The organism is Flavobacterium hydrocarbonoxydans, assembly GCF_009789235.1.
GTDB lineage: Bacteria > Bacteroidota > Bacteroidia > Flavobacteriales > Flavobacteriaceae > Flavobacterium > Flavobacterium hydrocarbonoxydans.
This window is the reverse complement of record NZ_WSTB01000007.1, coordinates 57,672-288,357: the sequence shown is the minus strand read 5'-3', so window position 1 is coordinate 288,357 and position 230,686 is coordinate 57,672. Positions and strand designations below refer to the sequence as shown.

176 protein-coding genes and 1 tRNA gene (1 of these 177 running past the window's edge) are annotated in these 230,686 nt (G+C 35.3%); 99 read left to right on the top strand and 78 right to left on the bottom strand.

Annotated features, from left to right (window positions below):
- Positions 1 to 378 precede the first annotated feature (378 nt).
- On the top strand, positions 379 to 1,107 hold the full coding sequence (locus GON26_RS14335) for a DUF4197 domain-containing protein (protein ID WP_160375469.1): 729 nt from the start codon (positions 379 to 381) through the stop codon (positions 1,105 to 1,107).
- Positions 1,108 to 1,229: 122 nt separating this feature from the next.
- Positions 1,230 to 2,084, top strand: coding sequence for a formyltetrahydrofolate deformylase (gene purU, locus GON26_RS14330; RefSeq protein ID WP_160375468.1), 855 nt, complete (start codon positions 1,230 to 1,232; stop codon positions 2,082 to 2,084).
- Positions 2,085 to 2,394: 310 nt separating this feature from the next.
- Here purU and katG read toward each other — a convergent pair whose 3' ends face one another.
- The 4 genes from katG to GON26_RS14310 form a co-directional block, all read right to left on the bottom strand.
- Entirely contained in the window at positions 2,395 to 4,587 is a 2,193-nt protein-coding gene (katG, locus tag GON26_RS14325; RefSeq protein ID WP_160375467.1) for a catalase/peroxidase HPI, read from the bottom strand.
- 436 nt (positions 4,588 to 5,023) lie between these two features.
- On the bottom strand, positions 5,024 to 5,824 hold the full coding sequence (locus GON26_RS14320) for an ABC transporter substrate-binding protein (protein WP_160375466.1): 801 nt from the start codon (positions 5,822 to 5,824) through the stop codon (positions 5,024 to 5,026).
- A gap of 145 nt (positions 5,825 to 5,969) precedes the next feature.
- A complete protein-coding gene (gene pyrF, locus GON26_RS14315) occupies positions 5,970 to 6,785 on the bottom strand; it encodes an orotidine-5'-phosphate decarboxylase (protein ID WP_160375465.1) in 816 nt (271 codons plus the stop codon).
- Positions 6,786 to 6,900: 115 nt separating this feature from the next.
- Complete coding sequence (locus tag GON26_RS14310) at positions 6,901 to 9,084, bottom strand: DUF5723 family protein (protein ID WP_160375464.1); 2,184 nt, start codon at positions 9,082 to 9,084, stop codon at positions 6,901 to 6,903.
- Between the two features lie 225 nt (positions 9,085 to 9,309).
- Between GON26_RS14310 and GON26_RS14305 the strand changes: the two genes are divergently transcribed.
- From GON26_RS14305 to GON26_RS14255, 11 genes are all read left to right on the top strand, one after another.
- Positions 9,310 to 9,783, top strand: coding sequence for a Dps family protein (locus GON26_RS14305; protein WP_160375463.1), 474 nt, complete (start codon positions 9,310 to 9,312; stop codon positions 9,781 to 9,783).
- Between the two features lie 107 nt (positions 9,784 to 9,890).
- Entirely contained in the window at positions 9,891 to 10,076 is a 186-nt protein-coding gene (locus GON26_RS14300) for a CsbD family protein (protein WP_160375462.1), read from the top strand.
- Positions 10,077 to 10,218: 142 nt separating this feature from the next.
- The gene (locus GON26_RS14295; protein WP_160375461.1) at positions 10,219 to 10,770 is read left to right on the top strand and encodes a helix-turn-helix domain-containing protein; all 552 of its coding nucleotides are present in this window, start codon (positions 10,219 to 10,221) and stop codon (positions 10,768 to 10,770) included.
- A 21-nt stretch (positions 10,771 to 10,791) separates the two neighbouring features.
- Positions 10,792 to 11,238: a response regulator gene (locus tag GON26_RS14290; protein ID WP_160375460.1), complete on the top strand. Its 447-nt coding sequence runs from the start codon at positions 10,792 to 10,794 to the stop codon at positions 11,236 to 11,238.
- 13 nt (positions 11,239 to 11,251) lie between these two features.
- Positions 11,252 to 13,036, top strand: a complete 1,785-nt coding sequence (locus GON26_RS14285) for a CHASE3 domain-containing protein (RefSeq protein WP_160375459.1) — start codon at positions 11,252 to 11,254, stop codon at positions 13,034 to 13,036.
- A gap of 133 nt (positions 13,037 to 13,169) precedes the next feature.
- Entirely contained in the window at positions 13,170 to 13,736 is a 567-nt protein-coding gene (locus GON26_RS14280; RefSeq protein WP_160375458.1) for a DUF4142 domain-containing protein, read from the top strand.
- 40 nt (positions 13,737 to 13,776) lie between these two features.
- Positions 13,777 to 14,394, top strand: coding sequence for a porin family protein (locus GON26_RS14275; RefSeq protein ID WP_202110877.1), 618 nt, complete (start codon positions 13,777 to 13,779; stop codon positions 14,392 to 14,394).
- A gap of 40 nt (positions 14,395 to 14,434) precedes the next feature.
- Complete coding sequence (locus GON26_RS14270; RefSeq protein ID WP_160375457.1) at positions 14,435 to 14,587, top strand: lmo0937 family membrane protein; 153 nt, start codon at positions 14,435 to 14,437, stop codon at positions 14,585 to 14,587.
- Positions 14,588 to 14,631: 44 nt separating this feature from the next.
- On the top strand, positions 14,632 to 14,928 hold the full coding sequence (locus GON26_RS14265; RefSeq protein ID WP_160375456.1) for a YtxH domain-containing protein: 297 nt from the start codon (positions 14,632 to 14,634) through the stop codon (positions 14,926 to 14,928).
- A gap of 34 nt (positions 14,929 to 14,962) precedes the next feature.
- Positions 14,963 to 15,331: a hypothetical protein gene (locus tag GON26_RS14260; protein WP_160375455.1), complete on the top strand. Its 369-nt coding sequence runs from the start codon at positions 14,963 to 14,965 to the stop codon at positions 15,329 to 15,331.
- A gap of 24 nt (positions 15,332 to 15,355) precedes the next feature.
- A complete protein-coding gene (locus GON26_RS14255) occupies positions 15,356 to 15,709 on the top strand; it encodes a hypothetical protein (RefSeq protein WP_160375454.1) in 354 nt (117 codons plus the stop codon).
- Between the two features lie 340 nt (positions 15,710 to 16,049).
- On the opposite strand, the gene prfA is transcribed toward GON26_RS14255, so the two are convergent.
- Positions 16,050 to 17,126, bottom strand: a complete 1,077-nt coding sequence (gene prfA / locus GON26_RS14250) for a peptide chain release factor 1 (protein WP_160375453.1) — start codon at positions 17,124 to 17,126, stop codon at positions 16,050 to 16,052.
- Positions 17,127 to 17,627: 501 nt separating this feature from the next.
- Here prfA and GON26_RS14245 point away from each other — a divergent pair.
- The 7 genes from GON26_RS14245 to GON26_RS14215 all read left to right on the top strand — a co-directional run bounded on the left by GON26_RS14245 (position 17,628) and on the right by GON26_RS14215 (position 22,958).
- Positions 17,628 to 18,050 (top strand): hypothetical protein, encoded by a 423-nt coding sequence (locus GON26_RS14245; RefSeq protein WP_160375452.1) that lies wholly within the window; start codon positions 17,628 to 17,630, stop codon positions 18,048 to 18,050.
- A complete protein-coding gene (locus GON26_RS14240) occupies positions 18,047 to 19,276 on the top strand; it encodes a hypothetical protein (protein ID WP_160375451.1) in 1,230 nt (409 codons plus the stop codon). The genes GON26_RS14245 and GON26_RS14240 overlap by 4 nt, the downstream gene beginning before the upstream one ends.
- A 68-nt stretch (positions 19,277 to 19,344) precedes the next feature.
- Positions 19,345 to 19,608, top strand: coding sequence for a hypothetical protein (locus tag GON26_RS14235; protein WP_160375450.1), 264 nt, complete (start codon positions 19,345 to 19,347; stop codon positions 19,606 to 19,608).
- Entirely contained in the window at positions 19,608 to 19,925 is a 318-nt protein-coding gene (locus GON26_RS14230; protein WP_160375449.1) for a hypothetical protein, read from the top strand. Before GON26_RS14235 ends, GON26_RS14230 begins: the two co-directional genes overlap by 1 nt.
- Before the next feature lie 631 nt (positions 19,926 to 20,556).
- The gene (locus GON26_RS14225) at positions 20,557 to 21,264 is read left to right on the top strand and encodes a hypothetical protein (protein WP_160375448.1); all 708 of its coding nucleotides are present in this window, start codon (positions 20,557 to 20,559) and stop codon (positions 21,262 to 21,264) included.
- A 444-nt stretch (positions 21,265 to 21,708) separates the two neighbouring features.
- The gene (locus GON26_RS21885; RefSeq protein ID WP_394350403.1) at positions 21,709 to 21,927 is read left to right on the top strand and encodes a hypothetical protein; all 219 of its coding nucleotides are present in this window, start codon (positions 21,709 to 21,711) and stop codon (positions 21,925 to 21,927) included.
- A gap of 668 nt (positions 21,928 to 22,595) precedes the next feature.
- Entirely contained in the window at positions 22,596 to 22,958 is a 363-nt protein-coding gene (locus GON26_RS14215) for a PKD domain-containing protein (protein ID WP_160375446.1), read from the top strand.
- Between the two features lie 843 nt (positions 22,959 to 23,801).
- On the opposite strand, the gene GON26_RS14210 is transcribed toward GON26_RS14215, so the two are convergent.
- Positions 23,802 to 25,421 carry a L,D-transpeptidase family protein gene (locus GON26_RS14210; RefSeq protein ID WP_160375445.1) on the bottom strand — a complete coding sequence of 540 codons (1,620 nt, stop codon included), beginning with the start codon at positions 25,419 to 25,421 and terminating at the stop codon, positions 23,802 to 23,804.
- A gap of 318 nt (positions 25,422 to 25,739) precedes the next feature.
- Between GON26_RS14210 and GON26_RS14205 the strand changes: the two genes are divergently transcribed.
- Entirely contained in the window at positions 25,740 to 29,180 is a 3,441-nt protein-coding gene (locus tag GON26_RS14205) for a methylmalonyl-CoA mutase family protein (protein ID WP_160375444.1), read from the top strand.
- Between the two features lie 85 nt (positions 29,181 to 29,265).
- Here GON26_RS14205 and GON26_RS14200 read toward each other — a convergent pair whose 3' ends face one another.
- The 3 genes from GON26_RS14200 to GON26_RS14190 form a co-directional block, all read right to left on the bottom strand.
- Positions 29,266 to 29,652, bottom strand: a complete 387-nt coding sequence (locus GON26_RS14200; protein WP_160375443.1) for a secretion protein — start codon at positions 29,650 to 29,652, stop codon at positions 29,266 to 29,268.
- Between the two features lie 1,340 nt (positions 29,653 to 30,992).
- Positions 30,993 to 31,406, bottom strand: a complete 414-nt coding sequence (locus tag GON26_RS14195) for a T9SS type A sorting domain-containing protein (RefSeq protein WP_160375442.1) — start codon at positions 31,404 to 31,406, stop codon at positions 30,993 to 30,995.
- Between the two features lie 379 nt (positions 31,407 to 31,785).
- Positions 31,786 to 32,193, bottom strand: a complete 408-nt coding sequence (locus GON26_RS14190) for a secretion protein (RefSeq protein ID WP_160375441.1) — start codon at positions 32,191 to 32,193, stop codon at positions 31,786 to 31,788.
- A 187-nt stretch (positions 32,194 to 32,380) separates the two neighbouring features.
- On the opposite strand from GON26_RS14190, the gene GON26_RS14185 reads away from it, so the two are divergent.
- From GON26_RS14185 to GON26_RS14175, 3 genes are all read left to right on the top strand, one after another.
- A complete protein-coding gene (locus GON26_RS14185) occupies positions 32,381 to 33,253 on the top strand; it encodes an AraC family transcriptional regulator (RefSeq protein WP_160375440.1) in 873 nt (290 codons plus the stop codon).
- 140 nt (positions 33,254 to 33,393) lie between these two features.
- The gene (locus GON26_RS14180; RefSeq protein ID WP_160375439.1) at positions 33,394 to 34,260 is read left to right on the top strand and encodes an alpha/beta hydrolase; all 867 of its coding nucleotides are present in this window, start codon (positions 33,394 to 33,396) and stop codon (positions 34,258 to 34,260) included.
- An 88-nt stretch (positions 34,261 to 34,348) separates the two neighbouring features.
- A complete protein-coding gene (locus GON26_RS14175; protein ID WP_160375438.1) occupies positions 34,349 to 34,870 on the top strand; it encodes a hypothetical protein in 522 nt (173 codons plus the stop codon).
- Positions 34,871 to 34,944: 74 nt separating this feature from the next.
- On the opposite strand, the gene GON26_RS14170 is transcribed toward GON26_RS14175, so the two are convergent.
- Both GON26_RS14170 and GON26_RS14165 read right to left on the bottom strand, forming a co-directional pair.
- The gene (locus tag GON26_RS14170; protein WP_160375437.1) at positions 34,945 to 35,916 is read right to left on the bottom strand and encodes a TerC family protein; all 972 of its coding nucleotides are present in this window, start codon (positions 35,914 to 35,916) and stop codon (positions 34,945 to 34,947) included.
- A gap of 394 nt (positions 35,917 to 36,310) precedes the next feature.
- Positions 36,311 to 37,327, bottom strand: a complete 1,017-nt coding sequence (locus tag GON26_RS14165; protein WP_160375436.1) for a glutamine synthetase beta-grasp domain-containing protein — start codon at positions 37,325 to 37,327, stop codon at positions 36,311 to 36,313.
- A gap of 427 nt (positions 37,328 to 37,754) precedes the next feature.
- Between GON26_RS14165 and GON26_RS14160 the strand changes: the two genes are divergently transcribed.
- From GON26_RS14160 to GON26_RS14145, 4 genes are all read left to right on the top strand, one after another.
- Positions 37,755 to 39,944: a glutamine synthetase III family protein gene (locus tag GON26_RS14160; protein ID WP_160375435.1), complete on the top strand. Its 2,190-nt coding sequence runs from the start codon at positions 37,755 to 37,757 to the stop codon at positions 39,942 to 39,944.
- A 301-nt stretch (positions 39,945 to 40,245) separates the two neighbouring features.
- On the top strand, positions 40,246 to 41,424 hold the full coding sequence (locus tag GON26_RS14155; RefSeq protein ID WP_160375434.1) for an AIR synthase related protein: 1,179 nt from the start codon (positions 40,246 to 40,248) through the stop codon (positions 41,422 to 41,424).
- 95 nt (positions 41,425 to 41,519) lie between these two features.
- A complete protein-coding gene (locus tag GON26_RS14150) occupies positions 41,520 to 41,876 on the top strand; it encodes a hypothetical protein (RefSeq protein WP_160375433.1) in 357 nt (118 codons plus the stop codon).
- A gap of 233 nt (positions 41,877 to 42,109) precedes the next feature.
- On the top strand, positions 42,110 to 42,706 hold the full coding sequence (locus GON26_RS14145) for a GNAT family N-acetyltransferase (protein WP_160375432.1): 597 nt from the start codon (positions 42,110 to 42,112) through the stop codon (positions 42,704 to 42,706).
- 74 nt (positions 42,707 to 42,780) lie between these two features.
- Here the strand turns inward: GON26_RS14145 and GON26_RS14140 are convergent, their stop codons facing one another.
- Positions 42,781 to 43,404, bottom strand: coding sequence for a M949_RS01915 family surface polysaccharide biosynthesis protein (locus GON26_RS14140; RefSeq protein ID WP_160375431.1), 624 nt, complete (start codon positions 43,402 to 43,404; stop codon positions 42,781 to 42,783).
- A gap of 159 nt (positions 43,405 to 43,563) precedes the next feature.
- On the opposite strand from GON26_RS14140, the gene GON26_RS14135 reads away from it, so the two are divergent.
- The 4 genes from GON26_RS14135 (at position 43,564) to GON26_RS14120 (ending at position 47,927) form a co-directional block, all read left to right on the top strand.
- Positions 43,564 to 45,918: a GH92 family glycosyl hydrolase gene (locus GON26_RS14135; protein WP_160375430.1), complete on the top strand. Its 2,355-nt coding sequence runs from the start codon at positions 43,564 to 43,566 to the stop codon at positions 45,916 to 45,918.
- A gap of 86 nt (positions 45,919 to 46,004) precedes the next feature.
- Entirely contained in the window at positions 46,005 to 46,355 is a 351-nt protein-coding gene (locus tag GON26_RS14130) for a hypothetical protein (protein ID WP_160375429.1), read from the top strand.
- Between the two features lie 143 nt (positions 46,356 to 46,498).
- Complete coding sequence (locus tag GON26_RS14125) at positions 46,499 to 47,185, top strand: hypothetical protein (RefSeq protein ID WP_160375428.1); 687 nt, start codon at positions 46,499 to 46,501, stop codon at positions 47,183 to 47,185.
- Between the two features lie 298 nt (positions 47,186 to 47,483).
- Complete coding sequence (locus tag GON26_RS14120; RefSeq protein WP_160375427.1) at positions 47,484 to 47,927, top strand: hypothetical protein; 444 nt, start codon at positions 47,484 to 47,486, stop codon at positions 47,925 to 47,927.
- A 67-nt stretch (positions 47,928 to 47,994) separates the two neighbouring features.
- Here GON26_RS14120 and GON26_RS14115 read toward each other — a convergent pair whose 3' ends face one another.
- Positions 47,995 to 48,444: a LexA family protein gene (locus GON26_RS14115; protein WP_160375426.1), complete on the bottom strand. Its 450-nt coding sequence runs from the start codon at positions 48,442 to 48,444 to the stop codon at positions 47,995 to 47,997.
- A 174-nt stretch (positions 48,445 to 48,618) separates the two neighbouring features.
- Here GON26_RS14115 and GON26_RS14110 point away from each other — a divergent pair, with 174 nt between their 5' ends.
- A complete protein-coding gene (locus tag GON26_RS14110) occupies positions 48,619 to 49,833 on the top strand; it encodes a polysaccharide deacetylase family protein (RefSeq protein ID WP_160375425.1) in 1,215 nt (404 codons plus the stop codon).
- A gap of 202 nt (positions 49,834 to 50,035) precedes the next feature.
- Here GON26_RS14110 and tnpA read toward each other — a convergent pair whose 3' ends face one another.
- From tnpA to GON26_RS14085, 5 genes are all read right to left on the bottom strand, one after another.
- Positions 50,036 to 50,476, bottom strand: a complete 441-nt coding sequence (gene tnpA / locus GON26_RS14105) for an IS200/IS605 family transposase (protein WP_160375424.1) — start codon at positions 50,474 to 50,476, stop codon at positions 50,036 to 50,038.
- Positions 50,477 to 50,825: 349 nt separating this feature from the next.
- Positions 50,826 to 54,362: an ABC transporter permease/M1 family aminopeptidase gene (locus tag GON26_RS14100; RefSeq protein WP_160375423.1), complete on the bottom strand. Its 3,537-nt coding sequence runs from the start codon at positions 54,360 to 54,362 to the stop codon at positions 50,826 to 50,828.
- Between the two features lie 4 nt (positions 54,363 to 54,366).
- Positions 54,367 to 55,251, bottom strand: coding sequence for an ABC transporter ATP-binding protein (locus GON26_RS14095; protein ID WP_160375422.1), 885 nt, complete (start codon positions 55,249 to 55,251; stop codon positions 54,367 to 54,369).
- A 111-nt stretch (positions 55,252 to 55,362) separates the two neighbouring features.
- Positions 55,363 to 55,569, bottom strand: coding sequence for a helix-turn-helix domain-containing protein (locus GON26_RS14090; protein ID WP_160375421.1), 207 nt, complete (start codon positions 55,567 to 55,569; stop codon positions 55,363 to 55,365).
- Positions 55,570 to 55,571: 2 nt separating this feature from the next.
- Positions 55,572 to 56,087: a DUF2975 domain-containing protein gene (locus GON26_RS14085; RefSeq protein WP_160375420.1), complete on the bottom strand. Its 516-nt coding sequence runs from the start codon at positions 56,085 to 56,087 to the stop codon at positions 55,572 to 55,574.
- 184 nt (positions 56,088 to 56,271) lie between these two features.
- On the opposite strand from GON26_RS14085, the gene GON26_RS14080 reads away from it, so the two are divergent.
- A complete protein-coding gene (locus tag GON26_RS14080) occupies positions 56,272 to 57,276 on the top strand; it encodes an LLM class flavin-dependent oxidoreductase (protein WP_160375419.1) in 1,005 nt (334 codons plus the stop codon).
- A 527-nt stretch (positions 57,277 to 57,803) separates the two neighbouring features.
- Here GON26_RS14080 and GON26_RS14075 read toward each other — a convergent pair.
- The gene (locus GON26_RS14075; protein WP_160375418.1) at positions 57,804 to 58,832 is read right to left on the bottom strand and encodes a proline iminopeptidase-family hydrolase; all 1,029 of its coding nucleotides are present in this window, start codon (positions 58,830 to 58,832) and stop codon (positions 57,804 to 57,806) included.
- 451 nt (positions 58,833 to 59,283) lie between these two features.
- Here GON26_RS14075 and GON26_RS14070 point away from each other — a divergent pair, with 451 nt between their 5' ends.
- From GON26_RS14070 to GON26_RS14030, 9 genes are all read left to right on the top strand, one after another.
- Positions 59,284 to 60,222 (top strand): ROK family protein, encoded by a 939-nt coding sequence (locus GON26_RS14070; RefSeq protein ID WP_160375417.1) that lies wholly within the window; start codon positions 59,284 to 59,286, stop codon positions 60,220 to 60,222.
- A gap of 581 nt (positions 60,223 to 60,803) precedes the next feature.
- Complete coding sequence (locus tag GON26_RS14065) at positions 60,804 to 63,908, top strand: SusC/RagA family TonB-linked outer membrane protein (RefSeq protein ID WP_160375416.1); 3,105 nt, start codon at positions 60,804 to 60,806, stop codon at positions 63,906 to 63,908.
- Positions 63,909 to 63,919: 11 nt separating this feature from the next.
- Positions 63,920 to 65,545, top strand: a complete 1,626-nt coding sequence (locus GON26_RS14060; protein ID WP_160375415.1) for a RagB/SusD family nutrient uptake outer membrane protein — start codon at positions 63,920 to 63,922, stop codon at positions 65,543 to 65,545.
- Between the two features lie 25 nt (positions 65,546 to 65,570).
- Positions 65,571 to 66,692 carry a SusE domain-containing protein gene (locus GON26_RS14055; RefSeq protein ID WP_160375414.1) on the top strand — a complete coding sequence of 374 codons (1,122 nt, stop codon included), beginning with the start codon at positions 65,571 to 65,573 and terminating at the stop codon, positions 66,690 to 66,692.
- 61 nt (positions 66,693 to 66,753) lie between these two features.
- On the top strand, positions 66,754 to 67,935 hold the full coding sequence (locus GON26_RS14050; RefSeq protein ID WP_160375413.1) for a glycoside hydrolase family 76 protein: 1,182 nt from the start codon (positions 66,754 to 66,756) through the stop codon (positions 67,933 to 67,935).
- 169 nt (positions 67,936 to 68,104) lie between these two features.
- Positions 68,105 to 69,913, top strand: a complete 1,809-nt coding sequence (locus GON26_RS14045; RefSeq protein WP_160375412.1) for a glycoside hydrolase family 2 protein — start codon at positions 68,105 to 68,107, stop codon at positions 69,911 to 69,913.
- Between the two features lie 94 nt (positions 69,914 to 70,007).
- Positions 70,008 to 71,438: a glycoside hydrolase family 125 protein gene (locus GON26_RS14040; protein ID WP_160375411.1), complete on the top strand. Its 1,431-nt coding sequence runs from the start codon at positions 70,008 to 70,010 to the stop codon at positions 71,436 to 71,438.
- A gap of 30 nt (positions 71,439 to 71,468) precedes the next feature.
- Positions 71,469 to 73,649 (top strand): GH92 family glycosyl hydrolase, encoded by a 2,181-nt coding sequence (locus GON26_RS14035; protein WP_160375410.1) that lies wholly within the window; start codon positions 71,469 to 71,471, stop codon positions 73,647 to 73,649.
- Positions 73,650 to 73,728: 79 nt separating this feature from the next.
- Positions 73,729 to 75,687: a glycoside hydrolase family 97 protein gene (locus tag GON26_RS14030; protein ID WP_160375409.1), complete on the top strand. Its 1,959-nt coding sequence runs from the start codon at positions 73,729 to 73,731 to the stop codon at positions 75,685 to 75,687.
- An 81-nt stretch (positions 75,688 to 75,768) separates the two neighbouring features.
- Here GON26_RS14030 and GON26_RS14025 read toward each other — a convergent pair whose 3' ends face one another.
- Both GON26_RS14025 and GON26_RS14020 read right to left on the bottom strand, forming a co-directional pair.
- Positions 75,769 to 76,152: a hypothetical protein gene (locus GON26_RS14025; protein WP_160375408.1), complete on the bottom strand. Its 384-nt coding sequence runs from the start codon at positions 76,150 to 76,152 to the stop codon at positions 75,769 to 75,771.
- Positions 76,153 to 76,162: 10 nt separating this feature from the next.
- Positions 76,163 to 76,414 carry a hypothetical protein gene (locus GON26_RS14020; RefSeq protein WP_160375407.1) on the bottom strand — a complete coding sequence of 84 codons (252 nt, stop codon included), beginning with the start codon at positions 76,412 to 76,414 and terminating at the stop codon, positions 76,163 to 76,165.
- 155 nt (positions 76,415 to 76,569) lie between these two features.
- Here GON26_RS14020 and GON26_RS14015 point away from each other — a divergent pair, with 155 nt between their 5' ends.
- The 8 genes from GON26_RS14015 (at position 76,570) to GON26_RS13980 (ending at position 91,208) form a co-directional block, all read left to right on the top strand.
- Complete coding sequence (locus GON26_RS14015; protein ID WP_160375406.1) at positions 76,570 to 79,308, top strand: substrate-binding domain-containing protein; 2,739 nt, start codon at positions 76,570 to 76,572, stop codon at positions 79,306 to 79,308.
- Positions 79,309 to 79,538: 230 nt separating this feature from the next.
- Positions 79,539 to 80,897 carry a sugar porter family MFS transporter gene (locus GON26_RS14010; RefSeq protein ID WP_160375405.1) on the top strand — a complete coding sequence of 453 codons (1,359 nt, stop codon included), beginning with the start codon at positions 79,539 to 79,541 and terminating at the stop codon, positions 80,895 to 80,897.
- Entirely contained in the window at positions 80,860 to 82,461 is a 1,602-nt protein-coding gene (locus GON26_RS14005; protein ID WP_160375404.1) for a glycoside hydrolase family 32 protein, read from the top strand. The genes GON26_RS14010 and GON26_RS14005 overlap by 38 nt, the downstream gene beginning before the upstream one ends.
- Before the next feature lie 17 nt (positions 82,462 to 82,478).
- Entirely contained in the window at positions 82,479 to 85,583 is a 3,105-nt protein-coding gene (locus GON26_RS14000) for a SusC/RagA family TonB-linked outer membrane protein (RefSeq protein WP_160375403.1), read from the top strand.
- Positions 85,584 to 85,601: 18 nt separating this feature from the next.
- A complete protein-coding gene (locus tag GON26_RS13995; protein ID WP_160375402.1) occupies positions 85,602 to 87,293 on the top strand; it encodes a RagB/SusD family nutrient uptake outer membrane protein in 1,692 nt (563 codons plus the stop codon).
- Positions 87,294 to 87,345: 52 nt separating this feature from the next.
- Entirely contained in the window at positions 87,346 to 88,710 is a 1,365-nt protein-coding gene (locus GON26_RS13990) for a DUF4960 domain-containing protein (protein WP_160375401.1), read from the top strand.
- 19 nt (positions 88,711 to 88,729) lie between these two features.
- Positions 88,730 to 90,286 (top strand): glycoside hydrolase family 32 protein, encoded by a 1,557-nt coding sequence (locus GON26_RS13985; protein ID WP_160375400.1) that lies wholly within the window; start codon positions 88,730 to 88,732, stop codon positions 90,284 to 90,286.
- A gap of 22 nt (positions 90,287 to 90,308) precedes the next feature.
- Positions 90,309 to 91,208, top strand: a complete 900-nt coding sequence (locus tag GON26_RS13980) for a carbohydrate kinase family protein (protein WP_160375399.1) — start codon at positions 90,309 to 90,311, stop codon at positions 91,206 to 91,208.
- 154 nt (positions 91,209 to 91,362) lie between these two features.
- Here the strand turns inward: GON26_RS13980 and GON26_RS13975 are convergent, their stop codons facing one another.
- Entirely contained in the window at positions 91,363 to 92,112 is a 750-nt protein-coding gene (locus GON26_RS13975) for a DeoR/GlpR family DNA-binding transcription regulator (protein WP_160375398.1), read from the bottom strand.
- A gap of 221 nt (positions 92,113 to 92,333) precedes the next feature.
- Between GON26_RS13975 and GON26_RS13970 the strand changes: the two genes are divergently transcribed.
- The 12 genes from GON26_RS13970 to GON26_RS13915 all read left to right on the top strand — a co-directional run bounded on the left by GON26_RS13970 (position 92,334) and on the right by GON26_RS13915 (position 107,929).
- Positions 92,334 to 95,399 (top strand): SusC/RagA family TonB-linked outer membrane protein, encoded by a 3,066-nt coding sequence (locus GON26_RS13970; protein WP_160375397.1) that lies wholly within the window; start codon positions 92,334 to 92,336, stop codon positions 95,397 to 95,399.
- A 17-nt stretch (positions 95,400 to 95,416) separates the two neighbouring features.
- Positions 95,417 to 96,694: a RagB/SusD family nutrient uptake outer membrane protein gene (locus tag GON26_RS13965; RefSeq protein WP_160375396.1), complete on the top strand. Its 1,278-nt coding sequence runs from the start codon at positions 95,417 to 95,419 to the stop codon at positions 96,692 to 96,694.
- Between the two features lie 67 nt (positions 96,695 to 96,761).
- Complete coding sequence (gene murQ, locus GON26_RS13960) at positions 96,762 to 97,580, top strand: N-acetylmuramic acid 6-phosphate etherase (protein ID WP_160375395.1); 819 nt, start codon at positions 96,762 to 96,764, stop codon at positions 97,578 to 97,580.
- Between the two features lie 27 nt (positions 97,581 to 97,607).
- Positions 97,608 to 99,113, top strand: coding sequence for a sodium:solute symporter (locus tag GON26_RS13955; RefSeq protein ID WP_160375394.1), 1,506 nt, complete (start codon positions 97,608 to 97,610; stop codon positions 99,111 to 99,113).
- Positions 99,114 to 99,191: 78 nt separating this feature from the next.
- Positions 99,192 to 100,400, top strand: coding sequence for an anhydro-N-acetylmuramic acid kinase (locus GON26_RS13950; RefSeq protein ID WP_160375393.1), 1,209 nt, complete (start codon positions 99,192 to 99,194; stop codon positions 100,398 to 100,400).
- A 36-nt stretch (positions 100,401 to 100,436) separates the two neighbouring features.
- Positions 100,437 to 101,705: an acyltransferase family protein gene (locus GON26_RS13945; protein ID WP_160375392.1), complete on the top strand. Its 1,269-nt coding sequence runs from the start codon at positions 100,437 to 100,439 to the stop codon at positions 101,703 to 101,705.
- 95 nt (positions 101,706 to 101,800) lie between these two features.
- A complete protein-coding gene (locus tag GON26_RS13940; protein ID WP_160375391.1) occupies positions 101,801 to 103,372 on the top strand; it encodes a glycoside hydrolase family 10 protein in 1,572 nt (523 codons plus the stop codon).
- Positions 103,359 to 104,900 carry an MFS transporter gene (locus tag GON26_RS13935; RefSeq protein ID WP_160375390.1) on the top strand — a complete coding sequence of 514 codons (1,542 nt, stop codon included), beginning with the start codon at positions 103,359 to 103,361 and terminating at the stop codon, positions 104,898 to 104,900. Before GON26_RS13940 ends, GON26_RS13935 begins: the two co-directional genes overlap by 14 nt.
- Positions 104,901 to 104,921: 21 nt before the next feature.
- Positions 104,922 to 105,263, top strand: coding sequence for a hypothetical protein (locus GON26_RS13930; RefSeq protein ID WP_160375389.1), 342 nt, complete (start codon positions 104,922 to 104,924; stop codon positions 105,261 to 105,263).
- A gap of 5 nt (positions 105,264 to 105,268) precedes the next feature.
- Positions 105,269 to 105,820: a zinc ribbon domain-containing protein gene (locus GON26_RS13925; RefSeq protein WP_160375388.1), complete on the top strand. Its 552-nt coding sequence runs from the start codon at positions 105,269 to 105,271 to the stop codon at positions 105,818 to 105,820.
- A gap of 43 nt (positions 105,821 to 105,863) precedes the next feature.
- The gene (locus tag GON26_RS13920) at positions 105,864 to 106,316 is read left to right on the top strand and encodes a GNAT family N-acetyltransferase (RefSeq protein ID WP_160375387.1); all 453 of its coding nucleotides are present in this window, start codon (positions 105,864 to 105,866) and stop codon (positions 106,314 to 106,316) included.
- Positions 106,316 to 107,929 carry a glycoside hydrolase family 3 protein gene (locus tag GON26_RS13915; RefSeq protein ID WP_160375386.1) on the top strand — a complete coding sequence of 538 codons (1,614 nt, stop codon included), beginning with the start codon at positions 106,316 to 106,318 and terminating at the stop codon, positions 107,927 to 107,929. Before GON26_RS13920 ends, GON26_RS13915 begins: the two co-directional genes overlap by 1 nt.
- 89 nt (positions 107,930 to 108,018) lie before the next feature.
- Here the strand turns inward: GON26_RS13915 and GON26_RS13910 are convergent, their stop codons facing one another.
- Together GON26_RS13910 and GON26_RS13905 are read right to left on the bottom strand one after the other, a co-directional pair.
- Positions 108,019 to 108,510 (bottom strand): acyl-CoA thioesterase, encoded by a 492-nt coding sequence (locus tag GON26_RS13910; protein ID WP_160375385.1) that lies wholly within the window; start codon positions 108,508 to 108,510, stop codon positions 108,019 to 108,021.
- Positions 108,511 to 108,563: 53 nt separating this feature from the next.
- A complete protein-coding gene (locus tag GON26_RS13905) occupies positions 108,564 to 109,145 on the bottom strand; it encodes a TetR/AcrR family transcriptional regulator (protein ID WP_160375384.1) in 582 nt (193 codons plus the stop codon).
- Positions 109,146 to 109,453: 308 nt separating this feature from the next.
- Here GON26_RS13905 and GON26_RS13900 point away from each other — a divergent pair, with 308 nt between their 5' ends.
- The 16 genes from GON26_RS13900 to GON26_RS13825 all read left to right on the top strand — a co-directional run bounded on the left by GON26_RS13900 (position 109,454) and on the right by GON26_RS13825 (position 133,145).
- Positions 109,454 to 110,092, top strand: coding sequence for a peroxiredoxin (locus GON26_RS13900; RefSeq protein ID WP_160375383.1), 639 nt, complete (start codon positions 109,454 to 109,456; stop codon positions 110,090 to 110,092).
- A gap of 247 nt (positions 110,093 to 110,339) precedes the next feature.
- Positions 110,340 to 110,648 (top strand): thioredoxin family protein, encoded by a 309-nt coding sequence (locus GON26_RS13895; RefSeq protein WP_160375382.1) that lies wholly within the window; start codon positions 110,340 to 110,342, stop codon positions 110,646 to 110,648.
- Positions 110,649 to 110,650: 2 nt separating this feature from the next.
- Entirely contained in the window at positions 110,651 to 110,908 is a 258-nt protein-coding gene (locus GON26_RS13890; RefSeq protein WP_160375381.1) for a DUF6952 family protein, read from the top strand.
- A 778-nt stretch (positions 110,909 to 111,686) separates the two neighbouring features.
- Positions 111,687 to 112,184, top strand: a complete 498-nt coding sequence (gene tpx, locus GON26_RS13885) for a thiol peroxidase (protein ID WP_160375380.1) — start codon at positions 111,687 to 111,689, stop codon at positions 112,182 to 112,184.
- Between the two features lie 8 nt (positions 112,185 to 112,192).
- Entirely contained in the window at positions 112,193 to 112,567 is a 375-nt protein-coding gene (locus GON26_RS13880) for a diacylglycerol kinase family protein (protein WP_160375379.1), read from the top strand.
- Between the two features lie 18 nt (positions 112,568 to 112,585).
- Complete coding sequence (locus GON26_RS13875; protein ID WP_160375378.1) at positions 112,586 to 115,039, top strand: FtsK/SpoIIIE family DNA translocase; 2,454 nt, start codon at positions 112,586 to 112,588, stop codon at positions 115,037 to 115,039.
- A 7-nt stretch (positions 115,040 to 115,046) separates the two neighbouring features.
- Complete coding sequence (locus tag GON26_RS13870; protein WP_160375377.1) at positions 115,047 to 115,739, top strand: LolA family protein; 693 nt, start codon at positions 115,047 to 115,049, stop codon at positions 115,737 to 115,739.
- An 8-nt stretch (positions 115,740 to 115,747) separates the two neighbouring features.
- Positions 115,748 to 117,205, top strand: a complete 1,458-nt coding sequence (locus GON26_RS13865) for an LptF/LptG family permease (RefSeq protein WP_160375376.1) — start codon at positions 115,748 to 115,750, stop codon at positions 117,203 to 117,205.
- A 2-nt stretch (positions 117,206 to 117,207) separates the two neighbouring features.
- Positions 117,208 to 118,341, top strand: a complete 1,134-nt coding sequence (gene ribB / locus GON26_RS13860; RefSeq protein WP_160375375.1) for a 3,4-dihydroxy-2-butanone-4-phosphate synthase — start codon at positions 117,208 to 117,210, stop codon at positions 118,339 to 118,341.
- Between the two features lie 2 nt (positions 118,342 to 118,343).
- On the top strand, positions 118,344 to 118,733 hold the full coding sequence (locus GON26_RS13855; protein WP_160375374.1) for an acyl-CoA thioesterase: 390 nt from the start codon (positions 118,344 to 118,346) through the stop codon (positions 118,731 to 118,733).
- Between the two features lie 160 nt (positions 118,734 to 118,893).
- A tRNA-Ser gene (locus GON26_RS13850) sits at positions 118,894 to 118,978 on the top strand.
- A 264-nt stretch (positions 118,979 to 119,242) separates the two neighbouring features.
- On the top strand, positions 119,243 to 119,944 hold the full coding sequence (locus GON26_RS13845) for an outer membrane beta-barrel protein (protein ID WP_160375373.1): 702 nt from the start codon (positions 119,243 to 119,245) through the stop codon (positions 119,942 to 119,944).
- A 14-nt stretch (positions 119,945 to 119,958) separates the two neighbouring features.
- Positions 119,959 to 120,690 carry an outer membrane beta-barrel protein gene (locus GON26_RS13840; protein WP_160375372.1) on the top strand — a complete coding sequence of 244 codons (732 nt, stop codon included), beginning with the start codon at positions 119,959 to 119,961 and terminating at the stop codon, positions 120,688 to 120,690.
- A gap of 32 nt (positions 120,691 to 120,722) precedes the next feature.
- On the top strand, positions 120,723 to 122,687 hold the full coding sequence (locus tag GON26_RS13835; RefSeq protein WP_160375371.1) for a T9SS type A sorting domain-containing protein: 1,965 nt from the start codon (positions 120,723 to 120,725) through the stop codon (positions 122,685 to 122,687).
- A 42-nt stretch (positions 122,688 to 122,729) separates the two neighbouring features.
- Positions 122,730 to 132,563, top strand: coding sequence for a SpvB/TcaC N-terminal domain-containing protein (locus GON26_RS13830; protein ID WP_160375370.1), 9,834 nt, complete (start codon positions 122,730 to 122,732; stop codon positions 132,561 to 132,563).
- Positions 132,564 to 132,566: 3 nt separating this feature from the next.
- On the top strand, positions 132,567 to 133,145 hold the full coding sequence (locus tag GON26_RS13825; RefSeq protein WP_160375369.1) for a hypothetical protein: 579 nt from the start codon (positions 132,567 to 132,569) through the stop codon (positions 133,143 to 133,145).
- Positions 133,146 to 133,475: 330 nt separating this feature from the next.
- Here the strand turns inward: GON26_RS13825 and GON26_RS13820 are convergent, their stop codons facing one another.
- From GON26_RS13820 to GON26_RS13805, 4 genes are all read right to left on the bottom strand, one after another.
- Positions 133,476 to 136,475, bottom strand: coding sequence for a glycoside hydrolase family 3 N-terminal domain-containing protein (locus tag GON26_RS13820; protein ID WP_160375368.1), 3,000 nt, complete (start codon positions 136,473 to 136,475; stop codon positions 133,476 to 133,478).
- 285 nt (positions 136,476 to 136,760) lie between these two features.
- Positions 136,761 to 137,954 (bottom strand): exo-beta-N-acetylmuramidase NamZ family protein, encoded by a 1,194-nt coding sequence (locus GON26_RS13815; RefSeq protein ID WP_160375367.1) that lies wholly within the window; start codon positions 137,952 to 137,954, stop codon positions 136,761 to 136,763.
- 242 nt (positions 137,955 to 138,196) lie between these two features.
- Entirely contained in the window at positions 138,197 to 139,936 is a 1,740-nt protein-coding gene (locus GON26_RS13810) for a RagB/SusD family nutrient uptake outer membrane protein (RefSeq protein WP_160375366.1), read from the bottom strand.
- A gap of 32 nt (positions 139,937 to 139,968) precedes the next feature.
- Positions 139,969 to 143,229, bottom strand: a complete 3,261-nt coding sequence (locus GON26_RS13805; RefSeq protein WP_160375365.1) for a SusC/RagA family TonB-linked outer membrane protein — start codon at positions 143,227 to 143,229, stop codon at positions 139,969 to 139,971.
- A 287-nt stretch (positions 143,230 to 143,516) separates the two neighbouring features.
- On the opposite strand from GON26_RS13805, the gene nagB reads away from it, so the two are divergent.
- Positions 143,517 to 145,433 carry a glucosamine-6-phosphate deaminase gene (nagB, locus tag GON26_RS13800; protein ID WP_160375364.1) on the top strand — a complete coding sequence of 639 codons (1,917 nt, stop codon included), beginning with the start codon at positions 143,517 to 143,519 and terminating at the stop codon, positions 145,431 to 145,433.
- A 316-nt stretch (positions 145,434 to 145,749) separates the two neighbouring features.
- On the top strand, positions 145,750 to 148,656 hold the full coding sequence (locus tag GON26_RS13795; RefSeq protein WP_160375363.1) for an FAD-binding and (Fe-S)-binding domain-containing protein: 2,907 nt from the start codon (positions 145,750 to 145,752) through the stop codon (positions 148,654 to 148,656).
- A gap of 327 nt (positions 148,657 to 148,983) precedes the next feature.
- Here the strand turns inward: GON26_RS13795 and pgl are convergent, their stop codons facing one another.
- The 4 genes from pgl to GON26_RS13775 form a co-directional block, all read right to left on the bottom strand.
- Positions 148,984 to 149,703, bottom strand: a complete 720-nt coding sequence (pgl, locus tag GON26_RS13790) for a 6-phosphogluconolactonase (RefSeq protein WP_160375362.1) — start codon at positions 149,701 to 149,703, stop codon at positions 148,984 to 148,986.
- Positions 149,704 to 150,032: 329 nt separating this feature from the next.
- Entirely contained in the window at positions 150,033 to 151,544 is a 1,512-nt protein-coding gene (zwf, locus tag GON26_RS13785) for a glucose-6-phosphate dehydrogenase (RefSeq protein WP_160375361.1), read from the bottom strand.
- Positions 151,545 to 151,582: 38 nt separating this feature from the next.
- Positions 151,583 to 152,989, bottom strand: a complete 1,407-nt coding sequence (gene gndA / locus GON26_RS13780; protein ID WP_160375360.1) for an NADP-dependent phosphogluconate dehydrogenase — start codon at positions 152,987 to 152,989, stop codon at positions 151,583 to 151,585.
- Positions 152,990 to 153,419: 430 nt separating this feature from the next.
- Positions 153,420 to 154,577: a Gfo/Idh/MocA family protein gene (locus GON26_RS13775; protein WP_160375359.1), complete on the bottom strand. Its 1,158-nt coding sequence runs from the start codon at positions 154,575 to 154,577 to the stop codon at positions 153,420 to 153,422.
- Between the two features lie 324 nt (positions 154,578 to 154,901).
- On the opposite strand from GON26_RS13775, the gene GON26_RS13770 reads away from it, so the two are divergent.
- A complete protein-coding gene (locus tag GON26_RS13770; RefSeq protein WP_160375358.1) occupies positions 154,902 to 156,836 on the top strand; it encodes an amino acid permease in 1,935 nt (644 codons plus the stop codon).
- Positions 156,837 to 157,244: 408 nt separating this feature from the next.
- On the opposite strand, the gene GON26_RS13765 is transcribed toward GON26_RS13770, so the two are convergent.
- A complete protein-coding gene (locus GON26_RS13765) occupies positions 157,245 to 158,447 on the bottom strand; it encodes an aminotransferase class I/II-fold pyridoxal phosphate-dependent enzyme (protein WP_160375357.1) in 1,203 nt (400 codons plus the stop codon).
- Positions 158,448 to 158,797: 350 nt separating this feature from the next.
- Here GON26_RS13765 and GON26_RS13760 point away from each other — a divergent pair, with 350 nt between their 5' ends.
- The 5 genes from GON26_RS13760 to GON26_RS13740 all read left to right on the top strand — a co-directional run bounded on the left by GON26_RS13760 (position 158,798) and on the right by GON26_RS13740 (position 162,364).
- Positions 158,798 to 159,256: an Lrp/AsnC family transcriptional regulator gene (locus GON26_RS13760; RefSeq protein ID WP_160375356.1), complete on the top strand. Its 459-nt coding sequence runs from the start codon at positions 158,798 to 158,800 to the stop codon at positions 159,254 to 159,256.
- Positions 159,257 to 159,489: 233 nt separating this feature from the next.
- Positions 159,490 to 159,735 (top strand): hypothetical protein, encoded by a 246-nt coding sequence (locus GON26_RS13755; RefSeq protein WP_160375355.1) that lies wholly within the window; start codon positions 159,490 to 159,492, stop codon positions 159,733 to 159,735.
- The gene (locus GON26_RS13750) at positions 159,725 to 160,015 is read left to right on the top strand and encodes a type II toxin-antitoxin system RelE/ParE family toxin (RefSeq protein WP_160375354.1); all 291 of its coding nucleotides are present in this window, start codon (positions 159,725 to 159,727) and stop codon (positions 160,013 to 160,015) included. The genes GON26_RS13755 and GON26_RS13750 overlap by 11 nt, the downstream gene beginning before the upstream one ends.
- Positions 160,016 to 160,268: 253 nt before the next feature.
- Entirely contained in the window at positions 160,269 to 161,672 is a 1,404-nt protein-coding gene (gene lpdA, locus GON26_RS13745; RefSeq protein WP_160375353.1) for a dihydrolipoyl dehydrogenase, read from the top strand.
- Positions 161,673 to 161,821: 149 nt separating this feature from the next.
- Positions 161,822 to 162,364 (top strand): lipocalin family protein, encoded by a 543-nt coding sequence (locus tag GON26_RS13740; RefSeq protein WP_160375352.1) that lies wholly within the window; start codon positions 161,822 to 161,824, stop codon positions 162,362 to 162,364.
- A gap of 85 nt (positions 162,365 to 162,449) precedes the next feature.
- On the opposite strand, the gene GON26_RS13735 is transcribed toward GON26_RS13740, so the two are convergent.
- Positions 162,450 to 162,827 (bottom strand): DoxX family membrane protein, encoded by a 378-nt coding sequence (locus GON26_RS13735; RefSeq protein WP_160375351.1) that lies wholly within the window; start codon positions 162,825 to 162,827, stop codon positions 162,450 to 162,452.
- A gap of 204 nt (positions 162,828 to 163,031) precedes the next feature.
- Complete coding sequence (locus GON26_RS13730; RefSeq protein WP_160375350.1) at positions 163,032 to 163,928, bottom strand: DUF4349 domain-containing protein; 897 nt, start codon at positions 163,926 to 163,928, stop codon at positions 163,032 to 163,034.
- Between the two features lie 218 nt (positions 163,929 to 164,146).
- Between GON26_RS13730 and GON26_RS13725 the strand changes: the two genes are divergently transcribed.
- From GON26_RS13725 to GON26_RS13715, 3 genes are all read left to right on the top strand, one after another.
- Positions 164,147 to 165,433, top strand: a complete 1,287-nt coding sequence (locus GON26_RS13725) for an anthranilate synthase component I family protein (RefSeq protein ID WP_160375349.1) — start codon at positions 164,147 to 164,149, stop codon at positions 165,431 to 165,433.
- 308 nt (positions 165,434 to 165,741) lie between these two features.
- Positions 165,742 to 167,052 carry a tRNA lysidine(34) synthetase TilS gene (gene tilS / locus GON26_RS13720; protein WP_160375348.1) on the top strand — a complete coding sequence of 437 codons (1,311 nt, stop codon included), beginning with the start codon at positions 165,742 to 165,744 and terminating at the stop codon, positions 167,050 to 167,052.
- Positions 167,052 to 169,133 (top strand): protein-disulfide reductase DsbD family protein, encoded by a 2,082-nt coding sequence (locus GON26_RS13715; protein WP_160375347.1) that lies wholly within the window; start codon positions 167,052 to 167,054, stop codon positions 169,131 to 169,133. The genes tilS and GON26_RS13715 overlap by 1 nt, the downstream gene beginning before the upstream one ends.
- 387 nt (positions 169,134 to 169,520) lie before the next feature.
- Here GON26_RS13715 and GON26_RS13710 read toward each other — a convergent pair whose 3' ends face one another.
- Entirely contained in the window at positions 169,521 to 170,846 is a 1,326-nt protein-coding gene (locus GON26_RS13710; RefSeq protein ID WP_160375346.1) for an ammonium transporter, read from the bottom strand.
- Positions 170,847 to 171,168: 322 nt separating this feature from the next.
- Between GON26_RS13710 and GON26_RS13705 the strand changes: the two genes are divergently transcribed.
- On the top strand, positions 171,169 to 172,137 hold the full coding sequence (locus tag GON26_RS13705; RefSeq protein ID WP_160375345.1) for a Gfo/Idh/MocA family protein: 969 nt from the start codon (positions 171,169 to 171,171) through the stop codon (positions 172,135 to 172,137).
- A gap of 82 nt (positions 172,138 to 172,219) precedes the next feature.
- A complete protein-coding gene (locus GON26_RS13700) occupies positions 172,220 to 173,755 on the top strand; it encodes a YifB family Mg chelatase-like AAA ATPase (RefSeq protein ID WP_160375344.1) in 1,536 nt (511 codons plus the stop codon).
- Between the two features lie 341 nt (positions 173,756 to 174,096).
- On the opposite strand, the gene GON26_RS13695 is transcribed toward GON26_RS13700, so the two are convergent.
- The 15 genes from GON26_RS13695 to gltB form a co-directional block, all read right to left on the bottom strand.
- Positions 174,097 to 174,303, bottom strand: coding sequence for a helix-turn-helix domain-containing protein (locus GON26_RS13695; RefSeq protein WP_160375343.1), 207 nt, complete (start codon positions 174,301 to 174,303; stop codon positions 174,097 to 174,099).
- A 3-nt stretch (positions 174,304 to 174,306) separates the two neighbouring features.
- A complete protein-coding gene (locus GON26_RS13690) occupies positions 174,307 to 174,861 on the bottom strand; it encodes a DUF2975 domain-containing protein (RefSeq protein ID WP_160375342.1) in 555 nt (184 codons plus the stop codon).
- Between the two features lie 153 nt (positions 174,862 to 175,014).
- The gene (locus GON26_RS13685) at positions 175,015 to 175,464 is read right to left on the bottom strand and encodes a hypothetical protein (RefSeq protein ID WP_160375341.1); all 450 of its coding nucleotides are present in this window, start codon (positions 175,462 to 175,464) and stop codon (positions 175,015 to 175,017) included.
- Between the two features lie 28 nt (positions 175,465 to 175,492).
- Positions 175,493 to 176,680, bottom strand: coding sequence for a hypothetical protein (locus tag GON26_RS13680; protein ID WP_160375340.1), 1,188 nt, complete (start codon positions 176,678 to 176,680; stop codon positions 175,493 to 175,495).
- Positions 176,681 to 176,931: 251 nt separating this feature from the next.
- Complete coding sequence (locus tag GON26_RS13675; protein WP_160375339.1) at positions 176,932 to 178,095, bottom strand: DUF1624 domain-containing protein; 1,164 nt, start codon at positions 178,093 to 178,095, stop codon at positions 176,932 to 176,934.
- 66 nt (positions 178,096 to 178,161) lie between these two features.
- Positions 178,162 to 178,578: a VOC family protein gene (locus GON26_RS13670; protein WP_160375338.1), complete on the bottom strand. Its 417-nt coding sequence runs from the start codon at positions 178,576 to 178,578 to the stop codon at positions 178,162 to 178,164.
- Between the two features lie 180 nt (positions 178,579 to 178,758).
- Positions 178,759 to 179,442 (bottom strand): GNAT family N-acetyltransferase, encoded by a 684-nt coding sequence (locus tag GON26_RS13665; RefSeq protein WP_160375337.1) that lies wholly within the window; start codon positions 179,440 to 179,442, stop codon positions 178,759 to 178,761.
- Positions 179,443 to 179,711: 269 nt separating this feature from the next.
- Complete coding sequence (locus GON26_RS13660) at positions 179,712 to 180,419, bottom strand: DUF2071 domain-containing protein (RefSeq protein WP_160375336.1); 708 nt, start codon at positions 180,417 to 180,419, stop codon at positions 179,712 to 179,714.
- A gap of 171 nt (positions 180,420 to 180,590) precedes the next feature.
- Positions 180,591 to 180,947, bottom strand: a complete 357-nt coding sequence (locus tag GON26_RS13655) for an MmcQ/YjbR family DNA-binding protein (RefSeq protein WP_160375335.1) — start codon at positions 180,945 to 180,947, stop codon at positions 180,591 to 180,593.
- 15 nt (positions 180,948 to 180,962) lie between these two features.
- Positions 180,963 to 181,307, bottom strand: coding sequence for a nuclear transport factor 2 family protein (locus GON26_RS13650; protein WP_160375334.1), 345 nt, complete (start codon positions 181,305 to 181,307; stop codon positions 180,963 to 180,965).
- A 181-nt stretch (positions 181,308 to 181,488) separates the two neighbouring features.
- The gene (locus GON26_RS13645; RefSeq protein ID WP_160375333.1) at positions 181,489 to 182,124 is read right to left on the bottom strand and encodes a hypothetical protein; all 636 of its coding nucleotides are present in this window, start codon (positions 182,122 to 182,124) and stop codon (positions 181,489 to 181,491) included.
- A gap of 366 nt (positions 182,125 to 182,490) precedes the next feature.
- Positions 182,491 to 182,691: a hypothetical protein gene (locus GON26_RS13640; RefSeq protein ID WP_160375332.1), complete on the bottom strand. Its 201-nt coding sequence runs from the start codon at positions 182,689 to 182,691 to the stop codon at positions 182,491 to 182,493.
- A 591-nt stretch (positions 182,692 to 183,282) separates the two neighbouring features.
- A complete protein-coding gene (gene lysA, locus GON26_RS13635; protein ID WP_160375331.1) occupies positions 183,283 to 184,506 on the bottom strand; it encodes a diaminopimelate decarboxylase in 1,224 nt (407 codons plus the stop codon).
- A gap of 374 nt (positions 184,507 to 184,880) precedes the next feature.
- Positions 184,881 to 186,335: a glutamate synthase subunit beta gene (locus GON26_RS13630; protein ID WP_160375330.1), complete on the bottom strand. Its 1,455-nt coding sequence runs from the start codon at positions 186,333 to 186,335 to the stop codon at positions 184,881 to 184,883.
- Between the two features lie 103 nt (positions 186,336 to 186,438).
- Complete coding sequence (gene gltB / locus GON26_RS13625; RefSeq protein WP_160375329.1) at positions 186,439 to 190,956, bottom strand: glutamate synthase large subunit; 4,518 nt, start codon at positions 190,954 to 190,956, stop codon at positions 186,439 to 186,441.
- Positions 190,957 to 191,372: 416 nt separating this feature from the next.
- Between gltB and sucC the strand changes: the two genes are divergently transcribed.
- Entirely contained in the window at positions 191,373 to 192,566 is a 1,194-nt protein-coding gene (sucC, locus tag GON26_RS13620; RefSeq protein ID WP_160375328.1) for an ADP-forming succinate--CoA ligase subunit beta, read from the top strand.
- Between the two features lie 180 nt (positions 192,567 to 192,746).
- Here sucC and GON26_RS13615 read toward each other — a convergent pair whose 3' ends face one another.
- A complete protein-coding gene (locus GON26_RS13615) occupies positions 192,747 to 193,211 on the bottom strand; it encodes a DUF1456 family protein (protein ID WP_160375327.1) in 465 nt (154 codons plus the stop codon).
- A gap of 299 nt (positions 193,212 to 193,510) precedes the next feature.
- On the opposite strand from GON26_RS13615, the gene GON26_RS13610 reads away from it, so the two are divergent.
- Positions 193,511 to 196,696, top strand: a complete 3,186-nt coding sequence (locus GON26_RS13610; protein WP_160375326.1) for a SusC/RagA family TonB-linked outer membrane protein — start codon at positions 193,511 to 193,513, stop codon at positions 196,694 to 196,696.
- A gap of 9 nt (positions 196,697 to 196,705) precedes the next feature.
- Positions 196,706 to 198,157, top strand: coding sequence for a SusD/RagB family nutrient-binding outer membrane lipoprotein (locus tag GON26_RS13605; RefSeq protein WP_160375325.1), 1,452 nt, complete (start codon positions 196,706 to 196,708; stop codon positions 198,155 to 198,157).
- Positions 198,158 to 198,823: 666 nt separating this feature from the next.
- On the opposite strand, the gene GON26_RS13600 is transcribed toward GON26_RS13605, so the two are convergent.
- The 5 genes from GON26_RS13600 to GON26_RS13580 all read right to left on the bottom strand — a co-directional run bounded on the left by GON26_RS13600 (position 198,824) and on the right by GON26_RS13580 (position 204,190).
- Positions 198,824 to 199,846, bottom strand: coding sequence for an aminotransferase class I/II-fold pyridoxal phosphate-dependent enzyme (locus GON26_RS13600; protein ID WP_160375324.1), 1,023 nt, complete (start codon positions 199,844 to 199,846; stop codon positions 198,824 to 198,826).
- Between the two features lie 5 nt (positions 199,847 to 199,851).
- Entirely contained in the window at positions 199,852 to 200,862 is a 1,011-nt protein-coding gene (locus tag GON26_RS13595) for a dipeptide epimerase (RefSeq protein WP_160375323.1), read from the bottom strand.
- Positions 200,863 to 200,897: 35 nt separating this feature from the next.
- Complete coding sequence (locus GON26_RS13590; protein ID WP_160375322.1) at positions 200,898 to 201,716, bottom strand: alpha/beta hydrolase; 819 nt, start codon at positions 201,714 to 201,716, stop codon at positions 200,898 to 200,900.
- A 174-nt stretch (positions 201,717 to 201,890) separates the two neighbouring features.
- Positions 201,891 to 202,400 carry a hypothetical protein gene (locus GON26_RS13585; RefSeq protein WP_160375321.1) on the bottom strand — a complete coding sequence of 170 codons (510 nt, stop codon included), beginning with the start codon at positions 202,398 to 202,400 and terminating at the stop codon, positions 201,891 to 201,893.
- A 17-nt stretch (positions 202,401 to 202,417) separates the two neighbouring features.
- Positions 202,418 to 204,190 (bottom strand): DUF4347 domain-containing protein, encoded by a 1,773-nt coding sequence (locus GON26_RS13580; protein WP_160375320.1) that lies wholly within the window; start codon positions 204,188 to 204,190, stop codon positions 202,418 to 202,420.
- Positions 204,191 to 204,554: 364 nt separating this feature from the next.
- On the opposite strand from GON26_RS13580, the gene GON26_RS13575 reads away from it, so the two are divergent.
- Positions 204,555 to 204,956, top strand: a complete 402-nt coding sequence (locus tag GON26_RS13575; protein WP_160375319.1) for an excinuclease ABC subunit B — start codon at positions 204,555 to 204,557, stop codon at positions 204,954 to 204,956.
- Between the two features lie 2 nt (positions 204,957 to 204,958).
- On the opposite strand, the gene GON26_RS13570 is transcribed toward GON26_RS13575, so the two are convergent.
- Together GON26_RS13570 and uvrB are read right to left on the bottom strand one after the other, a co-directional pair.
- A complete protein-coding gene (locus GON26_RS13570; protein WP_160375318.1) occupies positions 204,959 to 206,185 on the bottom strand; it encodes a hypothetical protein in 1,227 nt (408 codons plus the stop codon).
- Between the two features lie 300 nt (positions 206,186 to 206,485).
- Positions 206,486 to 208,477 carry an excinuclease ABC subunit UvrB gene (uvrB, locus tag GON26_RS13565; RefSeq protein ID WP_160375317.1) on the bottom strand — a complete coding sequence of 664 codons (1,992 nt, stop codon included), beginning with the start codon at positions 208,475 to 208,477 and terminating at the stop codon, positions 206,486 to 206,488.
- A 276-nt stretch (positions 208,478 to 208,753) separates the two neighbouring features.
- Here uvrB and GON26_RS13560 point away from each other — a divergent pair, with 276 nt between their 5' ends.
- Both GON26_RS13560 and GON26_RS13555 read left to right on the top strand, forming a co-directional pair.
- Positions 208,754 to 209,356, top strand: a complete 603-nt coding sequence (locus tag GON26_RS13560) for a hypothetical protein (protein ID WP_160375316.1) — start codon at positions 208,754 to 208,756, stop codon at positions 209,354 to 209,356.
- Between the two features lie 323 nt (positions 209,357 to 209,679).
- Positions 209,680 to 210,435 (top strand): hypothetical protein, encoded by a 756-nt coding sequence (locus tag GON26_RS13555; RefSeq protein WP_160375315.1) that lies wholly within the window; start codon positions 209,680 to 209,682, stop codon positions 210,433 to 210,435.
- Positions 210,436 to 210,578: 143 nt separating this feature from the next.
- Here the strand turns inward: GON26_RS13555 and GON26_RS13550 are convergent, their stop codons facing one another.
- Positions 210,579 to 210,983 carry a DoxX family protein gene (locus tag GON26_RS13550; protein ID WP_160375314.1) on the bottom strand — a complete coding sequence of 135 codons (405 nt, stop codon included), beginning with the start codon at positions 210,981 to 210,983 and terminating at the stop codon, positions 210,579 to 210,581.
- A gap of 112 nt (positions 210,984 to 211,095) precedes the next feature.
- Here GON26_RS13550 and GON26_RS13545 point away from each other — a divergent pair, with 112 nt between their 5' ends.
- Complete coding sequence (locus tag GON26_RS13545) at positions 211,096 to 211,434, top strand: winged helix-turn-helix transcriptional regulator (protein WP_160375313.1); 339 nt, start codon at positions 211,096 to 211,098, stop codon at positions 211,432 to 211,434.
- 646 nt (positions 211,435 to 212,080) lie between these two features.
- On the opposite strand, the gene GON26_RS13540 is transcribed toward GON26_RS13545, so the two are convergent.
- The 18 genes from GON26_RS13540 to GON26_RS13455 form a co-directional block, all read right to left on the bottom strand.
- On the bottom strand, positions 212,081 to 212,341 hold the full coding sequence (locus GON26_RS13540) for a hypothetical protein (RefSeq protein WP_160375312.1): 261 nt from the start codon (positions 212,339 to 212,341) through the stop codon (positions 212,081 to 212,083).
- A gap of 77 nt (positions 212,342 to 212,418) precedes the next feature.
- Entirely contained in the window at positions 212,419 to 215,541 is a 3,123-nt protein-coding gene (locus tag GON26_RS13535) for a TonB-dependent receptor (protein ID WP_160375311.1), read from the bottom strand.
- Positions 215,542 to 215,937: 396 nt separating this feature from the next.
- On the bottom strand, positions 215,938 to 216,876 hold the full coding sequence (locus GON26_RS13530; RefSeq protein ID WP_160375310.1) for an alpha/beta fold hydrolase: 939 nt from the start codon (positions 216,874 to 216,876) through the stop codon (positions 215,938 to 215,940).
- A gap of 109 nt (positions 216,877 to 216,985) precedes the next feature.
- Positions 216,986 to 217,216, bottom strand: a complete 231-nt coding sequence (locus tag GON26_RS13525; protein ID WP_160375309.1) for a uroporphyrinogen decarboxylase — start codon at positions 217,214 to 217,216, stop codon at positions 216,986 to 216,988.
- A gap of 79 nt (positions 217,217 to 217,295) precedes the next feature.
- Positions 217,296 to 218,240, bottom strand: a complete 945-nt coding sequence (rlmF, locus tag GON26_RS13520) for a 23S rRNA (adenine(1618)-N(6))-methyltransferase RlmF (RefSeq protein WP_160375308.1) — start codon at positions 218,238 to 218,240, stop codon at positions 217,296 to 217,298.
- Between the two features lie 271 nt (positions 218,241 to 218,511).
- Entirely contained in the window at positions 218,512 to 219,174 is a 663-nt protein-coding gene (locus GON26_RS13515) for a thiamine diphosphokinase (protein ID WP_160375307.1), read from the bottom strand.
- A gap of 178 nt (positions 219,175 to 219,352) precedes the next feature.
- The gene (locus GON26_RS13510; RefSeq protein ID WP_160375306.1) at positions 219,353 to 219,796 is read right to left on the bottom strand and encodes a DinB family protein; all 444 of its coding nucleotides are present in this window, start codon (positions 219,794 to 219,796) and stop codon (positions 219,353 to 219,355) included.
- Positions 219,797 to 219,801: 5 nt separating this feature from the next.
- Positions 219,802 to 220,284: a GyrI-like domain-containing protein gene (locus tag GON26_RS13505; RefSeq protein WP_160375305.1), complete on the bottom strand. Its 483-nt coding sequence runs from the start codon at positions 220,282 to 220,284 to the stop codon at positions 219,802 to 219,804.
- 12 nt (positions 220,285 to 220,296) lie between these two features.
- Positions 220,297 to 221,118, bottom strand: a complete 822-nt coding sequence (locus GON26_RS13500; protein ID WP_160375304.1) for a DUF4249 domain-containing protein — start codon at positions 221,116 to 221,118, stop codon at positions 220,297 to 220,299.
- Between the two features lie 36 nt (positions 221,119 to 221,154).
- Positions 221,155 to 223,554: a TonB-dependent receptor gene (locus GON26_RS13495; protein ID WP_160375303.1), complete on the bottom strand. Its 2,400-nt coding sequence runs from the start codon at positions 223,552 to 223,554 to the stop codon at positions 221,155 to 221,157.
- Positions 223,555 to 223,695: 141 nt separating this feature from the next.
- Complete coding sequence (locus GON26_RS13490) at positions 223,696 to 224,964, bottom strand: MFS transporter (RefSeq protein WP_160375302.1); 1,269 nt, start codon at positions 224,962 to 224,964, stop codon at positions 223,696 to 223,698.
- 7 nt (positions 224,965 to 224,971) lie between these two features.
- Positions 224,972 to 225,196: a hypothetical protein gene (locus tag GON26_RS13485; RefSeq protein ID WP_160375301.1), complete on the bottom strand. Its 225-nt coding sequence runs from the start codon at positions 225,194 to 225,196 to the stop codon at positions 224,972 to 224,974.
- Positions 225,197 to 225,208: 12 nt separating this feature from the next.
- Positions 225,209 to 225,799 (bottom strand): TetR/AcrR family transcriptional regulator, encoded by a 591-nt coding sequence (locus tag GON26_RS13480; RefSeq protein ID WP_160375300.1) that lies wholly within the window; start codon positions 225,797 to 225,799, stop codon positions 225,209 to 225,211.
- A gap of 314 nt (positions 225,800 to 226,113) precedes the next feature.
- Positions 226,114 to 227,010: a helix-turn-helix domain-containing protein gene (locus tag GON26_RS13475; RefSeq protein ID WP_160375299.1), complete on the bottom strand. Its 897-nt coding sequence runs from the start codon at positions 227,008 to 227,010 to the stop codon at positions 226,114 to 226,116.
- A gap of 16 nt (positions 227,011 to 227,026) precedes the next feature.
- Positions 227,027 to 228,040, bottom strand: coding sequence for an aldo/keto reductase (locus tag GON26_RS13470; RefSeq protein WP_160375298.1), 1,014 nt, complete (start codon positions 228,038 to 228,040; stop codon positions 227,027 to 227,029).
- Between the two features lie 103 nt (positions 228,041 to 228,143).
- Complete coding sequence (locus GON26_RS13465; RefSeq protein ID WP_160375297.1) at positions 228,144 to 229,058, bottom strand: helix-turn-helix domain-containing protein; 915 nt, start codon at positions 229,056 to 229,058, stop codon at positions 228,144 to 228,146.
- A 12-nt stretch (positions 229,059 to 229,070) separates the two neighbouring features.
- Positions 229,071 to 229,970: an NmrA family NAD(P)-binding protein gene (locus GON26_RS13460; protein ID WP_160375296.1), complete on the bottom strand. Its 900-nt coding sequence runs from the start codon at positions 229,968 to 229,970 to the stop codon at positions 229,071 to 229,073.
- Positions 229,971 to 230,167: 197 nt separating this feature from the next.
- Positions 230,168 to 230,686, bottom strand: the end of a protein-coding gene (locus tag GON26_RS13455; protein WP_160375295.1) for an NADP-dependent isocitrate dehydrogenase. Its footprint extends 1,704 nt past the window's final position; only the last 519 of its 2,223 coding nucleotides appear in the window; its start codon lies beyond the right edge, outside the window; the stop codon is at positions 230,168 to 230,170.

The following is a 230,686-nucleotide window of genomic DNA, read 5'->3' as shown; positions in this document are numbered from 1 at the left end:
AAAATCAAAAAAGAAACTAGTTTCTTCACACATAGTCCCGATAACTATCGGGATGTTTTAATGCAAGTGAAACGCCTTTTATGAGTTCAATAAGCTATGTTTCTATGTGTTAAAAATTATTTCACCCAACGTGTTCTTTCAATTGTTTTTTATCTGTGTAGTCTTATGAAAATAAAACCTTCTGACCTAGCCCTGATAGAAGCGGCATCTCCCGATTTAGAAAAACAAGGCTTTTTTGCCGTAGTTTTTGTTAATCGGGAATATAGCGGATAGCAGGACAAGTGTTAATTATGAAACAAAATGTTACTGCTCCTGAAAGAAAATAATAGTTTGTTTTTGGATTTAGTAGTATTTTTGGATTTCATAAACCCCAAAACAATGAAATCTATTTTAGTTTTTGTGTTGGCCCTGTCGCTGACCTCTTGTGCACAAGTGCAACAAACCTTGAATCAATTGCCGCAAATCTCTTCGCAAATTCCCGGAATGGGCGGAATTGGTGGTGTTGATATTGCCGGCGGATTAAAAGAAGCCCTGAATAAAGGGATTACGGAACAAGTGAGTAAATTAACGGCTGTAGATGGCTTTTACAAAAATGAAGCAGTTAAAATTCTGCTTCCTGATGAATTGAAAAAAGTAGATGCGACTTTACGAAAAGTAGGATTGGCATCACTGGCCGATGAAGGAATTAAGGTATTGAATCGTGCAGCAGAAGATGCTGTAAAAGAGGCAACTCCGATTTTTGTTTCGGCGGTAAAAAATATGTCGTTTACCGATGCGAAAAACATTTTATTAGGCAATGACAGCGCAGCTACGAGTTATTTGCAAAACAGCACTACAACAGCTTTGTACGGAAAATTTAATCCGGTAATAAAAAGTTCGTTTGCAAAAGTGGGAGCTGATGAAGTCTGGACCAAAATTATTACCAAATACAATACGATTCCGCTTGTAAAAAAAGTAAATCCAGATTTGACTGATTATACCACTAACCAGGCTCTAGCAGGCGTTTTTAAAATGATTGCTGTGGAAGAAAAAGAAATCAGAAACGATATTAGTGCGAGAACAACGCCTTTATTGAAAAGCGTTTTTGCCATGCAGGACGGAAAATAATTTTTATCCGGAGGTTCAAAGAGGCATAGCTGCAAAGATTCAAAGATTTACAAAATACGATGAACTTTGCACAAATCTTTTTGAACTTTCGGTTGACTAACCAAAAAACGATAAACCAAAAAATGCAAAAAATTACCATCCTGATTCACTGCAAAGACCAAAAAGGAATTATTGCGGCAGTGACCACTTTTATTGCTAAAGTAGAAGGAAATATTACCTACATTGACCAGCATGTGGATGTAGAGCAAAATATATTTTTTATGCGACTGGAATGTGAATTAACCAATCACCACATTACTATTGAAGGCTTAAAAGAAGATTTTGACCAAACGATTGCCACGGATTTTAATATGTCGTGGGAATTGTATAATCAGGAGCAAAAACCTAAAATGGCTCTTTTTGTATCTAAATATGATCATTGTCTTTTTGATATTTTAGGGCGTTACAGTGCCGGAGAATTAAATGTCGAAATTCCGGTTATCATAAGCAATCATAATGATTTGCGATCGATTGCAGAGCGATTTGATATTCCGTTTCATTTTGTTCCTTTTACAAAAGACAACAAAGAGGAAGGGGAAGCAAAACAAATTGAATTGCTAAAGAGATTTCAGATTAATTTTATTGTTTTGGCGCGTTATATGCAAATTATTACGCCCAATCTTATTTCGCTATACGAAAACAAGATTATCAATATTCACCATTCGTTTTTGCCTGCATTTCCGGGAGCAAAACCGTATCATTCGGCTTTTAAACGAGGGGTAAAAATTATTGGAGCGACGAGTCATTACGTAACCGAAGAATTAGACGAAGGGCCTATTATCGAGCAGGATATAGCGAGAGTTTCGCATATTCACTCTGTTGATGATTTTATTATGAAAGGCCGCGACTTAGAAAGAATTGTTCTCGCAAGAGCCATAAAACTGCATGCCGAACGTAAGACGATGGTGTATAGTAATAAGACTGTGGTATTTTCTTGATTTTTTAGGTTGTTTTTTTAACCGCAATCCCGATAGCTATCGGGACGCAAAGGTTATTTTACTTTGTGGTTTGTTGGTTTTCTAAAAAAGTTCGCAAAAGGAGCTATCTTAATTTTTGAGGAATTTTAACTTATAATTTTATAGACAAAGAACATTCGCAATTTTGTCATTCCGTAGGAATCTCAAACTTTGTTTCGAATGAATACTTTACAAAATAAACAAACCCAACAGGTTTTTAAAACCTGTTGGGTTTACTATTTAAAATCCAAAAGTAAAACTTAGGAACTTAGAGACTTAGTACCTCAGAAGCTTATTTAACTAAATCAAATCTATCCAGATTCATTACTTTAGTCCAAATAGCAGCAAAATCTTTTACGAATCTTTCTTTGGCATCACTAAAAGCGTACACCTCGGCTATGGCACGAAGTTCTGAGTTAGAACCAAAAATAAGATCGGCACGGGTGGCAGTCCATTTTAACTCCCCAGTTGTTCTGCTGCGGCCTTCAAATGTTTCACCAGTTTCGTCTGTTGCTTTCCAGGCAGTTCCTAAATCTAATAAATTAGTAAAAAAGTCATTGCTTAGCGTTTCAGCATTTGCAGATAAAACACCGTGTTTAGAGCCATCATAATTGGTATTTAAAACTCTCAAACCACCTAATAAAACAGTCATTTCTGGTGCGCTCAACGTTAATAATTGAGCTTTGTCAATCAATAATTCTTCGGTAATTCCGGTACTTTTTGCATTTTTATAATTTCTAAAACCATCTGCCATTGGTTCTAATGCAGCAAACGAATCAACATCGGTTTGTTCTAAAGTGGCGTCGCCTCTTCCTGGTGAAAAAGGAACTTTTACATCAAAACCGGCATTAGCCGCTGCTTTTTCGATAGCGACTGAACCACCTAAAACAATTAAATCAGCAATAGAAACTTGTTTTCCGGAACTTACAAATTCGTTTTGAATTTTTTCTAAAGTTGCCAAAACGTTTTTTAACTGCGTTGGATTGTTCACTTCCCAATTGATTTGTGGCTCAAAGCGAATACGGGCTCCATTAGCACCTCCTCTTTTATCAGAACCACGGAAAGTAGAAGCTGAAGCCCAGGCAGTAGCTACTAATTGTGAAACAGATAATCCGCTTGAAAGTATTTTTTCTTTTAAAATCTCAATATCGCTGTGCGTCAATTCATATTTTGCAGCCGGAATCGGGTCTTGCCAAATCAATACTTCAGTAGGTACTTCCGGTCCTAAATAACGAGAAATAGGTCCCATGTCTCTATGCGTTAATTTGTACCATGCTCTAGCAAATGAATCGGCAAATTTGTCGAAATTCTGAAAATAATCTCTGGAAATTGGCTCATAAACAGGGTCTAATTTCAAGGCCATATCTGCGGTTGTCATCATTGGAGCATGACGTTTGTTAGGATCGTGAGCATCTTCAACTGTGGTTGCAGCGCTCTCATCTGTTGGTGTCCATTGATGTGCTCCGGCTGGACTTTTGGTCAATTTCCAGTCATATTTGAATAAGGTTTCAAAATAGCCATTGTCCCAAGTTGTTGGGTTGGGTTTCCAGGCTCCTTCAATTCCGCTCGTAATAGCGTCTCCGCCTACACCGGAACCGTGTGTGCTTTTCCAGCCCATACCCATTTGCTCAATACTTCCTCCTTCAGGATCTGCGCCTACAAGGGAAGCATCACCCGCTCCGTGCGCTTTACCAAATGTATGTCCTCCGGCAACTAATGCCACTGTTTCTTCATCATTCATTGCCATGCGGGCAAACGTTTCACGGATATCACGACCTGAACCTATTGGATCCGGGTTACCATTAGGCCCTTCAGGATTTACATAAATCAATCCCATTTGTACTGCTGCCAACGGGTTATCCAGCTCACGATCGCCTTTGTAGCGGGTGTCTCCCAACCAGGTCGTTTCGTTCCCCCAGTTTACATCCAGTTCTGGTTCCCAAACATCTTCTCGTCCTCCGGCGAATCCAAAAGTTTTAAGCCCCATTGATTCTAATGCACAGTTACCTGCCAAAATCATCAAATCGGCCCAGGAGATTTTATTACCATATTTTTGTTTGATAGGCCAAAGTAAAAAACGGGCTTTATCTAAATTACCATTATCTGGCCAGCTATTTAAAGGCGCAAAACGCTGATTTCCTGAACTGGCACCACCACGACCGTCAGAAATACGATAGGTTCCGGCACTATGCCAGGCCATACGGATAAATAATGGTCCATAATGACCGTAATCTGCAGGCCACCAATCTTGAGAATTTGTCATTAAATCAAAAATGTCTTTTTTGACTTCTTTTAAATCTAAAGTTTTAAACGCTGCTGCGTAATTAAAACCTTTTTCCATAGGATCTGATAAAGTAGAATGCTGACGCAATATGCTTAAATCTAAACGATTTGGCCACCAGTCTTTATTTGATGTTCCCGCAGTTTTTGTAGGTTTCATTTGTCCGTTATGGTAAGGACATTTACTTTCGTTTGAATCACTCATTTCTCTTAATTTTTTTGTGTATTATTATTGGTTTTATCGGTAAATCGTAATTTTATATTAAATTACATTTGGCTGACATTTAACTGTTTACCAAATATACAAACTAAAACCTGTTAATTTGATAAATGAAATTGATTGTTTTTATATTTTAATAGCTAAAACCTATGTAATATTAAATAAAATGTAAATCAGGTAATTATAAAATCTTAACTTATGTCCAACAAAGTAATAACAAAACCTTAACAGCAAAACATTGATATATATCTGACCTTTGTAATGTAATAAACTGGTTATTTATTATTTTGGTTTTGGTTAGTTAAATGATGCCGGCGTCTTCGAGATGCCGGCATTCTTTTTTATGTAAAATTCCAAAAAAAAAATTCCAAATTCCAATCTAATGTAAACTTGGAATTTGGAATTTTAAAAAATTGAGATTTTAATTTTTCAATCTTTCATGAAGTAATTTAAAATACGGGAAAGCCTTTAAGAGTCGGCTTCCGTGCCAGGAGAACATTTCGCCATCTACAAAAATGGTTTTGGCGTGGTGTGTAAAGCGACCTATTTCGAATGCGTCTTCTTCCTTAAAAGGATACGGTTCAGACGAAAGCAAAACCAAATCCGGATCGCCTTCCAGACGCATTTTTTTGAGTTCGATTTCAGGATAACGCCCTTTGTCAGCATAGATATTCTGAAAATGATTCAGTTTTAATAATTCATCAATATAGGTGTCTTCTCCAGCCACCATATACGGGTTTTTCCAAATAAAATAAGCGGCTTTTTTTATTGGAATCTTCTGAATGTAATTTTTGAAATCGCTTAAAGCAAAAGCCAGTTTGTCGTTCCATTTCTGCGCTTCGGTTCTGCAATTAAAGATTTGACCAAAATCGGCAATCATCTGAAAATTATCTTCGATGGTTTTGATTTCGGTTACCCAAACCGGACAAATGGTACTTAATTGAGTTACGATCTCCTGCGTATTCTCTTCTTTATTACAAATGATAATATCGGGCTGTAATAATTTTATTTTTTCAAAATGAATCTTTTTGGTACCGCCAACTACTTTTTTGGCCGATTTAAGATGATAAGGATGCACGCAAAATTTGGTGATTCCGATGATTTTTTCTTCTAAACCCAAATCATACAGCAATTCGGTTTGCGAAGGCACTAGCGAAACAATCCTTTTTGGAGCAGTTTCGAAAGTATGCGTTGTACCGAGCTGATCTGTTAGTTGTTTCATTGGATTTTGTTTCAGGTTAACTTGTATGGTGTTTTCTTCCCGCAAAGATTCGCAAAGGTTTACGCTATGAACGCAAAGCTTTGCGAACCTTTGCGAAAAAACCTTTGCGAATCTTTGCGGTAAAATTCAGCTCAAAGTATAATAACTATAAACTAAGAATGCCTTCCATTTCTTTCTGTACTAAAAGCGCTTCTTCTCTGGCTTTTTCAGCAAAATCAGTTCCTTTTGAAGCATAAATAATAGCTCTTGCGGAATTGACTAACAATCCCACTTGATCATTCATACCGTATTTGCACACTTCTGATAGACTTCCGCCCTGAGCGCCAATTCCGGGAACCAATAAGAAACTATCCGGTACAATTTTTCTGATTTCTGCAAAATATTCGGCTTTGGTAGCGCCCACAACATACATTAGGTTATGGCTGTTTTTCCAGGATTTAGAAGTTTCCAGAACTTGTTTGTATAATTCGGTTCCGTTTGTATTTAAGGTTTGAAAATCGAAAGCTCCTTCGTTTGAAGTTAGGGCTAACATTATAGTATGTTTGTTTTCGAAAGCCAAAAAAGGTTCCACCGAATCTTTACCCATATAAGGTGCAACAGTGACACTATCAAAATTTAAATCTTCAAAAAAAGCTTTTGCATACATGCTGGAAGTATTTCCGATATCACCTCGTTTTGCATCGGCAATGGTGAAAATGTCCGGAAATTTTTCGTTGATATAATTAATCGTTTTTTGTAGCGAAAGCCAGCCTTTTAAGCCATAAGCTTCATAAAAAGCAGTATTGGGTTTATAGGCAACCGTCAAATCATGCGTAGCATCAATAATGGCTTTATTAAATTCGAAAATAGGATCTTTGGTTGCTAATAAATGCTCCGGGATTTTAGTTAAATCGACGTCTAAGCCAACGCATAAAAATGATTTTTTTTGAAGAATTTGTTCGTGTAGTTGTTGTGTTGTCATTCTTGTTTTTTTAGTTCTTCTAATGGGTAAGAAATAATTCTTTTTAGAAAGTATGCAAAAATAAAAAAAGCCACTCAATTAAGAATGGCTTTTTGGGTATTATATTCGATTGTGCTTATAAATTACCTAAATACACAATTTCGGTTCTTCTGTTTTCAGCTCTTCCTTCGGCTGTTTTGTTTGATTTCACTGGTTTTGTAGCACCAAATCCCTGTGAAGTCAAATTTGCAGGATTAACTCCTTTTTCAACTAAAAGATCCATAACAACTTTGGCTCTTGCCTCAGATAATTTTTGATTTGCTTTTGCATTACCTACATTATCCGTATGTCCGTTGATTGCAAATTTTGCATTCGGATAATTTTTTAAAATTTCCTTAATAGCATCTAATCTTCCTGAAGTTTCGCCCATTTTAGCATTATCCAGGGTAGCTTTTCCTGAAGTAAAGAAAATAGATTTTGCTTCCACTCTTAAAGTTTCCAATGTTTGTTCGTTTACTACCGGACAACCGTTGTTTTCTACCGGTCCAGCTAATAAAGGACAACCGTCTTTATCATCTGGTAAGCCATCTTTATCGGCATCCAGAACCGGACAACCTTTATTTTCGACTAAACCAGCCACCTCTACACAGGCATCGTCTTTATCCAAAACAGTGTCTCCGTCTGTATCTTTCCAAGGACATCCATTATTTTCAACCGGACCAGCAATATCTGGACAATTATCTACATTATCTAATAAAGTATCACCATCAGTATCTTTCCAAGGGCATCCTTTGTTTTCAACAGGACCTGCAGTATCAGGACAAAGATCGTCTTTGTCAAAAACTTTATCTCCGTCTGCATCTGGCCATGGACAGCCATTATTTTCAGCTGGACCTGCTACTTTTTTACAGGCATCTTCTTTGTCGATTACACCATCTCCGTCAGTATCTTTGAATTTCTTTTCGTACACCGGAATTTTCATTCCAAGGTGAAAGTCAAATGCTTTTGATTCTTTCGATACTACATTGGATAGTATAGATCCAGAACCTACGAAAAATACACCTAAACGTAATCCTGAACCAACCTGCATTCCGCTATATTCCATCCAGGTCATTGGTACATAAAAACTAAACCATCTGCTTTCGTATCGAGGCGTAAGACTTACTCTGTCGCCAATGCTGTTTCCGTTTAGTTTGTCAGCCGAAACCATACTGATATCCCCGTTAAGATTCAGGTAAAATTTTCTGAACATATTCCAGTCAACATCGGCACGAATAGCGGTAGGAAGATTTGTTTTCATTCCTCTCTTGCTTGAAACCAGTGTGTAATTATCGTTTAAAAAATCGTATAAATTTTCGGCATCATCAATCATACCTTCTGTTACAATACCTGTAACATTATAGGTATCCTGTCTTGCATTTTTATAATTAATCGATCCGATATCTGTAACCGATAAACCAAAACGCAATTTGTATTTATTTAAATCTCTAAAATTATTATCGGCCGGAGCTGCATTACTCAAATCATAATCTGCATAATCAGGTCTCCATTCGTAAACAAGTCCAAAATCAAATCCGAAACCAGTTGCACTGCTATCAAATTCGTAATCTTCATTTTCTTCAAAATCCTGGCTTGCTCCTACAGTAATTTCGCCTTTCGACTCCAGAGTACTTAGTTCAGGAAATGCTGTATTTTCATTAAATATTACTTCGACATTTTTTCCCTGAAGATATCCATTAACACCTCCCTGAAGGTACTTAGCTGTCAAACCTCCCTTTAAAAAATGCTGGTTATTTTGATACAAAACAGCAGCGTAAGATAGGCCAACTTCTCCCCATGAATGCGAAACTCCATTTGGACTACCAGCATTCAGATTAAAATCGCTTGCTTCATCTAATCCTTCTTTTACTTCATCAACCAGATTTCCGTTTACGTTTCTAAAATTAGATACAGATCTTGCTCTGCTAAAAACCGCAAGAGTGTGTTTTGGGGCAATATTAAACATAAATGACGGCCCCATAATATCAAAATTGATCAGTGCATTATTCGCATTGGTTGGCGTCATTATTGCTTCAGAATCAAAATCATAACCATCTTTATACACATCAAAAAGTTTAACTCCGTACAAATCATTTTGCACAGAACCACTGATGGAGAATAAATTGATATCGGTTTTGAAACGGGAATCGGCGATAGAAGCCGGATTAAAAAGTACGCTTTGTACTCCTGCATAATTGTCATGAAAATACCCAATATAGGATTGGGCTGTTGCTGTAAAACATGAGGTTACAGCAAACAAAAGAACTAAGAGTTTTTTCATTTAGGTTTTGTTTTTGGATTTAAGACTTTTAAAATTTTAACTAATTAGTTTATTTTTTTAACATTTTTTTGGCACGACAAAACTACAAATAATATTATACAATTATGCAATTTCTATGAACATTGAATTTATATAACAACTTGCTTAAATTGTGTAAGAAAAAAAATGCAGTTGCCTTATAAATTTGTTTTTATATGCTAAACGACATTAATAAAAAAATATAATATGAGCCCTAACATTGGAATTACAGCAAAAAATTTAAAAAAGAGTACCGCTATATTAGCCACAATTTTATCAAATGAAATGACGCTTTATGTAAAAACCAGAAAATTTCACTGGAATATTTCAGGAAACAGTTTTATGGAATTGCATAAATTATTTGAAGATCAATACCGAATATTAGAAGCTAATATCGATGAGGTAGCAGAACGCATTAGTCAGTTAGGTGAAAAAACCATTGGCACAATGAAAGAGTTCATTGAAAATTCGACTTTAAAGGAATCTCCTAAAGAATATGCTTCTCAAAAAAATATGCTGGAAGAACTTTTGGAAAATCATGAACAACTGGTTACAGAGTTCAGAGATTATATTCCGGTTTTTGAAGAAGACAACCGCGATGTTGGCTCAGCCGATTTTATAACCGGTTTGTTGCAGCAACACGAAAAAATGGCATGGGTATTACGCCGCTATTCTGTTTAGAAAAGCACATCCTTATAATTATAGAACAATTACAAAAAAACATGTAATACGTTATTGCGCCTTATGTTGCAACTTTACATAACTATTAATTTTTAAAAACAATTATCATGAATACTACAGAAATAAAAGGAAACTGGAACGAGCTGAAAGGAAAACTTAAACAACAATATGCTGATCTTACAGATGATGATTTACTGTATGATGAGGGAAAAGAAGACGAGTTGTACGGAAGAATTCAGCAAAAGTTAGGAAAAACAAAAGAAGAAGTAAGTAAGCTTTTTTCTGACTTGTAAACCTTTTTTGTCTCAATAAAAATACCGTCTAAACTACAAATTAGACGGTATTTTTTTGAATTTGACATTTTACTCTATTTTGATTATTAAATTTAAACCTAAACCGAAATAAAAAAGTATCTTTAACCTTCATTATTATACCATGAAATTATTTATAAAGTTCGACATTAATACGATTTGTTCTCTTTATCTAAAACAAAAATTAGAGGAAGAAAAAATCAATTTTACCACTTTAGGTTTTGGGGAAATTGAACTTAATGAAAATCTTAGTACAGAAGCACTTGACAAATTAAAAAACAATTTAAGCCCTTATGGTTTTGAAGTTGTCGAAAATCAGAAAAGCGTTTTGGTACAAAAAATCAAAGATGCTATTATTGAGCTGGTGTACATGGAAGACAGTAATAATTATAAAAGTTCGGTGTTTTTAGCAGAAAAACTGAATCATAGTTACGGTTATTTATCAAATGTTTTTTCGGAAGTAACCTATTCTTCGATTGAGAATTTCATAATTTTGCAAAAAATAGAAAGAGCGAAACAATTGATGCTGGTTAATGAAATGAGTCTGACTGAAATTGCTTTTTTATTGAATTATTCGAGTGTTGCCCATTTGAGTACACAATTTAAAAACACGACAGGTATTACACCATCCGCCTTTCAGAGAATCATAAAGAAAAGAAGAGAATATTTAAAATAAAATCCAAATACCATTTTTACGATGCAGAAAAACGCATTATATATCTTACTCGCAGATGACGACGAAGACGATCGTCTTTTTTTTAAAGACGCTTTTGAAGAAGTCAGAGTACAAACACAAGTAGAATTTGCTTTTGATGGCATGCAGTTGATGGAACATTTGCAGCAGCCCGATGTTATATTACCAGATGTGCTTTTTCTGGATTTGAATATGCCAAAAAAATCAGGTAAAGAATGTTTGGCTGAAATAAAACAAGACCAACGTCTTAAAAACATTATAATTGCTATTTATTCTACTTCATCATCCGAAGAAGATATTGAAGATACCTTTGTACAAGGCGCTAATATCTACATCAAAAAACCGAGTGATTTTAATGATTTGAAAAAAATTATCAATGAAGTCCTAACGATAAACTGGCATTATCAAACATCTGGTTTGAATCGTGATAACTTTTTGTTACGACTATAAATAATGAATACAAATGAATTGGATACCCAAGTTTAATTCTTCAAACTCATTGAGAGTTATTTTTGTAATCGCAATTTTCATTTTATTGTTTCTTTCATCAGTAGCTTACAAACACAATCGTGATTTAAACGAAACGAGTAAGCTGGTGATGCATACTTATGAAATAAACATACAGCTGGAGCGCCTGATGTCGGCCATAAAAGATGCCGAAACAGGCCAACGCGGCTATATCATTACCCGTAATGAGCGTTTTTTAAGCCCTTATCTTTTTTCGAGAGATAAGGTAAATACTTCCTTTATAGCTTTAAAAAAACTGACTGCTGATAATCCGAAGCAGCAAAAAAATCTACAACGACTATATAAACTAATTATTCAGCGTTTTGTTTCTTTCGAAAATTGTTTAAAATATAGCGAACCTAAAAGCTACGACAAAAGAAGGTTAGACAATCACATGTTTGGCGGCAGAATCCTGATGGAAAACATTCGGTTTCAGGTTGATGAAATGAACGATATCGAGAAAAAATTCCTGCAGTCAAGACTCAAAAAATACGATCAGGAAATTTCATTAGGACCCGTATTTTCTATTTCGTTATTTCTGGCGGCTTTAAGTTTTATTTTATTAGCATACAGACAAATCAGCAAAGATATTGAACGCCTAAAAGTCTTTAACAGAAAACTTTTGATTTCCTCAGGTTTAATGGCCGAATCAGAAAAAATCGGAAAGTTCAGCACCTGGCAATGGGATTTGGAAACCAATAAAATTGATTATTCGGACAATCAGTTTCGTATGTTGGGTTGCGAGCCAGGAGATTTTGTTCCGGTTAAAGAAACTTTTTTAGAGTTTGTACATCCTGATGATAAAGAAATGATTGCAAAATCAATGGATGATATTATCGAGAATGAAACACTGCCTTTTGTGTATTACAAAATTATTCGTCCTGATCATAAAATCAGATATATAAAATCTACCGGAAAACTTTTAGTGGACAGAAACGGCAGCAAAGTTTTACTCGGAATCAATTTTGATATTACCGATGAGCATTTGCTTAATATCCAGCTTAAAGAGCGTAACAGCGAACTTGAAAAAAGCAACAAAGAACTGGCGTCTTTTAATCATGTTGCCAGCCACGATTTGCAGGAGCCTTTGCGTAAAATTCAGACTTTTATTTCGAGAGTTTCGGATGCTGATAAAGCCTTAATGTCTGATTCTGGAAAAGATTATGTTTCGAAAATTGAAGTTTCAGCCAAAAGAATGCGTGTTCTTATCGATGACTTATTAATGTTTTCGAGAACCAACACCACAAAAAAAGAATTTATAAAATCGGATTTGAATGAATTGTTCGAAAATGCCAAAGTTGAACTCACGGTAATCATCGACGAAAAAAAGGCAATTATTACCAATACTAAACTGCCTAAGCTACATGTTATTCCGTATCAGATTGAGCAGCTGTTTATTAATTTGATTGGTAATTCACTAAAATACAGCAAGCCCAATGTAACGCCTGAAATTGCAATTGAATGCAGCAAAATACATTCGGCTGAATATCCTGAATTATTAGATCAGGCCATAAAAAAATTCTATAAAATTACTTTTACGGATAACGGAATGGGTTTTGACCCACAGTTTAAAGAAACCATATTTGTGCTCTTCCAGCGCTTACATTCTAAAACAGATTATCCGGGAACCGGAATTGGACTGGCGATCTGCAAAAAAATTGTGGACAACCACAAAGGCTACATTATTGCTGATAGTACATTAGATCAAGGATCTGTTTTTACCTTATTTCTTCCCGAATAAATCCTTTTAAACCTTACAAAAAAAACGTTATATAAATCCATAATGGGAATTATATAACGTTTCTTTTTTATGCTGTAAAGCAAAACCTTCATTTCGTTAGCATCTTTGTAATGTAATCTTTGAGAAACAAAATATGAAAGTCAGATTGTTATCGGAAACATTTTTTTTCAGAATACTATGTTCCGTTTTGATTCTTGCATCAATTGAATCTTGTGAGAAAAATGAAAGAGCAAATAATTCTAAAAATGACATTTTTGAAAATAATGCAACTGAAGAAAAAGAAGCTTATTTTTTTATAACGACAGCAAACGTGAGTAAAAATATGATTTCGAAAAGTCAGATTGCACAACAAAAAAGCTCAAACATTAGAATAAAAGAATTAAGCAAAAAAATAGAGCATCAACAAAATAAAGTTTTTCAGAACATTACCATAATTGCAAGCAGGAAGCTCATTATAATTACTGAAATATATGCCGCAGGAAATGAGGATTTATATGAACTAATGGATACATCATCTGAAAGTTTCGATAAAAAATACCTGAATTCAATGGCAGATTCATTAGCCGAAGAGATTGTGTTATTTAAAGAGATTGCAAAAGAAACAGATGAGGTTGCAATATTAAAATTAACAAAAGAGTCACTATCAGAACAATACGAGTTGCTTAAGGAAACTGAAAAATTAAGAAAAGAAATTAATTAAACCCTAAATAAGAATTTTTTAACTATTAAATATTTACACTATGAAAATGCAATCAAAAATTTTATGCGCCGTTACTTTTTTTATGACCGCTTCTTTAAGCGTGCTACATGCTCAGAATGTAGAAACTGAATTTGGTATCAAAGGAGGTCTTAATATGTCAAACCTATACACAGATGATGCTGACGACGAAAATGTATTATTTGGTTTTAATGCCGGTGTTTACGCCACATTGCCCGTATCTGACTTTGTAGCGATACAACCGGAGTTATTGTTTACTACAAGAGGTTCTGAGTTAGAATACAACATTGGTGGTGCAAATCAAGTTAATAAATACAAATTCAATTACATCGAACTTCCTTTATTAGTAAGAGTAAATCTTACCAAAAATTTCAACATACATGCAGGTGGATATGCCTCTTATATGGTAAGTTCTAAAGTTACTGGCGAAGGTACTATTGATTTTGAAAATGAATTTGACACAGATGACTTTAACAAATTTGATGCTGGTTTAGCTGCTGGTGTAGGACTGGATTTTAACCCAATAAGTGTTGGAGTACGTTACAACTACGGATTGACCACTATTGTTAAAGACGGAGATGATTCATCAGATCTAAAAAACAGTAATTTGAGTTTATACCTTTCGTATAAATTAAATTAAGCATATAAAATTAATTATAAACCTTAATATATAAAAAACCATGTCAAATTTATTATACACAATCGCAGTCATTCTGGTTATTCTTTGGGCACTAGGATTCTTTGTTTACAGTGCAGGAAGCTTAATTCACCTTTTATTAGTAATTGCGGTTATCGCGATACTATTCAGACTGATCAAAGGAAGAGGAATTTAAAAACAAACATTTAACAAATTATATTAATCACTAAATCAAATATTATGAAAACGAGTAGCACAATTTTAGGAATCGTAGGAGCTGCAGCTGCAGGAGCATTATTAGGAGTATTATTTGCACCGGATAAAGGGTCTAATACCAGAAAAAAAATCAAAGACAAATCTAAAGATTACGGAGATAATCTAAAAGGAAAAGTTGATGGTGTTATGAGTAAACTTTCTGCAAGCGGACACGATATCATCGAAGAAGGTAAAGCAAAATTCAACCAGGTAAAAGAAGAATTTAATGCTGCCAAAGATGAGGCAAAAAACACGGTAAACACTGTAAAAACGAACTATTAAAAAGTGAAATTTTTAAACCATAAATACCCACATCATGGAAACAAATGCAACAACACCGGAAAACCTTAATATTTTTGAGAAAGCCGAAAATTATACCAAGACAAGTTTAGAATTAGTTAAACTTAAAACGGTCTCTGCTTCAGCAGATGTTTTATCAACATTAGTATCTAAAATAGCGGTTGGGGCAGTAGTTGCAATTTTTACAATGTTCCTTAATGTGGGTATCAGTTTATGGTTGGGCATGCTTTTAGGGGCTTATTATTACGGTTTTTTTGCTATGGCACTTTTCTATCTGCTCGTTGCACTGATTTTGCATAGAAATCAGCACCGATGGATTAAAACCCCAATAGGAAACCTGATCATATCCAGTATTCTTAGAGATAAAGATACCGACCTGAAATAAAAGCTAACCCTAAATAAAACCACTATGGAAACCGTTTACGATACTACTAAACTCAATCAGATGATTTTGCAGACAAAAGCACAGCAACGTGCTGACTGGAACTCTATTGTAGAAGAAATTGAAGAGATCAAGGACAACCTGAAACCTCTTAATCTAATCAAAAATACAGTCGAAGAAATCAATGAAGCGGTGGGTTTCAAAAGTAACCTGGCACAATCAGTCATTAGTATCGGTATTGGGTATCTGGCCAAAAGATTTGTAGTAGGAAAAAGCGATTCTACCTTAAAAAGTATTTTGGGATCATTATTACAACTGGTTGTTACCAATGTAGTTTCTAAAAAGCAAGAGTCCTCTCAACACGAATCACCAAAAGAGTAATTGTAGAACTTAATAATATGTATTATGGAAAAGCTAAACGAAATAGTATTGAAAAATAGTGTAAACATTTACTCTAATCTATATAAATATTTTGAATTTACAAGAGTATTTCTAGGTATCTAACTCGTTTATACGTTTTATAAACAAACGGTTAAGCAGTTAATATCCTTCAGTATATTTTAGGTGCTGAGATTTTGTTTTAGGTACAAAGGGGCAAAGGCTCAGAGGTACAGAGTAGAACTTCAGCAAAAAAAGAGGCTGTTTCACAATTGTGAAACAGCCTCTTTTCAATTATATAAAAATTCTTTGAACCTTTGAGCCTTTGAGCCTTTGGACCTTTTTAGAAAACCTCCGAAGCCTCCTTCAATTTCTCCATATTATTCACCAACTGAAGCTCGGCAACAATTTTCTGAATATCACCATTCATGATATTTCCTAAATCGTAAAGTGTCAATCCCACTCTGTGATCGGTTACACGACCTTGTGCGTAGTTATACGTACGAATCTTAGCCGAACGGTCACCAGAGCTTACCTGCGAAGTACGTTTTGTAGCATCCTCAGCCTCTTTTTTGGCCAATTCCTGCTCGTACAAACGAGAACGCAAAACGTTCAGTGCTTTATCTTTATTCTTATGCTGCGATTTCTGATCCTGACATTGCGCCACCAATCCAGTCGGAATGTGTGTTAAACGTACTGCGGATTTCGTCGTATTTACCGATTGTCCTCCAGGTCCTGACGAACAGAAGAAATCTACACGAACATCATTCATATCAATCTGAACATCAAACTCCTCCGCTTCTGGCAAAACCATTACCGTAGCTGCCGATGTATGCACACGACCCTGAGTTTCTGTCTGAGGAACACGCTGTACACGGTGAACACCCGCTTCAAACTTCAGGGTTCCGTAAACATCTTCTCCAGAAACCTCAAAAATAACCTCTTTGAAACCTCCTGAAGTTCCTTCGTTCATATCTACAACAGAGGTTCTCCAGCCCATGCTTTCGCAATATTTCGTGTACATTCTGAAAAGATCTCCGGCAAAAATACTCGCCTCGTCACCACCCGTACCTGCACGAATCTCCACCATCACGTTTTTAGCATCTTCAGGATCTTTCGGAATCAGCATAAACTTGATTTCCTCCTCCAGTTGTGGCAAACGTTCTTTTGCTTCGTCTAGCTGCATTTTGGCCATTTCAACCATATCAGCATCACTACCATCTGCAATAATTTCGTTTGCTTCGTCAATATTTGCTAAAACCAGAATGTATTCTTCTCTCTTTTCAACCAAAGCTTTAATGCTTTTATATTCCTGGTTGAGTTGCACATAACGCTTTTGATCAGCGATAACATCCGGTTGAATAATCAAATCCGAAATCTCATCAAAACGCTGCTTTACATATTGAAGTCTATCTAACATTTTCTAATTCCTTTTATTGGACTGCAAAATTACGAAATTTTTGTTGAAAATTCTATCATTAACTTTTTGAGTTTTTTAGAAGCAGTTTCTTAAGATTGTTTAGTGGAATTATGATGTTTTTTAGGAGCTGTTTCCTGCTATCCGTTACAAACGTAGTTCACTGAACTCTTATTAAAATAAATATATAGTGAAGTAATCTTTTGGGCCCAACCCCGGCACAAAAGGATTTTCACTTCTATCAGGGCTAGGACATTTGTATTTATAATTACGTTTATGGTTTTCCGTAAGGATATTTAACCAATGTGATTTATTTTTATCAAAATTAAAATCAGGTGTTTATACTTGGTGATTGATTTAAATTTAAGACGATGTTTGTTTTATGAAAAGTTAATTATTATATATGATTTATAAAGGAGTAAAATTAATGACCTAATAATCTACAGCAGATATTTAGTCTTAGACAATTCATGCTTTTTATAAAGTTTAATATTAAAAAAATATATGAGTACATTTAGAAAAATAACAAAAAACTCCGATGGAACTTTTGGGCCAACCAAAAGTAACAACTTTTATAAACCTGTTGCTTACCATAATAAATCATCAATAACGAAGAGACATAAAACCAAATGGATTATAAAACAAAATGAACAATATTGTACTTTTGAACTAAGCCATAACAATAAATGGAAATGTAGTATTCAACAAGGATATTTTTCAATTGTTGAAAATGGGAAATTTATCATGGGTTCTAATGAAGAAGTTTTAGGTTTTTTTCCTGAAATTGTAAATATGACAGACCCATATCATGGATATCCAGTTTCATCGGCCGAATATGAAATTTCAAATCCTCTTTTAGTAAAATGGCTCGCAGACAAAGTAATAGATAATAGAATTTATATTAAATTATTAAAGTGTCAACTATGAAGACAATTAAGTTTAATTTAAATATTGAAGCAGCAGATTGCTATCTATATAGTGGACATTTATTTTTGATTCTAAATGATGGAAGTATTGGGTGTTTAAATCTGAATAAAATTTATCATAATCTATATGTACAATATCCAGAATATGTCGATTTTTTTAGACTAATTTTTCAACGTAACGATTATTATAAAAACCAACAAGGTGATTATTTTTTTAAAATTCCTGAATTAAAGAGCTCATTTGATAAATTATGGCGAAAAGTTTCAAATACTTTAAATTTCGAATATTTCATAAATAATGAGTTAATTATTCTAGCAAAAATCCCAGAATCAGACTTACCTGTGCTAGATATTAAAATTTATGGAATGAAAATATTCATCGCAACTATAAAAGGCGTTTACTCGATGAAGTTGTCGTATAATTCTAAATATGAGTTTCAAAAAGACAAAAAAATTAAAAAATATTTTGATGCAAAATCTATTTCACTAAATGCAAAATGTGGAGCACTTGCTGTTTCAACCAATATGGATGGATTATTTTATGGTTCAATTAATGACGAAACAATACTGCAAATAAAAGAGAAAGAAGTTTCAACAAAATCAATTAGAACGTCCTGGGTTGGGTATGATATAATTAATTATGAAAGTAACAGTTCTTTCGAGTTTTTAGAAAATGAAATTGAAATAAGAAAACAGGAAAATGAGCATTCATTTTATGATGAAAAAAAGGAAAAAAATTTGATTAGTAATTTTGGCAAAAATAAGATCACTAATGAATTATTAATTAAAAATTTAGCATCAGAAGACAAAGAAATAAAATATGCTTTTAACAGCTCTAAAAAATCTTTTTTAATTACAGATAAAGGAAAGTTTTATACTTCAAATTTTATAGTTGAAAACGATTATGATTACTTTTTAGATTCACTTGGAATAAAATCGGAAGAAAAAGTTTTAGCAAAGGAAATTAGAATTTCGAGAACATCTTTTGAATTGCCTTTAGTAAAGAACAAAAAAATGCTAAAACCATTATCCTCACATATAATTGAAAATGGATGCGTATTAGAATTTATTGATAAAATTGTTTTGTTTAAAAATAATGAAGCAGAAATTATTGATACCGATCCAAGTATTATCCTAAGAACATATCCAGGTTCTTTGCGCTATAAAAATATTTTAAGCGTTAGTAAAGAAGATAAAATAACAATTCATGCAATTTACCCTTTTTAATAAAATAAATAATCTGTAATAAAATAAAGAGGGAATCTTAGTTAATAAATAATAGAAATATTTTTTTCATGGAAGATAATAATTTAGAAGAAACACTTGTAATCGCTTTTGCAGAATCGAAGTTTCGTTGGAGAACTGTTGAAGGAGTTTCTCGCCAACTTAATATTCCACGGGATAAAATTTATAAAAAATTAGAAAATTCAGAAGTATTTATTCGTGCAAAAAAATTAAATAATAAAGGACTACCTCTTTTTGCTTTAAGGCAAAAATATGAATCAGAAACACCTCTTGGTATCAAAATTTTAAATGCAATTACAAACAAAATTCACTGATGACTAGTAATATGATTGAACCAATTATTCAAGCTGCAATTGGAGGCTTCATGCTTAATATGATGAATCTATATCATGAGGTAAAAATACCACCTTCTGATAGAGTTCGTAAAGATTTATTATTCTGGATATTCTTTTTGTTTTGGCCAATAGCTGGTGCGCTACTTGCGTACATTTATATTTCATCGGGATATAATATTAAAGGTTGGCTCGCTTTTACCACAGGACTAACTGTTCCTACCACTATTCAATCGATAATAGACAAGGGCAGTAATTCAAAAGTGCCATTTGCTAAAAACGGAGAAATTGAGGAATGATCCCCCGCACCCCAAAGTGTTCCTTCCTAAGCGCTACGCAAATGTCTCTGACTTTGCGTAATTTTTATGTTCTTAAAAACCATAAACCTGATAAAAGTCTCTGACTTTTAACCAAGCATTCTAAAAAACTAATTTAAATTAAAACCATGATCAAAAAAATTACATTCCTGATTATCGGGAGCAATAGCATCTTCTAAACTAGAAAAACGCATTTGTTGGCGGGAAATACCTATGCTATATTGCATTCTTAAAAATGAGAAAATCCTGTTTTTAAAACAATACTTCCCTATACTTGTTTACAACAAAAGCGGAAGTTTTTTAACAGACTGACGTTGACAGAAAATTTAGAGAACCGACGAAAACACAAAAACTGATAAAAATGAGCATTTGAAGAAATTTAAATTGCAAAATCAGAAATGTTGTGATTTGTTCAAATTTAAAGGAATAAATATTTTTTTTTGACAACAAGACGGAACAATTCTAACCAAAAATAGTACCTAAAGTTTTCGTCTTAAATGGCATCATATTGTTGCAAAAGGGAAATAAATAAATTATGAGAAATTATTTTAAAATTTTAGTTTTTGTATTTTTTTCAAGCTTAATTTTTTTAGCTTGTTCTAAAAGTGAAGAATTGATAGTAAGTCCACAAAATATTGAAAACTCAATATTAAATAAAAATCTATCAAATAGGGAAGCACTTGGAACTTGTTGCTATATTAATGGTTCTACATTAACAAGTTCAACACAACTAAATCTTTGCGCTCCAAATGCAGAAGCTGTTGTAAATGCAGGGTCAACAGCAACTTATCAATATGTAAATGCAACTGGAACTTCAAGCAGTATTACTTGGAGTTACACTGCAAATCCAGTAAATAGTATGTCATTAACTGTAAATGGTAGTTCTGTAAGTGTAACTTTTTCATCAAGTTTCATTAATGGGACTTTATCCGCAGCTGGTTCAGGCGGAACTGCACAAACTTGTAATACAATTTTAAATATTACTAAATCTGGAGGAACTGTTTGTTGCAGTCCAACTTTTGATGCTTTTTATATTTGTGATGGTACTGTAAAAGGAAAAGGTGCAGTTGTCCCTTTTGTAAATGGATGTGATGTTAACACTATTTCAAGTATTGTATGGAATTTAGGAGGTGCAAAATGGGTTGCTGGTCCTTTAGCAGGACAAAGTGGCGGAACTATGTTACCACCTTTTAACCAATATTCAAAAAATATAGGATATTATCAATGTCAATATGGTATGTTTCAGATTTCTGCCACTTATAATTTTAACAATGGATGTCCTCCAAAAACCTATAATTTGAATGTTACACCATCAAATTAAATATAAAAACTCTCTTTCATTTGATGACAGAGAGTTTTTTTAGTTTAAATCTTCTGCCAACCGCAGTTTCTCGCAAGTGGGGTAAAATACTAATTTAAGGTTTGTTTTGTATTTGGAAATATCAGTCATAACCCGATGGCACGGATTTACAAACCAATAGTCAGGATTTGCAATCCGTGCCCGCAACGACAAGACACAAACAAAAGCTACAAGAAAACACTTCCTGTAGCTTTTTTTTTTATGAATAGCAACTAACAATGTTTGTGGTCAAGTATCACCCCGCTGGGGTTCTTGCCCAAATCCTTCTGCAATTTTCTATAAATATATCATCCCGCTGGGATTTTATTGGTTTGGGGCTATCGAATTTACAAATAAGGTTTATAAGTAGTAATTACCCCAAATTTGACATCGCGGACGTCAAATTTGACATCATAGACGTCAAATTTGACATCACGGACGCCAAGTTTGACATCACGGACGTCAAGTTTGACATCGTGGACGTCAAATTTGACATGGAGGACGCCAAGTTTGACATCACGGACGTCAAGTTTGACATCACGGACGTCAAATTTGACATCGTGGACGTCAAATTTGACATGGAGGACGCCAAATTTGACATCACGGACGTCAAATTTGACACGGCTGACGTCAAATTTGGGGTGATTCAAGAATATTGGAACGTGTAAAAAGTCATGAGGCTTCGCAAAACTGGAGTGAATTATGCCGAATTTCACGTCCAGGACGTGAACGTTTACGTTCTTGATGTGAAATTTCACATCACGGACGTGAAGTTTCACATCGCCGACGTGAAATTTCACGTTCCGGACGTAAACGTTTACGTTATTGATGTGAAATTTCACATCACGGACGTGAAGTTTCACATCGCTGACGTGAAATTTCACGTTCCAGACGTGAAACTTCACGTTTTTCTGAGATGGGACAAGATTTTGTGTAAACTCACAATGGATGTTAAGTTCTTAGCTGTAATCAAATACAAAAAGTCCCAGCGGGGAGGCATTTAGCATACGTTAAATCATGGATAGAGAGATTTACTTCGTAGAACCACTTCGTTAGGTTTTCTACGGAATGACAAACTGTGTGTTTAAGCTACGTAAAGTCTGCGCAATCTTGTCATTCCGTAGGAATCCCAGTAAAGTTATGCTGCAAAGAAAATTTCAGTCAATGTTTTAGATTCACTTCGTAGAGCCCATTCTTTAGGTTTTCTGCGGAATGACAAGGTTGTGCTTACTTTGTGTTTTTGCTTTCCATATTGATAAAACATAATAATAGTCTTATTTTTGTGTAAGAAGGTTTAATTAACAATTTGAATTATGAAAAATAAATTTGCTTTATTATTGGTTATATGTTCTTTATTATTCGTTTTTTCTTGTGGAAAAGATGATTTAGAAAATGCTTTTGATTGTACAGAACAAGCATTGTTTATAAAATTAACACATACTACAGATGCGGCAAATCCTAAGAAAATTGATTATGTAATTGATTATTCCGGAACCTATTCGGTAAAATCTGTTAAATGGACTTTTGGAGATGGTAAAACGGAAACCGTAAACGGGGCAACAACATCTCATATTTATGATGCTGCAGGAACTTATAGCGTAAAAGCCGAAGTTACTATTCATAACGGAAGTTCTTCTTGTAACTCTTCACGAGAAAAAAGTATTACTGTCGATTAATCTGTATAATTTTAAAAAAAGATAAAGGAATCTCAGCGGTTGATATTCAGCATTACGTTAAATCATCGATAGAGATTTACTTCGTAGAACCACTTCGTTAGGTTTCCTACGGAATGACAAGATTGTGGTGACTTTGCGTTGATTTTTTGTTTTTTTTGCCTTTCGTTAGGTTTTCTACGGAATGACAAACTGTGTTTTTAAAAAATCACAGAAGCTGCGCAATCTTGTCATTCCGTAGGAATCCCAGTAAAGTTATGCTGCAAAGAAAATTTCAGTCAATGACTTGAGATTTGCTTCGTAGAACCGTTTCGTTAGGTTTTCTGCGGAATGATAAGGTTGCGGTGACTTTTTAGGTTCGAAAAAGAACCCCAACAAGGTGACATTCAGCATGCGTTAAATCATCGATAGAGAGATTCCTACGGAATGACAAACTGTGTGTTTAAAAAATCACAGAAGCTGCGCAATCTTGTCATTCCGTAGGAATCCCAGCGGGGTGATATTCAGCATTATGTTAAATCATCGATAGAGATTCCTCCGGAATGACAAGATTGAGGACCTCCGTAACCACCAAGTGTAGCTCGGGTGAGGGATAGAGCTAAGCTACCGAAGTAGCAGCGAAAGCCCGACAGCATCCCGATAAGAGGGCGTATAAGCGCATGCTGGATTTGCCCTCTTATCGGGATGGTGGCACCCCCTGATGAATGATAAAAGCGATATTTTCAGGAAGGGCTTGTGAAGTTGTACAAAAAAAAAGGCCTTTTCGAGAAAAATCATTAAATCATAATTTTTCTCGAAAAGGCCTTTATGTATATTATAACCAAGGGGTTGGCTTTTTAGAATGTGTTAATTTAGAGCCACAATATCCTGAGGGAAAAGTGCACTGCTTAACTCATTATCATGCTCATAAACATCCTGATAGAAACCTACTTCGCCATTTTCGTTTACCCAAGCCGTAAAATAACTTATGTAAATAGGGATTGGCGTTGCTAGTTTAAAAGGTTTTTCGGTTACACCTGCCATGGCAGTATCTACTTTTTCAGGTGACCATTCTGGATAATCTTGTAGCATAGCGATGGCTAATTCTTTGGCTTTTTTTACATTGATACAACCGTGGCTAAAAGTACGTCTTTCGAATTCGAATAACGTTTTGGCCGGGGTATCGTGCATGTAAATATCGTCTCCGTTAGGGAAAATGAATTTTACCAGTCCTAATGAATTGTCCGGACCTGGATTTTGACGCATTTGACCGTTTACGATTTCCATATTATGGTCGGTTAAGTAATTAGGATCGGCTGCGATTTTCATTTTCAATTCGTTTTCTACAATGCTTTGCGGAATGTACCAGTATGGGCTGAAAACAATTTTGTCTATTTTTCCGCTAAAAATGGTTGTTTTCGTATAAGATGCACCTACAAACACATTTGATTCTAATTCGGTTTTCCCGTTTTTTACATATTTCAGCATAAACGAAGGAACATTGACCATTACAAATTCGTTTTCCTGAATCATTTTTGGCGAAATCCAACGGGAACGTTCCATGTTGATCATTAGGGTTTTTATTCTTTCGGCAATAGGAACATTCAATTGCTGAATGTGCTCTTCTTTTATAATGTAATTAGGTGTTAATCCGTTTCTAAGTTTGTATTTCATGACACCATCCATTAATTCTCTGTCGTAAAAATCGCTTCCGGAATCGGTGGCTAAATCGCCCAATAGAAACAAGCGGTTTCTTACCTGACGTATAATCTCTGATGTTGCATCTGGTCTTAAATCTTTGTAAGGAGCCGTAAATGCAATAGGTGTCCAGGTTTTATCCTGTTCTATTTTTTGGTATTTTTTAAGTACTTCCTGTAGTTTGTAATACTGAGGAATAAGAAGATCGTTGTTTTTTTCTAATAGAGCAGGGTTAGTCATTAAAGAATCTAAAAGGGCTACATAAGAGATTTTTTTCTTAGGCAGTAACCATCCGGATTTTTTTACCGTTTCGGCATCGATTCCTTCATATACATTACTCATATAAATAACGTACATAGTACTCAATAACATATCGGTATCTGATTCTGAAAGTTTGTCTGCGTTATCGCTGCCAAAAGCCAGATCTAGGTCTTTTTTATAAGGCAGTTTTATGGCTAAACCTTCCTGATCTAAATTTTTTAGTTTTTGATACAAAGTTTGCCCTAATGCATTGATACTGTTATCCTGAAACCAGATAGGCTCGTAGGATCTGTTTTTGTATAATGAGGCAACCTCGTTTTGGTATTGTTTCAGGTTAGGATATCTTTTAAAAAAATCATTTAATAGTTCAACATTTACAGTCTGGAAATCATAAACATCAAAAGAATTGATATGGTTCGTAACTGTATTGTTTTTAGCAATCATTAAATCATTCTTTTCAAGATGATTAAACGAAGACACAGTCAGACTTGCTCCTAGAAATACGATGAGAAGAATAAATTTTTTCATTTTAATTAATTTTTACGTTAATACTTTTAAGGTGTAATAGGTAAAGTTTGGTGTAAAAATTTTGGGGACTTTTAACATTGCTAAATTACAGTAGAGGACTGATTAATAGGTTCTTGTATTTTGTTTAAATGTTTCAAGATTACCATGTTGTCGAGAAGTCATTGTAAACAATGGAATAGCGGGTAAATCGTAGAAGTTGTGTACGATTCTAAAATGTACTATAAAGATAGTTCTTTTTTTGTTAACATAAACCTATTATGGTGATGGATTTTTAAAATATTTTGTAAATTGCTCCCTTAAAATTATCATATTCTCAAAATGGAACTACAAACACCCTATATTCCTAAAAATAAAGTAAGAATAGTAACCGCGGCTTCGCTTTTTGACGGACACGATGCAGCAATCAATATTATGCGTCGAATTATTCAGTCAACAGGTGTTGAGGTAATCCATTTAGGTCACGACCGAAGTGTAGAAGAAGTGGTGAATACCGCTATTCAGGAAGATGCCAATGCGATTGCTATGACATCGTATCAGGGAGGGCACAATGAGTACTTTAAATATATGTATGATTTGCTTCAGGAAAAAGGAGCAGGGCATATCAAAATCTTTGGCGGGGGCGGAGGTGTAATTCTGCCAAGTGAAATTTCGGAACTGCACGAATATGGTATTACCAGAATTTATTCGCCAGATGACGGGCGTTCTTTGGGATTGCAAGGAATGATTAACGATTTGGTAGAGCGTTCGGATTACCCTATTGGAGATCAACTAAACGGTGAAATCGATCATATCGAAAATAAAATTCCAACCGCAATTGCGCGTTTGATTTCGGCAGCGGAAAATTTCCCTGAAATTGCAAAACCTGTTTTTGATAAAATTCATACTCATAATATAGATTCTAAAATCCCGGTTTTGGGAATTACCGGAACGGGTGGAGCCGGAAAATCGTCTTTGGTTGACGAATTGGTTCGTCGTTTCCTGATTGATTTTCCTGAAAAAACAATCGGATTAATTTCTGTGGATCCTTCCAAAAGAAAAACCGGAGGCGCATTATTAGGAGACAGAATCCGAATGAATGCGATTAACAATCCACGTGTTTATATGCGTTCGCTGGCAACACGTCAGTCGAATTTGGCTTTATCAAAATATGTAGCCGAAGCGATTCAGGTTCTAAAAGCGGCAAAATACGATTTGATTATCCTGGAAACGTCTGGAATCGGACAATCGGATACTGAAATTATGGATCATTCGGATGTATCCTTATATGTAATGACACCGGAATTTGGTGCTGCAACACAATTAGAAAAAATCGATATGCTTGATTTTGCTGATTTAGTAGCACTGAATAAATTTGATAAAAGAGGTGCACTTGATGCCATTCGTGACGTTAAGAAACAATACCAAAGAAACCATAATCTTTGGGATAAAAATCCGGATGATATGCCTGTTTTCGGAACCATTGCCTCGCAGTTTAACGATCCGGGAATGAACACGCTTTACAAAGCGATTATGGATAAAATTGTCGAAAAAACAAGTTCCGACTTAAATTCGACTTTCCAGATTACACGTGAAATGAGCGAGAAAATCTTCGTGATTCCGCCGCACAGAACCCGTTATTTGTCTGAAATTGCGGAGAACAACAGAAGCTATGATGAAAGCGCGCTTTCGCAGCAAAAAGTAGCACAGAAATTATACGGAATCTTCAAAACTATTGAATCGGTTTCAGGAAAACTTCCGCAAATAAATAAAGCCGGAATCGATGATGCTACTGTTTTACCAAGCGCAACCGAAGTACACGACGAAAACAGAATCTTTTTGAATCTTTTACTGAATCAGTTTGACAAAGTAAAAATGGATCTTGATCCGTACAACTGGGAAATTATCCTGAATTGGGACGAGAAAGTAAACAAATATAAAAATCCGGTTTACACGTTTAAAGTTCGTGATAAAGAAATCAAAATTGCGACGCATACCGAGAGTTTGTCACATATTCAGATTCCGAAAATTGCTTTGCCTAAATACGAAGCCTGGGGCGATATTCTGCGTTGGAATTTACAGGAAAATGTACCCGGAGAATTTCCGTTTGCATCAGGATTGTATCCTTTTAAACGTGAAGGCGAAGATCCATCCAGAATGTTTGCGGGTGAAGGCGGACCGGAAAGAACCAACAAACGTTTTCATTATGTGAGCGCAGGATTGCCTGCAAAACGACTTTCTACGGCTTTTGATAGTGTAACTTTATACGGAAATGATCCAGATTTGCGTCCGGATATTTACGGGAAAATCGGGAATGCGGGAGTTTCAATCTGTTGTTTGGATGATGCCAAAAAACTGTATTCAGGTTTTGATTTGGTTCATGCGTTGACATCTGTAAGTATGACCATCAACGGACCAGCGCCAATGTTGTTGGGTTTCTTTATGAATGCGGCCATTGACCAACAATGTGAGTACTATATTAAGGAGAACGATTTAGAAAAAGAAGTTGAGGCTAAAATCAACAAAATATATAAAGAAAGCGGATTAGAACGTCCTAAATACCAAGGCGATTTGCCAGAAGGAAACAACGGTTTAGGTTTAATGCTTTTGGGTGTTACGGGAGATCAGGTTTTACCTTTGGAAGTGTATAACGAAATAAAAGCCAAAACCTTATCGCAAGTACGTGGTACAGTTCAGGCGGATATTCTAAAAGAAGATCAGGCACAAAATACCTGTATTTTCTCAACCGAATTTGCTTTGCGATTAATGGGCGACGTTCAGGAATATTTTATTACTAAAAACGTTCGTAATTTCTATTCGGTTTCGATTTCAGGCTATCATATTGCTGAGGCAGGAGCGAATCCAATTACGCAGTTGGCATTCACGCTTTCTAATGGTTTCACTTACGTGGAATATTATTTGAGCCGCGGTATGAGCATCAACGATTTTGGACCTAATTTATCGTTCTTTTTCTCGAATGGAGTAGATCCTGAATATTCGGTTATTGGTCGTGTGGCACGTAAAATTTGGGCGAAAGCCATGAAAAACAAATACGGAGCCAACGAAAGAGCACAAATGCTGAAATACCATATTCAGACTTCAGGCCGTTCCTTACACGCACAGGAAATTGATTTTAACGATATCAGAACGACGTTGCAGGCTTTGTATGCGATTTATGATAATTGTAATTCATTGCATACGAATGCGTATGACGAAGCGATTACAACTCCAACAGAAGAATCCGTACGTCGCGCGATGGCGATTCAGCTGATTATCAATAAAGAATTAGGTTTGGCGAAAAACGAAAACCCAATTCAGGGTTCATTCATTATTGAAGAATTGACAGATTTAGTTGAAGCTGCTGTTTTACAGGAGTTTGACAGAATCACAGAACGTGGCGGTGTTTTGGGTGCGATGGAAACCATGTACCAGCGTTCTAAAATTCAGGAAGAAAGTTTGTATTACGAAACCTTGAAACACAACGGAGATTTCCCGATTGTAGGTGTCAATACGTTTTTGAGTTCAAAAGGTTCACCAACAGTTATTCCTGCTGAGGTTATTCGTGCTACCGAAGAAGAGAAGCAATATCAGATTACGATGTTGGATAACCTGCATCAGTTTCATGAAGAGAAAGTAAATGAACATTTGAATACATTACAGGAAGCCGCTATTAAAAACGAAAACTTATTCGATCATTTAATGGAAGCTACAAAAGTATGTTCATTAGGTCAGATTACTTCGGCATTGTTTGAAGTAGGAGGGCAGTATAGAAGGAATATGTAATAATAAGAAAAGTAAATTTTTCTCCATAAAAAAAGGCAGCTCTAATAAAGCTGCCTTTTTAATCTCTGAAAACCATCAAAATTAATTAACGACGGAATGCTGGACTTTCGTTCGCAGACTGGTCAAGTTTAACTGTTTTTGACTTTTTGTTTGAAACAATAATTTCGTGTTTTACGACTTTACTATTTTCTTTTACTTCTAAGTAATAAGTTCCAGCCGGGAAAGCTTCTAAACTTAATGTTTTCGAAATTTCTAATTCGTCTGTAGCAGAAGTTCCTGCGTACACTAAATTATGATTTCCGTCGAAGATTGAAAAATTTGATTTCTCAACGGTGTTTAAAGTAAAACTAACTACTTTTCCGTTACCGGTTTTTATATACAAGATATAATCCCCTTTTCCATCAATTGCATAAGTAAACATTGTTGTGAAAAAAATGGCCACAACGAAGCCGAATTTGAAAATTTGTTTCATGTTTCTTTGAATTTTAACTATTAGTGGTAGCGCAAAACTACAAATACATATTTAATTTTTGACAACCTTTTTGCCTTTTTTTAGGTCTTAAGTTGCTGAATTAAAACTATTTCTGTGCTTTGCTTAAATTATATACGTATTTATTGGCTTTCTGGATGTTTTTATTATTTTTTATTTAATAAATTTAAAATCAGTTGATTGTGATTTATTAAGAATTGTTTTGTGAAATAAAAAATTTTATGTTTTTCAGCGTCATTTATTGCAAAATTTTGAACAAAAAAAATAACCACAAAAGAGGGTTGTGGTCCTACAGGAGTGTTTTAAAAAGAAAGTTTTGGAATGGAGATTTAATGGATCAATATAAAGCTTTGCGAACTTTACCTTTTTAAAACTTAGAGTAAAAAATTTTGCGTTTTTTGTGTCTCTTTGTGCGATTCATTCTTTTCCTTCAATATTCCATCCCAGTTTTCCGTAGAGGCGCACAGCAGTGCGTCTTTTAGGAGTGATGGTTTCATGTAAAGTCGTGAAGTTTTGTCACCCGCAGATTTTGCAGATTTTGCAGATTTTTTTAAATCCTTTTAATCTTTTAATCTGTGGCTTAAAAAAAAACTTTGCGCCTCTGCGTCTTTGCGAGATTCATTTTTTCTACTAACATTCCATCCCAATTTTCCGTAGAGGCGCACAGCAGTGCGTCTTTTAGGAGTGATGGTTTCATGTAAAGTCGTGAAGTTTTGTCACCCGCAGATTTTGCAGATTTTGAAGTTTTTTTTAAATCCTTTTAATCTTTTAATTTGTGGCTTAAAAAAAAACTTTGCGCCTCTGCGTCTTTGCGAGATTCATTTTTTCTACTAACATTCCATCCCAGTTTTCCGTAGAGGCGCACAGCAGTGCGTCTTTTAGGAGTGATGGTTTCACGCAAAGTCACGAAGACACAAAGTTTAGTTTTCCGCAGATTTTTTTAAATCCTTTTAATCTTTTAATCTGTGGCTTAAAAAAAACTTTGCGCCTCTGCGTCTTTGCGAGATTCATTTTTTCTACTAACATTTCATCCCAGTTTTCCGTAGAGGCGCACAGCAGTGCGTCTTTTAGGAGTGATGGTTTCATGTAAAGTCGTGAAGTTTTGTCACCCGCAGATTTTGCAGATTTTTTTAAATCCTTTTAATCTTTTAATCTGTGGCTTAAAAAAAAGCTTAGCCAAATTGGAATTTTAATTTCCGTTAAGTTATAAGCAAAAAAAAACAGCTCAATAACCACAAAGAGCTGTTTTTAAAACAATCACGTTTTAAACTTTACTAACTATCTAACCTCATTTTTATACTTTATGAGAAGTATAAACTTTTTTAGCGTACTGCTACGCTTGTATTTTTTGCAGTGTAACCTGCTTTATAAACAGATGAAACTGCTTTTGAAGACAAGATTGAAGCCTCGTCTGTTATTGTAATTTCATGTTTTACTTTTTTTGCATTGTCTTCAACTTCTAAGAAATAAGTTCCTTCTGGGAATTCTTGTAAGTTAAATGTTCTTAGGATTCCATCTTTACCTGAAGCGTATTCAGAGTAGATTAAAGTACCATCTTTGTCATAAATAGCAAGGTTTGCTTTTTTTACATTGTTAAGAGCAAAAGTAATTAGCTTACCATTTTCATTTCCTTTTAATACATGAAGAGCAAAATCTCCATTTCCGTCAATTGCATAAGTACTCATTCCTGAAAAAAGTACTGCACATACTAAACTTAATTTTAACATCTTTTTCATGGTCTTAATTTTTAAATTATTAGTTCTAATTCTCTGATGTAAAATTACTTCAGACATCCCTATATCTTAACAACTGTATTTTCCAATTTATATGCTATATTCTCATTTACGAAACCGTTATAGGTTAAAATTTGAATTATTTTAGGTGTTTTTGTTAATTTGATTATTATTTTTCAATGTTTTCGGCTCAATTGAGAATATGAAAATCAATAAAATGTTTTTATTTATATGTCGTAATTTTAGTTTGAAAAAATTTAATTAATAATAATTTTTCGGAGAATTTGCCCCATAAAAAAAACAGCTCATCATCATAAAGAGCTGTTTCTTGTAAAATTTATAACGATTTAACCATTTTATACCTTATAAAAGGTATGTTTTTTTAACGTGCTGCAACGCTGCTGTTTTTTGCAGCAAAACCTGCTTTGTAAACTGATGAAATTGCTTTTGATGATAACACAGATGTAGTATCTGTAATCGTAATTTCATGTTTTACTGTTTTCACATTATCTTCTACTTCTAAGATGTAAGTTCCTGCCGGAAATTCTTCTAAGCTAAAAGTTCTCAAAATTCCCTCTTTACCTGAAGCATTTTCAGAATAAATCAGTGTTCCATCTTTTTCATAAATAGAAAGGCTTGCTTTTTTTACATTGTTTAATGCAAAAGTAATCACCTTACCATTTCCTTTAATTACATGAAGAGCAAAGTCTTCATTACCATCAATTGCAAAAGCACTTAATCCTGTAAAAAGTACTGCGCATACTAAACTTAATTTTAATGTCTTTTTCATGGCTTTAATTTTTTAAATTATTAGTTCTAATTCTCTGATGCTAAATTAGTTGAAGAATAAACTATTTTTAGCAACCCGATTTGCTGATTTCGATGCTATATTCTCATTTACGAAACCGTTATAGGTTAAAATTTGAATTATTTTAGGCGTTTTTGTTAATTTTGCTATTATTTTTCAAACAAATGCAATGAAAGCAATAGCCCCAGCTCTTGAAGTAATATCCAGCTCATACGGAAGTTCTTTTACCTATACGAAACACGCCGAGAAAGCCAATAAGAAAGCGCATTTATGGCATTATCACCCTGAAATTGAATTGGTTTTTGTAAATGGTGGTGCAGGAAAAAGACAAATAGGAAGCCATGTCTCCTATTATACTAATGGTTCTTTATTATTAATAGGTTCGAATTTACCGCATTGTGGTTTTACGAATGAGCTTACCGGAAATAAAAATGAAACAGTCATTCATATCAAACCTGATTTTTTAGGAAATGATTTTTTTGGAATTCCTGAAATGAAAAAGATTCAGAACATCCTGAACCAGGCAAAAGGCGGAATCGCTTTTGGCGGAGAAACCAAAAGAAAAATAGGGGAGAAAATTGAATCGATGGAAAATCAGCAGCCCCTTGAAAGATTGTTGACCTTATTAAGTATTCTGGATGAATTAGAATCCTCTGAAGAATATACGATTTTAAATGCTGATGGATTTTCGTTGGAAATGCACGTACAGGATAATGATCGTATTAATGTTGTTTTTAATTATGTAAAAGATCATTTCCAGGAACCAATCGCGATTGATGAGGTTTCGAGCATGGTAAGCATGACAACACCATCGTTTTGCCGTTACTTCAAAAAGATTTCAAACAAAACCTTTACCGAATTTGTAAACGAATACCGTTTGGTACACGCTTCAAAACTTCTGGCTGAGAAACCTATAAGTATTAATGAAGTTTGTTATGAGAGCGGTTTTAATAATTTCAGTCATTTTAGTAAATCATTCAAGCAATATACTGGTAAAAGTGCCTCGCAATACCGTCAGGAACATAAGACGATAATAATGTAGTTTTCTTTGATAATAGTACAGATTAGAAAATTTAATTTGGATAAGAAATCCGACAGGGACCTAAAACCTGTCGGATTTCTTCTTTATATTAAGCTTAAAAGAGGTATATTTACGTTCCCTAATATTAAAAATGATTAAATATGAAAAACGTTAAATCGCTGATACTTGCTTTTCTTTTTTGTGTTTCAGGTGTTTCCTTCGCAGCAAAAGTAGATACTTTAGAGGTAGCAAGCACGGCAATGAGCAAAACCTACAAAGCGGCAATTGTGTTGCCTAACTCGTATGCCAAAAGCAAAAAAACATATCCTGTAATGTATTTACTGCATGGTGCATACGGTCACTTTGCTGATTGGTTAAAAAATACGCCTAATAAAGATCTGGTTAAAAATCTGGCCGATCAATACAATATGATTATCGTAATGCCGGAAGGTGAAACTTTTAGCTTTTATTTGGACAGTCCTGTAAATCAGGGGAGCCAGTTCGAAACGTTTATCACTCAGGAAGTGATTCAGAAAGTAGATAAAACCTACCGAACCATTAATAATAAAAACGGAAGAGTCATCACAGGGCTTTCTATGGGAGGTCATGGCGCCTTGTATTTGTCGGCTAAACATCCGGAATTGTTTTGTGCTGCCGGGAGTATGAGTGGCGCTGTAGATATGAGTGTGATGCTCAACAGAGATTCTTCGGCACAGGTGGTAAAATTGATGCAGCCTGTTTTTGGTGACAAAAGTGATCAACCCGAAATGTATAAACAATATGCAGTTTTAGGCATGATTGATAAAATAAAAACAAACAAACTTCCGTTGATAATAGATTGTGGAGTAGATGATTTCCTGATAGAACCTAACAAAGAGTTACACCGTAGATTAGTTTATAGTAAGGTAGATCACGATTATACCGAGCGTCCGGGAGCACATACCTGGGACTATTGGGAGAATTCATTACCATATCACGTGTTATTTTTCAACAAAATTTTGCTTAAAAATCAACAGGTTGCGAAATAATAATGAAAAAAACATTTCAAAAAGCCACAAAACAATTTTTTTGGTTTGGTTTTTGGAATAGCTTTATAAATTTTAAAAAACAAATATTATGAAAAAGATACTTACCCTTTTCGCAGTTGTTGGATTAATGGTTTTTTCTAGCTGTGAAGGACCGGAAGGACCTCCGGGATATGATGGACAAGATGGATTAATTGCTTATGTTACTGAAACTACATTTGACTTTGTTGGCCCAAATTATGAAAGGAATGTTTCATTAACTGGCATGTTATCAGGTGATAATATTTTGGTATATGAATTAGTTAGTGCAGCTAATCAAGCTGATAGTTGGGCATTACTACCCCAGATATATTACTTTAATGATGGCTTAGAGACCGCTCAATATAATTATACTTTTTCTAAAAATAATGTTACAATTTTTATTGATGGTAGTATAAGTGATTTGTCTCAATTGCCAAATAGTTTTAGGTTAGGTAAAACATTTCGAATTGTTATTATTCCAGGTGATGATGGATTAAATGCTAAATCTGCGAATAAACCTGACTATTCAGACTATAACGCTGTTATTGCAAAATACAACATTGATGACAGCAATGTTAAGAAAGTTAACTAGTAATTCATGAGAGTTTATAAAAAAAGGAAATCGCAAGATTTCCTTTTTTTATGAATATATGTTTTTTAAGAAAATTATTCTTCCTCAGTATTATCAGTCAGTACTTTTTCTTCTCCAAATTTTAAGGAAACCAATATTCCTACTAAAAGCGAAAGCGCAATAAAACCTAATGACGCCCATTCTGGTAAATGAATAAAATCGTGCAATAACATTTTAAGTCCTACGAAACTTAGAATCGCAATTAAGCTGTACTCTAAATAGCTGAATTTAGCCAGCATATTCGCCAGGAAAAAGTACATAGAACGCAATCCCAGAATAGCAAAAATATTAGAACTGAATACTAAAAACGGATCTGATGTAATGGCTAAGATAGCAGGAACGCTGTCAACAGCAAAAAGTACATCCATTACCTCAATTACAATTAAGGCAACAAATAAAGGAGTCGCAGCTCTTTTGGCAGTTTTGGTTGAAATGAAGAACTTTTCACCATCTGTTTCAGAGGTTAGTGGCATGATTTTGCCTAATGTTTTATATACAAAGGAATCTTTTGGCTGAAAATCTTCTTCTTCGCCAGAAAACAACATTTTGATAGCCGTAAATAATAAAAAAGCACCAAAAATATACGTCATCCAGGCAAATTTATTGATAATCATGACACCAAAGAAAATCATCAGTCCACGGAAAACGATTGCTCCAAGGATTCCCCAGAACAAAACACGGTGCTGGTATTTTTGAGGTATTTTGAAAGAAGCAAAAATAATGGCAATTACAAAAATATTATCGACACTCAAAGAAAGTTCAATCAGGTATCCGGTGATAAACTTCATCGAAGCAACAGCAGGTTTTAGATTGTCGGGATTATCAATATAATCTGTGGTATAAAGCCAGTAAATCACACCTGAAAAAAGGAATGAAAGCGTTACCCAAATAAGTGTCCATTTACTTGCTTCTTTGGTACTAATAATATGTGGCGTTTTATTAAAAACACCCAAATCTAAAGCAAGAATAAAAACTACGGCGAGCAAGAAGAAAATCCAGACTATCATGATATATTTTTTAAATGATTTACAAAGATAGTTTTTGAAGTTTAACTTTAAAATTAATTATTAGATAATTACTTTCAAATTTATAAACCTAACTGGTTTTAAAATCTGTTGGGTTTGAATTATTGAGATCTCTGTCAAAGTTCGAAGACGCACTGCTGTGCGCCACTACGGAAAAACCTTTGACTCTAACCCAATGTTACTTATAAAAACTAAAATTTCTATAATAGCCCTGATAGAAGCGGTATCCTATTGTTGCGGGGTTCGCAACAATAGATATAGCGGATAGCAGGACAAGGCGTTCTTTTGAAAACTACTATTTCTGCTACCGGAAAAAATGGAACAAAAAAAAGTGCCATCATTTACGATGGCACTTTTAGTATAATTTGAACCTGAATTATAGCGCTGATTTAACAGTTTTGATAATTCTGGCAGCAATTTTGTATGGATCTCCGTTTGAAGCTGGTCTTCTGTCTTCTAACCATCCTTTCCATCCTTTTTGAACAGTCATCAAAGGAATACGGATTGAACATCCTCTGTCTGAGATTCCGTAAGAGAAATCATGGATAGAAGCAGTTTCGTGTTTACCAGTTAAACGTTGGTCGTTGTAAGCTCCGTAAACTGCGATGTGCTCAGCAGTAACAGGACGGAAAGCCTCACAGATTCTTTCGTAAGTAGCCTGGTCTCCACATGTTCTTAACACCTCGTTAGAGAAGTTAGCGTGCATTCCAGAACCATTCCAGTCTGTATCACCAAGTGGTTTTGGGTGGTACTCGATATAGTAACCATATTTTTCAGTCAAACGATCTAATAAGTATCTGGCGATCCAAATTTCGTCTCCGGCTTTTTTAGCACCTTTAGCGAATAATTGGAATTCCCATTGTCCGCAGGCAACCTCTTGGTTAATACCTTCGAAGTTGATTCCAGCAGCGATACATAAGTCAGCATGCTCTTCTACTAATTTTCTTCCGTGAGTGTTTTTTCCACCTACAGAGCAGTAGTACATACCTTGTGGAGCAGGATATCCTCCAACAGGGAAACCTAATGGCAATAAAGTTTTAGTGTCCATGATGAAATATTCTTGTTCGAAACCAAACCAGAAATCATCATTATCATCATCAATAGTAGCTCTACCGTTAGAAGGGTGTGGAGTTCCATCAGCATACATAACTTCAGACATTACAAGGTATCCGTTGATACGAGTTGGGTCTGGGTAAATTGCAACAGGTACTAATAAACAGTCAGAAGATCCACCTTCAGCTTGTTTAGTAGATGATCCATCAAATGACCAGTTACCAAGTTCTTCTAATGTTCCTTTGAAATTGTCGTGCTCTTCAACTTTAGTTTTACTTCTAAGATTTTGAGTTGGTTCATATCCATCTAACCAAATGTACTCTAACTTAATTTTAGCCATAATAATATAAATTAATTTTTTGTTTTTTTTGCTTGGGTCAAATATAGATTTATTTTTTTAGTCCTAAAAATTAGGGGGTATAAATTTATTGTCAACTATAATTTTTTGCATAAGCGCAATTTTGATAGGGGTATATTTTTAAAAAAGCAATTTTACTGTGGTTAAAAAAATAAATTCGTAATTATTAAGCTTGTTTTTTGGTATTCTTTGCGTTTAAATTACGAAAAAGTGTTTGTTTCTTGAATAATACTGCGGTATTTTGTTATATTTCTTCAAAACAAATTGATTATTCTTTAAAAAACCATTCTTCTTTTGAATATTCTTTGTTTAAAATTGTCAGGTTTATCTTTTTTAGAGGCTTTTTAATTGATTATATTTGTCTCTTGTTTTTCAATCAAAATTAATAGCAATTTAAAAATATAGATACATGTCAACATTACGTTTTCAAGCCCTAAGAGATGCTTCTACCAGAAAACCGGTGCATTTTGAAGAATTAGATAAAAAATCGACACTTTTTGGGGCGAATGTTTTTAACGAAAAAGCAATGAAGCAGTTTTTGACTTCGGATGCTTTAAAAGGAGTAAGAGACGCTATTCAGCACGGAACTAAAATCGACAGAAAACTGGCTGATTATATTGCGATGGGAATGAAAGAATGGGCTTTGGCCAAAGGCGTAACACATTATACACACTGGTTTCAGCCACTTACAGGAACTACTGCTGAAAAACATGATGCTTTTTTCGAAACGTCTTATGACGGAAGTGATCCTGTAGAAAAATTTGGCGGAGCACAATTGGTACAACAAGAACCTGATGCTTCAAGTTTTCCGAACGGAGGAATTAGAAATACATTCGAAGCCCGTGGCTATACCGCCTGGGATCCCACTTCGCCAGCTTTTATATATGGTACAACTTTATGTATTCCTACGGTTTTTATCGCCTACACGGGAGAAGCTTTAGATAATAAAATTCCGTTATTGAGAGCATTATCTGCAATGGATGAAGCCGCTACTGAGGTTTGTAAATATTTTGATAAAAACGTCAAAAAAGTAACCGCAACTTTAGGCTGGGAACAAGAATATTTCCTGATTGATAAAGCTTTGGCAAATTCCCGCCCGGATTTAATGATGACAGGACGTACTTTATTAGGACACACTTCTGCTAAAGGACAACAGTTAGATGATCATTATTTTGGCTCAATCCCTACGCGTGCATTAACGTATATGAGAGATTTGGAACAGGAATGTATGCTGCTCGGAATTCCGGTAAAAACCCGTCATAACGAAGTGGCACCCAATCAGTTTGAGTTGGCACCGATTTTTGAGGAAACCAATTTAGCCGTAGATCATAACTCATTATTGATGGACGTGATGCAGAAAGTGGCTGAACGTCATGATTTTAAAGTGTTGTTTCACGAAAAACCTTTCAAAGGAGTAAACGGTTCAGGAAAGCACAACAACTGGTCGTTGGCAACAGATACCGGAGTAAATTTATTGAGTCCGAGCAAAACGCCAATGAGTAATTTACAGTTTTTGACCTTCTTTATTAATACCATCAAAGCTGTAAACGATTATGAGACTTTATTGAGAGCGTCAATCGCCACAGCAAGTAACGATCATCGATTAGGAGCAAATGAAGCGCCGCCGGCTATTATCTCAGTTTTCATCGGAGCGCAATTAACAAAAGTGTTGTCTGAGTTAGAAAGTGTAACAACCGGAAAACTTTCGCCAGAAGAAAAAACCGATTTAAAATTGAACGTAGTAGGTAAAATTCCGGATGTACTTCTGGATAATACCGATAGAAACAGAACATCTCCTTTTGCTTTTACAGGAAATAAATTTGAGTTCAGAGCCGTTGGTTCCAATGCAAACTGTTCGAATGCCATGACAACCCTGAATGCCATTGTAGCCAAACAATTAAAAGATTTTAAAGTGGCAGTTGATACTTTGATTGAGTCGAAAGACATGAAAAAAGACGATGCAATCTTTAATGTTTTGAGAGAATACATCAAACAATCTAAAAAAATCCTTTTTGAAGGAGATGGTTATAGCGAAGCCTGGGAAAAAGAAGCTGCAAAAAGAGGTTTGAGTAACTTTAAAACCACTCCGGAAGCCATAAAAGCCAAAGTTTCTAAACAAGCTTTTGCTTTGTTTGATGAATTAGGCATCATGAATCACGTAGAAGCGGAAGCGCGTTACGAAATAGAATTGGAAGAATACACCAAAAAAATCCAGATTGAAGGAAGAGTTTTGGGAGATATTTCGAGAAATCATGTGATTCCAACGGCTATTCATTATCAAAATACCTTAATTGAAAATGTAAAAGGTTTAAAAGAAATCTTCGGTAAGGAATTTGAAACTATTGCTAAAGAACAGATTCTTTTAATCAAAGAAATTTCAGGACATATAGAAGGTATCAGTTCTAAAGTGGCTGCCATGACCAACGAAAGAAAAAAAGCAAATACCCTGACGGATGCTCAGAAAATGGCAGAAGCCTATTGTAATAATGTAAAACCTTATTTTGAGGATATTCGTAATCACTGTGATAAATTAGAGCTTTTGGTAGATGACCAAAGCTGGACATTGACGAAATACAGAGAATTGTTATTTACGAAGTAATTTTTTTTTGCCACTAATTACACAAATTCCCACAAATTCTATTTTGAATTTTTTCTAAATAGTCATAAACAAAAATCATCCGCTAAGGATGATTTTTGCTTTATAAAATTTGTGCTAATTTGTGGTAAATAATTCTGCGCAATCTTAAAATCCATAAAATCATTTTTTACTTCCCTCATTTTTAATTAGTGACAATTAGTGTAATTAGTGGCAAAAACTTTTTCACAATCAATATAAGGAATCATTAAAAGAATTAAAAAAAGCGATTATCTTTGCACCACATCAACACAAACTAAGTTTCATGAGTTCAGATTCTAGCAAAAGGTACGCACAAAGAGGTGTTTCGGCATCAAAAGAAGACGTACACAACGCCATAAAAAACATCGATAAAGGTTTATTTCCTCAGGCATTCTGCAAAATTGTTCCCGATTATCTTACACAAGATGAAGATTATTGTCTGATTATGCACGCTGACGGAGCCGGTACAAAATCGTCTTTGGCGTATATGTACTGGAAAGAAACTGGTGATATTTCGGTTTGGAAAGGAATCGCTCAGGATGCTTTAATCATGAATATCGACGATTTGTTGTGTGTGGGAGCTACAGATAATATCCTGCTTTCATCCACAATCGGAAGAAATAAAAACCTAATTCCGGCTGAAGTTATTTCGGCCATCATCAACGGAACCGAAGAATTAATCAACGAGTTAAAATCTTTCGGTGTAACCATTCATTCAACAGGAGGCGAAACTGCCGATGTTGGTGATGTTGTTCGTACTATTATTGTAGATTCTACCGTAACAGCCCGTATGAAACGCAGCGATGTGGTGGATAACGCCAATATCAAAGCCGGTGACGTAATTGTTGGTCTGACTTCTTTTGGTCAGGCGACTTACGAAAAAAGCTATAATGGGGGAATGGGAAGCAATGGTTTAACATCTGCCCGTCACGATGTTTTCGGGAAATATTTAGCCAAAAAATATCCGGAAAGTTACGATGCTCTTGTTCCGGAAGAATTAATTTATTCCGGTCAGGTAAATCTAACTGATGCTGTAGAAAACAGCCCAATAAACGCAGGTCAGTTGGTCCTTTCGCCAACACGTACTTATGCGCCAATCATCAAGAAAATTTTAGATACTTACACGCCAAACGAAATTCACGGAATGGTGCATTGCAGCGGTGGAGCGCAAACTAAAATTTTACATTTCGTTCAGAATTTACACATTATAAAAGATAATTTATTCCCGGTTCCACCATTGTTCCAATTAATTCAGGAGCAATCAAAAACCGACTGGAAAGAAATGTATCAGGTTTTCAACTGCGGTCACCGTATGGAAATTTACGTACCTGAAAATATTGCTCAGGATATTATTGCGATTTCAAAATCGTTCAATGTCGAGGCACAAATCGTAGGAAGAGTAGAAGCGGCAGATGCTAAGAAATTGACCATAACCAGCGAATACGGTACATTCGAATATTAAAAAATATTTCACCATATAAGTGATGTAAGTTCAGATCAATAAGATTTAAAGCTTAATTTAACTTATATCACTTATATGGTTTAAAAATAACAGCTATGTACGAATTACTTTTTTGGAAATATTTAGAAGAAGTGTACCTAAACCACCACGAAGTTTACGAGGCATTACTCGAAAAACAAGAAGTAGAAGGTTTAGAAACGCTTCCGGTACAGGTAATCCTGAACCGAATCAATTCGGTATTCTCAAAATGGGAAAAAGTCGATGAAAACAGCTGGCAAAATACAACTGGAAAAGGTGCTTTTCAGGTAATCACCACACCACAAAGCATCAAAATAGACTGTTACGGAACCGAGGGTACCACCATGGACAAACTGGTAGATGTACTGGAAGAATTCAAATGCCCTTTGTACGATCCGCAAGTTCCGGAACGTTACGACGAAATGAGTGAATAAATAAAAAACCTAACCGATTTTATAAATTGGTTAGGTTTTTTTCATCCTGCAAGGTTTTCAAAACCTTGTAGGTTTAACTCTTAAAACTATACCTACAAGGTTTTGGAAACCTTGCAGGAAAGAACTAGCTCCAGAAGCAATTGTAAATATTTCATTAAACTGGAAATACTTTTTTATCTCTGAATCTTTATGAAAACTTAGAACATCTTTGTATTCTAACAAAAAAATAATTTATGAACTTTAGTTTCTCCTCCAACATTATTCTCGAAGACGATTTAGTTCTTTTGCGTCCTTTGCAGGAATCAGACGTAGAAAATTTACTTGAAATCTCCATCAACGAGCCTGAAACCTGGAAATACTCTTTAGTTGGTGCTGAGGGAAAGGATAATCTGATTCATTATATTCAGCTTGCTGTAAAAGCCCGCGAAAGCCAAAAGGAATTTCCGTTTATAGTATTCGATAAAAAGTCTCAAAAATTCGCTGGCTCCACCCGTTTTTACGATATCAATTTAGAATTCAAAACGTTGCAGTTGGGTTATACCTGGTACGGTTCAGCTTTTAGAGGAACCGGGCTTAACAAACATTGTAAATATTTGTTGTTTCAATTTGCCTTTGAAACTCTTGGAATGGAACGAGTAGAGCTTCGTGCAGACAACAATAACGAAAGAAGTATAGCGGCCATGAAAAGTATCGGCTGCAAAGTCGAAGGCGTTTTACGCAGCAATATGCCTACCAGAGACGGTGATGTTCGCCGTGATTCTATCGTTCTGAGTGTTCTTAAAAACGAATGGTTTGATGAGGTTAAAGAAAATTTAAAGAAAAAGCTTTAAAAAAGTTTCGCTTACTCTTCATAAAATCATATATATTAGAATTTTGAATTTAAAAATTTGGAATTTCTATGATTCTATCCATTATGTAAAATCAAATCCTGCTCTTTTCTAAGTTTTTCGACCAATTGGTTTACATAAACTTGTATTTTCTTGGGTAGTAGATTCCAGTTTGTATCTTTTTTAAATGTTCTGCAATCGTCCAGAACACATTCGACTGCACGGATAGGGTATTTTTTGTTTTTATAAACTGTGATAATTTTCACTCGGCGTATCTCATCATATTCATTTCTTGTACCGTAAACGATTACCGGATCAATATAACCGTCGCCATCCAAATCTTTGGTGCTGCAGTATTTTGTCCAGAACCAAATAGTAGTTTCTTTGGGTTCACTGCTTTCAAGTAAATCATTAATTCTCCATTTTTCCAGAAAATCGCCATGATCATTTAGGGTACAAATGGCCTGTATTTTGGTGTTTAGCGTATCTTTTTTAGAAATATTCTTTTGATTCTCGCAAAACAGCAATTCGTAAACGCCTCCTTTGTCTTGATATTCAAAGGCTTTGTAAATAGGGAAATCACTAATGCCTTCCAATTCTCTTTCCTTTATCTGTTCTTTGGTTAATTTGTAGCTTTCTACTTTTTGAGCATACATAAATAGGTTAGAAAAAAGAAGGAGGGCGAAAATATAATTTTTCATAGAATTGTATGACTTTAAGTAACTCAAAGATATTTTAAAAGGTTTTTAGTTCGGAGAAATTTATATTTTTTAAAGAGCATATTTTGTTGTATTTTTCTAACCTGAAACAAAAGATAAAACGTTTTAGTAATAAGTTGATAATGATATAAAAACAAAATAATGATTGAAAATAAATACCTGAGAAGCTTTGTAAACCGCAGCCGTTTTCTTTTTGGATTATCAGTTGTAATAATTGGTTTTAGTAATAATGTAAACGCACAGAAAAAAACTGCCGAAAAAAGAAATCTGATTCAATATGTTGATCCAATGATTGGTACGGCCAAAATGGGACATACGTATCCTGGGGCAACAGTTCCTTTCGGGAGTGTGCAGTTAAGCCCGGAAACCGATACGATTGCTTACAGTGTAAACGGAAAATACAACGGCGATGTATATAAATATTGCGCAGGATATCAATACGAAGACAAAACTATTGTAGGTTTTAGTCATACCCATTTTAGCGGAACAGGACATTCTGATTTAGGCGATTTTCTGATCATGCCTACTACCGGAAAGTTGCAGCTGAATCCCGGAGTGGCTTCAAAACCACAATCAGGTTATCGTTCAGCATTTTCGCATTCGACCGAAAAAGCAGAGCCAGCGTATTACAGTGTACTTCTCGAAGACCATAAAATCAAAGCCGAACTGACTGCGACGACTCGTGTTGGAATGCATCAATACACTTTTCCGAAGTCGGACGAAGCACATATTATTCTGGATTTGACTTCCGGAATTTACAATTATGATAAAAAAAATGTGTGGACATTTGTTCGTATAGAAAACGATACTCTAATTACAGGTTACCGTCAGACGAATGGTTGGGCGAGAACGAGAACGGTTTATTTTGCAATGTCGTTTAATAAAAAAATAAAAAGTTACGGACAAGCCACTCCCGAAAAAAGTGTGTACAGAGGTTTTTGGGGACGATTCGATCAAACGAAGAATTTCCCGGAAATGGCGGGTCAAAACCTAAAATTGTTTTTTGATTTTGATACCGAAGAAGGCGAAAAAATAAAAATTAAGATGGCTTTGTCGCCAGTGAGTTCGGCTGGAGCTTTGGAGAATATGAAAAAAGAAGTTCCGGGTTGGGATTTCGAAAAAGTAAAAAAACAAAGTCAGGAAATCTGGAATAACGAACTGAATAAAATTCAGATTGAAGCGATTCAGAAAGAAGATTTCGTGAATTTTTATACGGCGATGTACCACGCCTTTTTAGGGCCAACAGAATACATGGATCTTGACGGAAACTACAAAGGTTTGGATATGAATGTGCATACAGCCGATAAGTTTACCAATTACACCAGTTATTCGTTATGGGACACTTATAGGGCTTTGCATCCGCTTTTTAATATTGTACAGCCCAAAAGAAACTCCGATATGGTGAGTTCTATGTTGGCGCATTCTGATCAGAGTGTGCATAAAATGTTACCAATTTGGTCGCATTATGCCAACGAAAACTGGTGTATGATTGGATATCATTCGGTTTCGGTGGTGGCAGATGCCATAGTAAAAGGCAATACCAATTTTGATCCAGAAAAAGCACTTCAGGCATGTGTGAATACAGCTAGAGTTCCGTATTATGATGGTTTGGAACTTTATATGAAAAAAGGATATGTTCCTGAGGATAAAAACGGTGCTTCGGTTTCGAAAACCTTAGAATATGCTTATGATGATTGGACAATTGCGCAGGCGGCGAAGAAATTAGGTAAGACAGAAATTTATAATGAATTTATCGAAAGATCTAAAAACTATAAAAATGTTTATGATGCCAAAACTGGTTTTATGCGTCCGAAATTAGATGACGGAACTTTCAAAAAAGAGTTCGATCCGCTTGACACGCACGGACAAGGTTTTATTGAAGGAAATTCATGGAATTATAGTTTATATGTTCCGCAAGATCCTGCTGAGATGATTAAACTGATGGGTGGAAATGATAAATTTAATGTTCGATTAGATTCGTTATTTAGCATGCATTTGCCGGACAAATATTTTGAAAATACGGAAGATATTACGCGTGATGGAATTATTGGGAATTACGTTCATGGAAACGAACCTTCGCATCACGTAGTTTATTTGTACAATTGGACGAATTCGCCATGGAAAGCACAGGACAAAATAAGAATGATTCTGAAAAAAATGTACCGAAATGGTGCTGACGGTTTAGGAGGAAATGATGATTTTGGGCAAATGAGTGCCTGGTATATTTTTAGCAGTTTAGGATTTTACCCAGTTGCGCCAGGTTCTGAAGATTATGCTTTGGGAAGTCCTTTGGTTAAGAACGCTATTTTCAATTTAGAAAATGGTAAAACGTTCGAAGTAGAAACGGTAAATCAGTCGGAGAAAAATGTGTTTGTGAGCAAAGTGCTTTTGAATGGAAAACAATTAGACAAACCTTTCCTGAAACATTCTGAGGTGATAAACGGCGGGAAAATTACTTTTTATATGAGTGCTAAACCGAATAAGAAGAAGTATTAGATTTTAGGAGTTAATTTAATAATTAGCAGCAACAAATCCAGAACTTGCGTCCAAAAAAAAGTCTGATTAAAAGTAAAATATCGATTATGAAAGAAAATGAATTTGATTTCCTAAAAGGGAATAAAGGAAGTAATGGCGAAATCATTCCTTTCTTTATTAGAAAAATTGAATTAACTAATGAAGTAACCGAAAATGAAAAATTTCTACAATGCTTAAATTTATATTTGACTCAAGATTTATCCATCCATAATTCTCAAATTTCTATTGAATTCTATAACATCAATAATAAAGATATTCTAAACCTCGGTTTGCTACAATTAACAGGGCTTCAAATCGACAATATCGCGAATAGACAAATGGAAAATTGCAATTTTCATGTTTTTGATTATGAAGCTGGAGAATATGATTTCTATTGTGAAAAAATAAATATCAAATAATATAACTTTACTGTTGCTAATAGCCACAATGGATTTTGGCAATTGGCTTAGTGGTAAAATAGTTTTGTATTTGAAATCATTTGGCAAATCCGAATAATGAGGCTTAATTTATTCCCAAAACCGCTCAGCTATATTTCAAAAAAATGAGTCTAAAAATAAAAATAGTATTTATTACATTATTTATAACTTTAATTAGTTGTGAAAGGAAAATCAATGATTTAGAGTTTGAAAAAAATGTAATGACCGAAATTTTACCAAGCTTAATTGACTCGACTTGTATTGATAGTAGGATCTTAAATCTTCCTCCACCTCTTGGGAAACCAATTTATGATAAAGATGATAATTATGTTGGGCGCGATACTACCGAAATTAAAACCGAAAGAGAAAATTGGAAAAAAGAATTGGCAAGAATCAAAAATGATACTTCAAAAATAGTTATAGCTTTTAACCCAATAATTGAAACAGCAGAAGAAAGTAATCAAAATGAACTTGTAGCGCATTTTGGGAAAAAGATTATTCCAGATTCCATTCAAATCGTTACAGAAAATTATAGAATTGATTTTGAAAAAATAAAACTAAATCAAAATTTTAAACTCAGAGATTTATCAAAATTTCCAAATAGAGATACAATCTGGAAAACTAAATATAAATTTATTTTTTCAGGAGTATTTTCAGTTTCTAGAATACAATTTGATAAAGAAAAGAAGTATGGTGTTTTGTCTGCCGGGTTTGTTTGTGGTCGTCTTTGTGGCCAAGGATTTAGGATTTTTATTAAGAAAGTTAACGATAAATGGATAATTGATGAAGTCGAAGGAACTTGGGTTTCATAATCAATACTAATCAAAACCCAAACTTGCTCAAAAACAAAACGTTTTTTTAAAAACCTGTTAGGTTTCTTCATTTGAACCGAAAATAAACTTATGAAAATGGCTGCCTAGCCCAGATAGAAGTGGAAATCCTTTTGTGGCGGGGTTCGCCACAAAAGATTGAAACGGATAGCTGGAAATTGCTCCTGAAAATTGTAATTGTGGAGGAAATTTCGATTCGGTGAATTAATAAAAAGCGAAACGTAATAAAGTTTATAAAAACTTCACGAAATTTGCGCTTTAAATAAAAAGAAAGAGAAATATGAAAATAAATCTGAAATCAGGAATCGATAAATTGCTTTTCGGAATGAAGCAAAATGATGTTACGGCAGTTTTTGGTAAGCCTGATAAAAATTATAAAGACGAAGATGATAATGTGATTTTTGTGTACAATGCGCACAAAATGAGATTGACTTTTTATGAAGAGGAAGATTTGAAATTAGGTTTTATTGTAGCTTCCGGGAGCGATTTGGATCTTTTTGGGTTTAAATTGATTGGGAGAAAAATTGCAGATGTAAAGAAGGATCTGGCGACAAAAGGAATTACAAAATACGCGCCGGAGACGATTGATACTTTCGAAAATTATTTTAACGAAGACAATTGGTTTATTCTTCAGACAGAATTTGATGAAGTTTTGAAGTTCGAAATTGGCGCTATCATCAACGATAAAGACGAATTTGACTGGAAATTTCCGGCGAAAAAATAATAAAAGATGGTATTTTGAGCGTTTTGGTCATTGCAGAACGCTCTGAATACTCTTTATAGTTTAAATCTTAAAAGGATTTGATACTGTGAATCACAATTCCCCAGACCATAAAATCATTTTCGGGGGTAACCATTATGGGTTTATAATCTTCATTTTCGGCAATTAGCCAAACAATATCTTTCTCGATTTTGATGCGTTTTATGGTAAATTCGCCATCAATCTGACACACGGCAATTTTATTATTTCTGGGCTCCAGACTTTTGTCAATTACCAATAAATCGCCGTCATAAATACCGGCGTTTTTCATCGAATGTCCTTTTACCCGGGCAAAATAAGTACTGTCTTTGTTTTTTATAAGTTCTCTGTTGAGGTCAATCGTCAGTTCGATATAATCATCGGCAGGCGAAGGAAAACCTGCGCTGATACCTGTATCAAAAAAAGGCAATACTACTTTTGAAGCGTAATCCGGAATATAAAATTCGAATGATTTTGTGGTATGTAGATTTCTCAATTTCATAGTACTGCAAAATTACAGAAGTTCTTATTTGCTTGTTAGAAATTAGTGCTAAATAATTACTAACAGCGTAATTTTAGAATAGAAAAAGCATTTTTTTTAATTGTTTTTTTGCAAAGAAAAGTATCTTTAGGAACTATTAATCAACGCGTTCCAATACCAATACCACAAAACTACATGAAACGATTTTTACTTGCCATACTTTTTGTTTTTTCGACCACCGTTTTCTGTTTCGCTAAAAATCCAAATTCAGATAAGGATTCGGTAAAACCGGTCGTTATTTCGTTTAAAATTAAATTAAAATCGAATAAAGAGTTCAAAATGGCTCCCGCCAAATTGAAGTTTAATAAACATTTTGCCTATAGTTTTACCTTAGATGACGGCGTTCGTTCGGCTTATTTAACTGCTTTTCCTTTGTTAAATGGAGGTCAGGTAAGCGCACCTCTGCTGAGTGAATGGAAAAATGATCATGGCGGAGACGGCAGTCATTCTGAAGGACTTTTTTACTCCGATGGAAGCGGAAAAAAGATTCCGTTTAAGTTAGGATTGGCTATCAATGGAGCTTCTATGAAAGACTTACCGGTTGACAGAGGTCATTTGTCCTGGTCAGAAGTAAAAGAGATGTATGAGGCCGGTTGGGATATCCTGAATCATGGTTTTCATCATGCAACCAAACCCGGAACGAATTTCCTGACTGAAGTTACGGAAAATACGGTTTCGATCCGTCAGAATTTAGGATTTACCATGTCGCAATTTGTTGTGCCTGGTGGCGAAAGTGCTCCCGGTTATCATTTAGAATACGAAAGAGATGCCCTTGCAAATGGTTCTTTTTCGGTGGCTTCTTTTGCCGGTGCAGGGCCAGCTATTCCGGTACAGGACAAAGTCAGTCTGGATAAACTGATTTTTGTGCGAACCTTTGTTCAGAGCACAAACGATACGATTGGTTTTAAAGTAATGGATCGTTATTTAAGCGCTTTAGACCAAATTGCAAAATCACCAAATCCGGTTTGGTACACGGAATTTACACACAGTGTAGGCAATGGGAATTTATGGTCATTAGGCATGCGTTTTCCTGATTTTAAATATTATATGACAGCCATTGCCAACAAATACGGCGTAAAAGGAGAGGATAGCATCTGGATGGCACCGTGGCAGGAAGTGTACGAATACATTTGGTTAAGAGACCGCATTCAGGTGAAGTACGTTCAAAAAGACAAAGAGGTTGATGTTGTGATCAGTCTTCCGGAAGTTCCCGAAACGTTTCGATATCATGCCATTTCTTTAGCCGTTGATACTTCGTCTAAGTTTGAAATCATTAATCATTCATCTGATTTAAAAATTACAGATGACGGGACTAAAAGTCATGAGTTAATTACTATTGAGTTGAAATAGGGTTATTTTTAAAAATAAAATCCCCTGAAATTTAGTTTATATGTGTAGGAACATATTTTTGCTTTGTGTCTTTGCTATACAGTCAATGACGAATTTCTGTGCTATTCTTGCTTATATTTAAGTTAATTTATTCAATATTGACTAGCCTCCAGATTCATCTGGAGGTATTAAAATTGATCATAGTAAGGGCTTTAGCCAAATTTTATTTTTCATTTATTTTTTGAAACCCATATTTACTTATTATTTCATTATACTCTTCTTGAAATGTTTTCTTTTTATGATGTTCTGCCTGATTTTTAATATAATCTCTTACCCTATTAACAACAGATTCTGAAACTGAAAGCGCAAAATATTCTTCTTGCCATTCAAATTTTTCTTTAGTTAATTGATTTTTGTTAATCCAAAAAGAAGATTCACCTTTAATTAATTGCATTGTTTTTTGAATATTTTGATCTGCTCCCAAGGAAATAAGACAATGACAATGATCAGAGTAACCATTAATAAAATCGACATAAATTCCCTTTTCTTTTGCGTTTTCTTTGATATGATTCCATACTTTGAGACGTAAATCTGGGGTGTTCAGGAAAGGGATTCTATTTTTTGTACTCCAGATAAAATGGATATAAACTTTAATAAATGACATATTTTAATAATGAAGTTGATTTTTTTAATTTAAATATTTATTTTGGCTAAAGCCGATTTAGATGCCGAATTTATTACCTCCAGATGAATCTGGAGGCTAGTCAAGCGTTTAACGTAAAATTAAAAATATTTTTTATTTTTAAGATATTTCTTATTTTTTAATTAAATTATTTTTATCACTAATTTATTAAGCTTGTTTAGTTAGAAAATTTGCCTTAAATATTTTTGACTAGCCTCCAGATTTATCTGGAGGGTTAAATTTGTTAAATATATGGGGCTTTAGCCATTGACCTTTCGTATTAATAGGAATCAAAAAAAACGCCCTGCATTGTTTACAGAGCGCTTTTGGTCTAATTCATTTCTTTTTCGTTATCCTGAATAAAGGTGTCAATGTTTTTTAGATACGGATCAATTACAATACGCTGAGGTTTGGTTTTAAGTTTTATTTTTCCTTCGGCAGCGTTATTTTTGATAGAGAACGGATAATGGAATAGCGTTCCGTTTTCATCGTAAATTCCAATATCAATAGTCGCGTCATTTGGAATAAGTGTTCGGTTTCCGGTCGTATTTTCGCTGTATTTTTTGGTGCTGATTCTAAAATTTACTTCATAATTTCCTTTCTTTTTATGACTTTCGACTGCTATGACTTTGGAGGAATAAGTAATTATTTTTTTAAACAATTCCTCTAATTTAGGATGCAGTTCTGGAGTGGTAACGTTATAAATTTCACCTAATAAATCTTCAGAATCCGGAACAGGATTTGGGTATTTATAATGCTTTAAGAAGTTGTGCAATGCCAGATTTACCTTTTTTTCGCCAATTAACATTTTAAGCTGATGCATTACCAGCATGCCTTTGTCGTAAGGTAAATGCGGCGTGTCATAATTGGTTTTATAAAGAGGGGTTTCAGGGTCAGAGCTTCTGCTGCTGAGGTATAAATCCAAATGAATTTTTAAGGTTTCCAAAGCTTTTTCCGTACCGTGTTCTTTTTCGTATAACATCAATTCGGTGTATTGCGCCAAAGTTTCCGTCAAAATCCAGCTGCCTTCTTTTTCTTCCGGGCTGATTTGGGCATTTCCCCACCATTCATGCGATAGTTCATGAGCTGTTAACTGATTGATAATATCTTCTTTGTCCTTGTGATTGAGGTCGCTGTAAAACCCGAAATTCTCTTTCATGTAAACAGTCGAAGGATACGAAGTGGCGGCAAAACCATCAGCAAATGCGGAAATCTCGGCGTATCGAATCGTTTTATAGGGATATTTTCCAAAATTACCCTGAACATAATCCAGCGTATTTTTTATGTTTTTAATCAGTTTCGAAACGTTTCGGCTGTGTCGGGAATCATAATAAACTTCGATCGAAATACCTTTATAAGATATTTTTTTAAGCTGATATCTTGCTGAAGAAAAAGCAAATCTAAAAGGGATTTTTCCGTGTGAACGATAATGAAAATAATTGCGATCGTCTTTTTTCCATTGGCCAATTAAATCTCCAACACCTATTGCGGTCTGATTTTCTGATGTCGAAACAACAGCATCATAGTCAATAAAATCATAAGCTGAAACCGATTTGTCTTCTAGTTTTTTTAAAGGAGACTGTGGTTTTAAATCTCTTTTTAAACGTTCTTTTTTGCTGCTGATTTCATTAGAAGGCTGGTAGCCAAAATAAGGATAATAGCGGCTTATTCGCATAAAAGAACCATTTTCGATAATCGAATTAAAAGCAGTGTGTCCTTTAAAGGGCGACCACGTAGATTCAAACGAAAAAGACATCTTAATTTTTTGTTTTGGTTTCAGCGGTTTTGCCAGTTGGTACCAGTAATGATGAAACTTACCATCGTCTTTTATACGTTTGGCACTCGGGATACTGACAGAAAGAAGTTTTGAATTACGATCGATATAAAGCAGCAAACGTTCTATGGGTTGTTTGGAATTGTTGATCAATTCATAACTTCCTTTTACCTCATACCGATTCTGATCCGGAAACAAAGCCACATCACTTTTTACTGAAATAATTGTGGGCTGTTCTAAAGCATTATATTTTTTGAATTTCAGTTCGTATTGTTCACTCCAGTTGTATTGGTCTTCTTTGGTAAGATAAGGATATTCGATATTGGTTTTATAAAAAAGATAACTTCCAAAACCAATAAAAATAAGGCCTCCAAGAACAAAAGATATTTTTTGAATCGGGTTAAAGAAATGTCTTCGGAAGGTATTTAAAACGGTAGTATTTCTTTTCCATAATATACCAGTAAGCGTGAAAAGAAGCAATGCCAATCCGGTGTTATACAGCATCGAAATATGAAAAGGGAACGTATAATTTCCAAAACCATTCAAATCGAAATATTCTTTTTTGAAAGCATCTCCAAAACGCAATAAAGGATGTGCAATGCCCAATTGTTCTCCAATGACGGAGCTAATCAGGATAGTGACAATAGTAGCCGCAAGCAGCCCTAAATATTTACTGCGGATGAGCGTTTGAATAAAAAGAATAACTACAGAAATCAGTAAAATAGGGAAGCCTAAATAATAAAATAAAGAAGCGTAAAGCCCAAATTCTATCGGAGCATTTCCGTGAATGATCTGAAATCCGCAACCTATTAGAATACTAAGTGTAATAATTACAAATGGCATGGTAAGCAATGAAAAGAGTTTAGCCGCCAACATTATTGATTGTTGATAAGGAGTCGTATTTTCGAGCGTTTCAAAGCGGGCACTTTCGCTTCGGTTGAGTAATTCATTACTGTAAAAAAGCAAAATCAGAATTAAGATAAAAGGCAGTCGATCCATGATGGTGCTGATCATCAGGGCTGTATTAGTTACGTTTTGCGCCATTCTGATACCGCCGTCAATTTCATCCGAAATTTCGATTAAAAGCAATCCGGAAAACAAAAGTACAATCAATAAAAAAGGAATGCCTTTTAAAATAAGTGCTACATCCATTTTTATAAAACTTTTCAGAACCAATACATTATGTTTTAAAGTTCTGAATTCTATTTTTTTAGGTATTTCTGAAGAAAAAGAATTAGAAGATACAGAAGCTTTTTCAGATTTTATCTTTTTGATTTTTGGTTTTCGGAAAGAAAATAAATGATACGAAAGTAGGATTAAAAGCAGAGAAATACTCATCCACAGTATCCTGTTAAAAAGAAAATTACCTGATAAATCCAGTAAATTATTGTTTTTTTCAGAAGCGGTCCAATAACGTGTTTGCTCCAAAAAAGCGGCCAGCCCAAACGGATCTACTTTTGCTGCCAGTGACATCGAAGCTGCTGATGAAGGGGAAGCATTTGCAAAAATAGGGGAGTTGGAGAACAGGGAACCGGCTATATATAAAATGTAAACCAGTAAACCGCCTACGTAAATCAGAAGTTTGTTTCGGGTAATCCAGGCCAAAGTGGTTAAAACAGAAAGACACAACAGGATGTTCGGAATTACTAAAACCAAATAAGGCCAGAGGTAATTTATAAGATAAAAAGTCCCCATTTCATCTTGGGACAGCCAGGGCATTTGATGTCCCGCCATCAGACCTAAAAGAAACATTCCGAATGAAGATACCGCTACTGCAAAAGCCACTATAAACTGACTTCCTAAATAATTGAATTTAGAAACCGGAGTTGTAAAAATGAGGGTGTCAAAGTTAGTTTCATAAGCCTTTAAAAAACTTTGTGCCACTTGTAGTGTAATAGAGAATATGGTGGTAAGGGATATTAAACCAATAGCATACATTAACACATAAGGGCTGTTTTTGTACGCGCCTGAAAACGAAAAATTGGCATAGGCTCCCACCATATAACCGAATACCAAATAAATTAAAAACGAGGCATAAAAAGTCCAGTTTCTGGTGTTGTTATGCCATTCAAATTGAATTAATTTTGTAAACATAACATTATATTTTAAATTGATTTTGAGCTAATACCCGAAAATAAACATCACTTAAATCGGGTGCGATTAAGCTGAAACCCAGATCCGGCTGCTGCTCCGAAAACACATGGATATTCAGTTTTCCCGAATTTAAGTTTGATGAAATAATAGTCATATTTGCCTGATATTCCTCCAGTTCAGATTTGTTAATCGCTTTCATCCAGATTTTATCTTTTAGAGATGCTATTGCCTCATTAGGTTGGCCTTCAAGAATCAATTTTCCGTTTGAGATAATAGCCATATTGGTACATAAATCGCGAACGTCTTCGACAATATGAGTCGATAAAAGCACGATGATGTTTTCTCCAATTTCACTTAGTAAGTTATTGAACCGGTTGCGCTCCTCAGGGTCCAGGCCGGCAGTGGGTTCATCAACAATAATAATTTTAGGATTGCCAAGTAAAGCCTGTGCAATTCCAAACCGCTGACGCATTCCGCCCGAGAAAGAATGAACCGCTTTGTCTTTATGTGGCAGCAAATTGGTCTGTTGCAGTAAATATAAAATCTGATCGTGTCTTTCTTTTTTATCCACGATTCCTTTTAAAACGGCAAGATGATCCAGCAGCCGATAGGCAGAAATTTTAGGATAAACGCCAAATTCCTGTGGCAAATACCCAATATTTTCCCTGATATACCTAGGGTTTTGCACAATGTCAATTCCGTTAAAAGAAATACTGCCGGAAGAAGGTTCCTGCAAAGCGGCAATGGTTCGCATTAAAGTTGATTTTCCGGCTCCATTGGGACCCAATAAGCCAAACATTCCGTTATTGATTTCCAGCGATACATTGGCGAGTGCCTGCGTATCATTCTCATAGGTTTTACTGAGATTTTTGATGATTAAACTGTTCATTTTTTGATTGATTTAGATGATTGATACTGATAAGTATTTCGAAAAATTAGGCAATAGTATGCCTGTCGGCTTCAAAAGAAAACCGATTATAAAAATGATTTAGATTGAAATTTATTCGCTTACATACTCTAAAATATCACCGGGCTGGCAGTCCAGAATATGGCAAATGGCTTCCAGGGTGTCAAAGCGGATTCCTTTGGCCTTGCCGGTTTTAAGTATGGATAAATTGGCTGGCGTAATTCCTAATTTCTCAGCCAATTCTTTACTTTGCATCTTGCGTTTGGCAAGCATTACATCAACATTTACAATTATTGGCATGATTATATAAATAAGTCTTGTTCGTTCTGAAGATTCAATCCCTGCTTGAAAATAGCGGCCAAAAAGTAAGCAAAAACACCCAGCATAAAATGCAGTACAATAAAAATAGAAACCTCATTGTCCAGAGGAACAAATAGTGAAGCCAGGAATATCGTTATACTGGGCAATAGTAAATTAGCTAAATAAAACCGCCTTAGATGATCGATTCCGTTTTGGGTAAATAATTTGGGCTGAAAAAACACTTTAAACACATTGCTGATCAGCAAAAAGAAAAGTCCGTAAAGACTTAGAGGCGCTAAAAAATCAAAAATAATATATGGAATATTATAATCGCCTAACATTAAAGGTTTTTCTGTAAAAGGATAACAAACCTGAAAATATTTGCCGTTATCTTTAAAACGTAACGACCAGCCAGTTGCTAATGCAAGCAAAGAATAACCCGCTAAAGTAAAATAAACAAATGCTAAAAAACGCGTAATGTAAAATAAGATTTTCGAAACAATATGAGTTGTCTTCATGGAATCAGAAATTTAATTTGTTGTTGCAAATGTATAATTAATTATCGTAAAACAATAATTAATTATTAAAATTTGATTTTAACACTCAGTTTTTTAAAGAAGCAAAACATTATAATTCTATTAACAGTAGAAAGCAAAAGGCTTCGGCGGAAATGAATTAATTTTGTAAAAAGATTTTTTTTATATGAAAGACCCAATTTCAATTTCAATATTAGAACTCGCTATCATCACTCAGGATAGCAATGCTTCCGAAACTTTCCAGAAAACAAAAGACATAGCGCAACTTGCAGATACTTTAGGATACAAACGATTCTGGCTCGCTGAGCATCACAATATGGCGCACGTTGCCAGTACGGCTACCGTAGTTTTGATAGGTTATATTGCCAGTCAGACCCAAAATATACGTGTAGGTTCAGGCGGCATCATGCTACCTAACCATTCGCCTTTAATTGTGGCAGAGCAATTTGGAACTTTAGAAACGCTTTATCCCAACCGTATTGATTTAGGTTTAGGGCGCGCTCCGGGAACCGATCAGCCTACTGCCGAGGCCATCCGAAAAGACTTTTTTGAGCAGGCACAGCGTTTTCCGCAAAACGTATCAAAACTTCAGGATTATTTTTCAGGCGAAAATGTCACGGCAAAAGTGCGTGCTTTTCCTGCTGAAGGCACCACTGTTCCCATCTGGATTTTAGGTTCCAGTACCGAGAGTGCTGCTTTGGCCGCCGCTTACGGATTGCCTTATGCTTTTGCGGGTCATTTTGCACCACGCCAAATGATACAGGCTTTCGAATTTTACCGCGAGAATTTTCAGCCTTCACCGTATTTGGATAAGCCCAAAACTATGGCCTGCGTTAATATTATCGCAGCCGATACCAATGAGGAAGCCGAATTTCTTTCGACAAGTTTGTACCAGATGTTCCTGAATTTAATCAGAAACGATCGTAAAGGCTTACAGCCGCCGGTGCCGTCTCTGGACGATATTATGAGCGAAGAAGAGCGTTTTCATGTCAACCAGATGACCGCCTGTACGTTTGCAGGGAGTCCGGAACAACTCGCAGCCGACCTGAAAAAATTTATCGATTACGCCCAAATTGATGAGCTTATGGCAACCAGCCCAATCTTTGATCATCAGGCAAAACTAAAAAGCATCCAGCTCACCAAAGAAGTGATTGACGGGTTGAATACCTAATAAAAGTTAGTTTTTTAGGAGCTAATTCCAGCTTTCCGTTTCAAGTCCTCACAAAAAAAATGTATTTCTATTGTCATAAAAAGAGCTTCTTTCAGTCGCTTTTTTATAACAAGAAATACATTTTTTTTGCTCCGGGCTTTCCACTTCAATCTGGGCTAGGGCAGTTGTTTTCAGTAGAATGATTTTGATATAATTAACTCGTTGGGTGAAATTTTTTAACACATAGAAACATAGCTAATTGAACTCAAAAAAGGCGTTTCACTTGCATTAAAACATCCCGATAGTTATCGGGACTATGTGTGAAGAAACGAGTTTCTTTTTGATTTCCTTTTTTCAAAATCTTAGAATCTATGTTTTCTATGTGTTTAATTAAATTCTTATTAATTACACCCAACGGGCTGATATAATTAGATGATTTAGTTTGCATATAGCTTTGCGAACTTTTTCACCCCAAATAAAAACGTTTTTTAAAAACTCTGCAAACTCTGCGAAAAAACTCCGTAATCTCTGCGTTAAAATCTTCGTCCTTAAAACCCTCCAGCATCCACATCTTTCACAAACTGAATTACGCCTTTCATAAAGACTTTCTGGTCGTCCCACATGGCTAAATGACTTCCGTTAGGGCAGTATAAATAACGTCCTTTTTGCACCAGTTTACTTTGCTCTTCCATTGCTTTTGGATCCATGGTGTCGTATTTTGCACCAATCATCAGGGTCGGAACCGCGATTTCTTTCAGTCGGTTTTTGATGTCCCAGTGTTTCAGGCGTCCGCTAATTCCAAATTCACTCGGGCCCTGCATCATCGTATAAACTTCGCCATTGGCATGTTTCATAGATCGGTTAAAACCATCCGGCCATTCTTGTAAACGGCATAAATGCTCTTTATAAAAATTCGGAATCAGCAATTCCATATAGCGCGGATTAGCAAAATCTTTCTTCGCTTCCAGAGCTCTTGGTTCTGTTAAGACCTCGGGTTTCATTTGCTTTGCTAAAACTTCATCAGCATATTTGCCATATTCTGGAGCACTCGCCATCATGTTTGCAACCAATAATCCTTTTAGGTTTTTTTGATATTTCAGAGCATATTCCATTGCCAGGATTCCGCCCCAGGAATTTCCTAAAACATAAAAATTAGACTGGTCGGCTCCAATTGCTTTACGAACCTGTTCTACTTCTTCGACAAAACGTTCCGTTGTCCAGAGTGTACTGTCTTTTGGCTGATCACTGTAATAGGAACCCAATTGATCGTATTCGTAAAACTCAAAACCTTCACGCTGAAAAAAAGTTTCGAAGCATTCCATATATTCATGCGTCATCGCCGGACCGCCATGAAGGAGAAGTATTTTTATTTTCGGATTTGTGCCAAAACGTTTTGTCCAGACTTTAAAATCGCCAACAGGAGTTTTAATGGGAATCATTTTTACACCCGCTGATTCAACTGCGGTTGTGTCTCCATAATTAAAATAATCTACCAAATCTGGAGTAGAAGCAGTTTCTTTTTTGCAGGAAATCAATACTAAAAAAGAAAAGGTAAGTAATACAAGTATTCGACGCATATTTTTTTGGAATAAAAGTTATTTTTTGGTTTTTAGCTTTACTAAAGTACAAATTTAATGGCTGCCTAAATGTAATTAATTCTTAGTAGGAATTACATTTTTTTCCTTCAACAATTTTTTAAATCTGAATCTGCCGTTGAGTCTTAATGAGTAAAATAGTGTTAATTGATTAAAAAATATTTTTTTAATAAAACGTTTTAGTATATTTGCCTGCCTGATTTTTTTGTCTAATTAATGAATCCGTTTTTTGGTTTTTAACTTATCGTTCATTAAAAACAGGTAGAGCAGCCAAGTGATTACAATTAAGGCTTTTAGTATTGTTTTTTGACAATATAGTATTGCTTGTTTAAAGTGTTTATTTTTAGGTTTGAAGAAAGTTTGAGCTTAAAAAATCGGCTATTAGAATAGAGGTTGAGAATTTGATTTATAAAATAATTAAAATGAATAAGAAATGGCAATAACAATAGGTGTAGATGTTGGAGGGAGTCATATAAGCTGTGGCGCAGTTAATAATGACAATTTTAGTATAATTCCAGGAACATATTTTAGCGGAGCTGTTGACAGTAAAGCTTCTATGGAAAGTATTATAAAAAATTGGGCAACAATAATAAATCAAACCATTCAGGCTGCACAGCAAGTCCTAAACACTTCAGATGCTGCGATCGGAATTGCTTTCTCTATGCCAGGCCCTTTTCAATACGAAACCGGAATTGCCATGTTTGAAGGGAATGATAAATACGAGTCCTTATATAAGGTTTCTGTTTCAGATGAGCTTCTAAAATATTTAACTGCAAAAAAGGTGAGTTTCAGATTTCTTAACGACGCTAGTTGTTTTGGAGTAGGAGGAACACTTCAGCAGAAATCCGAAGTTAGTTCAAGAGCAATTGCCATTACTTTAGGAACGGGTTTTGGAGCTGCTTTTTTAGATAACAAATTGCCGGTTACACAAGGAGATCATGTACCTCATAACGGTTGTTTATGGGATAAGCTGTTTAAAGGCAGTATCGCAGACAACTATTTTTCGACCAGATGGTTTTTAAATCAGTACGAAAGTATTACCGGAGATAAATTAACAGATGGAGTAAAGGAAATTGCAGGTATCGAAAATTACGCAACCGCTACCATATTTGATGATTTTGCGAATAATTTAAGCGAATTTCTGGCACCTTTTATTATAAATTTTGATGCAGATTTACTCATTATAGGAGGGAATATCGCTAAGTCACATAGATTCTTTTTATCTAAATTCCAGGAAAATTTAAAAAGCAAAAATATTAACTTAAACATTTCTATTATCGAAAATACAGAACAGACCAGTATTCTGGGTTCAAGTTATTTGTATAATGAAGTTTTTTGGGAACGATTAAAAGAAGAGCTGCCTTATTTTTAAACTGTCAGCTTTAATTTGATTTGTGGAATAAATATTCAATTGATAAAATGGATTATTACACTTTTGAATAAAATAGATTTTGGTGAAACTTTTTACAAATCTTATTCAAAATCAACTCGCCAATTCACAAATTCGCACTAATAAAAAAGAGAATTTTACTACTTATTTTTTCTCGCTAAAATCTGAGGTTCAACACTTTTGTTGAATTTCAGATTTTTTTTATCTCAATTGACTTCAAAATAGATTCCCAATAATAAATTATGCCGTGTGTGTCTTAAAGTTGTGTTTTATTTTAACAGAATTTATAACGATTTCGTTTGATTTTATTAATGGATGTTTAAAAAAACAAGTCAAAATGAAGCATTACTTATAAAATTAACATTAAAATTACATTTAGTAAAAAAAATTTTTTTTCACTAAAACGTTTTAGTATGTTTGTTCCGAAATAATATTATGTTAAAACAGTTTGGAAGTTTATCACAATTAAAATTTACCGAAATTTTAAAAAGATTAAAAACGTCATCCGCTAATTTAAACGACAGTATTAATTCAATAAAACTAACTAACCAAAATTTTTAATGATGAAACATTCAAATTGCAGAAACAAAAAAATGCGCTACCTGCATTTTTTTCTCACACTTCTTCTCATTTGTGGAGGGTTTAACCATGTAGCTGCCCAGAATCAAAAAATTCAGGTTACTGGAGTTGTTACTTCTATTTCAGATAACCTATCTCTACCGGGAGTTTCAATTGTTGATGTCAGTAACCCCAAAAACGGAGTTAATGCTGATTTTGATGGCCGTTATGTTATAGCATTAAATAATAGTAATGCTACTTTACGATTTACCATGATAGGATACAAACCTGTTGAGGTAAAAGTAAATGGCAGAAGTGTTATAAATGTTGCTATGGACTTAGATGTCTCGGCTTTAGATGAAGTTGTAGTAGTAGGTTATGGTACTCAGAAAAAGAAAAAAGTTATTGGTGCTGTAGATCAGGTTAATAATGAGGCTTTTAAAGGAAGACCAAATGTAAACGCAACACTTGCGCTACAGGGAAAAGCACCCAGTTTAACCATTCAGCAGACTAACTCAGAGCCAGGTGCAGGAATTAGTCTTAATATCAGAGGGGTAAGTACTTTAGGAAATAACAGCCCATTGATTGTTATTGATGGTATCGTAGGAGGTGACATAAATGCGCTGAATCCTGCTGATATAGAAAGTGTTTCGGTACTGAAAGATGCTGGTAGTGCGGCTATTTATGGATCAAGAGCCAGTAATGGAGTTGTTCTTATTACTACAAAAAAGGGTAGTAAAAGTAAGCCAATGTCTATTCAGTATAACAGCCTTGTGGGATTCAATACACCAAAATACTTTACCGCACCGGTACACGGATATGAAAATGCAATGTTACGAAACGAAGCAGCATTTAATTCAGGTGAAACTACAGCGGTTTTTACAGCTGCTCAGATTGCAGATTTAAAAGCAAAAGGCGATACCGAATGGTTTGCAAAGGAAATTGTAAAACCTGCAGCACAGCTTAATCAGAACCTTTCGATTTCGGGTGGAAATGAAAACTCAACGTATTTAGTTTCTTTAGGTTATTTAAATCAGGGAAGCAATTTTGTAGGCCCTACCAAAGGTATGGAACGTTATAACTTCAGAATGAATATGACCAACGAGTATGGTAAATTTAAACTGACTTCGACTTTAGCCTATTCAAAACAAATAATTAATGATCACTCCTCGAACACCAGTACTTTAATGGTGGATGCTTTCAGGGTTCCGTTATATTACAATCAAAAAGACGAAAACGGTAATTACCTGACAAACGATGTGTTGCAGCAATTTAATTCTTTAGGAATTTTGGAGCAGGGCGGTTTTAGAAAATATGATAATGATGATGTTTTTGGAGCTTTAAATGCAGAATTCAAGTTAACAAATTCCTTAAAAGTTAAAGGTGTTTTTGGAGGACGTTTATGGAACGGAAGCATGTTCAGCAGAGTAAAAACGGTTCAGTTTGCGCCACAAGGAATTTATGGAGCTGATCGTGATACCCGAGATGAAACTATAAAAGCCCTTGATCTGAATACGCAGTTTATGCTGGAATATAACAAGCAATTTGATAACCATAATGTGGGAGCTTTGATTGGGGTTTCTAACGAAAATCATTCAGAGCGTCGAATTGGTATCTATAAAAAATTTACAGATCCTGATCTTGGAACGCCAACCAGTGAAACCGTTATAGGAGAGGATTCGTATAACTCAAACGGAAGCGATCCTAATAAAAATCCTGCTTCTCCAAAAAACAGTTTAAATTCTTTATTTGGCCGTGTTTCTTATGATTTTAAAGAAAAATATTTTGCAGAATTCAGTTTCAGATATGATGGTTCTTCAAAATTCAGAGATGAAGTACGATGGGGATTCTTTCCGTCTGCGACTCTTGGATATGCTTTAACAAAAGAAGATTTCATGGAAAGCTACAGTAATAATGTAGGAAATATTAAATTACGATCTTCTTACGGAATTCTTGGAAATCAAAATGTTGGTAATTATCAATATCAAACGACCTACTTTTCTTTTCAGAACGCTTACGGATTTGATAATAACGGTCTAAGCGGTGCAGGATTTAACTTTGCAAATCCTGATCTTCAATGGGAAAAAGCAGCTACTTTTAACATCGGACTTGATGCTGATTTCTTTAAAGGAGCTTTATCAGTTTCATTCGACTTTTTTGATAAAGTTACATCGGATATCCTTGTTCCGCCTCAGGTACCAGGTGTTTACGGAACATCGCTTCCTGATTTTAATGCCGCTAAAGTAGGTAACAGAGGATGGGAAATTAGCGCGACCTACAGACATAGTGGAAAAGAAGTAAATCAAAGTCTGACAGTTAATTTTGGTGATTCTAAAAACAAAGTACTTGATTTTAACGGTCAGGAAAAACTAACAGGTGTTGAAGAGCTTCAGGTGCTTCTTCGTGAAGGGCTTCCTTTTAATTCTTATGTTGGATTAAAAAGAGATGGGTATTTCCAGAATGTCGAAGAAATTCAGGGAGCAGCCGTTCCGGAAGGTTTAACGGTACAGCCAGGTGACAACCGTTATGTGGATGCGAATAAAGATGGAAAAATTGACGATAACGATAAATTTGTCTTTGGAAACCCTTTTCCACGATATACTTTCGGTGTAACCTACAATATCGATTATAAAAATTTCGACCTGAGCATCTTTTTACAAGGAGTAGGAAAAAGAACAATGATGATCAGAGGAGAGCTTGTAGAGCCATTTCATTATAATTACGGTATGACGATGTACACGCATCAGTTAGACTACTGGACACCTCAAAATCCGGATGCCAGATATCCGCGTCTTGCCAACAACGGTTCACAATCAAATACAAACAACTTCAGACGAGGTTCAGATATGTATTTGTATGACGGAGCTTATGCAAGACTTAAAAATGTGCAGTTAGGTTATTCATTATCAAATGATGTAGCTGAAAAATTAGGAATGAGCAGATTCCGTGTTTATGTGTCAGGACAAAACCTGCTTACATTATCTAAAGTTAAATTTGTTGATCCGGAACTTTCTGAATTCAACAACAGCATGTCAACCTCGGGGGCAAACAGCGGAAGAGCTTATCCTACGCAGGTGTATTACGGAATGGGTATTGATATTAGCTTTTAAAAAAAATCAAAATGAAAAATATATTTAAACACATAAAATTCGTACCATTAGTATTCTTACTACTGGTAAGCTGCGAAGATCTGGACCAGGCACCAGAAGACCGATTTACAGATTCTAATTACTGGACTAGTGTAGAGAAGGCTCAATTGATGCTGAATACAGCTTATTCGCAAATGCAGAAGAGTCAATATTTCTTTTATAACGAAGCTTTATCTGATAATGCTTATAACGGAAGAGGAGACAATGCTGGTGCGGCTTCTATTGGAGCTGGAATTTATGATCCTTCGTTAGGGAGAATAAAAGAAGAATGGAATGAAAGATACGGCGGAATTAAATCCTGTAATCTTTTATTAGAAAATATAGACAAAGTACCAAATGCAGATCCTGGGGTAATTGCCAGAATGAAAGCAGAGGCTCGTTTTTTGAGAGCTTTCCAACATTTTCAGTTAACTACATGGTTTGGAGATATTCCACTTTTAAAGAAAGACCCTTCTCTTGAAGAAGCGGTATCCATAAGCAGAACTTCACATGCAGAGGTAATTCAATATGTATTAAGTGAATTGGATGCTGTTATTCCAACATTACCAAAAAACACTCAGATTGCTACTACAGACAGAGGAAAAATTACAATGGGAGCTGCAGTTGCCTTAAAAGCAAGAGTACTTTTATACGAAGGAAGATGGGAAGATGTAATTCAGGTTACACAGCAATTTATGGCTTCGGCTTACGGAACATATAGTTTGTTTCCTTCTTACGAAGGTCTTTTTCAACAGGCGAATGAATACAACAGCGAAGATATTCTGAGTTTACAATATGTACCAATAGACAGAACATGGGGCGAATTTTTTGATATGGCACCCATTTCTGCTGGAGCAAGATTAAATGCGCTGGCTCCCACTCAGGAATTAGTAGATAGTTATCTAATGCTTAACGGAAAAAGAATTAACGAAACCGGATCAGGTTATAATGAAAATGATCCTTACACAAACAGAGATCCAAGACTTACCGGTACTGTAGTGTATGATCAGTACAACTGGAAAGATGCTGATGGTAGTTCACGTATTATTTATATTAAGCCAGGTTCTTCACCTACAGACAATCGTCCTGATGAATTTGTTCAGGGGTCTTCTTCGACACCTACCGGATATTTTACACGTAAATATTATGATGTAGAGCATGGAACAGATTTAAAATCGGGAATAAATTTGATGTTGTTTAGATATGCCGATATTTTATTGATGTATGCAGAGGCTAAAAATGAGCTAAGCCAAATGAACAGTACAGTATGGGATCAAACCATTAAAGCGTTAAGATCTCGTGCAGGTTTTACAGATGCGGCAGCTTTAAATTATAATAGTGCATTAGGACAAGCCGGACTTAAAGAAGTAATAAGAAATGAGAGACGTGTAGAATTTGCTATGGAAGGTCTTAGAATCTTTGACATCAGAAGATGGAAAATTGCAGAAGATGTTTTAAATGGATATGCACACGGAGCTAAATTCGGGGTGTCGTCTATAGACAATGGATATTTAAGAGTAAACCTAAGAACTTTTGATCCTGAAAAACATTATTTATGGCCAATACCAAGAGATGAACGTTTGATTAATACGAATTTATCTCAAAATCCAAACTGGTAAAACTAACTAACCTAAAAATAAAAACATGAAAAATATATATTCAAAATTAGTATTAATACTGTGTACAGTATTTCTTGTAAGCTGCGATAATGACGAAATGAGTCATACTAATGTAAGTGCAGTAAATGCTCTTTATTCGCCGGCTAATAACAAATTTTATGATCTTGGCGCACAGAGTTCTGCCATATTCGAATGGGAAGGAGCTAAAGCCGAAGATAATGGCGTTGTACTTTATGATGTTGTTTTTGACCGTGAAAACGGAGATTTCTCAAATCCGATTTATGTGATGCCTTCTGATGGAAAAGGGTTTCAAAAAACACTTAATCTTTCTTTTACAGAGCTAAACAAAATTGCCGGATTGGCAGGTATAGAATCTGAAACTATCGGAAAACTAAAATGGACTGTATATTCGTCTAAAGGACTTAATGTTCAGAAATCAAGTGTTTCGGGTATTATCGAAGTACAAAGACCAGGCGGATTCCCAACTCCTGACCAGTTGTTTATTACAGGTACAGGTTCTGAAACAGGCGAAACTGTAGCTAATGCACAAGCCTTCAAAAAAGTAGGTGCCACAACTTTTGAAATTTATACAAAACTGCAAGCAGGAAGCTATAAATTCATCACCAGAAAAAATGGTACTCCAGAGGTATTTTACATTAACGAAGGCGACTTAAAACAAGATGGCGCAACAACTTATACAGGAGAAAGCAAAGTCTATAAAATTAGCGTTGATTTTAGTGACGGTTCTACAAAGATGACAGAAATTCAAAAAATAGAATTATGGTTCCCACCAATGGGAGAATACCTTTTTGAATATACTTATTCTGGAGGTGGTATCTGGAAAGCTGATAATAAAACGATTGTTTTTAGACAGGAATCATGGGGTAGAGACGAACGTTATAAATTTAAGTTCACTGTTGTAAATGGAACTACTACAAGCGAAGAATGGTACGGTAGTGTAAATGGAGACAACAACAGACCGGATGCTAATACACCAGCTTCATTCTGGTACATGGTGCCTGTAACGAGTGATTATTGGAATAACTGTTTCAAATTTGCAACTGCTGTAGATAATAGTAATGTAAATGCTGAAATTAATTTTAGCGCAGCTTCACCGGCATACACACACAGTTTCACAATTCTATAAATAACCCATAACGTCTCTTTAAGAGGATCTTGGAGAGACGTTTTATTAAATGAAATATATTATGAAAAAATTATTTTCAACACGTTTAAGTGTCATTTGGCTTTGCGTAATAGGATTCGGGTTATTGACTACATCATGTGAGGATGATCCCATTCCGTTGCGAGACCCAAACGGAACAGTGGGACCTGAGTTTAAATATACCTGGGCACAAACTGCAGACTCGTTACAGCTTTCTACCTATAATAATTATTTAGGATCTAATGGAACTTTTGTGCAAAACAATACCGGAAACAGTACTTTTCATTATTGGCCAAATGCACACGTTCTTGACGTTCTTGTTGACGGTTATTTAAGAACAGGTGACGAAAATTACAAAACCAAAATGAAAGCATTGGTGCAGGGAATTAAAGTTAAAAACGGAAATACCTACAACAATGTTTTTAATGATGATATGCTTTGGCTTGCAAATTCATGCCTTCGTGCTTATGCAGCAACAGACGATCAGGAATATAAAGAGGTTGCCGATTTTTTATGGGAAAGATTAAAATTGAGCTGGAGTGATGTTTTTGGAGGAGGTATCACCTGGAAACAAGATACACCGAAACAAAAAAATGCGGTATCAAACGGGCCTGCTGTAATTCTTGCTATGAGATTGTACGAAATTGATAACGATGCTGATGATTTAGAATGGGCTAAGAAAATTTATGCATGGCAAAAGAATAATCTTGTAGATCCTGTTTCTGGTTTGGTTTGGGATAATATTTCGGAGGTAAATGGCGAAATTGTGACTAATAAAGACTGGGTTTTTACCTATAATATGGGTACATGGATAGGGGCTGGTTTAAGATTATACAAAGCAACAAATGAGCAGACGTATCTGGATGATGCTGTAAAGTCAGGAAGATCGGTTCTAACGAGTCCTAAATTAGTTTCTGAAGGGCTTCTTAGAGATGAAGGTCAGGGAGACGGAGGATTATTCAAAGGTATTTTAGTACGTTATTTTACAGAGCTTACAGAACACCCAACGATTAACTCTACAGATACAGAGAAATTTGCAGCGTTCATGAAATTTAACGCACAATCATTTTATAAAAAAGGAATTTTAAGACCTTCGATGCTTTCCGGAAATAACTGGAAAGTAGCACCTTCTGCCGGAGGAAATGTAGATTTAACAACTCAATTGAGCGGTGTTATGCTAATAGAGGCAGCAGCCAAGCTTGATAAAGATGGATTTTTTGATTAATTAATTAAGTAGTATTTTTTTAGTAATTTGTAGTACCTGAAGGAAATAAACAGCCTTCAGGTTTTATACTATTTATCGGTTGACGAAATAGGATACAAAACAATGACGACATTAAAATAGCCATTGAAAAGCATTTTTGGCACTTTCAAAAAAAAAATAAAAAAGTATAATGAAGAATAAAATCACAATTATTTTTTTTCTTTTCATAGGGTTTACATCCTTTTCACAATGGAGCCCTCAAGGAGATAAAATTAAAACAAAATGGGCTGAGCAGGTAGATCCGAATAATCCGCTTCCGGAATATCCAAGGCCTATAATGGAAAGAACGCAATGGAAAAATCTTAACGGTTTATGGAACTACGCAATACAACCTACAGGCCAAACAGCGCCAAAAGGATACGATGGAAAAATACTCGTTCCTTTTGCTGTTGAATCAAGCCTTTCAGGTGTAATGAAAAAAGTTGGTTCAGAAAACGAAGTATGGTATGAAACCCATTTTACAATTAATGCGAATTGGAAAAATAAAGATATTTTATTGCATTTTGGAGCCGTTGACTGGAAGACAGAAGTTTGGGTGAATGATATAAAAATCGGAACACATACCGGAGGATTCACGCCTTTTAGTTTTAATATAACACCTTTCTTAAACGGAAAATCTCAAAAATTAGTAGTTAAAGTCTGGGATCCAACCAGTGACGGAACCCAGCCAAGAGGTAAACAAGTCAAAAATCCGGAAGGAATCTGGTACACACCCGTAACGGGAATTTGGCAGACGGTTTGGTTAGAACCCGTGAGCAAAAAACACATTAACAACCTGAGAACAACGCCAGACATTGATCGCAATACAATCAATATTGCGACAGAAGTTGAAGGAAGCTCGGTAGGAGATATTATTGAAATTACGGTATTTGATGGTGCCAAAAAAATAGCATCAGAGAAAGGCGTGGTAGGTCAGTCTTTAGAAATTCCTATTGATAACCCAAAATTATGGTCGCCGGATGCGCCTTTTTTATATGATATAAAAGTTACTCTTATCAGCGGAGGAAAAGCAACCGATGAGGTAAAAAGTTATTTCGCAATGCGTAAAATTTCTTCAAAAAGGGATAGCAACGGAATTGTGAGAATGCAGCTTAATAATAAAGATTGTTTTCAGTTTGGTCCTCTGGATCAGGGTTGGTGGCCTGACGGATTATACACAGCGCCTACAGATGAAGCATTACAATATGATCTTTTGAGAACAAAAGAATTAGGTTTTAACATGATCAGAAAACATGTCAAAGTAGAACCGGCAAGATGGTACACACATTGTGATAAAATGGGTATCTTAGTCTGGCAGGATATGCCTAATGGTGATGAAGGCCCGATCTGGCAAATGCACAAATATTTTGATGCGAATGAACTGAAAAGAACGGCACAATCTGAGGAAACTTATAAAAAAGAGTGGAGGGAGATTATGGACCATTTATATTCTTATCCAAGTATTGTGGTGTGGGTTCCGTTTAACGAAGCCTGGGGACAATTCAAGACTGTTGAAATTACAGAATGGACTAAAAATCATGACCCAAGCCGATTAGTAAATTCATCAAGCGGAGGAAATCATTTTCAAACGGGAGATATATTAGATATTCACCATTATCCGGGTCCAGAATTGAAATTGTATGACGCACGCAGAATTACAGTTTTAGGTGAATATGGAGGAATAGGCCTTCCGGTTACGGGACATTTGTGGCAAACAGATAAAAATTGGGGATACACTCAATTTAAAAATATTGAGGAGACTACTGCAAAATACAGAGAATATGCAGAGCAATTAAAGGTACTTTCTAAATCAGGTTTTTCGGCAGCAGTATATACGCAGACGACCGATGTAGAAGGTGAAGTAAATGGTTTTATGACCTATGACCGCAAGGTTGATAAAATGAATTTTTCTGAAGTGAATCAGATAAATAAGGAAGTTATTAATTCGATTCATAATTAATTTAAAAAGAGAAAAATAGTTTTCAGTTTATAAGCAGCAATCACATTTGACCAAATTAATATAGTACAAAATCAAATTATAAAAGTATAAAACAATGCAAAGAAGAAAATTTATCCAGAACACAGTTTTATTTAGCAGTTTAGCTCTTATCGACCCTACAGAAATAATTGCCGGAAGTAAAATGGTAAAAGATTTTCCTGTAGTGAGAGTTGTTAAAGGTAAAAGGAATTTTGAAAGTGAATTTATTGAGAAAACAATAGCAGAATTTCAAAAAAACGTAAAAGATAAAGAATTGGGATGGCTTTTTAATAACTGTTTTCCAAATACCCTTGATACTACGGTAACCTATTCGCAGAAAAACGGAAGGCCTGATACGTATGTAATCACTGGAGATATTGATGCCATGTGGCTGAGAGACAGTTCTGCACAGGTATGGCCTTATATGGCTTTTGCCGGTAAAGATGCAAAATTGAAAAACCTGATTGCAGGTGTTATCAACAGACAGACAGAATATATTTTGAAGGATCCGTATGCGAATGCCTTTTATAATGATCCGAACAAAAAAGGAGAGTGGACAACAGATCATACCGATATGAAACCGGGTGTTCACGAAAGAAAATACGAAATTGATTCACTTTGTTATCCTATCCGACTGGCTTATAATTATTGGAAAAACACCGGAGACACTTCTCCATTTGATGAAAATTGGGTAAAAGCCATTCAAACAACACTTCAGGTATTTAAAGACCAGCAGCAAAAAGATGGTAAAAATCCATACACTTTTCAAAGAACAACACAATTTGCTACCGATACAAGACCGCTAAAAGGTTATGGATATCCTGTAAAACCAGTTGGTTTAGTATGTTCGGCTTTTAGACCAAGTGATGATGCTACTGTTTTTTCTTTTCTGATTCCATCCAACTTTTTTATTGTAGCGAGTATGAAACAAGCTGCAGAAATGCTGGAAACGATTAAAAAGGATTCGGCTGGAGCCAAAGAATTAAGAGCTTTAGCTGATGAAGTAGATCAGGCGATTAAGCAATACGGAGTTGTTAAACATCCTAAATACGGAGATATTTTTGCTTTTGAAGTAGATGGTTTTGGAGGCCACTTACTTATGGATGATTCAAATGTGCCTAGTTTACTAAGTCTTCCTTATTTAGATGCCATTGATGTGAATAATCCAACGTATCAAAACACCAGAAAATTTATACTTTCAGAAGACAATCCATTTTTCTTTAAAGGGAAAGTAGCTGAAGGAGTTGGAGGACCTCACGTTGGGATGGACATGATCTGGCCAATGTCATTAGTGATGAGAGCCTACACCACATCGGATCCAAATGAAATAAAAGACTGTATAAAAATGCTTAAAGCCTCTCACGGTGATACTGGTTTTATGCACGAATCTTTTCATAAAGATGATGCTAAAAATTTCACCAGATCATGGTTTGCCTGGACGAATACTTTATTTGGAGAACTTTTGTGGGATACCTATCAAAAACATCCAAAACTACTTGAACTATAATTATTTATAATAAGTTTTAATTTTTATAAAATGATAAAATTCAACAAGAATATTGTTCTTGCAGCCCTTGCTATGGCATTTTGCAGCTATAATGCGGCAGCACAAAAATCCGGAGGAGGACCTGCAAAAGGAAAATATACCGCTTTAGTAAATCCGTTTATTGGAACTGCTCCTTTGCTGAACACCAAAATTATTGGATATACACCACCGGCAGATATGCGCGTATGGGCTGGATTGGTTTTCCCGGGTTCATCGGTTCCCAATGCAATGGTACAGTTAAGCCCCATGACAAAATACAGATCCGGTGCAGGCTATGAATATGAAGATAAAGAAATTTTAGGCTTTACACACACCAATAAAGGACATTGGAACCTTTGTCACATTCCGCTTTTACCAGTTCCTGACGGAGCAGTATTTCCGTTCAAATCAGCCTTTAGTCATGATCAGGAAAAAGGAAGCCCGGCCTATTATGAAGTGTATTTAAAAGATTATAATGTACACGTAAAATTAAGTTCGACTTTGCGTTGTGGCGTACACGAATATACGTTTAAAAATAGCAAAGGACGAAAAGTACTGTTTGATCTGGGTAAAGCAAATAATAATGTTGACGACTGGCAAATTAAGCAGGAAGGTGCAAATGCCGTAAGCGGTTTTCAGAGAACCGGAGGCGAAAAAATATATTTTTATGCCACATTAAGCAGTCCGATTGACAAAATAGATAGCAAAGATGTCGCTAAAAAAGGCGGTTATGCATTGGTAAATATAAAAGATGGAGATTCGAAACCCGTAACGGTTAAGATTGCTTTGTCTTTTGTGAGTGTTGATAATGCAATCGAAAATCTGAAAGCCGAAGTAGGGGATAAAAACCTCACTAAAGTTTTTGAAGAAGGAAGTACCCAATGGGAAAATCTGCTTTCTAAAATTCAGGTAAAAGGTGGTAATGAACAGCAAAATGTGATGTTTTACAGCATGCTCTATCGTTCCTTTTTGTGGCCGGCTTTACGAAGTGATGTAAACGGACAATTTACTGACGAAGCAGGAAAAGTGCGTAAAGAAAATTACCATTACTACACACTTCCTTCCTTGTGGGACGATTACAGAAATAAATTGGTTTTACTGAGTATTTTTTCACCGGAAGTTACCAGTGATATTATCAGCTCGATGATTAACGAAGGAGAGATTAAAGGTTTTATGCCAACATTCTTTCATGGAGATCATGCAGCATCTTTTATTGCAGGTTCTTACATGAGAGGTATCAGAAATTATGATGTAAAAAAAGCTTATGAATTGTTGCTCAATAACGCTTATAAAGAAGGAGGAACAAGACCTCATATTGCAGAATATATTGCAAAAGGATATGTAACGGAACAGGATATTAAAAACCCTGTCGTAGAAACCAAAGCAAATGCAGGGGTTACCAAAACCTTAGAATATGCTTATGACGATCATGCGCTTTCCTTATTAGCCAAAGAACTCAATGATACCGAACATTATAACGATTTGGTTAATCGTTCTAAAAACTACGCCAATGTATTTGATAAATCTTCGACTTTTATGAGAGGAAAACTGGCAGATGGTTCATGGGTTACGCCCTTCAATCCTGAATTTCCTTATTATGAATACATGTACAGAGAAGCAAACGCATGGCAGTTATCGTTTTTTGTACCACACGATATGCCGGGATTGGTAAAATTGTACGGAGGTGATAAACCTTTTGAAGCAAAACTGGATGAGTTCTTTACAAAACCATGGAATCCTAATTATATTGCCTGGAATATTTCTGGTTTTATTGGGCAGTATTGTCACGGAAATCAGCCGGATCACGAAGCGCCGTTTTCGTATTATTTTATAAACAAACCTGAAAAATCACAAAAAAGAATAGACGAAATATTAGAGACCATGTACGGAATCGGACCAGAAAAACTGGCGATGAGCGGTATGGATGATGCGGGCGAAATGTCGTCCTGGTATGTTTTTGGCGCATTAGGATTGTATCCTTTATCTCCGGCAGATCCTGAATATATTGTTACAGTTCCTATTTTTAAAGAAGTGGCCTGGACAACTCCGGCTGGAAAAAAAGTAACTATCAAAAACCCGAACGGGAAAAGAAATCTGGAAACGATAAAAGTAAACGGTTCTAAAATTGACAGTTATTTTATTTCGCACGATTTATTTAAAAATGGTGGAGAAATACAAGTGATAACTAAATAAAAGCAATGTATTAGTAAAGTATAAATTAAAATAACGTCCCTTTTTTTTTGGGACGTTATTTGTTTAAAAACGATTTTAAATGAAAACAATTAAACTATTGACGTGTCTGTTTCTTTTATTGCAATTAGGCAACAGCTATTCGCAGCAAAAAAAGTTTGAACTCCTTTCGCCAAACGGAGAAATAAAAGTTTCAGTTGCTTTAGAAGATAAAATCTATTATTCTATAAAAATTGGTAATGACGAACTAGCAGCGAAAAATCATTTAGCATTACATCTAAAAGGCGAAAGTTTAGGATTAAATCCAAAATTCTCCGGAAGTAAAACAGATAAAATAAACGAAATAATAAAACCTGTTGTTCCGCTGAAATTTTCATCAGTTTCTAATAATTATAATAATTTAGTATTAAGTTTTAAAGGAGGTTATTCAGTTGAATTTCGTGCTTTTGATGACGGAATTGCCTATCGCTTCCTAACAGCCAAAAAAGGAGAAATGGAAGTCCTAAACGAAGATTTTGCAGTTAATTTCCCTGAGGATTATCTACTGCATTTGCAACAGCCGGAAAGTTTTAAAACCTCTTATGAAGAATCGTATTCAAAAACAACGGTTAAGGATTGGAAACCATCTGATAAAATGGCAACACTGCCCGTTTTAGTCGATTCAAAAAAATATAAAATACTAATAAGTGAGTCTGATTTATCCGATTATCCGGCAATGTTTCTAAAAGGAACGGGAGCAGGAATTACGGCAACATTTCCAAAAACGCCTTTAGAATTTGGTCCTGACGGTGATCGCAGCGTTAAAATTTTAAAAGAAGCGGATTACATTGCAAAAACCGCTGGAACCAGAACTTTTCCATGGCGCTATTTTGTCATTACTAAAGAGGACAAACAGCTCATCGAGAACACAATGACATTAAAACTGGCTCCAAAAAACGAACTCAAAGAGGCGTCGTGGATAAAACCAGGACAAGCCAGCTGGGAATGGTGGAATGGCGCCACACCCTATGGACCGGACGTTAATTTTGTTTCAGGTTATAATTTAGATACGTATAAATATTACATCGATTTTGCATCAAAATTTGGTATAAAATATATCATTATGGATGAAGGTTGGGCCAATAGTACAACAGATCCGTATTCGCCAAATCCTAATGTTGACGTTCAGGAACTGATTCGTTATGGTAAAGAAAAAAAAGTAGGCATCGTGTTGTGGCTTACCTGGCTTACCGTTGATAAAAACAGGGAGCTTTTTAAAACTTTTAAAGAATGGGGAATTGCCGGTGTCAAAATTGACTTTATGGATCGCAGCGATCAGGTAATGGTTAATTATTATGAAGAGGTGGTAAAAGAAGCTGCAAAACACCAAATTTTTGTAGATTTTCATGGTGCTTTCAAACCTGCCGGTCTTGAATATAAATATCCTAATCTACTCTCATACGAAGGCGTAAGAGGAATGGAACAGATGGACGGATGCAAACCGGATAATAGTTTATATCTCCCTTTTATGCGTAATGCAGTTGGCCCTATGGATTACACACCGGGTGCCATGATTAGCATGCAGCCGGAAGTTTACAGATCCGAACGACCTAATTCTGCAAGCATTGGTACGAGAGCGTATCAGTTGGCTTTATTTGTGGTTTTTGAGAGTGGTCTTCAAATGCTGGCCGATAATCCAACGCTTTATTATCGCGAAAAAGAATGTACCGAATTTATCACAGCAGTTCCTACCACCTGGGATGAAACCAAAGCATTAGAAGCAAAAGCAGGACAATACGCGATTGTAGCCAAAAGAAAAGGATCAAAATGGTTTATTGGCGGAATTACAAATGGTGCCGAAAAAGAAAGAACGTTTACATTAGATCTAAATTTTTTAAAGTCTGGCAAAACCTATCAGGCAACTTCTTTTGAAGACGGTATCAATGCAGGTTATCAGGCAATGGATTACAGGAAAAAGAATTTCACAGTAAATAATAAGAATGTCATTGAAGTAAAAATGGCTAAAAATGGAGGATGGGCTGCCGTTTTGGAAGAAATTTAAAATTAATAACTTAAAAGTGTTGTACAAAAAAAAAGGCATATTTCGTATGCCTTTTTTCTATTGGTAAATAATCTACTTTAGTTACTCTTTATCTACTTTAGAATTGTTTTCCTCTTCATTATTAGGAATTACTTCGGTTTTCTCAATCTTGTTTTCCTGATTTTGAATGTTCTCCGGCTTTACAGTTTTAGTTGTTGCAGAATCGGATTTGGGATGTTTAAGATCTTCGATAAATTCTTCCTGATATTGATAAGGATTTTCATCTCTGGCATAATTATCAGGGTTAACAATCGTATTCTGATCTATATAATCAGGATCGGTTTCTCCAAATTCTGTTTTGTTTTCGTTATTAAGATTCTGTGGAGTGTACTCTTCGCTTTGAATATCATTGCCATCTACAAGCGTATTTTGATCAATGATATCGGGATCTGTCTGACCATATTCGGTGTTGTTTTGCTTTTCCATAATATTCTTTTTAAAAATTAATTATATTTTGTTGGCAGAGAATACTCCTGTCTGCCAAAGGGTATTTTACAAAGTTATTGCATTGATACCCTAAAAATTTTACAGAAAAATAAATGATATTTCCATAATTAATAGGTGCTGTTGTTAGAAAATACTCAGAAGTTTCTCTTTTTTCAAAAGGCAATTCTGTTTTTAAATATAAAAGCGAAACTGTAAGTAAGGCCAGATACAAAATCATAGAAAAAGTATATCCGTTACTCATTTGTGTACATGAAATAAAAGCTTAATTTTACTTTTTATACTATACACACCTTCAGGCTTGTCATTGCAAAATAATCCTTCCTAATTATTAAGACAAGTTTGATTGAATAAGGCATTTTAAGGGCCTCTTTTTTTATTTACTTAACGGATAATTTTATGTACAATTCTCTAAAATATATATTGTTGCTTTTTTTAGCATCATTAAGTTTTGTTTCCTGTAATCAAAAACAGGGTGATAAAATCAAAGTTGGATTCTCGCAAGCGATGACTACCGACGATTGGCGAAAGCAAATGAACAGCGCTATAAAAATTGAAGCTTCGCTGCGTCCTGAAGTCGAATTAAAAATTAGTGACGCTAATAATAATATCACGAAACAAATCGAGGATATCGAAAAATTTATCACAGATAAAGTAGATGTTATTATTGTATCTCCAATTCAGTCAAAACCCTTAACTGCCGTAGTCGAAAAATCGATAAAAGCCGGAATTCCGGTTCTGGTGGTTGACAGAAAAATTGAAGGCGAAAATTACACCGCGTATCTGGGAGCCGATAATATCGAAATCGGTAGAATCGCAGCCCGATATATTATTTCGCACAGTAAAGGTTCTGGTAAAATTATTGAAATTACAGGCGCAAGCGGTTCTTCGCCAGCTTATGAGCGCAGCCTGGGATTCGAACAAATAATCAATGAAAACAAGCGATACAAAGTCGAAAACACTGTTCATGGTGACTGGGAAGGCGAATCGGTAAAAGCACCGCTTAAAGCAATTTTATTACAAAATCCAGACGTTGAGTATATTTTTGCTCACAACGACCGTATGGCTTTGAGTGCCTGGGAAACAGCCAGGACTTTAGGATTAGAAAAGAAAATTAAATTTATTGGGGTTGATGGTTTAAATACCTTAAATGGCGGTATCGAGTTGGTTAAAGCTGAGGTTTTAGATGGTACGATTTTATATCCTACAGGAGGAAATGAAGCATTGAAATTGGCTCTGAAAATATATAATAAAGAGGCAATTGCTAAGAATAATATTCTCAATACCATTGTAATCGACAAGAATAATGCTGAAATTATCGAAAATCAAATGGATAAAGTCGATCAGCAGCAAGCAGTTATCGAGTCGCAGCAAGGTGCTATAAAAGTTCAGGAAAAAGAATATGCTTCGCAGAACAATCTGGTTCGATTACTCAGCTTTTTCTTAGTGATTATTTTGAGTCTGACGATTTACAGTATTTATTCGACCATTTCTATTTCAAGAAAGAAAAAACAGTTAGAGAGAATCAATCAAACGGTAATTGATCAGAACAATGAAATTCAGGAAATGGCGCAAATTGCAGAAAGAAGCAATACCGCAAAACTGAATTTCTTTACCGGACTTTCGCATGAATTTAAAACTCCTATAACTTTGATTATGAGTTATGTGGAATCATTAATAGAAAATGAAAAAATTAAAGGAACCACACTTATTGATGAGGTGAAACTGATTCATAAAAATTCAAACCGATTGCTCCGATTAATAAATCAATTATTAGATTTTAGAAAAATTGAAGAACAAAAATTTACTTTAAGGGCTTCAAATACAAAAATATATGATTTTACCAATGAAGTAATGACCAACTTTAAAGGTGAAGCAGCCCGCAGAAATATTGATTTTCAGCTTACCTGCAAAAACAAAAATCTGGAACTGTTTATTGATAGAGGTTTGATGGATAAAGTGTATTTCAACCTACTTTCAAATGCTTTCAAATTTACACCCGATAACGGAAAAATCACTATTTCGATTGTCGAAAATCAGGACAACACCGTTAAAATTAGTTTTAAAGATTCTGGAATTGGAATACCGGAAAATGAATTGGCGAATGTTTTTAATCCTTTTTTCAGGGCTTCAAATAACAATAAAAACAGTTCAGGAATCGGGCTTCATCTCTCCAAAGAATTTGTGCTTTTGCATCAGGGAACGATTGAATTGAAATCGAAACAAGGAAGCGAATTTGTCATTACGTTATTAAAAGGAAATAGTCATCTACAGCCTTCTGAAATGATTAATAAAGCCGAAAATATAAACAAAACGCCAAATTTAATATCCGATACTTTGGATATAGAAACTGATTTAAATGAAACAAACGTAATTTCTGAATCAGAAAAACATACTCTTTTAGTTATAGAAGACAATATCGATTTGGTTACATTTTTAAAAGCCAAATTATCTGGTGAATATGTGGTTCATACTTCAGACGGAAGCGATGCGGTTGAAAAAGCAATGGAAATTGTTCCGGATATCATCATTTGCGACATTAATCTGGTGGACAAAGACGGTTATGAAATTAGTAAAGAACTAAAAAAGGATTTACGTTCGTCACATATTCCGATTATTATTTTAACGGCGCAAAGTGATAAAGAATCTACTTTGAAAGGTTTGCAAAGTGGCGTAGATCAGTATCTTACAAAACCTTTTAGTCTTTCTATTTTAAAGCAATCCATTTCGGGTTTACTTTTCAACAGAGAAAAACTTCGTTATTATTACACCAATAATATTTATCGAGTTGAGCCTGAGTCCAAATTTGGCAATCAGGAACAGTCGTTTATTACTAAAATGAATGATATAATTACAACGAATGTCGAAGACCCCAAATTTTCTGTTGAAGATTTAGCCGATAAATTAGGCGTTTCCAGAGTTCAGTTGTATCGAAAGGTAAAAGCCATTATCGGAATTAATATCAGCGATCATATAAATAATGTAAAATTAGAGAAAGCAGCAGAGCTTTTAAAGTCGAATAATATGAATATTTCCGAAATTGCGTACTCGCTTGGATTCTCTTCTCCAAACTATTTTTCTACAGCTTTTAAGAATAAATTTGGAATTTCACCAAAGGAATACAAATCTTCTCTTTAATATTCGTTCAAAATAGATACAAAACAGGTATCAATTTTGAACCTGATGTAACAAAATCGAAACTACACGGTTTTCGTAAATAAATTTTAAAAAGCGTAAAGCCTTGTAAATAAAGGAATTGTTCTCAAAATATCAAACCATCAATAATTATAGAATTAAATTGTAACATCATTAAAAATAAGTTGTTTTTTTTGCGGATATCTTAGCGATAAGTTTTTAATACATCTACAATGAACAAGATATTGATTTGGTCTGTTACTGCTGCACTGGCAGGTTTTCTATTCGGTTTTGATACCGTAGTTATTTCTGGAGCTGATAAACAATTACAGCTTCTTTGGCATTCTTCTGATGCTTTTCATGGATCTGTTGTTATGGCAATGGCACTTTGGGGAACTGTTATAGGTGCTATTTTTGGAGGAATTCCAACGAATAAAATTGGTCGTAAAAAAACATTATTCTGGATCGGAATTTTATATTTCATTTCAGCCGTAGGTGCAGCTTTTGCCAATGATCCATTTGTATTTGCCGCTTTCCGATTTATTGGAGGTTTAGGCGTGGGTGCTTCAACTATTGCTGCTCCGGCTTATGTTTCTGAAATTGCTCCGGCTGACAAACGCGGAAGATTAGTAGCCTTGTATCAGTTTAATATTGTACTGGGAATTCTAATTGCCTTTATTTCTAATTACTTTTTAAAAGATATTGGAGAAAATGCCTGGCGTTGGATGGTTGGTGTACAGGCATTTCCATCCATCATTTATATTCTTTTTATACTTACGATTCCAGAAAGTCCAAGATGGCTATTATCTAAAAATCGTGATGAAGAAGCGCGTAAAGTGCTGTTCAAAATTGATCCGACAGCAAAGCTTACCGATATTATGGATGATTCAAGAGAAAATGGTGTTACCAAACACGAAAATATTTTCATGAAAAAATACCGTTTTCCATTAATATTAGCTTTTTTAATTGCGTTTTTTAATCAGTTTTCTGGAATTAATGCTTTTTTATATTACGCACCAAGAATTTTTGAAGAAGCAGGTTTAGGACAAAACACAGCATTATTAAGCAGTATCGGAATTGGGATTACCAACCTTATATTCACCTTAATCGGAGTAGCATTAATCGACAAATTAGGAAGAAAGTTGTTAATGTACATTGGTTCTATTGGATATATTATTTCTTTAGGATTGGTCTCTGCTTCGTTTTATTTCAATTGGGGAGGATTATCGGTACCTATTTTCCTTTTCTTATTTATTGCTTCTCACGCCATTGGTCAGGGGGCTGTAATCTGGGTTTTTATTTCAGAAATTTTTCCAAATCACATTCGTGCTTCGGGACAGGCTTTTGGGAGTTCCGTGCATTGGGTTTTGGCCGCGATTATTCCTTCTTTAATTCCGATGTTGTTTTCAGAAATTGGTCCTGAAGTCGTTTTCTTAATTTTTACATTAATGATGGTGCTGCAATTACTGTTTGTCATTTTTATAATGCCGGAAACTAAGGGAATATCCTTAGAAGTATTAAGTGAAAATCTAACTAAAAAAAATATCAAAAAAAATGAAATCAAAGAAACATCTACCGCTGGCATTTTATAGTGCAGCTGTTCTTATACTAGGAGCTTGTAAACCAAATGCGGCTTTAGCCCAAACAGCTACAGTTTCAACTTCTGTAGAAGAACAAATGTATCGTCCTAATTTTCATTTCACACCAAAAAAAGGCTGGATGAATGATCCAAACGGAATGTTCTATGCTAACGGTTATTACCATTTGTTCTATCAATATTATCCAGACGGAAATAAATGGGGTCCAATGCACTGGGGTCACGCCATTAGTAAAGATTTAATTAAGTGGGAAGAACAGCCCATTGCGATTTACCCGGATAAAGACAAATATATTTTTTCTGGAAGCGCAGTTGTGGATACCCATAATACCTCCGGTTTGGGCACTGGTAAAACAGCTCCCATTGTAGCGATTTATACGCTGCATGATATGACAAAAGAAAAAGAAAAGAAGATAGATGTTGAGCAGCAGGATATCGCGTATTCGAATGACAACGGTTTTACATGGCAGAAATTTGAGGAAGGAAATCCTGTCGTAAAAAATCCTGGAATTCGTGATTTCCGTGATCCAAAAGTATCCTGGGATGAAACGCACAAACAATGGATTATGGTTTTGGCGGCTCAGGACCGATCGCAGTTTTACAAATCGAAAAATCTTAAAAACTGGGAATATTTATCTGATTTTGGAAAAAATATCGGAGCGCACGGAGGTGTTTGGGAATGCCCTGATTTCTTTGAAATAAAGGTGCAGGGTTCTAAAGAAACCAAATGGGTTTTAATTCAGAGTTTGAACCCAGGAGGCGCTAACGGAGGTTCAGGGACGCAATATTTTATTGGAGATTTTGATGGAAAGACGTTTACTATGGATGCTAATTTTGCCAAAAAAGTAGAACAGCAAAAAGCCGTTTGGATTGATTACGGAAAAGATAATTATGCCGGAGTAACCTGGAATAATGTTCCAACTGCTGACGGAAGACGATTGTTTATCGGATGGATGTCGAATTGGGAATACGCACAAGAAGTGCCAACTTTTACCTGGAGAAGCGCCACTACAATTGCCCGTGAAATTCAGTTAACCAAAAAAGGAAATGAGTATAGCCTGATTAGTAATCCTGTGAAAGAAATTAATAAATATGTTTCTAAAACCATCAAAGGAAAAACCATCAAAGGAAAAGGAAATCTCTCCATTCTGGAAACAGGAAAAGTTGATTTGACGCAGGCGATTGTCAATTTTAAATTAAAAAACTTAAAACAAGACACTTACACCTTTACACTCTCAAACGTAGTCGGTGAATCTTTGACTTTCGGAATCAATAATTCTGATCATTATTTATTTCTGGATCGTTCTAAGGCAGGAAAAAATGATTTCTCAGAAAAATTTGCTTCAACCATTACCAAAGCAGCTTTAGATGGAAACCAAAAAGAAGGTGTTTTTAAAGTCATTTTAGACAAAACCTCTATTGAAATATTTTATAACAATGGCGAAAAAGTAATGACCGAAATCTTTTTCACAAACCAGCCATTTACAGCGCTGTCCGTTTCTTCAAACGAAGGAGTCGAATTGAGCAACCTCGTGATTAACCAATTAAAATTAAACTAACTTAAACCACTAACCTCATGAAAAGTAAAATTATTTATTTTCTATTTTTCTTCTTTCCAATGCTGATGATGACAGCGCAGGAAAGCGGAATTAAAGGAACCGTAATTTCGTCAGATGACGGATTGCCGCTTCCGGGAGCAACCGTACTCATTTCGGGCACCAATACCAGTACAGTAACAGATTTTGATGGAAATTTTTCTTTCGGAAATATAAATTCAGATGCTGTAATAGTTGTTTCTTTTATCGGATATGCTCCACAATCGATTCCTGTTAAAGAACAAAAAACATTCAATATCACTTTAAAATTAGATAACAATCAACTAAATGAAGTAGTTGTAACAGGATATTCTAAACAAAAGAAAACAGATATTACCGGAGCCGTTGCCGTTGTAAACATGAAGGAAGTCATGAAACAGCCGGAACCAAACCCAATTAAAGCGCTGCAAGGAAGAATTGCAGGGGTTAAAGTTTCGTCTGACGGATCGCCGAGTGGAGGAAATACAAAAGTAGTAATCCGTGGTGTAGGAACTTTAAACAATACTGATCCTCTGTATGTAATTGACGGAATGCCGACCAAATCTGGAATGCATGAATTAAACCCGAATGATATTGAAAGTATTCAGGTTTTAAAAGATGCTTCTTCAGCCAGTATTTATGGTTCCCGGGCTTCAAACGGAGTTATTATCATCACTACCAAAAAAGGAAAAGAAGGTAAGATGAGAATCAATTTTAGTAGTTATACTTCTTTTTCTGATTATTCAAGAAAGTTGGAAGTGCTAAATGCCAATCAGTTTGGGCAGGCTTTATGGCAGGCGAATATCAACGACGGATTAAATCCGAATAATAATAATTTGCGTTACCAATTTGACTGGTCTGTAAATAATAACAAACCACAATTAAACAAAGTTTTGGTTCCTGAATATTTAGATGCCGACCAAACACTAAAAGCATCGAATACAGATTGGTACGAGGCGATTTCTCAAACTGGAATAGCAAATTCGTATGATTTATCACTTTCGAATGCTTCAGACAAAGGAAACTATGTTTTTTCATTGGGATATTATGGTAATGAAGGGGTGGTGAAAACAACTGATTTCGAGAGAATTTCGGCCAGAATGAATGGTTCGTACAAATATTTTGACGGTAAACTGGTTATTGGCGAAAATTTCAGTTTCAATCGTACCAATGAAGTTACAGATCCGGGAGTTTTAGATCCGGCATTGCGTGCATTACCTATTATTCCGGTACATACAGTTGACGGTAAAGGCTGGGGTGGACCAGTGGGCGGAATGAATGACAGACAAAATCCGGTTCGTCTTTTAGAATATAATAAAGACAATAATTATGATTATTTGCGTCTTTTCGGAAATATGTATGCCGATTTGGAGATTATCAAAAACCTGCATATCAAAAGTAGTTTTGGTATTGATTATGGATTTTATAAAAAACGTACACTGCAAAGAAGCTACCAATCGGGTTATCTGCAAAACGATCAGACATCGGTTACCATGGACCAATCGGTAAGTGATAAATGGACGTGGACGAATACAGCGATTTACAGTTTGAATTTCGGAAAAAGTAATCTGAATTTAATGGCTGGAACTGAGATGTACAAAGATACTTTTGAAACTACAACGTTACGTAAAAATGACTTTTTGATCGAAACCCCTGATTATATGTATCCTGATGCAGGAACAGGAGAGTCATTTACAAGCGGAACGTCAACAGTATATTCCTTGTTGTCTTATTTTGGAAAAGCAGATTATGAATTCGATAATCGTTATTTGCTTTCAGCGACAATCCGTCGTGATGGTTCTTCCCGTTTTGGTAAAAACAATCAATTCGGAACCTTTCCAGCGGTTTCAGCAGGATGGAGAATTTCTAATGAAAATTTCATTAAAGATAATGCACCCGTTTTCTCCGATTTAAAATTGCGTGCAGGCTGGGGGCAAACCGGAAATCAGGAAATCAGCAACACGGCTGTTTATAGTTTGTATTTGGCCAGTTATGCAGGCGGAAGTCCAACCTGGGCAACGTCTTTTGGTACTGCTTATGATATTGCAGGAAACGGAAACGGACTGCTTCCATCAGGTTTCATCGCAACACAATCGGGTAATGATGATTTAAAATGGGAAACTACAACTCAAACGAATATTGGTTTAGATTTCGGATTATTCAAACAAAAATTAAGCGGTTCTGTTGATTATTACATCAAGAAAACAGAAGATATTTTGGTTCTACCGCCTTATTTAGGCGTAATTGGCGAAGGTGGAAATCGTTGGGTAAACGGTGCTTCGATGGAAAATGAAGGATGGGAATTTACACTGGGATATCACGATGAAACATCATTTGGATTGAAATATGATATCTCTGGAAATATTTCGGCAAACAAAAACAAGATTACACAACTACCTGAGGAAGTGAGAAATAATTATGGAGGTGACGGGTTGAACGATAATATTTTAGGACGTCCGATTAACTCTATGTACGGTTATGTTACGGATGGATTGTTTAAAAGTCAGGACGAAGTGGACAACTCGGCTATTCAGGAAGGAAAAGGCCTTGGAAGAATTCGCTACAAAGATTTAAACGGTGACGGAACCATTACTGATAAAGATCGTACCTGGATTGGGAATCCAAATCCGGGCTTGCTTTACGGATTTAATGTAGGATTAGGCTATAAAAATTGGGATTTCACCACTTTCTGGGAAGGAGCAAGTGATGTTGATGTGATTAATAATACCAAATACCAGACTGATTTCTGGAGTGTTGACGATGTGGGTTCAAACAAAGGAACACGTTTATTAAATGCCTGGTCTTTGGATAATCCAAATTCGACTATTCCGGCTTTAACGACTGTAGATAGAAATGCAGAATCAAGATTTTCAACGTATTATGTAGAAAAAGGAGACTATCTTAAACTGCGTGTTTTGCAGCTTGGATACAGTTTGCCAAAGGATTTATTGAAAAAAATCAATTTTGAAAGCTTTAGATTTTACATCAGCGGACAAAATTTATTGATTATTGATGCAAAAAGTTTCACAGGTGTAGATCCGGAGAATGCAGGATTTGGATATCCGCAGCCTACGACTTTTACAGCGGGTCTTAATTTTACTTTATAAAAGATTAAATCAAAAAACATGAAAAAATTACTATATATAACAGGGTTTTTAGTGCTGGGGCTATTGGCTTCCTGCTCCGATTTTCTGGAAAATGACCCGCGTGGTGTGTTGTCTGAAGAAGATATTGTAACACCGGAATCAGTAGAAGGATTTATGAATGCGGCTTATGCACAATTAGGCAATGACCATTATGATTCACCATATAGTTTATGGCCTTTTGGAAATGTTCGTTCTGACGATGCTTACAAAGGCGGAAGTGGTACCAATGATATTCAGAATTTTCACTTTTTTGAAGTTTCGAATAATATCAGACCTGATTTTGGCGAAATAGATAATTTCTGGTACATCAGTTATGTTGGGGTTTCCAGAGCCAATAAAGCGTTGAAAGCTTTGGAACAAATCTCTGAAGCCGATTATCCGCTAAAGAAAACACGTATGGCTGAAATGCGTTTTTTAAGAGGACATTTTTATTTTATGCTGAAAATCATGTTCCGAAATGTTCCGTACATCACGCAGGACATTCCGGTTGAAGAGTATAAAACGATTTCAAATAAAGCCCTTACAAACGAAGAACTTTGGAACAAAATTGCCGAAGATTTTCAGGCTGCAGCCGATAATTTACCGGAAACACAGCCACAAGTTGGCCGTGCGACTCAAAAAGCAGCGTATGCTTATTTAGCAAAAACACGTTTATATCAGGCTTATACGCAAGATGACAGTTATAAAGTAACAGGAGTCAATCAGCAGCATTTGCAGGAAGTAATTGCAGCAACCGATAAAGTAATTGGCAAAGCAAGTTTAGAGCCAGATTTTGCGAATAACTTTTTGCCGGGAGCTTTTGAAAACGGAGCGGAATCAATTTTCTCCATTCAATTTTCAGATAATGACGGAACGTTGTACGGAAGGTTAAATTTTTCAGATGTTTTGTCAACGCCTCAGGGATTAGGATGCTGTGATTTTCATAAACCAAGTCAAAATTTAGTGAATGCTTTCAAAACAGGAGCAAATGGTTTACCAGAATTTGACACCTATAACGATCAGGATTTTGATTATAAAAATATCGATGCCAACACCGTAGATCCAAGATTGTATCATACGGTTGCCATGCCTGGCTTGCCTTATAAATATGATCCTGAATTTTTATATGTTGAGGCCTGGGTAAGATCTCCGGGAACGTATGGTTATTTTGCTTCATTAAAAGAAAATGTGGCGCCAAGCTGTAGCTGTGTGGTAAACATTGATCCGTTTTATGGGAATTCTAAAAACAGAATCCAAATTCGTTATGCTGATGTGATTTTGATGCGTGCCGAAGCTTTGATTGAATTAGGAAGACATTCAGAAGCTTTACCATTAATCAATCAAATTAGAGAACGAGCGGCTCAAAGTACAGGAAGACTTCCGTATGTGGACAATTTTAAAATTGAAAAATATGTTGACGGCGTAAATTGCAACTGGACACAGGACTTTGCACGTAAAGCGATGCGTTTCGAACGCCGTTTAGAATTAGCCATGGAAGGTAGCCGTTTCTTTGATCTGGTTCGATGGGGTGTTACAGATGAGGTAATGAATGATTTTTATGCTGGCGAAAAAACAAAACGCAACTATTATCAGGATGCCTTTTTTGATGCGAGTAAAGAGGAGTATTGCCCGATCCCGTTGAAACAAATTAATTTCAGTCAGGGATTATACAAACAAAATCCAGGTTATTAATCTATTTATGAACAGCAACATGAGAAAATTTATATATAAAAATTGGTTCAAAGTGTCTTTGATACTAGCCATGTTTTTGATGATTACGGCCTGCGAAAACAGTTTTGAGAGTGGTGGTTTTGATGTCAATTCACCTTCTGATGTTACTTCTTTTAAAATAAATGGAGTAGCAGGAGTAATCGACCAGAAAACGGGAAAAATAAATGTCACGATGCCGTATGGTTCAGATATCACAGCGGTAAAACCTGAAATGATTTTAGAAGAAGGGGCAACATCCAATTTAGATGTAACAGTTCCGGCTAATTATTCAAATCCGGTAAAGTTTAGAGTGACAAATGGTAATTTGTACAAAGATTACACCGTAATCACTGTGGTTTTAAGTCCAATTAAGAGTTTTACAATTAATGGAGTTGCTGCAACGGTAAACGATGTTAGCAAAACTATTACCATGACATTGCCAGAAGGAACCGATTTAACCGCTTTAAAACCGGTGATTGCATTGACAGAAGGGGTTTCTATCTCACCGGCGTCGGGAGCTACGATTGATTTTACAAATTCAGTAACTTTTGTAGTTACCTCTAATGGGAAAAGTGTGAATTACACCGCAAATGTGGGTGTTCCGGTAAGTGGTTTGGTTGTTGCTTTTTTAGGTACAGCCGCAACAAGAGCTGAAATTACCAACATGGATGAAATTGCAGCTGCTGATTGGTTCTTTTCGACTTTTAGCGGAGCAAAATACATTTCATTTACTAGTATTGAAAACGGTACAGATTTAAGCGATGTTGATGTAATGTGGTGGCATTTTGATTCGGCTGCTAATTTACCGGCAATTGCTTATAAACCTGTTGTAACTACAGCTTTAAAAGATTTCAGATCGAATGGTGGGAACTTACTTTTAACCTCTTTTGCCTCTCAATACGTAGATGTTTTAGGAGTTGTTCCTTCAGGTAAAGGTCCGAATAATGTTTTTGGAGATTTTCCTCCCAACGGATTTGTAGATGGAAATTCTTGGGGAATGTCTTTTGTAGGTCACGAAAGTCATCCAATTTTTGAAGGATTGATAACCTATGAAAGCGGAAAAGCAAATCTATTGCAGGCCGGAACTTTCAGACTAAATCATACTGCCTGGTGGTTTGTGCCGGAATGGGGAGGTTATGGTAATGGAGATGGCTGGAGAAATCAAACCGGCGGAACCAACCTGGCTAGTGAAGCCTGGGACAATAACCTTGACGGAAGAGTTACCATTGCAGAGTTTCCAAATACAGCAGCTAATAAAAATGTGATCGTGATTTCGATGGGTGCTTATGATTGGTATAACGAAACCAATAGCAGCGGAGTACCAAGTCAGGCTAACGAATTTATTACTAATATCAGGCTTTTGACACAAAATAGTATCAATTATTTAGCTAATGATTAATCACTCTGAATTCAACAAAATGAAATATAAAAATATAATAACAATAACTATCCTATTCTTTTCGTTTCTTTCCTGTAGTCAGGACGAAACGTATATTGGAGGCTCAATTTCGGGCGGGGAATCTGACATGACAAGTGTTTTTCCTGCACCCCCAGCACAATGGATGGGAGCAAACGATCCGTATTACAGTGCAGGATTTACAGGTGATATAATGCCCTTTTTTGATAACGGAAAATTTCATATTTATTTTCTTCATGATGCGCAGAATAAGCCAGCCGGAAAAGGATTTCACGATATCCATGAATTTTTAAGTACCGATTTGGCTCATTTTACCTACGAAGGACAAACGATTCCGTATGGTCAAACCAATGACCCTGATTTTGCTGTTGGTACAGGATCAGTTGTAAAAGTGGATAATCTTTACTACTTTTATTATACTGGACACAATGGTTTGCCTGCTTATTTGCAGTCCAATGCCAGAGAAAGCGTGTTGTGCGCGACAAGTCCGGATTTGAAAAACTGGACCAAAATACCTTCATTTAAAATTACGGCTCCAGCAGGTTATTATAATTTTGATTTTAGAGATCCGCATGTGTTTTACAACGAGGAACTAAAAAAATATTCGATGTTGGTGAGCACACAAACGGAGCCGGGTAGAAAAGCAGTTTTATTGCATTTTACCAGTGCTGATCCGGCTTCTGGAAATTGGGAGGTACAAAATCCTATCTATACGACCACTTCGGAAGAGAATTATTTAATGATGGAATGTGCCGATATATTTAAAATGGGTAATTATTGGTATTTGGTTTTTTCTGAAAACTGGAGCAGCAATAAAGGAACACATTACAAAATGGCAACCTCTATTAATGGACCCTGGACAACACCGGAAAATGACAGGATTGACGGAGAATATTTTTATGCTGGAAAAACAGCTTCTGATGGAAATAAAAGATATGTTTTTGGATGGAATGCCAGAAAAACACCAGAAAACGATCTGGGAAATAAAGATTGGGCAGGAAATATGGTGATTCATGAATTGACACAAAACCCTGACGGAACTTTAGCAACGCAATCGCCAAAAGCCGTTGTAGATTTATTTTCTAAGAAAAACAGCAGTGCAGAAGTTGACGGTACAACAGGAAGTGCAACTGCAAATAATGGAAGTTATACTTTGTCAGGTACAACCCAAAAAGCAATGATAACTTTTAAAGCAATTGGTAAAAAAGCCAAAATAAAAGCAGAAGTTACTTTGGCAAATAATTCAGGTACTGCAGGATTTGTTTTTCATACCAATGATTCGGGCAGTTACTATAAAATAGCGTTTGATATTACTCAAGGCAAAGTGATAGGGTATAATTCGGCTTCACAGGAAATGACCGAAATGCCCTTTCAATTTCAGACCAATGTTAAATACAATATCGAGATAATTGCAGAAGGAAGTGTGGTAGTGATGTACATTAACGGAAAAACAGCACTTACAAACCGTATTTACGGAAGAGACAAAAATAAATGGGGATTAATAGCAGAAGGGCAGAACAGTATTTTTTCTAATCTTCAGATTACACAACCGGAATAACATTAATGTAAATAATTTTAGAATGAATAACGGAAAAAACCTTAAGGCAGTGGCCTATGGAGAGGTGCTTTGGGATGTTTTTGCCAATGAAAAAAAGATTGGCGGTGCACCATTAAATGTAGCTTTGCGAATGAAAACAATAGGCTGCGAGGTAGCCATGATTAGCTGCGTAGGAAATGATGAAGATGGAAAAGCAATAATTGATCAGGTAAAAAGTTTAGGACTTGAGACCAATACAATTGTTACCTCAGAAGATTTTCCAACTGGTTTGGTCAATGTTACCTTAAATGAGCGTGGATCGGCAACTTATGAAATTGCATATCCTGCGGCCTGGGATAAAATTGTTTTAAACGAGCAGGCTAAAAAAAAGGTTGCTGAAGCTGATGTTTTAATTTATGGAAGTTTGGTCTGCAGGGATGAGGTGTCAAGGCTTTCTTTAGAAGAATTATTAAAAGTTGATGTATATAAGGTTTTTGATGTTAATTTAAGGAAACCACATTATTCCTACGAAATTCTGGAGCAATTGATGCACTCTGCAGATTTTGTAAAATTCAATGATGAAGAATTGTTGGAAATTGCTGCTGCCATGCATTCGCCTTTTACAGAATTAGAGGAGAATATGTTGTATATCTCTCAAAAAACAAATGTAAAGGCTATGTGTGTAACGAAAGGAAAACACGGAGCGCTGCTCATGTGGGAAGGACAGCTTTACCAAAATGATGGCTACCCGGTAAAAGTTGCCGATACAGTAGGGGCAGGGGATTCTTTTTTAGCGGCTTTAATAACCTCGTTGCTTACTGGAAAAGAACCACAATATGCTATCGATTTTGCCTGTGCAGTAGGCGCTTTAGTAGCTGAAGCACCAGGAGCCAATCCGGAGATTTCGAATTCTAAAATTGAAAATTTAATGTTGAAAGTTTAATATTAAAAATTAAGATATAATTCAATTATAAATAAGCTGTCTCAAAACCGAGGCAGCTTTTTTTATTATACCCTTTTCAGGAAGTATTGATTTACTTCCTGAAATACTTTTTTAGTTTTCTTCGGAATGTAAAGTCTATTTCCTTGTGATGGTCTTAAATAACATTTACTCCGGCATCAACAAAACTTTTGATTTTGGGGCTGGTTGCATTCAAATCTGTAATTACGGCATGTAGTTGTTCTAATCCGCAAACTTTATGCATCATTTTGCCGTTTATTTTATCCGAAGTTGCCAGGGCAATTACCTTTCCTGATGCTTTAATCATTTCCTTTTTGACTACCGAAACTTCATAGCCTTTTTCGGTAAGTCCTTGATTATCATCAATACTGCTTACCCCTAAGAAACATATATCTGCTTTTATTTTTGATAAAACCTGCACCACATCAATACCAATGGTTACCATTGCCTGTTTTTGCAGTTTTCCTCCAATAAAAATGAGTTCAATATTAGGATGTTGCGATAATTGCATAGCAATTGGTAAACTATACGTATATATGGTTGCCGAAAAATCGATTGGAATCAATTTGCAAAATGACAAATTGGTGGTTCCTCCACTCATAATGATTACCTGTCCTTCTTTTAAGAAAGATAAGGCTTTCTGACCCACAATTATTTTCTTTTCTTCGTTGATTATGTTGATATCAAAAACATTATTCGATCTGTCTTTCGCTAAGAAAGCACCGCCATACACTTTATTTATCAAGCCTTTATTGTTCAGTTCATTAAAATCCCTTCGGATGGTATCTTCAGAAATATCTAATTCTAAAGCCAGATCAATAGTGTTGATTTTTTCAACTTCTTGAAATTTATTCATGATGTACTGGTGTCTTTCTCTTTTCAGCATTTATAATATTTTTTTTCAAATATAAAACTTAATGCGTTATTCTGCACTTTCAAAACGCGCTATTTTATATTAAATTAGTTAGAATAAAAGTATAAAAAAAGAATTAATAAATGCGCTATTTTGCATATTTTTGCAAAATATTAAAAATTAACGCATAAACTTGCATTTGTAAAAATTATTTTATAATTTTCCCTTCTCTAACCAACCAAAAATTTCTTAATATGAAAAAATTATTATTTATTTTATTTGGAATTCTTTTGTTTGCGCAACCCATTTATGCTCAGACAAAAACCATAACCGGAACAATTATAAGTACAACAGACAACCTCCCTTTGCCAGGAGTTTCAGTACTTATCGAAGGAACTTCTAAAAGCACCGTTACAGATTTAGACGGAAATTTTAGTATTACAGCAAATGAAAATGACAATCTGGTTTTTAGTTTTATTGGTTTTGCTACTAAGACGATTAAAGTTACAGAAAAAACGAGTTCATTAAACATACAAATGAAAGAAGAGCTTAACACGCTTTCTGAAGTTGTAGTTTTGGGTTCTACCGTACGTGCAACACGTAAAGAACTTGGAAATGCTGTAACAAGCATCAAAGCTGAAGATTTGGTTAAAGCTCAGCCTGGAGGTTTATCAACAGCTCTGCAGGGAAAAATAGCCGGAGCGCAGGTTTCTCAAAACTCAGGAGATCCTGCTGGAGGTTTTAGTATCAAGCTTAGAGGAACCTCTTCGATATTAGGTTCATCAGATCCTTTATATGTAATTGATGGTGTGGTTTTAAACAATGCTACTACCAACGTTACCAATTTAAATGTATCTACAGGCAACTCAAATATGCAAATTGGTCAAAACAGATCCGCCGATATAAATCCGAACGACATTCAAAGTGTTGAAGTTTTAAACGGTGGTGCCGCTGCTGCAATTTATGGTTCGAGAGCGGCAAATGGTGTCGTTTTAATTACTACTAAAAAAGGTGTTGCAGGTGAAACGAGATATACTTTTTCGACAAGTTTAACATCTAATACCATTAGAAAAAAAGTTGATATAAATAGGTCTAACAAACAATTCGTTAATGCCTCTCCTGCCTTATTTCCTATTCAGGGAAATCCTGCGAGTCCAACAACAGTCAATGTTTTAGGTAGGGATCTTGAAACCAGAACAATAGATGTGCAGCGTTACGATTATCAGGATGATATTTTCAATACTGGTATTGGTACAGATACTTATTTTTCAGCTCAGGGAGGAGATGAAAAAACAAAATATTTCGCTTCATTAGGGTATCTGACCAATGAAGGAATTGTAAAAAACACTGATTTTAAAAGAGCGGGGGCAAAAATTAGGTTAAAACATGATTTTAATTCTAAATTATCTGCCTCGATGGGGTTGAATTATGTAAACTCATCCTCTAATGAAAAACCAGACGGAAACGTTTTCTGGAGTCCGATAAATGCGATCAACATTACCAATAATACCTATGATATCAATCAAAGAGATGCTAATGGAAATTTGTTAGCGGTAGATCCAGGACGAATTAACCCATTATCGATTATCGAAACTTTCAAAATCAAACAAAATACAGATCGTATTATTTCGGATTTACAATTGAACTATGTTCCTTTTAAAAACTTCAATGCCGATTTGATTTTTGGTATTGATAATTACAATCAAAGAGGAAATGTTTATATTCCAAGATATCCTTATGCGCCAGTAAACCCAACTTACTACAACGATGGTTATGTTTCTGAAGCAACGAACAGAGTGGTTCAGTTTAATAATGATTTGAATTTAAGATATGTCTGGAACATCAACGAAGAATGGAAAGCAACCACATTTGGAGGTTATAATATTCAGACCTACAGAGATAATTTCGCTGCTATTGAAGGCCGCAATCTAAAACCTTTTGTAGAAACCATTAATGCTTTTAATACTTTGATTCCGGGGTCACCAAGTGCTAGTCAGTCGCGTTACAATTTGTGGGGCTACTATTTGCAGGAAACAATAGGATATAAAGATAAATTATATGTTACGCTTGCCGGGAGACAAGATGCTTCAACAATTTTCTCTAAAGATAACAGATCTCAATTTTATCCAAAAGCAAGTTTGAGTTATGTTCTTTCAGACGAGCCTTTTATGAAAAATATTGATAACGTAATTACGACAGCTCGTTTGAGAGCTTCTTGGGGGAAATCAGGTAGTTTAACCGCTATTAGACCTTACGCTCGTTTTACCAATTATTCTACAGGAACACTTTTAGGAAACACAACTTTTACAATCGAAGGATTCAAACAAGGAAACTTAGATTTAAAACCGGAAAGAAGTGCTACTTATGAAATTGGTGGAGATTTTGGTTTCTTAAAAGATCGTTTGAACTTATCTTTTAGTTACTACAATGCCGATATTGAAGATTTATTATTGCCGGTACAATTAGCAGCATCACAAGGTGCTACTAATACCATTCAGAATATTGGACAAATGAATAATAAAGGTTTTGAAGTAAATCTTAAATATGATGTAATCAAAAAAGAAAACATTCATCTTGACTTTTTTGTAAACTACAGCAGCAACAGAAATAAGGTGACAGGATTGCCGCAACAACGTTTCAAATTAGACAGTAACCTTGCTGGAGCCCCTGTTTTTGTTGAAATGAACCGACCAATTGGTATTTTCTATGGAACTTATTTTGCCAGAAATGCCGACGGAAGCTTGTTATTAACTCCATCTGGATATCCTCAGACAGAAAAAGGAGATGTGAATAGTGGAACACCTCAAAGAGATGCTTCCGGACAGCCTACAGGAACTATTTTGAATAAAGAAATTGGAAACCCAAATCCTGATTATATTATTTCGTTTGGGGCTAATTTTAACTATAAAAAATTCGGACTCTCTGTTCTTTTTGATGGCGTTCAGGGTGTTGATGTTTTTGATGCTGATTACAGAACACGTCAGGGTGTAGGTTCAGGAACATTGGTAACACAGGAACTTAATGGTGAATTGCCACGTGGTTATATTTGGTCTGTTTATAATGTTGAGGAGTTTAGAGTTGTGGATGGAAGTTATCTTAAACTTAGAGAAATCTCACTTAATTATTCTTTCGGGAAATTAAATAGTTTTTTTGATGACCTGACCATAACAGCAAGTGGAAGAAACTTAATTTCCTGGGATAATTTTACCAGTTTTGACCCTGAAACCAACTCAGGCGGACAATCTTCTGTAGCTAAGTATAATTTTGGTACTGTGCCAATTCCTAGCTCCTATTCATTAGCATTGAAATTTCAATTTTAATTAAAAAAGAAAACATTATGAAAAAGATATTCATCCCAATATTAAGTTTTGCATTACTTTTTGCAGGCTGCAGCGAAGATTTTTTAGATCCTACAAAACCATCGCAAGAACTGGTTGTAGGCACCAGAGACGGAATTATTGGTGCTGCAAATGGATTGCAACAACTTTGGAGTGTTGATCGTTTAAGCCCTGTTTATTCTACAGTTACTGGAAACGGTTTTACAACGAAAGAATTACGTTTGATAAATGCTGGAAACGTTGACGAAGGAGAGCTTTCGGTTGGGGGAGAGGTTTTATCAACCAAAAACGGTTTGGTAAACAACCTTTGGTCACAATGTTTAATTATCAATTCGGAGTCACAAAAAATACTTGACAATATTAATGTTTTAACTATAGAGACAGAAAAAGCAAGTGTTTTTGTGCATGCTTCTGTTTTTAAAGCATTGGCGCTTTCTACTTTGGTTCAATATTATCAAAGTGTGCCATTAAAAACCGAAAAAAATGCAGTTTTCAATACAAGAGCCGAAGTGATAACAGCAGCGATTGATGTTTTGAAAGCTACTGAATCTTCACTTGATAAAGCAACGGGTTTTACAGGTTTAGCGAACAGTATGAATTACAAAAATACAGTTTATGCACTGCTGGCAAGAATTTACACCATTGCTGGAGACAACGATAATGCCTTAAAATATGCTAATTTGGTAGATTTGAATATAAAATCAGTTTTTGGATATGATCAAATTGGTGTAAACCCGATTGCGTTTGTTTCGATTACGACCAACAACGTTTTTCAGCCTGTCAATTTAACTTTAGGATTACCTGCAAGCATTGCACCAGATTCAAATGACGAAAGATTAAATTTTTACATAAAACCAGCTTCAAACCCAACAACAGCAACCGGTTTTTTTGATTCTAATACAAAATCGATTCCGGTTTATTTACCTGGAGAAATGATGCTTATAAAAGCTGAGGCTTATGCCAGGAAAGACAATTTTACTCAGGCTGTTATCGAATTAAACAAAGTTCTAACCAAAACTGCATCGGGAGATGTTTACGGAATTGGAGCTAATCTGTTACCTTATTCAGGAGCAATAACTAAAGACGCTATTTTGCAGGAAATCTACAGGAACCGTTGTATCGAAATGTACATGTCTGGTTTAAAACTAGAAGATAGCCGCAGATTCAATCGTACAGGAGCTGGAGTTGCTGGTGCAGAAAGAAACCGTAATTGGTATCCTTATCCAGATTCTGAAAGAAATAATAATACGAATACCCCTGCTGATCCAGCAATATAATATCTAAAACCGAGGTATAAGCAATCCTATACCTCGGTTTTTATACATTAACAACAATACCTTTACCATGAAAAACAAACACCCCGAAACAGAACAGGAATCATTGTACAAAGATTTAGATCAGATGAGTGTTCTGGAACTACTTACTAACATCAATACCGAAGACCAGAAAGTACCTCAAATTGTAGCAAAACAAATTCCGAAGATTGAAAAACTAGTGAAAGCTATCGTCAAAAAAATGCAATTGGGCGGAAGATTATTTTATATTGGTGCGGGAACCTCTGGCCGAATCGGGATTCTTGACGCTTCAGAATGCCCTCCTACGTTTGGTGTTCCTCACGATATGATTATCGGTATTATTGCTGGTGGAGAAACAGCCATCAGAAAAGCGGTTGAAAACGCAGAAGACGATACGGAACAAGCCTGGAAAGATTTAGAAAAACATCAAATTTCGAGTTTGGATTTCGTTATCGGAATTGCAGCTTCAGGAAATACACCTTATGTATTAGGTGGCCTTAAAAAAGCCAAAGAAATGAAAGTCAAAACAGGAAGTATTTCGTGTAACAGTACAGGTCTTATTGCAAAAGTAGCCGATTATCCTATCGAATTGGTTGTGGGGCCGGAATTCCTTACCGGAAGTACGCGTATGAAAGCCGGAACCGCACAAAAACTGGCACTTAACATGATTTCTACTTCGGTGATGATTAAGTTAGGAAAAGTAAAAGGCAACAAAATGGTTGATATGCAGCTTTCTAACGAAAAGTTAGTCAAAAGAGGCATCAAAATGATTATGGAAGAACTCAATATCGAGTATGATTTGGCAGCAGAACTGCTTGAAAAACATAAAAGTGTGCGCGCCGTTTTATTAGAAGTAAACAAAAAATAGTATTTTTATAACCAAACCAGAACAAAAATGTCATCCAGTACAATTCTAATTTTTATCATCATTTATTTTGGGATTTTAATCCTAATCTCCCAAATAACCAGTAAAAAAGGTCAGGATAACGACTCTTTTTTTAAAGCAAATAAAAACTCTAAATGGTATTTAGTCGCTTTTGGAATGATTGGAACAATGTTATCTGGCGTAACTTTTATTTCGGTACCTGGGGAAGTGGGTTCGCCTAATGGGGAACAATTCAAATACTTTCAGTTTATATTAGGGCAGGTTATTGGGCTTATCATTATTGCGAAAGTGCTCCTTCCTTTATATTATCGAATGAATCTGACTTCGATTTATAGCTATATCGAAAAAAGAATGGGAAAAAACAGTTACAAAACTGCCGCCTCAATTTTTTTGGTAAGTCGTACAATTGGTTCTGCTTTCAGACTTTATTTGGTTATCATTGTATTACAACGTTATGTGTTTGATTATTATAATATTCCGTTCCCAGTTACTGTATTTTTAGCATTGGCCTTAATCTTTTCATACACGTACAGAAGCGGTTTGAAAACGATTATTATTACCGATACTTTACAAACGTTTTTCCTGGTAACTTCAGTCTTTGCAACCATTTATTTTATCTGTGATAGTTTAAATTTAACCGTAATCGAATCGATTTCAACCATTCAAAAAAGTAATTATTCTAAAATATTTTTCTTCGATGATTTTTTAACCAATAAATTTCATTTTGCAAAACAATTTTTAGGAGGTTTGTTTGTAATGATTGCTATGACAGGTCTTGATCAGGATTTAATGCAAAAAAATATCAGCTGCAAAAACATCAAAGATGCTCAGAAAAACATGTACACGTTTACAGGGATTTTTGTACTAATCAATATTATTTTCCTGAGTTTAGGAGCCTTATTGTACATTTATGCTAACAACAAAGGGATTTCTGTTCCTTTAGATTTAGTTTCAGGAAAACCAAGAACCGATTTACTTTTTCCAGAAATTGCTTTACATTATTTACCCGTTGTTCCTGCCTTAATCTTTTTGCTGGGAATTATTGCGGCGACTTTTGCCACAACAGATTCGGCGTTGACAGCATTAACAACATCATTTTGTGTTGATTTTATGGGCATGGATAAACCTGAAAACCTTTCGAATACTAAGAATGTTAGAAAAAGACATTTGGTACATTTAAGTTTTTCTGCACTATTATTTTTCGTAATTATTGTTTTAAATTCTTTTAATGATAGTTCGGTTGTAGCCCTGATTTTTAGAGCTGCATCATATACTTACGGACCATTATTAGGTTTATACGCTTTCGGATTAATCCAAAAATCAAGAACGGTAAACGACAAACTGATTCCTTATATCTGCATTTTATCTCCAATTTTGACATATTTATTAAGTGAAAATTCGAATGCGCTTTTTGGTTATACTTTTGATAACGAACTGATAATCGTAAATGCATTATTTACTTACATCAGCATTTATGCAACAAGTAAAACTTCAAGCGAAAAGATATATTTTTAATCTATTTACACGTAAAATAATCTATTTTTAGCGTTTCCAAAATTCAACAAGAAAGCAATTTCATCAAATTTAATTTTAATGAACAAAAATATAAGCCACCTGTACCAAATTGCCCAAAAAGAAAGTCGAAAAATCATCGGATTGATGTCAGGCACCTCTTTAGACGGACTTGATATTGCCTTATGTGAAATCTCTGGAACTGGCGAAAATACAGCCGTAAAATTGCTTGAATTTGAAACGGTAGATTATGCAGAAGATATAAAAACTGAAATCCGAAAAGTATTTGCAAAAAAAACTATTGATTTTGAACATTTGGTTGTGCTCAACGAATGGATCGGAATTTTACACGCCGGAATGATTAATGATTCCCTGAAAAAATGGAATATTCCAGCAGCCGAAGTTGACCTGATTGCTTCGCACGGACAAACGGTTTTACACGCTCCAAAGTTTTTGCATCAACTGGAAAAATTTCCAAACGCCACGCTCCAAATTGGTGACGGCGATCATATTGCAGTAAAAACAGGTATTATTACATTATCTGATTTTAGACAAAAACATATTGCGGCTGGTGGAGAAGGAGCACCTTTAGCAGTTTATGGGGATTATTTTATCTTTGGAAAAAAAGGCGAAAACCGCATTATGCTTAACATGGGCGGCATTGCTAATTTTACGTATTTGCCAGCATCTTTAAATCCTGAGGAAACTTTTGTAACCGATACCGGAACCGGAAATACTTTGATTGATCTTTTTGTAAAACATTATTTTCCTGAAAAAAGTTACGATAAAGATGCTGAAATTGCCAAGCAAGGCTCTGTAAATCCAACGCTTTTATTTCATTTAAAAGACAATGATTTCTTTCGTCAGCCTTTCCCGAAAACAATCGGTCCGGAGCTTTTTGGATTTGAATATGTACAATCAGCTTTATTAAAAAGTGGTCAAAATAATATTGCTGTCGAAGATTTATTAGCAACATTAACACGTTTTAGTGCCGAAACCATTGCCGAAGCGATTCATCTTGCCGTAAAAAACACTTCATACAAAATTGAAGATTTTAATATATATGTTTCTGGCGGAGGAGCCAATAATCCATTATTAGTAAGTTCGCTCAAAGAATTATTGCCTTGCCATTTTTATAAAAGCGACGATTTAGGAATTTCGGCCGATGCCAAAGAAGCGGTTTTATTTGCTGTTTTGGCCAATGAAACAGTGGCTGGAGGAGCATTCAATTTTGGAACAAAAAAAGGAATACCGTCAGTAACGATGGGCAAAATTTCGATGCCTGATTAAAATAAACTTTTACTAACCACCCCAAACCTAACCACCATGAAAGAACGCATAATTTCGATTGACGTTTTACGAGGACTTACAGTCATTATGATGACCATTGTAAATAATCCAGGAAGCTGGTCGCATGTTTTTCCGCCTTTATTACACGCCGAATGGAATGGCTGTACACCAACCGATTTAGTTTTTCCTTTTTTCGTTTTTATAATGGGGACCGCAATTCCGCTGGCAATTCCTTATAAAGAATTCAATAACGAAGTTTTACTAAAAATATTTACACGTTCACTCCGAATTATCTGTTTGGGGTTGTTTTTAAACTTTTTTAGTAAAATAGAAATATTTGGAATGGAAGGAATTCCGTTATTGTTAGCCAAATTAGTGTTGACTTTTGCAGTTGGTTATGCACTGATGGGAAATTTTTCTCAAAAGATAAAACTGATTTTGGTCTTATTGATCTTTACTACACTCATAGGTTTAGCTTACAGCGGATTAGAAGCTTTTGAAAATGTTCGTCTTCCCGGTGTATTGCAACGTATTGGAATTGTGTATTTCTTTTCAGCCATTATATATTTGCAAACTTCCATCAGATTACAATATAGCATCATTGCGGCATTACTTTTGGGGTATTGGGCCATGATGACACTTATTCCTGTACCGGGAATCAGCCATCCAAATCTGGAACCCGGAACCAATTTATCCGCCTGGTTTGATAATTTAATTCTAGAAAATCACATGTATATAGCCACCAAAACCTGGGATCCGGAAGGCATTTTAAGTACAATTCCAGCAATCGGAACCGGTTTGTTGGGTGTCATGATAGGGCAGACATTAAGCAGTGCATTATCTCCCAAGGAAAAAGCAAAAAAGCTGGCGATTATGAGCGTATTATTAATTGTTTTAGGGCTAATCTGGTCTTTGGTTTTTCCAATCAATAAATCTATCTGGACCAGTTCTTACGTTTTGTATGCAGCGGGACTTACTACTTTATTGCTAACAATTCTCTATTATCTAATTGATATCAAAAACATTCGAAAAGGAACTACACCATTCCTGATTTGGGGTGTAAATCCTATGATTGTTTTCTTTGCTTCAGGCATTATTCCAAGAGTTTTGGGTATGATTACATTCGAAAACCCTAAAGAATTAGGACAAACAATCAACCTTCAAAGTTATTTGTATCATTTTTGGATAGAACCTTTTTTTACAAATCCAATGATGGCATCATTAGCAGGAGCACTAATTTATGTGCTCATCTGGTTCGGGATTTTATGGGTTTTTTATAAAAACAAACACATTTTTAAAGTATAATTATCAACAAAAACTTAAGAATAATATTGTAAAATTATAATTTCTTATAGTCATCTAAAAAAACTATTTTTGGTTTTTGTTTTAAAAAGATTAAAATGCATCAAAATAAGCACGTACTATTTTCCCTTTTATTTTTAATATTCTTTGGATTGAATGTCAATTCGCAGGAAAAAGTCACTCATCCTAAAAATGAATTTAGAGGTGTCTGGATTGCCACCGTTGTCAATATCGACTGGCCTAAAACCAGTGCCGATAATACAGATAAAGAAAAAGCGGATTATCTGGAGATTTTAGATGCTTACAAAAAACTTAATTTTAATGCCGTAATTGTTCAGATTAGAAGTGTTGGTGATGCTTTTTACCCATCTGAACTGGCTCCGTGGTCACGATTTTCGACAGGAAAAGAAGGTCAGGCACCAGCACCATATTACGACACACTTGCCTGGATGATTGATGAAGCCCACGCTAGAGGTTTTGAATTTCATGCGTGGATGAATCCGTATCGCGCTACATTTGATTTGAATAAACAACAATTAAGTCCTGCTCATGATGTTTTTAAACACCCGGAATGGATGATTGAATACGGTGGAAAGATTTATTATGATCCCGCTTTGCCTGAAGTGCAGTCGCATTTGACGGCAGTGGTAAAAGAAGTAGTCGATAAATACGATATTGATGCGATTCATTTTGATGATTATTTTTATCCATACACGGTTCCTGGAAAACAATTTAACGATTCAGCTTCGTACAAAAAATACGGAAATGGTTTATCGCTTCCTGATTGGAGACGTTCTAATGTGAGCAATTTTGTACACACAATCTCGACTACCATTAAAGCCAGTAAACCGTGGGTACAGTTTGGTATCAGTCCGTTTGGTGTTTGGCGTAATAAATCTGTCGATCCAAAAGGTTCTGAAACGCAATCGACTTCAAACTATGATGATTTGTACGCCGATCCAGTTCTTTGGATGGATCAAAAATGGATCGATTATATTTTGCCGCAATTGTACTGGAGCATGAACAACCCAAGGGCTTCTTACTCTAAATTAGTAAAATGGTGGTCTGAGAATTCTAATAATACGGCTATTTATATCGGACATGCTTCTTATAAAATAAGGGCTGACAGCGATAAAAGCTGGAATTACATGAACGAAATTCCGAATCAGGTTGATTATGCCAGAAGTTTTAAAAACGTAAGCGGAAGTGCTTATTTTAGTGCTAAATTGTTTATCAATAAAAACTTTGATGTGGTGCGCCATTTACAGGAAAATCAATATAAATATCCTGCACTTCCTCCAGCAGTACCTAATTTAAAACGCATTGTAATTGATATTCCTGCAGTAGATGAATTTGCCAAAGACAGCACTAAATATTCCTTTGTTATTAAATCCCCATTAAACACCAAAGTGCGTTATATGGTTGTTTACGGTTCTGATCATATTTCGAAAATCAATATTAACGATGCTACACAAATCGTAGATAAAATTATGGTTTGCGAAAATCAGGGAACTTTTTCGTTTTCTATCCCTGCTGAAAAAATGAACTTGTATAAAGCTTGTGCTGTAACATTTATTGATTATTTTGCAAACGAAAGTGTTCCGACAATTATCGACTTAAATAAGACATTTAAAATTTATACCCCAGCCCAACCTGATGAAAACAGATAATAAACCGTGGTTTTGGATTCCGTTGCTCAACTTTGCTTCCGGATTTCCTTATATAATTATAACATCTGTATCAGTACTGATGTATAAAAAACTAGGCATCAATAATGAGGATATTGGTGTTTGGACCAGTTTATTAACACTTCCCTGGGTATTTAAACCTTTATGGAGCCCTTTCATAGACTTACACGGAACGAAACGAAAATGGTTTTTAGGAATGCAAATGTTTATTTCTATTGCTTTTTTTATTGTAGGATTAATACTTCCTCTGAACTATTTTTTTTACTTAAGTTTATCTATTTTTTGCATGGCTGCTTTTGCTTCTGCATCTAATGATGTGGCTACAGATGGATTTTATTTGTTAGCTTTAAAAAAAGAAGAACAATCACTTTTTTTAGGAATTAGAAATACCTGCTACAGATTGGCTATGATAACTGGAAGTGGACTTATTGTACTTCTAGCTGGAAATTTAGAACATCAGTATGGTGACAATAATAAGGCATGGTCTTATACTATGATAGTTGTAGGTTTAATCATGAGCATCATAACTGCTTATAATTTCTTTTCAACTCCAAAAATTGAAGAAAACACAATAGAAACCAAAACAGCCGACGATAAAAAGAACTTTGTTACCGTTTTTGTAAGCTTCTTCAAAAAGAAACAAATTGGTCTTATTTTAGTATTTATTTTGGTTTTCAGATTAGGAGAATCACAATTATTAAAAATGCTGACTCCGTTTTTGGTTGACCCAATTAAATATGAATTAGTTGAATCTGTTGCGAATAAAAATGAAGAAAATGCTTTGAAATTGTTTTCTACAAAAGTAAAAAGCGGAGATCAATTAACGGCCTCAGAATTACAATTACTTTACTCCAGCCTGCCAATACAAAGTGTTGGAAGAGATTCTAAAAAACCTTTAAAAGAAATTATAGAAAAGAATGAAGTTGAATACAATAAAGCGAACAAACCTAGAATTGATTTTATAAACCATTTGGTTGAACATAAAGGAAGTTCAACAGAAATTGAACAAAACGGTATGGGATTAGAAACCGAAGACGTAGGATTAATATACGGTACGTTTGGTTTGATTGCCTTGTTAGCCGGAGGAATCTTAGGCGGAATTGCTATCTCTAAACAAGGGCTTACCAAATGGTTTTTGCCCATGATTCTGGCGATGCATTTACCTATTTTGGGTTTTGTACTATTGGCGCATTTTCATCCGGCATCAATTTATTATATTTACGCTGTTGTTATTTTAGAACAATTTGGTTATGGATTTGGTTTTGCCTCTTTCATGATGTTTTTGATTTATGTAGCTGAAGGCGAATCTAAAACCTCACACTATTCGATTGCAACTGGTTTTATGGCTTTAGGAATGATGCTTCCGGGAATGTTGAGTGGATACATTCAGCAATATTTAGGGTATGGAAATTTCTTTATTTGGGTTTTCATTGCCACAATTCCGGGAATTATAATATCACGATTTTTAATCTTTCCGAAAGACTACGGAAAAAAAACAGAAGAAGTTTAACCCCAAACAAACATCTTACATATGGAAATCAATGAAAACCTACAAATTGAACGCAACTTAAAAGGCACAGAGTTTGAAAAAACAGGAGATTTAGAAAATGCAATTGAATTATATGAAGCGAATGTTGAAGAAAACTTTAAAGGCAATCATCCTTACGATCGATTGGCCACCATTTACAAAAACCAAAACGATATCGATAATGAAATTCGCGTATTAGAAAAAGCAATTGTCATTTACGAAATCATCACAATCGAAGACAGAATCGAAGGAATGCCTAAGCTCTTTCGATTTAAAAACAGGCTTGAAAAAGCGTTGCAAACCAAAACTTTACTTTTAAAACAAAAGAAAAGTAAGCTGAAATAAATTTTATGAAAAAAAATTGTTCAAATTGTCAGGCAGAAAACGAACTAAATTCAAAATATTGCTCAATTTGTGGTTTCAAATTGCCGATAACAGATAGCGAAAATTTAAAACCTGAAGTTAAAGATTTGGAAGCAATAAAACCGAAAAGAAAATTTAATATTAAAACCTTCATCGGATTTATAATAGGATTTGTCATAATGTTTTTTGTTACACAATCACTATTCAAACCATCAATAGACAAGCAACTTGTTGAATTTGCTAATGAGTTCAATAAAACTTGTCCGATGAATATTGATGAATATACCACTTTGAAAAATATAGTTGCTTTGCCAAACAAAACAGTTCAGTATAATTATGTTTTAGTTGGAATAACAAAAGCTGAAGTTAAAATGGATACAGTAAAAAAATATATTTTTCCAGGAATTTTACAAAACGTAAAGACAAATCCGGGCATGAAATTTTTTAGAGATAATAAAGTAACTTTAAACTACTATTACTCAGATAAAAATGGAGAATACGTAACCGAATATATAGTGAAACCTGAAATGTACGAGTAAAACGAGTACATCTATCCGTTGATACTAAAATTAAAAGCATAAAATGACCCGCTTAAAAAGAACCAACTCTGACGACAATGATTTCATAAAACTGGTGGTTTTACTCGACCAGGATTTAAAAATCAGAGATGGGGAAGACCATGCTTTTTACAATCAGTTTAATAAAACGGATAAAATAAAACATGTGGTTGTTTTTTATGAAAATGATGCAGCGGTGGGCTGCGGTGCTTTTAGAGAAAAAGAAAAAGACACTGTCGAAATCAAGCGGATGTTTGTGCATCCCGATTATCGCAAAAAAGGAATTGCAACAAAAGTTTTAGCCGAATTAGAACTTTGGGCTGCCGAAATAAATTATACTTATACCATTCTGGAAACGGGCAAAAATCAACCAGAAGCCATTTCTTTATATCAAAAATTACACTACACTATTATTCCTAATTATCCACCTTACGAAAATATGGACAATAGTGTTTGCATGAAAAAATCAATACAATAATGAAAACTACTCATCAGACCTTACAAGAAAAAGTTGGACAATTCTTTTTTCCAGCTGTTTTTATAAATGATACCGAAGAAAATATTCAGGAGACTGAACGTTTAATAAAAGAACATAATATTGGTGGTTTGACTTTTTTTCATAGCCGTGCCAGTGCCGCAACCAACTACGAAAGCAAGAAAAAAGTAGTATTTAATGACGATAGTTACCAAAAAATAAAAGACCTGATTGTTCGCTACCAAAAAGCGGCCTCAATTCCGCTTTTAATCAGTATCGATGCCGAATGGGGTTTGGCAATGCGTATCGAAAAAACACCACAATATCCGTATGCGATTACGCTTGGCGCCTTACCGGAAAGTAAATCAAATTTGGTTTACGAAGTGGGAAAACAAATAGGTTTAGACCTAAAAGCGGCTGGAATTCATTATAATTTATCGCCTTTGGCCGACATCAATAACAATCCGAATAATCCGGTTATTGGCTATCGTTCTTTTGGTGAAAACAAAGAAAAAGTGGCCGATTTTGCTGTAGAATATTTAAAAGGAATGTCGGATGTTGGGATTCTGGGATGTCTGAAACACTTTCCCGGACACGGAAACACCAATGTCGATTCGCATTTAGGATTGCCGGTTTTAAAAGAAACTTTAGAAGAATTGTTAGAAAACGAATTGTATCCTTTTATCAAAGGAATCGAAAATAATGTCGATTCGATTATGATTGGGCATCTGGCAGTTCCGAGTCTGAATGACGGAAAAGACACATCTGCCACTTTATCACAAAATGTGATTGAGAATCTTTTGCGTAAGCGATTGGGTTATGACGGATTGGTCATTTCGGATGCCTTGAATATGCACAGCGTTTCGATGTTGTACGACACAAAAGGACAACTGGAATGGGAAGCTTTCAATGCCGGAAATGACGTTTTGTGTTTTGCTGAAAACGTAACCGAAGGAATTCAGGAAATCCTAAAAAAGGCAACTCCGCAACGCATCGAAGAAAGCTTTAACAGAATTATGAAATGCAAAGAAAAAGTGGGTATTCTGTCTGATGTAACTTTTACTTCGGGCGAATTGAATTTCGAAAAAGCATCCAGCTTAAACAACGAAATTGCTCAAAATTGTATCACCAAAATTATAGATAACGATGCAGCAAATTTGGTTTTTGAAGCGCAGCAAAACAAGCAATTGGCAAAATTAAGTCTGTATAAAAACACCGAAAATACATTCTTCAAAAGCTTAAATCCAAAATTAGAATCCCCTGAATTTGCTTTTGAAAATGCTGAAGTATCCGTTATTTCCAATCTTGAAAAAAGCCTTGAAAATTTCGAAACCATCATCATTTCCTTATTTGTTCCAAAGGCAAAACCCATGAACAATTTCGAAATAGACGACGAAGTTTTAGAATTACTTTCAAAATTATTACAAACCAAAAAATGTATCGTTTACGTTTTTGGAAATCCGTATGTTTTACCTATCATTCCTAATTTGAAGAAAGCTTCAGGACTGATTCAGGTGTATCAGGATTTTGAAGAATTTCAAAAAAATGCGGCAATTCAGCTTTTAGAAAATAAGGACTGTTTCGGAAAATTACCTGTAAAAATTGAAATTAATTAAATAGCAATAAAAAACATAGAGTTGTCAGAATTTCTTCTGACAACTTTATTTTTTTTAAAATGTTTTTCTAAAAAAGGTAATTATTTAATTTAGGCTGACATACTTGCTTTTAATTTTTGAATGATTTCAAAATATCTATTTTCAAAAATAGATTCGTTTACAGGCAAGACGACCGATTGAAATAGTTGCATCAATTCATCAGAATGGGTTGCAGCTTTTTTTGTCTGAACATTATATTGAATAAATTTTATCCATAGAATTGCTTTCAATTCTGTTTCATTTTCATTCCACATTTTCATTTCAACTAATAAGAAATTATCGCTATATTGAATCAATTGTGACTCAATTAAAACCGTTTCCATCGTAAAAGCAGGTCTTATATAACTTATTTGATTAGACGCAACGACCCAACTAAGACCAGTTGTTCTTAGATACTTAAATATGTCCAAATCATAATGTTCTGCAATCTGATCCTCTCTAGTATTGATAAAATATTCTAAATATTTTGAATTGTTCAAATGATTGAAAGGATCACAATCCTGAAATCTAATTTTCCTTTTTGTTTTTAATACGCTTTCCATTTTTAAAATATATTATTTCAAATACCAATCGGTATATGAAGGGTTGAAAAATTTTATTTCCTAATACTACTTATTATTGTTTCATCAATAAAATCCATAGTGCTGTTTATATAAGTTTTATCATTATGGGTAAAAGCCAAAAGCGAACTTCCTTCAATTAATGATAATATTATTTGTGCATATTTAAGCGAGTCAATATTTTCTTTAATCTCATTATTAACGATACCTTCATTAATAATAGTTGTCAGTCCAATAATAAATTTAGCTGATAATTTTTGTGCCGCTTCAAACAAATTGGGGTTAATAAATTTGGTATCGACTCCAACTCGTAACATAGGACATCCGCCTCTATCTTTGACTAAATCATAATAGCTTCGGTGATAATTTGTTATTGTATGTAACTTATTAATACTTCCTTCCTGAGTAGCAATTAATTTGAATAAAGGGATTATGGCTAAATTTATATTTAACTGAAATGACTTTAGAGCCAAATCTTCTTTATTTTCAAAATTGCAATAAATAGCGCCTTTTGTAAGACCAGTTGCCTTAGTTATATCACTCAAACTGGTTCCTACATAGCCTTGCTTGTTAAAGATTGGTGCTACTTTATCCAATATAAATTCTGAAGTATCCATGATTATTACTTTAATTTTGAAAATATTAAATACAAATATAAACCAAATACCAATCGGTATGTAAGTGTCAATGTTAATTTTTTATTTTGATTATTCAATCCATTAGAATAATTAAATCGAAAATTCAGGTTTGATTTCTCGTCTTTTTTAAATTTACAAACTCATATTCAGCAACTTAAAATATTTAAACTTTATAAATAGTCAAAATCTATTAATATATAAATAATTATAATTACATCTTATTGTAAATACATAGACTTATACGCTACTTTTGCACCGTAATAAATTTTAACTTTAAAACGAAACACATGTCTTTAGTAGGAAAAAAATTCCCAAGTATTGCAGTAGATGCTATCTCAGAAATGGGTGATAACTTAAAAATCAACATTTTTGAAGAAGCAGTAAACAACAACAAAAAAGTATTATTGTTTTGGTACCCAAAAGATTTCACTTTTGTATGTCCAACAGAATTACACGCCTTTCAAGCTGCTTTACCAGAATTCGAAAAAAGAAATACAATCGTAATTGGAGCATCATGTGATACAAACGAAGTACACTTTGCTTGGTTAAACACTCCAAAAAACAATGGTGGAATCGAAGGAGTTACTTACCCAATCCTTGCTGATACAAACCGTAATTTAGCGAACATTTTAGGTATTCTTGATATCGAAGCTACTAGCTACAGCGAAGAAACAGATTCAGTTATCATCGAAGGTTCAAACGTAACGTACAGAGCTACTTACTTAATCGACGAAACAGGAAAAATTTTCCACGAAAGTGTAAACGATATGCCATTAGGCCGTAACGTAAACGAGTACTTACGTATGGTTGACGCTTACACACACATCCAGACTAAAGGTGAAGTTTGTCCTGCAAACTGGGAAGCTGGTAAAGAAGCAATGAGTGCTGACAGATTGAGTACTGCTGAATACCTTAGTGCTAACTAAGAAAAAATAAACTCCAAATTTTTTAAATTCCAAATTCCAATTTTGGGATTTGGAATTTCTAAATTGGAAATTTCAATTCAAAATCACTATTTCAATATTTTAAAAAAATCTTAATTCTACGTTGGAATTTGGAATTTAAAAAAATTGAAATTTCATTAAAAATAACATTTCAAAATTTAAAATTTTCAGTTTCAATCACAAGATTTGGAATTTGGAATTTAAAATATTGGAATTTAAATCAAAAGATATGTTAATCGACTTAAACGAAGATACGTTAGCAGATTTAGTTGCTAAAAACGAAAAAGTAGTAGTACAATATTCAGCATCATGGTGCGGAAACTGCCGTATTATGAAACCAAAATTCAAAAAATTAGCTACAGAAAATGAAGCGATCACTTTTGTTTTGGTAGATGCAGAAAATTCACCGGAATCAAGAAAATTAGCCAATGTTAGTAATTTGCCAACATTCGCAACTTTCGTAAACGGAAAATTAGTTGGCGAAACACAAACCAACAAACAAGAAGTTTTAATCGAATTGGTAAACGAAATCGCTTAATTATGAAATTACCTGTAATCAAGCAATTAACCCAATTTATCGAAGAAAACGACCAGGATTACATCATCGAAACCATCGAAGTTCTGGAAGCCATGACCGAAATCCCGTCTTTAAAAGACGAAGAATTAGACGTTATCGGCGAACTGATTTCGAACATGTACGGCGCACTAGAAGTACACAAAATGGTTGCTCAGGGAACCGATAAAAAAGAAGCTCTAAACGCGTTCATGAAACGTGTTTTAGGTTCAATCGACAAATAACAAAGTGACCACCACCGCGTATAGAGAGCGCTTTCTGCAAAGAAAGCGCTTTTTTATTACCTTCCATTTTCCTCAATCTTGTCATCCTGACGAAGGAAGGATCCCCGCAAGAAACTCCACATAGAAACTCCACAAAGAAAATCATAAATAATAATCCCGTTTTGGGCGAGCCACCATCCCGATAAGAGGGCAAAAATTCGTTGCGCTTATACGCCCTCTTATCGGGATGCTGTCGGGCTGTCCGCGCTACTTCGGTAGCCAGTTCCCATCCCTCTCGCGGAAAAAGATAGTAACCACAAAGTATGTCATCCCGAGGAACGAGGGACCCCCGCAAGAAACTCCTCAATCTAAATCGCCAATCTTTGTAGAGCTACTTGTGGAGATTGCTTCGCCAGTTCGCTATCGCTCGTGTCCTCGTTCGGGATGACAAAATAAACGAAAATATTCTTTTTGAAAACGGATGCTCTAGCCCCGATAGAAGTGGAAATCCTTTTGTGGCGGGGTTCGCCACAAAAGATTGCAACGGATAGCGGGATTAGCTCCTAAAAAAAGATTTGGTTTTATCATAGAAATCGGGTGACAAAAATGAGTAAAACCCACATTTCACCAATAAAAAAAAACATTCAAATCCGCGTCATCCGCGTGCCATTCTATACTAAAACATAACGTTTTCCCGTTATCTTAAAACTCATTTAATTGTCATTATAACCCGTAACAAATACTTTTAGATTCAAATATTAATCCTTACTTTTGAACCTCATTAATTTAAACAAATATCATGGCTTCAATAACATTAGGAGGAAATCCAATTCATACTTCAGGAGAATTACCAACAGTTGGTTCACAATTAGCTGATTTCAAATTAGTACAAAACGATTTATCGATAGCTTCATTAAGCAATTTCGCCGGTAAAAAACTGGTTTTAAATATTTTTCCAAGTATCGACACAGGAACGTGCGCAACTTCGGTTAGAAAATTCAACGAAAGCGCAAGTAACCTGGAGAACACAACTGTATTGTGCATTTCAAGAGATTTACCTTTTGCTCAAAAACGTTTTTGTGGAGCAGAAGGATTGGCAAATGTGGTAAACTTATCCGATTTTCAGGAAGGAAGTTTTGGTAAAACAAACGGTTTAGAAATTGTTGACGGACCTTTGGCAGGTTTGCACTCAAGAGCAATTATTGTGGTTGATGAAAACGGAAAAGTAACCCATACCGAACAAGTTGCTGAAATCGCTAACGAACCAAATTACGAAGCAGCATTGGCAGCACTATAATTTTTATAATGAAATTTCAAAAAGACAATACCTTTGTTACAGGTCGGTTAAAAAGCATGACGTATGCCTTTAATGGAGCTGTAAAACTTATTAGAACAGAACACAGTGTAATGGTACAATTTTCATTAGGCGTACTAATGACCATTGCCGGTTTCTATTTTAATATTACAAGAACCGAGTGGTTATTTCAGGTTTTAGCCATTGGTTTGGTGGTAAGCATTGAAGGATTGAATACAGCTGTCGAAAAAATAGCCGATTTTATTCATCCGGATTATCACGAAAGAATAGGTTTTATTAAAGATATTGCTGCAGGAGCGGTATTTTTTGCCGCAATGACAGCAGTAGCAATAGGTTCGATTATATATTTACCCAAATTTCTATAGGCAATAGTAAACGCAAGAATGGCAAAAACATCCAAAAAAGTTACTTCAGATAAAAAAACCGAAGCTTCAGCCGAGACCAAAAAATCTTGGAAATTAACCAAACAACACAAGTTCGTCCTGGGTTGTCTTTTGGTTCTTTTTTCGGTTGCCTTATTAGTGGCATTCATTTCCTTTTATATCAACGGACAATCAGACCAAAGCGCTGTAAGTGAATTGGGTGATCGCTCCGAAGTGGTGCAAAACTGGCTCGGAAAATTCGGAGCCTATCTGTCCGACTTAATTGTATATCGAGGGTTCGGAATCGCTTCTTTTATATTAGTGCGTCTGTTTTTCCTGACCGGATTGTTTATGGCATTGGAACTTTCGACCAAAAAACTTAAAAATATTTGGTTTTGGGATTTGTTCGCCATTATTATTGTTTCGGTTTTATTTGGATTTTTCGCTACTTCAGCTCCAGAATTAGGCGGAACAATAGGGTATGAGCTTAATTTGTTTTCTCAAGATTACATCGGGAAAACGGGTACTTTACTGACCTTGCTTTTTGGGTTGATTTTGTATCTGATCTTTAAAATTAAAGTCTCTCCGGAAAAAATTCAATCGTATTTTGATTCGACAAAAAAGGAATTCAGTTCCGAATTGAGTTCCCTAAAAAAGCCTTTACAGGCAGAAACAGATACCAGCGCTTACAATCTGGAAGAATTTGCTATTGAAGAAAACGAAGAAGAACTGGATAATATTCACTTAAAAACTCCGGATACGCAGTTCGAGATCAATAAAGAAGCGTTAAAACCAACGATTTCTAACTCCTCTGAAATTGATTTGAATCCAACTCTGAAGCCACTTCAGATGAACATCAATCCTGTAACAGAAACGCCGGTGCATACCGAAGAATTTGTTATCGAAAAAAACGAAGAAGAAGATATCATCGAAGAAAATCTGGCTTCAAGATTAGTAGCAGATTTTGGATTATTCGACCCAACTTTGGATTTATCCAATTATAAATTTCCAACAATAGATTTATTAAAAGAATATTCAACAGGCGGAATTACCATTAATCAGGAAGAATTAGAAGAGAATAAAAACAAAATTGTAGATACACTCCGTAACTACAAAATCGAAATTGCACAGATTAAAGCAACCGTAGGACCGTCGGTAACCTTATACGAAATTGTACCGGAAGCGGGAATCAGAATTTCTAAAATTAAAAGTTTAGAAGATGATATTGCGTTGTCATTATCTGCATTAGGAATTCGTATTATCGCGCCAATTCCTGGTAAAGGAACTATTGGGATCGAGGTTCCGAACAAGAATCCTACGATGGTTTCGATGAAAAGTGTTATCGGATCGGCTAAATTTCAGGAAGCTGAAATGGAATTGCCAATTGCGTTAGGAAAAACCATTTCGAACGAAACTTTTGTTGTCGATTTAGCCAAAATGCCTCACTTATTGATGGCGGGAGCTACAGGACAAGGAAAATCGGTTGGTTTAAATGCGGTTTTAACTTCGCTTTTATACAAAAAACATCCTGCCGAAGTAAAATTTGTTTTAGTAGATCCGAAAAAAGTAGAGCTTACGCTTTTCAATAAAATAGAAAGACATTATTTAGCCAAACTTCCTGATACCGAAGATGCCATTATTACAGACAATGCAAAAGTGGTGAACACTTTGAATTCGCTTTGTGTTGAAATGGACAATCGTTATTCGTTATTAAAGGATGCGATGGTGCGTAATATTAAAGAATACAACGATAAATTTAAAGCCCGAAAACTAAATCCGGAAGCAGGGCATCGCTTTTTACCTTATATTATATTAGTAGTCGATGAGTTCGCCGATTTGATTATGACTGCGGGTAAGGAAGTCGAAATTCCTATTGCGCGTCTGGCTCAGCTGGCCCGTGCCATTGGTATTCACTTAATTATTGCGACGCAAAGACCATCGGTAAACGTAATTACAGGTTTGATTAAGGCGAATTTTCCTGCCAGAATTGCTTTTAGGGTAACATCAAAAATTGACTCAAGAACTATTTTAGATACCCAGGGAGCTGATCAGTTAATTGGTAGGGGAGATTTACTATATACCAACGGGAATGATGTTGTTCGTGTTCAGTGTGCTTTTATCGACACTCCTGAGGTCGAAAAAATTACTGATTTTATTGGTTCACAAAAAGCTTATGCCACCGCTTATTTACTTCCTGAGTTCGTTGGAGAAGAAAATGGCATTAATCTTGATATGGATATTTCCGAAAGAGATTCTTTATTTAGAGAAGCTGCTGAAATTATTGTCAATGCACAACAAGGATCAGCTTCATTATTGCAAAGAAAATTAAAACTAGGTTACAACAGAGCTGGTCGTTTAATTGATCAGTTGGAAGCAGCGGGAATCGTAGGTCCTTTTGAAGGAAGCAAGGCCCGTAGCGTTAACATTTTAGATTTAAGTGCTCTTGATCAATTTTTTAACAATGAACAAAATTAATTAAATCATGAAATCACAAATTCAAAAAATCAAAAACAATTCTATCACCGCAATGAGCAGAAAATGCTTTCAATTGGCAGTTTTGCTGCTTTTGAGCTTTACTTCTGTGCAGGCTCAGGATAAAAAAGCCAAAGATTTATTGAACCAGGTTACTGCCAAAATAAAAAGTTACGACAATATCGTTATTGATTTTAAATATTCATTAAATAACGCTAAAGAAAATATTAACCAGGACAGTAAAGGAAATGTTATTATGAAAGGCAATCAATACGTGTTGAATTTCATGGGGGTGACCAAAATCTTTGACGGTCAAAAAAACTACACTATTGTACCTGAAGATGAAGAGATTACTATTTCTAAAGTAAATGAAAAAGACGATAATGCCATAACGCCTTCAAAAATGCTGACTTTTTTTAATTCAGGTTACAAATACAATATGGATATTGTTCAGAACGTAAAAGGAAGAAAAATTCAATACATCAAATTAGTACCAACCAATACAAAAGATCAGCGTAAAGAGATTCTTTTAGGTATTGATGTTCAGACAAAACACATCTATAATTTGATTGAAACCGGAAAAAATGGAACAAAAACCACTTTAACCGTTAATTCTTTTAAAACCAATCAACCTTTATCAAAAAATCAATTTACCTTTGTAGCGAGCAAATATCCAAAGTACTACATCAATAAATTAGATTAATTACAAGGTTGAAAATTTTAGACAAATACTTACTAAAAACATTCCTGATTACATTTACTACGGTATTTGTAATCCTTTTTTTTATATTCATTCTTCAGACTGTCTGGCTCTTTATTTCTGAGTTGGCTGGAAAAGATCTGGATTTGATACTGGTTATCAAATTTTTACTCTTTTCGATGCCACGAATCATTCCGTTAGTTTTACCACTTTCGGTTTTATTAGCGTCTATTATGACTTTCGGAAATTTAGCCGAAAATTATGAATTTGCAGCAATGAAATCATCCGGAATTTCGCTTCAGAGAGCCATGAGAATCCTGATTATTTTTATTTGTGTACTAAGTCTTGTTGCTTTTTGGTTCGCTAATAGTGTAATTCCTTATGCCGAATACAAATTTATTAATTTCAGAAAAAACATTGCACAGGCAAAACCCGCTATGGCAATTGCCGAAGGACAGTTTAGTGATGTTGGTTTTTACAATATTAAAGTAAACAAGAAATCTGGAGAAAACGGAAACATTTTAACTGGTGTTACCATTCATGAAAAACCGAATAATTACGGCGAGAATAAAACTGTGATCAAAGCAAAAGACGGAAAATTGATCAGCAGTGAAAAATCAAGTATTCTGAAACTGGAACTTAACAACGGTTATTATTATCAGGATGTTACGCCAAAAAAATACGAAGACCGCAGCAAACTTCCTTTTGTAAAAAGTGCTTTCAAAAAACACGTGATCAACATTGATTTATCCGAATTAAATAAAGTCGATACAGATCAGGAAAGTGTTGCTAGTACCAATGGAATGCTGAATGTTAGCGAATTGCGCTACACGCTCGATTCGTTGAATAAAAACATAGACAACGAAATTCTCTCTTTTTCTGAAAATATCAACCAGCGTGTTGGCATTACAAGAACGATGAGAGCGGTAAAACCAGAACAAAAGAAAAAGCCATTACCAAATAATCTTTTATCGCTTTTTAAGAAAAACAAAGAAAAATTAGAACTTATAAAAACGGCCAGTAGTAATATTACAAGTACTATTTACTCTATCGATACTACTCAAAAAGACTTAAAAGAAAAGCAAAGAGACATCAACAAACACTACTTGGCGCTTTACGAAAAGTTTGTGATTGCTTTTGCGTGCTTCTTAATGTTTTTTATTGGAGCACCACTTGGCGCTATCATTAGAAAAGGAGGACTTGGCTTGCCGATTGTATTTGCTGTTTTGATTTTTATCACGTTCCATTTTATCAATACTTTTGGTAAAAGACTTTCTCAGGAAGGAGGAATGACCCCTTTTATGGGAGCATGGATGTCATCATTTATTTTGTCTCCATTGGCTATTTTATTGACTTATCGCGCTACAAACGATAATGGATTAATTAATTTTGATGCCATTACGACTCCTATTTACAATTTATTTCAGAAAATTTCCAAAAGGTTTTTACCTTCTCAAAATCCACAATAATTATGTCATCTAATAAAATACAACTCAACACCATTGAAGAAGCTATAGAAGATATTCGTCAAGGTAAAGTCATCATCGTAGTTGATGATGAAGATCGTGAAAATGAGGGTGATTTTTTGGCTGCAGCCGAAAAAGTAACCCCTGAAATGATCAACTTTATGGCTACTCATGGCAGAGGATTAATTTGTACTCCGTTAACCGAAAGCCGTTGCAAAGAATTGGACTTACGGGCAATGGTTACGAATAATACAGATCACATGGAAACTGCTTTTACTGTTTCTGTTGATTTAAAAGGGAATGGTGTAACGACAGGAATTTCGGCATCAGACAGAGCCCTGACGGTTCAGGCTTTAGTGGATCCAAATACCAAACCACACGAATTAGCGCGTCCTGGACACATTTTTCCATTAGTTGCCAAACAAGGTGGTGTTTTAAGAAGAACAGGTCACACAGAAGCCGCAATTGACTTTGCAAGACTTGCCGGATTTAAACCAGCAGGAGTGATTTGCGAAATTCTGAATGAAGACGGAACTATGGCACGTTTGCCGGAACTTATAAAAGTAGCGAAGAAATTTAATTTGAAATTAGTTTCGATTGAAGATTTAGTGGCTTACAGAATGCAACACGACAGTTTGATTGTTAAAAAAGAAGATTTTGATATCGAAACCCGTTTTGGAACTTTCAGACTGAGAGCTTACGAGCAAACGACAAACAAACAAATACACATTGCTTTAACAAAAGGCACCTGGAATACTGGAGAACCTATTTTGACAAGAATTCACTCTTCGCAGGTAAATAATGATTTGTTAGGAACCTTAACCAACAACGCCGAACAACAATTAGACGATATGTTTAAGGTGATTAACGAAAATGGCAAAGGTGCCGTGATTTTTATTAATCAGGATATGCAGGCGGTTAATTTGTTAAACCGAATTTCTGAATTAAAGACTTTGCAGGCTGGCGGAACAATGAAAGCTCCAAAAGTAGTAATCGACACGAAAGATTACGGAATTGGCGCTCAAATTTTACACGATTTGGATATTTCTAAAATTAGACTGGTATCGAATACAGAACAAACGAAACGTGTTGGTATGATTGGGTATGGTCTTGAAATAACGGAATACGTTAACTACTAAATATGGGAACTCTGGAAGAAAGAATTACAAAATCTGAGACTCGTATATTCAAAGCGGTTTTTCCCAGCACTACAAATCATTATGACACTTTATTTGGCGGTACAGCGCTTCATCTTATGGACGAAGTCGCTTTTATCTGTGCGACACGTTTTAGCAGAAAGAAAGTTGTAACGATTTCTACAGGTCAGATTGATTTTAGAAAAGCAATTCCAGCCGGAACATTAATCGAATTGGTGGCAAAAGTAATCAGTGTTGGAAGAACCAGTTGTAAAATTCAGGTGGATATTTTTATGGAACAAATGTATTCTGAGCTTCGCGAAAGCGTTGTTGCCGGAACTTTTTCGTTTGTTGCCGTTGACGAAAACAAGAAACCAGTGCCTATTTTAGACTAATTTGATTTTTTTGTTAATTTTTTTTCAAAAACTAAATCCTGATTATTAAGCACTTGAAAAATTATTTAAATTTTTCTTCAAAAAAGCTCTAAAAAAGTTTTTATAATCGAAAAAGCGTACTATATTTGCACTCGCAATCAGCAAACGATAGCAACATACTGGAGAAATGGCAGAGCGGTCGAATGCGGCAGTCTTGAAAACTGTTGACTGTAACAGGTCCGGGGGTTCGAATCCCTCTTTCTCCGCGAAAAGCACCTCAACGAGGTGCTTTTTTTATTTTCATACTTTCCTTACTTTATAAAATTCTAAAGGATTTAAAAAAGATTTGATCGCAAAATTTGAGAATTATCAAAAAAAGAATAAATCAATTTTTATTACCTGTAAATTGATTACCAAAATCCCAATTATTCCCACCTTAAACCCGTATTCATCGGATTATTTTGCTTTTTATCGGTTTTTTGAAGTTATGAATCGAAAATTAATACATATATTCGCAAAAATTTTTGTGAATGAAAGTACTATTACACTTATTAATATTTTGCTCTTTTTTTTACGATGCAACCTACGCACAAAATGAGACTAATATCACCTACGGATTAAAGCTCGGAGGAATTTATTCTAAAATCAGTAATTTACCCGAAAGCATTAAAGGACGAGATAATACTTTTGATAATAGTGTTATGGAAACCAAGGGTGGCTATGGCATAGAAGGCGGTTTTTTTTTGAATTGCAAGCTTCATGATACCCGAGTGGCCATTCAGCCGGAACTTTTGTTCAGACAGTCTTCGCAAACGGTCAATTATCACGATACTACAGGCAAGGAATTTGAATTAGGATTAAAATATTCCTATCTGCAGCTTGGTGCTTTATACAAAGTATATCCCTATGAAGGTTTAAATTTAGGTTTTGGTGCTTTCTATGGCATCAGTTTATCTCCCAATAATATTACTTATAAATCTAACGAAGCTGGCGGAATGTACGATGTGGCCACGAGACAATTCTATCAGGATGGTCTTGACGGTGCTGACGATTTCTCGTTATGTTTTGCTTTGGGTTACGAATTGCACCAAAGTATCCACTTCGATTTACGCTATTATTTAGGCGTAAAAGATGTGGTAAAAAGTAATGCGTCTTCTTTTCAGTTTATCGAAAATCAAAACAAAAGCGGGGTTATTTCTTTTTCGTTAGGCTACAGTTTTCATCAATGGTAATTTCAATAAAAAACATGAAAAAAATTATTTTGCTGCTAGTATTAGTGAGCACAAAAGTATTGTTTGCACAAGGCGACAGAGAGATAACGTATGGTCTTTTTGCAGGTGGAATTTATTCTAAAATGTCAAATCTTCCCGATGTGATAGTGCCAAAAGGAATTTATGAAGGCTATACTTTAAAAGAGGAAGGTAAATTTGGCGGCACAGCGGGTCTGTTAATCAACTGGAAATATCCTTATGCCAAAGTAAGTGTTCAGACGGAGCTTTCGTACTCAGGTCAGGGAACGGATTTGAATTATGAAGACATCAAGGGCTTAAAATACAAAATGACTTTTGGCTACAGTTATATCAACGTTGGTGCACAGTTTAAATATTATCCGATTGAAGGATTTTATATAGGAGCAGGGCCGTATGTCGGATTTAATATTGCCAGTGATAATATCAAATACAGCTCGAATGCCCAGGAAATATTTGCTGATTCGGGCACTTATTTTGAGCCGGATGCCAATGTGCAAAAAGTACTGAAAGAATCTCTGACAGGTAAAAATTATTTCTACGGAATGTTTTCTGCAGGTTATGAATTCAGTTCCAACTTATCTATTGGAGCACGTTATACTTTAGGACTTACAGATGCTTTGACAACAGAAGAAAACGGGCATCGTTATAGCGAAAACAATAACAAAATCAATAGTATTTCCTTGATTATTGGCTACTCCTTCAACTTTGATGATTTGGCCAATTTCTAAGAGTCGATTTCATTTTAAAAACATTGGAAATTATGTATAGAAAGATTTTTTTAGCATCAGTTTTTATAACGTTATCGGCAAGTAATCTGGTTTTTTCTCAACAAAAAGTATGGCCAGGAGCCGTAGAAGAACCGTCTTTTTGGATTAAAACCCGAAATACCGCAGAGGCCTATTACTGGGAAAGCCTTACGAACAAAGAAGGGAAAATATCAGCAAAAAAGCAGACCGGAGCAGCTTTTAATTTTAATCCAAGTATTGTTTTTGATACGGCTCAGGATTCCCTGATTTTGCCTTTGGGCATAGAAAGTAAAAGACGTCAGACTCTGTTTATGGTCTATAAAGTAAAAGACAGTCTGAAAGAACAATTTTTATGGACGATAAACGATCCTCAAAAAACACTTTCTGTAGCAACCAATAAACGTTTGGTCGATCTAAAAAAATATTCTTACCAATCCTATCAGGAAAAAATTAAACCGCATAAAGCGAATATTCATTTTTTTCAGCAAAATGTAACAGATAGTGTAGCAAAGTTATCGTCATTAACGATTGGCCAAAAATCTAAATTTGAGAAATTACCTCCTGAAGAGTTTAAAGGAAATATAAGTGAAATTCTCGTTTACAACAGAGTTTTATCTGGCAAAGAAACCCAAAAAGTAGCGAGTTACCTCGGAATTAAATATGGGATTTCGCTTTCGCAATTCGAAAATAGAAATTACGTAAATAGTCAGGGACAAACCATTTGGGATATCGACAAGCATAAAGGTTTTGATGCTTCGATTACCGGAGTGGGAAGAGATGATGCCAGCGGATTACTGCAATTAAAAAGCAGTAACATGATCGAAGAAGGATTGTTGACAATCGAACTTAAAAGTAAATCCAATACAATCCCTAACAATTATTTTGCTTTTTGGAGCGATAACGGGAAAAATCTCTTAGTCAAAAAACAGGAGCAGGGTGAGCCAATAGGTATTGCAAGACAATGGCAATTGGATTTTTCGAACTCAGGAGATTTGAGTCTTAACTGGTCCCTGAATCCCAATTTTATAAAAGGCACTTTACCCAAAGATACCTACTACTGGTTGTTGGTGGATTATTCAGGAAAAGGAACCTATGACGAAAAAGATTCGGAATATGTGCGTTTAGCAAGTACTTCAACCCAGGAAAAATTGACTTTAAATGATTTTAACTGGGACAAACAAAAATCTGGCAAAGCCAAATTTACGCTAAAAGTCGCACCCGAGATGTTTAGCAGGGTCTGGATTACCGAGGCAACTTGTGGCGTGTCTGGATCTGGACAGTTAAATTATTCTATTGAAGGCGGAGAAGCTCCGTTTACGGTTACAGTAAAAAAAGAAGGCAGCGATGTGGTGGTAAAACAGTGGAATCAGGCTGCAAAAAGTACTACCGGAGTACAGCTTTCCTCCGGAACCTATGATTATATTGTTAGAGACGGAAAAGGAAATCTATACTCAGAAACCGTTTTTGTAGCAGATAAACAAGGAACCGTTCCGAATTTAAAATCGGATTATTTACTGACAAGTGGAAATCCTCTCGTGTTTGATGCCAGTGCTGGCTTACCAGCCGGAAATTATGAATATGAATGGTTTTATGAAGGTGATTTTATAGAGAATAACCCTAAAATCATGATCGATCAGCCAGGTACTTATGAGCTTCGATTAGTAAATGATAAAGGGTGTAAAACTTCGACCAAAATTGCCGTTACTACGGATGGAAAAGAAATTACCGATTCGAGTGTGATTATTTTATATCCTAATCCAACTACAGACGGTCATTTTTCTCTTGCCATGCAGTATCCACACAAGACAGATGCAAATATTAGTATTTACTCTCTTACAGGATCTCTTCTCAAACAAAAATACCTCAGTCAAATAGAAACGTATTTGTATGATGATACAATCAATAGCTCATCGGGCATGTATCTGGTGTCTGTTAGTTCAGAATTTGGTACAAAAACTTTTAAAGTTATTGTGAAATAATTTAAACATAAACGATTTCCCCATAATCGATTAACCTGCTTTATGAAAAATAGAATTATAATACTGGTATTTTTAATAGGTTCTTTTTTGTTCGCCGCCAATTTTGGCCCTTACAAAATAACTTCTTTATTTACTCATAATGGTACTGAAAATGAATTGGTTATTGAAAAAGCTAAAACAGACTCAATCGCGATTCTTAAAAACGAAATTAAAAACACAAAATCATTTTCGGCAGATATTGCAGAAGGAATTATTGGTGTGGCCGATGCTTCTGATTTGGATGACGCTTATGACAACGTTTTTCATCTTAAAATAGATGCTCTGCCTGAAAATGGAGAGAGCGCTTATTTAGAATATGACTTATTTGGCTACGATCAGGCCGCTTCGATTTCGAGAAGTTTAAACAATCAGCCTAGTATTGGAGGGCAATTTTTATCGGTAAATAAAAACTGGACCAAACAATCGGAACTGCTTTCAGAAAAATCATTGCGCTCCGGAGATAACGTTTTGTTGTTTACAGCTCCTGAAGGTATTTCAAATTCATATAAAATCAAAAATGTTCGAATTGTTTATAAATCGGCACTTCCGTCAACTGATTTTACGTTATTACAATCAGCAAACAAATTTTACGTAAAAGGAACAAATTTTCCTTCTCAAATAAAAAAGATGACCATCGGTGGAATTTCTATTGATGTTAACCAACCTGAATTTGAATTGATTTTTGATACAAAAGACATTCAGAAATCAATTCTGGTAACCAAAGAAACAGCAACCGGAGTTATTGTTAATGAAAAATTAGAATTAAAGCATTTTTTAAAAGCAGAACATTTTAGACCTATAGAAAATGCAAAAGAGCGGATTTCTAAAACTATCAAGATTGAAACTGCAAATACATTAGAATATAAAGATTTTACAGCAGTTTTCCCTGTTGGAGCCTTAAAAAACAATGTTTCTGTCTCAGTTAGCGGATTACGAAAAATAGACATTGCACCTTTAAATTCGGCAATGGTCAATGTTACGGGTATAAACGCCGGTTTTAGATTATTGCCACACGGGACTATTTTTGACAAAGCGGTGACTTTATCATTACCTTATGACAAGAAAACAATCCCGGAAGGTTATACCGAAAAAGACATCAATGTATTTTATTTTGATGAAAATAAACGCCTTTGGCAGGAAGTAACCAAAGATTCATTGGATATCAAACAAGGAATTATTAAGGCAAAAACTACTCATTTTACCGATTTTATTGCCGGAATCATCAAAATGCCAGAATCTCCGGAAACTTCCGGTTATACACCCACGAGTATTAAAGATTTAAAAGCGGCCAGTCCTTTGGTAGGTATTCAGTCAATCGCACCGCCTTCTGCAAACGGAAGAGGAACGATGAGTACTGGTTTTTCTATCGTTATTCCGGGCGGACGTGGCGGAATGCAGCCGTCGCTCAATTTACAATACGATAGTGATGGTGGGCACAGCTGGGCAGGAATGGGTTGGGATATTTCGACTCCGGCAGTAAGTATCGAAACCCGTTGGGGAGCGCCACGATATGATGCTGCAAATGAAACAGAAGCCTATTCGATTGCCGGTGAACAACTAATCCCGAATTCGCACAGAGCCGAATGGGTGGGCAGAACTACTGATAAACAGTTTTATCCAAGACGCGAAGGTGCTTTTCAGCAAATTATCCGTAAAGGATCATCTCCTAAAAATTATTATTGGGTGGTAAACGATAAAAGCGGTGTGGCCAGTTATTACGGAGGTACAACATCAGGACTTTCTACCGATGGAATTTTGCAGGATGCGGCTGGAAATATTGGGCATTGGGCACTTTGCCTTCAGGTTGATTTAAAAGGAAATACCGTAGCATATGAATACGAAAAGAAAGATGGAGAACTCTATCTTAAAAAAGTATATTATACTGGTTTTGGTACTGAAAAAGGAAATTACAGCGTTACTTTCGTAAAGAATAGTGATTTAGGAGAAGCAAACCGTCCTGATGTGAAGGTTTCGGCCCGATTAGGTTTCAGACAACTGAACAATCAGCTGCTGCGCAAAATCGAAGTACGTTATAAAGACGATATGGTTCGTAGTTATGAGCTGAATTATAAAGAAGGGGCTTTTAAGAAAACACTTTTAGAATCTATTTCGGAATATGATTCAGAATCTAATTTGTTTTATACCAATACCTTAGATTATTTTGATGATGTTCGTGATGCTTCCGGGAATTACAATCCGTTTGGACCGGAACAAAATTGGACAGTTCCGGGAGATAATCTGGTCAATACGGCCATTCCATCTTACACAGATATTTTGTTTTCAGGACATCATTCCTTAGTGAGCAGTTCCGAAGGATCAAATGTTGGAATCAATTACCGTATTGGAGTTGGATTTGTCGGTCAAACCGGAAATTTAAAACCTTTTACTGTTGGAGGTCATGGTGGAAACGGATGGGGAACATCTGACACAGCTGTGTTAATGGAAGATCTTGACGGAGATGGTCTGCCTGATAAAGTATTCAAAAATAAAAATGGTGTTTTTTACCGAAAAAATTTATCTGCAACGGGTCAGAATTCTTTTGGAGAAATGCAGGAAATCAACATTAGTGATGTTGGTTATTCTAAATCTACCTCTTTTAATTGGGGTGTCGATCTGAATTTAAAGTTTGCTAATATCGGTTATGATCAGCAGCGTTCTACCAGCAAAACAAAAATCTATTTTATGGATTTTAACGGTGACGGACTTATCGATTATGTTCGTAACGGTCAGGTATATTACAATAGATTAATAGACGGAGTTCCAACTTTTAAAAATAGCAGTTCAGGAACGCCATCGCCAGTTGCTGGAGGCGGAGATATTACAATTCCCGGAACTACAACACTTTCGACAGAAGAAATAGAAAAACAAAATCCGCTACATGATGTGGTACGTATGTGGGAAGCACCTGTAAAAGGAATAATTTCAGTTTCGCATGAGTACCAATTAATCGCAGCAACTACTCCTGAGCAAATTAAAGCACGTGCAGAATATGTAAATAATGCAGGAGATGACAAGGCAGATGGTGTGCATTTGTATTTTCAGAAAGGAACAGAATTATTATGGGATGAGGCTATAACTGCAAAAGATTATGATCTTAAAACGAAACAAAATAACACTATTTCTGTAGAAAAAGGAGAACGTTTGTATTTCAGGGTCAGCGCTGTAAAAGACGGAAATTTTGATACCGTGATCTGGGATCCTGTTATTACGTATTCGCAGGTAAAACAGTTCGACAGAGATACTAATGATAATATAGTCTCAAGCGATTTTACTGTTCCGGCAACTTTAAAAGATGCCAATTTATATTCGTTGGCAGACTATAAAGCAAGTACCGATTTTTTTAGCAGTAACAATACCTCCAAAGTAATTCCTGTTGCAGGAGCAGTTACTTTTAAAGGAATCCTGAATAAACCGCTTACATCAGATCATGTTAAATTGGTCATAACCAAAACATATCTGGAACAGACAAATCCGCCTGTAATTGTTTTTGAAAGAACTTTTTTAGCGAATGAAGTTGCTTCCTTCGATTTAGCTTCTGTAACTCTTCCGGCTTTCGAAGCAGATACTCAGGTAACTTTATCTTTAGAAACGAATACGAATATCAACTGGCAAACCATTTCTTTTGCACCAACGGTTACGGTTCCTCCTTATCCGGGTACAGCAGAAGAAGAAGTGCCAATGGAAGTGTATCATTTATTATACAATAAAAGAGAAGGTAACTATAATATACCAGGTGTTACGGCTACCGTTAGCGGAAAAGTAAAACTGAATATACTCTCTCAGGATTTAATTTTAGCCACTCCTTTTCCTCCGGGTGCACTTGATGTTTACAATGGCGAAGTCGTTCTTTCGGCGAAGCAGAATAATGTCCTGCTGGCACGTAAACGGTATCAGCTTACATCAGGAACCTTGGTTGAAGTGATCAATGCTTTTGATGATGCCGTAGTTTATCCGGATGCAGTGGCGGGAATTCCAATTCAGTTAGAAACTACAGTTTCAAATCCAGCGTCTGTAACTATTTTTAGAAATTATCCAAAACCAAATGCTCTTAATATTCAGGTTCAGGTGACCGATTTAAAAGACCTGACTGATCTTACAGACGATGTTATTTTTGATGCTGCGACTGATGATTTTGCTATTTACAGCCTTTTAAATCCAGATGAAAGGACTTTAGGATTGTATCATAGAAATTGGGGTGGATTTGTAATTAATGGAAATCTCGCTTCGAATACAATTGATCAGACCAAACTTAAACAATCTGATGCGTATGCTACAGAGCCGGATGTAAATAATACCGATCCGGAAAATTATGATGGCAAAGGCTATGAAGTTTCTGAGAATTATTTTGTATCTCTAAATCCATCTTATACCAAAGCAAAATGGGAAGGCCTAGAAGAAACGATTTATATAAAAGGTGCTCAAATAGGAACTTCGAGACTTGGAGAAGATGATATTGCCGATTATACCGATTTCTCTTTACCTCAATTAGAAGGAGGAAGTACATCGGCACTGGACATGATTAGCGAAAGCAAAAGTAAAAGTATTGCTGCCGGAGTAAATGCCGGTCCTGCTAATATGGGATTTAGTAAATCTATTGATGGAGAATCGTCTGTAACCCAAACGATGGGCGATTTCAACGGAGACCGTTTTCCGGATTATATAAGAGGAAGCAATGTGCAATTGACCAAACCAGTAGGAAGTATTTCTGCTGAAGTATTAGATTTGGGAGATAACTTTAGCCACGCCGAAACAACCTCAGAAGGACCGAGTTTTGGAGGAGGTTATAGTCACGGTCAACCCCAGACTTCTGGAGCTCTGGTAATAGGAAAAGAAGCTGCTGCCAGAATAGCATCTCGATCTTGTGCTGATATTGAGGCACAAAAAGCAGCCAATAAGTTATCTGTTAGTGCCACTCAGGGGTATGGTACCGATAAATCAAAAATGATCCACTCTGATATTAACGGTGATGGATTGCCGGATAAAATAACAGATGAAGGAACGGTATTATTGAATAGCGGATATGGTTTTTTAGCCGCAGAAACCTGGAATAATAACGGACTTAATACTGGAACTTCTACCGACTGGAGTGTAGGATTAGGTTATAATTTTAACGCAGGTTCAATTACAGCCGGGGCAAACTATGCCCGTTCAACAGCAAATGGAAATAATTCCTTTATGGATATTAATGGTGACGGACTTCCGGATAAAATAGAATATGTACTGGACAAGATGATCATTTCTTTAAACTTAGGAGAATCTTTTGATGCGCCTATTGTGTATCCTACTTATTCTGAAATGAACGAGAATAAAAGTGTGAGTTATGGTTTTAATATTGGTTACACGTATGATTTTCCTGCTTGGATCCTGCGCATTACCCCGTCATTAGGAGCTACTAAAGGATGGAGTACGTCACGTTCCGAAGCTACTTTTATGGATATGGACGGAGACGGGAATACCGATTATGTTATATCTACAGACGAAGATAATCTGAAAGTAAGATTGTCCAACATCAAAAGAACCAACAAGCTAAAAAGCGTTACCAATGCGGCAGGAAATAGCTATGTGGTAGATTATGAATTACTAAAACCAAGTTACGAAAATCCTTCAGCCAAATGGGTTTTGCAATCTGTAGATGTTTTTGATGGACATACTGGAGATGGAATCGATCATTCGATTGCCAAATTCAGATATGAAGATGGCTATCAGGACCGCCGTGAAAGAGAATTTTACGGTTTCGGAAAAGTAATTCAGGAACAAATTGATGCGGCTGATAATTCGGTTTTCACAACAACGGTTCAGGAATTTTACAATCAGGATTATTTCCGTAAAAATCTTTTAAGACACTCTTATACATTAGATAAAAACGGCAAAATGCGCCAGGAGTCAGAAAACGAATACAGTTTTATTGATGTTGCAACTCAGGCAAGTGTTGCGGTATCAGATCTGAATTTACCATCCTGTGACGACAAACGTATTTTTGTGGGCTTGACTCATATCAATCAAAAAATGTATGAAGGAGGAAGTGATTATCTGGAAACTAATATTATTAACACCTACGATGCCACCGGAAATATTATTCAGTATGAAGATTTAGGAAACGGAACAGCCGATGATAAAGTAACTGCAAAAATAAGCTATTACGAAAGTACAACGCCTTATTATGGTGGTATTCCGGAACAACTAGAAGTATATACAACAGAAGGACTTCGCCGTAAAAGAGCAACCACAATCAACACGACAACAGCCGAAGTTACTCAGATAAAAAATTACATAGCAGCAGATAAAATTGCACTAACAGATATTGTTTATGATACTTATGGAAACCTTCAAAAAATAACAGGACCAGAGAATCATAAAAAACAGCGTATGACTTTGGAATATGTATTTGATACCGAAAATCATCAATACATGACCGAAATTAAAGACGCTTTTGGTTATCAGAATAAAATGGAATTTGATTATCGTTTTGGTATTCCAATAAAAACCACAGACCGTAACGATCAAAGTACGATTTATACACTAGATAGTAAAGGCCGAATTGCCACAATCCAGGCTCCTTATGAAATTGCTTCGGGAAAACCATACACAATAGCTTACGACTATTTTCCGGAAGCCAAAGTACCGTATGCCAAAACCAGAAATTATGATCCTGAATTGGATAAAGACATAGAAACCTATACTTACACAGATGGTTTAGGAAGAGCTTTGCAGGTCAAAAAAACGGCGAGTTTATTTACTGCGGCCGGAAGCGCCGATCAGGAAGCACAAATCATATCAGGAAAAATTATTTATGACGGTTTAGGAAGACCAGCAACGAGTTATTACCCAACCACCACTACTACTATAGATGCTACTTTTAGTACTGCAATAGCTACTGTTACGCCTACTACAACAGAATATGATGAAGTGGGACGCGCTGTAAAAGTCACGTTGCCTGACGGAAGTACCAATACAACTACTTTCGCTCTGGATAATTATGACGGAATACCAGCGTTAAGCACCATACAAACGGACGCTTTAAACAAAACAAGCCAGACTTATACAGACGCTGCTGGTCAGAATTTAGCTAGTTTGCAAAATGATTTGGTTACAAAATTCGAAACCAATGCGTTAGGAGAAATGATAAAAGTAACCGACGCCATGGATCATGTAACCAAAAGCAGTTACGACTGGCTGGGCAGAAGAGTAGAATTTACACATCCTGATGCAGGAACCACAACCATGCAATATGATTTAGCTGGCAATTTAACCTCACGTATTACACAGGATATTAAAAATACGGTGCCCAATGATGGTGCCATACAATACGAATACAATTACAACCGATTAGAAAGTATAAAATATCCTAAAAACCCTCAGAATAATGTGCAATATAATTATGGCAAAGCCGATGGAACAGCAGCGCGTCGAGGCAGATTGTGGTTTGTACAGGATGCCAGCGGCGGACAAGAGTTTTTCTACGGAAAATTAGGCGAGGTCGAAAAAGAAATCCGAACACTTCGTATTACGCCAACGGATATTCAAACATATATTTCGGAGTACGAATACGACACCTGGAACCGAATCCAGAAAATGACCTATCCTGACGGTGAAGTGGTGGAATATACCTATAACCGCGCTGGAAATCTGCAAAGTATGCAGGGTAAAAAAGAAAGTCATACCTACGATTACATTAAACAATTAAGTTATGATGAGTTTGAACAGCGTAAATATTTAAAATACGGCAACGATACCGAAACCCATTATACCTATGATGATGTAATGCGCAGATTGCAACAGTTGCAGGTAAAAAGTGGTACCAGGGAAGTCATGAATAATAGTTATAGTTATGATTTGGTTGGAAATGTTCTGGGTATAAAAAACGCAGCTCCAATTGTAAACAATACGCTTGGCGGAACATCAAATCATGAATACCAATACGATGATTTCTACCGATTAAAATCGGCAAAAGCAACCTATCAGGGTGAGTTTACCAAGGCAAGTTATGAGCTGAATATGAGCTATAACAAAATGCACAATATTACGAAGAAAGATTTGGTGCATACCGTAAACAGTGAGCAAAAAGGCTATGTGTTGGATTATAATTACGATAACGAACTGCATCCTAACGCACCAAACAAAATTGCCGAATCAGGAAAAACCGAACCTAGAGAATATGTTTACGATGGCAACGGAAACCCAACGAGCTATACGGAAGAAAAGAGTTTCAGGAAAATGACCTGGGACGAAGAAAACCGTTTAATGGGAATTAATGACAACGGGAGAATTCACCAATTTACCTATGATGCCTCAGGCGAACGCGTTATAAAAAGTTCCGGTGATTCTCAAAATGTAGCCATCAATGGAGAAACTGCCGCCACAATTGTGCATACCGATGATTATACAGGTTATGTAAGTCCTTATTTTGTAATTAACAAAGGCAAATTCACTAAACATTACTTTGAGGGTGCAGGACGAATTGTAAGCAAATTAGGAAACGGATCATTTGCCCAACCCTTAAAATTAACGGCAGGAGGCGTAAATTACGGGAAACTAACAGCTGAGCAGCAAAAAGCTTTAGACAATTACGTTAAAGGTTTAGGAGTGCCTCCAGGACCACCAACACAACACGGAATATATGCAACACCGGAATTTACAGGCGATCCATATCCAAGTGAAGCACTTAAACCAGTAGAAGAAAATCAGGAACCACCAGAAGGCTGGCCGAGAAATCCAGTGTTTAATGCACCGGGCGATGTACCGGGACCGCCTGTACAATTTGGCCCTCCTGTAGAACCTGAAACGGTAAAAGGCGGTGAAGGTTTTACCGGAATAGGATTACCGGAGAATGATATTTTTTATTTTCATCCGGATCATTTGGGAAGTACTTCGTATATTACCAACAAAAATGGTTCCATCTCACAGCATGTAGAATATATTGCTTTTGGGGAAGTTTTGTTTGAGGAGCATAGTTCTAGTTTTTCCAGTCCTTATTTGTTTAATGGTAAGGAATTGGATAGGGAGACGAATTTAAGTTATTATGGGGCTAGGTATTTGGATATGAAAACTAGTCTTTGGCTTAGTGTGGATCCAAAAACAGAAAATTATCCTAATTATTCTCCCTATGTCTATTGTTTTAATAATCCAAATAGATTTATTGATCCTGATGGGAGAGAGCCCATTCCTAATTGGTCTAAATTTATTCAAAATATAAATAACCTTATAACTAATGCTTTGGGCGGACGTAGCGATTTAAATAGAAATTGCGCTATGTGTTGTTTAAACGCTTTAGGTAGTAATTTAAATGCATTATATGGTACTAATACAAATATTAAAACCAACAATACGCTTTCTTCAGCTGTAACTTCTATAAATTCTAAAAATTATCAAAAAATATCAAATGTAGCTCCTACTTATGATGGAAAAAAGTTAAGTTCTAGATCTCACAATGATATGTCTTCTCAAGATTTATCTCAAGATTTACAAAGTATCAACAGTAATATCACAAATAAATTAGATGATTTAACTGAAAGATTGGGAATTGGTATATTCGCAGTTGGAATGGGAGCTGAATATCATAGTACCATGGTCATAGTTTCAAAAGATTACACTCAGAAAATTAATGTTGATGGAGTTGATTATGTTGGAACAAATGTAAATCCATTATTTATTTATGTTGAAGATGGCGGTGGTGCAAGAGCATTTACTAAAGAACAATTTGAAGAGAATATGCAAGTCTGGATTTATTCAGCGAGAAAATTTTATAGAGGAGATAAAACCGTAACTGGGGCAAAGGATGGTAATAAAAAAGCTGATATATCACTTGATAGTACAATTTTTCAATTAAAAATAGAATAGATTATGAGAATAAAAAAAATAACTTTAATAATTTTTACAATGATAATTTCTCTTATGTGCAGTTCACATAAGAAAAATATAATTTTTACAGATGATTTTAACTTTATTCAGATTTATGAAGAATTAAAAATTAGCAAAACAATAAAATTAGTACGATTTCAAGAAGATGATTATTTTTCAGCTCATCTTTACAAATGCAAAACTTCTTTTTATAAAGATATAATAAAAAAAAGAACATACTATCTTCATGAAAATAAAGCAATTAATAATATAATTGTAACCGAATACCTTTTTAAAGATTCTGTAGCTGCAAATCAATCTTTTAATATTGTTAATGAATATGTAACTTTTCTTCGCAATTTAGAAAGGAAAGATTATAGTAAAAAGTGTTATGAAATTTGGGATGAACAACCCTATTTTGTAACACAAATGCAGAATCATATCTATATTTATACAATATTGGATGATTTAAAATTTGATAAAAATAATAATAGCATCGAAACTATTATTAATAATTCTAAAGAAATTTTATTAGATGATCTTTATAATGAATTTGACTCAAAATGTAAGATATTAGATTAGATACCCCATGCTATCGCAAGTATCTTACTCGTAAGACAAATAAAATCAACAAAGAATAAATAAAAAACCTTGCAACAATGCGAGGTTTTTATACCTAATTCACAGGCAATCCTTACCTAAGCGAAGCACTTAAACCAGTAGAAGAAAATCAGGAACCACCGGAAGGGAAGGCTGGCCGAGAAACTCAATCGCCCGAATATGCACAATGATCGCTCGGACATGCTACGATAGCACGAAAATACTTTCCGTGTCCTCAAAGTATTCTAAATCATTTTAATTTTATTCCTGCAGGGCCACAAAACCCCGCAGGAATGGATAATTACTAACACATTATTTAAAAATAGATTCCTGAATAACTTTTTGAATATCTTCTCTAATTTTATCTTTAGCTAATACATTTCCAGCAGCAGTCACTTCTGGATACGTTCTGTTGGATAGAAAAACATATACAATTTCTGTAGCCGGATCAACCCAAACCATATCTCCCGTAAAGCCAGTGTGTCCAAAACTTGACGGAGAAACACATTGACAAGTTGGCCCATCTTTCCCTAATCTTTTATCAAAACCCAAACCTCTTTCAATTCCTTCTGAACAAAAATGACAAGTGTTGAAAACATCAAAAGTTTCAGGCGAAAAATAATTGATGCCGCCATAATTTCCTTTTTGCAGAAACAATTGCATCATTTTGGCAACGTCCATTGCGTTAGAAAAAATTCCGGCGTGACCTGCAACTCCGCCTTCCATAGCCGCCGCCATATCGTGTACATAACCCTGAACGGTCTGATGTCTAAAGTAATTATCCACTTCGCTTGGCGCAATCACATTTCGATCAAATTTTTGTAATGGGTTGTATGTCGTGTAATTCATTCCTAAAGTAGAGTAGAAGTTATTTTGGCTCAGTGATTCCAAACTTTTTTTGGTTTGATATTCTAAATATTCTTTCAGGATTATAAAAGTAAAATCACTGTATTTGTATTCTTTTTTTATCGAAAGCGGAGTGTCTTTAATGATTTTCATAATGGTATCGTGATAATCATTCCTTAAGAAAAGACTATCAGCAACTTTTGTAGAAAACTCACTGTTGGCCGTTTTACTGTAATATTTCGCCATTGGATTATTGTCTTTATCCAAAGTCGCTTTGTAAAACGGAATCCAGGCCTGAAGCCCTGCATAGTGCGTCATTAGGTTTTTGAAAGAAATATTTTCCTTATTACTGCCTGCAAAATAAGGCAACATTGTTTTTAATGGCGTGTCCAGATTTACTTTTTTCTGATCATACATTTGCATCACATTCGGAAGTGTAGAAATAATTTTGGAGATAGAAGCAACATCGTATAAGTCGGAATCCGTAACTTTTGGCGAATCATCATACGTATGATTTCCGTATGATTTCTGAAAAACTACTTTTCCTCTTCTTGCCACAACCACCTGCATTCCCGGAGCCATTTTTCCGTTGATGGCTTTGGCTGCAATAACATCAATTTTTGACAAAGTCGAGGAACTCATATCCTCATTTTCGGGAGTTGTAAATCCTAAACGATTTATTTTCTCTGTTGTCAATCCATCATTTACATCAAAAGCATCATTGATAGAAACAGGTAATTTTCCTTTAGCATCAACCGCTCCAAAAATGATTTCTGCCGAAACTGTCTGACTTATTACGGAGTTTTGGTAGGAAACCACAAGTCCTTTAATAGCATCAAAATCAGGAATTGATAATAAGGAGTATGGTTTTGTAAAAACATCTAGGATTACATTATTGTTCTCGGCGATTTTTTTCAGCCAAAACAATTCAATTTCTGAAAATTCATGTTTTTCCCAGGCTTTGTCTAATTTGTGAAAACCAACAATTACCGTGTTGTATTTTTTTAATTCAATATTTAATGAATCGACATTGGTATTCGAAATTTCGGTTACTTCGGTGTATTTTTTTAAAGTCGAAACAAAAGCGCTGTTGGTGTCATCACCTAATTTTACGTAAGCAATCTTCTGGTTTAAATCTTTTATCGGAAGAATTTCCGATTTGTTTTTTAAAACCGTAATCGCGTTTTCGAACAATTTATATTGCAAAGCGTCGTTTTCAGGTGTATTTAAATCAGACTGTAAAGTGTTGGTTTCGATTGGTTTGAAATTGTTTAAACCTATTTTGTATTTGTAAGCCAAAATTTTTCTAACCGAATGTGCTAATCGTTCTTCCGTTACAGTTCCATCATTATAAGCCGCCATTATTTTTTGAACAGCCAAAGGTACATCGTCCGGACAAAGCAAAATATCATTTCCGGCAAGAAAAGCTGCCAAATCAAGGTCTCCAGGGCCTTTGAAATTTGCCGCACCTTTCATACCTAAACCATCGGTAATAATCAAACCTTCGAAACCCAATTGTTTTTGAAGCAAATTCGTCACGACATTATACGACGCCGAAGTAGGCATGTTTTCCGTAGGTTCTAAACTCGGAATATTAAGATGACCCACCATTACAGAAGCCATTCCGTCATCAAAAAGGCGTTTGAAAGGATATAATTCGACCAAATCAATTCGCTCTTTTGTAAAAGCTACGGTTGGTAAAGTTTTGTGTGAATCTGTAGCAGTATCTCCGTGACCTGGGAAATGTTTTCCTGTCGAAAATACACCGTGACTTTGAGCGCCTTTCATCAGAGCAGCAGCTTTATTGGCTACATTGGTTTTGGTTTCGCCAAAAGAGCGATTGCCAATAATTGGGTTTTTTGGATTGGTATTAATATCTAAAACGGGCGCAAAGTTAAAGTGAACGCCTAATCTTTTGCTTTCTTTACCCATGTGTTCACCCACTTGTTCCAATAATTTCAAATCCTGGATAGCACCCAAAGTCATGTTCCAGGGATAACGATACGTTGAATCCAAACGCATGTTCAATCCCCATTCGGCATCAATGCCAATGAATAAAGGAACTTTTGATGCAGCTTGGTATCTGTTCGTTAATTTCGCCTGACGTACAGGGCCTCCCTGAAAGAAAATTAAGGCTCCGATTTTGAAGTCTTTTATCAGTTTATCAATTTTATGAATGTGAGTGGTGTCTTTGTTCGAATAAGCCGAAACCATAAACAGTTGTCCCACTTTTTCATCCAGAGTCATTTGCTTGTAAATGCTATCTACCCATTGTTTTTCTTTGTCAGAATCCTTAAAAAAGACAACTTTTTCAGCTTTTGTTTTTGGCGTGTAAACTTCCTGATTCTTCGACAATATTTCTTTTTCCTGATTAGAAACTATAGTGGCTTCTTTGACGCTTTTACAATTAATAACTAAAGAAAGTATGGCAAGCGATAAGGTTGTTTTTATAAAATAATTTTTCATTTTGGTATAAGTTAAGCGGCTTTTTAGTTTTTTAATTGCTAAAAAGAAAGGGAATTATATTTTGAATTTTATTATAAACGTTTATTTATAAGTATTTGTTAGGTGTAATGAATAAAAATTTACTTAAACACATAGAAAAAATAGATTTTTATGATTTTTGAAAAAAGTAAACCAAAAAGAAGCTCGTTTCTGACACATAGCTATGTGTTTTAATGCAAGTGAAACGCCTTTTTTTGAGTTCAATTAGCTATGTTTCTATGTGTTAAAAATAATTACCCAACGGGTTTATTTATAAATTAAATAAGGTTGTCTCATTTTTTTAAATTGCTCCAAACCATTTTTCCAGGTTTTACGAATATCATCTTCAGAAATGCCTTTTTCTATTTGTTCCTGTAATTTTTTTGTCCCGGCTAATTTGGTGAAAAACGGAATGAAAAATGTCGATTTATCAGCAGTGTTTTTATACGCTTCGATTAGCCATTTAAGTTCTAATCGATGAAGTTTAGGTTCGTTTGATAAATCTTCTCCGTAGCAAAGTTCTCCGTTATGAGGAGGCGTTTTAGATCCAAAATTAGGTTTTGGCGTAAAACTAAATCCTTTTTTAGGTAAAAATGGAGAACCGTAAATCTGAAATTGTTTTTCGGTTCCGCGCCCTAAACTTACATTGGTTCCTTCAAAAAAACATAAACTGGCGTATAAATTAATCGATTGATCGTTTGGTAAATTTGGAGAGGGTTTTGCCAGAATACTGTAACTCATTTCGCGCTTGTAGTTTGAACATTCAATTACGGTAAGTTTGCATTGAACACCTTCTTTTAGCCATTTTTCACCATTAATCATTTGGCCATATTCGCCAATTGTCATTCCGTGAAGAACAGGAATTGGGTGCATACCAATGAAACTTTTAAATTCTTTTTCTAAAATCGGACCATCAACAATGCTACCGTTTGGGTTTGGTCTGTCAAGAATGATAAGCGGCACATTATTTTCGGCGCAAGCCTCCATAACATAATGCAAAGAAGAGATGTAAGTGTAGAATCGAGCTCCAACATCCTGGATGTCAAAAACCATTACATCCATGTTTTTGAATTGCTCTGGTTTTGGTTTTTTGTTGTCTCCGTAAAGCGAAATAACTGACAAACCCGTTTTAGCATCTTTTCCGTCATGAACATGTTCCCCGGCATCGGCAGTTCCTCTAAAACCATGTTCTGGAGCAAAAATGTATTGAATATTTATTTTTTTGTCTAATAAAAAATCGACCAAATGTACTTTGTTAGACAAAAGCCCGGTTTGATTGGTTACAATTCCAACTTTTTTATCTTTCAATAAAGGCAAGTATTTTTCAAAATTATCAGCACCGGTTTTGATTTCAGTATTCGTGCAAATACTATTGTTTTCGGATGGCCGCAGCACATTCGAAAAAGATAGAATTGGAAATAATAAAAATAGGGGTGTGAGTTTTTTTAGAATTCGTTTCATAGTAATGGTGGAATTAGAATACCGATTAAAGTCAAAATTTTAAGTAGCTCTAGTAAATTTAAGATTATTATTCGAACATTATTTAATGTTTTTTGACTGAGTTTTGACTGAATAGGTATGAAAATGCCTCTTCAGTTTTTAGTCCCAGATGAATTAAAGCAATAAAATTTTAAAATAATACCTCTGAATTATGTATCCAGAGGTATTAAATTGTTAATTGGTTTTGTGGTAATTTATAAAAATTACCAGCCAGGATTTTGTTTTAATTCGATACCTTCTGCAGCATACAAACTAATATCATTTGTAGGAATTGCACTAAAGTAATTTTTTGGTGATACAAATACTCTTGATACACCTGTTGCATAAGGAATTACGTATCCTTCTGCATTTACTTTTGTTTTTGAGCCAGATCCTATCAAATCTGTTATTTTAGCCCCTAAGGCAACGTCTGGGTTTGCATTAGTATCCAGATAATCTCCTTTTTTCCAACGCATAAGATCTTCTTTTCTCATAGTTGTCCAACTCATAAACTCGATTCTGCGTTCACGACGAATCTCCCATATAATTGGATTAACAACTCCAGAAATTAATTCTAATGCACTTGTTCTTTGCGGATCATTGATTTGTACTCCACCAACTGTGGCATTTGTACCATCGGTAGTCAAAGTAGCAATTCCTGCACGTGTACGAACTTTGTTGATCGATAAATTAAGATCAGCATTGGTAACTGTACCTAATTCTGCGCATGCTTCAGCGTAATTTAAATAAACTTCGCTTAGAGTAAAAATTGGAGCATCAATTTGATTTTGTCCTCCTGTTGTAACTTCTGTACCTGTTGTATTCGGATTGTTATATAACTGGATTACATAACCTGTTATAGATGATAAACCATTACCTGTAGGTTTGTCAGAATAGGCGTATTCTGCTGTACTAAAAGCTTTAGCAAATCTTGGATCTCTGTTAGCAAAAGTATTGGCAATATTGTTGTCACCTAGATATTGATCATTTCCAGCTTGCTTGATAGGTAATCCATTAGTAGTTACATAACTTTCCGCAGCAAATTTTGTCAATCCGTTTTGAGTAGTAGATGTATTAGTATATGATTGTACTGAATTTCCTAATACACCTCTAATATATCTTTTTGTCAAAATTACTTCGGTATTTCCTAATAGCTCAACAGAATTGTAAAGTGATTTCCAATCTGCGTTTAGTTTGAAAGAATTATTGTTCATTACAGCTAAAGACGCTTCTTTTGCTTTCTGAAGATAAGTATCTCCATTCTGTGACAAATTGTATTTTCTGTAAGTACCTTCACTCAAACACACTCGGCTTAATAATGCATAAGCGGTATATTTATTTACAGTAACATTACTATCATCAATGTTTAATAACATTGGAATTGCTTCTTCCAAATCTTTAATTACATTATTAATTACCTCTGCTCGTTCCAAAGCTGGTTTATATACATTAATATCACTTTGAGCTAAATACATGTCTGTATAAGGTACATTACCAAACTGCTGAGCTAAACGAAAATAAGTATGCGCTCTGAAAAACTTTGCTACACCTATATAGTGGTTTTTCTTCACCTGATCCATTGGTGTATTAGGTACTCTTTCTAACATAAGATTACAACGACGAATCAAAGTGTAATATTCGTTCCAGTTTGCGTTAGTAGCATTCGCAGTCGTTGGAAAGTTAATAAAAGTGTTCATTGCAAGGTTGTCGTCTATTAACCCTGTAGCCGAAGCATGAAAGTAAAAATCGGCTGTAATACCAGTATTATTTCCGTAACCATTAAAGGTATTATAGTTTAACCAAGAGAATGTTTTTACGTTATTTTCCGAAGTCCAAAAATTTTCGTCTGAAAACACATCTTCAGGAGGTGTATCCAAAAAATCTGAACAGCTAACCGCCAGACTTGCAATTGTAAGCAAGGCAACTGATAGTTTTATCCTGGAGTTTATTATTAATTTTCTCATTTTAATTAATTTTTAATTTTTAAATACATTTTTTAAAACGCAAGTTGAATACCAACTGACCATGTTTTAGAATAAGGGAAAGTTCTTCCCCATACTGCTTCAGTTTCATTAATTTCAGGATCTACTGGCAATTTACTGCTTTTCCAGGTTGCCAAGTTTAAGCCAGAAACGTAAGGTCTAATTTTATCCATTCCGATTTTTTGGGCAAGACTTTTAGGTAAAGTATATCCAAGAGTTACAGATTTTAAACGTAAATAAGACATGTCTAATAAATAACGTGATTGCGCAACAAAATTATTTGATCCAGGTGCATAAGCTCCAAAAGCATTAGCAGCATGTCCAACATATGGATTAGGATAATGCGCCTCAGTATTTGTTGGTGTCCAGTAGTCATTCATGTTCTCATACATAGCATCTGTTCTGTTGTAGAATGGCAATACTAAGTCAGAAGTCGTCCAGTATTCACGTTTACCAACTCCCTGAAAGAAAGCATCAATATCAAATCCGTATAAAGCACCCCCTAAGCGAACTCCATATTGGTAACGTGGAGTTGTGTTACCAATAACTTTTAAATCTCCTGGATTAGCAGCTGTTCCATCTCCTCTTGAAATTACTCCATCTCCGTTTAAGTCTTTGTACATTACATCTCCCGCACCATATTTAAAAACTCCTGATCTTATATTTTTATAATCAACACCATTTATTATTAATCCTGTTGCGTCAATTTGATCTGTAGATTGAATTAATCGGTCTGTTTCTAATCCCCAGATTTCACCCAATTTTTGACCTGCATAAAAAGATCCCAAAAGTTTAGAAGAGTTGTTCCATTCTGTTACTTCTGTAGTATTGTCTGAAAGGGTAAGATCTGCATAAACACTTATGTTTTTGTTTATTTGTTTATTAAAGTTAAGCGCTAGTTCCCAACCAGTAGTTCTTAAATTTCCTGAGTTTGTACTGGCAGCAGCCTGACCAAATGAACCCGGAAGTGTTTTACCTGGAGCTAACATTCCTTTAGTATCACGTTGATAATAATCAAAAGACAAACCTAACATATCTAATACACGAATATCGATACCAATATCCTGAGTAGTTACTTTTTCCCAAGTTAAATCAGGATCAACATTTGATGGTTGATTTACAGAAGGTGGTACAGTTACACCACTACCTACCCAAAAAGGATTAGAGTTAGACATAGTTGGTAAAAAGGCATTGGCAGCAATATTTTGATTTCCGATAGAACCGATAGATCCACGGATTTTCAAATCATTTAACCAGTTTCTTGTACTTTCCATGAAACCTTCTTCCGAAATTCTATATCCAACAGAAGCAGAAGGGAAGAATCCCCATTGTTCATCAGTTGGGAATTTTGATGAACCATCATAACGCCCATTTACTTCTAATAGATATTTTCCTTTGTAATCATAATTCACACGTGCAAAAAATCCAGCAATTGCGTATCTTGATAAACCTGGGTTTAAAATCGCATTAGAAGAAAGAGGTGAAGTAAATTGATCACCAATAGCTAAATTAAACTCTGGTTTGTTTTTATCCAAAAGGGTGTTTCTACGAGCATAGGTTCTTTCAAAATCATACCATTCTGAGTTCAAACCACCCAATACTTTAAAGTTATGGTTTTCGCCTAATCTTTTGGTGTAATTGGCATAGATATTTGCTACATTTCTAATATAAGATGATTTAGTTTGTGCAACAAAATCATTTGCCGTTTCCATTGATGTAGGTTTTCCTGCAACTAAGTCAGCTGCACCCGACCACCAGTCCCAAAGAGGCACCTGACCACCGTTTTGCTTTAGACTTGAAAAATTATTATTTACACTATATTCCCCAATTATATTGAAGTCTTTTGTAATTTGAGCAGTAAGTTTTCCGCTTAGCCTGATGTCATTTGACTTACTTTCATTTTGAGAAGCATTGGCCATATAACCTGGCGCATGTCTGAAGTAAGTACCATTATAAGTACCATAAGGAAAGTAAGAACCCCAACGCATATAGTAACCAAAATAACCGTTACCAGCAGTATCAAGACCACTGTTGTAGTAGTTGAAAGGAGAGTTATATTCCTGGAAAGATCCTAATACTTTAAAATCTCCCGTAAGCCAGCTTGCTAACTGTGTTGTAAATCCAAGATTAAGATTGATTCTTTGATTAGTTTCGTTGTTAATTTTCATAACACCTTCTTGATTAGCAAGGCTTAAAGATGCAATAAAAGAACTTTTTTCACCTAAAGAACCTTGAGCAGATAAATTGTGAAGTGTTTGTATTGCATTCTTTTTTAACATTTCTGCATGCGGATCCCAAATTCTGAAAAAGTATTCTCTTCCACCAATCACGTCAAAATCTTCTCCTAAAATCATATTTTTGTCATTACTACTTCTTGTAGAACCATATTTTTCTTTCCACTCAATGATTCTAGGCAATAATGTTTTATAGTTCATACCAAAAGACTCCGGATTTGCATTTCCAGCTCTGTCTTGTGCCTGTATCATAACCGGAAGCTCTACTGTTGGGTCATTAAATTCAACCAAAGAGATAGGATTACTCCAGCCTATATTATTACTGTAAGAGAATCTTACTTTGCCTTTGGAATTTTTACCATTTTTAGTTGTAATTAATATTACTCCAAATGCAGCACGTGCTCCATAAATAGAAGCGGAAGCAGCGTCTTTAAGTACAGACATTGATTCTACATCTTCTGCATTTAGTAATGACAAATCTCCAGGAACACCATCAATTAAAACAAGTGGTGACCCTGAAGCAACTCCATTTACAATTGTCCCGGCTCCACGAATATTAACACTTGATGATTTACCTATATTACCAGAATCAAAAGAAATATTAAGACCAGGCGTAGTTCCTTGTAAACCTCTTGTGATATCTGTAATAGGAATACTTCCTAAAGCTTTTTTAACATCTACTTTAGCAACCGCACCGGTTAAATTAGCTTTCTTTTGAGATGAGAAACCCACAACGACAACTTCGTCTAGTTTTGATGTAGCTTCTGCCAGATCCACGTTGGTTGCATCACCAGCTCTCACATCTTTAGTTTCATATCCTACATAGCTAAAGCTAAGCACATCATCTGTATTCGCATTAATTGAATACTTACCGTCAAAATCTGTAACGGTACTGGTTTTAGTTCCTTTAATAAGAATTGTAACTCCAGGTATCGGAATACCATCGGCTTTGTTTTTAACAGTTCCAGTAATTGTTTTTGTCTGTGCAAATGTTAGTTGTACTACTAAAAACAACAATGAAAATAGGAAATTTTTTTTCATAATTATGTTAGTTTTTCATGGTTATGTGGCAAATATATATATTATTTTAACAAAATGCGATTTTATGCAATTTTTTTAAATAAAATATCAAATAACGCAAAATAGCGCATTAAAAAAATAAGAAATAAATTATATATGTTAAAATTTAGGCTATACCTCAAATCGACATAATTAAATACGTTATTATGCGTTATTTAGCTTAAATTAAGTTAAAATATGCAAATAAATGCGTTTAATTAATCAAAATCTATTATATTTGTCGACTAACTCAATAAATTAAGAATATCATGAATGTTAGTACCTCTACTTTGTACCATAAACCAGGAAAGTTTGAGAATTCAAGATTTGAAAAAATTCACAATGTAATTTTTGAAAGCTCCAATGCGGGTTCAATAGCAGTTGCAAATGAAATCGCTACTTTGATTAAAGAGAAGCAAAAAAACAATAAAACCTTTGTTTTGGGTCTTGCTACAGGCTCTTCGCCTATAAAAGTGTATGACGAGCTAATTCGGTTACACGAAGAGGAAAGTTTAAGTTTCAAGAATGTGGTAACTTTTAATTTGGATGAATATTATCAAATGGATCCGGATAATTATCAGAGTTACTATTATTTTATGCACGAATATTTATTCAATCACATTGATATTTTACCGGAGAATGTAAATATTCCAAAGGGAAATTTAACAATTGAAGAAAGTGCGGTTTTCTGCAATGAATACGAAGAAAAAATTAAGAATTTAGGAGGGATTGACTTCCAGTTATTAGGTATTGGAAGAACGGGACATATTGGGTTTAATGAGCCGGGTTCGCACTTCAATTCCAGTACCAGAATGGTAACTTTAGATTACATTACCCGTGCCGATGCTGCCAGTTCTTTTCTTGGAATTGATAATGTTCCGAAAAAAGCCATCACCATGGGAATTTCTACCATTTTTGATGCAAAAAGAATTGTGCTTTTGGCTTGGGGTCAAAATAAATCAGAAATCGTAAAAGAGACTATTGAAGGAGAAATTACTTCGAAAAAACCAGCTACATACCTTCAGCAACACAACGCAACTACTATTATTTTAGATACGGAAGCTTCTTCTCAATTAACGAGAATCAACACGCCCTGGCTGGTTGATAATTGTGAATGGAATGAGGATCTGACTAATAAAGCGATATTTTGGCTTTGCCAGAAAACTTCGAAAACAATATTGGAGCTTGCAGACAAAGATTATCACGAACACGGAATGGGAAGTTTGATCGAAAATGATGAATCGGCTTATGAACTAAACATTCGTGTTTTCAATAAATTGCAACGAACAATTACGGGCTGGCCAGGAGGAAAACCTAATTCTGACTCTGAAAAGCGTCCGGAACGTTCGACTCCGGAAAAGAAACGTGTCATTATTTTTAGCCCGCACCCTGATGACGATGTGATCTCGATGGGAGGAACTTTCGACCGTTTGGTTTCGCAAGGACACGAAGTGCATATCGCCTATCAGACTTCTGGAAATATTGCCGTTTCTAACGATGAAGCTTTAAAATTTGCCGAAATGGGATTAGAAATAAACCCAGAAAGTGACTATTACCAAAAAATCATCGAATTTATACAATCAGGAAACAAGAACGTTCCCGATATTCAGGAACTTCGAAAATTAAAAGGATTAATTCGTCAGAAAGAATCTTTAGGCGCAACACGTTATTTTAATGTTCCGGACGAAAACATTCACTTTCTGAATTTGCCTTTCTACGAAACTGGAGCGATAAAAAAGAATGCACTCTCGAATGCAGATATCGAAATTATGATTGATTGTATTGATAAAGTTAGACCACATCAAATCTACGCTGCAGGAGATCTGGCAGATCCACACGGAACGCATAAAGTATGTTTAGATGCTTTGTTTGCGGCTTTAGAAAAAATGAAAGTTCTGTCTTATATGAAGGATTGCTGGGTTTGGTTGTACCGTGGCGCTTGGCACGAATGGGATATTCACGACATCGAAATGGCAGTTCCGATGAGTCCGGATCAGGTTTTGAGAAAAAGAACTGCGATTTTCTACCACCAATCTCAAAAAGATGGTGTAATGTTTCAGGGAGACGATTCAAGAGAATTTTGGGTTCGTGCAGAAGATCGTAACAAAACAACAGCAAACAGATTTAGGGATTTAGGTCTGACAAAATATGCTGCAATGGAAGCATTTAAACGTTATTTTTTTTAATATAAAAAAAGTGTAGTTCTCAAATTTACCGCAAAGATTGCAAAGTTTTACGGCAAGGATAAAAAGAGGAGAAATCATTCTAATCCTAAAAATCTGTGGCTAAAAATTCCGTAACATTTTTGTGTAAAATAAGTATATAAACTTGTTAGTTAAAGTATTTTTTATTTCGTCCTGAAGTTTTGGGACGGAGTAAAAATCGATACAGAACAATTTTTAATAATTACATTTAATGAATTAGATAACAATTGAAATTACAGTATTTTTGTAATCTCAATAAAAGTATAGAATCAGTTTTAGGTAATAAATTTTGGATATAATGTCAATAAATAAAGAGTTACAGCAATTATCAGAGTCGTTAGAAGGAACACTTTTATACGATGATCTTCATAAAACACTTTATTCTACAGATGCTTCGGTGTATAGAATAAAACCCAAAGCAGTTGCTATTCCTAAAACCAACGAAGATATTAGTAAACTGATTCAGTTTGCGGCAAAACACAATATTTCTGTCACACCAAGAACAGCCGGAACTTCTTTGGCCGGACAAACTGTTGGTGACGGAATCGTGGTTGATGTTTCAAAAAACTTCACCAAAATTCTTGCTTTCGACCCAATAAAAAAAACGGTTACGGTTCAACCCGGAGTCATTCGCGATGAGCTGAATTTATTCTTAAAACCTCACGGCGTTTTTTTTGGACCAAATACTTCAACATCTAATCGTTGTATGATTGGCGGAATGGTCGGAAACAATTCTTCTGGAACAACTTCGATTCGTTATGGGGTAACCCGCGATAAAATTGTCGAAATAAAAGCCATTTTGAGTGATGGTTCTGAAGTTGTTTTTAACGAGTTGACTTCGGCTGAATTTATCGAAAAAATAAAAGGTGATACTTTAGAAAATAAAATTTACAAAAGCATTTACGAAGAGCTTTCGGATAAAGCGACTCAGGATGAAATTATAAAAGAGTTTCCAAAACCCGAAATTCACCGTCGTAACACAGGTTATGCGGTTGATATTTTGTTAAAATCAGATTTATTTGGAGGAAACGAACCCACCATAAATTTAGGAAAATTGCTGTGTGGAAGTGAGGGTACGCTAGCTTTTACAACAGAAGTTACCCTAAAAGTTGATGATTTGCAGCCTAAGCATAATGTGATGGTGGTAGCGCATTTTCACAGTATTCAGGAATCGCTCGAATCGGTTGTGGTAGCGATGAAACATCATTTGTACACGGCTGAAATGATTGACGATACAATTCTGGACTGTACCAAAACCAATCGCGAACAATCTAAAAACAGATTTTTTTTGGTGGGTGAACCAAAGGCAATTATGATGTTTGAAGTAGCTTCTCATAATCCGGAAGATGCCGAAAATCAGGCGAATGCTTTAATCGCTGATTTAGAAAAAAACAATTTTGGTTATGCTCTGGTAAAAATTTACGGAGCTGATATTGATAAAGTTAATGAACTTCGTAAAGCGGGTCTTGGACTTTTAGGAAGCATTGTAGGTGATGATAAAGCTGCCGATTCTATTGAAGATACAGCCGTTGAATTAAGTGATTTACCTAATTATATTGCCGAATTTTCGGCTATGATGTTGCGTCACGGTCAGGAAGCGATTTATTATGCACACGCTGGAGCAGGTGAATTACACTTGCGACCTGTTTTGAATTTAAAGAAAACGTCTGATTTAAAATTATTCAGAACCATTGCGACAGATGTGGCGATTTTGGTAAAGAAATACAGAGGTTCGTTGAGTGGTGAACACGGTGACGGAATTGTGCGTGGCGAATTTATTCCGTTTATGATTGGAGAAACCAATTATGAATTATTGAAAAGAATCAAATTAGCTTTCGACCCAAATTCGGCTTTGAACATTGGGAAGATTGTAAACGCTTTAAAAATGGACGAAAATCACCGTGTAATTTCGGGTAGAGTAGAGCCAGATATCAAAACGTATCAGGACTTCTCAGACAGTTTAGGGATTTTGCGTGCTGCCGAAAAATGCAACGGTTCTGGCGATTGCAGAAAATTGCCATCGGCAGGCGGAGCCATGTGTCCGAGTTATCGTGCTACCAAAAACGAAAAAGAAACAACCCGTGCGAGAGCCAACGCTTTACGCGAATATTTGACGTATTCTGAAAAAGAAAACAAATTCGATCAGAAAGAATTATACGAAGTTTTTGAGTTGTGTGTAAGTTGTAAAGCTTGTGCCAGCGAATGTCCGAGTAATGTGGATGTGGCAACTTTAAAAGCCGAATTCTTATATCAATATCAAAAAGCAAACGGATTTTCGACTAGAAATAAGGTTTTTGCACACAATGCAAAACTGAACAAAATGGGAAGTAAGTTTCCATCGATTACCAATTTTATTTCGAACCAGTCTTTGGTAAAAAAAGTGATGGGAATTGCGCCTGAGCGTGAAGTTCCTTTATTGGCAAAGAAAACATTCAGAAAATGGTACGACAATCAAAAGTCAAATACTGCTAATTTTCCTAACGGTCAAGTATATTTGTTCAACGACGAATTCACGAATTATTATGATGTAAACATCGGAATTGATGCTTTTGAATTACTGACGAAATTAGGCTACGAAGTTCTGGTTGTGAATCACGAAGAAAGCGGAAGAACCTATTTATCAAAAGGATTTCTGGAAGAAGCGAAAAAAATTGCAGATATCAATGTTGGAATTTTTGCAGGTTTAGTTTCTGCGGAAACGCCTTTAATCGGAATAGAACCTTCGGCAATATTGACTTTTAGAGATGAATATTTGCGTTTGGCCGATGATAAAATGGCTGCTGAAAAAGTTGCAAAAAGCGCTTTTACCATTGAAGAATTCTTCAAAAATCAAATTGCATTAGGAAAAATCACAGCCGATTCTTTTTCAACAGAAAAGAAAGAAATCAAGATTCACGGACATTGTTACCAAAAATCATTAAGTTCTGTCGAAGCTACTTTTGCCATGCTGAATTTACCAACCAACAATGTAGTGACAATCTATAATTCAGGTTGTTGCGGAATGGCGGGTTCTTTTGGATATGAAAAAGAACATTATCAGGTAAGCATGCAAATGGGTGAAGATACTTTGTTCCCTAAAGTAAGAGCCACTGCCGAAAATGTAAAAATCGCCGCAGCAGGAACAAGTTGCCGCCATCAAATTTATGACGGAACCAGCAGAGAAGCACAACATCCGGTTAGTATTTTAAAAAGCTGCTTGAAGTAAAAATGGCCCACGGATGACGCAGGTAAAACGGATTTACACAAATAAAATAGTTTAAACACAATCTTGTCATTCCGCAGGAATCTCAGACGTGCTAAATCTTTGCGCATAGAGATTCCTACGGAATGACAAACTTTATGGTTACTTTACGCTAACTAGAATCAATAAAAAATAGCCACGAATTCACGAATTTAAACATTATAATTCGTGAATTCGTGGCTATTTTTTTTATTTAAGTAACTCTAAACTTTGTGAATCTCTTTTGATTTATTTTAAAAAAATCTCTGTGCAGCTCTGTGGAAATTCTTAGCGAATCTCTGTGAAACAAAACTAAAGCAATCGAGCAGCAGCTTCATCAGTAAACCAGGTCAATTTTCCGTTCACAGGATTTATCAATTGAGAAGGGTAGTTGCTGAAATCCTTTTGCTCATCTCTAAGTACATGTTGCAAAGCTTCTGCTTTATTGTCACCAAAAACCAGGAAAGCAATATTCTCCGCTTTATTAATTAATGGAGCAGTCAGGCTAATGCGGTGTGTATTTAATTTTTCTACAAAAACAGCAGCAACAGTCGCTTCAGTATTCCCCACTAAAGTTGTGTTTGGAAAAATAGAAGCTGTGTGCGCGTCGTCTCCCATGCCTAATAAAATCAAGTCAAAAACAATTTCTTTCTTGTCAAAATGATTGTCTAACCTAGTTTTATAATCAACTGCAGCTTCTTCCGGAGTCAAAGCGGTATTTACATAAAAGATTTGATTTTCTGGCGTTTGTAAAATATCAAAAAATGACTTTTTAGCCATTAATCCATTGTAGTTGTCATCGGTAGCAGGAACATTACGTTCATCACCAAAAAAGAAAAAAACTTTATTCCAGTCGATTTTATCTTTGTATTCAGTCGCTAAAAGCGTGTACAATACTTTAGGAGAATTTCCGCCAGTAAGCACAAAATTGAAGCGATTATTTTTTTCGATGGCCGTTTTAGCAATTTCAATTACGTAATCAGCTAAATCGTGATTTAATTCTTCGGTTGTATTATAAACAAGTATTTCCATTTTTTTATTCTAAATTGTTTTTCGTAATGCTTCTGTGAACTTTTTTTAGCCACAGATTAGCATGATTAAAAAGATTTTTAAACTTAGTGAGCTTTGCGTAAAAACCTTGCGTCCCGATAGCTATCGGGATTGCGGTTAATTTTTTAGCCACAGATTATTATGATTAAAAAGATTTTTAAACTTAGTGAGCTTTGCGTAAAAACCTTGCGTCCCGATAGCTATCGGGGTTGCGGTTAATTCATTCCAGTTTGACATAAAGCATATAACTTCAAACTTCAAACTTCAAACTTCAAACTTCAAACAAAAAAACCTTAGTAACTTTTTCTAACTTACTCTTTATCTTTTATTGGCAAATGAAACCAATGAAAACCATCTCTGGCAATCAGCGCTTCTGCTTTTTCAGGTCCCCAACTGTCTGCTGGATAATTAGGAAAGCTTATTGATTTTTTGTTTTCCCAGGAATTCAAAATTGGCATTACCAATTCCCATGCAGCTTCAACCTGATCGCCACGCATAAACAAAGTCTGGTCGCCGGTTATGGCATCCAAAAGTAAGGTTTCATAAGCTTCCGGGCTATCATTTTTATACGTTCCGTTATAGTCAAAAATCATATCAACAGGATTCAAAACCATATTCAGACCAGGACGTTTTGCCTGAACCTGCATACGAATACTCATTTCGGGTTGAATGCTGATAATCAAACGGTTTTGTTGCCAGTTTTCAGTCGCCGTTCCAGAAAAAATCTGATGCGGAACATCTTTAAACTGAATCGTAATCAAAGACGAAGTCTGGTTCATACGTTTTCCGGTTCTCATATAAAAAGGAACCCCTTGCCATCTCCAGTTGTCGATGTAGAATTTGGCAGCAGCAAAAGTTTCGGTATTCGATTCTGGATCAACACTTTTTTCCTGACGATATCCTGCTACTTCTTTACCTTCAACCCAGCCTTTGCTGTATTGTCCGCGAACGGTATTAAAACGAATATCTTCACTAGAAAATGGTCTTACGGCTTTTAAAACTTCTACTTTTCGGTTTCTAATTTCGGTGGCATCAAAGCTTATAGGTGCTTCCATTCCTACCAGACAAAGCAATTGCAAAAGGTGATTCTGAATCATATCTCGCAATGCACCAGCACCTTCATAGTAACCACCACGATCTTGTACGCCCAATTGTTCCGTTACCGAAATCTGAACGTGATCAATATATTGTCTGTTCCACAAAGGCTCAAATAAAGCATTTGCAAAACGGAAAGCCATCATGTTTTGTACCGCTTCTTTTCCTAAATAGTGGTCGATACGGTAGATTTGCTTTTCTGTAAAAATCGTACTTAACAAAGCATTCAGTTCTTTCGCAGATTCTAAATCGTAACCAAAAGGTTTTTCGATTACAATTCTACTATTGTCTTCATCTTCAGTAAGTTTGTATTTCTTTAAGCTTTCAGCAATTACTGGAAAAAAACTTGGAGCCACAGCTAAGTAAAAAATCACTTGCGTTTCTGGACCATATTCCTGCTGGTATTTATCGATGCAAACTTTTAAGTTTTCGAAAGTCTGTGGTTGTGCAAAATCAGTTGCACAATAATGTAACGTATTCCCAAAACGGTCCCATTTTTCTTTTACTTTACCGGTACGCGAAAAAGAGCAAACAGCATCTTCCAGCGCATCTTTATAACCTTGGTCCGTATATTCTGTTCGTCCAGTTCCAATAATAGCAAATTTCTCCGGCATATAACCTTCGATAAATAGATTATAAAGAGCGGGCGCTAATTTTCTTTTATTTAAATCACCTGTTCCTCCAAATATTACAAAAATAGTGGGGTTTAACTTGGCTTTCGTTTTCATTTTTATTGTGAGATTCGTGTATTAAAATGGCTTGCTAATTAATTCCAGTCGGCATGAAAAACACCTTCTTTATCAATGCGTTCAAAAGTATGCGCTCCAAAGAAATCTCTCTGAGCCTGAATCAGGTTCGAAGGCATTCTGGCACTTGTAATATTGTCAAAATACGTTAGGGTAGAAGCAAAAGCAGGAATTCCAACACCAGCACCTACACAAGCGGCAACTGTTTTGCGGGTTCCTGATAAAGTACCTTTTATAATTTGTTGAATATTGCTATCGCCAAATAAATGTTCTAAAGCATTATTGTTGCTGTAAGCCTGATAAATATCGGCTAAGAAAGTAGCTCTAATAATGCAGCCACCACGCCAGATTTTAGCAATTTCGTGTAGTTGTAATTCGTAGCCATATTCTTTAGAAGCCTGAACCAATAAATGCAAACCTTGCGCATAAGCCGAAATCATAGCAAAGTAAAAAGCATCTTCTAAATCATCTACAGAGATGTCGATTTTAGTATCTTTTTTACCAAAAGCTTCTTCAAGAGAAACTCTTAGCGCTTTGTATTTTGATAAATCACGATTGGTAACCGCTTCATTTATGGTCGGAACAGGAAGCTGTAATTCCATCGAAACTTCCGAAGTCCATTTTCCGGTACCTTTAGATCGCGCTTCATCTTTTATCATATCCAAAAGATCGTTCGGAGTTTCAGTATCTTTCACAGGGAAAATATCGGTAGTAATCTCCAATAAAAATGATTGAAGTTTTCCTTCGTTCCATTTCTTAAAAACAGTATGAATTTCTGCATTAGAATATCCTAAACCATTTTTCATGATTCCGTAAGACTCTGCAAGCAATTGCATGATCGCATATTCAATTCCGTTGTGCACCATTTTTACAAAATGTCCAGAAGCACCAGGACCAATATACGTAACACATGGATCGCCGTTTACTTTTGCAGCAATCGCTTCAAAAATATCCTTCATCACATTATAAGCGTTTTTGTCACCTCCAGGCATCATACTAGGACCAAAACGAGCGCCTTCTTCACCACCAGAAATTCCCATCCCAAAGAAATGTAAACCTTCTTTTTCCAATTCAGCAGCACGACGGTTAGTATCCGAAAAATGCGAATTTCCACTATCAATAATAATGTCGCCTTTGCTTAAAAGTGGCTTCAATTCAGCAATTACGCTATCTACAATTGGCCCAGCCGGAACTAATAAAATTAAGGTACGCGGCGTGTCCAGACTGTCAATAAATTTTTCAATATCGCTAAAACCTTCCAGATTATGATTTTTACCATCTTCTTCCAGTTTGTCAATCATTGTTTGGTTTTTATCGTAACCTGTTACAGAAAAACCTTTGTCAGCCATGTTCAACAATAGGTTTCGGCCCATTGTTCCTAACCCAATCATTCCTAATTTATATTTCTTAGAATCGCTATTTGCCATTGTGTATATTTTTAAAAGCCCAAATTTAAGGTTTAAAATTTATATTTTAAGTATTTCAAACCGATTTTCAAGTAAAATATCCGAATTTTAAAAATTCACAAACGCCTGTCACTGTTGGATTTTCACTCAAATTAATATAAAAATGTTATAAAGATTAGTCGACTTGTATTTTCGAAATCGATGTAGGTTTAATGATGTTATTTTTTAGGAGCAATTTCCAGCTATCCGTTACAATCTTTTGTGGCGAACCCCGCCACAAAAGGATTTTCACTGCTATCTGGGCTAGGCATCCGTTTTCATAAGAAAAAATGGTGTGGATGTGTATGTATTCCAGAGATTGGCTTATGTGTCTTTAAAATAAGTGAAACGTCTTTTTTAAAGCCTGGAAAGCCTATGCTTCTATGTGTTAAATTAATCACATCCAATAAAATCAACTTATCGAAATTTTCTTTCCGGTATCTGCAGCCTTATAGATGGCATTAATAACTTTCATGTCTTTCAAACCTTCTTCACCAGCGATATGATTCGGTAATTTTTTGTTTTCTAACAAAAGTTTACAAATTTCATCCATCTGTGTTTTCTGTTGTAGAATAGGCGGAAATTTCAATTGTTTTTGGGATGTTCTGCCTTCATAAGGGCCGTAACTCAATGCGGGACTTAATTCAAAAAAACCTTCATCTGCAGTAGCATAAAACCGATCAATATTATAACCGCAGGAAGTATTACAATTCGCAGTTGCGCCACTCGGGAATTCCATTTGCCAGGAAATACTTTCCTCAGTCTCCGAAAATCTGTTTTTATTATTAACAGTTCCGTATTGTGCCGTAACCGCAATGGGTTCTTCGCCTAATGTATAACGGCTTATCTGAATGCAATAAATCCCTAAATCCATTAACGGCCCTCCACCGGATAATTTTTTATTCAGTCGCCATTCGTTACGGTCGTTTATATCGACAATGGTTGTCGTATCTAGCGTATCATAGGTTTTATAACCAAGCGATGATTCGATATATCTCACTTTTCCAAACACTTTTTCCTGTCCTAATCGTTTTATTTCAAGATGTGTAGGCTCATAATGCAAGCGATAGCCAATGGCCAGTTGGACTTTATGATCAGCACAGGCTTTTATCATTTCTTCACAATCTTTTACTGTATTCGCCATAGGTTTTTCGGTAATGACGTGTTTTCCGGCTTTTGCAGAACGTATAACAAATTCTTTGTGCAGACCATTTGGCAGCACCACATACACTAAGTCAATATCCTTGTTATTTATAATCTCATCAAAATTTTCGTAATTATAGATATTCTTTTCCGGGATATTATATTTCGCTTTCCATTCTGCGGCTTTTGCAGGAGTTCCGGTTACAATTCCGGCAAGATGACAATACTCAGAAACCCGGATGCCTTCGGCCAGAAGTTTGGCGTAAATTCCTAAACCACAAAGGGCTACATTCATTTTTTTTCCGGTATATTGTGGTTCATTATTTTCCGGCGCAGCTATAAACGAAGGAAGTGTGGTTAGCACTACAGAGGCACCAACGCCCAATCCAAATTTATTTACAAACGAGCGTCTTGTGATTTTTTTCATAAAGGTTGTTTTTTGGTTAAAAGCTATTTTATAGGTAAGCAATTTTGAAAAAATGTTACACCTATTTTTTTGTAATTTTCTGATTAAGAGGTAAAAATAAGCTTTTAAAAAATAAATCAGAACTTATCTATGAATAAAGAAACGGCGTAAATTTGTTCTGTCTGTGCAATCTGTGAGCAAAATTAATTCGTGAATTGATGACGAAAAAAAACAGCAATAAAACAAAATCGTTTTATATATTTGAAATCAGGATAATTTTTGCATTATTTGCAAAATAAAAGCACAAAGTCCGAAGTATATTAATTTTTAATCGCAAAACCACCTATGGCATTTTCAAGTTTATTTCGAAAAAAAACGGTACAGGATATTCTAAAGCAAGTTGCAAAAAACGAAGCTGATGGTCATAATGCGCTAGGAAAGCATTTGACAGCCAGAGATTTAACTGCTTTCGGAATCGCCGCAATCGTAGGGGCCGGAATTTTTAGTACGATCGGGAAAGCAAGTGCAGATGGTGGACCAGCTGTAATTTTCTTGTTTTTATTTACCGCATTAGCCTGTAGTTTTGCCGCTTTTGCTTACGCCGAATTTGCTTCAATGGTTCCTGTTTCAGGAAGTGCTTACACGTATTCGTATGTTGCTTTTGGAGAATTAATTGCCTGGATAATTGGTTGGGCCTTAATCATGGAATATGCCGTCGGAAATATAACGGTCGCCATTTCTTGGAGTGATTATTTTACAGGACTGCTCCAGAGCGGCGGAATTCATCTCCCGCAATGGATTCAGATGGATTATTTAACCGCTTCAAACGGTTTTAGCGAAGCAACAGCCTTAATGCAAAGCGGAAAATCTTTCGAGAATTTAAGTGCTTCTTTACAAGCTGCTCATACGGCCTGGACAACGGCACCAACTATAGGTTCTTTTCATTTTGTGGCTGATATTCCAGCCTTATTTATCATTGTTTTGATTACCGCTTTGGTGTACAGAGGGATGAAAGAATCCCGTAACGCCAGTAATTTAATGGTAGTGGTAAAACTTTGCATCGTACTTTTGGTGATTGCGGTGGGCGCTTTTTATGTAGATACAGCCAATTGGGATCCGTTTGCTCCAAACGGAGTAGGAGGCGTACTAAAAGGAGTTTCAGCTGTTTTCTTCGCTTATATTGGTTTTGATGCCATCTCGACAACTGCCGAAGAATGTAAAAATCCGCAACGTGATTTACCACGCGGAATGATGTGGGCCATTATTATTTGTACACTTTTATATATAGCCATTGCTTTGGTTTTAACCGGAATGGTTTCTTATAGCGAATTGAATGTTGGTGATCCATTAGCGTTTGTTTTCGAAAAATTAGATTTAAAATGGATGTCAGGAATTATCGCCGTAAGTGCTGTAATTGCCATGGCGAGCGTTTTATTGGTTTTCCAGATGGGACAGCCTCGTATCTGGATGAGTATGAGCCGTGACGGATTGTTGCCAAAGAAATTCTCAACAGTTCATCCAAAATTCAAAACGCCATCATTTGCAACCATTGTAACAGGTTTTGTAGTTGCCGTTCCCGCTTTGTTTTTAAATCTTACCATGGTAACCGATTTATGTAGTATCGGAACTTTATTTGCCTTTGTTTTAGTTTGTGCGGGAGTTTTGGTGTTGCAGGATAAACCAAATATTCCAAGAGGAAAATTCAAAACGCCTTATATCAATTCAAAATTTATTTTGCCCATAGCCATAATTGCAGGTTTGTATTATGCTTTTGCTTTCAATAATAAAGCAACAATGGCTTTCATTAATAACGAAGCACAAACCAATGATGCCACGACTATTATCACTTCATTGGATAAAAGCGATTCTGAAAAAGTTTTCAAATATTTAGAGTCGATTGATGTTCAGAATAAAACTGCCGAAACATCAGATTTAGAGCATTTATTGAGTCAATATCAAGATGACGAAGCCAAATATGCCGAAGTCGTAAAAGGCTTGCCAATCAACGATTCCTTAAAATACGAATCAGGTTTCAGTTTATTCAAACACAAAATCCCAATGTGGATTTTCCTTTTCGTTTTAGTTGGATTAACCGTTTGGGCATTCAGAAAAAACTTGTCTTTAATTCCGCTTTTAGGTCTTATTTGCTGCCTGTACATGATGGCCGAATTAAGCGTTTGGAACTGGATTTACTTCACTATCTGGTTACTAATCGGATTGTTTATTTACTTCACTTATAGCAGAAAGAATAGTAAATTGAATGATGTTGTGGAAGGTTAAATGTGAAATGTAAGCTGTGAAATGTTACATAAAAAGCCGTTCTGAAAAATTATATCAGAACGGCTTTTTTTATCGCATTTTGTGTCATTTCGACGAAGGAGAAATCTCCGCAAGTAACTCCGTTCCAATAAGAAAATCTTTGTCGAGCTTCTTGCGGAGATTTCTCGTTCGAAATGACAAAGTTGTGTTGAAAACTATAAAACGCCACGAATTCACGAATTTATAAACAATTAATTCGTGAATTCGTGGCGAAAAAATCTGCGCTAATCTGCTTAAATCTTTTTAAAATCTGCGTGAAATAAAATAAACGCGATTTAGTGAATAAGTACAAAAAAAAACGCCACGAATTCACGAATTTATATAAACAATTAATTCGTGAATTCGTGGCGGAAAAAATGTAATCTGTTACTAAAGAATATTAAGCTCTACCATACATTGTTTCATCATCTCGTAAGTACGCTGAATATCATTATCCAACCCAATCGAGAAACGAATCAATCCATCCGTAAGTCCCATTGCAGCTTGCTCTTCCAGCGGAATCTCGCTCGAAGTCGAAGTTCCCGGTGCACTAAAAAGTGTTTTATAAAACCCTAAACTTACGGCTAAATAGCCAAGATTTCTGGCTTGCATCAGTTCCATCAATTCATTGGCTTTCGCCAAAGAGCCAACGTCAATTGTCAGCATTCCACCAAAACCATATTCAGGATTAATCATCGTTTTATACAATTCATGACTCGGATGACTTTTCAAGCCAGGATAAACCGTTTTTAAACCCGCTTCTTCGAATTTGTCAGCCAGAAAATGCGCATTATGGCTGTGTTGTTTAATTCGGATATGAAGTGTACGTAAGTTTTTCATCACACTAGCCGAACGCAAACTATCCATTGTTGGTCCTAAAAGCATACTCGCACCCGAATTTACATTCTTCAAGGCATTGATAAATTCTTTCGAAGCACAAGTTACACCGCCAACCGTATCGCTGCTTCCGTTGATGTATTTTGTTAAACTGTGAATCACAATATCTGCACCTAATTTTGCCGGAGAAACCGATAATGGTGAGAAAGTATTATCAACCACCAATTTCAAATTATGCTTTTTAGCAATTTGCGCTAAACCGGCAATATCAGCTACTTCCAATAGCGGATTACTCACCGTTTCACAATACAAAACTTTTGTTTTTGGTGTAATTGCCGCTTCAACAACATCCAGTTTTGTGATGTCAACAAAGCTCGTTTCAATTCCAAACCTCGGAGTAAAATTCTTCAAAAAAGCATACGTTCCACCATAAATCGTGCGGCTCGAAACAATGTGATCGCCCGCGCCACAAAGTTGTAACAGAGTAGGTGTAATCGCCCCCATTCCCGAAGCCGAAACATTCGCCGTTTCCGTTCCTTCCATTGCAGCCAAAGCCTGATCCAAATACAAATTACTTGGCGAAGAATGGCGCGAATACAAATAACAGCCCTCCATATTTCCCTCAAAAGTATCAAACATCGTTTTTGCCGATAAAAACGTATAAGTCGAAGAATCCGAAATCGACGGATTCACACCGCCAAATTCACCAAAATATTGCAAATCCTGAATTTTATCTGCTGGGTTAAAGTCTTTCATAGTTTGTCGTTTATTGTTTTTAGTTTGTTGTTGTTTGAGATTGCCATTGCCATTGAAATTTGAAATTTTTAAGGAGCTATTTCCTGCTGTCCACTATATCTTTTGTGGTGAACCCCACCACAAAAGGATGCCGTTTCCATCAGGGCTAGGAGATCCGTTTTCAAAAGGAAATCCAGTCAAAATAACATCTTATTAGAAAATTAATCAATGATTGTATTTATAATTAGATTTTAAATCTATAAAATATGAATTTATAAGATTTTTAATTTAATTTTGTTTGATAAAACTCCAATCAATAGATTTTTTTTCAGCGGAAAGAACCCACAACTCACAACTCACAACTCACACCAATGACCTTAGACACTACCGATAAAAAACTCTTAGTTCTACTTCAAACCGACAGTAAAAAAACAACCAAAGAATTATCTCTAAAATTGAATCTTTCGGTAACTGCCGTTTACGAACGCATCAAAAAGTTAGAGCGTGAAGGAATTATCAAAAACTATGTAGCATTAGTCGATAAAACCAAAATCGAAAAAGGGTTTGTAGTTTTCTGTCATTTAAAACTCATTCAGCACACCAAAGAATTCCTAACCAAATTCGAAAGCGAAGTCATCAAGCTAAACGAAGTTTTAGAATGCCATCACGTAAGCGGCGATTATGATTACATCCTCAAAGTTTTAGTAAAAGATATGGAAGCCTACAGAGAATTTTTAGTAACCAAACTCACAACTTTACAGCATATTGGCAGCACACAAAGTACTTTTATGATTAGCGAAGTAAAGAATTCTACGGTGATTTCTTTTTAGAGTAACAAAGGTTCAGAGTTGCAAAGGAACAAAGGTTTTTTTAGTTTCAGGTTTCAAGTTTCAGGTTGTGTTACTTTGTGCCTTTAACTTTGCCAGCAAACTTTAAATAAGACTTTGCGTCCCGATAGCTATCGGGATTGCGTAACCCTTTGCGAACTTTGCGGTAAAATTTAAAAGCAAAATTCGCAATTCAAAACTAAAAAATCTTAAATTTGATTTAAAGTGCAATGACAATGGAAACGAAAGAATTAAGACGTAAACTTATAAGTGATTTTGGGAGATTCATTGAAGATGATTCTAAATTAGAAATTTTAGAGAGTGTTTTTGATGCTATAAATCACGACGAAAAAAAATCAATTGTTTCAGATTCACACTACGATATTGTTGCTGAAGAGAGAGAAAAGTATATTTCGGGTGAAAACAAAACTAGCTCTTGGGAAGAAGTAGAAAAACGTTTGAATGCTAAATATGGGTTTTAAGATTATTATTTTACCATTAGCAGAAAAGGAAATTGACGAATCTATTGAGTTTTATGAAAGTAGAAGTAAGGGTTTGGGAAAGCAATTTCTATCTTATTTGAAATCCTATCTAAAAGTATTAAAGACAAATCCGCAATTATTTGAAATTAAAAAAGAGCCTTATTACCGAGAATTAACATTGGTAAAATTCCCTTTTGTAATTATTTATGAAATTCTCGAAAATGATGTTGTTATTCATTCTGTGTTTCATACCTCTAGAGATCCTCAACGGAAGCCATGATATTTAAAGGTTCAGAGCATAGATTTTAGTTTCAGGTTTCAGGTTTTGTCACTTTGTGTCCTCAACTTTGCCAGCAAATTTTAAATAAGTCTTTGCGAACATTTGCTTAACTCTTTGCGAACTTTGCGGTAAAATGCCCAATCCAAATCAAATCTTGCATCTCTCAAAATTCACACAAAAAACATTGAAAATTAAACTTTAAACAAAACTTTATTCCTTAATTTTGTATCGCTAAAATAAAAATAGATAAACTATGAGTTCATTTGACGTAGTCATTATAGGTTCAGGTCCTGGCGGATATGTATCAGCAATTCGTTGCGCACAATTAGGTTTCAAAACTGCAATCGTAGAAAAGTACAATTCTCTTGGCGGAACCTGCCTTAACGTAGGTTGTATTCCTTCAAAAGCATTATTATCTTCTTCTCATCATTATGCTGAAATTGCTCATTTTGCAGATCACGGAATCGAAGTTTCGGGTGATGTGAAAATCAATTTAGAGAAAATGATTGCGCGTAAACAAGCCGTTGTAGATCAAACCGTAGGCGGAATCAACTACTTAATGGATAAAAATAAAATCACGGTTTTCAATGGTTTAGGTTCATTCGTAGATGCAACACACATTGCTGTTGCAAAAGCAGACGGAACATCAGAAACTATTGAAGCAAAATATACGGTGATTGCTACAGGTTCAAAACCATCTTCTTTGCCTTTTATTAAAATTGATAAAGAAAGAATCATCACTTCTACTGAGGCTTTGGCTTTAAAAGAAGTTCCAAAACACCTTGTTATTATTGGTGGAGGCGTTATCGGAATTGAGCTTGGACAAGTTTACTTGCGTTTAGGAGCACAGGTTTCTGTAGTAGAATTCATGGACAGAATTATTCCAGGAATGGATGGTGCTTTGTCTAAAGAATTGACGAAAGTATTGAAAAAACAAGGAATGAAATTCTACGTTTCTCACAAAGTAAAATCGGTAGAAAGAAACGGCGATGCTGTGGTTGTTCAGGCTGAAAATGCAAAAGGAGAAACGATTACTTTAGAAGGAGATTATTCATTAGTTTCTGTTGGTCGTCGTCCTTACACTGACGGATTGAACGCTGACAAAGCTGGAGTTAAAATTTCTGATAGAGGACAAGTTGAGGTAAACGATCATTTACAAACTTCAGTTCCTAATATTTATGCAATTGGTGATGTTGTTCGTGGAGCAATGTTGGCGCATAAAGCGGAGGAAGAAGGAACTATGGTTGCTGAAATCTTGGCTGGTCAAAAACCCCATATCGATTATAACTTGATTCCTGGTGTTGTTTATACCTGGCCAGAAGTGGCAGCAGTTGGACAAACAGAAGAGCAGGTAAAAGCTTCCGGAACTGAATATAAAGTAGGAAGTTTTCCTTTCAAAGCTTTAGGGCGTGCAAGAGCAAGTGGAGATTTGGACGGATTTGTAAAAATCATTGCTGATGCTAAGACTGATGAGGTTTTAGGTGTTCACATGATTGGTGCCCGTACAGCAGATTTGATTGCTGAGGCAGTTACTGCAATGGAATTTAAAGCTTCTGCTGAAGATATTTCCAGAATGAGCCACGCGCATCCAACTTTCGCGGAAGCGGTAAAAGAAGCAGCATTAGCAGCTACAGACAATAGAGCATTACACGTATAATTTACGTAAAATCATATTTTTAGAAACCGTCAGGATTTATTTTCTGACGGTTTTTTTATTTTCTATAATCATATAAAAATGAAATGAAATTTTGTAAAATGTTTTGCCGGTCTCAATATTAACTTTGACTAATTTAAAATGACAACAGTATGAAAAATAGATATATCGCTCCGGTTATAGTAGGAGCAGGAATAGCCTTGATGCTTTATTCTTGTGGTGCTACTATTCCAAAAGGTGTAACAGCTGTAACTAATTTTGATAAAGCGAAATACCTTGGGAAATGGTACGAAATTGCCAGATTAGATTATAAATGGGAAAAAGATTTAAATAATGTAACTGCCGAATATTCCCTTAATGAAAATGGTACTATTAGGGTAGATAATAAAGGTTATAACTTTAAAAAAGACAAATGGGAAGAAAGTATTGGTAAAGCCAAATTTGTAAAAGACGATAATGTTGGTATGTTGAAAGTTTCCTTTTTTGGACCGTTTTATTCAGGTTATAATATAGTTGCGGTAGATGAAAATTATAAATATGCACTTGTTGCGGGTGATAGCCTTAAAAATATGTGGATACTTTCCAGAGAAACTACAATTCCAGAAAGTGTAAAAGCAGATTTTTTGATAAAAGCACAGGAAATAGGTTATACAGTTACAGATTTGGTTTGGGTGAAACACGATAAAACCAATTAGAAAATATTTTTTGAATTTGAATTAGTAAAAATAAACCCGGCACTTTTTTTAGGTGTCGGGTTTGTTGTTTTTTAAAGAATGTCACTTATTGTGCTTTGAAAACACTTCTGTAGTTATCCCAATATCTGTAAATTAAAAATATATTGGCTAAGAACAGCAGACCGGCAATTGGCAGACCTTCAGGAGCCAGGAAATAATTAATAAACAAAATATTGATGGTAATAGGTAGTATCAAGATATTGGCTAAAGTTACATAGCGACCTGTTACAAAGGCTATTCCACAAAGTAATTCTATTGTTTTAGCTAAGGGAAGTAAATAGGTTGAGGCAACTAACCCCATATTAAAAGCTTTAAAATTTCCTGTGGCTTCTGGTTCTGGAGCTAGTTTGAAGAAAAAGCTAATAGAAGCAAAAAGCAACAAAAGACCAATCAGAACGCGGACAATAATGGTAGCAATTTTCATAATATTTAGGATTTTAAATAGGTTAAATAGTTAATGTTTTGAAAAGCATTTCTGTTTAAATTCTGAATAAATGAAAATCCTTTTTTGACCCCGTTTTATTGAGAATTTTACAATCAGGATAATCCTATTTTAGGATTAATGGAATTCTATATCAAATATAACGAATTTTTTCTTATCAAAATACTACTTTATTAACAGTTTAACCTATTTTTTTGCATATTTTTTATAAGCGAAAAAACCTCCGAATCCTAATAATAAAAATGGCCAAAGATGTAATAACGCCACCAGAATCGTTTCAAGAATGTACCAGCCGCTTTTCAGGGCATCCAAAATCTGGATTCCTAAATTAGGTTTGTAAGCGTCGCTGTCTTTTTCGCTAGCCATAATTTCTTGTCTGATGGTTTCCTTTTGATACAATTGCAATGTCACTGTACTAAAGTTTATTTGATCCTGAATTGATAAATTTTCGATTTTGCGATTATCATTTTCTTCTTTTTGGTTAGCCAATGTGTTTTCGGCTTCCATAACATCGTTTATTTTTTTGCCTTTGTTATCAATCGCGTTTGCTACTCTTTTTTCATTTACTACACTTCTTTTTTGCGAAAGCTGATTGGCTAAAAGTTTTAAGGAAACATCATCGGCCTTAATTACTCTAAAATCTAAGAAATCAATTTGTCTGGCAATACTTTTTATAACCGTATCTAATTGCGTATTAGGAACACGAATCGTGATGTTGTTTTCGACACTGTATTTAGTAGTTTCAAGTGTACTGTCCTGGCTAATTTTGGTTTTTATCTGGTCATGTATCGTGCTCTGAATATTAGTGTAGGTAACATAGCCGCCAAATTTCTGGACAGCGTTTTCAATTGCATAGGTAGATTTGGCAACATTTCTGACTTTAAATTTAATATCCGCGGTTCGGATAAATTTTTGTTTGCTGTTTTTTTGCTCCACCGCTGCCGATGAAGAAACTACAGTGCTGTCGGTTGCTACTGTATAATCAGCAGTGCTTTCCGCAGATGAATTGTCTGCTTTTTTACAAGAAAATAGTAATGCGATGATTACCAATGAGGCCAAACCTAATTTTGCAATTGTTTTCATAAAAATTTTTGAAATTTGATTAATAAATAAAATTATTTACACCCTGTAAATAAAAATGGTTGGATAAAGTATCGAGAGTAATTTTTAATCAAATGGCAAGAAAAATTTTAATAATTAGCACTAATTCGATATACTAAAAAGTGTGCCAATATTTTTCAGGATTACTTTATCAAGGGAAAATATTTGTCGTAATTTTGAAGTCTAAAATTTATCCATTTTTGAGAGTTTCAATTCACAAGCATATTCCGAATCCTGAGCAGTTCAAACAGCAACTTTTAAGTTGGTCACAGCAATTTCGCGAAGTCATTTTTTTGGATAGTAATTCCTATCCGCAAGAATACTCCAGTTTTGATTGTATGCTGGCTGTGGATGCTTTTACGTCTTTAAAAACCGATTTTCACAATGCTTTTGAGGATTTAAAACAATACCAGCAAACGACTAAAGACTGGCTTTATGGTTATTTGTCATACGATTTAAAGAATAATATTGAACCTTTAAAATCTTCTAATTTTGATGGTTTAGGGTTTCCTGATTTGTTCTTTTTTCAACCCAAAAAAGTGTTTTTATTGAAAGGGAATCAGCTTGAAGTGCAGTATTTAATGTTATGTGATGATGAAGTAGAAGAAGATTTTGAGGAAATTGTTCAAAGTGAATTTGATTCGTTTGTCACACTGAACGGAGTCGAAGTGCAACAAAGAATTTCAAAAGAATTCTATATTGAAAAAGTAAAAAAAATGCTGGATCACATTCACGCAGGTGATATGTATGAAGCTAATTTTTGTATGGAATTTTTTGCTGAAGATGCCATCATTAATCCCTTAGAAAAATTCCAGAAACTGAATGCAATTTCGCAGGCACCGTTTTCAGTTTTCTTTAAAAATCACAAACAATTTTTACTATCGGCTTCGCCAGAAAGATATCTGAAAAAGAGTGGTGAAACGATCATTTCTCAACCCATAAAAGGAACTTCTAAGCGTTCTTCTAATCCAGTTGAAGATGAAAAGTCAAAGCAATTTCTGGAAAACGATTCAAAAGAACGTGCCGAAAATATCATGATTACCGATTTGGTTCGGAATGATTTATCAAAAACAGCTCAAAAAGGCTCAGTAAAAGTTACGGAACTCTGCAAAATATATTCTTTTTTGCAGGTGCATCAAATGATTTCTACCGTGACCTCAAAGTTAGATACTCAATATTCTGCAGTTGACGTTTTAAAAACAACTTTCCCCATGGGAAGCATGACAGGAGCACCGAAAATATCAGTAATGAAAATCATCGAAAATCTTGAGGAAACCAAACGTGGTTTGTACAGCGGAGCGATTGGTTATTTTACCCCAGAAGGCGATTTTGATTTTAATGTTGTCATCAGAAGTATTTTATATAATCAGGAAAATCAATATGTTTCGTTTTCTGTCGGGAGCGCCATTACAGCACAGTCTATTCCGGAAAATGAGTATGAAGAATGTTTACTGAAGGCGAAGGCAATGCACGAGGTTTTGGGTTAAAAAGGTTAGCCACGAATTCACGAATTATTTGTTTCTAATCTTTGGAAAAAAAAGGTTTAGCCACAGATTAACGGATTAAAATGATTAGAAAAATCTGTGGAAATCTTTTTAATCTGTGGCAAAAAAATAGTTTCAAAAACATTAAAAAATCTGTGAAAATCCTTTTAATCTGTGGCCTAAAAAATAAATCTGCATCCCGATAGCTATCGGGACTGCGTAAAAAAATAATTCGTGAATTTGTGGCGAAAAAAAACAGGCTTAACATTTCATTTAAGAATAGATAGAATATAATTTTTTACATTTATCCAATGCTTTCAAAATTTCAAAATCATATCGTAAACAGATTTCCTTTTTTAGGAGATAAAAAACTATTTCTGGCCGTAAGTGGCGGATTAGATAGTATGGTTTTACTGCATTTGCTACAGCAATTGCCTTATGAAATTGCAGTTTTGCATTGTAATTTTCAATTGCGCGGATTAGAAAGTTTTGGCGATCAGGATTTTATTCAAAACTATTGCCAGAACAATAATATTGAAATATTTACTACTCAATTTGATACTGAAGCTTTTGCAAAAGACTACAAGCTATCGACTCAGGTGGCAGCGAGAGAGTTGCGCTACAGTTGGTTTTACGAACTTTTAGAAACCGAGAATTTCGATTACATTTTGACTGCTCATCACGCCGATGATAATTTAGAAACTTTTATCATTAATCTTTCCCGTGGTACAGGATTAGAAGGTTTAACTGGAATTCCGGAACAAAACGATAAAATTATCCGTCCGCTTTTGCCTTTTTCGAGAGAAGAAATTCTACAATATGCCCAGGATAATGCTATTGAATGGCGAGAGGATAGCAGTAATGCTTCCAATAAATATTTGCGCAATAAGATCCGTCACGATCTGGTTCCGATTTTAAAAGAAATCAATCCAAATTTCCTGAGTGCTTTTCAGAAAACACAATCGTATTTACAGGAATCACAGGAAATGGTCGAAGATGCTTCGATCATGGTCTATCAGCAGGTAGCGAAAGAAGTAGGCGACGACATTCATTTCGATCTAAATCAATTAAAAAAGCTTCCTAATTATCACTCGTATTTGTACCAATGGCTGAATGAATTTGGTTTCCTTGCCTGGAATGATATTTATGATTTAGTAGATGGGCAATCCGGAAAACAAGTGCTTTCGGAAGAATTCAGACTGCTAAAAAACAGAGAAACGCTTATTTTAAGTCCGATTTCTGTTGTTGATGAAAGCGAAGAATATACAATCGAAGAAAACGAATCAGAAGTTAATTTTCCCTTAAAATTAAAGCTTTGTCAGGTAGATGACATTACAGTAGATTCAAATAAAGCTATCTTTGTGGACGCAGAAAAAATCCGTTTTCCATTAGTTTTACGCAGATGGAAAGAGGGCGATTTTTTTCATCCTTTTGGAATGGGAGGAAAGTCAAAAAAAATCAGTAAACTCTTTAAAGACGAAAAATTGTCGTTGATAGAGAAAGAAAATGTCTGGCTTTTATGTTCTGAAGGCCAAATTCTCTGGGTTGTTGGATTACGACAAGATGAACGTTTTAAAGTAGAAAAAGCTTCAAATACAATATTAAAAATACAATTACAATAATGAATATTAATCAATACCGCGTGATGTCACTAAGAAAAAACTGGAAAAAATATGTGTTGCTTTTGATGTTTTTATTTTTTGCAAAAGCCAATGCTCAGATTTTAGAACCTGTAAAATGGACAGCAAAAATAGAAAGAAAATCAAATACCAATGCTGTTTTGATTTTCGACGGAATACTTGATAAAGACTGGCATTTGTATTCGCAATTTACACCAGATGGCGGACCACTTCCGTTAGAAATTGCTTTTAAAAACCAAAAAGGAAACTATAATTTGGTAGGCAAAGCCAAAGAAGGAAAAACGAAAACAGCTTTTAATGATGTTTTTGGTGTCAATGAAACTTTCTTTGAAGGAAAAGCGCATGTAGAACAGGAAATCATCATCACCAATCCTGATTTGAAAACGGTTGAGGTAGAATTTGATTTTCAGGTTTGTAAAGAAGTCTGCATCAATTTGAGCAAAAAATTCTCGATTGCCATTCCGCCTTCTCTAAAAATGGAAGCAGTAGCGACAGTAAAAGAGGTAAAATTAGACGAAACAAAAGTGGCTGGTTTGGCTGTAGATACTACCACTACAGCAGTGGCTTCTGCTAAAAATGAAACTGCAAAAACAGAAGTTGATAAAAGTGAAACCAAACCTGAAACGTCGGCTCCGGCATCACCAAGAAGTTTATGGTCGATCTTTTTTGTAGCATTTTTGTTTGGTTTTACAGCATTGTTAACACCTTGCGTTTTTCCGATGATTCCAATGACAGTAAGCTTTTTTACCAAACAAAGTAAAACAAGAGCTGCGGGAATTAGAAATGCTATTATTTATGGAATTTCTATTATAGTAATTTATGTAGCACTTGGATTTTTAGTTTCCTGGATTTTTGGAGCTGATGCCTTAAACTCATTGGCTACAAATGTTTGGTTTAATTTGGGATTCTTTGTTTTGTTAGTAATTTTTGCAACTTCATTTTTAGGTGGTTTCGAAATTATGTTGCCTAATTCCTGGGCAAACAAAGTAGATCAGCAAGCAGACAGAGGTGGAGTAATTGGAATATTATTTATGGCTTTGGCTCTGGCAATCGTTTCGTTTTCATGCACGGGTCCTATTGTGGGTTCGCTTTTGTTTGAGGCAGCAACTAATGGTGTTATTGGGCCAATTGTAGGAATGTTTGGTTTCTCATTAGCATTGGCTTTGCCTTTTATGCTTTTTGCTATGTTTCCGGGTTGGTTGAATTCACTTCCAAAATCAGGTGGATGGCTAAATACGGTAAAAGTGTTTTTAGGGTTTTTAGAACTGGCTTTTGCTTTCAAGTTTTTATCAAATGCTGATTTGGTTTTGCAATTGCATTTCTTAGAGAGAGAAGTGTTTTTAGTAATCTGGATTGCAATTTTTGGAGCATTGGCTTTGTATTTATTTGGAAAAATTACATTGCCACACGATAGTCCTTTGGGACATATTTCAGTAGGCAGATTGTATTTAGGCTTAGTTACTCTGGCTTTTACAGTTTATCTTATTCCCGGACTTTGGGGAGCACCGTTAAAATTGATTAGCGCTTTTCCGCCACCGCCACAATACAGCGAAAGTCCTTTTGGAGTGGGAGGTTCCGGAAATTCGTCGGCATCGACCGAAAAATTACCAAAAGGAGCTGAATTAGGCCCGCATGGAATTGTAGTTTTTACAGATTATGAAGATGGTTTGGCTTACGCAAAATCAATAAACAAACCTATGATGTTAGATTTTACAGGCCATGCTTGCGTGAATTGCAGAAAAATGGAAAACAATGTTTGGTCTGATAAAAAAGTATTACCGATTTTAAAAAACGACATTGTCCTGATTTCTTTATATGTTGATGATAAACGTCCATTGCCAGCGGATCAGCAATTTGTAACTGCTAAAGGAGATAAAATCGAAACGATTGGTGATAAATGGACCGATTTTATGATTTCTAAATATAAAACCAATACACAGCCTTTATATGTTTTGACGGATTTGGAAGGTAAAAGCTTAAATACTGCAAAACCAACCATCAGTTATGTAAGTACCGAAGAGTATTTAGCTTGGCTGAAAACCGGGATTTCGAATTTTAAATAATGAAATTTTTTAATTTTCTGGATTTTTTTATAAGTGGCTTATTCGCTTTAGGAGCATTTTTATTCTATTTAGCAAATAAAGATAATCTGAAAACAAGAAGAGAAAAAGAAATGTATGAGCCTATGACTAAGGTTGAAAGTATAAAATCCTGTGGATAATTTTCTTTTTAATCCTTTTAAGTTTAAGGTATTTCTACTCCTTTGTAAAATCATTATAGCAATAAAATAGAATTGCATTCGTTATTCTTTTAGAAGAATTTGAATAGTGTTTTTTTAGATAAAGAAAACACTGAGGAATAAATTTTCAGGTTGAGGTTAATTCAAATAAAAAGCACTCTAAGGTGGTATTAGAGTGCTTTTTTTATTAAGGGCAAAAGGGAATTAATTCTTATAAGTATTCTCCGTGTTGAGAAATATCTAATCCTAATTCTTCTTTTTCTTCAGTAACTCTTAGAGGAGTAATTTTATTTACAACAAAGAATAAAATGTATGAACCTACAAAAGCAAAGATTGAAACCAATACTAATGCTTTTAATTGAGTTAAGAATAAAGTAGCATCACCAAAAATTAATCCTTGGTTTTCTCCCACAATAGAGTTAACAGAATTAGATGCAAAAACTCCAGTTAATAACATTCCTACCATACCACCAACACCGTGACAGGCAAAAACATCCAGAGCATCATCAATTTTTCCTTTAGGGAATTTACTAACCACAAGGTTACTGATAACACTTGCAATAACACCAATTGCTAAAGCGTGAGGGATACTTACAAAACCAGCAGCTGGCGTGATCGCAACTAGACCAACAACAGCACCAATACAAGCACCCATTGCAGATAATTTGTGACCTAAAATTTTGTCAAGGAAAACCCAAGCCATCGCTGCAGAAGCGGCTGCAATAGTTGTAGTTCCTAAAGCTTGTGCTGCAAGACTTCCAGCTCCAACTGCAGAACCTGCATTGAATCCGAACCATCCAAACCATAATAAACCTGTACCTAATAATACATACGTAATTCTGGCAGGATTTACTTTTTGAACTTTACGTTTTCCTAAGAAGATAGCTCCGGCTAATGCAGCCCAACCAGCACTCATGTGTACTACTGTTCCTCCTGCGAAATCAAGAACTCCCCATCCGAAGAACAATCCATCAGGATGCCATGTCATGTGACATAATGGAGCGTAAATAAATAATATGAATAAAACCATGAATAATAAATAAGCCCAGAAACGTACACGCTCTGCAAAAGCTCCTGTTATTAAAGCGGGTGTAATAATCGCAAATTTTGCCTGAAACAATGCAAAAAGAATAAACGGAATCGTTGGGGCTAATTCCCAAGCGGTATTTGCGCTTACTCCCTGAAAGAAAATATTTGAAGTAGGGTCTCCAATGAATCCACCTATTGATGGTCCAAAGCATAATCCGAATGCAACAACTACCCATAGAACAGTAACAATTACCATTGCCATAAAACTTTGTAACATTGTACTAATTACGTTTTTCTTACCTACCATACCACCGTAGAAGAAACCTAAACCAGGTGTCATTAATAATACAAAAGCAGTTGCAACAACCATCCATGCAGTATCTCCGGTGTCAAGTTTTAATTCGACAACGTGAGCGCCTAGGGTTTTAGATTCGGTAACAAATGAAATAGAAAAAATAGATAGTAACAGAATTGTGATTAGTATCACACTTAAAATAATTTTTCGCATAGTTATTTAGTTTTAAATTTTTGATAAAAGTATAAAATCATTCGACACCCCTATAAAAAATAGTGTCTTATGTTTAATTTTTGTTAATTTTTCAATTTGACCCCCTCTATTTTGAATGTATTTCTTAAAACAAGGTTAAATTTTGTGTTTTGTTAATGTGTTTTTTTCTTCAACAATTAAATTTATATGAATTTTCCTTTTTATTTCTGTTAACTTTCTACTTAATCTTTTAATTAGAGGGTAAAAACGCCTCTCTTTTTTTAAAGTATGATGTATATTTGATGATTTTAACATTTTTTGTAATTAAAATATAAATTTAGAAATGAATAAAATTAAATGGGGCATTGTAGGTCTTGGAAATATCGCCCACCAATTCGCTGCAGATTTACTACTTATAAAGGATGCTGAATTGGCGGCGGTTGCTTCCAGAGACATTAATAAAGCAAATGATTTTGCTGAAAAGTACAATTGTGACAAAGCGTATGATTCTTATGAAACTCTTTTTGCAGATAATGAAATAGATATTGTATATATCGCGACTCCTCATAATTCACACGCTGAATTGTCTATTCAGGCATTACAAAACAACAAACATGTTTTATGCGAAAAACCCATGGCACTATCCTATAATGATGCCTCTCGTATGATTGAAGCTTCAAAAAAATACAACAAATTTTTTATGGAAGCTTTCTGGACCCGTTTTATTCCCTCAGTTCAGGATGTTTTGATGAAAGTTGAAAATGGAGAAATTGGCGCATTAAATTACATAAAAGCCGATTTTGCTTTTATAGGAAATGAAACAGAAGGAAGCCGGTTATTTAGTAAAAATAATGGAGGAGGTGCTTTATTTGATATTGGAGTTTATCCATTATTTCTGTCTTATCTATTGCTCGGAATTCCGAAAGAAATAATTTCAAAAGCTATTTTTCATAAAAACGGTATTGATCTACAAACTTCCATGATTTTACAATATGAGAATGCGCAGGCTGTTTTACACGCTTCAATAGTTTCAGAATCTGATATGAAAGCTATCATTGGCGGAACTCAGGGCCGAATCGAACTTAACGCTCCGTGGTTTGTGGCTGACGGATATTCTATTATTAAAGATGAAAAATATACTCCTTTTAGTTTTCCAAATTTAGGAAAAGGCTATTCGTATGAAGCTATCGAATGTCATAACTGCATTAGAAACAACCAAATAGAAAGTAAACTTTGGTCACATCAAAATAGTCTGGAATTGAGTAAAATTGTAGAAACCGTTAAAAACCAAGTAGGTTTAGAATTTCTTTAAAAAAATATTTTCTAAAATTGTAGTAAATTTTTTATAAATAAATATTTTTTCATTAGATTTAAACTTTTAATGAAAGAAAATTATGCTAATTAAAGTTTACGGAAGTGCCGTTTTTGGAGTAGAAGCAACGACCATTACTGTCGAAGTTCACATGGATAAAGGGATAGGCTATCATTTAGTAGGATTGCCTGATAGTGCTATAAAAGAAAGTAGTTTCCGGATTGCGGCTGCCTTAAAAAACAACGGATTAAGTTTACCCGGAAAAAGAATCACAATCAATATGGCGCCCGCCGATTTACGTAAAGAAGGTTCTGCCTACGATTTACCGTTGGCAATTGGTATTTTGGTCGCTTCAGATCAGATAAAAGCGCCTGATGTCGATCAGTATATAATTATGGGAGAGCTTTCTTTAGATGGGAGTTTGCAATCCATAAATGGTGCTTTGCCTATTGCCATAAAAGCCAAAGAAGAAGGTTATAAAGGGTTCTTTTTGCCCAAAGTAAATGTAAAAGAAGCGGCGATTGTGGCCGGACTTGATGTTTATGGAGTCGAAAATCTTCAGGAAGTAATTGATTTTTTTGCCGGAAAAGGAACACTGGAACCTACGACAATTGATACACGGGCAGAGTTTTATCAAACCTTGGATTTTCCGGAATTTGATTTTTCTGATGTCCGTGGACAGGAAAGTATCAAGCGATGTATGGAAATTGCGGCTTCCGGTGGACACAATATTATTTTGATAGGACCTCCCGGAGCCGGAAAAACCATGTTGGCCAAAAGATTGCCTAGTATTTTGCCTCCAATGACTTTGCGTGAGGCATTAGAAACTACCAAAATTCATAGCGTAGCCGGAAAACTTAAAGAAGTAGGTTTAATGAATCAAAGGCCGTTTCGCAGTCCGCATCATACTATTTCGAACGTGGCGCTTGTTGGGGGAGGAAGTTATCCGCAGCCTGGCGAAATTTCGATGGCACACAATGGTGTTTTGTTTCTGGATGAATTGCCGGAATTTAAACGTGATGTTTTAGAGGTCATGCGTCAGCCGCTGGAAGACCGTGAAGTCACGATTTCGCGTGCTAAGTTTACCGTTACTTATCCATCATCTTTTATGCTGGTGGCGAGTATGAACCCAAGTCCGAGTGGTTTTTTTAACGATCCGAGTACGCCTAATACTTCTTCGCCACACGAAATGCAGCGTTACCTGAGCAAAATTTCCGGACCATTATTAGACCGAATCGATATTCATATCGAAGTTACACCAGTTCCTTTCGAAAAATTATCGGATGATCGAAAAGCCGAAAGCAGTGTAGAAATTAGAAAACGTGTTACCAAAGCCCGTGAATTACAATCGGCTCGTTTTGAAGCATTACCTAATATTCATTATAATGCACAAATGAATACCAAACAAATCCGTGAGTTTTGTGTTCTTGATGATGCCTCTAAAGAATTATTGAAAAATGCCATGGAACGCCTTAATCTTTCGGCAAGGGCTTACGACCGAATCCTGAAAGTTGCCAGAACGATTGCCGATTTAGATGCTTCGCCACAAATTGTTTCGCTGCATATTTCCGAAGCGATTCAGTACCGAAGTTTGGATCGTGATGGGTGGCTGGGGTAGAATTAGTGATTTTAGAGTTTAGATTTTAGATTTTAGATTTTTTGGAATTTGGAATTTGGAGTTTGGAATTTTTGGAGTTTGGAATTTTTGGAATTTATTTTTTAGAATTTCTTTATCGTTTCTTATGAAAATGAAACGTTATAAATAGCCCCGATGGAAACGGTATCTCCCGATTTAGAAAAACAAGGCTTTTTTGCCGTAGTTTTTGTTAATCGGGAATATAGTGTACAGCGGGACTGGTCTTCTGTAGTAACGGATACTTCTGCTCCTAAAAACCTAAAAAGTGTTTTTTTTTTGGAATTTGGAATTTTTCACCAATTTCAGAGTTGGAATTTAAAGACTTATTCCTCTACAAATTCCAAAATATCCCCTGGCTGGCAATCCAGTACTTTGCAAATGGCTTCTAAAGTGCTGAATCGTACTGCTTTTGCCTTTCCGGTTTTTAAGATCGAAAGGTTTGATAGGGTGAGATCGACTTTTTCAGAAAGTTCGTTGAGCGACATTTTTCTTTTGGCCATCATGACATCGAGATTTACAATTATGGGCATGGCTTATATGGTTAGTTCGTTTTCAGACTGAATTTCGATTCCTCTTTTAAAAATCTGTGCGATTACAAAAAGGGTAATACTCATGAAGAACCAGACATCGGCTCCGGCCAAACGTAAGACTTGTATTTGAGGCATTTCGACGCCCAGACTGATGAGCCATGCGGAGTATTTTGCTCCCCAAGACGAAAATAAACCAATACCCAGAGTGAGGTAGGCAACACTAAAGACAAAACGGACCACATCTTTTGTAAAGGGCTGTAGCATATTGAGCTTTTTATCGTGCAGAATTTTAATAATCAGATAAAAAATAAGGGCTTTCATGATGGCTGTAATGCTCATGAAGAAAGTCATGACCAAAAAATGACCTGCATCATAATGATAAACACTTGTCAAATCAAATTCTGCCCAAAATTTATGGGTTGGAATTGGGTCGGTCATCATGATATAAATGGCATTGCATATAAAACCTCCCGCTTCGAAGCAAACACCAAAAAAGATGATATACGAAAGGATGAGTAAAAAATTTAGAATCTGTTGGGTACTAATTTTAATTTCCATGTTTACAAAGTTTAAAAATTACATTGCAAATATATAAATATTTATTGATAAACAATAAATATTTTTCTTTTAGCAATTAATTTTTATTGGTAACAGGATTTAAAATTTTAAAAATACTTTGAAAGACTGAGCTTTTAAACAGCTTCCGGAACTTTACTTCAAAACCCCTTTTACTTTATCTTCGGATATTTTTTTGATCTGGCTGCCACTTTTAAAACTCCAGATAACCAGTAAATTACCTTTTACAAAATATTCTTCAGGATGTTCAACAGAGGGTTTTTTAGTATTTCCCCACAATAAACCTTCGAGGAAACCTTCTCCTTTAAATTTATATTCAAATTCAAAATACATAATGGTACCGCTTGCGTTTTTACTTTCAAACTGCTGTACGTCTTTATTTTTTACTTTTCCCACATATGGGCTGTACATCGCGACTTGTTTGTAAAAGTTGCAGGCCTGAAACGAAATGCAATTTTCGCTGTCTGTCAGGATATAGGATTTAGGTATTTCTTTAGGTTTAAGTTTTAAATCAGCAAGAGTCTGGCTGAATACATTGGCTGAAAGAAATAAAAAGAAGACTAATTTGAAAATGTTTTTTCTCATGTGGTATTTTTTAGGGTAGTATATTCGTTTATCCTCTAAATTTATTTCGGACAATAATATCTTTAAGTTTGGCTTTTAAATCTTCGCCCGTATCGTAAACCATTTGTTCATTATTAGGGAACGGAACTGCACGTCTATTAAAGTAGTCTGTATAATTATCCTCCCAGGCACCTCTGTCTCCTTTGTAAGTCGAATATACATTCTCAAAGACATATTCGCTCGTTACCGGAAACGATTGCAGTAATTGATTTGTTCTGCTATCTAAATAATCAACTTTTGCCGTTATCTGACACGATTTAAATTGTCTGAATTCATATATTTTAGCACGAAGTGTTCTGAATTTATCCACCTTTATCTCCTTGCCTAAACTATCTTTAACAGGTTTTCCACGGCTGTCCAAAAGCGTTTTTACGCCATCTTTCACCTGTTTTTCCCTGATAAATTCCTTTTCCTTAATTTGTTCAGGCGAAATATTTATGGCTCTAAAATTGATTGCCAGACTGTAATCGTAAATAATGCTTTTTTGTTTTGCACTATGGTAAACCGTCCATTTATCATTTAATCCGTAGGTTTTAAAATCCAGAAAATCGTCCTGAAGCTGCTTCGGAATAACCATATTGGTTTCATTTTGGGCATACACATTTACAAAGTCGGTTCCTTTATATTGCGCATCATCCATCAGTTTTTTTACATTCTTGTAGCCGGGATTGATACTTTCCAAATAAGCAAAATCATCGTAAGCTTTTCTAAAATCAAGTTTGTTCTTAGATTTTAAAAGTGCCGAAGCATTTTCATATAAATATTTAGACAAAGCATTTTTGGCGCTCACAAGCTCATTAGAATAGCTGTCAAACGGGAAATAAGCATTTTTTCCCTGTTTCAATAACGGCAATGGCAATAAAGGTCTTATTTTTTCCTGACGGTTATTCAGCTGCAGATACGTATTGTAAATGCGTTCTGCATTGGCAGGATTTCCTTCTTTTACCAAAAGCTCAAGATTGCGTAAATCCCGCTCTTTTGCCTTCGCAAAAGCCTCTTCCAGCAAATACACATAATCCTGTTTTCCTTTCGAATCTTTATTGTTTCGTAACGACTCGACAGCGCGGTCTATGGCGCCATCATAATTCCCGTCGCTTATCAGTGCCTGGGTCGTTTTTACACCGCAGGAAGAAAATATTAAAAAAAATATAGAGAAGAGTAGGGTAATTTTTTTCATCCTGGAAACAATTGTTTTGAAGCTGTAAATATATTCGTTTTGAATGAATTCAGACAAAATATATTTGAAATTTAAGGAGCAGAAAGTATTCGTTTTCATAACCACCACCCGTCCCGCTGTACACTAAATTCCCGATTAACAAAAACTACGGCTAAAAAGCCTTGTTTTTCTAAATCGGGAGATACCGTTTCCATCGGGGCTAGCTTAGAAACTTTTATTTTATCAATTGACTTTAGTCAAAAATTATAGAATCAAATATACCTTAACCACCACTGTTTATTATGGGTTTTATAATTTCCAAACCACACACACGGTTTATAAAGAACAGCTACAACAGCAATCCAGATTACATAAATTGCCCAAAGAGGCAACCCGCTTTCGATGTCTTTTGACCTCCCAAAAGTGCCCGATGCAAATTCTAATTGTGACCAGCTAAAACCCTGTACAAAAAGCACTAAAAGCGTGATGGTGTGTATCAGATAAAAATGAATAACAAAATAAAACAGCGGTACTTTGCCATAAACAGCGGTAACTTTTTTAATGGTTTCATTAAATTGCTCAGCAAATGCAAGCAGTAGAAACAAAATTCCTAATGTTACCAAACAAAACAGTAGCGACGGCGGATATTTGGTTACATTCATAAAAGACAAAAAAGTAAATACGGCATCTTTTTGTGTCGCCCATAAAACAGGATCGCCATAAATATTGATAAACCGAATGACAATAAATAATAACAAAGCACCCAATCCGATGGTGAGAAATGTTTTTTTTCTAGCCGTAATTTCGGTTGCAAAAAAACGTCCTGAAGCAAAACCAATCAGCATAATCCCAAGCCACGGAATAGGAGGATAGCCCATCACAAAAACTTTCCCCGCAAAAAGCGGAAAGGCAGCCGGACTAAAGAAAGGCGTCAAAATAGCCTTAAAAACTGAATTTTCTGCAAAAGGAATAACAGGCAGCAAATTATGGCAAAAAAGAATCACTAAACCTGTGATACCTAAAGTTTTGGCAGGTGTTTTAAGCAGTAATCCTAAAATAATAAACCCGAAACCTATTGCGGCTATCACTTCAAATAAAAGAGTATGAAAACCAATATCGAAGAATAAACCAAAGTTGACAACCGTAAATTCCAGGAAGATCAGCCAAAAACCTCTTTTTACTAAATGACTTTTTACTTCGGCAATATTGTTTTTATTTTTTAACGAAAGAAAAACGGAGGTTCCTGCCAGAAAAACAAAAATAGGAGCACACAAATGTGTAATCCATCGGGTAAAAAATAAGAGCGGTGTAGTGGTGGCTAAATCAGTAGGACTTTGCGTTATGGCATCAACGTGCATCAAATCACGCACATGGTCCAAAGCCATAATAATCATTACAATTCCTCGAACAATATCAATTGAATTTTCTCTTTTCATTTTCTTGGGGATAAAAAGGTTAAAACAGATTATAAATAAATCACCATTATGTAGTTTTAGGACAACTTAGGCTGGCTCCCATAATTCAATTTTATTGCCTTCGGGATCCAGTATATGAACAAATTTTCCGTAATCGTAACTCGCAATACTGTCGAGTACAGTAACGCCGTTTTCTTTAAGTTTGGCTACAAGTCCTTCTATATTCTGAACCTGATAGTTAATCATAAACTCTTTTTTAGAAGGAGAAAAATACGCATCTCCTTTCTGGAAAGGGCTCCATTGCAGGGTATCAATTTTTTCAGGATTATTCAGGTTTCTGGATTCAAAACTAGAACCATAATCATTGGTTTCCAATCCTAAGTTCGCACTATACCATTCTCTGGTTTCTTTCGGATTGTCTGAAAAAAAGAAAATACCGCCAATTCCAGTTACCTTTGGAGTAACGTCAGCAGCTGAAGTTGTCTGGTTTTTTTGGTCTTCCATATTGCAGTTTTTTTAGTGCATCAAAAGTCTGTCTAAAGTAATAAATAATCTAATTGGAATTATAGTTAACCAGTTTTACTATTTAAGGTTGTGTTTCTTCCTGAATTTATTTATTATCATTATTGCCGCAACTAACAAAAATATAAATACTAATTAAAAAGTTAATCTGTCTGTTTTAGATCACTCTGCTTTAATAAAGTTCCAAAAACTAATTTTTCTTCGGGTAACAAAACCAAGTTTTTCATAAAGATGTATGGCACCTGTGTTTGTTTCCGCAACGTGCAGATAAGGTATTTTGTTTTGTAGAAAAATTTGATTTGCGGTATGCGAAACTAACCTTTTTGCAAGTCCCTGACCCGTGTATTCAGGATGTGTCACGACTGCACTAACTTCTGTAAAAGTATCCATTTTCATTCTTTCGCCAGTTACCGCTACCAGCATATCGTTTTTAAAGATTCCATAATACTGCCCCAGTTCAGATGTTTTGTTTTTAAAATAGCCCGGCTGAACCAAATTAACCAATTCAAACAATTCCTTCTGGTGTTCGCTTTGCAAAGCAACAATTTCCTCATCAGTATCCATAACGATTGTGGTATCAAGTACCATTTGGTTACAGACTAATTCTTTATTCAGAAGTAATGAATTATTAAATTTAGGGAGGTTTCCAACTATGTAGAAATTAGAAATGGAATTCGAATATTGTTTAAGAGCATTTGCAGTTTCATCCATAACGGTAAAACCCCCAAAAGGACAATAGTCAGGTTGGTAGAATTGCACATCCTCAAATACGATGGCTTTGTCTTTGTGCGTTTCATTTAAAGAAAACCATACTGGGTTATCTAATTTATTACGTTCGGTTGTCATAATATTTTGTTAGGTCTCTTATCACTTACTAGGGTTTTGTACCTCACGAATATAACCAAAAATTATAATTGAGAGTCAGAAAAAAGGCGGCTGATGAAGTACTGGAAAATCAAATTTCTCAATCTAGTCAAAAGAGAGGTATTAGATTTTTTTATGAAAACCATTTATAGGAAATCGTATGAGGTAGGTATGTAGAGCGGTTCCATTCAACAGGAGCTTCATTGTTCGTGCTACGCACACAACGAAACTCTAGCTGTTACACCCAGTGGTTATTTATCCGTTTCGCTTTTCCATTCGTGTTCAATGTTTGTCATCAGCAATGCGTTATCAAAAGTCACCGAACCATTGGGAAAAATTTCTTTGTTTTCAAAAAAGCTTGATTTCACTTTCGAAACGTTAAGTGGTCTAACTTCCCATTTATATGCTTTCAATCTTAATCCGTCAAATTTATTTTTGTTTGGTGAATATCCAAGATCGCCATTTTCAAAAAAATCCGAAGCGTTATTTAATGTTTCAAAAATTGACTTGTCGCTAAATATTTTTGTTTCAGTCGCGTCAATTAATATTTCGGTTTCGTCTGAGCTCTTAAAGTCGATATGATAATTTCCGTTTTTTTCTGCTACATTAAATTTTGCATAATAGTGTTTACCTGGAAATACTCGTCCGCCAACAACTGTGTTTAATTTTAAAGAAGTGTCTCTTCGTGGAATATAAACGCCTGATTTTGTCTCGCCGTTTTCGTCCCATTCAACCGCGATTCTGTGAGCGCCATTTTCAGAGTTTACGCCAAGAAAATCAGGAAATCCTTTGGGTTTTATGTTTTTTAGTCTGATTAAGCAAATTCCAACTATAGCTTTGTCTTTGTATAATTTTGGTCTAAAAGGAAAGGGAATAATTTTCTCCACCGATTTTGGATCCGCCGTGAAGTTGATTAAAATTCTTCTGTCGATATATCCGTGTATTGTTGGGATTTTCATTGGCGTGTCGGTTTTTCTAACATTTGCTATAACGGTTTGGAGCTTTGCGTTCAGTCAGGATTTCTTGCACAAAAAATCAGCTTTGCACTACGGTCAAATTTATAACAAAAAAATTGAAGTTTTTATATCAGCCCACCTGATGCAAAAAACCTTTTTAGCGGTAGGTATTTTCTACAACCCCATTTCATTTCTTGTCTTTTTTGTAAGTTTTGCAACTGTCAAATTATAAGAAGTGTCAAGTAATTCAAAAAGTATTTTGTCAGGAATAGACTTGTCCATTAAAAGTTTACTCCAATGTTTGTTACTAAAATATGTATGATTTGTTACTGCATCAAATTTTGAACGCAAATTGTCAATTGTGTCTGGGTCATGTTTAATACTGAAACTCTCAAACGTATTTACATCAGTTGCAGTAAACATTTTGTCTACAACTTTAAATACTAAAATATTTGGCAAACTTGGAAAAGGAAAACTTTCTGTTGCTTGCTTTTTTGAAAGGCAGTATTTTCTATATTTTTCAATGTCCATAATAGATTATGAATTTTAAAAGAAACCTGTCATTTTAATAAGTTTTCCATTTTTAAACATTCCAAAACTAACTCCATTGCCAACAATTTCATTTTCGCTGTTTATCATATTCCAATGTGTCAAACTTTGGTCGTGGTGAACCGTAAAGTTTGTTGTAGCAAATTTCACGCCCACAAAACCTTGTTGAAACTGCCCCATATAATGCGATAGATTGTCAATGCCAACAGCTACCATATTGGGGTCAGTATAAACACAGTCATTGTCAATAATAGTTGTTAATATTTCTTTTCGTGCTTTTTCATTTGAGTTACTCCAACACGTCGTATATGTTTCCCAAATTTCCGAATGTTTATCTATCATTTTATTGCCTTTTTAAATTAAACGCGATATCTAAATCCTTGTCACTAAAGTTATGGAACTGTAACGGGTTTGAGACTAAATAAGTTCATTCTTCGGATTAACCTAACAAACCTAAAACAAAACAATTTATAAATTTAACCAAATCCCCGAATATAGCTTACTAGTGGTTAGCAACTGTTTTTTATTGTTTGCTTACGTATGATATATTTGTTATGGAATCATTTTTTGCTGCATCCCAATAGACATAAGGTTGAGCTTTTTTTATTCCTGCGAGATCTTTTTCATAATTATTCTGGTAAGTTATTAATTTTTCATTTTTGCCACCATATTCGTTAAAATTTATATTTCCAACGTATATAATTTCACCCTTATTAACTTTGAAAGGAATTGAAAAATCATTTAAATTATCATTTCTTTGGAGGATTGCAATTCCACTATTTGTAAAAAGACGTATTCCAGAAAACTCATAATCTCCTTCAGGTCTTTCTATAGCAAAAAGATAAGTAAGTCCATTATCTAATTGTCCTTTGTGCTTCATTTTTATAATCTGTTCAGGACTAAATTGAATTTCAGTTGAGTTTTTCTTTGAAACTTTTTCATCTTCAGATTTACAAATTAATCGTAAAAAATAACCATTAAATTTTGCCTTTTGTTTTGGAAATGTAATTGAACCAAAAATAAGCCCGTTTTTAGTTTCTTTTGGCTTAAAAGTCATCTGTGCACTTTGCATTGCTGGTACTGCGCAACTTTGAACTATAAATATTGAAGTTAAAATAAATAATGAGATTGATAATAGTTTAATCGTTTTGGTTTTCATGTGTGTGTTATTATTTAGTTCATTTTTTAGAATAGCCACTAACTGTAACACCATTTTTCAGGTTAATTAGTGAACGAATATCATGTATTATAATTTTCAAATATATTACTTTATTCTTACAAATAGTCAAAATGTTTTTCATTTGCTAAATGTTATTTAGTATTTAAAGAAGTATATTAAAAAACAAGCACCCTCATTTATAAACACCGTTTTCCCTTTCCGAAAAACGATAGCGCAGTCCGGATTTTTAACTTACACATTCATAAAACCCACAAAGAATTTTAAAGAAGTTCTTTCCTCATAAAGTGAACAGGCAAATCCAATTAATTTTCGAGCTCCCACATTCAGAAAACGAACAGCGTTATTTTAATTTGTTTCTCCCGCCTTTAGTAAACTCACTATGTTTTTTAGCGTTAGAGCTCCTCCGTGTAGTGAGTACGTGATGTAGTTTAGCGTTAGAGCTCCTCCGTTTAGTGAGTAAGCAATGTAGTTTAGCGTTAGACCTCCTCCGTGTAGTGAATTGCCAATGTCATTTGGCGTTAGAGCTCCTCCGTTTAGTGAGTACATGATGTAGTTTAGCGTTAGAGCTCCTCCGTTTAGTAAGTTGATGATGTCAGTTGGCGTTAGAGCACCTCCGTTTAGTAAGTAAGCAATGTAAACGGGCGTTATACCTCCTCCGTTTAGTAAACAGCCAATGTCATGAGGGTTTAGAGCTCCTCAATGTAGAAAACCGACATGGCGATTTAAAAAAACAGAAGCACCATTCCGTAATCTCTTAAAATGATTAAAAAAACAATAAACATCAGTTACGAAAGTAGTAAGCGCAGCTCATAAACTCCCCTCGCTACTTTGCAAAGTTGCCCTGTAGTTTTGAGAAGAAACCAGAGGTAGTAGAGGATTACCAAGGGTACCACGATAAACAAAGCCTCATAAGAATGAGTAAGAAGAAGCATTTCGTAAAAAGAAAAAGCAAAGCAATCACATATCCTCTTCGCATCTGCAACAACAAAAGATACTCGTTTAAAAAAAGAAATGACTAAAAAAAAATCCTCTGCAAAAAAGAAAAACAGCGACCACGCTTCACGATCAAGCCAAAAAAAAAATCTCAATTGCCTAAACAATTGAGATTCTAAAGTTGATATTCTCTTTTTTTTTATTTTAAACTGTTGCAGCAATTTCTTGTGGCAACGGAATTTGATTTTTAAGCAAATCTTCAAAAGTTTCACTCGCACGAATCAGGATGCCATGACCGTTCAACCATAAAACTTCAGCTGGTTTGTAGCGTGAGTTGTAGTTAGACGCCATAGAGAAACAGTATGCTCCTGCGTTTCTGAAAGCCAGGATATCGCCTTCGGTAATTTCCTGAATTCTACGGTTGCTGGCAAAAGTATCCGTCTCACAAATATATCCTACTACGGAGTAAAAACGCTCTTTTCCTTTAGGATTCGAGATGTTTTCGATATGGTGCTGTGAACCATAAAACATAGGACGGATCAAGTGGTTAAAACCACTGTCGATTCCTGCAAATACAGTAGAAGTCGTTTGTTTTACTACGTTTACTTTCACTAAAAAGAAACCTGCTTCGCTCACAAGGAATTTCCCCGGTTCGAAAATCAGCGTTAAATCTTTACCATATTCAGCACAGAAAGCGTTGAATCTTTTAGATAATTTTTTACCTAATTCTTCAATATCAGTTTCGATATCGTCTTTTTTATAAGGAACTTTAAAACCGCTTCCAAAATCTAAAAACTCCAGGTTTTTGAATTTCTTAGCCGTGTCAAATAATATTTCGGCAGCATAAAGGAACACTTCAATATCCAAAATATCAGAACCCGTGTGCATGTGGATCCCTACAATATTCATTTTGGTGTTCTCCACAATACGCAATAAATGCGGTAATTGGTGTACCGAAATACCAAATTTACTATCAATATGTCCTACCGAAATGTTTTCGTTTCCACCCGCCATTACGTGCGGATTAATACGAATACAAACTGGTACATTAGGATATTTTGTCCCGAATTGCTCTAATATAGAAAGGTTGTCAATATTAATCTGAACCCCCATTTGAGTCACTTCTTCTATTTCTTCTAAGGATACTCCGTTTGGTGTAAAGAAGATTTTTTCAGGTTCATAGCCAGCATGAAGTCCTAATAAAACTTCTTGAATCGATACAGTATCTAAACCAGACCCCATGTTCTTTAATAACTGAAGAATCGCAACATTCGACAAAGCCTTCATGGCATAATTAACTCTCAAATTCTCTACCTTAGAGAAAGCTTTGGTTAATCTGTTGTACTGTGATTGGATTTTTTCGGCATCATAAACATATAATGGACTTCCAAATTGGTCTGCTAACTGCAGTAAATCTTTTGCTTGCATTTGTTAAACTATTTTTGGCAAATTTATTATTCTTTTGTAGATATACAAATTTAATGAATAAAAATAACAAAATGTAACAAATTGTTTATTTTAAAAGAGTAAATTGGTTAAAATGCGATTTTTATAACAATTAAGCTTTAGGGCTCTAAGTAAATAACATTTTTGTAACAAATAGAAAGATTTACAGCATTTAATTGTTTTTTTTTAAAGTTGCTAAGCTGCTGAGGTTCTAAGCTTCTAAGTTTTTTTTTGGAATAAAAAAAAATCGCTAAGATTCCAAGCGTTTAAAAAAACCTTAGAACCTTAGCGACTTAGTACCTTAGAGCCTCTAAAAAAAACCTTAGCGACTTAGTACCTTAGAGCCTCAAAAAAAGCTACAAACTTGGTAAGTCTCCGTTTCCTTTTGTTGGTAAATTAGTAGATCCCATTAAGAACAAATCTACTTCTCTTGCTGCCTCACGGCCTTCAGAGATTGCCCAAACAATTAAGGATTGTCCTCTTCGCATATCACCAGCGGTAAAAATGTGAGGAACATTCGTTTGATAATTGGTTGCTTTGTAGTTGCTTCTAAAATCGGTTTCAAGACCCAATTGCTCGCTTAACGTTTTCTCAGGACCAGTAAATCCAAGAGCTAATAAAGCTAAATCACAAGGCCATATTTTTTCAGAACCTTCTTTTTCGATTAATTCAGGACGTTGACCAGGAGTCATTTTCCATTGTACTTCAACCGTTTTCAATCCTACTAATTCGCCTTTTTCGTTAGCCAAAAATTCTTTAGTATTGATTAACCAGTTTCTGTCACAGCCTTCTTCGTGCGAAGAAGATGTTTTCAACTGCAACGGCCAGAAAGGCCAAGGAGTAGTTTCGCTTCTTCCAACTGGTGGTTTTGGTAAAATCTCAAAGTTAGTAACCGATTTTGCTCCGTGTCTGTTTGATGTTCCTACGCAGTCAGAACCTGTATCTCCACCACCAATTACGATTACATCTTTGCCAGTTGCTAATACCTGATCAGTGATAGTTTCTCCGTATAATACTTTGGTTTGCTGTGTCAGGAAATCCATTGCCTGAACAACACCTTTGCTTTCGATTCCTTTAGTTGGTAAACTTCTTCTTTCTGTTGCTCCACCGCACAATACGATTGAATCGAAAGAATTTAATTCTTCAACACTAAAGTTTACTCCAACATTTACATTGGTTTTAAAAGTGATTCCTTCAGCTTCCAAAATAGCCACACGTCTGTCGATAATTCCTTTTTCAAGTTTGAAATTCGGAATTCCGTATCGCAATAAACCTCCAATAGCATTATCTCTTTCAAAAACAGTTACGGTGTGACCCGCTCTGTTCAATTGTTGAGCTGCTGCCAATCCAGCAGGACCTGAACCAATAACGGCTACGGTTTTTCCTGTTCTGGTTAATGGAGTTTGTGGTTTGATCCATCCTTCAGCAAAACCTCTTTCGATGATGTTTTTCTCGATGTTTTCGATTGCAACTGGTTCTTTGATGATCCCTAATACACATGATTTCTCGCATGGAGCAGGGCATAAGCGACCTGTAAATTCCGGAAAGTTGTTGGTAGATTGTAAAATCTCCAATGCACTTTGCCATTCTTCCTGATGTACCATGTCGTTAAAATCAGGAATTAAATTCCCTAACGGACAAGCACTGTGGCAGAAAGGAATTCCACAATCCATACATCTCGAACCTTGTTCTTTTATTTTATCTTTTGCTAACGGAATTGTAAATTCATTATAGTTCGCAACACGTTCTACAACGGCTATATTACTTTCGTCGGCTCTGTTATATTCTTTAAATCCGCCTATTTTACCCATGACTTTTTAAATTAAATTCCAATTTCTTTAAATTCCAAATTCCAATTTTTTGTTGTCGTTGCTATTGACATTGAAATTGATTTTTGTTTTTTGAAATTGATTTTTATCCCGCTATTAATTCTTCTATTTTTTTCTCTTCAGCAATTCTTTGTAATGCTTTTTTGTAATCAGTTGGCATTACTTTGATGAAGTTTTGTTGTTGATTTTCCCAGTCTGCTAAAATTCTTTTTGCTAATGGACTACTGGTGTACAAAGAGTGATTTTTGATTAATTTTCGAAGTTTTGTAATATCTTCTTCTTCGATTGGATCAAAAGCAACCATTTCCATGTTGCAAACTGTAGCATCAAATTCTTTTTTAGGATCATACATATAAGCAACACCACCGCTCATACCAGCTGCGAAGTTTCTTCCTGTTTTTCCTAATACCACTACAGTTCCACCAGTCATGTACTCGCATCCGTGATCTCCAATTCCTTCTACAACCGCTGTTGCTCCAGAATTTCTCACGGCAAAACGCTCACCGGCCATACCATTAATATAGGCCTCTCCGGTAATAGCTCCGTAAAGGGCAACGTTTCCTATAATGATATTTTCTTCAGGTTTGAAGGTTGCAGTAGGAGGTACTTTGATAATCAATTTTCCTCCGGAAAGTCCTTTTCCTAAATAATCATTACAGTTTCCGTGAATTTTAAACGACAATCCATTGGTAGCAAATGCACCAAAACTTTGTCCGGCAGAACCTTCAAAATCAACTAAAATAGTGTCTTCAGGTAAACCTTGTGCGCCATATATTTTTGAGATTTCATTACTCAAAATAGCACCTACAGAACGGTCTGTATTTTTAATTTTAAAGGTAACTCTTGTTTTTTCTTTTCTATAAATAGAAGGAATCGCTTCTTTGATGATATCAAAATCCAATACGTTTTCTAAAGCATGATCTTGTTCAGTAGTATTGTGATTCGGAACCGTTTTTGCTTTTTCCGGTTTGTAAAGAATCGATGATAAGTCTAAACCATTTGCTTTGTAATGTTTGATGGCTTTGTTCACATTTAATTTTTGTGACTGACCCACCATTTCTTTCAAGGTTCTGAAACCTAATTGTGCCATGATTTCTCTTAATTCCTCAGCAATAAAATACATGAAGTTGATGACGTGCTCTGGAGTTCCTTTGAAATTTTTTCTCAATTCAGGATCCTGAGTGGCAATACCAACTGGACAAGTATTCAAGTGACAAGCTCTCATCATAATACAACCAGAAGCTACAAGCGGAGCAGTAGCAAAACCAAATTCTTCAGCTCCTAATAATGCAGCGATGGCTACGTCACGACCTGTTTTTAATTGTCCGTCACATTCCAGAACTACACGGCTTCTTAAATCATTTAAGATTAAAGTTTGTTGTGCTTCGGCAAGACCAAGTTCCCAAGGAATACCGGTATGTTGTAAGGATGTCAATGGTGCAGCACCAGTTCCTCCGTCGTAACCTGAAATTAAAATAACGTCTGCTTTTGCTTTGGCAACACCGGCAGCGATGGTTCCAACTCCAACTTCAGAAACTAATTTTACGTTTACACGTGCTTCACGATTGGCATTTTTTAAATCATAAATCAATTGTGATAAATCCTCAATAGAATAAATATCGTGGTGAGGCGGAGGCGAAATCAAACCTACATAAGGTGTAGAGTTTCTGGTTTCTGCAATCCAAGGCACTACTTTTTCTCCAGGTAACTGACCACCTTCTCCAGGTTTTGCACCCTGAGCCATTTTGATTTGGATTTCTTTAGCGTTTGTCAAATAGTTGATCGAAACTCCAAATCTTCCAGATGCCACTTGTTTGATCGCACTATTTCTGGAATCTCCGTTGATTTCTTTCTGGAAACGTTTAGGATCTTCTCCACCTTCTCCAGAATTACTTTTTCCGCCAATTCTGTTCATTGCAATCGCTAAATTCTCATGCGCTTCTCTACTGATAGACCCATAAGACATCGCTCCTGTTTTGAATTTTTTTACAATTTCGGTCCAAGGTTCTACTTCGTCAATAGAAATTGGATCTAGATTGTTAAATTCAAACATTCCTCTAATAGTCATTAAGTTTGAGCTTTGCTCATTCACCATATTAGAGTATTCTTTATAACTTTCCGGGCTGTTCAAACGAACGGCTTGTTGTAATTTTGCAATGGTCGTTGGATTAAACATGTGTTTTTCTCCGCCACGTCTCCATCTGTAGATTCCACCAATTTCTAAAGGCAATAAGTTCGCGATTTTAGAATTTGGAAATGCTTTTTGAAAACGTTTTTTCACTTCTTTTTCAATTTCCATCAATCCAATTCCTTCAATTCTAGAAGGCGTGTATGGGAAATATTTAGATGTAAAAGTTTTATTTAAACCTAAAATCTCAAAAATCTGAGCCGCTCTGTACGAATGTAAAGTAGAGATTCCGATTTTGTTCATGATTTTTACGATTCCTTTTGCAATAGCTTTATTAAAGTTAGCAACAGCATAATCTGCTTTTACTCCAGTAATAAATCCTTGGTTTACCTGATCGTGAATGATTTCGTTTACCATGTATGGATTGATTGCACTTGCGCCATAACCGAACAATAAGGCAAAATGATGTGGCTCGCGAGGCTCTGCAGATTCGATGATAATTCCGAATTTCGAACGAACCTGTAAAATATTCAAAGAGTGGTGAATGTAAGAACAAGCCAATAACATTGGTATTGGAGCCATTTGTTCGCTCACGCCTCTGTCTGATAAAATGATCACATTACATCCTTCAGAAACTGCTTTGTAAGTTGCCTGAACACATTTCTCTAACGCACGTTCTAATCCGTTAACTCCTTTTTCTATTTTATATAAGGTAGAAATAGTAGCCGATTTGAAATCTGCGTGATCAATGTTTCTTATTTTATCTAAATCCTCGTTTGAGATAACCGGATTTTGGATTTTTAATTTTTTGCATTGTTTTGATTCAATTTCGAAAATATTGAAATCGCCACCAATTGCTAAACTGATATCAGTAATAATTTCCTCACGAATACCATCCAAAGGCGGATTGGTAACCTGAGCAAATAATTGTTTGAAATAGTTGTATAATAATTGTGGCTGATCAGACAAAACTGCCAAAGGCGTATCATTACCCATAGAGCTGATAGCTTCTGCTCCCTGACCTCCCATTGGGTTGATGATTGTTTTTAAATCTTCAATTGTATAACCAAATAATTTTTGTCTGGTTAAGAAATCTAATTTTTCAACCGGAGTAGGGTTGTTGGTGTAAGGGATATTAGCTAAAGGCAATAAATTAGCATCTAACCATTCTTTATAAGGACGTTTGGTTACGATAGAGTTTTTAACTTCTTCATCTTCAATGATACGGCCTTCGTTCATATCAACCAAGAACATTTTTCCTGGCTCTAAACGACCGTGTTTCACTACATCTTCTGGTTCTACATCTAATACACCAATTTCTGATGACATGATTACAAAACCACTTTTTGTCAAAGTATAACGAGAAGGACGCAATCCGTTTCTGTCTAGTAAAGCACCAATTACGTTTCCATCTGTAAACGGAATCGAAGCTGGACCGTCCCAAGGCTCCATGATACAAGCGTTAAACTCGTAAAAAGCTCTTTTTTCTGGCGACATGGTCTGGTGTTTTTCCCAAGCTTCAGGAACCACCATCATCATAGCTTCTGGCAGAGAACGGCCTGTCATTAATAGAAGCTCAATCACCATATCCATAGAAGCAGAATCTGATTTTCCTTCTAAAATGATTGGGAATAATTTTTTGATATCATCACCAAAAACTTTGCTTTCCATTAATTCTTCACGGGCACGCATACGGCTAACATTTCCGCGAAGCGTATTGATCTCACCATTATGACACATGTATCTAAACGGCTGAGCTAAATCCCATGAAGGGAAAGTATTGGTAGAGAAACGTTGGTGTACAAGCGCCAAACGCGTCACTAAATCGGGATCTTTTAAGTCAATATAATATCTGCTGATGTCTTCTGGCATCAAAAGACCTTTATATATTATAGTAGTGGTCGATAAACTAGTAAAATAAAACATGTGGCTTTCGGAGGTTTTAGATCCTCTTATGGCATGTTCGGCAATTTTTCTAGCTGCAAAAAGTTTTGCATTAAATTCCTGTTCAGTTAAATTTTGACCGGTTTTGCTAACAAAAACCTGTTTAACTGTTGGTTCTTTTTCTGCGGCGATTTGCCCTAAATTTTCAACATCAACAGGTACATCTCTCCAGCCTAAGATCTTTAAGTTTTGATCTTTAATGGTTGCTTCAAAGGCGTTGATACAAAAAGAAACCTGGTTTTTGCTTTTTGGTAAAAAAACCATTCCTACTGCATACTCGCGTGTTTCAGGGATTTCAAAATCACATACTTTTTTAAAAAAATCATGTGGGATGTCGAATAAAATTCCAGCTCCGTCTCCAGTTCTTCCATCAGAACTAACTGCACCACGATGTTCCAATTTTATTAAGATGTCCAATGCTTTATGAATGATGTCGTTAGACTTAATACCATTCAGATTACAAATAAAACCTGCACCACAATTGTCGTGTTCAAATTCAGGCAAATAAAGCCCTTGTTCTTTAACTTTCATTCTTGATATTTTTTTTTTACAAAAATAGAGATTTCGTTAAACATAATGTATTGAAATTATAATTCGGCTTACATTTTTATAGTAATATTAGAAAAACGCTTCTTAAATGATAATAATTTTATAGAAGGCATTGTGAATTGACAAAATGATAATCTATTTTGAATTATATTAGGAAAAATCAGTAATAAGCTAGTAAAACCGGTTATTTTTATGTTAAATCTCAAACGATATAGTGATTTTGAGTTAACAATAAAAGTGTGTTTGTTTAACGATTTTTTAGCTTTAAAAAGAAATATTTTCATATTATAAAGAGAAGACATTTTTAATTAAAAAAGATTTTACTATTCAGTTGAATTTTGCTACTTTTGTCGCACTTTTATTCTGAAATAAATTCAGAACCAGACAAATTCTATATTATGAACATACACGAATATCAAGGAAAAGAAATTTTAGCAAGTTACGGAGTACGCATTCAACGCGGAATTGTGGCTAATAATGCAGTTGAAGCTGTAGCTGCTGCAAAACAATTAACTGCCGAAACCGGAACAGGATGGCACGTAATTAAAGCACAGATTCACGCAGGTGGTCGTGGAAAAGGTGGTGGAGTGAAGCTAGCTAAAAACTTGCAGCAAGTTGAAGAAATTGCAGAACAAATCATTGGAATGCAATTGATTACACCTCAGACTTCTGCTGAAGGTAAAAAAGTACACAAAGTTTTAGTAGCTGAAGATGTTTACTATCCTGGTGAAAGCGAAACGTCTGAATTTTATGTTTCTGTTTTATTGAATAGAGGTACAGGACGTAACATGATTATGTATTCTACTGAAGGTGGAATGGATATCGAAGAAGTTGCTGAGCACACACCACACTTAATTTTTACTGAAGAAATTGATCCAACTGTTGGATTACAAGGTTTCCAGGCTAGAAGAATTGCTTTCAATTTAGGTCTTTCTGGAAATGCTTTCAAAGAAATGGTTAAATTCATCGATGCATTATACAATGCTTACATTGGTTCTGATGCTTCTATGTTTGAAATCAACCCGGTTTTGAAAACATCTGATGATAAAATTATGGCTGTAGATGCTAAAGTAAATATCGATGATAATGCTTTATACAGACAAAAGAAATATGCTGATATGCGTGATATCCGTGAGGAGAATCCAATCGAGGTTGAAGCTAAAGAAGTAGGATTGAACTATGTAGATCTTGACGGTACTGTAGGATGTATGGTAAACGGAGCAGGTCTTGCAATGGCAACTATGGATTTAATTAAATACGCTGGTTTTGAGCCTGCTAACTTCCTTGACGTTGGTGGAACTGCTGATGCAAAACGTGTTGAAACGGCTTTCCGTATTATTTTAAAAGATCCAAACGTAAAAGCAATTTTGATTAACATTTTTGGTGGAATCGTTCGTTGTGACCGTGTTGCTCAAGGTGTTGTTGATGCTTACAAAAACATGGGAGACGCTATCAATGTGCCAATCATCGTTCGTTTGCAAGGTACAAATGCTGAAATTGCAAAAGAATTAATTGACAACTCTGGTATGCCAATTTTATCAGCTGTACAATTTCAGGAAGCTGCTGACCAGGTTAAAGCTGCACTTTCTTAATCAGATAAGAAATTAGTTATATATAGAAAATCCCTCCAATTGGAGGGATTTTTTTTGTTTTAAATAGTAAAGTTAAAGCTGTATGCTTAAAAAATAGCCACGAATTCACGAATTATTTTTAATAGTCTTGTAATTAAAAATAATTCGTGAATTCGTGGCTAAAAAATCTTTGCGGTTAAATTATTTTTTATTCTTTCCGTTTTTGTAAACTACTTTCTCAACTACTTGTACTTTAGGTGCAGTTTTAGTGTTGTTTTTCTTGAAAGGTTTTTTGGCAGCAGGTCCTGATTTAGAAGGTGCTTTATCGCCTCTTCCTTTTTCAGCATCTTTTGGGCTGGCTTTAAACTCAGGTCTTTCTTTAGTGTTTTCTTTCTTCGGAATTTCTGCTTTATGTTTGGCTAAAACATCATTTGGGTTCTTAGGATTTTCTTTGGTTCCTCTCAAATGAATTACCAATCCGTTCAGGAAATTACGTAAAACCTGATCGCCGCATTCCATATAATTCTCGTGGTCTTCAGCTCTGAAAAAAGCGCCTAATTCTGATTTTGAAATTCTAAAATCAACCAATTCTAATATTTCAACTATTTGATCATCGCGAAGCATTAATGCTACTCGAAGCTTCTTTAAGATATCGTTGTTTGTCATCGTTTTATTTTTTACAAAGGTACATTACAATCTGTTTTAAATTGCTTATTGGGTACAAAATATTAACAATGCTATTGGTTTACTTAATAAAATATTAACACTTGTTGAATTTATAAGCTTTTGTAAATTAGAAAATTAACTCCTTATAATTGCTTTTTATGAGGATGTTTGTTGCGGTAAAATGCGTATTTTAAGAAATGTTTACTACTTTTTGTTATGAAAACGCATTTTATAATGATAAAATGTTAAATTGCAAACGAAAATTTAACCACAACCAATTAACAAATTAACTCAATTTTATGAAACAAAAGAAAATTATTTTTTCCTTATTCTTGTTTTTAGCGGCATCTACATTTTTGTTTGCGCAAAAGATAACAATAAGAGGAATTGTGACCGATGAGCAAGGAATGCCTATGCCGGGAGTTAACATTCAGGAAAAAGACGGAACAACAGGAACTACTTCTGGATTTGATGGAGATTATCAAATTAGTGCTAACAAAGGTTCCGTGCTGGTATTCTCATTTATAGGATATAAAACTAGCGAGATTATCGCTAATGGAGAAATAGTGGACATGAAAATGGCATCTGATGCAAAAGAGCTTGACGGTGTTGTGGTAACAGCGTTAGGTATCAAAAGAGATCAAAAATCTCTGGGTTATGCTACGCAAAAAGTAAGAGTGGCAGATGTGGTAACCGTGCGAGATGCTGATCTTAACAGTGCATTAGCTGGTAAAGTAGCCGGTGTACAATTTCAGGGTTCTCCTAGTGCCGATTTTAGAACATCCACTCTTAGACTTAGAGGAAATACAGAAATACTATATGTAGTGGATAATATTAAAGTCGTGTCAATCAGCGATATTAATCCTGAAAGTATTGAGAGTATTAATACGTTGAAAGGTTTATCTGCCACCGCTCTTTATGGACCAGAAGGACGCAACGGTGCTATTGTAATTACTACCAAAAAAGGAAAAAAAGGCACTACGTCTGTAGAGTTTAATGTGAGTTCTTCATTGGAAAATGTATATGGTTTACCAGAATTTCAAAATGAATATGGTGGAGGTTATTCACAAACATTCCCAAAATACACATACAATGCTGCTAATGATCCGGCTTCTTTTGCTGCTTTTGACGGTCAGGATATTGTTGATTATACGGCAGATGAAAGCTGGGGTCCGAGAATGCAGGGACAAATGGTTCGTGCCTGGAACAGTTGGGAAGAAGGAACTCCTGAATTTGGTAAACTAACGCCTTATTCTGCAAACCCAAATAACGTTAAAGATTTTTATAATACCGGGGTAACCAATAGAACAAGTTTGTCTGCTGGTAAAGGTGGTGAAGATTATAATATAAATTTTGGTATTACCAAAACTAGTAAAGAGGGTGTTGTACCCAATACAGCCAGAACACAATACGATGTAAATGTTACTGCTGAAGCAAATTTGAGCAAAAAATTCAAAGTATATTCTACCATCTTATTCCAGGATAGAGAAACGACAGGCTATAATGATAAAAACTTAATTTTACCAGCAGTGGCGAGTTTAAGACAATGGTTCCAGAGACAATTAAACATGGACGATTTAAGAAATTATCGTATGAATGGTAAAATTGTAACCTGGAATAGAACGAGTGCAACAAACGGAAAATCATTTGGATGGAATTCTCCTTTCTTCGATCAGTATGAGCAGCCAAACAAAGAAGATAATAAAACCTTTAACGGAAGATTTGGTGCCAGTTATGAAATCATTAATGGTTTGACTGCGACAGCTGAGCTAAGAAAAAATTATTTAGGATCAGCTTATTATGATATTACGAATGCCTGGGGCGGAGTTGCTGTTCCTAAGTATGAAGAAAGTCTTGCGATTAAAAATAGAGATGAAGTTTCAGGAATCTTAAACTACAAAAAGAAAATCAATAAATTTGATATCGCTGCAACGGGTGGTTTCGAATACCAGTTTTATGATAATACGTATATGATTAGCGAAACTGTAGGAGGTTTGGTTTCTGATGGATTTTATAGTATTAGTACATCAGTAGGTATTCCGTTGACAACAAACAGAAGGTTTAAAAGTGAGACCCGCGGATTTTTTACAACTGCCTCTGTTGGTTATGATGACTTTTTATATGTTGATGGTTCTTATCGTAATGATTTTTCTTCAACAGCCAATGTTAATGATAATAAATTGACAACTTATGGTGTTTCCGGAAGTTTTATTTTTTCGAAATTCATTCCTGAAAATACTATTTTTACTTTTGGAAAAATTAGAGCAGGATATGCAATGGCACCTCAATTTCCTAATGCTTATCAAACGAGCCCGGTTTATACAACAGGTACTACTTATGGCACATACCCAACATCATCAACACCGGGTACATTGGTAAATCCAAGTTTAACAGGTGGAAATCGTGAAGAAAAAGAATATGGTGTTGATTTGAAATTCTTTAATAACCGACTTTCATTAGATGCTTCTTATTTTGACAGATTAGACAATGGGATACCTTATAGAGTTTCTTTTGATGGTTCAACAGGAATAAACGGAGTATTTTTAAACCAAGGGGAACAAACCTACAAAGGATATGAGGTTGCTTTATCCGGATCGCCTATAAAAACAAATAGTTTTGAGTGGAATATTGGGGTCAATTTTGCAACTTTAGAGAGAAAGGTTGTGGCAATTGCAGACGGCATTGACAGAAATGTTATTCAGTCAGGAAACTCAAATATGGGTAATGTTCAGTTAGTAGAACAAGTGGGTGAAGAGTGGGGAGCCATTTACGGTAGCAGAATTGCGAGAGACGAAAACGGAAAAGCCAAGCTTACGGCTGCTGGTGCTTATGTTAGAGAATTAGGTGTTTATTTAGGGAATATTTTACCAAATTATACTGGAGGTTTAACCACTTCTTTTACGTATAAAAACTTTGATTTAAGTTTAGGTTTCGACTTCCAGCAAGGAGGTAAATATTACTCCGTTTCGAATTCTTTGGTTAACAGAACTGGAGTTGGTATCGAAACAGTGGGTAACAATGACTTAGGGAATCCTAAAAGAGACCCAATCGTAAACGCTACAACAGGAGCAAGTATTGCCACAGGAGCCATGCTTAATTCAGCTGTAACACCAACATCAGGAGGTTTATTGGTAGAAGGTGTAGATGGTACGACAGGAGCAGATGTAGCATATCGTGTAAGTACCAGAACCTATTGGTCAAACATTAGAGCTATTACAGAACCTTTCTTAGAAGATGCTTCTTATGTAAAATTAAGAACGATGAGACTTGGATATAATTTCAGTAAAACAATTTTATCAAAAACACCTTTCCAAAAAATTAATCTTGCTGTGTATGCAAATAATTTATGGTTGATTTATGCCGTAAATCGTGATATTGATCCATCAGAATTACAATCTTACAATACTACAGGTACACCATTTATCGAGACGGCTCAATTGCCAAACTCAAGATCTATTGGTTTAAACCTTGTTTTAACTTTATAATTATTAAAAATGAAAAAAATAATCATAACATCCATTATAGCGCTAACAGCAGCTTTAACCACAGTTTCGTGTGATAACGCTGATTTTGGAGATACTAATTTAAGTCCGAATGACCCGAGTGTTGTCAATACAGCTTCGTTGTTAACGGGCGCCGAAAGGTCAATGTCTTCAATACTGACTGCTACAGAACCATTAAATTATGTACAGTATATTACCAATGGTCAGTACCCTAAAGAAACGATTTACGATGTGACGAATTTTGACTACAGTGGTACTTATGTATCAATTCTGAACAATCTGCAGGAAGTAATCAAAGTAAATCAAAATCCTGCGACTGCCGGTACTGCTTTAGGAAATGGTTCTAATAATAATCAGATAGCGGTAGCCATGATTCTGAAAGCGTATGTTTTTCAGCACCTAACAGATCGTTGGGGAATGGTGCCTTATTCTGAAGCATTAAAAGGTCTTGATGATACATTTCCTAAATTTGATACACAAGAAGAAATTTATGACGGATTGTTTAAAGATATTGATAATGCTGTAGCAATGATTGATGCTGGAGCAGGACCAAAAGGAGATGTGCTTTTTACGAATAAAGCAACACAAATGTCAGAATGGAAACGTTTTGCCAATACTTTAAAAATGAATATGGCATTGCGTTTATCCAAAAGATTTCCTGCTGCCGGTGGTTATGCTGCAACAAAATTTGTAGAGGCTATGAATGCAGGAACGATAGCTTCGAACGCACAAAACCTGACTTTTCCGTACATTGCTGATGAAGCTTACGATAATCCATGGGAAGATCGTTTTGAAACAAGATCAGATTATTTGGTGAGTGAGCCTTTTGTAAATATGTTGATTGGTACAGGTACCAATATGTTGCCTCAAGATCCTAGATTGGCAAAATTTGCTGAAAAAGCAACTAATGGCGGCGGAATATACAATGGTGGTGTTACCTCTGTAACTGGAAATGCTACTGTTGCTAATTATTCTTATATCACAAATTCTATTATCAAGAACAAGACAGCTCCTGCTTTTTTCTACACCTATGCACAAATGACTTTTGCAAAAGCAGAAGCCGCTTCTTTAGGTTGGATTCCAGGGAGTGCCGCTGCTTTTTATACAGAAGCAATCAAAGCTTCTATGGCACAATGGGGCGTTACAGCTGAAGCTGCCGATGCTTATGTGTTAGAATTTCCGTATGTTGATATAAAATCGATTGCATATCAAAAACACATTGCCTTATTCATGCAGGGATATGAAGGGTGGAATGAATGGAGAAGATTTGGTGCCAATGCAGTTGCCTTAACGGTTCCTGTGGGTGCTATCGGATCGGCTACAATTCCGCAAAGACAAGCTTACGGAGCCAACGTAAAAACATTGAATTTGGCCAATTATGAAGCTGCCATTGCAGTTCAGGGCGAAGATAAAATGGAAACAAAAGTATGGTGGGCTAAATAAGTAAAGCAGCACATTACTCCTAATAACCCCTTCTATGAAATTTCGTAGAAGGGGTTATTTGTTTTTAGCAGTTACGTCTTTCGAAAAATAGTAATAGGTTTTTTGAGTTTACACAAAATTTTGATCATTCTCTCTAAAAACGTAAAATTTCACGTCCCGGACGTGAAATTTCACGTCAGCGATGTGAAATTTCACATCAGGAACGTAAACGTTCACGTCTGGCACGTGAAATTTCACGTCGGCGATGTGAAATTTTACATCAGGAACGTAAACGTTCACGTCTGGCACGTGAAATTTCACGTCAGCGATGTGAAATTTCACGTCCGGGACGTGAAATTTCACGTCGCTGACGTAAAGATTGGCCTTTGGGCTATTTTATTTTAATATTTAAGTGTGAATTTGAGTGTAATAAAACCCCTCTGGAGTTTAATTTTTTTAAACAGAAAAAAAGATTAATACGCTGGGTCGCTGGGTGCAATTCAAAAAAAAATGATTCAACACATAGAAAACATAGATTTTATGATTTTGAAAAAAGGAAAATCAAAAAGAAACTCGTTTCTTCACACATAGTTATGTGTTTTAATACAAGTGAAACGCCTTTTTTGAGTTCAATAAGCTATGTATCTATGTGTTAAAAATAATTTCACCCACCGGATTGAATTATAATTAATAAGTATTCAAAACACTGATTACTTGATCTAAATCTTCTTTGGTATGATTTGCCGTCACGACAATCCGATTCAGATTTTTTGCATTTTCCTGATATTTAAAATGAGCAATAATGATTTTATGATCCATTAATGCTTCATGTATGCCTTCTTTTTCTAAGTAAATTAAAGGATAGGTTTTATCAAAATTAATAGTATCATTTGGAAGCAGTTTCGTACTAATATAGTTCAGATTTTTGACTAATTTTTGATGTTGCGAAACATAAATTTCGGCAGCATCGGCCAATGTCTGCACAAAGGCAGGATTCATTCCGGCCGCAGAGACAAAAGTGTCCAGATTCTTTATTTTGTTAATAAACGAAAGATCACCAGCAATCACGCCTCCGGTAACGCCAAACGCTTTTCCTAATGACGAAAGCATAATTTTTCGCTTGACGGGAACATTTACCTCCGAAAAAATACCGCAGCCATTTTTGCCTAAAATCCCCAGCGAATGCGATTCATCAATAACCAAAGTCACTTCTTTATGACCCGGAATCGCTTTTAGGATATCCAAATCAACAGCTTTGGTTTCAAAAGAAGGAACGCCGTCTGTCAGAATGGTGATGCGCTCAACAGTGTCATCCAATAAACGCGGATTCAGTTTTCCATCCATAAAAAAAGGCAAACTATGCGGTGCTTTTAGGGCAGGATGAGTGGCAAGAAAACGAAAGAAACAATCCGTGTCTTTTTGCAGTTCGTCTATCACCAATTTTCCGGCCAGCATTCCGGACGAAACCGTAACAGCAGCTTCAGCCTTAATATGTTGTGCCAAAAAAGCTTCGCCATTGTCATAGGCGGTAAGTTTGATATTCGCATTTCTGGAACTCCCGTAAGTGGTTCCCCATTTCAGAATATTTTTTACAACCAATTGCTGGAATGCTTCGTTGGCAGGCAATCCCAAATACGCAGTACCTCCAAAATACAAATACTGCTCTTGTTCTATTTCGATAATTCTGTCTGGAAACTGATTGACTTTCATTGGGTTTATAGTAAAGTCACACCAGTTCCGTTAAGGTCAGAGTAGCTGATAATTCCGTCTTTTATGGTTACGCCTGTAGCAATATCCTGAGCCAGAAGCAATGCACCATCCATGTCAACATAATCCAGTTGAGGCAATAAATGCGCAATAGCCGAAATTCCAACAGTAGATTCGGTCATACAGCCCACCATCGTTTTCAATCCAAGCTTTTTAGCTTCTTCGATCATGCGTTTTCCGGGAGTTAATCCACCGCATTTTACCAGTTTTACGTTTACGCCATGAAAATGATGATGACATTTGGCAACATCTTCTTCAATAATACAGCTTTCATCTGCAACGATTGGCAAAACCGAGTGTTTAAAAACCTCTTTATGGGCTTCCCAATTGTCAGCTTTCATGGGTTGTTCTAAGAATTCGACACCTAATTTCTTGAGTTCAACAGCATTATTAATCGTTTCTTCTACACCCCAGCCACAATTGGCATCAATTCTAAAAATAGCATCTGTATGTTTACGAAGTTCTTTTACAATGGCAATATCTTCTTTGGTACCTAATTTAATTTTATAAATTGGCCACGGAAGCTCCTGCATTTTCGAAACCATTTTATCTATAGAAGCAATCCCGATAGTGTAATCCGTCATTGGATTTCTTTCGGTAGTGTAGTTCCATAATTCGTATAATTTTTTGCCTTTTTTGCGGGCATACAAATCGTTGTAAGCCAAATCTAAAGCGCACAAAGCAAACATATCCTCTTTTAGATAAGGATGTATTTTTGACCAGAACTGCTCTGGAGTTTCATCTTCGGTAGTTTCGATAATGGTTCTGATTTTTTCTAAATCCTGCATCATCATCGGAACCGTTGTTTTGTAATAAGGGTTTGAGGTAGCTTCTCCAAATCCGGAAAAACCATTGCTTTTTAATTCTACAATTAAAGAAGGCTGTACATCAATTGATTCTCTCGAAATAGTAAAAGTGTGTTTTAGTTGTAGGTTGTACGCTCTTAAAATTAATTCCATTGTGTTGTTTTATGTTTAATGTATTTTTATTTTTTTTAATTCAGCCATAAAAAGGCGTTTACAAAACCATCTCGCCAGAGTTTTTCGTTGTGTTGGCCGCCTTTTACAATTTTAGATTTGTTAAGGTGTAAGCAATAACACCGTTTCGTATCCAGTAAATGTTCCATTTTGGTCATATCGTTTACCATATCATCACTTTCTTTATCGCCGCACAAAAAGTAAATTTTGGTTTTGATTTTTTTTTGCTGTTCCGTAAAAGTGTAAATGTCTTTTGAAAACCAGAAAGAGGGCGAAAACACGCCAGCTTTCCCAAAAGTTTCAGGGTGTTTTAAAACAGCATAATACGAAACCAGTCCGCCAAGAGAACTTCCCATAATGGTCGTGTTTTTGGCTTTTGTTTTGGTTCTGTACTTTTTGTCAATAAAGGGTTTTAATGTTTTTACGATAAAATCTACATAATTATCAGCGTTTCCGCCTCCGTATTTTTCGTTTTTATAAGGAGTGAGTTCCTCTAAACGTTTGTCATTTCCGTGTTCAATCCCAACCACAATCACTTGTGCTTTCAGGCTGTCCAGTTTTTCATCTACATTCCATTCGCCGGCGTAAGCGGTTTTCGAATCGAATAGATTTTGGGCGTCGTGCATGTACATCACGTTGTATTTTTTGTCTGAATTCGCATAATTTTCAGGCAAATAAATCCAGATTTTTTTTGAAGTTTTTAATTGAGGTGCTTCAATACTAAAGGTAGAAACATTTTTAGAAACAGTATTTTGCACAGCATTTTCTTTCGATAAATCTTGCGCATTTGTTGACGCAAAAGTTAAAAATAAGAAAAATAATATTTTTTGTAACATTTTTACTGTTTATTGTTTAATAAAGGGCTAAAAGTAGCAAATTACTTTTTTACATTAAAACAAAAGCAAGTTTAAAGTACAATTTTTAGTCATTCTAGGTAAAATAAAAATATCCTAATAGTAGTTCAACTAATAGGATATATTTTATAGTATTTAAGATTTATTATGAAGCTCTTATTTTCCCCAAAAAGCCCATTCTTTTCCATCATAAACACAAAATAAGTTTTTAACTGTATCATAACAAATGGTTCCGGGTTCTGGGTTTACAATATTGAGATGAGGGCTGGCTACTTTTGGTAAAATGAGCGCTTTAGTGGCCGATTCTAATATTACAATTCCAGTAGCACTAGATCCTGATGCTCCCACTACGGTAACACGCGAATTATCTACAATTAAGTTGGTGTAATCAGTGCTAGCAGTAAAATTTCCGGTTTTTATAGATAAATCCTGAATACTGTTATTGTCACGATACATTACTTTCTTCGTATTGACATCATAAAAAAGAGTTCCTGGTGTTACCACTTTGGCTGTACTGGTTAGATGAGGTAATACAATGCCAAGAGTTGTATTTTGTTTAAAGTCTAATATTCCGGCTCCGTCAGCTGGTATTTTTCCGATGCTGGACTGTGCCTGACTATTTAATGATAGTCCAATCAATAGTATCAATAGAGTTGAAAATTTCATATCAGTTTTTTTTAAAATTAATTATCTATACATTTTTGTGTCAAACAGAACCATTGCGTTCCATCGTACATTTTCAAACAATTGGCTGCAGTATCAAAAACCAACATCCCTTTTACGGCATTTGCCCCTGTAATAACGGTTTCAGGATTTGCAATTCTGGTAATTACGAATCCTTTGTCTTTAGAGCCCATTACCAATGCGCCATTTTTTGGCATGTTTGTTAGCCAATATTTGGGATTACCCGGAAGACCTAAAAAATTGGATATTCCCGTAACAGAAGGTAATCCTCCTGTTCCGGAAGTAACACCAGGTTTGTAGCAAATACATGAATTTACCAACCCATTTCTCGAATCTCCAACAGTTTGTCCGGTTCCGGCAATTGTAGGAACTCCGGTACTTCCTACGGTATTCCCCAGATTTTGAATAATTGGAATAGTAGAACTTCCGGTATAACCAGTACCTGAGTTTCCTCCTGCTATGCTGGAATTTACCAAATTAGCATTAGTAAAATTAGCTCCTCCTTCAAGAGCATCACTACAGCCATCACCATCACTATCTAAATCGAAAGCACTTGGTATTCCATCATTATCAATATCTGAATTACAAACCGTAATAGAAAAACTTGCCGCTTGAAGTGTAGTTGAAGTTGCTCCAACTGTTTGAGGTATGCTATATTTTAAAACTATTTTTGTAAAACCAATATTGTCTGTATGGGTAGAAGTAAAACCACAGGTTCCTTTTGAAACACCCGTTACTGTAGGAAAACCAGAGGCGGCGTTTAAACTGCTTGATAATGTAAGACTATTATCTCCTGTTAAGCCACAGGTTGCAGGATTAGCCACAACAGCAAAAGTTCCTGTTGACATTCGCGTTAGCTGTACATCGATAAGTTCGTAAGATCCAGTGGGTAGGGCAAATAAATTGCCAGGTGTTGACATCACTACTGTAGTTGGAAAAACGGATCCTACAAATTCAATATTCCAACTACTTGCAACCCCATCACCACTTGCTCTGTTTACATGTGTTTTGAAACTTCCAAAATCGAAACCGTCATTAGTAATTTGCGGGGTATTTGGCTCAGCTGTATTTGTCGTGAAATTTCCCGATGGTGTTATTTTAATATTTAAACCAGAAATACCATAAACATTAGTATAGGTTTTTGGAAAAGTAGTTTCTGTGGTTGTATTACGATTCACGAGGTTGTCTGCAGTAAGCTCAAATGTGGATGTTCCTACACATTCATTAGTATCTAAAATTCCATCATTATCATCATCAAGATCATTAGAATTGACAACACCATCTTTATCATAATCCTCAGCAGGACCATATTGTAAATCTGCTTTATAATTCTTTATGGCTAAAACATGAATAGGTTTTCCAAGTTCTAAAACCCAGTCACCATTTTTACCCGTAATATTGGTAGAAGCGGCGACAGAAATCCCTAATTCTTTTTCCAGATACCGAACGGCTGTTAATCCTTTTTCATCTTTTCCAAATTCGCAACCATATATATTGAGATGATTTACGTTTTTAGATAATTTACTTTTAAGAAATAAAACGATTTCTTCTTTCTTCATCCAATGATTATCGATGTAGAGCTCACCAGATTTACCGTGAGAGAATAACTGAAAAGTTTGGGTATTCACTTTTTTAGTCAAATTTGAAATAATTTTCCCGGTTTCTTTAATATCTTTTTCGATGTAAAAATGATCACTTAGAGGTGTGGCTATACTCGAAAAGGAGAAAAGAAAAAAGAAAAAATAAGGAATAAGATTTAATAGTTTTTTCATTTTTATAATCTTTAAAATTTGTATTTTTTTACAGAAAAAACATATAAAAAAATTTAGTATTTCAATACTAAATTTAATTACAGGTTTGATTGATGTAATTAGTTATTATTGTTTATTTTAATAAATAATGGAAGGCTTGTAGAGATACTGAACACTAGAAGTAGATAAAAAGTAATGTTCAATTAATTATTTTTCGGCTGTAATTTTGGCAAAAGTATTATATAAAAACAGATATATTTGTAGAATTAGTTCTACAAATCAAAAATAAATTCTACAAAACAAGAAATATTATTCTTAAACGCTGTCTAAAGCAGGATTTTTTAATTTGGTTTTAAAACAATATTTTAGCCAAAAAATAATTTCAATGAATACCAAAGAAGAAAAAATAAGTTTGCTTTTAGAAATGATTTCTTTCTCAACAATTGATGGGCAATTGCATCAGCGGGAATATGATTTTTTGAGAATTATCGCAGAAGAATTAAAAATTGATGAAGCTACTTTTAAAGATTTATTTCATCAGGAAGTTTTTCCGGTTGTGATAAAATCAGAGTTTCAAAGGATTCAGCAGTTTTACAGACTGGCGCTCATTATGCATTGCGATGGAATTTTGCATACCAAAGAAGCAACTGCTATCCAGCAAATTACAATCGAAATGGGTTTGAATCCAAGTGCGACAAAACGTATTTTGGATATGATGAAGAAAGCACCCAATGCTATGATTGATCCAAAATTATTATTAAAGATATTTCAGGAGCAGCACAATTAAAGCTAACTTCTTTTAATTGACATTTTAACTCCAATCCCTGTTTGTAAATCGGGTGCATTATCTAAATTCAGATCTTCTCTGAGATAGACAAAATAAGAAAATCTTCTGGTGGAATAGGTGCAGATAAAATTCCATCCTTCTAAAGTATCGTATAAATGCGATATTGTTTTTTGCCAGTGTGTATTGATTCGTTCCCCCGTTAAAATAATATGATCTAAGTCTTTTTTATTGCTATAGGAAGTTTGAACATTATAATTGATGCCATACGAAATACGGTTGTTGTTTCTAAGTTTTACTTTATAATCAATAAGACCTTCAAAACTGTATAAAAAATCGTTATTACTGATATTTACCCGGTCTCCATACTCTAAAAAATGCTGACGTAAAGCCCCGATACTTGCACCAAAACTTAATGTGTTTTTATTTTTGATGAGCATCTTTTTCAGGATCGAAGACGAAATTCCAAAATCAGCAACAGGATTATATCTGGAGGTATTAATGCCCAGCTGCGCCCCAAAATTCAAATAAATATGCTTTTTATTCATTTCCAGTTTAGGATAATAATTGTAATTGATATCTATTCCTGAAAAGATAAAATCGCCATTATTCATTGTTAAAACCTTATCGGTTTCATCCTTATACGAGATTCCGGCTTTATTTAGGCCATAATAACGTCTTGAAAACGGATCTTCGCCGCCTGCAATATTGCTGTGAAACCATTCGATTGATTCATCCGAAGTAAAAATAGAATAAGGATATTTTCCGCCATCGAGGGAATTCATTCGCAAACTGAAATTAAGTTCGTGATGTACCGTAATGGGCAATGTAAAAGTAAAGCGATACGACCGGATGACACCATCGGCTTCAAACTCTTTGGTATTGGCAGGAACTTTAGTCAGATCAAATTCAAATTCACGTTTATGCCAGGCCATACTTTCAGCTTTTTGCTGGTCATTAGGATCTGTTAATTCGTATGCTTTTACATAAGGAAGAACGACATTGCCGCTTGAAAAGTCAAATGAAAAAGAGTATTTATCAGGAGAACGAACATTAAAATTGTGGTTCAATCGGGAAATATAAATTCCAAAGGGATGATTAGAAAGGATATTGGGTTTTATAATGTCCGAAGAATTTTCTATTTCTGTAGTGAAAACATCAGTAGTATCAGATTGCGCTATGCTATTGGAAATAAAGGCAAAAAAAATAAAAAGGAATAAACGATATTTCATTTCAGAATTTTAAAATTTTGATAAAACTAATGAATTTGAAATATCTTATAAAATATTCTATCAAATTATTTTTGCTACTATTAACCCTTTGGATGTAATGAATAAAAATTAAATGAAACACATAGAAAACATAGGTTTTATGATTTTAAAAAAAAAGTAAATCAAAAAGAAACTCGTTTCTCACACATAGCTATGTGTTTTAATGCAAGTGAAACGCCTTTTTTGAGGTCAATAAGCTATGTTTTCTATGTGTTAAATTTTTATCCAACGGATTACTATTAATGTTTTAAAACAAAAAAATTAAGGCAACTGTTCCTGCAGTTTTTTAATATCATCACGCAGTTTTGCAGCTTGCAAAAAGTCGAGTTCTTTAGCCGCTTTCTCCATAGATTTACGTTTTTCGCGAATCATTTTTTCTAAATCAGCTTTCGATAAATATTTCGTTTCTGGTTCAGCCGCAACACTTAAAGTATTTCCTAATTCATAATCTACCAATGGGTTTTTAGTAAAGGCGCTCTCTATCTTTTTGTTCAAAGCCTGAGGTGTTATATTGTTTTCGGTATTATAATTAATCTGTTTGGTTCTGCGATAACTGGTTTCGTCTATCGTTTTTTGCATGCTTGCCGTGATTTTATCGGCATACATAATCGCTTTTCCGTTCAGGTTTCTGGCCGCACGACCTATAGTTTGGGTTAGCGAACGGTGACTGCGTAAAAAACCCTCCTTATCAGCATCTAAAATCGCAACCAGTGAAACTTCTGGTAAATCCAGACCTTCACGAAGCAGGTTGACCCCAATCAAGACATCAAAAATACCTTTTCGTAAATCCTGCATGATTTCGATACGCTCCAGAGTATCCACATCCGAGTGTATGTAGCGACAGCGAATACTTACTTTGGTTAAATATTTCGCCAGTTCCTCTGCCATTCTTTTGGTCAGAGTCGTAACCAGCACTCTTTCGTCTAACTCGCAACGCACCTGAATTTCTTCAATCAAATCATCAATCTGATTCAGACTCGGACGAATTTCGATAATAGGATCTAATAATCCTGTCGGACGAATTACTTGTTCTACATAAACACCGTCCGTCTTTTGCAGCTCATAATCAGCCGGTGTGGCGGATACGTAAACCACCTGATTTTGCATGGCTTCAAACTCTTCAAATTTCAAGGGTCTGTTGTCCATCGCTGCCGGTAAACGAAATCCGTATTCCACCAGATTTTCTTTTCGGCTGCGGTCCCCGCCATACATCGCATGAACCTGTGAAATGGTTACGTGACTTTCATCAACTACCATCAGATAATCACTCGGAAAATAATCCAGCAAACAGAAAGGTCTTGTTCCGGCCTGTCTTCCGTCAAGGTAGCGGGAATAGTTTTCGATACCTGAACAGTAACCCAATTCCCGAATCATTTCTAAATCAAAATTAGTACGTTCTTCCAGTCTTTTCGCTTCCAGATGTTTTCCTATTTCTTTAAAATAATCAACCTGTTTAACCAAATCCTGCTGAATTTCCCAAATCGCACCCTGCAAAACATCCGGTGATGTCACAAACATATTGGCAGGGTAGATGGTTAATTTTTTAAACTTTTCAATAACCTGCGAAGTCTTAGCATCAAACGATTCTATTTCTTCAATTTCATCTCCAAAAAAGTGAATCCTGAAAGCATCATCAGCATAACTAGGATATACTTCAACCGTATCTCCTTTTATTCTAAAGGTCCCCGGATTAAAATCGGCTTCGGTTCTGGCATATAAACTTTGCACCAGACTGTGTAATAATTTGGTACGCGAAATCACCTGATCTCTTTCGATAGCAATAACATTCTTCTGAAATTCTACAGGATTTCCAATACCATACAAACACGAAACAGAGGCTACGACCAAAATATCACGACGCCCCGATAATAGGGAAGAAGTAGTACTCAAACGCATTTTCTCCAGTTCTTCATTGATAGACAAATCCTTCTCAATAAAAACACCTGTAACCGGCATAAAAGCCTCGGGTTGGTAATAGTCGTAATACGAAACAAAATATTCTACGGCATTATTCGGGAAAAACTGTTTGAATTCTGAGTACAGTTGCGCTGCCAGTGTTTTGTTATGCGCTAAAACCAAAGTAGGTTTCTGTACTTCCTGAATAACATTGGCAACAGTAAATGTTTTTCCGGAACCTGTTACCCCCAGTAAAGTTTGAAATTTCTCGCCATCGCGAATACCTTGTGCTAATTTATCAATTGCTTGTGGCTGATCACCTTTTGGGCTATATGCTGAGACGACTTGAAAATCCATTTTTTGAAGTAAAAGTTCTGATTTACAAAGATACAAGTTTGATTTCTTTTTTTGGATGAAAGTAGAACGCAAAAAAACTCTGTCAGATTTCAGCTCGAAATTGTATTAGTTTAGATAATGATTTAGAGGTAATATTGTTAGATTTGTTTTAAAGTAGATTGCGGGCATGGATTGCAAATCAGTGCTATCGGATATATTAGTTGGAAAAGGGATTTGTATACTAAATTCTAAATGGTTGATTGAAAAAAGAAGTCAATATTAAATAAATATAAATAGATGAGGTTAATTAAAATTTTAAAGGTCATATTTCTTATTCTATTGATTGTATCGTGTCAAAAAGAAAAGCAAATAGATAAAGTAATAGTAGTACCTAAAAGTATAAAAGATCAAAATAAAGAAAATTTTAAAAAGTCAAAATATTTTGATGTAGATCGTATAATGGAGGATAAATATAATGTTAAAATCAACGGAAATGAAGCTTCTTACGGTGAGTTAGAGCTTTATTATAGATATAATGATTCCAAAAAAGAAGAAATCATTCCCTATACATTAACGATGGTTGAAAAACATCATAAATACAGATATGCTTCAGATGCATTTAGTCATTTATTAGAATTTTATACAGATACTCCATTTAGTTATGATGGAACAAATGCAAGTTTAATAACATATTTAAGTAATCTAAAAAAAGTAAATTCAGCTCAGAAAGATTATTTATTGTATTTTTTAGAATTAGGTGTTAAGAATAGGGCTTATGGGTGTGTTAATTATCTGGAAATATTAAATCGAGAGGGTATTGGCATGAATAAAAATATTCAAAGAGCAGATAGTTTAAGAATTATTTTAAATGAACTTAAAAAGGAATATCACACGAAATAAATTATTAGATTACTGATATATTTATAGAAAATTTTATGTTGGTTTCGAAAAAGAATCAGATATGACAGCGCGGATTTGCAATCCGTGCCCGCAACGAAAGTCACAAACCAAAAAAGCTACAACCTGAAAAATTGTAGTAGCTCAAGAAGATTATTATTTTAGTTTTGCAAGAAATTATGCTGGTTTAGATAATGATTTAGAGGTAATAGTATTAGATTTGTTTTGAAGTAGATGACGGGCACGGATTGCAAATCCGCGCTATCTTTGCGCATATCTGCGATTGGAGTTTAATCAATATAATGTTTTAGCACCATTAAGTAATTATGAAAAATATGGTTTTTAAGCAAATAATAATGCTAATAATGTTTATATCATCAATGAATGCTCAAAATAATAATGAGCTTTCTTTGAAGATATTAAATCAAAATATTTCAAATACAAATGATATGTTGCTAGTTGTCGAAATTGAAAACCTTAGTGACAAAACGTTAGTTTTACCCATTTGTACTAACTCGCTTAGTGTGTATGAATTTCAACAAGGTTATAAAAATATCGTAACTAGCTCAGGAAGTGTTGAACAAATATTATTAGAAGTAAGAATAAAAGATGAAAATGATAATTTTATAACGCAAGTTCCATCTAAAGGAAGTTTAGATATTACTGAAGACGATTTGTTTGATAATATTCAGTTTGAAACTGAAGAGTATAATTATAATTTAATTGAAAAAGCATACAGAAAATTAGGATTTAATGAAAATCAAAAGTGGTTGTTAGAATTGAATTTTCTTAGAGAGAATTTGAAAGAAATCCCTCCGAAGTCAAAAATCAAATTAAACTATGTTTTTAACTTAACTAAAATTCCTATATATGAGTATTATCATCCAGATATTGCAAATCCTTTTTTAGGAGGATTTGATATTCAAAAAAAGGGGTTTTCATTTTATTTAGAGCTAAATCTAGAAAGGGAATTTTTAAAACCTTATTTCCAAAAAATGGAAGAAAAAAAAATAATCAAAAAAGAAGATGAAATTTTTTATGGAAAAATGGTATCTAATAAGATTTTAATCGAGGTTAATTAAGTTTGGTTTTATCCCCCGCTTCCCGATGTCTTCCTTATGAAAATCTGCGCAAATGTCTCTATAGACTTTGCGCAATTTTTTTGTTTCATAAGAATTATAAACCTGATAAAAGTCTCCTGGCAGTTCGCCAAAACTGTTCTCTGCTACAATTTTTCAGGAGTGAAGGCTATTTTTCTTCGTAGGCCCCATACAATAAATACAGCAGTAATTGCCACAAAAACATTAAAACCAATGTCTTTTGCTTCCCCTCTTGAAATATGAAAAATACTTGCAGCGGTCATCAGAATGATTGTTCCGTAAGCGGCATAAATGGTCAGTTTTGGGTAGATATTAATAAGTGTAGGTAGAACCAATCCGATACCCGCTAACAGGTCTAAAATCCCTGTAAGTTTTACCAAAATTTCGTTTTCTTTTACCCACGGAAATGGCAACTCGTGAGGATAAAAAAGTTTCATTATTCCTCCCGAAATAAAGGTTGCGGCTAAAAGCACTTGTGCAATCCAAAGGATAATGGTCATTGTTTTTGATGTTTTCTGTTCTCTTGTCATATCATTATTTTTATGTGTGGATACAAATTTAATTACCTTTACTATCCAAATGATATTACTTCCAGTTTGGAAAGCACTATCCAAATAGGGAGTATCGTAAAATTTAAAATATATGCTGTCAAAAGGGGGTTGTCCTAAAACGATGTTATCCATAAAAGATGCTCTTGAAGCTGTTGAAGGAAGATGGAAGTTGCTGATCTTATTTTCGCTGTCTGAAAGTCCAAAACGATTTAAGGAAATATCACGAGAAGTTAATGGTATTACTGATAAAACACTTTCAAAAGAGTTGAAAAATCTTGAAGAGAATAAACTTATCATCAGGGAAGTTTATAACACTTTTCCGCCAAAGGTTGAATATTCCATTACTCCACACGGTTTGTCTCTCGAAAAAGTGATAGACGAACTTCATTTTTGGGGTTTGGCTCATCGAAATAAAGTCATCGGAAAATAGTGATCCCTACGTCTCTGATAGCTACAAAGTAACCCGACAAAAGATAGCGCTGATTTCCAATCCTAGCGGATTCACATATTTATAGAAAATTGCATTTCGCAAACAACCCCAGCGGGGTGATATATTTATAGAAAATCACATGTTGGTTTCGAAAAAGAACCCTGGCAGGGTGACATTCGGTGTATGCTAAATCATCGATAAAAAGATTCCTACGGAATGACAAGATTGCGCTGCAAAGAACCTTACAAAGATAGCACGCATTTGCAATCGTACCCGATCTCTCGGATATGCGCAAAGATAGCGCGGATTTGCAATCCGTGCCCGCAACGATAAGTCACTTTGGATATAAGTAACTAAAAAGACAATGTGATAAATAAAAGACCGTGTAATTTCGTAAGAGAGCGTCGTAAGCTTGTTACCGAGCATTGTAAGTTTGTTAGTTAGCGTCGTAATTTCGTTACCGAGCATCGAAAGTTTGTTACCGAGCATGGTAAGTGTGTTAGTAAGCTCGGTAAGTCTGTTAATGAGCTTGGTAAGTTTGTTGGTAGCCTTGGTAATTTCGTTAGTAAGCTTGGTAAGTCTGTTACCGAGCGTGGTAAGGTTGTTAGTAACCTTGGTAATTTAGTTAGTGAGCATCGTAAGTTTGTTAACGAGCCTCGTAGTTTGTAGAGTAAGCTTCGTAGTCTGTAGAGTAAGCTCTGTAGTTTTTAGAATGAGCCTCGTAGTTTGTAGAGTAAGCTCCGTAACTTAGAGAATTACCTTCGTAGTTTAGAGAATTAGCTTCGTAGTTTGTAGAGTAAGCTTCGTAATTTAGAGAATGAGCTCCGTAGTCTGTAGAGTAAGCTTCGTAGTTTATAGAATGAGCTTGGTAGTTTGTAGAGTAAGCTGAAAAAATGAGTTTACACAATCTCAATGACTACTCCCACAAAAAAACCGCCAGCAAATAAATGCTGACGGCTGCCTTAGTAAATAAACAACAAAAACTTAAAAACTAAAACTTAATCTCGCGAACACAAAACGACCGTTTTGCCCAAACTGAGAAACATTTCTTGAATATACAAATTGATTTGCATTTGATAAATCGATACCTGAAGCAGTCGCTGTGTAGGTTACATTTCCGTTAGCATCTACACCATTAGCTCTTTTTGCCGTTTGCGGACCTAAGTTTTTATCCGGATAAATGTCAAAAATATTGTTGGCACCCACTATTATTTTGGTAGTATCAGTAATTTTAAAACCTACAGACATATCCGTGATAATTTTAGCTCCCCAAACTGGGTGTTCGTTTTCTACTGCTTTACCATTTACGATTGTAGCGCCTACAAAACCATCATCATTTACATCTGCAACGTTTGGATCGGTTACTTCTCCAAAATAGACGTTTCTTAAAAAGAAATCAAACTTTTTATAGGTCAGATTGTTTGTCAGATTTACTTTTACTCTTGGTATAGCCTCTTCCAGATAAATTTTCGAAGACTCCGAATAATAAGTATTCACCTGACCTGCCTCTTCTAATATTTTAGAAGCATGAATGTTGCCCACCTGATGTGTTTTAGAAAAAGTTCCTGATAAATCATTTTTCAAAGTCAGGTTTTCGTTCAGATTCAGTTTATTGCTGATTACAATATCAATACCTTTAGATTCGGTATCAATAGCATTGGCAAAGAAAGTGGCTGCATTGGCTCCAGCCGCATCATATAAAGGTTTTGTTGCTGTAGTAGGCGTAAATTGATCGGTAAGAACCACTCTGTCGTCTATTTGTACAAAATAAGCATCGGCAGTTATGGTAATATTGGCAGCTGGTATTTTAGCTGTAAATCCTGCACTATAACTGGTTGATTCTTCTTGTTTTAATTTAGGAATACCAAAAAGCCCTGCAGCACCAGATTGGTCATTATTAAAAGTTCTTACTTCATAAGGAACTCCTCCTGTAAATTGCGTTGCAGTTGAACTATAATAAATTTGATGTAAAGAAGGAGCTCTAAATCCTGTTGAATAAGCACCACGTAAATTGATATTATCTGTCAAGTTATAGCGGGTTGCCAATTTATAATTGAAAGTACTTCCGAAGTCCGAATAATTTTCAAAACGTACAGCTCCATTCAATAACCATTTGTCTGTAACATCCCATTCTAAATCAGTGTATAATGCGACACTATTTCTTTTTTCATTAACCGCATCAACTGGACGATATCCAGGAAAAACTTGCGCACCGCCTGCTCTCGTTGCTCCAAAAAAGTCAGTAACTAAAAGATTGGTTTTATTGGGATCATTAGAAGCAATACCTCCATTAATATCATATAAAGTGTATGAATCCGGAACTCCCGCATTGATTCCGTACATTTCATAACGGTATTCAGCTCCAAAAGCAACGTTTAAAGCACCAAATTTTCTGTTCATATCAAAGTTGGTGGTGTTTTGAGCAAAACGTAAACCACCAGCATCAAATTCAGTAGGAGATTCTTCTCTTAAAGAAGCATTCACTGTATTTTCTATATTGTAATCAAAGGCATTTCTTCCGTAAGTATTACTCAAATCAAAATTCCAGTTTCTAAAAATAGTACCTCTTAATCCAGCCGCTGCCGAAAGGTCATTGATGGTAGAATGTATTTCCGGTAAAAAACCATTCAGATACAAGCCCGTGTACGATCTGGATTGGTTAGGTCTTCTGTAAAAACCTGCTGATTCGCCTTCTCTGTAACTGGTACCTCCAAAAACATAAGCTTCCAATTTATCGGTTATAGGATAAGCAGCATTCAGAAAGAACTGAACACTTTCAAAAGAAGATTGCCCAATTCGCATATTATAATCTTTTCTCTGAAGATTGCGGTAGGCTAATTCACCATCTGCAGCATCAAAATTCAAAGCGGTCTGCATCTCACTAATAGTGGTCGCTCCGTTTATTGCGGTTCTTTGATCATCTGTAAAATAGCCAACTTCCGGTGCATAGGTTTTAAGTGTTGATAAAATCTGGGTTGTGTTAGGGGTGTTGTTAATATTCCCAAATAAAGAGTTGATGTTGATTCCGTCCTCAAAAGCTCTTTGTTCAATGGCATTATAAGCATTGTATAAAGTTCCTGTCGCATCCTTGGCTCTGCTCGTAGCATCACGCAATTGCAAGCTTCCGGTTACGTTGATAAAACTTTTTTCTTTCCCTAAATCAGTACCATAATTGGCGTCAATCTGGTAATGGTTTCCATCATTTCCTCCTCTGTGGTCGTTGGCATTTCTGGAAAAATTACTTCCGGTAAACAAATTGATATCAAACTTATTGGTGTTTTTCTTCAGGTTCAGATTGATTACTCCTGCAATCGCATCAGAGCCATATTGTGCTGAAGCTCCGTCTCTAAGGACTTCTATTTTTTCTAATGCAAAAGATGGAATCGCATTCAAATCTGTCCCTACAGAGCCTCTTCCGGGAGTTCCGTTGATGTTTACCAATGAGGAAGTGTGTCTTCTTTTTCCGTTTACCAATACCAATACCTGATCCGGGCCTAAACCTCTTAACTGTGCAGGGTCTAAGTGATCCGTACCATCAGCAACGGTTTGGGTATTTGACGTAAAGGATGGCGCTACCATATTCAAAATCTGATTCAGATTGGTTTGAGCACCCTGTGTTGCAATATCTTTCATGGCAATCACATCAATAGGTACTGCCGATTCTGTAACCGTTCTCGTGGGATTACGGGAACCAATAATAACAACGTCCTGTAACGTTTCTCCACTTCCGGAGGATAAAGCAACATTTACTATAGGGCCGTCAACAGTAACGGTTTTAGTTTCTAAGCCTACATAAGTAAATTGCAAAACGTCACCAATTTTGGCTTCAATAGTATAATTTCCGTCAATATCTGTAACGGCTCCTTTTTGAGTTCCTTTTACCAAAACACTTACGCCGGGTAATGAGGCTCCTGTTTCGTCAGTTACTTTTCCTTTTACCAGATCGACTTCTTTATTTTTAGAAATAAAAGTTTGTTTTGTTTCTGAGTTGGTAAGTTCAGCGGCACTTAAACTGCTACTGGATAAAATAATAGCTATGGCAAATGGCGATAGCGTTGCTCTTGTCAGTCGAACGAGCAATTGGGTTTTTAGTAAATCCTTTTTCATAATTTTCAATTTTTATTTGTTTGATTTGAAGTTCAATTGAAAGCAAAAAATAATTTATAAGGAAGTTATCGAATACCTTTATAAATTATCAAAAAATGAAAGATTAAGAATTTGTTCAGGAGGAATGTTCGTTCCCTAAAGAAGCGAACTATGTAAAATAATTTTCTTTTTACTAATCTAATTGTTAGTAATTTATAAATACTATTTGTGGTATTATTTACTATTTTACAATACAGATTTAATGTAAAGGAGTGTTGTAAAGCTGTAAAACTACATAATAATATGTTAAAATTCTTACTTTGGTAAAAAATAAAATAACTTTTTTACACTATTTTAAGAATAGGTAGTTTAAAGTCTTTTAAAAACATTTTTAGCAGTATTAAGACTAAGTTTTTATTATTTAAGGAAATTCACAATAGCTTCATTGGTCGTTTTAGACTGATCAATGGATAAAAAATGACCGGCATCTTTTAATTTTTGAGTTTTACAGTTCGCTAAAAATTCTTTAGCACGTTCAAGACTGTCGTCAGAATTGATGACATCATGATCGCCAATCAATACCAGAAAAGGATTGGTTATGGATTTTAATTCATCATCAGAAAAAGGTTTCATCTGGAGCATACTTGAATTTGATTTGGCATATTTATTCGCCAGATAAAATTGTCTTTTGTAAACCGGACTAATTTTCTGAGGATAATAAGAAAAGGTTTTTAATGTTTTCTGAAACTTTCTCTCACTCGGAAAAAGTTTTAAAAATAAGGCAGCAGAAGTTTTTCTGGGTTTGTCTATGTAACCAAAAGTCTGAGCAGGGCTTAGCAAAACTACTTTATCAATATTATTCTGCTTTTGTGTCGCCAACAGCGTTGCAATCCAGCCTCCGCGGGAAGCAGCGACGATATCAAAGTTTTTTAACTTATAATGATCGAAGATTTGATTGTACCAGACTACGATTTCTTCAGAGGAAAGCGGATTTGTTGTCAGCGTAGATTTACCCGGTTCCATTATGTAATCAATAGCGTAAATCCGATGTGTTTTGGCCAATGCCTTGATGTTGGGATACCACATAGTCGAACTGGCGTCCATTCCGTGGAGTAAAACCAAATCTTTTCCGTTTTTAGGTCCGGCAATTATAATATGAGCGGTGCCAAATTTAGTGGGTATATTTTCTTCGGTATAAGGAATATCCCAAAGTTTCAGGGCTTTGTCATACGATTTTATATAGGCTTTCTTTTCCGATTTAGTCTTAAAAACGTAGTCGTCTATTTTTTCTTTTTTAACAGATGAACAGCTTACAATTAAAAATAAAAAGACAAATTTAAACAATGTTTTTGGCATAATAGATAGAATTCAATTCGAGATTAAATTTACCTATAAATCAAATATTTGTTGTTTCAGAATTTAATTCCAGATTATTATAATTACAATGTTTGCTCCTTATACTGTTCTAGGATTTTTTTGAAGTCAGGTGGTATATTTGTACAAATGCTAAAATAGCATTTGGAATAATCACAGGCAAAAGCCATTGATGTATGTCTGTGTAATCTTTAAAAAAGATACCATAAAGCACAAAACAAATACATCCAAACAGATTGATTAAGCGTATTGTTTTTAGATCTTTCAGCAAAAAACCGCCAACAATAAAAATTGATGCAAGATATCCAATGTACTCTGCCATAGTTATATAATGTATTTTGTAAAGCGCAAACCTAGCAAAAGCAAATTATAAAATCAAACTTTCGTTTAAGAAATCGATTTTAAAGAAACCATTTTTTCTGCTGAGGTTCACTCAAAAACGACCAGGCTACAATACGGCTGGTTTTTTGCCCTTGTGCCATATCAATTGTTTTGATTGTGGCTGCATTTACTTTGTTTAACGTTTTATAGATGCTCGAAAGATTTTCTTTTTTAGAAACCAAAGTGGTAAACCACAAACACTGCATTGGGTATTTGGCACTTTCGTAAATCATTTGGGTTACAAAACCAATTTCGCCGCCAGCACACCATAATTCGGCATTTTGTCCGCCAAAGTTCAAAACCGGATTAATTGGTTTTTTCTCTTTTGGATTCAGATTTGAGACTTTGCGTACCGTACTTTTATTCGCTTCTTCTTCGGAAGCATGAAAAGGCGGATTGCACATCGTAAAAGTAAAACGATCCTCAGGAGTGATGATGTTTTTGAAAATAAAGCGGGATTCGGTTTGCTGCTGCAGACTGATGGCTTCAATTAAATGCGGATTGGCTTCGATTATTTTACTGCAATTTGCGATGGCTTTTTCATCGGTATCAGTACCTACAAATGCCCAATCGTAAATAGCGTTTCCTAAAATTGGATAGATACAGTTCGATCCCGTTCCGATATCCAGTCCTAAAACATTCTCTCCGTTAGGTAAGATTCTGTTGTTAGTTTCCGTTAATAAATCGGCCAGATAATGAATATAATCTGTTCTTCCCGGAATAGGAGGACAGAGATAATTTTTAGGAATATCCCAGTTTTGAATATTATAATAGGTTTTTAATAATGCTTTGTTAAGCATTTTTACTGCCTGCGGGTCACTAAAATCAATGGTTTCGACACCATGAATGTTTATGGCAACATGATTTTTTAATTCGGGACAATTAAGAATAAGCTGTGCGAAATCATATCGGGAACGATGAAGATTTCTAGGATGTAAATTGGTTTTTTCTGAATTGTCTGTCATTTCTGTTTGTGAATTTTGGTGCAAAGATAGTCATTCCTTTCGGGTAACGGCTACTTATGAAAATGATTGGCTAATCCTTCAAAATTCCAATTTTTTAAATTCCAAATTCCAATATCAATTGCAATTTCAAAAATCAATTTCAATATTAAATTTGTGAATCTAAAATTCAAAATCCAATTTTCACAACTCACAACCCAAAACCCAAAACTCAAAACCCAAAACCCAAAACCCACAACCCACAACCCACAACCCAAAACCCACAACAGAAACCTCAGTCCATACACTCCATAAGCAATAAATCACCATTGGTGTGGGTGATGGTTACGATACCGTCCTGAGCAACGGCATTACTGCTGCCGGTTCTGTAACCCATTGTAAGCGTGTCGTTTTGTAAAGGATATTGCAAATTAGTTGAGTATATGCCGTTTACTACGCCAACAGGAATGAGCGAAATAGGTGTTTTTGCCGTGTACCATTTTTCGAATTTGTTAGGCAAAAGAAATATTTTGGAATGGTCGTCGAGAATCACAATTTTGAGTAAATCGCGGTACCGAACGATATTGGTAAGATTAGTTATGGTGTGATCGGCGCGTTTTCCGGTAGCCCAAACCACGTTTACGGCTAGGATTTTTCGTTCGATTAAGTAATCGAAAGCTTTTTCCAGATCGGTTTTGTCCTGGTCTGGTGCATGTACGATTTCGATTGGGAATTGCGACGTTTTGTAAATTTCTGGATCGAAATCACGGTCAAAATCTCCCAGAAGCACATCGACTTTTATATCTAGTTCAATCACCCTTTCGATAGCAGAATCGAGTACAACCACAAGTGGCGACCATTCCAGTAATTGCCCTAATAATTCAGGATGGCAAGCAGCTCCGTTGGCAATGATTAAAGCGGGTTCCTGGTCGTCGCGGACAATATGGTGTGATGACATTTTTTTATTTTAGATTTTAGACTGTAGATTTTAGATTTGCTTCAAGGGCTGAAACTAAGCTTAAAAATTAACTGCAAAGGTCGCTAAGTTTTACGCAAAGATCGCAAAGTTTAAAACTTTTTTAAATAGGTGATTAAAAATTATAATAAAGAAGCTAAGAAATCTAAAATCTAAAGTCTTAAATCACCAGTCGTCTGTGGTAATTGATTTGGCCTAGATGATAGGCTAAATGGGTCGAAAGATGAACCAGGAAAAAACCGGTTGTCATTTCTTTTTCGAAAACAATTTGCGGATAAATAGCTTCCAGATCTTCTTCTTTTAAAGAATCAAGAGCATGGTTTACGACAAGAATAGTGTCGTTTATTTTTTGAATTAATGTTGTTCTGGGAATGTTTTTCAGAGAAAATTCTAAAGGTCTGTCCCGAATGTAACCTGTTTTTCCGATTTCGGCACCAATGAACGTATTGATATTCCCGATGAGGTGCAACGTAAGATTTCCCGCTGAGTTAGAAATGTTTTTATCAATGGTCCAAATCAGGGCTTCGTTTTCGTAGGATTCAATTTCGAAAATAAGTTTGTTGAGGTCCCGGTTGAAAAGCGATTTTAAAGTTTCTACTAACATAATTTTTAAATTTTATTTCTAATAGGAATCCAAATTTCTTCTTCAGATTCCGGATCGTCTTTTTTATACTTTTCATCCATTACAGCAAAATGTGGTCTGTCATCAACAGCATATTCTGATTTTGGAATCCATTCTGCAAAAATGGAATGATAGGTTTGATGTGCATTAGCTGCCGGGCCTTTATGAAGAAATACAGCATATAAACCGTCTGGAATTAGTAATTTTTCCATATTTAATGGAATCTCATTAAAATCGCTTACTTCGACTCCAGCCCATTTTTCGAAAGTGTTAGCGGGGTCGAAATGAGTAAAATGATTTAAAGGAAAAACTTCGAGCGAATATAAATTAGTATTGACCTGGTTTTTAATTTCCTTTCTTCGGGGCATAAAACCGCTCCATAATTCAAAAGTTTTATTTTCGAGGAAAGACATGATGAGGTGTTTTCCAATAATTTTTTTTGCTGTCAGATTTTCAATTCGAAGTTCCATTTCAATTTGATTTTATTCAATAGTGTATTTTCTGGAGTCAATTTCGCTTAAAGAAAAATAGCCTAACGGGTAATTTGCTTTATCAGTAGTATTGATGATATTTCCTTTTACGGTGGCAGGAGGCGACTGAAAGGGGCCACCGGAACTACTACCTGCAATACTGATTAGAATCGTCATATAATTATAGTATTGTTTCGAAATTCCGATATGTGTTACCTCAATAACATCTTCGGCCTTTAAATCTTCATCATCTGAAATACTAAAAAACTCATTTCCCTGAAAAAATTTATCTTCATCAACATAATAGTTTGAGGTGATTTTGTTTGAATAGACATATTTGTATAAGTAATAGTTGTTTTCATCCGCAGGATCATCATAAAAAGTTCGTACTTCAATTTCATCTCCGGTAAAACCACCTTCGTTATTTTGTTCTATTTTTTTGATAGGTGCTACAGCCGTTAACGTTTCAGTTGCGGTGTAAGTATTGCCATTGCTAATGACAGTCAGAATATAGGTTTCGTTGATTACAGGTGTAAAATTAGAGCATACATAACGTCCTGTTTTACCTACTTCGACAAAATCGAATTGTTGATTACTGCTGTTTTTCACAAAAATGGTAGCACCGGAAACAGTTGGAACTACGTTTTCGAAAAACCCGGTAGTGGTAGTTAGTTTTATAATTTGCTGATTTCCTGTTGTTCCTTTTTTCCAGTTGATTGCGGCTTCAATCACTAATTTTGGTGGAGCCGGATCCAAATCAACATCTACAACTTCTTCGCAGCCAGTGAAGAAAATAGTTAAGAAAAACACGATTAGTAAAGGTATTTTTTTCATGGTATATCGTTTAATTTCCTTTAACAGAAATGATTTTTAAAATTTGAAATTGTAGCTCACAGCAGGAACAATTCCGAAAATAGAGGTTTTTACGGCTTCGTTGTATCCCGTATCGACATTTTGCCTAAAGTTGATTGAAGCTGCATTTTTACGATTGTACAAGTTGTAAATGCTAAAAACCCATTCGCCTTTCCAATTTCGGTCTTTGTTTTTTCTTGGAGTTAAAGTGGCAGAAATATCCAGATGATGATAGGCTGGTAATCGGTCTTTGTTTCGCAAACCATAACTTGGAACGGTCATGTCTAAATATTTATACTGATCATTTGGAAATGTCGCCGGCTGTCCGGACTGTAAAGCAAAATTAGCTCCGAAGGACCATTTTTCATTCAGATTATAAGCTCCTGTAATGGCTAAATTATGTTTTTTGTCGTAAGCAGAATTGTACCATTCACCATTATTGATTCCGGTTTCTTCAGGAGTTCTTCCCGGAGTCTGCTGCTCTGATTTGGATAAGGTATAAGAAACCCATCCGTTGAATTTGCCTTCGTTTTTCTTGAACATAATTTCTAATCCATAGGCACGCATTCTTCCGTTAAGGATTACCTGTTCGATAGCATCGTTCGCAATTAAATCGGCCCCATCAATGTAATCCAGACGATTTTTGATTTTTTTATAAAAGGTTTCGGCTTCAATAGAATAAGCGCCATTGTTGATATTTCTAAAATAACCTAAAGCTACCTGATCGGCGAGCTGCGGTTTGATATATCGGTCACTTGGCATCCAGACATCCAGCGGAGTAGGAGACGAGGTGTTCGAAATTAACTGAAGATATTGTGCCATCCTGTTATAACTTGCTTTGATGGCCTGATCATCATTAAGTTGGTACGAAATAGCAAATCGGGGTTCGAGGTTGTTATAACTTTCTATTACCTTGTTTTTGTTGTAATGTTCTGTGCCAATTGGAGTTCCCTTTGAATAAACCTCTGTATCCGGATTGAAGTTTACGGGACTGTTGTTTTCGTATAAATTAACAGTCGATTCGCCCAGACGGTAAAACAAACTGTAACGTAACCCGTAAGAAACAGTCAGTTTTTTCGAAAGTTGGTTTTCTGCTTCGATGTAAACGGCTGGCTCAAAAGCATACTTTTTATCTAACTGATCCGGATTAATTCTGGATTCATCATTTGACGGTTTAATTGTTCCGGGATTAAATTCGTAATAAATTCCGTTTAAACCATAAGTCAGTTTAAATTTATCCGAAATATAGTTCTTGAAATCGTATTTGATATTGTAGTTCTTGATACCAGAATCCCATTTGAAACCTACATAATCAAAATCGAGTCCGTAATAATAATCGCTGTAAATCAGGGATAAATTCGAGAATAATTTATCTGAATATAAATGGTTCCAGCGCAGATTAAGCGTTGAATTTCCGTAAATATTTGTAAAACTTTTATTCAGACTAAAAACATCACGACCAAAATAACCAGATAAATACAAGCTGTTGTTATCGTTTACTTTGTAACTCAGTTTTGTATTTAAATCATAAAAATAAGCTGCATTGTCTTTGTTGTCTTCAGAAAATTTTAAAAACAAATGGGCATACGAAGCTCTTCCTCCAATCAAAAAAGAACCTTTATCTTTTACCAAAGGACCTTCGGCAAGAATTCGACTTGAAATTAAACCAATCCCTCCATTTACATGAAATTCTTTGCTGTTTCCATCCTTCTGATAAATATCCAAAACAGAAGAAGCTCTTCCGCCATAACGGGCAGGAATTCCACCTTTATATAATTTTAAATCTTTGATGGCATCTGGATTAAAAACAGAGAAAAATCCAAAAACGTGCGACGAATTAAATATGGTTGCTTCGTCTAATAAAATTAAATTCTGATCAGCACCACCGCCACGAACATTAAATCCTGAAGCGCCTTCACCCGCATTGGTAACACCCGGAAGCAGTAAAATAGATTTTAAGACATCAACCTCTCCAAGCACTACAGGCATTTTTTTAATGGTAGAAATTGAGAGTTTATTGGTGCTCATTTCCGGCGATTTGATGTTGATTTTACCTTTGTTATCGGTAATGACAACCTCTTGAAGTTGTTCACCACCTTCGTTTAGACCAAAATTATTTTTAGTATTTTGATTCAAATTAATGGTTTGTTGAACGGTTTGATACCCCACATAACTGATTTCAATTTGATGCTCACCTCCAGGAACGGTCAGGGAATAAAAACCATATTCGTTAGTAGTGGTTCCCATTTTTAAAGCCGGAATATAAATATTAACACCAATTAAAGTTTCATTATTTTTTAAGTCGGTAATGGTACCACTCAGTGTAAACTTTTGTTTAGCAGGCTCTGTGTTTTGCGAAAAAGTAGGTAAGACTGTTAAAAAGAAGAAAATAAGGAAACTAATTTTTTTTAAAATCATTGCTGGTTATTTGAATTACAAATTTCATTAATTCGAAAAGGAATGCCTACTGAACGGTTGTTAATTATGCTAAAATATTTAATATTAATGGGTAATGCAATTTTTTAGTTTAATGATATTGTTTTTTTAATGCCTTAAAAGTTACATTTCGGTAACAGGCATAGGTTGAATTACAGCTTTCTCAGGATTTTTCTTCAAATGTTTGTTAACCCGATTTAAAAGAAAAATCGAAACAACCGAAATAGCGATGATAATATAACCTAAGGTATCGTAATGTTCCAGCGGGCTAAAACTGTCTTTTTGTACCACGATTGTACCTGCAAAAGCGGCAGCAATTCCTCCGGCTATTTGTTGCAATGATGAGTTGATACTCATAAATGCGCCTCTGTCCTGCATAGCTGGTACCGAAGTTACCAAAGCTGTCGAAGGTACCATTCGGCCCATAATGCCCATCATCATCAGTACATTTGTTATGGCAACAATCCAAAAAGGTGTAGCACCTAAATTGGTGTAAATTCCAATCATTACAATTGTCCAGATAGAAGCAAAAGTAAATATTTTGAACTTGTCTATTTTATCACTTAATTTTCCAATTATAGGCATCACAATCAAGGTCGAAAGTCCTGCAATCATAAATAGCATAGGTAATTCTTCTTGTGTAATTTTTAAATTATTGATAGCAAATGCGCTTCCGAAAGGCATCATCATAAATCCTCCAACAGAAAGTATAGAAGTTGCTGCAAAACCTATCTGGTATTCTTTTTTGGCAAGTGTGTGCATTAAGTGTGCAAAAGGCGATTTTTCCTGTTGTACCGCAAGATGTGCCGTGATTGGTTTTAATTTAATGGCAATTAAAATAGCAATAATGGCTGCCATTCCTGCTACCCATAAAAATGGCGCGTGCCAGCCCCAGGCATTCGCTAAATACAATCCGATTGGGATTCCCAGAATCTGACTTGCTCCAAATCCCATTTGTATAAAACCCATCACGCGACCACGTTGCTGAATCGAGAATATATCGGCAACAATCGCCATAGAAATAGAGCCTATAACACCTCCAAATAAACCGGTGATAATTCTGGCCGCAACTAGTAAAGGATATGAAGTAACAACTCCACATAATATAGTGCCAAGAATAAATCCGATGTAGAAAAAAAGTAATAATTTTTTTCGATCAAATTTATCCGCAAAACCAGCTGTAAGAAGCCCTGAAATCCCGGCACTAAACGCATAAGCAGAAACTACCAGTCCGAAATGAGAAGGTTTAAGTTGCAAAGATTTCATTAAAATATCTCCCAAAGGCGACATGACCATGAAATCTAAAATTACGGTGAATTGAGTGATGGCCAGTATAAAAATGGCAAATTTTTGATAACCAGTAAAAGGTATGGCTTGTTTTTGATCTTTCATTTTTGTTTTATTCTAATGGTGTACAGTCGAAATCATGCGCGTCGATGATATTGATGATTTCTTCTTCTGATAGCAAATCGCTTTCAATTCGCAAAACGCAATCAATATCTTCCTGATCAATATTCCACTGGCGAATTTCAGTTTTTTGATTAAGTATCTTACTAATTAATTGTTTGTCGTTCTCGGTTCTGATATTGGTTGCAAATACCAATATGTTGGTTGAGTTTTCCATATTGTACTATTATTATGGTGTTAGTGCTTTTATAACTAATTCAAATGCTTCATCCATTTTTTCTTTGGTGAATTTAAAAGGAGTATCACCAAAACTTTTGCCTTCATTTTCAAAACGAAGTAAGGCATATAATGGACCGTAAGCCACACTCCAGAAAACCTCGATAGAAATAGGAAGGAGTTCTTTTTTTTCTAAAGCATTTTCTATAAAATTCCACATGGTTTTTTTGAAATTAGCAAGGCTTTCTTCTAAAATAGTATCCCGATAACTAGAATGGCTTAATGCTTCCCAACAAGCTACTTTTAAAGGATTTTTCAAAGCGAAACGTGCTCTGTTTTCCCACTGTTTTCTTAATCCTTCTTTAAAAGACATAGTAGGCGAGAAATCTTTTACCATTTCGCTAAAAAAGGTTTGTCCAATTTCTGTTCCGATTTTCTTTATCAAATCTTCTTTGTCTGAATAATAGATGTATAAAGTGGCAACAGAAACTCCGCTTTCTTTAGCCAGTCGATTCATTCCAAAGCCTTCAATGCCGTATTTCACGAGCATTTCAATCGCTTTTTGTTTTACAGCATCTTCTTTGTTTGGATCTCTTGTTCGCATTTTTTTAAATTTAACGGAACAAATGTATTAAATATAAATGAATGTTCGCTTACTTATAAAAAAATAATCCATGTAAGATGGATTATTTTAAAAAATGAAAAGAGATAAACTCGTTGATTGTAATTAATAAAAATTTAATTAAACACATAGAACACAGAGGTTTTATGATTTAAAAAAAAAAGGAAATCAAAAAGAAACTCGTTTCTTTACATATAGCTATGTGTTTTAATGGAAGTGAAACGCCTTTTTTGAGTTCGATAAGCTATATTTCTATGTGTTAAAATAATTTCACCCAACGGGTAAGAGATAAATATTTAGCTAAACGACTGCCTGAATTCTAACGGCGACAATTTCGTTTTCTTTTTAAATAAGGTACTAAACGATTGCGCATGCTCAAATCCGAGTTCATAAGCAATTTCGCTTACCGAAAGTTCAGTTGTCGAAAGTTTCTCTTTTGCTTTGCTGATGAGCTTTTCGTGTATGTGTTGTTGCGTGTTTTGTCCGGTTTGGATTCTCAAAAGGTCACTTAGGTAATTAGGAGAGATATTCATCGCTTCGGCAATTTGATGAACGGTTAAAAGTCCTTTTCCAGATGATGAATTTTCGAAATATTCATTCAGATAGGTTTCAAATCTTGTCAGAAGCTGATGATTTCCGCTTTTTCGGGTAATGAATTGTCTTTCGTAAAAACGTTTGGAATAATTTAGCAACAATTCAATCTGAGACAAAATAATTTCCTGAGTATGCTGGTCTATGTGCTGACATTCTTTATCTATTTTATGGAAGATTTCAATCAGATTATTTTCTTCATCTTCGGATAAATGCAAAGCTTCATTCACGGCGTAGGAGAAAAACCCGTATGAAGAAATAGTATTTGCCAAAGAATGTTTCAATAAAAAATCTTCATGAAAAATCAGTAAATAGCCATTGGAATCACATTGCACATTTTGCAGGTCAAGATACTGAACCTGATTCGGTGCCGTAAAACTCAGCACACCTTTGTCGTAGTCATAATGCTGTTGCCCGTATCTTATTTTTCCTGTTGCATTTCTTTTCAATGCTACACAGTAAAATCTGTTTACAAAACCTTTCCAAATCTCATCTTCAAGAAAAATACTTTCGGACAGATTGATAATACTTACCAACGGATGTTTCGGTTCGGGAAGTGACAGTAATTGGTGAAATTTGGAAATGGAGGCAATTGTGTTCATTATTGTAAATTTAAATTTAATAATCTAAAAGTCCCATACTGAATTCGTCATAAGGCGCACCGGTATCAGTTCCTAAAGGTACGATGTTTTCCAGTTTTTGTAATTCAGATTCGCTTAATACGATTTTACTGGCTTCGATATTTTCTTCAAGATATTTTCTGCGTTTCGTCCCTGGAATAGGAACGATTCCTTTGCTGATAATCCACGCCAAAGCTAATTGAGAAGAGGTGATGTTTTTTTCTCTGGCTAATGCTGCAACAGCTTCTACGAGTTCAATGTTTTTATAGAAATACTGCTCCTGAAAACGTGGAATTCCTCTTCGAAAATCGTTTTCTGGTAAATCATCAATTGTACGGATTTGTCCGGATAAAAAACCTCTTCCCAAAGGTGAATAAGCGACAAAACCAATTCCCAATTCATTCAAAGTTGTGATAACACCTTTTTCCTCAACCGTTCTTTCAAACAAAGAATATTCACTTTGAACGGCCGTAATGGGATGAACAGCGTGGGCTCTTTTTACAGTTTCCGAAGATACTTCTGATAATCCGATGTAACCAATTTTCCCTTCTTTTACCAACTCAGACATCGCTTCAACTGTTTCTTCGATAGGGGTATTTTTATCAAGACGATGCATATAATAAAGGTCGATGTAATCGGTTTTCAGATTTTTAAGGGAACGTTCTACGGATTTTTTTACATACTCTTTTTGTCCATTTATTTTCCACGTTACCTGGTCCTTGTCGTCGATTTCCCAGCCAAATTTTGTAGCGATAGTATATTGGTCACGATTTCCTTCGATAGCTTTTGCAATGAGTTGTTCATTTTTAAAAGGACCATACAAATCTGCCGTGTCGAGGAAATTTCCACCCAATTCCAAAGAACGATGAATAGTGGCGATAGCTTCTTTCTCATCGGTTTTGCCATACATATCTGCACCTCCAAAACCTGTCATTCCCATACAACCCAAGCCAATATTCGGAATAATTAATCCCTGACTTCCTAATTTTACTTGATTCAAATTCTTATTCATAATATTGATTTTAAGAGTACAAAGTTGAAGAGAAATCAGGAAGAGAATGTATGCAAAATGATGATTATCGTATGCAAATTACGGGTAGTGAATTTTTGTTTCATCAATTAAATGATTGTCTAAATTCTAAAGGCGACATTTCAGTTTTGCTTTTAAATAATTTACTGAAGGATTGCGAATGCTCAAAACCTAATTCGAATGCAATTTCGCTTATCGATAAATTGGTTGTAGAGAGTTTTTCTTTGGCCTTTTCGATTAGTTTTTCATGAATGTGCTGTTGGGTACTTTGCCCAGTTATGGTTTTTAGAACACCACTTAAATAATTTGGTGATAGATTTAAAGTTTCTGCAATATGTTGTACCGTTGGCAACCCTTTTTTGACCAGTAAATCACTATTGAAATAATCGTCTAGTATAGTTTCCAGACGAGCTAGTATTTTATGATTAGTAATTTTTCGGGTGATAAATTGGCGTTGGTAAAATCGCTCAGAATAGGTAAGCAACAATTCTATTTGAGCGATAATTACATCCTGACTAAACTTATCTATATTAGAATGGTATTCGTCTTCAATATTTTTTATGATGTTTACAATCATTGCTTCTTCTTTATCTGAAAGGTGCAGCGCTTCATGTACGGCATAACTAAAATATTCGTATTGTTTTATTTTTTTTGCCAATGGTGTATTCCATAGAAAATCGGGATGAATGAGTAACGAACATCCTTCATGCTGCATCTCTGCATTGGATATGATTGAAAAAACCTGTCCGGGCGAAATAAAAAACAAAACACCTTCATCAAAATCATATTCTTGCTGCCCGTAACGCATTTTAGTATTTAAGCATCTTTTTAGGGCAATCGAATAAAAATCAAGCATAATACTTTTTGGTTCATCGTCCTGTAGTTTTTTCATATCTTCAAAACTATACACGCTGATTAAAGGGTGTTGCGGTTTGGGTAAATTTCGAAACTGATGAAATTCACTGATACTTTTTATCCGATGTGGTTGCTTGCCTGCCATAGTACAAGATACTTATTTTTGATTAAAAATTGCAGCAAATTCTTTGGCGTAATCTTTTAGTTTTACTTTTCCAATTACAGAAGGTTTGTTCTTCTGAAAATCTTCACCTAATAAACCACTATAAAGACTGGCGTACATTTCGACTAAACCTGCTGCAATTTTTGGGTTCATACCAATTGCTGTTAATCCAGCCAAAGTCTCTTCATTACTAATAAATTTCCATTTCAATTCGGGCATTCCGATAGCTTCACCTATAATACGGGCGGTTTCATCTCCTGTAAGTTCCTCACTTACTACATAACATATTTTTCTTCCTGTAAAAGGAGTTGTGATTTCATTGGCAATAGCATCTGCAATATCAATTGGCGAAACCCAAGGAATGGTACGATCTGCACCATAATTAGCCGCAATAAGTCCCTGAGCTTTTATCATTTCTGCATATCCTAAAAGATTATAGTAAAAAGACGTAGGACGCATATGTGTAATAGCTATTTCTTCCGGAAGTTTATCGAGGATTTTCGCAAGATGATGAGCTCCAGTCAGGATACCGGATCCTTCAGCTAAATGCGCCCCAATAGTACTTAAATTTACGACACGTTTTACACCAGATTTTTCGATTGCTTTTGCATAATTGTTTCCTAATCGAACATAATATTCAAATAAGTCTAGATTTTGATCAAAGTAGTTGTTTGGTGGTACCATTATATAAACAACATCTGAACCGGTAAATGTTTGGGTAAGAAACGCGGTATCTTCAAGTGAGCCAATCGCTGCGATTGCGCCAATTGCTTCAATAGCGGACTGTTTTTCTGCATTACTGCTGATAACGGTCACTATATGTCCTTTTTGCACTAAATCAATAGCAAGAGGTTTGCTAATATTTCCTAATGAACCTGTAATTATAATTTTCATATTTTCTATTTATTTGTTTGAGCAAAGTTCCGCAACAAATGCAAAATCAATGTAGCCGAATCTACTGTTGTTGTAGTCAAAATTTGAGGCTTGCTTTTTAATAAAGTGAAAAGGAGAATGTAAGCGTAATTATTGGATACAAAAAAAAGACAACCATTTCTGATTGTCTTTTTATATATAAAATTTGAAATTTTTAATTATGCTATTTTAGCAATAATTGCATTGAATGTTTCACTTGGACGCATCGCTTTGCTGGTTAATTCCGGATTTGGCTGATAATAACCGCCAATTGCCTGTGCTTTTCCTTGAGCACCAATTAATTCTGCATCAATTTTAGCTTCGTTAGCTTCAAATTCAGCAGCAATTGGAGTAAAGATAGCTTTCAATTCAGCATCTTTATTCTGAGCAGCCAAAGCCTGAGCCCAGTAATAAGCAAGGTAAAAGTGAGAACCACGGTTGTCAATCTGACCTACTTTACGAGCTGGAGATTTATCATTTGCAAGGAATTTATCGTTTGCCTGATCTAAAGTTTCAGATAAAATAATAGCTTTAGCATTGTCTAAAGTTTGTCCTAAATGCTCTAATGAAGCACCAAGAGCCAAAAATTCTCCTAGAGAATCCCAGCGTAAATAGCCTTCTTCAGTAAATTGCTCAACGTGTTTAGGAGCAGAACCTCCAGCACCCGTTTCGAACAAACCACCACCATTCATTAATGG

Excerpts from the sequence above, each read along its gene's own strand:
- GON26_RS13505 (WP_160375305.1), bottom strand. The coding sequence starts at position 220,284 with ATGGAACTTCGAATTGAAAATCTGACAGCAAAAAAAATTATTGGAAAA.
- GON26_RS13545 (WP_160375313.1), top strand. The coding sequence starts at position 211,096 with ATGCTGTCAAAAGGGGGTTGTCCTAAAACGATGTTATCCATAAAAGAT.
- GON26_RS14095 (WP_160375422.1), bottom strand. The coding sequence starts at position 55,251 with ATGAACAGTTTAATCATCAAAAATCTCAGTAAAACCTATGAGAATGAT.
- GON26_RS13655 (WP_160375335.1), bottom strand. The coding sequence starts at position 180,947 with ATGGACATTGAAAAATATAGAAAATACTGCCTTTCAAAAAAGCAAGCA.
- GON26_RS14185 (WP_160375440.1), top strand. The coding sequence starts at position 32,381 with ATGAAAGCAATAGCCCCAGCTCTTGAAGTAATATCCAGCTCATACGGA.
- GON26_RS14015 (WP_160375406.1), top strand. The coding sequence starts at position 76,570 with ATGTACAATTCTCTAAAATATATATTGTTGCTTTTTTTAGCATCATTA.
- GON26_RS13475 (WP_160375299.1), bottom strand. The coding sequence starts at position 227,010 with ATGAACACAATTGCCTCCATTTCCAAATTTCACCAATTACTGTCACTT.
- lpdA (WP_160375353.1), top strand. The coding sequence starts at position 160,269 with ATGAGTTCATTTGACGTAGTCATTATAGGTTCAGGTCCTGGCGGATAT.
- GON26_RS13690 (WP_160375342.1), bottom strand. The coding sequence starts at position 174,861 with ATGGAAATTAAAATTAGTACCCAACAGATTCTAAATTTTTTACTCATC.
- GON26_RS13765 (WP_160375357.1), bottom strand. The coding sequence starts at position 158,447 with ATGAAAGACTTTAACCCAGCAGATAAAATTCAGGATTTGCAATATTTT.
- GON26_RS13775 (WP_160375359.1), bottom strand. The coding sequence starts at position 154,577 with ATGAAAAAAATCACAAGACGCTCGTTTGTAAATAAATTTGGATTGGGC.
- GON26_RS14170 (WP_160375437.1), bottom strand. The coding sequence starts at position 35,916 with ATGATAGTCTGGATTTTCTTCTTGCTCGCCGTAGTTTTTATTCTTGCT.
- GON26_RS13820 (WP_160375368.1), bottom strand. The coding sequence starts at position 136,475 with ATGAAAAATTATTTTATAAAAACAACCTTATCGCTTGCCATACTTTCT.
- GON26_RS14215 (WP_160375446.1), top strand. The coding sequence starts at position 22,596 with ATGAAAAATAAATTTGCTTTATTATTGGTTATATGTTCTTTATTATTC.
- GON26_RS14070 (WP_160375417.1), top strand. The coding sequence starts at position 59,284 with ATGGCAATAACAATAGGTGTAGATGTTGGAGGGAGTCATATAAGCTGT.
- pgl (WP_160375362.1), bottom strand. The coding sequence starts at position 149,703 with ATGGAAATACTTGTTTATAATACAACCGAAGAATTAAATCACGATTTA.
- GON26_RS13580 (WP_160375320.1), bottom strand. The coding sequence starts at position 204,190 with ATGAAAAAACTATTAAATCTTATTCCTTATTTTTTCTTTTTTCTTTTC.
- GON26_RS13740 (WP_160375352.1), top strand. The coding sequence starts at position 161,822 with ATGAAAAATAGATATATCGCTCCGGTTATAGTAGGAGCAGGAATAGCC.
- GON26_RS14335 (WP_160375469.1), top strand. The coding sequence starts at position 379 with ATGAAATCTATTTTAGTTTTTGTGTTGGCCCTGTCGCTGACCTCTTGT.
- GON26_RS14025 (WP_160375408.1), bottom strand. The coding sequence starts at position 76,152 with ATGGAAAAGCAAAACAACACCGAATATGGTCAGACAGATCCCGATATC.
- GON26_RS14080 (WP_160375419.1), top strand. The coding sequence starts at position 56,272 with ATGAAAGACCCAATTTCAATTTCAATATTAGAACTCGCTATCATCACT.
- GON26_RS13830 (WP_160375370.1), top strand. The coding sequence starts at position 122,730 with ATGAAAAATAGAATTATAATACTGGTATTTTTAATAGGTTCTTTTTTG.
- GON26_RS13835 (WP_160375371.1), top strand. The coding sequence starts at position 120,723 with ATGTATAGAAAGATTTTTTTAGCATCAGTTTTTATAACGTTATCGGCA.
- GON26_RS13910 (WP_160375385.1), bottom strand. The coding sequence starts at position 108,510 with ATGGAAAGCGTATTAAAAACAAAAAGGAAAATTAGATTTCAGGATTGT.
- GON26_RS13870 (WP_160375377.1), top strand. The coding sequence starts at position 115,047 with ATGAAATCACAAATTCAAAAAATCAAAAACAATTCTATCACCGCAATG.
- GON26_RS13980 (WP_160375399.1), top strand. The coding sequence starts at position 90,309 with ATGAATAACGGAAAAAACCTTAAGGCAGTGGCCTATGGAGAGGTGCTT.
- GON26_RS14300 (WP_160375462.1), top strand. The coding sequence starts at position 9,891 with ATGAATACTACAGAAATAAAAGGAAACTGGAACGAGCTGAAAGGAAAA.
- GON26_RS14305 (WP_160375463.1), top strand. The coding sequence starts at position 9,310 with ATGAGCCCTAACATTGGAATTACAGCAAAAAATTTAAAAAAGAGTACC.
- GON26_RS13660 (WP_160375336.1), bottom strand. The coding sequence starts at position 180,419 with ATGAAAATCCCAACAATACACGGATATATCGACAGAAGAATTTTAATC.
- GON26_RS13600 (WP_160375324.1), bottom strand. The coding sequence starts at position 199,846 with ATGAAAGTCAATCAGTTTCCAGACAGAATTATCGAAATAGAACAAGAG.
- GON26_RS13890 (WP_160375381.1), top strand. The coding sequence starts at position 110,651 with ATGAAATTACCTGTAATCAAGCAATTAACCCAATTTATCGAAGAAAAC.
- GON26_RS13770 (WP_160375358.1), top strand. The coding sequence starts at position 154,902 with ATGGCATTTTCAAGTTTATTTCGAAAAAAAACGGTACAGGATATTCTA.
- GON26_RS14165 (WP_160375436.1), bottom strand. The coding sequence starts at position 37,327 with ATGGCTAAAATTAAGTTAGAGTACATTTGGTTAGATGGATATGAACCA.
- GON26_RS14200 (WP_160375443.1), bottom strand. The coding sequence starts at position 29,652 with ATGAAACAAATTTTCAAATTCGGCTTCGTTGTGGCCATTTTTTTCACA.
- GON26_RS13680 (WP_160375340.1), bottom strand. The coding sequence starts at position 176,680 with ATGAAAAAAATTACCCTACTCTTCTCTATATTTTTTTTAATATTTTCT.
- GON26_RS13630 (WP_160375330.1), bottom strand. The coding sequence starts at position 186,335 with ATGGGTAAAATAGGCGGATTTAAAGAATATAACAGAGCCGACGAAAGT.
- GON26_RS14030 (WP_160375409.1), top strand. The coding sequence starts at position 73,729 with ATGAAAACAATTAAACTATTGACGTGTCTGTTTCTTTTATTGCAATTA.
- GON26_RS14285 (WP_160375459.1), top strand. The coding sequence starts at position 11,252 with ATGAATTGGATACCCAAGTTTAATTCTTCAAACTCATTGAGAGTTATT.
- GON26_RS14140 (WP_160375431.1), bottom strand. The coding sequence starts at position 43,404 with ATGAAAAATTATATTTTCGCCCTCCTTCTTTTTTCTAACCTATTTATG.
- GON26_RS13815 (WP_160375367.1), bottom strand. The coding sequence starts at position 137,954 with ATGAAACGAATTCTAAAAAAACTCACACCCCTATTTTTATTATTTCCA.
- murQ (WP_160375395.1), top strand. The coding sequence starts at position 96,762 with ATGAAAAACAAACACCCCGAAACAGAACAGGAATCATTGTACAAAGAT.
- GON26_RS14100 (WP_160375423.1), bottom strand. The coding sequence starts at position 54,362 with ATGTTTACAAAATTAATTCAATTTGAATGGCATAACAACACCAGAAAC.
- nagB (WP_160375364.1), top strand. The coding sequence starts at position 143,517 with ATGAATGTTAGTACCTCTACTTTGTACCATAAACCAGGAAAGTTTGAG.
- GON26_RS14295 (WP_160375461.1), top strand. The coding sequence starts at position 10,219 with ATGAAATTATTTATAAAGTTCGACATTAATACGATTTGTTCTCTTTAT.
- GON26_RS14190 (WP_160375441.1), bottom strand. The coding sequence starts at position 32,193 with ATGAAAAAGACATTAAAATTAAGTTTAGTATGCGCAGTACTTTTTACA.
- ribB (WP_160375375.1), top strand. The coding sequence starts at position 117,208 with ATGTCATCTAATAAAATACAACTCAACACCATTGAAGAAGCTATAGAA.
- uvrB (WP_160375317.1), bottom strand. The coding sequence starts at position 208,477 with ATGGATTTTCAAGTCGTCTCAGCATATAGCCCAAAAGGTGATCAGCCA.
- GON26_RS14125 (WP_160375428.1), top strand. The coding sequence starts at position 46,499 with ATGAGTCTAAAAATAAAAATAGTATTTATTACATTATTTATAACTTTA.
- gltB (WP_160375329.1), bottom strand. The coding sequence starts at position 190,956 with ATGAAAGTTAAAGAACAAGGGCTTTATTTGCCTGAATTTGAACACGAC.
- GON26_RS13905 (WP_160375384.1), bottom strand. The coding sequence starts at position 109,145 with ATGGATACTTCAGAATTTATATTGGATAAAGTAGCACCAATCTTTAAC.
- prfA (WP_160375453.1), bottom strand. The coding sequence starts at position 17,126 with ATGTTAGATAGACTTCAATATGTAAAGCAGCGTTTTGATGAGATTTCG.
- GON26_RS14085 (WP_160375420.1), bottom strand. The coding sequence starts at position 56,087 with ATGAAGACAACTCATATTGTTTCGAAAATCTTATTTTACATTACGCGT.
- GON26_RS13805 (WP_160375365.1), bottom strand. The coding sequence starts at position 143,229 with ATGAAAAAAAATTTCCTATTTTCATTGTTGTTTTTAGTAGTACAACTA.
- GON26_RS13715 (WP_160375347.1), top strand. The coding sequence starts at position 167,052 with ATGAATATTAATCAATACCGCGTGATGTCACTAAGAAAAAACTGGAAA.
- GON26_RS14055 (WP_160375414.1), top strand. The coding sequence starts at position 65,571 with ATGAAAAATATATATTCAAAATTAGTATTAATACTGTGTACAGTATTT.
- GON26_RS13470 (WP_160375298.1), bottom strand. The coding sequence starts at position 228,040 with ATGAATAAGAATTTGAATCAAGTAAAATTAGGAAGTCAGGGATTAATT.
- katG (WP_160375467.1), bottom strand. The coding sequence starts at position 4,587 with ATGAGTGATTCAAACGAAAGTAAATGTCCTTACCATAACGGACAAATG.
- GON26_RS13510 (WP_160375306.1), bottom strand. The coding sequence starts at position 219,796 with ATGTTAGTAGAAACTTTAAAATCGCTTTTCAACCGGGACCTCAACAAA.
- GON26_RS13615 (WP_160375327.1), bottom strand. The coding sequence starts at position 193,211 with ATGACAAACAACGATATCTTAAAGAAGCTTCGAGTAGCATTAATGCTT.
- GON26_RS14090 (WP_160375421.1), bottom strand. The coding sequence starts at position 55,569 with ATGCCAATAATTGTAAATGTTGATGTAATGCTTGCCAAACGCAAGATG.
- GON26_RS14115 (WP_160375426.1), bottom strand. The coding sequence starts at position 48,444 with ATGAAATTGAGAAATCTACATACCACAAAATCATTCGAATTTTATATT.
- GON26_RS14000 (WP_160375403.1), top strand. The coding sequence starts at position 82,479 with ATGAAAAGTAAAATTATTTATTTTCTATTTTTCTTCTTTCCAATGCTG.
- GON26_RS13460 (WP_160375296.1), bottom strand. The coding sequence starts at position 229,970 with ATGAAAATTATAATTACAGGTTCATTAGGAAATATTAGCAAACCTCTT.
- GON26_RS13560 (WP_160375316.1), top strand. The coding sequence starts at position 208,754 with ATGAGGTTAATTAAAATTTTAAAGGTCATATTTCTTATTCTATTGATT.
- GON26_RS13530 (WP_160375310.1), bottom strand. The coding sequence starts at position 216,876 with ATGCCAAAAACATTGTTTAAATTTGTCTTTTTATTTTTAATTGTAAGC.
- GON26_RS14120 (WP_160375427.1), top strand. The coding sequence starts at position 47,484 with ATGAAAATAAATCTGAAATCAGGAATCGATAAATTGCTTTTCGGAATG.
- GON26_RS13675 (WP_160375339.1), bottom strand. The coding sequence starts at position 178,095 with ATGAAAAGAGAAAATTCAATTGATATTGTTCGAGGAATTGTAATGATT.
- GON26_RS13755 (WP_160375355.1), top strand. The coding sequence starts at position 159,490 with ATGGAAACGAAAGAATTAAGACGTAAACTTATAAGTGATTTTGGGAGA.
- GON26_RS13555 (WP_160375315.1), top strand. The coding sequence starts at position 209,680 with ATGAAAAATATGGTTTTTAAGCAAATAATAATGCTAATAATGTTTATA.
- GON26_RS13590 (WP_160375322.1), bottom strand. The coding sequence starts at position 201,716 with ATGTTACAAAAAATATTATTTTTCTTATTTTTAACTTTTGCGTCAACA.
- GON26_RS14045 (WP_160375412.1), top strand. The coding sequence starts at position 68,105 with ATGAAGAATAAAATCACAATTATTTTTTTTCTTTTCATAGGGTTTACA.
- GON26_RS14060 (WP_160375415.1), top strand. The coding sequence starts at position 63,920 with ATGAAAAATATATTTAAACACATAAAATTCGTACCATTAGTATTCTTA.
- GON26_RS13490 (WP_160375302.1), bottom strand. The coding sequence starts at position 224,964 with ATGAAAGATCAAAAACAAGCCATACCTTTTACTGGTTATCAAAAATTT.
- GON26_RS13640 (WP_160375332.1), bottom strand. The coding sequence starts at position 182,691 with ATGTACTCACTAAACGGAGGAGCTCTAACGCCAAATGACATTGGCAAT.
- GON26_RS13695 (WP_160375343.1), bottom strand. The coding sequence starts at position 174,303 with ATGCCCATAATTGTAAATCTCGATGTCATGATGGCCAAAAGAAAAATG.
- GON26_RS14130 (WP_160375429.1), top strand. The coding sequence starts at position 46,005 with ATGAAAGAAAATGAATTTGATTTCCTAAAAGGGAATAAAGGAAGTAAT.
- GON26_RS14260 (WP_160375455.1), top strand. The coding sequence starts at position 14,963 with ATGGAAACAAATGCAACAACACCGGAAAACCTTAATATTTTTGAGAAA.
- GON26_RS14180 (WP_160375439.1), top strand. The coding sequence starts at position 33,394 with ATGAAAAACGTTAAATCGCTGATACTTGCTTTTCTTTTTTGTGTTTCA.
- GON26_RS13700 (WP_160375344.1), top strand. The coding sequence starts at position 172,220 with ATGCTAATTAAAGTTTACGGAAGTGCCGTTTTTGGAGTAGAAGCAACG.
- GON26_RS14195 (WP_160375442.1), bottom strand. The coding sequence starts at position 31,406 with ATGAAAAAGATGTTAAAATTAAGTTTAGTATGTGCAGTACTTTTTTCA.
- purU (WP_160375468.1), top strand. The coding sequence starts at position 1,230 with ATGCAAAAAATTACCATCCTGATTCACTGCAAAGACCAAAAAGGAATT.
- pyrF (WP_160375465.1), bottom strand. The coding sequence starts at position 6,785 with ATGACAACACAACAACTACACGAACAAATTCTTCAAAAAAAATCATTT.
- GON26_RS14310 (WP_160375464.1), bottom strand. The coding sequence starts at position 9,084 with ATGAAAAAACTCTTAGTTCTTTTGTTTGCTGTAACCTCATGTTTTACA.
- GON26_RS14280 (WP_160375458.1), top strand. The coding sequence starts at position 13,170 with ATGAAAGTCAGATTGTTATCGGAAACATTTTTTTTCAGAATACTATGT.
- GON26_RS14010 (WP_160375405.1), top strand. The coding sequence starts at position 79,539 with ATGAACAAGATATTGATTTGGTCTGTTACTGCTGCACTGGCAGGTTTT.
- GON26_RS13760 (WP_160375356.1), top strand. The coding sequence starts at position 158,798 with ATGACCTTAGACACTACCGATAAAAAACTCTTAGTTCTACTTCAAACC.
- GON26_RS13875 (WP_160375378.1), top strand. The coding sequence starts at position 112,586 with ATGGCAAAAACATCCAAAAAAGTTACTTCAGATAAAAAAACCGAAGCT.
- GON26_RS14065 (WP_160375416.1), top strand. The coding sequence starts at position 60,804 with ATGAAACATTCAAATTGCAGAAACAAAAAAATGCGCTACCTGCATTTT.
- GON26_RS14235 (WP_160375450.1), top strand. The coding sequence starts at position 19,345 with ATGGAAGATAATAATTTAGAAGAAACACTTGTAATCGCTTTTGCAGAA.
- GON26_RS13685 (WP_160375341.1), bottom strand. The coding sequence starts at position 175,464 with ATGAGAAAAAACATTTTCAAATTAGTCTTCTTTTTATTTCTTTCAGCC.
- GON26_RS13750 (WP_160375354.1), top strand. The coding sequence starts at position 159,725 with ATGGGTTTTAAGATTATTATTTTACCATTAGCAGAAAAGGAAATTGAC.
- GON26_RS13730 (WP_160375350.1), bottom strand. The coding sequence starts at position 163,928 with ATGAAAACAATTGCAAAATTAGGTTTGGCCTCATTGGTAATCATCGCA.
- GON26_RS14210 (WP_160375445.1), bottom strand. The coding sequence starts at position 25,421 with ATGAAAAAATTTATTCTTCTCATCGTATTTCTAGGAGCAAGTCTGACT.
- lysA (WP_160375331.1), bottom strand. The coding sequence starts at position 184,506 with ATGCAAGCAAAAGATTTACTGCAGTTAGCAGACCAATTTGGAAGTCCA.
- tpx (WP_160375380.1), top strand. The coding sequence starts at position 111,687 with ATGGCTTCAATAACATTAGGAGGAAATCCAATTCATACTTCAGGAGAA.
- GON26_RS14020 (WP_160375407.1), bottom strand. The coding sequence starts at position 76,414 with ATGAGTAACGGATATACTTTTTCTATGATTTTGTATCTGGCCTTACTT.
- GON26_RS13650 (WP_160375334.1), bottom strand. The coding sequence starts at position 181,307 with ATGATAGATAAACATTCGGAAATTTGGGAAACATATACGACGTGTTGG.
- GON26_RS13495 (WP_160375303.1), bottom strand. The coding sequence starts at position 223,554 with ATGATTTTAAAAAAAATTAGTTTCCTTATTTTCTTCTTTTTAACAGTC.
- GON26_RS14265 (WP_160375456.1), top strand. The coding sequence starts at position 14,632 with ATGAAAACGAGTAGCACAATTTTAGGAATCGTAGGAGCTGCAGCTGCA.
- GON26_RS13970 (WP_160375397.1), top strand. The coding sequence starts at position 92,334 with ATGAAAAAATTATTATTTATTTTATTTGGAATTCTTTTGTTTGCGCAA.
- GON26_RS14255 (WP_160375454.1), top strand. The coding sequence starts at position 15,356 with ATGGAAACCGTTTACGATACTACTAAACTCAATCAGATGATTTTGCAG.
- GON26_RS14270 (WP_160375457.1), top strand. The coding sequence starts at position 14,435 with ATGTCAAATTTATTATACACAATCGCAGTCATTCTGGTTATTCTTTGG.
- GON26_RS13610 (WP_160375326.1), top strand. The coding sequence starts at position 193,511 with ATGAAACAAAAGAAAATTATTTTTTCCTTATTCTTGTTTTTAGCGGCA.
- GON26_RS13535 (WP_160375311.1), bottom strand. The coding sequence starts at position 215,541 with ATGAAAAAGGATTTACTAAAAACCCAATTGCTCGTTCGACTGACAAGA.
- GON26_RS13925 (WP_160375388.1), top strand. The coding sequence starts at position 105,269 with ATGAAAAAAAATTGTTCAAATTGTCAGGCAGAAAACGAACTAAATTCA.
- GON26_RS14145 (WP_160375432.1), top strand. The coding sequence starts at position 42,110 with ATGAACTTTAGTTTCTCCTCCAACATTATTCTCGAAGACGATTTAGTT.
- GON26_RS14205 (WP_160375444.1), top strand. The coding sequence starts at position 25,740 with ATGGAACTACAAACACCCTATATTCCTAAAAATAAAGTAAGAATAGTA.
- GON26_RS14245 (WP_160375452.1), top strand. The coding sequence starts at position 17,628 with ATGAGTACATTTAGAAAAATAACAAAAAACTCCGATGGAACTTTTGGG.
- tnpA (WP_160375424.1), bottom strand. The coding sequence starts at position 50,476 with ATGTCATTTATTAAAGTTTATATCCATTTTATCTGGAGTACAAAAAAT.
- GON26_RS13940 (WP_160375391.1), top strand. The coding sequence starts at position 101,801 with ATGCATCAAAATAAGCACGTACTATTTTCCCTTTTATTTTTAATATTC.
- GON26_RS13735 (WP_160375351.1), bottom strand. The coding sequence starts at position 162,827 with ATGAAAATTGCTACCATTATTGTCCGCGTTCTGATTGGTCTTTTGTTG.
- GON26_RS13825 (WP_160375369.1), top strand. The coding sequence starts at position 132,567 with ATGAGAATAAAAAAAATAACTTTAATAATTTTTACAATGATAATTTCT.
- GON26_RS13670 (WP_160375338.1), bottom strand. The coding sequence starts at position 178,578 with ATGGAAGACCAAAAAAACCAGACAACTTCAGCTGCTGACGTTACTCCA.
- GON26_RS13810 (WP_160375366.1), bottom strand. The coding sequence starts at position 139,936 with ATGAGAAAATTAATAATAAACTCCAGGATAAAACTATCAGTTGCCTTG.
- GON26_RS14175 (WP_160375438.1), top strand. The coding sequence starts at position 34,349 with ATGAAAAAGATACTTACCCTTTTCGCAGTTGTTGGATTAATGGTTTTT.
- GON26_RS14040 (WP_160375411.1), top strand. The coding sequence starts at position 70,008 with ATGCAAAGAAGAAAATTTATCCAGAACACAGTTTTATTTAGCAGTTTA.
- GON26_RS14110 (WP_160375425.1), top strand. The coding sequence starts at position 48,619 with ATGAAACGATTTTTACTTGCCATACTTTTTGTTTTTTCGACCACCGTT.
- GON26_RS13525 (WP_160375309.1), bottom strand. The coding sequence starts at position 217,216 with ATGGCAGAGTACATTGGATATCTTGCATCAATTTTTATTGTTGGCGGT.
- GON26_RS13855 (WP_160375374.1), top strand. The coding sequence starts at position 118,344 with ATGGGAACTCTGGAAGAAAGAATTACAAAATCTGAGACTCGTATATTC.
- gndA (WP_160375360.1), bottom strand. The coding sequence starts at position 152,989 with ATGGCAAATAGCGATTCTAAGAAATATAAATTAGGAATGATTGGGTTA.
- GON26_RS13995 (WP_160375402.1), top strand. The coding sequence starts at position 85,602 with ATGAAAAAATTACTATATATAACAGGGTTTTTAGTGCTGGGGCTATTG.
- GON26_RS14050 (WP_160375413.1), top strand. The coding sequence starts at position 66,754 with ATGAAAAAATTATTTTCAACACGTTTAAGTGTCATTTGGCTTTGCGTA.
- GON26_RS13500 (WP_160375304.1), bottom strand. The coding sequence starts at position 221,118 with ATGAAAAAAATACCTTTACTAATCGTGTTTTTCTTAACTATTTTCTTC.
- GON26_RS13665 (WP_160375337.1), bottom strand. The coding sequence starts at position 179,442 with ATGACAACCGAACGTAATAAATTAGATAACCCAGTATGGTTTTCTTTA.
- GON26_RS14075 (WP_160375418.1), bottom strand. The coding sequence starts at position 58,832 with ATGCGTCGAATACTTGTATTACTTACCTTTTCTTTTTTAGTATTGATT.
- GON26_RS13915 (WP_160375386.1), top strand. The coding sequence starts at position 106,316 with ATGAAAACTACTCATCAGACCTTACAAGAAAAAGTTGGACAATTCTTT.
- GON26_RS13965 (WP_160375396.1), top strand. The coding sequence starts at position 95,417 with ATGAAAAAGATATTCATCCCAATATTAAGTTTTGCATTACTTTTTGCA.
- GON26_RS14230 (WP_160375449.1), top strand. The coding sequence starts at position 19,608 with ATGACTAGTAATATGATTGAACCAATTATTCAAGCTGCAATTGGAGGC.
- GON26_RS14150 (WP_160375433.1), top strand. The coding sequence starts at position 41,520 with ATGTACGAATTACTTTTTTGGAAATATTTAGAAGAAGTGTACCTAAAC.
- GON26_RS13705 (WP_160375345.1), top strand. The coding sequence starts at position 171,169 with ATGAATAAAATTAAATGGGGCATTGTAGGTCTTGGAAATATCGCCCAC.
- GON26_RS13575 (WP_160375319.1), top strand. The coding sequence starts at position 204,555 with ATGAATACCAAAGAAGAAAAAATAAGTTTGCTTTTAGAAATGATTTCT.
- GON26_RS13645 (WP_160375333.1), bottom strand. The coding sequence starts at position 182,124 with ATGAAAACCAAAACGATTAAACTATTATCAATCTCATTATTTATTTTA.
- GON26_RS13550 (WP_160375314.1), bottom strand. The coding sequence starts at position 210,983 with ATGACAAGAGAACAGAAAACATCAAAAACAATGACCATTATCCTTTGG.
- GON26_RS13955 (WP_160375394.1), top strand. The coding sequence starts at position 97,608 with ATGTCATCCAGTACAATTCTAATTTTTATCATCATTTATTTTGGGATT.
- GON26_RS13975 (WP_160375398.1), bottom strand. The coding sequence starts at position 92,112 with ATGCTGAAAAGAGAAAGACACCAGTACATCATGAATAAATTTCAAGAA.
- GON26_RS13840 (WP_160375372.1), top strand. The coding sequence starts at position 119,959 with ATGAAAAAAATTATTTTGCTGCTAGTATTAGTGAGCACAAAAGTATTG.
- GON26_RS13485 (WP_160375301.1), bottom strand. The coding sequence starts at position 225,196 with ATGGAAAACTCAACCAACATATTGGTATTTGCAACCAATATCAGAACC.
- GON26_RS13710 (WP_160375346.1), bottom strand. The coding sequence starts at position 170,846 with ATGCGAAAAATTATTTTAAGTGTGATACTAATCACAATTCTGTTACTA.
- GON26_RS13935 (WP_160375390.1), top strand. The coding sequence starts at position 103,359 with ATGAAAACAGATAATAAACCGTGGTTTTGGATTCCGTTGCTCAACTTT.
- GON26_RS13515 (WP_160375307.1), bottom strand. The coding sequence starts at position 219,174 with ATGTCATCACACCATATTGTCCGCGACGACCAGGAACCCGCTTTAATC.
- sucC (WP_160375328.1), top strand. The coding sequence starts at position 191,373 with ATGAACATACACGAATATCAAGGAAAAGAAATTTTAGCAAGTTACGGA.
- GON26_RS14160 (WP_160375435.1), top strand. The coding sequence starts at position 37,755 with ATGTCAACATTACGTTTTCAAGCCCTAAGAGATGCTTCTACCAGAAAA.
- GON26_RS13945 (WP_160375392.1), top strand. The coding sequence starts at position 100,437 with ATGAAAGAACGCATAATTTCGATTGACGTTTTACGAGGACTTACAGTC.
- GON26_RS13465 (WP_160375297.1), bottom strand. The coding sequence starts at position 229,058 with ATGGCAGGCAAGCAACCACATCGGATAAAAAGTATCAGTGAATTTCAT.
- GON26_RS13880 (WP_160375379.1), top strand. The coding sequence starts at position 112,193 with ATGAAATTTCAAAAAGACAATACCTTTGTTACAGGTCGGTTAAAAAGC.
- GON26_RS13585 (WP_160375321.1), bottom strand. The coding sequence starts at position 202,400 with ATGAAATTTTCAACTCTATTGATACTATTGATTGGACTATCATTAAAT.
- zwf (WP_160375361.1), bottom strand. The coding sequence starts at position 151,544 with ATGAAAACGAAAGCCAAGTTAAACCCCACTATTTTTGTAATATTTGGA.
- rlmF (WP_160375308.1), bottom strand. The coding sequence starts at position 218,240 with ATGACAGACAATTCAGAAAAAACCAATTTACATCCTAGAAATCTTCAT.
- GON26_RS14155 (WP_160375434.1), top strand. The coding sequence starts at position 40,246 with ATGAGTTCAGATTCTAGCAAAAGGTACGCACAAAGAGGTGTTTCGGCA.
- GON26_RS13480 (WP_160375300.1), bottom strand. The coding sequence starts at position 225,799 with ATGCGAACAAGAGATCCAAACAAAGAAGATGCTGTAAAACAAAAAGCG.
- GON26_RS14135 (WP_160375430.1), top strand. The coding sequence starts at position 43,564 with ATGATTGAAAATAAATACCTGAGAAGCTTTGTAAACCGCAGCCGTTTT.
- GON26_RS13570 (WP_160375318.1), bottom strand. The coding sequence starts at position 206,185 with ATGAAATATCGTTTATTCCTTTTTATTTTTTTTGCCTTTATTTCCAAT.
- GON26_RS13930 (WP_160375389.1), top strand. The coding sequence starts at position 104,922 with ATGGAAATCAATGAAAACCTACAAATTGAACGCAACTTAAAAGGCACA.
- GON26_RS14275 (WP_202110877.1), top strand. The coding sequence starts at position 13,777 with ATGAAAATGCAATCAAAAATTTTATGCGCCGTTACTTTTTTTATGACC.
- GON26_RS13795 (WP_160375363.1), top strand. The coding sequence starts at position 145,750 with ATGTCAATAAATAAAGAGTTACAGCAATTATCAGAGTCGTTAGAAGGA.
- GON26_RS14290 (WP_160375460.1), top strand. The coding sequence starts at position 10,792 with ATGCAGAAAAACGCATTATATATCTTACTCGCAGATGACGACGAAGAC.
- tilS (WP_160375348.1), top strand. The coding sequence starts at position 165,742 with ATGCTTTCAAAATTTCAAAATCATATCGTAAACAGATTTCCTTTTTTA.
- GON26_RS13605 (WP_160375325.1), top strand. The coding sequence starts at position 196,706 with ATGAAAAAAATAATCATAACATCCATTATAGCGCTAACAGCAGCTTTA.
- GON26_RS14320 (WP_160375466.1), bottom strand. The coding sequence starts at position 5,824 with ATGAAACAACTAACAGATCAGCTCGGTACAACGCATACTTTCGAAACT.
- GON26_RS14035 (WP_160375410.1), top strand. The coding sequence starts at position 71,469 with ATGATAAAATTCAACAAGAATATTGTTCTTGCAGCCCTTGCTATGGCA.
- GON26_RS13920 (WP_160375387.1), top strand. The coding sequence starts at position 105,864 with ATGACCCGCTTAAAAAGAACCAACTCTGACGACAATGATTTCATAAAA.
- GON26_RS14005 (WP_160375404.1), top strand. The coding sequence starts at position 80,860 with ATGAAATCAAAGAAACATCTACCGCTGGCATTTTATAGTGCAGCTGTT.
- GON26_RS13985 (WP_160375400.1), top strand. The coding sequence starts at position 88,730 with ATGAAATATAAAAATATAATAACAATAACTATCCTATTCTTTTCGTTT.
- GON26_RS14240 (WP_160375451.1), top strand. The coding sequence starts at position 18,047 with ATGAAGACAATTAAGTTTAATTTAAATATTGAAGCAGCAGATTGCTAT.
- GON26_RS13895 (WP_160375382.1), top strand. The coding sequence starts at position 110,340 with ATGTTAATCGACTTAAACGAAGATACGTTAGCAGATTTAGTTGCTAAA.
- GON26_RS13900 (WP_160375383.1), top strand. The coding sequence starts at position 109,454 with ATGTCTTTAGTAGGAAAAAAATTCCCAAGTATTGCAGTAGATGCTATC.
- GON26_RS13595 (WP_160375323.1), bottom strand. The coding sequence starts at position 200,862 with ATGGAATTAATTTTAAGAGCGTACAACCTACAACTAAAACACACTTTT.
- GON26_RS13950 (WP_160375393.1), top strand. The coding sequence starts at position 99,192 with ATGAACAAAAATATAAGCCACCTGTACCAAATTGCCCAAAAAGAAAGT.
- GON26_RS13845 (WP_160375373.1), top strand. The coding sequence starts at position 119,243 with ATGAAAGTACTATTACACTTATTAATATTTTGCTCTTTTTTTTACGAT.